Annotated in this window: 185 protein-coding genes, 4 tRNA genes, 6 pseudogenes, 2 riboswitches and 2 other annotated features (1 of these 199 running past the window's edge); of the genes and pseudogenes, 154 read left to right on the forward strand and 41 right to left on the reverse strand. The window is 51.7% G+C overall.

Annotated elements, in window-relative coordinates:
• The 21 genes from murD to B1748_RS09745 form a co-directional block, all read left to right on the forward strand.
• Window positions 1–786, forward strand: partial view of a UDP-N-acetylmuramoyl-L-alanine--D-glutamate ligase gene (gene murD / locus B1748_RS09645; protein ID WP_087567687.1) — the 3' portion only. 663 nt of this gene lie to the left of the window's left edge; only the last 786 of its 1,449 coding nucleotides appear in the window; its start codon lies off the left edge, out of view; the stop codon is at window positions 784–786.
• Between the two features lie 46 nt (window positions 787–832).
• Complete coding sequence (gene spoVE, locus B1748_RS09650; RefSeq protein WP_087567688.1) at window positions 833–1,930, forward strand: stage V sporulation protein E; 1,098 nt, start codon at window positions 833–835, stop codon at window positions 1,928–1,930.
• A gap of 212 nt (window positions 1,931–2,142) precedes the next feature.
• Window positions 2,143–3,054: a UDP-N-acetylmuramate dehydrogenase gene (gene murB, locus B1748_RS09655; protein WP_087567689.1), complete on the forward strand. Its 912-nt coding sequence runs from the start codon at window positions 2,143–2,145 to the stop codon at window positions 3,052–3,054.
• Between the two features lie 15 nt (window positions 3,055–3,069).
• A complete protein-coding gene (gene murA / locus B1748_RS09660) occupies window positions 3,070–4,350 on the forward strand; it encodes a UDP-N-acetylglucosamine 1-carboxyvinyltransferase (RefSeq protein ID WP_087567690.1) in 1,281 nt (426 codons plus the stop codon).
• Between the two features lie 86 nt (window positions 4,351–4,436).
• Complete coding sequence (locus B1748_RS09665; protein WP_087567691.1) at window positions 4,437–5,195, forward strand: cell division protein FtsQ/DivIB; 759 nt, start codon at window positions 4,437–4,439, stop codon at window positions 5,193–5,195.
• 417 nt (window positions 5,196–5,612) lie between these two features.
• Window positions 5,613–6,854 carry a cell division protein FtsA gene (ftsA, locus tag B1748_RS09670; RefSeq protein ID WP_087567692.1) on the forward strand — a complete coding sequence of 414 codons (1,242 nt, stop codon included), beginning with the start codon at window positions 5,613–5,615 and terminating at the stop codon, window positions 6,852–6,854.
• A gap of 23 nt (window positions 6,855–6,877) precedes the next feature.
• Complete coding sequence (gene ftsZ, locus B1748_RS09675; protein WP_087567693.1) at window positions 6,878–7,993, forward strand: cell division protein FtsZ; 1,116 nt, start codon at window positions 6,878–6,880, stop codon at window positions 7,991–7,993.
• Window positions 7,994–8,190: 197 nt separating this feature from the next.
• On the forward strand, window positions 8,191–9,126 hold the full coding sequence (gene spoIIGA, locus B1748_RS09680) for a sigma-E processing peptidase SpoIIGA (protein WP_087567694.1): 936 nt from the start codon (window positions 8,191–8,193) through the stop codon (window positions 9,124–9,126).
• A gap of 24 nt (window positions 9,127–9,150) precedes the next feature.
• Window positions 9,151–9,873: an RNA polymerase sporulation sigma factor SigE gene (gene sigE, locus B1748_RS09685; RefSeq protein WP_087567695.1), complete on the forward strand. Its 723-nt coding sequence runs from the start codon at window positions 9,151–9,153 to the stop codon at window positions 9,871–9,873.
• A gap of 298 nt (window positions 9,874–10,171) precedes the next feature.
• Window positions 10,172–10,954, forward strand: coding sequence for an RNA polymerase sporulation sigma factor SigG (gene sigG, locus B1748_RS09690; protein ID WP_087567858.1), 783 nt, complete (start codon window positions 10,172–10,174; stop codon window positions 10,952–10,954).
• A gap of 384 nt (window positions 10,955–11,338) precedes the next feature.
• On the forward strand, window positions 11,339–11,620 hold the full coding sequence (locus tag B1748_RS09695) for a YlmC/YmxH family sporulation protein (protein WP_087567696.1): 282 nt from the start codon (window positions 11,339–11,341) through the stop codon (window positions 11,618–11,620).
• Between the two features lie 77 nt (window positions 11,621–11,697).
• On the forward strand, window positions 11,698–12,552 hold the full coding sequence (gene pgeF, locus B1748_RS09700) for a peptidoglycan editing factor PgeF (protein ID WP_087567697.1): 855 nt from the start codon (window positions 11,698–11,700) through the stop codon (window positions 12,550–12,552).
• Window positions 12,553–12,561: 9 nt separating this feature from the next.
• Entirely contained in the window at window positions 12,562–13,275 is a 714-nt protein-coding gene (locus B1748_RS09705; RefSeq protein WP_087567698.1) for a YggS family pyridoxal phosphate-dependent enzyme, read from the forward strand.
• Window positions 13,272–13,754: a cell division protein SepF gene (locus tag B1748_RS09710; protein ID WP_087567699.1), complete on the forward strand. Its 483-nt coding sequence runs from the start codon at window positions 13,272–13,274 to the stop codon at window positions 13,752–13,754. The genes B1748_RS09705 and B1748_RS09710 overlap by 4 nt, the downstream gene beginning before the upstream one ends.
• Before the next feature lie 7 nt (window positions 13,755–13,761).
• Window positions 13,762–14,043: a YggT family protein gene (locus B1748_RS09715; RefSeq protein WP_087567700.1), complete on the forward strand. Its 282-nt coding sequence runs from the start codon at window positions 13,762–13,764 to the stop codon at window positions 14,041–14,043.
• A 10-nt stretch (window positions 14,044–14,053) separates the two neighbouring features.
• Window positions 14,054–14,836 carry a YlmH family RNA-binding protein gene (locus tag B1748_RS09720; RefSeq protein WP_087567701.1) on the forward strand — a complete coding sequence of 261 codons (783 nt, stop codon included), beginning with the start codon at window positions 14,054–14,056 and terminating at the stop codon, window positions 14,834–14,836.
• The gene (locus B1748_RS09725) at window positions 14,833–16,035 is read left to right on the forward strand and encodes a helix-turn-helix domain-containing protein (RefSeq protein WP_087567702.1); all 1,203 of its coding nucleotides are present in this window, start codon (window positions 14,833–14,835) and stop codon (window positions 16,033–16,035) included. Before B1748_RS09720 ends, B1748_RS09725 begins: the two co-directional genes overlap by 4 nt.
• A gap of 120 nt (window positions 16,036–16,155) precedes the next feature.
• Window positions 16,156–17,133: an ABC transporter substrate-binding protein gene (locus tag B1748_RS09730; protein ID WP_087567703.1), complete on the forward strand. Its 978-nt coding sequence runs from the start codon at window positions 16,156–16,158 to the stop codon at window positions 17,131–17,133.
• 230 nt (window positions 17,134–17,363) lie between these two features.
• The gene (locus B1748_RS09735) at window positions 17,364–17,861 is read left to right on the forward strand and encodes a DivIVA domain-containing protein (protein ID WP_087567704.1); all 498 of its coding nucleotides are present in this window, start codon (window positions 17,364–17,366) and stop codon (window positions 17,859–17,861) included.
• Window positions 17,862–17,974: 113 nt separating this feature from the next.
• Window positions 17,975–18,278, forward strand: a binding site (T-box leader).
• A gap of 58 nt (window positions 18,279–18,336) precedes the next feature.
• Window positions 18,337–21,429, forward strand: coding sequence for an isoleucine--tRNA ligase (ileS, locus tag B1748_RS09740; protein ID WP_087567705.1), 3,093 nt, complete (start codon window positions 18,337–18,339; stop codon window positions 21,427–21,429).
• 87 nt (window positions 21,430–21,516) lie between these two features.
• Entirely contained in the window at window positions 21,517–21,930 is a 414-nt protein-coding gene (locus B1748_RS09745; protein WP_306299320.1) for a DUF5665 domain-containing protein, read from the forward strand.
• Between the two features lie 24 nt (window positions 21,931–21,954).
• Here B1748_RS09745 and B1748_RS09750 read toward each other — a convergent pair whose 3' ends face one another.
• A complete protein-coding gene (locus tag B1748_RS09750; protein WP_087567860.1) occupies window positions 21,955–22,683 on the reverse strand; it encodes a TraR/DksA C4-type zinc finger protein in 729 nt (242 codons plus the stop codon).
• A gap of 229 nt (window positions 22,684–22,912) precedes the next feature.
• Between B1748_RS09750 and lspA the strand changes: the two genes are divergently transcribed.
• The 16 genes from lspA to B1748_RS09830 all read left to right on the forward strand — a co-directional run bounded on the left by lspA (window position 22,913) and on the right by B1748_RS09830 (window position 44,210).
• A complete protein-coding gene (gene lspA / locus B1748_RS09755; protein WP_087567706.1) occupies window positions 22,913–23,440 on the forward strand; it encodes a signal peptidase II in 528 nt (175 codons plus the stop codon).
• On the forward strand, window positions 23,418–24,374 hold the full coding sequence (locus B1748_RS09760; RefSeq protein WP_087567707.1) for an RluA family pseudouridine synthase: 957 nt from the start codon (window positions 23,418–23,420) through the stop codon (window positions 24,372–24,374). Before lspA ends, B1748_RS09760 begins: the two co-directional genes overlap by 23 nt.
• Window positions 24,375–24,470: 96 nt before the next feature.
• Window positions 24,471–25,712, forward strand: coding sequence for an LL-diaminopimelate aminotransferase (locus B1748_RS09765; protein ID WP_256975600.1), 1,242 nt, complete (start codon window positions 24,471–24,473; stop codon window positions 25,710–25,712).
• Between the two features lie 435 nt (window positions 25,713–26,147).
• Window positions 26,148–26,720 (forward strand): bifunctional pyr operon transcriptional regulator/uracil phosphoribosyltransferase PyrR, encoded by a 573-nt coding sequence (pyrR, locus tag B1748_RS09770; RefSeq protein WP_087567708.1) that lies wholly within the window; start codon window positions 26,148–26,150, stop codon window positions 26,718–26,720.
• A 5-nt stretch (window positions 26,721–26,725) separates the two neighbouring features.
• On the forward strand, window positions 26,726–27,628 hold the full coding sequence (locus B1748_RS09775) for an aspartate carbamoyltransferase catalytic subunit (protein WP_087567709.1): 903 nt from the start codon (window positions 26,726–26,728) through the stop codon (window positions 27,626–27,628).
• A gap of 95 nt (window positions 27,629–27,723) precedes the next feature.
• Complete coding sequence (locus tag B1748_RS09780) at window positions 27,724–29,010, forward strand: dihydroorotase (protein ID WP_087567710.1); 1,287 nt, start codon at window positions 27,724–27,726, stop codon at window positions 29,008–29,010.
• A gap of 223 nt (window positions 29,011–29,233) precedes the next feature.
• A complete protein-coding gene (locus B1748_RS09785; protein ID WP_087567711.1) occupies window positions 29,234–30,379 on the forward strand; it encodes a carbamoyl phosphate synthase small subunit in 1,146 nt (381 codons plus the stop codon).
• Window positions 30,366–33,593, forward strand: coding sequence for a carbamoyl-phosphate synthase large subunit (gene carB, locus B1748_RS09790; protein ID WP_087567712.1), 3,228 nt, complete (start codon window positions 30,366–30,368; stop codon window positions 33,591–33,593). Before B1748_RS09785 ends, carB begins: the two co-directional genes overlap by 14 nt.
• A 23-nt stretch (window positions 33,594–33,616) precedes the next feature.
• Window positions 33,617–34,351 (forward strand): orotidine-5'-phosphate decarboxylase, encoded by a 735-nt coding sequence (gene pyrF, locus B1748_RS09795; protein ID WP_087567713.1) that lies wholly within the window; start codon window positions 33,617–33,619, stop codon window positions 34,349–34,351.
• Window positions 34,344–34,991 carry an orotate phosphoribosyltransferase gene (pyrE, locus tag B1748_RS09800; protein WP_087567714.1) on the forward strand — a complete coding sequence of 216 codons (648 nt, stop codon included), beginning with the start codon at window positions 34,344–34,346 and terminating at the stop codon, window positions 34,989–34,991. The genes pyrF and pyrE overlap by 8 nt, the downstream gene beginning before the upstream one ends.
• A 170-nt stretch (window positions 34,992–35,161) precedes the next feature.
• Complete coding sequence (locus B1748_RS09805; RefSeq protein ID WP_087567715.1) at window positions 35,162–36,892, forward strand: methyl-accepting chemotaxis protein; 1,731 nt, start codon at window positions 35,162–35,164, stop codon at window positions 36,890–36,892.
• A 143-nt stretch (window positions 36,893–37,035) separates the two neighbouring features.
• Complete coding sequence (locus B1748_RS09810; protein WP_256975601.1) at window positions 37,036–37,824, forward strand: ABC transporter ATP-binding protein; 789 nt, start codon at window positions 37,036–37,038, stop codon at window positions 37,822–37,824.
• Window positions 37,790–38,857, forward strand: coding sequence for an efflux RND transporter periplasmic adaptor subunit (locus B1748_RS09815; RefSeq protein WP_087567716.1), 1,068 nt, complete (start codon window positions 37,790–37,792; stop codon window positions 38,855–38,857). The genes B1748_RS09810 and B1748_RS09815 overlap by 35 nt, the downstream gene beginning before the upstream one ends.
• 3 nt (window positions 38,858–38,860) lie before the next feature.
• Window positions 38,861–41,764: an ABC transporter permease gene (locus B1748_RS09820; protein WP_087567717.1), complete on the forward strand. Its 2,904-nt coding sequence runs from the start codon at window positions 38,861–38,863 to the stop codon at window positions 41,762–41,764.
• 6 nt (window positions 41,765–41,770) lie between these two features.
• The gene (locus B1748_RS09825; protein ID WP_087567718.1) at window positions 41,771–42,676 is read left to right on the forward strand and encodes an ABC transporter ATP-binding protein; all 906 of its coding nucleotides are present in this window, start codon (window positions 41,771–41,773) and stop codon (window positions 42,674–42,676) included.
• The gene (locus B1748_RS09830; RefSeq protein ID WP_087567719.1) at window positions 42,663–44,210 is read left to right on the forward strand and encodes an ABC transporter substrate-binding protein; all 1,548 of its coding nucleotides are present in this window, start codon (window positions 42,663–42,665) and stop codon (window positions 44,208–44,210) included. The genes B1748_RS09825 and B1748_RS09830 overlap by 14 nt, the downstream gene beginning before the upstream one ends.
• Before the next feature lie 73 nt (window positions 44,211–44,283).
• Here B1748_RS09830 and B1748_RS09835 read toward each other — a convergent pair whose 3' ends face one another.
• Window positions 44,284–44,799: a 2'-5' RNA ligase family protein gene (locus tag B1748_RS09835; RefSeq protein WP_087567720.1), complete on the reverse strand. Its 516-nt coding sequence runs from the start codon at window positions 44,797–44,799 to the stop codon at window positions 44,284–44,286.
• 163 nt (window positions 44,800–44,962) lie between these two features.
• Between B1748_RS09835 and B1748_RS36805 the strand changes: the two genes are divergently transcribed.
• The 4 genes from B1748_RS36805 to B1748_RS09850 all read left to right on the forward strand — a co-directional run bounded on the left by B1748_RS36805 (window position 44,963) and on the right by B1748_RS09850 (window position 45,529).
• Window positions 44,963–45,136 carry a hypothetical protein gene (locus B1748_RS36805; protein WP_179215494.1) on the forward strand — a complete coding sequence of 58 codons (174 nt, stop codon included), beginning with the start codon at window positions 44,963–44,965 and terminating at the stop codon, window positions 45,134–45,136.
• A 95-nt stretch (window positions 45,137–45,231) separates the two neighbouring features.
• Window positions 45,232–45,308, forward strand: a tRNA-Met gene (locus B1748_RS09840).
• Window positions 45,309–45,341: 33 nt separating this feature from the next.
• Window positions 45,342–45,418, forward strand: a tRNA-Ile gene (locus B1748_RS09845).
• 25 nt (window positions 45,419–45,443) lie between these two features.
• Window positions 45,444–45,529 (forward strand) — tRNA-Leu (locus tag B1748_RS09850).
• 106 nt (window positions 45,530–45,635) lie between these two features.
• Here the strand turns inward: B1748_RS09850 and B1748_RS37405 are convergent.
• From B1748_RS37405 to B1748_RS09860, 3 genes and pseudogenes are all read right to left on the reverse strand, one after another.
• Window positions 45,636–45,737 (reverse strand): annotated as a pseudogene (locus tag B1748_RS37405) (excalibur calcium-binding domain-containing protein); the annotation flags it as partial.
• A 90-nt stretch (window positions 45,738–45,827) separates the two neighbouring features.
• Window positions 45,828–46,271 (reverse strand): annotated as a pseudogene (locus B1748_RS37410) (NucA/NucB deoxyribonuclease domain-containing protein); the annotation flags it as partial.
• 128 nt (window positions 46,272–46,399) lie between these two features.
• Entirely contained in the window at window positions 46,400–47,368 is a 969-nt protein-coding gene (locus B1748_RS09860) for an S-layer homology domain-containing protein (RefSeq protein ID WP_256975602.1), read from the reverse strand.
• 162 nt (window positions 47,369–47,530) lie between these two features.
• Between B1748_RS09860 and B1748_RS09865 the strand changes: the two genes are divergently transcribed.
• Together B1748_RS09865 and B1748_RS09870 are read left to right on the forward strand one after the other, a co-directional pair.
• A tRNA-Val gene (locus tag B1748_RS09865) sits at window positions 47,531–47,603 on the forward strand.
• A gap of 143 nt (window positions 47,604–47,746) precedes the next feature.
• Complete coding sequence (locus tag B1748_RS09870) at window positions 47,747–47,995, forward strand: YolD-like family protein (protein ID WP_087567722.1); 249 nt, start codon at window positions 47,747–47,749, stop codon at window positions 47,993–47,995.
• A 105-nt stretch (window positions 47,996–48,100) separates the two neighbouring features.
• Here the strand turns inward: B1748_RS09870 and B1748_RS09875 are convergent, their stop codons facing one another.
• Window positions 48,101–48,439, reverse strand: coding sequence for a L,D-transpeptidase (locus B1748_RS09875; RefSeq protein WP_087567723.1), 339 nt, complete (start codon window positions 48,437–48,439; stop codon window positions 48,101–48,103).
• A 175-nt stretch (window positions 48,440–48,614) separates the two neighbouring features.
• Between B1748_RS09875 and B1748_RS09880 the strand changes: the two genes are divergently transcribed.
• The 4 genes from B1748_RS09880 to B1748_RS09895 all read left to right on the forward strand — a co-directional run bounded on the left by B1748_RS09880 (window position 48,615) and on the right by B1748_RS09895 (window position 50,319).
• The gene (locus B1748_RS09880) at window positions 48,615–49,082 is read left to right on the forward strand and encodes a hypothetical protein (protein ID WP_087567724.1); all 468 of its coding nucleotides are present in this window, start codon (window positions 48,615–48,617) and stop codon (window positions 49,080–49,082) included.
• Between the two features lie 95 nt (window positions 49,083–49,177).
• On the forward strand, window positions 49,178–49,582 hold the full coding sequence (locus tag B1748_RS09885) for an RDD family protein (protein WP_087567864.1): 405 nt from the start codon (window positions 49,178–49,180) through the stop codon (window positions 49,580–49,582).
• A 141-nt stretch (window positions 49,583–49,723) separates the two neighbouring features.
• Complete coding sequence (locus B1748_RS09890; protein WP_087567725.1) at window positions 49,724–49,963, forward strand: hypothetical protein; 240 nt, start codon at window positions 49,724–49,726, stop codon at window positions 49,961–49,963.
• A gap of 104 nt (window positions 49,964–50,067) precedes the next feature.
• The gene (locus tag B1748_RS09895) at window positions 50,068–50,319 is read left to right on the forward strand and encodes a DUF3892 domain-containing protein (RefSeq protein WP_087567726.1); all 252 of its coding nucleotides are present in this window, start codon (window positions 50,068–50,070) and stop codon (window positions 50,317–50,319) included.
• 123 nt (window positions 50,320–50,442) lie between these two features.
• Here B1748_RS09895 and B1748_RS09900 read toward each other — a convergent pair whose 3' ends face one another.
• Window positions 50,443–51,168 (reverse strand): MBL fold metallo-hydrolase, encoded by a 726-nt coding sequence (locus B1748_RS09900; RefSeq protein WP_087567727.1) that lies wholly within the window; start codon window positions 51,166–51,168, stop codon window positions 50,443–50,445.
• 150 nt (window positions 51,169–51,318) lie between these two features.
• Here B1748_RS09900 and B1748_RS09905 point away from each other — a divergent pair, with 150 nt between their 5' ends.
• From B1748_RS09905 to B1748_RS09915, 3 genes are all read left to right on the forward strand, one after another.
• Window positions 51,319–51,525 carry a hypothetical protein gene (locus B1748_RS09905; RefSeq protein ID WP_087567728.1) on the forward strand — a complete coding sequence of 69 codons (207 nt, stop codon included), beginning with the start codon at window positions 51,319–51,321 and terminating at the stop codon, window positions 51,523–51,525.
• Between the two features lie 165 nt (window positions 51,526–51,690).
• On the forward strand, window positions 51,691–52,263 hold the full coding sequence (locus tag B1748_RS09910; protein WP_087567729.1) for a stalk domain-containing protein: 573 nt from the start codon (window positions 51,691–51,693) through the stop codon (window positions 52,261–52,263).
• A gap of 115 nt (window positions 52,264–52,378) precedes the next feature.
• Window positions 52,379–52,690, forward strand: coding sequence for a DUF1292 domain-containing protein (locus tag B1748_RS09915; RefSeq protein WP_087567730.1), 312 nt, complete (start codon window positions 52,379–52,381; stop codon window positions 52,688–52,690).
• A gap of 68 nt (window positions 52,691–52,758) precedes the next feature.
• Here B1748_RS09915 and B1748_RS09920 read toward each other — a convergent pair whose 3' ends face one another.
• Together B1748_RS09920 and B1748_RS09925 are read right to left on the reverse strand one after the other, a co-directional pair.
• A complete protein-coding gene (locus B1748_RS09920) occupies window positions 52,759–53,175 on the reverse strand; it encodes a DUF1885 family protein (protein WP_087567731.1) in 417 nt (138 codons plus the stop codon).
• Between the two features lie 62 nt (window positions 53,176–53,237).
• Window positions 53,238–54,707: an aminotransferase class I/II-fold pyridoxal phosphate-dependent enzyme gene (locus B1748_RS09925; protein WP_087567865.1), complete on the reverse strand. Its 1,470-nt coding sequence runs from the start codon at window positions 54,705–54,707 to the stop codon at window positions 53,238–53,240.
• Window positions 54,708–54,894: 187 nt separating this feature from the next.
• Here B1748_RS09925 and B1748_RS09930 point away from each other — a divergent pair, with 187 nt between their 5' ends.
• Together B1748_RS09930 and B1748_RS09935 are read left to right on the forward strand one after the other, a co-directional pair.
• Window positions 54,895–56,079 (forward strand): MFS transporter, encoded by a 1,185-nt coding sequence (locus tag B1748_RS09930; RefSeq protein WP_087567732.1) that lies wholly within the window; start codon window positions 54,895–54,897, stop codon window positions 56,077–56,079.
• A 334-nt stretch (window positions 56,080–56,413) separates the two neighbouring features.
• A complete protein-coding gene (locus B1748_RS09935; RefSeq protein ID WP_087567733.1) occupies window positions 56,414–59,440 on the forward strand; it encodes an efflux RND transporter permease subunit in 3,027 nt (1,008 codons plus the stop codon).
• Between the two features lie 134 nt (window positions 59,441–59,574).
• Here the strand turns inward: B1748_RS09935 and B1748_RS09940 are convergent, their stop codons facing one another.
• Window positions 59,575–60,249 (reverse strand): DUF1054 domain-containing protein, encoded by a 675-nt coding sequence (locus tag B1748_RS09940; protein ID WP_087567734.1) that lies wholly within the window; start codon window positions 60,247–60,249, stop codon window positions 59,575–59,577.
• A gap of 279 nt (window positions 60,250–60,528) precedes the next feature.
• On the opposite strand from B1748_RS09940, the gene B1748_RS09945 reads away from it, so the two are divergent.
• Window positions 60,529–61,125 carry a hypothetical protein gene (locus B1748_RS09945; RefSeq protein WP_087567735.1) on the forward strand — a complete coding sequence of 199 codons (597 nt, stop codon included), beginning with the start codon at window positions 60,529–60,531 and terminating at the stop codon, window positions 61,123–61,125.
• A gap of 325 nt (window positions 61,126–61,450) precedes the next feature.
• Window positions 61,451–62,863, forward strand: coding sequence for an NADP-dependent phosphogluconate dehydrogenase (gene gndA / locus B1748_RS09950; protein ID WP_087567736.1), 1,413 nt, complete (start codon window positions 61,451–61,453; stop codon window positions 62,861–62,863).
• Between the two features lie 12 nt (window positions 62,864–62,875).
• On the opposite strand, the gene B1748_RS09955 is transcribed toward gndA, so the two are convergent.
• The gene (locus B1748_RS09955; protein ID WP_087567737.1) at window positions 62,876–63,169 is read right to left on the reverse strand and encodes a BRO-N domain-containing protein; all 294 of its coding nucleotides are present in this window, start codon (window positions 63,167–63,169) and stop codon (window positions 62,876–62,878) included.
• A 141-nt stretch (window positions 63,170–63,310) separates the two neighbouring features.
• On the opposite strand from B1748_RS09955, the gene B1748_RS09960 reads away from it, so the two are divergent.
• The 5 genes from B1748_RS09960 (at window position 63,311) to ptsP (ending at window position 69,498) form a co-directional block, all read left to right on the forward strand.
• Window positions 63,311–63,865, forward strand: a complete 555-nt coding sequence (locus tag B1748_RS09960; protein ID WP_087567738.1) for a shikimate kinase — start codon at window positions 63,311–63,313, stop codon at window positions 63,863–63,865.
• Window positions 63,866–63,890: 25 nt separating this feature from the next.
• On the forward strand, window positions 63,891–65,183 hold the full coding sequence (gene aroA, locus B1748_RS09965) for a 3-phosphoshikimate 1-carboxyvinyltransferase (RefSeq protein WP_087567739.1): 1,293 nt from the start codon (window positions 63,891–63,893) through the stop codon (window positions 65,181–65,183).
• 64 nt (window positions 65,184–65,247) lie between these two features.
• Entirely contained in the window at window positions 65,248–65,685 is a 438-nt protein-coding gene (locus B1748_RS09970; protein WP_087567740.1) for a CoA-binding protein, read from the forward strand.
• Window positions 65,686–65,872: 187 nt separating this feature from the next.
• Window positions 65,873–67,759: a glucose PTS transporter subunit IIA gene (locus tag B1748_RS09975; protein ID WP_087567741.1), complete on the forward strand. Its 1,887-nt coding sequence runs from the start codon at window positions 65,873–65,875 to the stop codon at window positions 67,757–67,759.
• Complete coding sequence (ptsP, locus tag B1748_RS09980) at window positions 67,756–69,498, forward strand: phosphoenolpyruvate--protein phosphotransferase (protein ID WP_087567742.1); 1,743 nt, start codon at window positions 67,756–67,758, stop codon at window positions 69,496–69,498. The genes B1748_RS09975 and ptsP overlap by 4 nt, the downstream gene beginning before the upstream one ends.
• On the opposite strand, the gene B1748_RS09985 is transcribed toward ptsP, so the two are convergent.
• Window positions 69,495–70,025 (reverse strand): type 1 glutamine amidotransferase domain-containing protein, encoded by a 531-nt coding sequence (locus B1748_RS09985; RefSeq protein WP_087567743.1) that lies wholly within the window; start codon window positions 70,023–70,025, stop codon window positions 69,495–69,497. The genes ptsP and B1748_RS09985 overlap by 4 nt on opposite strands.
• Window positions 70,026–70,099: 74 nt before the next feature.
• Between B1748_RS09985 and B1748_RS09990 the strand changes: the two genes are divergently transcribed.
• The 4 genes from B1748_RS09990 to B1748_RS10005 all read left to right on the forward strand — a co-directional run bounded on the left by B1748_RS09990 (window position 70,100) and on the right by B1748_RS10005 (window position 73,016).
• Window positions 70,100–70,537 carry a VanZ family protein gene (locus B1748_RS09990; RefSeq protein ID WP_087567744.1) on the forward strand — a complete coding sequence of 146 codons (438 nt, stop codon included), beginning with the start codon at window positions 70,100–70,102 and terminating at the stop codon, window positions 70,535–70,537.
• Window positions 70,538–70,664: 127 nt separating this feature from the next.
• A complete protein-coding gene (locus tag B1748_RS09995; protein WP_087567745.1) occupies window positions 70,665–71,078 on the forward strand; it encodes a hypothetical protein in 414 nt (137 codons plus the stop codon).
• A 229-nt stretch (window positions 71,079–71,307) separates the two neighbouring features.
• Window positions 71,308–72,312, forward strand: coding sequence for a catabolite control protein A (gene ccpA, locus B1748_RS10000; protein WP_087567746.1), 1,005 nt, complete (start codon window positions 71,308–71,310; stop codon window positions 72,310–72,312).
• Window positions 72,313–72,317: 5 nt separating this feature from the next.
• Entirely contained in the window at window positions 72,318–73,016 is a 699-nt protein-coding gene (locus B1748_RS10005; RefSeq protein WP_087567747.1) for a 5'-methylthioadenosine/adenosylhomocysteine nucleosidase, read from the forward strand.
• Between the two features lie 97 nt (window positions 73,017–73,113).
• Here B1748_RS10005 and B1748_RS10010 read toward each other — a convergent pair whose 3' ends face one another.
• Both B1748_RS10010 and B1748_RS10015 read right to left on the reverse strand, forming a co-directional pair.
• Window positions 73,114–74,292, reverse strand: a complete 1,179-nt coding sequence (locus B1748_RS10010; RefSeq protein ID WP_087567748.1) for an acetoin utilization protein AcuC — start codon at window positions 74,290–74,292, stop codon at window positions 73,114–73,116.
• Between the two features lie 41 nt (window positions 74,293–74,333).
• Window positions 74,334–74,969 (reverse strand): GNAT family N-acetyltransferase, encoded by a 636-nt coding sequence (locus B1748_RS10015; protein ID WP_087567749.1) that lies wholly within the window; start codon window positions 74,967–74,969, stop codon window positions 74,334–74,336.
• Between the two features lie 204 nt (window positions 74,970–75,173).
• Here B1748_RS10015 and acsA point away from each other — a divergent pair, with 204 nt between their 5' ends.
• Window positions 75,174–76,898, forward strand: coding sequence for an acetate--CoA ligase (acsA, locus tag B1748_RS10020; RefSeq protein WP_087567750.1), 1,725 nt, complete (start codon window positions 75,174–75,176; stop codon window positions 76,896–76,898).
• 175 nt (window positions 76,899–77,073) lie between these two features.
• Here the strand turns inward: acsA and B1748_RS10025 are convergent, their stop codons facing one another.
• Complete coding sequence (locus B1748_RS10025) at window positions 77,074–80,169, reverse strand: transglycosylase domain-containing protein (protein WP_087567751.1); 3,096 nt, start codon at window positions 80,167–80,169, stop codon at window positions 77,074–77,076.
• Window positions 80,170–80,498: 329 nt separating this feature from the next.
• Here B1748_RS10025 and B1748_RS10030 point away from each other — a divergent pair, with 329 nt between their 5' ends.
• On the forward strand, window positions 80,499–81,032 hold the full coding sequence (locus B1748_RS10030) for an NfeD family membrane protein (RefSeq protein WP_087567752.1): 534 nt from the start codon (window positions 80,499–80,501) through the stop codon (window positions 81,030–81,032).
• A gap of 48 nt (window positions 81,033–81,080) precedes the next feature.
• Window positions 81,081–82,643, forward strand: a complete 1,563-nt coding sequence (locus tag B1748_RS10035) for a flotillin lipid rafts scaffold protein FloT (protein WP_256975603.1) — start codon at window positions 81,081–81,083, stop codon at window positions 82,641–82,643.
• Window positions 82,644–82,747: 104 nt separating this feature from the next.
• On the opposite strand, the gene rpsD is transcribed toward B1748_RS10035, so the two are convergent.
• The gene (gene rpsD / locus B1748_RS10040) at window positions 82,748–83,347 is read right to left on the reverse strand and encodes a 30S ribosomal protein S4 (protein WP_087567753.1); all 600 of its coding nucleotides are present in this window, start codon (window positions 83,345–83,347) and stop codon (window positions 82,748–82,750) included.
• 387 nt (window positions 83,348–83,734) lie between these two features.
• On the opposite strand from rpsD, the gene B1748_RS10045 reads away from it, so the two are divergent.
• The 6 genes from B1748_RS10045 to B1748_RS10070 all read left to right on the forward strand — a co-directional run bounded on the left by B1748_RS10045 (window position 83,735) and on the right by B1748_RS10070 (window position 89,036).
• Window positions 83,735–85,642, forward strand: coding sequence for a sensor domain-containing diguanylate cyclase (locus B1748_RS10045; protein WP_087567754.1), 1,908 nt, complete (start codon window positions 83,735–83,737; stop codon window positions 85,640–85,642).
• 149 nt (window positions 85,643–85,791) lie between these two features.
• A complete protein-coding gene (locus B1748_RS10050) occupies window positions 85,792–86,535 on the forward strand; it encodes a hypothetical protein (protein WP_087567755.1) in 744 nt (247 codons plus the stop codon).
• An 88-nt stretch (window positions 86,536–86,623) separates the two neighbouring features.
• A complete protein-coding gene (locus tag B1748_RS10055; protein WP_087567756.1) occupies window positions 86,624–87,739 on the forward strand; it encodes an aminopeptidase in 1,116 nt (371 codons plus the stop codon).
• Window positions 87,740–87,844: 105 nt separating this feature from the next.
• Window positions 87,845–88,087, forward strand: a complete 243-nt coding sequence (locus tag B1748_RS10060; protein WP_087567757.1) for an HPr family phosphocarrier protein — start codon at window positions 87,845–87,847, stop codon at window positions 88,085–88,087.
• Window positions 88,088–88,223: 136 nt separating this feature from the next.
• Window positions 88,224–88,517 carry an Fpa/YlaN family protein gene (locus B1748_RS10065; protein ID WP_087567758.1) on the forward strand — a complete coding sequence of 98 codons (294 nt, stop codon included), beginning with the start codon at window positions 88,224–88,226 and terminating at the stop codon, window positions 88,515–88,517.
• A gap of 138 nt (window positions 88,518–88,655) precedes the next feature.
• On the forward strand, window positions 88,656–89,036 hold the full coding sequence (locus B1748_RS10070; protein WP_087567759.1) for an Asp23/Gls24 family envelope stress response protein: 381 nt from the start codon (window positions 88,656–88,658) through the stop codon (window positions 89,034–89,036).
• Window positions 89,037–89,111: 75 nt separating this feature from the next.
• On the opposite strand, the gene ftsW is transcribed toward B1748_RS10070, so the two are convergent.
• Together ftsW and B1748_RS10080 are read right to left on the reverse strand one after the other, a co-directional pair.
• A complete protein-coding gene (ftsW, locus tag B1748_RS10075; RefSeq protein ID WP_087567760.1) occupies window positions 89,112–90,299 on the reverse strand; it encodes a putative lipid II flippase FtsW in 1,188 nt (395 codons plus the stop codon).
• Window positions 90,300–90,310: 11 nt separating this feature from the next.
• Window positions 90,311–90,655: a YugN family protein gene (locus tag B1748_RS10080; protein WP_087567761.1), complete on the reverse strand. Its 345-nt coding sequence runs from the start codon at window positions 90,653–90,655 to the stop codon at window positions 90,311–90,313.
• 253 nt (window positions 90,656–90,908) lie between these two features.
• Between B1748_RS10080 and B1748_RS10085 the strand changes: the two genes are divergently transcribed.
• Entirely contained in the window at window positions 90,909–92,099 is a 1,191-nt protein-coding gene (locus tag B1748_RS10085; RefSeq protein WP_087567762.1) for an amidohydrolase, read from the forward strand.
• 27 nt (window positions 92,100–92,126) lie between these two features.
• On the opposite strand, the gene B1748_RS10090 is transcribed toward B1748_RS10085, so the two are convergent.
• Window positions 92,127–92,978 carry a thermonuclease family protein gene (locus B1748_RS10090; protein ID WP_087567763.1) on the reverse strand — a complete coding sequence of 284 codons (852 nt, stop codon included), beginning with the start codon at window positions 92,976–92,978 and terminating at the stop codon, window positions 92,127–92,129.
• 166 nt (window positions 92,979–93,144) lie between these two features.
• Here B1748_RS10090 and B1748_RS10095 point away from each other — a divergent pair, with 166 nt between their 5' ends.
• The 7 genes from B1748_RS10095 (at window position 93,145) to B1748_RS10125 (ending at window position 100,535) form a co-directional block, all read left to right on the forward strand.
• Complete coding sequence (locus B1748_RS10095) at window positions 93,145–94,866, forward strand: DNA repair helicase XPB (protein WP_087567764.1); 1,722 nt, start codon at window positions 93,145–93,147, stop codon at window positions 94,864–94,866.
• Complete coding sequence (locus B1748_RS10100) at window positions 94,860–96,920, forward strand: helicase-associated domain-containing protein (protein WP_087567765.1); 2,061 nt, start codon at window positions 94,860–94,862, stop codon at window positions 96,918–96,920. The genes B1748_RS10095 and B1748_RS10100 overlap by 7 nt, the downstream gene beginning before the upstream one ends.
• Before the next feature lie 253 nt (window positions 96,921–97,173).
• Window positions 97,174–97,668, forward strand: coding sequence for a YlbF/YmcA family competence regulator (locus B1748_RS10105; protein WP_246608616.1), 495 nt, complete (start codon window positions 97,174–97,176; stop codon window positions 97,666–97,668).
• A 44-nt stretch (window positions 97,669–97,712) separates the two neighbouring features.
• Window positions 97,713–97,976 (forward strand): YlbG family protein, encoded by a 264-nt coding sequence (locus tag B1748_RS10110; protein WP_087567766.1) that lies wholly within the window; start codon window positions 97,713–97,715, stop codon window positions 97,974–97,976.
• Window positions 97,977–98,160: 184 nt separating this feature from the next.
• On the forward strand, window positions 98,161–98,598 hold the full coding sequence (locus tag B1748_RS10115; protein ID WP_087567767.1) for a hypothetical protein: 438 nt from the start codon (window positions 98,161–98,163) through the stop codon (window positions 98,596–98,598).
• Window positions 98,599–98,724: 126 nt separating this feature from the next.
• On the forward strand, window positions 98,725–99,636 hold the full coding sequence (locus B1748_RS10120; protein WP_087567768.1) for a selenium metabolism-associated LysR family transcriptional regulator: 912 nt from the start codon (window positions 98,725–98,727) through the stop codon (window positions 99,634–99,636).
• Window positions 99,627–100,535 carry a PHP domain-containing protein gene (locus tag B1748_RS10125; protein ID WP_087567769.1) on the forward strand — a complete coding sequence of 303 codons (909 nt, stop codon included), beginning with the start codon at window positions 99,627–99,629 and terminating at the stop codon, window positions 100,533–100,535. The genes B1748_RS10120 and B1748_RS10125 overlap by 10 nt, the downstream gene beginning before the upstream one ends.
• A gap of 65 nt (window positions 100,536–100,600) precedes the next feature.
• Here the strand turns inward: B1748_RS10125 and B1748_RS10130 are convergent, their stop codons facing one another.
• Window positions 100,601–102,349, reverse strand: coding sequence for an Rqc2 family fibronectin-binding protein (locus B1748_RS10130; RefSeq protein WP_087567770.1), 1,749 nt, complete (start codon window positions 102,347–102,349; stop codon window positions 100,601–100,603).
• Window positions 102,350–102,588: 239 nt separating this feature from the next.
• Between B1748_RS10130 and B1748_RS10140 the strand changes: the two genes are divergently transcribed.
• The 20 genes from B1748_RS10140 to spoVM all read left to right on the forward strand — a co-directional run bounded on the left by B1748_RS10140 (window position 102,589) and on the right by spoVM (window position 124,023).
• Window positions 102,589–105,375: a calcium-translocating P-type ATPase, SERCA-type gene (locus B1748_RS10140; RefSeq protein ID WP_087567772.1), complete on the forward strand. Its 2,787-nt coding sequence runs from the start codon at window positions 102,589–102,591 to the stop codon at window positions 105,373–105,375.
• Window positions 105,376–105,509: 134 nt separating this feature from the next.
• Complete coding sequence (gene dapF, locus B1748_RS10145; RefSeq protein WP_087567773.1) at window positions 105,510–106,352, forward strand: diaminopimelate epimerase; 843 nt, start codon at window positions 105,510–105,512, stop codon at window positions 106,350–106,352.
• Window positions 106,349–108,229 (forward strand): bifunctional homocysteine S-methyltransferase/methylenetetrahydrofolate reductase, encoded by a 1,881-nt coding sequence (locus B1748_RS10150; protein ID WP_087567774.1) that lies wholly within the window; start codon window positions 106,349–106,351, stop codon window positions 108,227–108,229. The genes dapF and B1748_RS10150 overlap by 4 nt, the downstream gene beginning before the upstream one ends.
• 206 nt (window positions 108,230–108,435) lie before the next feature.
• Entirely contained in the window at window positions 108,436–108,696 is a 261-nt protein-coding gene (gene remA, locus B1748_RS10155) for an extracellular matrix/biofilm regulator RemA (protein WP_005548256.1), read from the forward strand.
• 21 nt (window positions 108,697–108,717) lie between these two features.
• The gene (gene gmk / locus B1748_RS10160; protein WP_087567775.1) at window positions 108,718–109,329 is read left to right on the forward strand and encodes a guanylate kinase; all 612 of its coding nucleotides are present in this window, start codon (window positions 108,718–108,720) and stop codon (window positions 109,327–109,329) included.
• A gap of 16 nt (window positions 109,330–109,345) precedes the next feature.
• Window positions 109,346–109,555: a DNA-directed RNA polymerase subunit omega gene (gene rpoZ, locus B1748_RS10165; RefSeq protein WP_087567776.1), complete on the forward strand. Its 210-nt coding sequence runs from the start codon at window positions 109,346–109,348 to the stop codon at window positions 109,553–109,555.
• A 294-nt stretch (window positions 109,556–109,849) separates the two neighbouring features.
• Complete coding sequence (locus B1748_RS10170) at window positions 109,850–110,284, forward strand: DUF6157 family protein (protein WP_087567868.1); 435 nt, start codon at window positions 109,850–109,852, stop codon at window positions 110,282–110,284.
• A gap of 176 nt (window positions 110,285–110,460) precedes the next feature.
• Entirely contained in the window at window positions 110,461–110,985 is a 525-nt protein-coding gene (locus tag B1748_RS10175; RefSeq protein ID WP_087567777.1) for a YfiT family bacillithiol transferase, read from the forward strand.
• 70 nt (window positions 110,986–111,055) lie between these two features.
• Window positions 111,056–112,273 carry a bifunctional phosphopantothenoylcysteine decarboxylase/phosphopantothenate--cysteine ligase CoaBC gene (gene coaBC, locus B1748_RS10180; protein ID WP_087567778.1) on the forward strand — a complete coding sequence of 406 codons (1,218 nt, stop codon included), beginning with the start codon at window positions 111,056–111,058 and terminating at the stop codon, window positions 112,271–112,273.
• Window positions 112,270–114,783, forward strand: a complete 2,514-nt coding sequence (priA, locus tag B1748_RS10185) for a primosomal protein N' (protein WP_087567779.1) — start codon at window positions 112,270–112,272, stop codon at window positions 114,781–114,783. Before coaBC ends, priA begins: the two co-directional genes overlap by 4 nt.
• Before the next feature lie 49 nt (window positions 114,784–114,832).
• Window positions 114,833–115,318 carry a peptide deformylase gene (gene def, locus B1748_RS10190; RefSeq protein ID WP_087567780.1) on the forward strand — a complete coding sequence of 162 codons (486 nt, stop codon included), beginning with the start codon at window positions 114,833–114,835 and terminating at the stop codon, window positions 115,316–115,318.
• A gap of 3 nt (window positions 115,319–115,321) precedes the next feature.
• Complete coding sequence (gene fmt / locus B1748_RS10195) at window positions 115,322–116,284, forward strand: methionyl-tRNA formyltransferase (RefSeq protein WP_087567781.1); 963 nt, start codon at window positions 115,322–115,324, stop codon at window positions 116,282–116,284.
• Window positions 116,281–117,846 (forward strand): 16S rRNA (cytosine(967)-C(5))-methyltransferase RsmB, encoded by a 1,566-nt coding sequence (gene rsmB / locus B1748_RS10200; protein WP_087567782.1) that lies wholly within the window; start codon window positions 116,281–116,283, stop codon window positions 117,844–117,846. Before fmt ends, rsmB begins: the two co-directional genes overlap by 4 nt.
• Before the next feature lie 110 nt (window positions 117,847–117,956).
• The gene (rlmN, locus tag B1748_RS10205; RefSeq protein WP_087567783.1) at window positions 117,957–119,003 is read left to right on the forward strand and encodes a dual-specificity RNA methyltransferase RlmN; all 1,047 of its coding nucleotides are present in this window, start codon (window positions 117,957–117,959) and stop codon (window positions 119,001–119,003) included.
• A 6-nt stretch (window positions 119,004–119,009) separates the two neighbouring features.
• Window positions 119,010–119,780, forward strand: coding sequence for a Stp1/IreP family PP2C-type Ser/Thr phosphatase (locus B1748_RS10210; RefSeq protein WP_087567784.1), 771 nt, complete (start codon window positions 119,010–119,012; stop codon window positions 119,778–119,780).
• Window positions 119,777–121,909 carry a Stk1 family PASTA domain-containing Ser/Thr kinase gene (gene pknB, locus B1748_RS10215; RefSeq protein ID WP_087567785.1) on the forward strand — a complete coding sequence of 711 codons (2,133 nt, stop codon included), beginning with the start codon at window positions 119,777–119,779 and terminating at the stop codon, window positions 121,907–121,909. The genes B1748_RS10210 and pknB overlap by 4 nt, the downstream gene beginning before the upstream one ends.
• The gene (rsgA, locus tag B1748_RS10220; protein ID WP_087567869.1) at window positions 121,872–122,840 is read left to right on the forward strand and encodes a ribosome small subunit-dependent GTPase A; all 969 of its coding nucleotides are present in this window, start codon (window positions 121,872–121,874) and stop codon (window positions 122,838–122,840) included. The genes pknB and rsgA overlap by 38 nt, the downstream gene beginning before the upstream one ends.
• A gap of 5 nt (window positions 122,841–122,845) precedes the next feature.
• On the forward strand, window positions 122,846–123,490 hold the full coding sequence (rpe, locus tag B1748_RS10225; protein WP_087567786.1) for a ribulose-phosphate 3-epimerase: 645 nt from the start codon (window positions 122,846–122,848) through the stop codon (window positions 123,488–123,490).
• 12 nt (window positions 123,491–123,502) lie between these two features.
• On the forward strand, window positions 123,503–123,769 hold the full coding sequence (locus B1748_RS10230) for a hypothetical protein (protein WP_246608618.1): 267 nt from the start codon (window positions 123,503–123,505) through the stop codon (window positions 123,767–123,769).
• A gap of 173 nt (window positions 123,770–123,942) precedes the next feature.
• Window positions 123,943–124,023, forward strand: coding sequence for a stage V sporulation protein SpoVM (spoVM, locus tag B1748_RS10235; RefSeq protein WP_040711006.1), 81 nt, complete (start codon window positions 123,943–123,945; stop codon window positions 124,021–124,023).
• Window positions 124,024–124,130: 107 nt separating this feature from the next.
• Here the strand turns inward: spoVM and rpmB are convergent, their stop codons facing one another.
• Window positions 124,131–124,319: a 50S ribosomal protein L28 gene (gene rpmB, locus B1748_RS10240; RefSeq protein WP_068683988.1), complete on the reverse strand. Its 189-nt coding sequence runs from the start codon at window positions 124,317–124,319 to the stop codon at window positions 124,131–124,133.
• A 213-nt stretch (window positions 124,320–124,532) separates the two neighbouring features.
• Between rpmB and B1748_RS10245 the strand changes: the two genes are divergently transcribed.
• From B1748_RS10245 to B1748_RS10265, 5 genes are all read left to right on the forward strand, one after another.
• Window positions 124,533–124,892: an Asp23/Gls24 family envelope stress response protein gene (locus B1748_RS10245; protein ID WP_087567787.1), complete on the forward strand. Its 360-nt coding sequence runs from the start codon at window positions 124,533–124,535 to the stop codon at window positions 124,890–124,892.
• Window positions 124,893–124,949: 57 nt separating this feature from the next.
• The gene (locus B1748_RS10250; protein WP_087567871.1) at window positions 124,950–126,692 is read left to right on the forward strand and encodes a DAK2 domain-containing protein; all 1,743 of its coding nucleotides are present in this window, start codon (window positions 124,950–124,952) and stop codon (window positions 126,690–126,692) included.
• Window positions 126,693–126,723: 31 nt separating this feature from the next.
• Entirely contained in the window at window positions 126,724–127,578 is an 855-nt protein-coding gene (locus B1748_RS10255) for a DegV family protein (RefSeq protein ID WP_087567788.1), read from the forward strand.
• Between the two features lie 8 nt (window positions 127,579–127,586).
• Complete coding sequence (recG, locus tag B1748_RS10260) at window positions 127,587–129,641, forward strand: ATP-dependent DNA helicase RecG (RefSeq protein WP_087567789.1); 2,055 nt, start codon at window positions 127,587–127,589, stop codon at window positions 129,639–129,641.
• A gap of 115 nt (window positions 129,642–129,756) precedes the next feature.
• The gene (locus tag B1748_RS10265; RefSeq protein ID WP_087567790.1) at window positions 129,757–130,044 is read left to right on the forward strand and encodes a stage VI sporulation protein F; all 288 of its coding nucleotides are present in this window, start codon (window positions 129,757–129,759) and stop codon (window positions 130,042–130,044) included.
• Between the two features lie 230 nt (window positions 130,045–130,274).
• Here B1748_RS10265 and B1748_RS10270 read toward each other — a convergent pair whose 3' ends face one another.
• Complete coding sequence (locus B1748_RS10270; RefSeq protein ID WP_087567791.1) at window positions 130,275–130,976, reverse strand: SOS response-associated peptidase; 702 nt, start codon at window positions 130,974–130,976, stop codon at window positions 130,275–130,277.
• Between the two features lie 184 nt (window positions 130,977–131,160).
• Here B1748_RS10270 and B1748_RS10275 point away from each other — a divergent pair, with 184 nt between their 5' ends.
• Window positions 131,161–132,474 (forward strand): DUF2515 domain-containing protein, encoded by a 1,314-nt coding sequence (locus B1748_RS10275; protein ID WP_256975605.1) that lies wholly within the window; start codon window positions 131,161–131,163, stop codon window positions 132,472–132,474.
• A gap of 55 nt (window positions 132,475–132,529) precedes the next feature.
• On the opposite strand, the gene B1748_RS10280 is transcribed toward B1748_RS10275, so the two are convergent.
• Window positions 132,530–133,606 (reverse strand): glycosyltransferase, encoded by a 1,077-nt coding sequence (locus B1748_RS10280; RefSeq protein WP_087567792.1) that lies wholly within the window; start codon window positions 133,604–133,606, stop codon window positions 132,530–132,532.
• 127 nt (window positions 133,607–133,733) lie between these two features.
• Between B1748_RS10280 and B1748_RS10285 the strand changes: the two genes are divergently transcribed.
• The 14 genes from B1748_RS10285 to B1748_RS10350 all read left to right on the forward strand — a co-directional run bounded on the left by B1748_RS10285 (window position 133,734) and on the right by B1748_RS10350 (window position 146,932).
• The gene (locus B1748_RS10285) at window positions 133,734–135,281 is read left to right on the forward strand and encodes a spore germination protein (RefSeq protein ID WP_087567793.1); all 1,548 of its coding nucleotides are present in this window, start codon (window positions 133,734–133,736) and stop codon (window positions 135,279–135,281) included.
• Between the two features lie 12 nt (window positions 135,282–135,293).
• Window positions 135,294–136,502 carry a Ger(x)C family spore germination protein gene (locus B1748_RS10290; RefSeq protein WP_087567794.1) on the forward strand — a complete coding sequence of 403 codons (1,209 nt, stop codon included), beginning with the start codon at window positions 135,294–135,296 and terminating at the stop codon, window positions 136,500–136,502.
• Between the two features lie 35 nt (window positions 136,503–136,537).
• A complete protein-coding gene (locus B1748_RS10295; protein WP_179215508.1) occupies window positions 136,538–137,632 on the forward strand; it encodes a GerAB/ArcD/ProY family transporter in 1,095 nt (364 codons plus the stop codon).
• A gap of 75 nt (window positions 137,633–137,707) precedes the next feature.
• Window positions 137,708–137,816, forward strand: a riboswitch (TPP riboswitch).
• 169 nt (window positions 137,817–137,985) lie between these two features.
• Window positions 137,986–139,011, forward strand: a complete 1,026-nt coding sequence (locus B1748_RS10300) for an ABC transporter substrate-binding protein (protein WP_087567796.1) — start codon at window positions 137,986–137,988, stop codon at window positions 139,009–139,011.
• A 96-nt stretch (window positions 139,012–139,107) separates the two neighbouring features.
• Complete coding sequence (locus tag B1748_RS10305; protein WP_087567797.1) at window positions 139,108–139,410, forward strand: thiamine-binding protein; 303 nt, start codon at window positions 139,108–139,110, stop codon at window positions 139,408–139,410.
• Entirely contained in the window at window positions 139,400–140,203 is an 804-nt protein-coding gene (locus B1748_RS10310) for an ABC transporter permease (RefSeq protein WP_087567798.1), read from the forward strand. Before B1748_RS10305 ends, B1748_RS10310 begins: the two co-directional genes overlap by 11 nt.
• Complete coding sequence (locus B1748_RS10315; protein WP_087567799.1) at window positions 140,193–140,957, forward strand: ABC transporter ATP-binding protein; 765 nt, start codon at window positions 140,193–140,195, stop codon at window positions 140,955–140,957. The genes B1748_RS10310 and B1748_RS10315 overlap by 11 nt, the downstream gene beginning before the upstream one ends.
• Complete coding sequence (locus B1748_RS10320; RefSeq protein WP_179215509.1) at window positions 140,950–141,753, forward strand: TatD family hydrolase; 804 nt, start codon at window positions 140,950–140,952, stop codon at window positions 141,751–141,753. The genes B1748_RS10315 and B1748_RS10320 overlap by 8 nt, the downstream gene beginning before the upstream one ends.
• Window positions 141,754–141,877: 124 nt before the next feature.
• The gene (locus B1748_RS10325) at window positions 141,878–142,648 is read left to right on the forward strand and encodes a glucosaminidase domain-containing protein (RefSeq protein WP_087567800.1); all 771 of its coding nucleotides are present in this window, start codon (window positions 141,878–141,880) and stop codon (window positions 142,646–142,648) included.
• 73 nt (window positions 142,649–142,721) lie between these two features.
• The gene (locus B1748_RS10330; protein WP_179215510.1) at window positions 142,722–143,378 is read left to right on the forward strand and encodes a peptidoglycan recognition protein family protein; all 657 of its coding nucleotides are present in this window, start codon (window positions 142,722–142,724) and stop codon (window positions 143,376–143,378) included.
• Between the two features lie 378 nt (window positions 143,379–143,756).
• A complete protein-coding gene (locus B1748_RS10335) occupies window positions 143,757–144,146 on the forward strand; it encodes a zinc ribbon domain-containing protein (protein ID WP_256975614.1) in 390 nt (129 codons plus the stop codon).
• Between the two features lie 63 nt (window positions 144,147–144,209).
• The gene (locus tag B1748_RS10340) at window positions 144,210–145,085 is read left to right on the forward strand and encodes a nucleotidyltransferase domain-containing protein (RefSeq protein WP_256975606.1); all 876 of its coding nucleotides are present in this window, start codon (window positions 144,210–144,212) and stop codon (window positions 145,083–145,085) included.
• Window positions 145,082–146,122: an FUSC family protein gene (locus tag B1748_RS10345; protein WP_087567802.1), complete on the forward strand. Its 1,041-nt coding sequence runs from the start codon at window positions 145,082–145,084 to the stop codon at window positions 146,120–146,122. The genes B1748_RS10340 and B1748_RS10345 overlap by 4 nt, the downstream gene beginning before the upstream one ends.
• Window positions 146,123–146,299: 177 nt before the next feature.
• On the forward strand, window positions 146,300–146,932 hold the full coding sequence (locus B1748_RS10350) for a hypothetical protein (RefSeq protein ID WP_087567803.1): 633 nt from the start codon (window positions 146,300–146,302) through the stop codon (window positions 146,930–146,932).
• Window positions 146,933–146,955: 23 nt separating this feature from the next.
• Here the strand turns inward: B1748_RS10350 and B1748_RS10355 are convergent, their stop codons facing one another.
• Complete coding sequence (locus B1748_RS10355) at window positions 146,956–147,702, reverse strand: EcsC family protein (RefSeq protein ID WP_087567804.1); 747 nt, start codon at window positions 147,700–147,702, stop codon at window positions 146,956–146,958.
• Window positions 147,703–148,092: 390 nt separating this feature from the next.
• Between B1748_RS10355 and B1748_RS10360 the strand changes: the two genes are divergently transcribed.
• From B1748_RS10360 to B1748_RS37415, 5 genes and pseudogenes are all read left to right on the forward strand, one after another.
• Window positions 148,093–148,686, forward strand: coding sequence for a hypothetical protein (locus B1748_RS10360; protein WP_087567805.1), 594 nt, complete (start codon window positions 148,093–148,095; stop codon window positions 148,684–148,686).
• Window positions 148,687–148,737: 51 nt separating this feature from the next.
• Window positions 148,738–149,958: a leucine-rich repeat domain-containing protein gene (locus B1748_RS10365; protein ID WP_087567806.1), complete on the forward strand. Its 1,221-nt coding sequence runs from the start codon at window positions 148,738–148,740 to the stop codon at window positions 149,956–149,958.
• Between the two features lie 406 nt (window positions 149,959–150,364).
• Entirely contained in the window at window positions 150,365–150,646 is a 282-nt protein-coding gene (locus tag B1748_RS10370) for a hypothetical protein (protein WP_143810276.1), read from the forward strand.
• A gap of 816 nt (window positions 150,647–151,462) precedes the next feature.
• The gene (gene ilvB, locus B1748_RS10375; protein ID WP_087567808.1) at window positions 151,463–153,193 is read left to right on the forward strand and encodes a biosynthetic-type acetolactate synthase large subunit; all 1,731 of its coding nucleotides are present in this window, start codon (window positions 151,463–151,465) and stop codon (window positions 153,191–153,193) included.
• Window positions 153,190–153,338 (forward strand): annotated as a pseudogene (locus B1748_RS37415) (acetolactate synthase small subunit); the annotation flags it as partial. The gene ilvB and the pseudogene B1748_RS37415, both read left to right, overlap by 4 nt.
• Window positions 153,339–153,828: 490 nt before the next feature.
• Here the strand turns inward: B1748_RS37415 and B1748_RS37980 are convergent.
• Together B1748_RS37980 and B1748_RS10390 are read right to left on the reverse strand one after the other, a co-directional pair.
• Window positions 153,829–154,164 carry a copper amine oxidase N-terminal domain-containing protein gene (locus tag B1748_RS37980; protein WP_373271267.1) on the reverse strand — a complete coding sequence of 112 codons (336 nt, stop codon included), beginning with the start codon at window positions 154,162–154,164 and terminating at the stop codon, window positions 153,829–153,831.
• A 539-nt stretch (window positions 154,165–154,703) separates the two neighbouring features.
• Window positions 154,704–155,081: a hypothetical protein gene (locus B1748_RS10390; RefSeq protein WP_143810277.1), complete on the reverse strand. Its 378-nt coding sequence runs from the start codon at window positions 155,079–155,081 to the stop codon at window positions 154,704–154,706.
• A gap of 494 nt (window positions 155,082–155,575) precedes the next feature.
• Between B1748_RS10390 and B1748_RS10395 the strand changes: the two genes are divergently transcribed.
• Together B1748_RS10395 and B1748_RS10400 are read left to right on the forward strand one after the other, a co-directional pair.
• Window positions 155,576–158,773, forward strand: a complete 3,198-nt coding sequence (locus tag B1748_RS10395; protein WP_087567812.1) for a fibronectin type III domain-containing protein — start codon at window positions 155,576–155,578, stop codon at window positions 158,771–158,773.
• Between the two features lie 352 nt (window positions 158,774–159,125).
• Complete coding sequence (locus B1748_RS10400; protein WP_087567813.1) at window positions 159,126–160,715, forward strand: class I adenylate-forming enzyme family protein; 1,590 nt, start codon at window positions 159,126–159,128, stop codon at window positions 160,713–160,715.
• A gap of 683 nt (window positions 160,716–161,398) precedes the next feature.
• On the opposite strand, the gene B1748_RS10405 is transcribed toward B1748_RS10400, so the two are convergent.
• The 3 genes from B1748_RS10405 to B1748_RS37420 all read right to left on the reverse strand — a co-directional run bounded on the left by B1748_RS10405 (window position 161,399) and on the right by B1748_RS37420 (window position 163,032).
• Complete coding sequence (locus B1748_RS10405) at window positions 161,399–161,788, reverse strand: YkvA family protein (protein ID WP_087567814.1); 390 nt, start codon at window positions 161,786–161,788, stop codon at window positions 161,399–161,401.
• Between the two features lie 220 nt (window positions 161,789–162,008).
• Window positions 162,009–162,383 (reverse strand): VOC family protein, encoded by a 375-nt coding sequence (locus B1748_RS10410; RefSeq protein ID WP_087567815.1) that lies wholly within the window; start codon window positions 162,381–162,383, stop codon window positions 162,009–162,011.
• A gap of 514 nt (window positions 162,384–162,897) precedes the next feature.
• Window positions 162,898–163,032 (reverse strand): hypothetical protein, encoded by a 135-nt coding sequence (locus tag B1748_RS37420; RefSeq protein WP_256975607.1) that lies wholly within the window; start codon window positions 163,030–163,032, stop codon window positions 162,898–162,900.
• A 300-nt stretch (window positions 163,033–163,332) separates the two neighbouring features.
• Between B1748_RS37420 and B1748_RS10415 the strand changes: the two genes are divergently transcribed.
• The 10 genes and pseudogenes from B1748_RS10415 (at window position 163,333) to B1748_RS10460 (ending at window position 172,036) form a co-directional block, all read left to right on the forward strand.
• Window positions 163,333–163,962, forward strand: coding sequence for a TetR/AcrR family transcriptional regulator (locus tag B1748_RS10415; protein ID WP_087567816.1), 630 nt, complete (start codon window positions 163,333–163,335; stop codon window positions 163,960–163,962).
• 22 nt (window positions 163,963–163,984) lie between these two features.
• Window positions 163,985–164,164, forward strand: a complete 180-nt coding sequence (locus B1748_RS38165) for a DUF2197 domain-containing protein (protein ID WP_087567817.1) — start codon at window positions 163,985–163,987, stop codon at window positions 164,162–164,164.
• Between the two features lie 132 nt (window positions 164,165–164,296).
• Window positions 164,297–164,404, forward strand: a pseudogene (locus tag B1748_RS37430) (GNAT family N-acetyltransferase); the annotation flags it as partial.
• 50 nt (window positions 164,405–164,454) lie between these two features.
• On the forward strand, window positions 164,455–165,843 hold the full coding sequence (locus tag B1748_RS10430; protein WP_087567818.1) for an aminotransferase-like domain-containing protein: 1,389 nt from the start codon (window positions 164,455–164,457) through the stop codon (window positions 165,841–165,843).
• Window positions 165,844–165,955: 112 nt separating this feature from the next.
• Window positions 165,956–167,059, forward strand: coding sequence for a flavin monoamine oxidase family protein (locus B1748_RS10435; RefSeq protein ID WP_087567819.1), 1,104 nt, complete (start codon window positions 165,956–165,958; stop codon window positions 167,057–167,059).
• Entirely contained in the window at window positions 167,056–168,027 is a 972-nt protein-coding gene (locus tag B1748_RS10440; RefSeq protein WP_087567820.1) for a zinc-binding dehydrogenase, read from the forward strand. Before B1748_RS10435 ends, B1748_RS10440 begins: the two co-directional genes overlap by 4 nt.
• Window positions 168,028–168,049: 22 nt before the next feature.
• Entirely contained in the window at window positions 168,050–169,378 is a 1,329-nt protein-coding gene (locus B1748_RS10445) for an MFS transporter (RefSeq protein ID WP_087567821.1), read from the forward strand.
• Between the two features lie 179 nt (window positions 169,379–169,557).
• Window positions 169,558–169,816 (forward strand) — a binding site (T-box leader).
• A gap of 48 nt (window positions 169,817–169,864) precedes the next feature.
• On the forward strand, window positions 169,865–170,644 hold the full coding sequence (locus B1748_RS10450) for a methyltransferase domain-containing protein (protein ID WP_087567822.1): 780 nt from the start codon (window positions 169,865–169,867) through the stop codon (window positions 170,642–170,644).
• A 171-nt stretch (window positions 170,645–170,815) separates the two neighbouring features.
• Window positions 170,816–171,427: a hypothetical protein gene (locus B1748_RS10455; protein WP_087567823.1), complete on the forward strand. Its 612-nt coding sequence runs from the start codon at window positions 170,816–170,818 to the stop codon at window positions 171,425–171,427.
• Window positions 171,428–171,703: 276 nt separating this feature from the next.
• Window positions 171,704–172,036 (forward strand): hypothetical protein, encoded by a 333-nt coding sequence (locus B1748_RS10460; protein WP_143810279.1) that lies wholly within the window; start codon window positions 171,704–171,706, stop codon window positions 172,034–172,036.
• 299 nt (window positions 172,037–172,335) lie between these two features.
• On the opposite strand, the pseudogene B1748_RS37985 reads toward B1748_RS10460, so the two are convergent.
• Window positions 172,336–172,407: pseudogene (locus B1748_RS37985) on the reverse strand (spore coat protein CotJC); the annotation flags it as partial.
• Here B1748_RS37985 and B1748_RS10465 point away from each other — a divergent pair.
• The 4 genes and pseudogenes from B1748_RS10465 to B1748_RS10485 all read left to right on the forward strand — a co-directional run.
• Window positions 172,406–172,636 (forward strand): annotated as a pseudogene (locus B1748_RS10465) (manganese catalase family protein); the annotation flags it as partial. The pseudogenes B1748_RS37985 and B1748_RS10465 sit on opposite strands and share 2 nt — an antisense overlap.
• A 311-nt stretch (window positions 172,637–172,947) precedes the next feature.
• Window positions 172,948–173,214 (forward strand): hypothetical protein, encoded by a 267-nt coding sequence (locus B1748_RS10475; RefSeq protein WP_087567826.1) that lies wholly within the window; start codon window positions 172,948–172,950, stop codon window positions 173,212–173,214.
• A 380-nt stretch (window positions 173,215–173,594) separates the two neighbouring features.
• Window positions 173,595–173,879, forward strand: a complete 285-nt coding sequence (locus B1748_RS10480) for a hypothetical protein (protein ID WP_087567827.1) — start codon at window positions 173,595–173,597, stop codon at window positions 173,877–173,879.
• A gap of 801 nt (window positions 173,880–174,680) precedes the next feature.
• Complete coding sequence (locus B1748_RS10485) at window positions 174,681–175,706, forward strand: aminoglycoside phosphotransferase family protein (protein ID WP_087567828.1); 1,026 nt, start codon at window positions 174,681–174,683, stop codon at window positions 175,704–175,706.
• 280 nt (window positions 175,707–175,986) lie between these two features.
• On the opposite strand, the gene B1748_RS10490 is transcribed toward B1748_RS10485, so the two are convergent.
• The 3 genes from B1748_RS10490 to B1748_RS10500 all read right to left on the reverse strand — a co-directional run bounded on the left by B1748_RS10490 (window position 175,987) and on the right by B1748_RS10500 (window position 177,174).
• Window positions 175,987–176,556, reverse strand: a complete 570-nt coding sequence (locus tag B1748_RS10490) for a manganese catalase family protein (protein WP_087567829.1) — start codon at window positions 176,554–176,556, stop codon at window positions 175,987–175,989.
• A gap of 111 nt (window positions 176,557–176,667) precedes the next feature.
• A complete protein-coding gene (locus B1748_RS10495; protein WP_087567830.1) occupies window positions 176,668–176,934 on the reverse strand; it encodes a spore coat protein CotJB in 267 nt (88 codons plus the stop codon).
• Window positions 176,935–177,174 carry a spore coat associated protein CotJA gene (locus B1748_RS10500; protein WP_087567831.1) on the reverse strand — a complete coding sequence of 80 codons (240 nt, stop codon included), beginning with the start codon at window positions 177,172–177,174 and terminating at the stop codon, window positions 176,935–176,937. It abuts the gene before it with no gap.
• A gap of 195 nt (window positions 177,175–177,369) precedes the next feature.
• On the opposite strand from B1748_RS10500, the gene spoIIP reads away from it, so the two are divergent.
• Entirely contained in the window at window positions 177,370–178,584 is a 1,215-nt protein-coding gene (gene spoIIP / locus B1748_RS10505) for a stage II sporulation protein P (protein WP_087567832.1), read from the forward strand.
• Between the two features lie 297 nt (window positions 178,585–178,881).
• Here spoIIP and B1748_RS10510 read toward each other — a convergent pair whose 3' ends face one another.
• Window positions 178,882–179,763 carry a LysR family transcriptional regulator gene (locus tag B1748_RS10510; protein WP_087567833.1) on the reverse strand — a complete coding sequence of 294 codons (882 nt, stop codon included), beginning with the start codon at window positions 179,761–179,763 and terminating at the stop codon, window positions 178,882–178,884.
• Window positions 179,764–179,909: 146 nt separating this feature from the next.
• On the opposite strand from B1748_RS10510, the gene B1748_RS10515 reads away from it, so the two are divergent.
• Window positions 179,910–180,773: a DMT family transporter gene (locus B1748_RS10515; RefSeq protein WP_087567834.1), complete on the forward strand. Its 864-nt coding sequence runs from the start codon at window positions 179,910–179,912 to the stop codon at window positions 180,771–180,773.
• Between the two features lie 41 nt (window positions 180,774–180,814).
• Complete coding sequence (locus B1748_RS10520) at window positions 180,815–181,063, forward strand: hypothetical protein (RefSeq protein WP_087567835.1); 249 nt, start codon at window positions 180,815–180,817, stop codon at window positions 181,061–181,063.
• 403 nt (window positions 181,064–181,466) lie between these two features.
• Here the strand turns inward: B1748_RS10520 and B1748_RS10525 are convergent, their stop codons facing one another.
• Window positions 181,467–182,429 carry a tyrosine-type recombinase/integrase gene (locus B1748_RS10525; protein ID WP_087567836.1) on the reverse strand — a complete coding sequence of 321 codons (963 nt, stop codon included), beginning with the start codon at window positions 182,427–182,429 and terminating at the stop codon, window positions 181,467–181,469.
• 108 nt (window positions 182,430–182,537) lie between these two features.
• Here B1748_RS10525 and B1748_RS10530 point away from each other — a divergent pair, with 108 nt between their 5' ends.
• The gene (locus tag B1748_RS10530) at window positions 182,538–183,110 is read left to right on the forward strand and encodes an HD-GYP domain-containing protein (RefSeq protein ID WP_179215511.1); all 573 of its coding nucleotides are present in this window, start codon (window positions 182,538–182,540) and stop codon (window positions 183,108–183,110) included.
• Between the two features lie 36 nt (window positions 183,111–183,146).
• Window positions 183,147–184,271, forward strand: coding sequence for an HD-GYP domain-containing protein (locus B1748_RS10535; protein ID WP_087567838.1), 1,125 nt, complete (start codon window positions 183,147–183,149; stop codon window positions 184,269–184,271).
• Between the two features lie 95 nt (window positions 184,272–184,366).
• A riboswitch (cyclic di-GMP riboswitch) is annotated at window positions 184,367–184,453 on the reverse strand.
• A gap of 96 nt (window positions 184,454–184,549) precedes the next feature.
• Here the strand turns inward: B1748_RS10535 and B1748_RS10540 are convergent.
• Together B1748_RS10540 and ku are read right to left on the reverse strand one after the other, a co-directional pair.
• Entirely contained in the window at window positions 184,550–185,437 is an 888-nt protein-coding gene (locus B1748_RS10540; RefSeq protein WP_087567839.1) for an ATP-dependent DNA ligase, read from the reverse strand.
• Window positions 185,434–186,300, reverse strand: coding sequence for a non-homologous end joining protein Ku (gene ku, locus B1748_RS10545; RefSeq protein WP_087567840.1), 867 nt, complete (start codon window positions 186,298–186,300; stop codon window positions 185,434–185,436). Before ku ends, B1748_RS10540 begins: the two co-directional genes overlap by 4 nt.
• A gap of 237 nt (window positions 186,301–186,537) precedes the next feature.
• Here ku and B1748_RS10550 point away from each other — a divergent pair, with 237 nt between their 5' ends.
• Both B1748_RS10550 and B1748_RS36810 read left to right on the forward strand, forming a co-directional pair.
• Window positions 186,538–187,293, forward strand: coding sequence for a polysaccharide deacetylase family protein (locus B1748_RS10550; RefSeq protein ID WP_256975609.1), 756 nt, complete (start codon window positions 186,538–186,540; stop codon window positions 187,291–187,293).
• Between the two features lie 703 nt (window positions 187,294–187,996).
• On the forward strand, window positions 187,997–188,137 hold the full coding sequence (locus tag B1748_RS36810) for a hypothetical protein (protein WP_179215512.1): 141 nt from the start codon (window positions 187,997–187,999) through the stop codon (window positions 188,135–188,137).
• Between the two features lie 164 nt (window positions 188,138–188,301).
• Here B1748_RS36810 and B1748_RS36390 read toward each other — a convergent pair whose 3' ends face one another.
• Both B1748_RS36390 and B1748_RS10555 read right to left on the reverse strand, forming a co-directional pair.
• Window positions 188,302–188,688, reverse strand: a complete 387-nt coding sequence (locus tag B1748_RS36390; protein ID WP_143810280.1) for a CBO0543 family protein — start codon at window positions 188,686–188,688, stop codon at window positions 188,302–188,304.
• A 434-nt stretch (window positions 188,689–189,122) separates the two neighbouring features.
• The gene (locus B1748_RS10555; RefSeq protein WP_087567841.1) at window positions 189,123–189,599 is read right to left on the reverse strand and encodes a ferritin-like domain-containing protein; all 477 of its coding nucleotides are present in this window, start codon (window positions 189,597–189,599) and stop codon (window positions 189,123–189,125) included.
• A gap of 202 nt (window positions 189,600–189,801) precedes the next feature.
• On the opposite strand from B1748_RS10555, the gene B1748_RS10560 reads away from it, so the two are divergent.
• The 3 genes from B1748_RS10560 to coaD all read left to right on the forward strand — a co-directional run bounded on the left by B1748_RS10560 (window position 189,802) and on the right by coaD (window position 191,673).
• The gene (locus B1748_RS10560) at window positions 189,802–190,191 is read left to right on the forward strand and encodes a DNA-directed RNA polymerase subunit alpha C-terminal domain-containing protein (protein ID WP_087567842.1); all 390 of its coding nucleotides are present in this window, start codon (window positions 189,802–189,804) and stop codon (window positions 190,189–190,191) included.
• A 341-nt stretch (window positions 190,192–190,532) separates the two neighbouring features.
• Window positions 190,533–191,132, forward strand: coding sequence for a 16S rRNA (guanine(966)-N(2))-methyltransferase RsmD (gene rsmD, locus B1748_RS10565; RefSeq protein WP_256975610.1), 600 nt, complete (start codon window positions 190,533–190,535; stop codon window positions 191,130–191,132).
• Complete coding sequence (gene coaD, locus B1748_RS10570) at window positions 191,116–191,673, forward strand: pantetheine-phosphate adenylyltransferase (protein ID WP_256975611.1); 558 nt, start codon at window positions 191,116–191,118, stop codon at window positions 191,671–191,673. The genes rsmD and coaD overlap by 17 nt, the downstream gene beginning before the upstream one ends.
• Window positions 191,674–191,751: 78 nt before the next feature.
• On the opposite strand, the gene B1748_RS10575 is transcribed toward coaD, so the two are convergent.
• The gene (locus B1748_RS10575; RefSeq protein WP_087567845.1) at window positions 191,752–193,032 is read right to left on the reverse strand and encodes a nucleoside recognition domain-containing protein; all 1,281 of its coding nucleotides are present in this window, start codon (window positions 193,030–193,032) and stop codon (window positions 191,752–191,754) included.
• Window positions 193,033–193,144: 112 nt separating this feature from the next.
• On the opposite strand from B1748_RS10575, the gene B1748_RS10580 reads away from it, so the two are divergent.
• A complete protein-coding gene (locus B1748_RS10580; protein WP_087567846.1) occupies window positions 193,145–193,930 on the forward strand; it encodes a S16 family serine protease in 786 nt (261 codons plus the stop codon).
• 66 nt (window positions 193,931–193,996) lie between these two features.
• On the opposite strand, the gene B1748_RS10585 is transcribed toward B1748_RS10580, so the two are convergent.
• Complete coding sequence (locus B1748_RS10585) at window positions 193,997–195,238, reverse strand: nucleotidyltransferase (protein ID WP_087567847.1); 1,242 nt, start codon at window positions 195,236–195,238, stop codon at window positions 193,997–193,999.
• Window positions 195,239–195,417: 179 nt separating this feature from the next.
• Between B1748_RS10585 and B1748_RS10590 the strand changes: the two genes are divergently transcribed.
• Both B1748_RS10590 and rpmF read left to right on the forward strand, forming a co-directional pair.
• Complete coding sequence (locus B1748_RS10590; RefSeq protein ID WP_087567848.1) at window positions 195,418–195,942, forward strand: YceD family protein; 525 nt, start codon at window positions 195,418–195,420, stop codon at window positions 195,940–195,942.
• A gap of 115 nt (window positions 195,943–196,057) precedes the next feature.
• Complete coding sequence (gene rpmF / locus B1748_RS10595) at window positions 196,058–196,231, forward strand: 50S ribosomal protein L32 (protein WP_015845071.1); 174 nt, start codon at window positions 196,058–196,060, stop codon at window positions 196,229–196,231.
• The last annotated feature ends 174 nt before the right edge of the window (window positions 196,232–196,405 follow it).

Consider the following 196,405-nt stretch of genomic DNA (forward strand, 5'->3'; position numbering starts at 1 on the left):
CTGGGCTGGGACGATCCCGTCTGCAGGGAGACCGCACGGAGCCTGCAAGCGAAGCTGCTGCCCTTCTCGCTCTATGAGAAGCTGGAGGAAGGCGTCTACATAGATCCTCCTTACACGCGCGAAGGGGAGGCCGATAAGGCAGCCGAAGCTCAGCGTCATATCGTATACCGCACTGCTGGCGGAGGAACGGCGTCCGAGAGCCGTGAGCTCGTCATCATGCCTGTCGCCGAGCTAGGCCTTCTCGGACGCCATAACGCGGCGAACGCGATCGCGGCGATCGCGGCCTGCGTCGCTGCCGGAGCCGCGCCTGACGCATTGGCCGCGCCGCTGCGCGAATTCAAAGGCGTAGAACATCGCCTCGAATATGTATGCGAGAAAAACGGCGTGAAATTCTACAACAGCTCCAAGGATACAAATTCGACGGCAACGAAGATGGCGGCAAGGTCCCTGACGGAGCCGATCGTTCTTGTGGCGGGAGGGCTCGACCGGGGCTCCGATTATATGGAGCTGCTGCCGCTCTTTAAGGAAATCAAAGGACTTGTGGCGCTTGGCGAGACTCGCGACAAGCTCGCGCATGTCGCGAATCTTGCAGGTTTAACGAGGATAGAAACGGTGAACGCTGAGAAGGACGCCGAATCCACGCTTCGCGAAGCGGTCGTCCGGGCTTTCGCGATGACGGAGCCGGGCGATGCCGTGCTGCTGTCGCCTGCTTGCGCAAGCTGGGACATGTTTCAATCCTACGAACAAAGAGGGAGCATGTTTAAACAATCGGCGCATACCTTGTAAGTAGGGGGCCTGTCCCTACTTTCCCATGCTAAGAGGTGTGTTCGCTATGGCAAAAGCGCGTTCTGCCCCCGATATTTGGCTGCTCGCCGCCATTGGGCTTATTCTTGCAATCGGTCTCGTTATGGTATACAGCGCGAGCGCGGTGCTCGCGCTCCATGAATTCGGCGACCGCTTCTATTATGTGAAGCGCCAGCTACTATTTGCCGGACTAGGCGTAGGTGCGTTACTATTTACTATGAACACCCATTATTCCAACTGGAAAAAATGGGCGCCTGCCGCGCTGATCGTTTGCTTCGGCCTGCTTGTTATCGTGCTTGTTCCCGGTATCGGGGTTGTGAGGGGCGGGGCGAGAAGCTGGCTCGGCATCAGCTCCTTCGGCATCCAGCCCTCCGAATTCATGAAGCTCGCCATGATCCTGTTTCTGTCCCGTTGGCTGTCGGAGAAGCAGCAAAATATTACGCTGTTTACGAAAGGGCTTATGCCGCCACTCGGGCTTGTGGGTCTGGCGTTCGGCCTTATTATGCTGCAGCCGGATTTGGGCACGGGCTCCGTCATGGTCGGCGCTTCGCTTATTCTCATCTACACGGCTGGTGCTCGCATGGCACACCTTGGCGGACTGGCGATGATTGGCGTAGCCGGCTTCGTCGGGTTGATTCTGGCCGCTCCATACCGCCTGCAGCGCATTACTTCGTTTCTTGATCCGTGGGCGGACCCGCTCGGCGGAGGTTATCAAATTATCCAGTCCCTTTTTGCCATCGGCCCTGGCGGTCTTGTCGGCCTAGGGCTCGGCATGAGCAGGCAGAAGTTCAGCTACCTGCCCGAGCCGCAGACGGACTTCATTTTCTCCATTCTCGCCGAGGAGCTTGGTTTTATCGGCGGAGCCACTATCATCTTGTTATTTCTGGTCGTCGTCTGGCGAGGGATCCGGACCGCTATCGCGGCCCCGGACACGTTCGGCAGCTTCCTGGCTGTCGGCATTACCGGCATCATCGGCGTTCAGGTGCTGATCAATATCGGCGTCGTTATCGGGATGATGCCTGTCACTGGCATTACACTGCCGCTCGTGAGCTACGGAGGCTCTTCGCTGACGCTGTTGCTTACGGCGCTCGGCATTTTGCTTAACATTTCGCGTTATTCCAGATAAGCTAGCAATCTTCGACGCCGGCCATGCCACCAGGCATGCTCCGTGATGGAAAGCGGACTTTTTGAACTACCTTAAAATAGGCGTCTGTCACACAACATTGGCGCAAGGCATAATATACCCTATATTCGCGACCGTCACCTGCGGAAGCGGAGGATCACACAATGAAGTTGCGGCGAATGCCTGCATCCGCAGCAATGAAGGAGGAAGTCACAATGGAAGCATGCATAGCGGAACTTAGGGAAGCGGCGGCAGGGGAACTGCAGCTGCTGCTGAACGAACCGCTTTCGAAGCACACAACATGGAAGATCGGCGGACCGGCCGATCTGGTTATCCTTCCACGCACCAAAGAACAACTCATCACCGCAGTCCAGCTGCTGCATAAGCATGAGGTGCCATGGATCAATCTGGGCCGCGGCTCCAATATGCTAGTTGGCGACGAGGGCATTCGCGGAGCTGTGATCAAACCGTCCGGAGGATTGGATTACGTCACCTTCGAAGGGACAACGGCTGTAGCCGGCGCGGCCTATTCATTCATCAAGCTGTCCGTTATGGCGGGCAAGGCGGGGCTGACCGGCCTGGAATTCGCAGGGGGGATTCCGGGAACGGTCGGAGGTGCCGTCTACATGAATGCGGGGGCTCTCGGATCGGATGTGTCGCGTATTTTCAAGTATGCTGACATTGTACTGGAGACAGGAGAATTGGTTCGTTACGGGCTTGAGGACATGGGCTTCGCCTATCGCCATTCCATCTTGCAGGAACAACGGGGCACCGTTGTAGAAGCCGGCTTCGAGCTGGCGGCTGGCGACCGCATGGAGATCGCTTCGGCGATGGCTACCTACAAGGAACGGAGGCTGCGCACGCAGCCGATTCAGTTGGCTAGCGCCGGCAGCGTATTCCGTAATCCTCCGGGCGACTTTGCCGCGAGGTTGATTCAAGAGGCGGGACTAAAGGGCTTCTCCATCGGGGGGGCGCAGGTATCCGAACAACATGCCAATTTTATTGTAAACACCGGGCAAGCGACAGCTAGAGATGTACTCGCCCTCATGTCTCACATCCAGGGCACTGTGGAAGAACGCGCAGGCGTGAAGCTGGTGCCGGAGGTTCGGGTGGTGGGCGAGCGGTAATTCGGAGGTGATACATTGGACAAATTGGTGATTGAAGGCGGGAAACCTCTCTCAGGATCCATAGTTATCCAAGGAGCGAAAAATGCCGCTTTGCCGATATTGGCTGCCAGTCTGCTGGCTGAAGGCACGATTACACTGGATTCGGTGCCAAGGCTGCTCGATATCGAAGTTATGCTGAACATTTTGCGCGAATTAGGATGCCGCGCCGAGCACGTCGGCGAGACGGTCGTACTGGATACGACCGCGCTTCATACATCCCATGTGCCGGAGACGCTGATGAGCAAGATGCGCTCCTCGATCTTTCTCATGGGACCGCTTCTTGCAAGGTTCGGCGAAGCTCAGGTCTATCAGCCGGGCGGTTGCGCGATCGGCGAAAGAAAGATTGATCTTCATCTGCAAGGTTTAGAGGCGCTGGGGGCCGAGATCGAAGAAATCGGCAATCGCATCGTGTGCAGGTCTGGCAAGCTGACGGGCACCGATATCCATCTTAGCTTCCCAAGCGTCGGAGCGACCGAAAACCTGATGATGGCCGCCGTCCTGGCGGAAGGACGCACGACGCTGACGAATGCGGCCAGAGAGCCTGAAATTCAGGATCTGCAGCGCTTCTTGAACGCTATGGGCGCGAAGATAATGGGGGCAGGCACCGACACGATTACGATCGACGGCGTTGCCGAACTTGCTCCATGCCGCTACAAGATCATTCCCGACCGAATCGTAGCCGGCACGATCATGGTCGCCGCCGCCGCCACGCGCGGCGCGGTCACGTTGCAAAACACCCAGCCCGCCCACCTCTCCTCCCTTATACATGTTCTGCGCCGCGCAGGTGTTCAAATCGTAGTCGACGGTGATATAATAAAGGTTGATAGTGCCGCAAGGCCGAAGTCGATCGAGCGAATCGTCACCTCTCCTTACCCCGCTTTTCCGACGGATTTGCAATCCCAGGTGATGGTGCTTCTAACGCTTGCCGACGGGGTAAGCATCATGAAGGAAACGATTTTCGAAGGCCGTCTCAAGCATGTCGGCGAATTGTCGCGCATGGGAGCCGATATCCGCGTCGACATGAATGCAGCATTTATACGCGGCGTTACCCGTCTGTACGGGGCTACAGTGGAAGCGACGGATCTTAGGGCCGGAGCCGCCCTGGTCATCGCGGGACTCGCCGCGCAGGGACGCACGATCGTTGAGCAAGTGCATCACATCGATCGTGGCTACGACCGGATCGAGCATATGCTTACGAAGCTCGGCGCCCGGATATCCCGATTCTCGCCCGTGCCTAATAACGAACCAGCCAGATGACATCATGCAGTTAGATCGAAGCGTTCGGCTTTTCTGGAGAAATCGTGCCAGGGAAGCCGGCGTTTTGCAGGAAAGAGGGACAAGATATGAGCAGCGGTAACATGCCGGTGCTTAAAGAACCCGCCCGCAAACGCAAAGGCAACAAGAAGCTGCTTGCCATTCTGTTGCTATTGTTCGCCGCCTTGCTGGCCGTGCTGTTCTTTAATTCATCGATTAGCAAAATATCCGACATTCAAGCAACAGGCATGGAGCATACCTCCAAGGAGCAAGTACAGGAAGCGGCCGCCGTAAGTATCGGCGATGCCTTCTTCCAGACCTCGTCCGGAGAGATCGCCTCTCGCGTACAGCAGCTTCCGCAGGTCGAATCAGCCAAGGTCGTCAAGGTGTTCCCCGGCGTAATCAAGATTGAGGTGAAAGAGCATCCTGTCGTCGCGTTCGAGCTGATGCCTGACGGCACTGTGCAGGCGCTGCTCTCGAGCGGTGCCAGCGTGGAGGCGAGAACGGACGGCTATCTTTTGGACAAGCCGATCCTGACGGGCTGGAACGGGGAAGACTCCGTCAAACGCGAGCTGACAAAGCAGCTTGCGTTAATCCCTCAGAAGCAGCTGTCGGATTTGTCGGAGATTGCTCCCATCCCATCCAAGGCTTATCCCGACCGGATCAGGATGTATACGCGAACGAAGTTTGAGGTCATTACCGCCGTTTCGGTACTGCCGGACAAGATTGAAGCGTTGAACGCGGTAATCGAGACGCAGGAGCCCGGCAAGATTACGATGCTGCTGGCGGACACGTATGTTCCGTTCCATACCGACGATTCGGAAAATGATGGCGATAATGAAAAATAGACTACTCATTCGTTTAAAAGAATGATAGAATTTGTTTTACTAGCTTGGAGTAAGTTTGCCGTAACGGCGCGCCTTCCCGGCGACAAACCCCCTCTTTTTAAGACAAGGAAATCGCCCTTTCGACAGTGAAAATAATAATTCTGAAAAATTTGTTGAAAAAAGAGGGAAACTAAAAAGTCTGTTGAATATGTAGAGAGACTTGTTCATTTTTTGATCAGAAATGACGGGCGCTGCGTACTTGCATCGCCAGCTAGCGAGAAAGCCTATGCTCCCGGACGTTCCGAGAAGGGCGGCTGAGTGTGCAGGTCGTTTTTATCTCTAATAAGAATCTATTGACGACGAGGTTTGGAACTTCTACATTCTTATTGGGTAAACATAACATGAGATACTAATTATTGGAAACGGAGGTGCCGCGAATTGAGCAACAACGACATCATCGTCAGTTTGGACATCGGTACATCCAAGGTTCGAGCTATTATCGGCGAGATGAACAATGGAGCCATTAATATTATTGGAGTTGGTTCTGCCGACTCCGAAGGTATTCGCAAGGGAGCTATCGTCGATATTGACCAAACCGTGCATTCGATCCGCGCCGCGGTCGAGCATGCAGAACGCATGGTAGGCATTCAGATATCCGACGTTTATGTCGGGATTCAAGGCAATCATATTGCATTGCAGACCAATCATGGCGTAGTTGCGGTATCTAATGAGGACAGGGAAATCGGAGAAGAAGATATCGAGCGCGTGTTGCAGGCGGCTAAAGTTGTCGCTCTGCCTCCCGAACGCGAAATCATCAATCTCGTTCCCAAGCAATACCTGGTAGACGGATTGGAAGGCATATCCGATCCTAGAGGTATGATCGGCGTCCGCCTGGAAGTGGAAGCTACGATCGTGACCGGCACGAAGACAGCGATACATAATCTTATGCGCTGCGTCGAGAAGGCGGGTTTGCGAATTTCCGGCGTTATTCTGCTGTCGCTTGCTTCCGGCATGATGTCGCTGACGAAGGACGAACGTTCTATCGGCACGGTTCTGACGGACATCGGCGCAGGCTCCTGCACGATCGCCATCTACGATCAAGGCGGGTTGGCTGCGATATCGACGCTGCCGATCGGCGGAGAGTTCGTCACGAACGATATCGCCTACGGATTACGGACCCAAAGCGATCAAGCGGAGAAGTTCAAGCTCAAGTATGGCTGTGCCAATGTTGGCGATGCTGCGGACGATGTCCGCTTTAAAGTTACACGAATGGGCAGCAATATGGAGAAGGAATTTTCGCAGAAGGATCTGGCCAGCATTATCGAACCGAGGATGCAGGAAATCTTCCATCTCATCCGTCAAGAGGTTCGCAGGCTGGGTTACGGCGACAAGGTTAATGGCTACGTGTTGACCGGCGGCGCCGTCGCCATGCCAGGAACGCTTGCGCTTGCGCAGGTGGAACTAGAGTCCTCGGTTCGCATCGCTTTGCCTGACTACATCGGCGTAAAGGATTCCGCATATAGCAGCGGTGTTGGCATGATACAATACGTGTCCAAATATATGGGAGTACGAGGCTCAGGCGTCACGAAGAAAGCGGCAAGCCGCAAAGCCAGTCCCGCAGCTCCATCCAAACCCGGTATGTTCGAACGGATCAAAAATATGTTTAACGAATTTATTTGACTTTGACTGGGGGACAATGAGAGATGTTGGAATTCGACATGGAGCTTGAAACGCTCGCTCAAATAAAAGTAATCGGCGTTGGCGGCGGTGGCAGCAATGCCGTTAACCGTATGATCGAAAATGGAGTCAAGGGCGTCGAGTTCATTACGGTGAACACGGACGCCCAGGCTCTGCACCTTGCCAAATCGGAGCATAAGCTGCAAATCGGCGACAAGCTGACGCGCGGCCTTGGCGCCGGCGCCAATCCCGATGTAGGCAACAAAGCTGCGGAAGAATCCCGCGAAGCCATCATGAACCAACTCAAGGGCTCGGACATGGTATTCGTAACTGCAGGAATGGGCGGCGGCACGGGCACAGGCGCTGCGCCTGTCATTGCGGAGATCGCCCGCGAGTGCGGCGCGCTGACGGTAGGCGTCGTAACACGCCCGTTCACGTTCGAGGGACGCAAACGTTCCGGCCAAGCCGAGCAAGGCATCGAGGCGCTCAAGGAGAAGGTGGATACGCTCATCGTTATCCCTAACGACCGCCTTTTGGAAATCGTCGACAAAAAAACGCCGATGCTGGAAGCTTTCCGCGAAGCGGACAACGTGCTTCGACAAGCCGTACAAGGCATCTCCGATCTGATCGCCGTACCAGGTCTCATCAACCTTGACTTTGCGGACGTAAAGACAATTATGACGGAACGCGGTTCCGCGCTGATGGGCATCGGTATAGCAGCCGGCGAAAATCGCGCAGCCGAAGCCGCTCGCAAAGCGATCATGAGCCCGCTCCTGGAGACCTCGATCGACGGCGCGCGCGGCGTCATCATGAACATTACAGGCGGCAGCAACTTGTCCCTGTACGAAGTAAACGAAGCGGCTGAGATTGTCATCTCCGCATCCGATCCCGATGTAAACATGATCTTCGGCGCAATTATCGACGAAGATTTAAAGGACGAGATCAAAGTAACGGTCATCGCGACTGGTTTCGAGGCAAAGGCATCTGCCGCTCCTCAGCGCAAGCCGGGTTCCATTCCGGTAGAGCAGGTAGACACGAGACCTTCCCAAGCATCGTCCAGCGTGAAGCCTTTCGGATCCGGCACATCCAGCGATCAGCTGGAAATTCCGGCATTCCTTCGCAAGCAGCCTCGTGATAGATAATTCCTTACTAGACTATTAACGCCTCTCGGCTTGTCCGAGAGGCGTTTTTTCTTTTGGATCTCGACAAAAAAAGATACCCGATACCGTCATGAATAGACAGACTTTGAAATAGGATTACCATATACTAATCTCAATCGTTGAAGCGGGCATCCACTTACGATAGCGGCCACTGCCGGGCAGGATGGAAGGGGTTGGGCATGGCGATTTATATCGATATTTTATTCCTGCGAGAGCTGCTCGTTGACGGCGCCGTTCTTTTGACGACCGCCTGGGCTTGCCATATAAGGCCCAAGCCTTGGCGCGTGCTTGCTGCTTCCGTCTTTGGAGCTAGTTATGTGGTGCTCATGTTATTCCCGCAATTGTCATTTTTGTTCACGTTAGGCGTAAAAATCGGCTTCTCCCTCATCATGATATGGATCACGTTCGGTTTTCATTCCTTGCAGCGTTTCATCCGAACGACGTTAGCGTTTTATGCCGTTAATTTCGTAGCCGCAGGCGCCGTTCTGGGACTCTATTATCTGTTTATGCAGGGTTCCGGCGAAGTATGGAGGACGGTAACGTTCTCGGGCGGCAGCGTCCATGCGGAGCTCAAACTCGGCATCTTTTATTTCGCCGCCGCATTTGTTATCGGAATCTACGTGTATCGGTCCGTGTTATCGCAGAAACGAGAGAAAGTCTTAATCGGCACGCAACTTGCTGATGTGACGATAAGGATCGGAGAAGCGGAATATGGCTGCACAGGGCTGATCGACACAGGCAACCAACTGTACGATCCGCTTACGAGAACGCCGGTCATGGTTATGGAGGCGTCACGATGGGAAGCAGAAATTCCGGCAGTGTGGATGAAAGGCATCCGCGATGCCCAGGTCGACCGGCTTATTGCCGGGCAAGATACGGAGCCGTTCCCGTGGCAGGACCGGATGCGGCTGGTGCCGTTCCGCGGCGTAAACAGGGGCTCGCAATTCATGTTGGCGGTCAAGCCGGATTCCGTCCAGATCATGAGGGAAGGGCAAATATTCGAAACAAGCAGAGTGCTAATCGGGTTGGACGGCGGCAAGCTGACAGCAGATGGGACCTATCAAGCGATAATCCATCCGTCAATGGTACAACAACCGTCACAAGGTTCCGCATAATTCATCAGGGGAGGGATGGGCCAGATGCTCGTCAAGTACAAACTCATTATGCAGTTATATTATTATCGAATTTTATTTTTATTCGGACTAAAAAGCGAAGAAATTTACTACATCGGCGGGAGCGAGGCGCTTCCGCCTCCATTGTCCCGCGAAGAAGAGGAGTACTTGCTCGAGAAGCTGCCATCCGGAGACTCGGCCATACGCGCGATGTTAATTGAACGCAATCTGCGTCTGGTCGTGTATATCGCCCGCAAGTTCGAAAATACCGGCATTCATATCGAGGATCTTGTCTCCATTGGCGCGATCGGTCTCATCAAGGCGGTCAACACGTTTGATCCGGAGAAAAAAATCAAGCTTGCCACTTACGCCTCGCGCTGTATCGAAAACGAAATATTGATGTATTTGCGCCGCAATAGCAAGACGAGAACGGAAGTATCATTCGATGAACCGCTTAACATTGATTGGGACGGCAACGAGCTGCTTTTGTCGGACGTGCTGGGGACGGAGAACGATACGATCTATCGCAATATCGAGGAACAAGTAGATCGCAAGCTTCTTCATAAGGCGCTCGATAAGCTGTCGGAGAGGGAGCGCATTATTATGGAGCTGCGATTCGGATTGGCCGATGGCGAGGAAAAGACGCAAAAGGATGTAGCCGACATGCTCGGCATTTCGCAATCCTATATTTCGCGGCTGGAGAAACGCATCATCAAACGACTCCGCAAAGAATTCAACAAAATGGTATAGAGGAAATAAAAAAGTCCACTTTTGATCACGAAGTTTTTCTTAGAAGCGTATTCGACGTCGAATATTGAATTCAGCCGAAACTTCCGTTCCTCACGTAGCTCTGCTACGCTCCGGTACTCAGTTTCTAGCTTCTTCCAATCTTCTCGGTGCTGAAAACTGAACTTTTTTATTCTTATTGCAAATTTAAAAAATGACCTTATAAAAAAAATACGCTTGTCGAAGGTTGTCGGGAGCAGGAATAAAATGAGGACCCAGGGAGATAATGAACATTAATGTTGCTCCTTGGGAGGTAATCACGTTGACCCGAAACAAAGTCGAGATCTGTGGAGTGGATACCGCTAAATTGCCTGTTCTGACCAATGTCGAGATGCGCGAGTTGTTCACGGCCTTGCAGACCAGGAACGAGTGGGCAGCAAGAGAGAAGCTGGTTAACGGCAATTTGCGGCTCGTGCTTAGCGTTATCCAACGATTTAACAACAGGGGAGAGTTTGTGGATGACCTGTTCCAGGTTGGCTGCATCGGACTCATGAAGGCGATTGATAATTTCGACCTTAGCCAAAACGTCAAGTTCTCGACGTATGCCGTGCCGATGATTATCGGCGAGATTCGGCGATACTTGCGCGACAACAACCCGATCCGGGTGTCCCGGAGTCTGAGGGATATAGCGTACAAAGCGCTTCAAGTGCGCGACAGCCTGACGAATAAAAATTCGCGGGAACCAACGATCTTCGAAATATCCGAGGCGCTGAACGTGCCCAAAGAAGATGTCGTTTTCGCCCTGGATGCCATCCAGGATCCTGTTTCGCTGTTCGAGCCGATCTACCACGACGGGGGAGATCCCATCTACGTGATGGATCAAATCAGCGATGATCGCAACAAGGACGTATCCTGGATCGAGGAGATTGCCTTGCGCGAGGCGATGCATAAGCTCAACGACAGGGAGAAAATGATTCTGTCGATGCGATTTTTCGAAGGAAAGACGCAGATGGAGGTGGCCGACGAGATCGGTATCTCCCAGGCGCAGGTGTCCAGACTGGAGAAATCGGCCATTCAGCAAATGCAGAAGCACGTCAAAACTTGAAGTTGAAGTGCAATACACTAACGCTATGAATGCGTAAGACCATACACGTCCTAGTCGTCCGACAGAAATCCTTTTCTCCGCTTCCGGCGGAGAAAAGGATTTTTTTATTTAGGAAATTATGCGACATTCCAGACAAGTAGGCGAACGAGCAGCGTTAGACTGTCCAAATGATGTCGGCGAGGATTGGTGAAGCAAGCTTCGGAATTCAATTGATCAAAAATTTCTAAGCGGCGGTTTGGTTGGGCTAAGTAGGCCAAACGTAAACGTTATCGTTATTTTCACTTAAGGCCGGACATATTAGGCGAATGGCTCATATACTATACAAAGGACGAAAATGACAGCACGGTCAGTGCAACAATTCCGCCGGAAGAGTGGTGAGCATAAATGAAAATATCGGATTTCCAAGCCAAAGATGTTATTAATATAGTGGACGGCAAAAAGCTGGGACATATAAGCGACCTGGAGCTTGATCTGCGACAGGGACGAATCGATTCCATCGTCGTGCCTCAGATTACGAAGGTATTCGGCTTCTTCGGCAATGGCGGCACGGAGGTCGTCATCCCTTGGCGCAACATTGTCAAGATAGGTGCGGACGTGGTGCTCGTCCGAATGGATGAAGCCAAGACTATTCGGGATGAAGAAGATGAGTTGCATGTGCGGACCTGAGCGTATACACTTGTAGAATACAAGTCGCTGCCCGGAGATGCGCAGCGCTTAACGACAGTTAGCAAGAGGTGATCCGCATGGAACCGTTTCAACGCAAAGATGGAACAGCGAAGGAACCTTCGCTTTTTTTGTTGTCTCAATGGATGGATGGCGCACCCGGACTTACGGCAGGATTTTCCGGAAGGGCGGGAGGCGTCAGCTCCGCACCCTGGAATAGCTTGAATATCGGGCTGCATGTAGGGGATAAGCAAGGCGATGTCATCGAAAATCGAAAATTACTGACGGAAGATATCGGTTGGCCGTTTGAAGCATGGACCTGTGCGGAGCAGATCCATGGAGCCGCCGTCCATCAGGTGCGCGAAGGAGATAGAGGCCGCGGACGATCGTCGATGAAAGATACCATCCAAGGCTGCGATGGAATCATGACGGATGTAGAGGGTATTCTGCTAACGTCTTTCTACGCCGATTGCGTCCCGTTGTACTTCTTTGATCCGGACCATCGGGCGGTAGCGCTTGCTCATGCGGGTTGGAGAGGGACGGTAGGAGGCATTGCCGCAGAGACCGTTCGTCGAATGTCTGAGGCATACGGCACACGTCCTGAGCGATTGATTGCCGCAATCGGTCCATCCATTGGCGAATGCTGTTATGAAGTAGACGGCCAGGTCATTGCCGAAGTCGAAGCTTTGATGAACCGGCTTGGATTAAGCGAGACTTTGGCCTTGACCTGCATGATTCCCGAGGCAAGCGGCAAAGCGAGACTGAACTTGAAAGAATTAAACCGACAGATTATGATAAAAGCAGGAATTTTGCCGACTCGTATCGAATTAAGCAAGTGGTGCACGGGATGCAGGGTTGATCTTTTCTTCTCCCACCGCATGGAAGGCGGCAAGACAGGCCGTATGGCCAGCTGGATCGGAATGGCAGAAAGGTGATTGTTCAAGATGACTATACAGGATCGCATACAACAGGTTGAGCGCAGAATAGAAGATGCATGCCTCCGTTCAGGACGTAAACGCGACGAAATCGGCGTTGTTGCAGTAACCAAATATGTATCGCTGGAGCGGACCAAAGAAGCTTACGAGAGCGGCCTTCGACATCTCGGGGAGAATCGTTGGCAAGACGCGGAAGCCAAGTGGCGCACGCTTAATGAAGAATCGCCAGTAGAAGATAGCCCGATCTGGCATTTCATCGGATCCTTGCAGAGCCGCAAGGCAAAGGATGTAGTGGGCAAATTTCATTTCATCCATTCCTTGGACAGGCTGTCACTGGCCGAGGCGATACATAAGCAAGCCGTAAAGTTGAATGTTATCGTATCTTGTTTCATTCAAGTGAACGTATCCGGCGAAGAGAGCAAACACGGAATCGAGCCGGCAGAACTGCAAGGTTTCTTAGGCGCTCTTAAGGAATATCCAACCATTAAACCCATTGGATTGATGACCATGGCTCCTTACGAGCTGGAAGCGGAAGCTGCCAGACCCGTATTCCGAAGCCTGCGGGAGTTAAGGGACGAGATGCTGGCAACAGGCGCGGCAGACGAGACCTTTTCGCAATTGTCCATGGGGATGTCCGGGGACTTCGAGGTAGCGATCGAGGAGGGTGCAACCTGGATCAGATTGGGTAGTATTCTAGTAGGAAAAGAGGAGGATGAGCTATGAGCGTGATGAACCGATTCATGAATTTTCTCGGTCTGCAAGAGGAAGAAGAAGTCGTGGAGAGAGAACGCGTCGCTCAGCAAGACGAGCAGGAACATGAAACCACAGCTTTCGAACAACGTAGAAACAACAGGAACAACTCCGCTGGCGCTGCTGGCAGCGGTTCCGCCAACAATGTCGTCAGCATTCACTCGCAGAAGAACGTGCGCGTCGTGCTTAGCGAGCCGCGCTCGTACGACGAAGCGCAAGAGATCGCCGATCATCTGCGCTCCCGCCGGGCGGTTATTGTGAATCTTCAGCGCGTTCGCAGCGATCTTGCGCTTCGCATTGTTGATTTCTTGAGCGGTACGGTATACGCTTTAAACGGTAGCATCTCGAAGCTTGGACCGAACATCTTCCTGTGTACGCCTGATTCGGTTGAAATTCAAGGAGCCATTACAGAAATGCTTGCTGAAGAGAACGATTACACTAAAATGAGGTGACCTTGAGTTGTTTGAACTACAAGTTATTAACTTTATTAGTCTCGCATTAAACATCTACAGCTATCTCATCATCGGTTATGTCTTGCTGTCATGGTTCCCGAATGCCCGGGAAAGCTTCATTGGACAATTTTTAGGGAAAATCGTGGAGCCTTACATCGGCATATTCCGCAGATTTATCCCGCCAATCGGCGGCGTGCTGGATCTGTCCCCGATCATCGCGCTTCTCGCTTTGAATTTCGTGCGGATGGGTCTGATTGCCGTCGTCGGATTCCTGTTCGGTATGGGCTAAGGCGATGAGTATGAAAGCAAGCATATATGAACATTTCCACCCGGAAGAGAAAACGTTCGTCGACCGGGCTGTGGAATGGGTCGAGCGGTCCGCACAGCTTCACGAGCTGAAGCGGACCGATTTTTTAGACCCGAGACAAGCGCAAATACTGTCCATGCTGGCAGGACGCAATGCCGATGTCACGATACGTCTGGAAGGCGGTTATCCCGAGGCAGAGCGCCGGCGAGCCCTCATAGCGCCCGACTACCGCAGCCTGGATGACGAGTCTGCGGCTATTGCCGTATTAGCCGTCCACGCGAGCGGGAACGGCCACCTGGAGCTGGATCATGGCGACTTCCTGGGGGCGCTGCTCGGGCTAGGCATTAAACGCGATCGAATAGGCGATATCCATGTCCACGAGAGCTTCGCCCACATTATCGTCACTGATGAAATCGCCGATTATTTGAATAACCATCTGCGCCAGGTTCACCGTTTAGCCGTTTTGACAGAGCTGCTTCCCATCGAGAAGCTGCAGGCGCTGCTCCCCAAGCTGGAGGAGATGAGCTTGACGGTCGCTTCCATGCGTCTGGACGGCATCGCAAGCGACGTCTACCGGATTAGCCGCTCGAAGATTGTGGATCCCATCAAAGCCGGGCGCTGCAGAGTGAACTGGAAAACGGAAGAGGATCCCTCCGAGCCTCTGAAGGAAGGCGACGTCGTGTCGTTCAAGGGACTCGGGCGGTTCAAGGTGCTCGAAGTCGACGGCGTAACCAAAAAAGGCCGAATCCGCTTAACGGTCGGCAAATTCGCATGAACTTCGAACGAACGTCCAGCAAGCTCGCCAAGCCAACGCGGGGTGCGCTTGCTCCGGCTACCGCCGAATCCAAAGAGAAAATCGATAGAACGGTCAAACACATGCTGTCGCATATGCGCGAGCCGTTAACGAGGGATTTCCTCGCATCCATAGCGGGACTGCAACAGGAGCACTATTCTCGTATTTTCAAGAAACATACGGGTTATAGTCCCCTGGAGTACTTGACCCGCATCCGGATCGAGGAGGCCAAACGGCTATTGCGTCATTCCGGCGAGTCCATCACCGAAGTGGCTCGCAAGGTCGGATTCGTCGATCCTTATCATTTCAGCCGCAGGTTCAAACAGATGGTAGGGGTTGCTCCGGCTTATTACGCGGAGCGGCGGGATCGCCGCGTCGTGGCTTCATACGGCTACGGTTATCTCGCAGCGTTAGGCGTGGTTCCCCTGGCTATCGATTGGAATGCTTTGGGGGCATGCCCGGTGCCGGCCGGCATGACGACGGGGCGGCTTCAAGCGGCCGGCGATCGGTTGTCCGTCCAAGATTTCGCGGCATGGAGCCCGGATGTCATTTTGGCCGCAAGCGATGATATCGAACAAGAAGTGATGGACATGGAATCTTGCGAGGTTATCGTGGCGGATCCCTTGCAGGATCCCATCTACAACCAACTGCCTTCAATTGCAGGCCGGCTTGAATTGCTTCCGGCAGCGGAAGAATGGATCGCGCGATACGAGCAACGAAGGGACCGACTGCGTACGCGTATTCGCTCCGCGATCGGCGATAGCCGGGTAGCGATACTGCGCATACGGGAGCAAGGGCTTCAGATGTACGGCATGCTGAACATGGGTTATCCCGTCTATCGCTCCCTAGGCGCCCAGCCTCCCGACAAAATCAAAATGCAGTCGGTCGTGAACGCTTATTTTCATTCCAGCGTCATCGATCCCGTCGAGCTTTCGTTCTATGGCGCGGATTATCTCTTCGTGATCCTGCAGCCGGATGACGGGGCTCAAGCGTTCTTCGAGACGTTGTCCCGCACGGAGGAGTGGAAGAGGTATTCCCCCGTGGCCAACGGCAAAGTATTCTGGTTGGACGTCGGGCGCTGGCTGTCGTTCGATCCCGTCTCGATCGCCGAGCAAATGGAGGAAGCCGCCAGGTTATTGTTGGGGGAAGGGCGTCACAAACATCCATCGGGCGCGCAATAACCGTCCATGGCTTGCATGGGCAATTCCGTATACACTGATGGTGATATTAATAATCATTATCATCAGGAGGTTCTTATGCAACGATCGCGGGGCAAGAGAAGGGGTTTAGGGGTTCTATTTATGTTAACGGCGGTCCTGATAATGTTGGCCGCATGCGGTTCGGAGAATTCGGGCAACGGGAACGAAGCGGCTACGCAAGCGCCAACGGCATCGGCGCAGCCGGAACCGAAGGCAACCGCCGAGGCATTGCCGGAGACGAAAAAAGTAACGGACGATCTTGGCCGGGAAGTCGAAGTGCCGGTACAGCCCACGGCGATCGTGGCGGGGGAGTTCGCAAGCGAACTGCTTGCCCTGGGGATCAAGCCGGTAGGTTCCGGAGACAACGGCTTCAAGATTGTGTACACGCAAGCGGAGATGGAAGGCGTGGAGCGCATCGGAGACCCGCCTAACCCGGAGACGGTCACGTTGCTCGCTCCGGATCTCGTCATCGCGCCTACCGTGTTCCTGGAAATCTATCCGGAACAAATGGAACAGATCGGCAAGATCGCCCCGATCTTCTATATCACCTTCGAGCAGGATCCCATCTACGATATTTTCGCGAAGATCGCGGATCTGGTAGGCAAGACGAAGGAAGCGAAGAAGTGGATCCAAGAATACGAAGCCGAGGCGGCAGCCGCCCGAGACAAGCTGCAGTCTTCCATCGGCGACGAGACCGTGACGATCTTCCGCGTGGAGAAGGGCAGACTACGCATCTACCTGAACCGGAACTTCGCGGGATATATGCTCAGAAGCGGTCTGCTGGCGAAAGCGCCGGAGGCGGTGGCCGCCGAGATCGAAGGAAATATATTCGCTTCGGCCAAGGAAATTTCGCTGGAGCTGCTGCCGGAATACGCGGGCGACCACATCTTCCTGATCGTGCGCGACGAAGGCGACGACAAGGCGGCTTTCGAGGAAATCGAGAAGTCCGGCCTATGGAGCAATCTGGACGCCGTCAAAAACGGCAACGTCCATCGGCTCGAGACGGACAAGTATTACGGTTCCGATATCGTGACCATTCGGGAGACGATGAAGGAAGCGCTGGGCATGCTGGCGCCATAGCGAAACGGGAAGGCTCCTTCGACAATCGGGGGAGCCTTCTTTATATTAGGAAGGAAGCCGCTTACGCTGGGAAGAATTGTCGAAATCATGGCTTTCGTACACAAATAGTTTTATGCGGCAGCAGGAAAAAGGGATAACGTTGTCGAATCCTACTCTTCAACAGGCTGGCGTATTGCAAACGGAGAATCCGTCGTCCGCCACGTAATAACTTCATACGAGGGGGTGCTCCAATGCCGTTATCGCCATTGGACATACATAATAAGGAATTTTCCCGCAGATTACGCGGATACGATGAAGACGAAGTGAATGAATTCCTTGATCAGGTCATTAAGGATTATGAATCCCTGATTCGCGAGAACAAGGAAATTCAGAACCAAATGCTTTCGCTGCAAGAGAGGCTGAACCACTTCTCCAATATCGAAGAAACCCTCAGCAAAACGATTATCGTCGCGCAGGAAGCGGCCGACGAGGTGCGCAACAATGCAAAGAAGGAAGCTCAGCTGATCATTAAGGAAGCCGAGAAGAATGCCGATCGCATCGTCAACGATTCGCTCAACAAGTCCCGCAAGGTCGCCCTGGAAGTGGAAGAACTGAAGAAGCAGGCGTCGATCTACCGCGCGCGGTTCCGCACGCTTGTGGAAGCGCAGCTAGAGCTGCTGTCGCAGGACGGCTGGGAGACGCTGGATTCGTCCAGCCGCGATTCGGAGCGCGAATTGTTGAGGGGTTAGGGGCTGGCTGGAGACAGCTTCGATGTTTGCATGAGAAATCTTGCGACAATATCGTTTGACATTCGTTCGAGAATTCGTTATAACTTAACTATTAAAGGCAACATAAGATGAATGTAACTTCCTTGACGAGAACAAGTACGTATCGGAATCATTCCACAGAGAGCCGGCGATTGCTGCAAGCCCGGCGTATGAGCCGTTACCGAATATCCTCTCCGAGAAGCGCCGCCTAACCTGCGAGAAGTGCAGCATTAAGCGTCGACGGCCAGTCCTCCGTTACAGGGACCGCGAATCGAAGTCGGGTTCGCAGACAAGGTGTCGCAGCCGCTGATCGTCGTCGGGATGATCGGAGAGTTCCTATGGTGGAGCTGTACAGGCTGCGGAACAAGGGTGGTATCGCGAGCAAACCTCGTCCCTTTACAGGGGCGGGGTTTATTTTATTTTTTGCCGACATATCAATTGAAGGAGCTGTTGAGTGATGCAACGCGTAGACGTTAAGGAACGCGCGCGCAGCCGCGAGCTGCGGGTACTGGCGCAATGGAAAGAAGAGGACACGTTCAGGAAATCGATCGAGAACAGGGCAGGCAAGCCGAATTTCGTCTTTTACGAGGGACCGCCGACAGCCAACGGAGCGCCGCATATCGGCCACGTCCTCGGACGGGTTATCAAGGACTTTATTTGCCGCTACAAGACGATGTCCGGATACCGTGTCGTGCGCAAAGCGGGTTGGGATACGCATGGCTTGCCTGTAGAGCTTGGCGTCGAGAAACAGCTTGGCATCTCCGGCAAGCAGGAAATCGAAAATTACGGCGTAGAAGCTTTTGTGAAAAAGTGCAAGGACAGCGTGTTCGAGTACGAGAAGCAATGGCGCGAATTGACGGAAGGCATCGCCTACTGGACGGATCTGGATAATCCATATATTACGCTGAAGAACGAATATATCGAGAGCGTGTGGCATATCTTGTCCACGATTCACAAAAAAGGGCTGCTGTACCGCGGCCATCGGGTAAGCCCGTATTGCCCTTGCTGTCAGACGACGCTGAGCTCGCATGAAGTCGCGCAAGGCTACGAGGACGTAAAGGATCTTAGCGCGACCGCGAAATTCAAGCTGCAGGATTCCGGCGAATTCATCCTGGCTTGGACGACGACGCCTTGGACTCTCCCGGCGAACGTAGCGCTTGCCGTAAACGCCGAGCTTGATTATGTTCGCGCGTCGAAGGACGGCGAGGTTTACATTGTGGCAGCCGCATTGGCGGAATCCGTCCTGAAGGAGAATTTCGAAATCCTGTCCACCGTGAAAGGCGCGGAACTGGTCGGCCGTTCTTACGAGCCGCCGTTCCGATACGTGCCCATCGAGAAAGGCCATATCGTTATTGCCGGCGACTTCGTCAGCGACACCAGCGGTACGGGCATTGTCCATATCGCGCCCGCGCACGGCGAAGACGACTACAAAGTCGCCCGCGCGAACGGCATCAGCATGCTGAGCGTCGTAAACAATGCCGGACGCTACGTAGACGAGGTAACGGATCTTGCGGGACGTTTCGTCAAGGATTGCGATGTCGACATCGTGAAGATGCTTAGCGAGAAGGGGCTGCTCTACTCCAAGGAGCGTTATGAGCACAGCTATCCGTTCTGCTGGCGATGCAAATCGCCGCTTCTGTATTATGCAACGGAGAGCTGGTTCATCGAGACGACGGCGGTCAAGGATCAGCTCATCGCGAACAACAGCAAGGTGGACTGGTACCCGGGCCATATCCGCGAAGGCCGTTTCGGCAAGTTTCTGGAGGATCTGGTCGATTGGAACATCAGCCGCAACCGTTACTGGGGCACGCCGCTTAACGTTTGGGTTTGCGAGGAGACAGGACAGCAGTATGCGCCGGACAGCATCGCGGATTTACGTGCCCGTGCGGTGGGTGAAGTGCCTGAGGATATTGAGCTTCATAAGCCGTATGTAGACGACATTCTGCTGAAGTCGCCGTTCGCGGAAGGCGCCGTTATGCGTCGTACGCCGGAAGTAATCGACGTCTGGTTCGACAGCGGCTCCATGCCGTTCGCCCAGCAGCATCATCCGTTCGGAGATGAAGCGACGTTCGAGGAGCAATATCCCGCGGACATCATTTGCGAAGGCATCGACCAGACGCGCGGCTGGTTCTTCAGCCTGTTGGCCGTATCCACGCTCTATAATGGCAAGGCGCCGTACAAGGCGGTTATCTCGACGGGACATATCCTGGACGAGAACGGACAGAAGATGTCCAAATCAAAGGGCAACGTTATCGATCCATGGGAGATCATCAACGAGTACGGAACGGACGCATTCCGTTGGGCGCTTCTGGCCGACAGCGCTCCTTGGAACAGCAAACGATTCTCGCGCGGCATTGTAGGCGAGGCGAAGTCCAAAGTTATAGACACGATCGTAAATACGCACGCGTTCTACGCCTTGTACGCAACAATTGACGGCTTTGATCCTGCGCAGCACAAATCAGGTAGATCGGACAACAAGCTCGACCGCTGGATTACGTCGAGGATGAACAGCCTGATTGCTCAAGTTTCCAAAGGCTTGGATAGCAACGACTTCCTGAATCCGGCCAAAGCGATCGAGAACTTCGTGGATGAGCTCAGCAACTGGTACATCCGCCGTTCGCGCGATCGGTTCTGGGGCAGCGGCCTCTCTGCCGATAAGATAGCTGCATATACGACGCTGCGCGACGTGCTGATGACGTTATCTCGTCTGATCGCCCCATACGCTCCGCTTCTCGCGGACGACGTGTACCGCAATCTCGGCGGCGAAGACAGCGTCCATCTGGCCGAGTTCCCGGCTGCGGATGAATCGCTGATCGATGCCGCGCTGGAACGGGATATGGACAGCGCGAAACAAATTGTCGAGCTTGCGCGGAATGTGCGGAACGAAACATCCATCAAGACGCGCCAGCCGTTATCCGAGTTGATCGTATCGCTGGATCGCGACTTCGCGATTGCCGAATACGAGGAAATCATCAAGGACGAAATCAACGTCAAGGCCATCACCGTTCAAACCTCGGACAGCGGCTTTGTTGATTTCACTTTGAAGCTGAATCTCAAGGTTGCCGGCAAGAAATACGGCAAATACGTAGGCCCTATCCAGGCATCCCTGAAAGCCATGACGCCAGACGATACACGCGCCGTTGTTAACGGAGGAGGCTACTCCTTCTCGACCGACGACGGGGTGTCGCTGGAAATCTCCATCGATGAGCTTCTTGTGGAGAAACAAGCGAAGTCGGGCTTCGCATCGGCATCGGACAGCGGCGTGACCGTCGCGCTAAATACCGATATTACGCCTGAGCTGGAGCAAGAGGGATGGGTTCGCGAGGTGATTCGCGCCGTTCAGGACACGCGGAAGAAGCTGGATCTGCCCATCGAGAAACGCATCGACCTTGTGCTGGACGCCGAGCCGACGCTTCAAGAGGCGCTTCGGACGTTCGAGAACGTGTTGAACGAAAACGTATTGCTTCAATCCTTATCCTTCGGGGTAACGGAAGGCATGGACCGAGTTTCCCTTGGCGATAAGGAAATTGGCATTTTCATCAAGGGTTAAGGTTATAGTATAAGAGTGAGAAGCCCGCTTGCCGCCATGCCGGCGGAGCGGGCTTTCCTTGTTCTGTAACGGAGGTGTAATGTTGCGATGCGAATGAAACGGGATAATTCGAAGTGGACGGACGACAAAGAAGCGAGGAAAGAGTCGAAGCAAGCGAAACACGAAACCCAGTCTGCCGTGCACGAGCCTAAGGACCTCACCGTGCTTCAAAGATCGCTAGAAGCCGTCGACAAGAGGCTGGAGAACGTGGCCACCAATATGGAACGTACCCATATTGCGGAGTACGTCGATCTGCTCAACAAGCCCTTAAAGCTAATCTGGCGCAACCTGCTTGCCGGAACGGCAAGAGGCATCGGTATCGCAATTGGCTTTACTTTCTTTGCTGCCACGATTTTGTATGTGCTTCGAATTCTCGGTGCGCTCAACCTGCCCATCATCGGCGATTATATTGCGGATATCGTGAAGATCGTACAGATTCAGCTGGAGGGCAAACAATATTAATTGAAGCGTACTTACGAATAAGAGTTAATTCTCATCGAATTGATCATCGTATTGCAAGTCGGAATCGCCTTCGTTGCTATGCATGTACCGGTCGTATTCCCGATTGCGCACGATCGAGACGTGACGGCCGGTAATGTCTGTTGCCACAAAGCTTTCGAGCGGCTCCACGAAGCCGTCGTTCTCGTCCGCTTCTATGCCTACGTGGTCGTAATCGGCGACGTCCCGGTTCTCTGACATGGCAGGCGAATCCGCATTGCCGAAGCGCTCTACGATCTGCCAGGCATCCTCGCCATCGAAGCCGTTATATTCATGTTCGTCGAGGCTGCTTCTGCCGAACGGAGGCTTTAGAAATATTTCCTCGACGGGACGATTATCGCTCACGATGTTTCGCGGTGCATGATCGATGCAGTAGAGGGTGTCAGGTGCGGCATCGAGACGCTCGAACGGTATATCCTTGCCGCATGCGACGCAAGTTCCGTAGCTGCCCTTGTCCATGGCGTCGAGGGCAGCTTCGATTCGTCTAAGGTGCAACTCCTCTTGCTCCAGAAGCGCAATGTCCTTTTCGCGTTCATACAGCTCGGATGCGACATCTCCGGGATGATTGTCGATAGGCGAGAGCTCGCCTGTAGAATCGCGCAAAGCTTCGGACAGTCCATCATGTTCGTTCTGCTCTAACCGTGATTCGATATCGGCTTGGTCATCCGTTAATCTGCTTCTGAGCAGGTCGCGTTGCGATTTCGATAATGAGTTCATGGAATGGGGCACCATCCTTTGTTGATCAATCTTCGTCTTGTCCTGCGTAGTTTCTGCCGAATGGCCGGATTTCAGTATGGACATGCATGGAAGCCTGGTTATTGCGCATCGTACCCGCATGATGCCCGCCTCGCTGCGTTGGCTCCGTACCCGTTCCTGTGCTACACTATGTGGAGCGGTCGTATGTGCCGGAATACATAGCCATCTCAAACTTTATAGGAGTGATCCCATGCGTGTTTTCTTGTATTATCTGCTAGCTGTATTCGTGTTCGTGCTCGACTTTATTACCAAAAAAATCGTAGCGACCCGAATGGAGCTGTACGACGAGATCAGCGTGATCGGCAATTTCTTTCTGATCACTTCGCACCGGAACAGAGGCGCCGCATTTGGCATTCTGCAGGAGCAGCGAACGTTCTTCATCATTATTACGACCGTTATTTTAATCGGGCTGATTACTTATATTCAGCTCATGCGCAAATCCGGCAAGCCGATTCTGCTGACGGGCCTCGCGCTTGTGCTGGGCGGCGCAGTCGGCAATTTCATCGATCGCGTTCGCTTCGGCGAGGTTGTCGACTTTTTCAAGTTCAACTTTGGCAGCTATACGTTCCCGATCTTCAATATTGCGGATTCCGGCATCGTGATCGGCGTCGGATTGATTTTGCTGGATACGCTGCTCGTCGCCAGGGATGAGAAAAGAAAACAAAACCAAGAGCAAAACAAGGAGCCCGAACAACATGAGCAGCAACCTGTCTCTTGATCGCGAGGACGATCTGGAATGGCGGATACGGCCTGAAACGGCTGGAGAACGCGCGGACAAATTTATAGTGGATCAACTGGCCGAGCTTGGACAAGCCGGCTTGTCGCGCACGCAAGTGCAGGAATGGATCAGAGAAGGCGCGGCTACGGTAAACGGACGTTCGATCAAAGCGAATTACAAGCTGAGCGAAGGAGATACCGTCGTCCTGGTCATTCCCGAGGCGCAAGAAGCGGATATTATGCCTGAAAATATCCCCCTCGACATCGTGTATGAAGACAGTGATCTCATCGTCATCAATAAACCGCGAGGGATGGTCGTCCATCCCGCTCCCGGACATTCCTCCGGGACGGTTGTCAACGCGTTAATGTATCATTGCAAAGACTTGAGCGGAATCAACGGTTTGCTAAGGCCGGGTATCGTGCATCGGATCGATAAGGATACGACGGGCTTGTTGATGGCCGCCAAAAATGATCTTGCGCATGTTTCGCTGGCAGAGCAGCTCAAAGAGCATAGCGTCACGCGCAAATACATCGCGCTCGTGCATGGAAAACTGCCGCATGACCAAGGAACCGTGGACGCCCCGATCGGCAGGGATGCTGCCGATCGCAAGCTGTTTACCGTCACGGATCGCAACAGCAAGACGGCCGTCACTCATTTCGTCGTGCTGGAGCGAATCGGCGAAGACTATTCGTTGTTGGAGCTCCAGCTCGAGACTGGACGCACGCATCAAATCCGCGTCCATATGAAATATATCGGCCATCCGCTGGCAGGAGATCCAGTCTACGGGCGCAATAAGACGGTTCCGCTGAACGGACAGGCTCTGCATGCGGCAGTGCTGGGTTTCACGCATCCGCGTACGGGAAAGAGGCTGCATTTTGAGGCCGCTTTGCCAAGCGATATGGAACAAATTCTGGTTAATCTGCGTCACCGCTAACAAGTGCAAACTTTTGCTCACATTCTGCATGATCCTTGACGTCCAAGTACGATATCCTATATTCAATCGGATAAAAATCGAAACAAGGACAGGTGAATGCAAGTGACATCCATTAACCAGAACTATTTGGAGCTGCAAGGCAGCTATTTATTTTCCGAAATCGCAAAACGCCGTACGAAATTTATGCAAGAGAATCCCCAAGCCGAAATTATTAGTCTCGGTATCGGAGACGTAACGCGCGGCTTGCCGGAAGCTGTCCTTAAAGCTATGCACGGAGCGGTAGACGAGCTGGCGCAGCCGGTATCGTTTCGAGGTTATGGCCCCGAGCAAGGCTACGACTTTTTGGTCAATGCGATCATCGAAAACGACTACAGGACCCGTGGCGTGGAAATCGCATCGAATGAAGTATTCGTGTCAGACGGCTCCAAGTGCGACGTAGGCAATATCCAGGAGATCTTTAGCGCGGACAGCATTGTAGCGGTTCAGGATCCTGTATACCCGGTTTATGTAGATACAAACGTTATGGCAGGACGCTCCGGAAAGTACAACGGGGAGACGAAACGCTACGATAATATCGTCTACCTGGCGTGCACGGCGGAGAACGACTTCAAGCCGCTTCTGCCGGACCGCAAAGTGGATCTGATCTACCTATGCTATCCTAACAATCCGACTGGAATGACGCTGACGAAGGACGAGTTGAAGGTTTGGGTAGACTATGCTCGCGAAAACAATTGCCTTATTCTGTTTGACTCCGCGTACGAAGCTTTCATCCAGGAGGATGACGTTCCGCATAGCATCTACGAAGTGGAAGGCGCCAAGGAAGTCGCGATCGAATTCCGCAGCTTCTCCAAGACAGCCGGCTTTACTGGCGTACGCTGCGCTTACACGGTAGTGCCGCGCGGGCTCAAAGGCCTTGACGCTGCCGGCAACTCCGTCGTGATCAACGACCTGTGGAATCGTCGCCATACAACGAAATTCAATGGCGTCTCCTACGTGACGCAACGCGGCGCCGAAGCGATCTATTCCCCGGAGGGCAAGGCACAAATCTCCGAGCTGATAGACTATTACATGACGAACGCGGGCATTATCCGCGAGGGTCTCGCTTCCATCGGACTGGAAGTGTTCGGCGGCGTAAACGCTCCCTACATTTGGCTAAAGACGCCGCAAGGCATGGATTCCTGGAGCTTCTTCGACAAACTTTTGTCCGAAGCCAATATCGTCGGTACTCCGGGCGTAGGCTTCGGTCAAAGCGGTCAAGGCTACTTCCGCCTGACGGCATTCGGCAGCCGCGAGAACACGGTTAAGGCGGTCGAACGGATCCGCAAGCTGAGCTTGTAAGGCAGTTTGATCGAACATGAACGTATTGCCAACGCTACCCTTGAATAGGCTGCTGGATTGGACGAACACTAACCACGACTTCTATAACCAACGGTTTTCATTCGACAACATCGGCTATGATGGCATTGACTATTGACATTGCTTGTCGAACGTGGGATAATTCCAATGATACTAAGCAGAACCTTTAACTCAGTCCCGAGAGGCTGGCAAGGTAGCGTGAATATTGGTCATTAATGGACGGAATTGGACAATCCACCCGCATTCGTGTTTTTGAAATCATGATGCGACGAGTGGGCTCCGATTTTTTCCCGACTGGTCACAGACTCCTTGCGGACATCTTCGCATGGAGTCTTTTTGTATGACCGACGTCGGGACGCGCTAAATGTTGGACGACAAGGAATCATCGGATGAGGCGAGGCAGAAAGGAGCGCGGACATGGCAGAAGAAGAACATCTGGTCATTATGGACGATACGGCGATACGCCGTGCGCTTACGCGGATCGCTCATGAAATCGTCGAGAAGAACAAGGGCATTGACGATTGCGTAATCGTCGGCATTCGGACTCGCGGCGTTTACATTGCAAATCGGGTAGCCGAACGCATCGGCGAGATCGAAGGCAAGCCGGTACCGGTACGGGAACTGGATATTACGCAATATCGGGACGATCGCCAAGACGAATCGGTTGCGACGGCCAAGATGGAATCGGCTGCCGCACTCGGCGAGATTGACGGAATCCCATTCCGGACGAAGGACAAACGGATCATTCTGTTCGACGACGTATTATATACCGGACGTACGATAAGGGCTGCCATGGACGCGCTGATGGATTGCGGGAGACCGCGCAGCATTCAACTTGCCGTGCTCGTGGACCGCGGCCATCGCGAACTTCCCATCCGGCCGGACTTTGTCGGCAAAAACGTGCCAACCTCCAAACAAGAACAAATCCAAGTATCGCTTCAGGAGATCGACTTGAAGGATCAAGTGACCATCATTCATCATAGGGGGTAAGCGGCATGACGGTAACGCAACTGAAGGAGCGCAGCATGCTCGGTCTGAAAGAGCTCGACAAGGCGGAAATTGAAGGTATTTTGGATCGGGCGGCATATTGGGAGAACCATCCATCCAAAGTGCACTCGCATATGGCTGGAAAATTCGCTGCAAACATGTTCTTCGAGAACAGCACGCGGACACGCTTTTCGTTTGAAGTCGCGGAGAAAAGACTTGGAGCGGAAGTGATCAACTTCTCCGCTGCTGCTTCCAGCGTGCAGAAGGGCGAGTCGATTTACGATACGGTGCGCACTCTTGAATCCATGGGCATAGACGTCGGCATTATCCGGCTAAAGCCGATCGGCGTTCTCGCTGAACTGGCCGAGAAGATCAAGGTGCCGCTCATTAACGCCGGCGACGGCAATAATGAACATCCGACACAGGCGCTGCTGGATATGTACACGATTCGCAAACATTTTGGCAGCAGTCTGCAAGGGCTAAACGTATCCATTATCGGGGACATACTGCATAGCCGAGTAGCGCGTTCCAACTTGTACGGACTTCGCAAGATGGGAGCGAACGTCAGCTTCTGCGCCCCGGACAATATGAGAGCGATGGAGCTGGATGCACCATATATTCCGATAGAAGAAGCGATTGGGGCCGATGTCGTCATGATGCTGCGCGTACAGCTGGAGCGTCATGAGAGCGGCATGCTGAACTCGGCGGAATCCTATCGCGAACAGTTCGGGATGACGGCGGAACGTGCTTCGCGAATGAATTCGCATGCCATCATCATGCATCCGGCGCCAGTAAATCGGAACGTGGAGATCGACGACGAGCTGGTGGAGCATCCGCAATCGAGAATTTTCCCGCAGATGGAAAACGGGGTTCCGGTAAGAATGGCGGTTGTGGAGCGGGCGCTAAGTTAGACAATCAGCTGGTCAGCTGTCCAGCTTCATTATAAGAGCCTCTTTTAAGGCGGGCGAGACAGAATCGGACTTTTGGGTCGAATGGAGATGTCAACATGTCATTATGGATTAAGAACGGCAATGTCTGGAACGAGGGGACAAAACGTCTCGAGAGCAAACATATCCGTATCGAGGACGGCATCATAGCCGAGCTTCTCGATAGCGGAGCGGATGTCGACACAGGATCGGCAGATGCTGTGGATGCAGGAGGCAAGCTGGTGTCGGCAGGCTTTATCGACATGCACGTACACTTGCGGGATCCGGGCTTCGAACATAAGGAAGACATCATTACAGGCTCGCGCTCCGCAGCCAAAGGCGGATTTACAACAATCGCCTGCATGCCGAACACGCGCCCGGTCATCGATAAGCCGGAGACGGTCAAATATGTGGTCGACAAAGCGAAAAATGCCGGTATCGTAAAGGTGCTGCCTTATGCGGCCATCACCAAGAACGAACTGGGCCGAGAGCTGACCGACTTCGCCGCTCTTAAGGAAGCAGGCGCGATCGGTTTCACGGACGACGGCGTAGGCGTACAAAATGCGCAGATGATGAAAGACGCGATGGCGCTGGCTCGATCGCTCGACATGCCGGTCATCGCACACTGCGAGGATGATACGCTTGTGGAGGGCGCTTGGGCATCGGAAGGCGAATTCTCCCGCAAGCACGGCATCAAAGGGATCCCGAACGAATCGGAAGCCATCCATGTAGGCCGCGACGCTCTGCTGGCCGAAGCTACCGGCGTTCATTACCATGTCTGCCATGTCAGCACGGAGCAGTCGGTCAGACTTATCCGTCTGGCCAAGTCGGTCGGTACAAAAATTACCGCAGAAGTTTGCCCGCATCACCTGATCTTGTCGGATGAGGATATCCCGGGGCTCGATGACGCTAATTGGAAGATGAACCCGCCTCTTCGCACGCCGCGCGATGTTCAAGCCGTAATCGAGGGTCTGGAGGACGGCACGATCGACATGATCGTCACCGACCATGCGCCGCACAGCGCGGAAGAGAAGGCTCGCGGAGTTGATCTTGCGCCATTTGGGATCGTTGGCTTCGAGACGGCATTCCCGCTGCTCTATACGAAGTTCGTCGAGACCGGCCGCTGGAGTCTCGGATTCCTGCTGGAGAAAATGACGAAGGACCCTGCCCGCGTGTTCCGGTTAAACACGGGAAGGCTGGAGGTTGGGGCGCCTGCCGACATCACGATCGTCGATCTGGAGAGCGAAAGAGCGGTAGATCCGGCAGATACGCTGTCCAAGAGCAGCAATACGCCTTTCGGCGGATGGCAGCTCAAGGGTTGGCCGGTAACGACAATCGTGAATGGAAACATTGTTTGGTCGGAATAAATTCACATAGAGGGCATTTAAATGAGAGTTCAAAAAGTTCGGTTTTCAGCACCGAGAAGATTGGATGAAGGTAGAAACTGAGGAGCAGAGCTTAGCAGAGCTAAGTGAGCACCGGAAGTTTCGCCTGAATTCAATATTCGATGTCGAGTAGGCTTCTTGGGATACTTCGTGATGGGAAGCGGACTTTTTGAACAACCTTACTAACAGCTGAGGAGTGAGACGGATGCAAGCAAGATTATTGTTGGAAGACGGAACGTTGTTCACCGGTCTGTCCTTCGGTGCGGAAACGCAAATGACGGGCGAGGTCGTTTTTAATACAGGTATCACAGGTTATCAAGAGGTGCTCTCCGATCCATCCTATTGCGGACAGATCGTTACGATGACCTATCCATTGATCGGCAACTACGGCATTACGCGCGATGACTTCGAAGCGCTGCGCCCTCACATTCACGGCTTCGTCGTTCGCCGCCATGAGCCTGTTCCGAGCAACTGGCGCGCGCAATATTCGCTGGGGCAACTGCTGAAGGAGTACGGCATTCCCGGCATCAGCGATATCGATACGCGCATGCTGACTCGCAAGCTACGTCATTTCGGTACGATGAGAGGATTGATCACGACTGGCAACGAAAAAGTGGAAGAACTGGCCGAACGCCTGAACGCATCTCAACTGCTGAGAGATCAGGTAGCACGCACATCCACCAAAAATGTTTTCTCCAGTCCTGGCAACCGCGAGCGCATCGTATTGGTCGACTTTGGCGCCAAAAGCGGCATCCTGCGCGAATTGACGCAACGCGGCTGCGACGTAGTCGTAGTTCCGCATGACACGACGGCAGACCAGATTCGCCGCTTGGCACCTGACGGCATTCAGCTGTCCAACGGCCCTGGGGACCCGAAAGACGTACCGCATGCCGTGAAGATGATTTCCGAGTTGATCGGCGAATTCCCGATCTTCGGCATCTGCCTTGGTCATCAGCTGTTCGCGCTGGCTTGCGGAGCAGACACGGGCAAGCTGAAATTCGGTCATCGCGGCGGCAACCATCCCGTCAAGGAGCTGGCTACGAACCGCTGCTACATTACATCGCAGAACCATGGCTATACGGTGCTTGACCATACGGTTCACGGCACGCAGCTGACAGTGACTCACATCAACAACAATGACAAAACAATCGAAGGCTTGAAGCATAACGTACACCCTGCCTTCTCCGTTCAATATCATCCGGAGGCAGCGCCTGGTCCGTTCGATTCCAGCTACCTGTTCGACGAATTCCTTGAGATGATCCGCGAGCACAAAAAAAACAACCCGCAAAAACCTCGTCAAGCCGTCTTGTCGGAGACGTTGAAAGGAGAGCTTGAGTATGCCCAGAAATAATGAATTGAAAAAAATTCTCGTGATCGGCTCCGGGCCGATCGTGATCGGACAAGCGGCGGAGTTCGACTATGCCGGTACGCAAGCTTGCCAGGCACTAAAAGAAGAAGGCTACGAGGTTGTGCTTATTAACAGCAACCCGGCTACGATCATGACCGATACGAACATGGCGGATAAGGTTTATATCGAACCGATCACGCTGGAGTTCGTCTCCCAGATCATTCGCCAGGAACGTCCCGACGGCTTGCTGCCTACGCTTGGCGGTCAAACCGGCCTTAACATGGCCGTAGAGCTGGCGCGTGCAGGCGTGTTGGAGCGCGAGAACGTTAAGCTTCTCGGCACGCAGCTTATCGCCATCGAGAAAGCGGAAGACCGCGACTTGTTCCGTGATCTGATGCGCGAGCTGGAGCAGCCGGTGCCTGAGAGCGAGATCGTTACGACGGTTGAAGATGCCGTCGACTTCGCGAACTCCATCGGTTATCCAATCATCGTTCGGCCTGCGTACACGCTTGGCGGTACAGGCGGAGGCATCTGCGCGAACGAAGAAGAGCTTCGCGAAATCGTGGCTTCCGGCATTCGCTACAGCCCGATCAGCCAGTGTCTCATCGAGAAGTCGATCGCCGGCATGAAGGAAGTAGAATACGAAGTGATGCGCGACGCGAACGACAACTGCATCGTCGTCTGCAACATGGAAAACTTCGACCCGGTCGGCGTGCACACGGGCGACAGCATCGTAGTTGCGCCTTCGCAGACGTTGTCCGACCGCGAGTACCAGATGCTTCGTTCCGCGTCGCTTAAAATCATCCGCGCGCTCAATATCGAAGGCGGCTGCAACGTGCAATTCGCGCTGGATCCGCACAGCTATCAATACTACGTCATCGAAGTGAACCCGCGTGTAAGCCGTTCATCCGCGCTGGCTTCCAAAGCGACAGGATATCCGATCGCGAAGATGGCTGCGAAGATCGCGGTAGGCTACACGTTGGATGAGCTGGTTAACCCGGTTACGGGTCAAACTTACGCATGCTTCGAGCCGACGCTCGACTATATCGTATCGAAGATTCCGCGTTGGCCGTTCGACAAGTTCGTTAGCGCCAACCGCAAGCTCGGAACTCAGATGAAAGCTACCGGCGAAGTTATGGCCATCGGCCGCACCTTCGAAGAATCCATCCATAAAGCTGTTCGTTCACTGGAGATCGGCGCTCACCGTCTGCATCTCAAGGAAGCGGGTTCTCTGGAAGATTCGGTACTGCGCAATCGCCTGGAGAAGCCGGATGACGAGCGTATGTTCCTCGTAGCGGAAGCATTCCGCCGCGGTTTCTCCCTGCAAGAAATTCAAGACATCACGAAAATCGACTGGTGGTTCCTTGACAAAATCGAGTCTATCGTCGCTTTCGAAGACCGTCTGCGCAAGGAAGCAACGCTGTCGGCGGGAACCCTGTACGAAGCGAAGCGCAAAGGTTTCTCCGACCGCTCCATCGCGGAAATCCGCAAGGAAGGGTTCCCGAACGGCAGCCATACAACAGAGGCGGAGGTTCGCGCATTCCGATTGCAGAATGGACTAAAGCCGGTCTACAAGATGGTTGATACGTGCGCGGCCGAGTTCGAAGCGACTACACCGTACTACTACTCCACGTACGAGGTGGAGAACGAAGTGACGGAGACGTCTAAACAAAAGGTTCTCGTGCTCGGCTCCGGTCCAATCCGGATCGGTCAAGGCATCGAGTTCGACTACTCGACCGTTCACGCGGTGTGGGCGATCCAGAACGCGGGGTACGAAGCTGTTATCATCAATAACAACCCGGAGACGGTGTCGACGGACTTCAGCACTTCCGACCGCCTCTACTTCGAACCGCTTTTCTTCGAGGACGTTATGAACGTCATCGAACAAGAGAATCCGATCGGCGTAATCGTGCAATTCGGCGGCCAAACCGCCATCAACCTTGCTGCGCCTCTGGTTAAAGCAGGCGTACGCATTTTGGGCTCCAGCCTGGAGAGCATCGACGCGGCGGAAGACCGCAAGAAGTTCGAAGCGCTGCTTCGCAAGCTGAACATCGCGCAGCCGGAAGGCAGCACGGTAACATCGGTCGAAGAAGCGGTTGTAACGGCACAGAAGCTCGGTTATCCGGTGCTTGTACGTCCATCGTACGTTCTGGGCGGACGGGCTATGGAGATCGTATACTCTGATGAGGAACTGCTAAACTACATGGAAGTAGCCGTGAAGATCAATCCGGAGCATCCGGTCCTGATCGACCGCTACATGATGGGCAAGGAAGCGGAAGTCGACGCGATCTGCGACGGAGAGACGGTTCTGATCCCGGGCATTATGGAGCATGTCGAGCGCGCAGGCGTTCACTCCGGCGACTCCATTGCGGTCTACCCGCCGCAATCGCTCTCGGATGACATCAAGCAGCAGATCGTTGAAATTACAATCAAGATCGCGAAAGAACTCGAGGTCATCGGTCTCGTTAACATCCAATACGTAATTCACAATGAGAAAGTGTATGTGATCGAGGTTAACCCGCGTTCGTCCCGTACGGTTCCGTTCCTGAGCAAAGTGACGAACCTGCCGATGGCGAACCTGGCGACCAAAGCGATTCTCGGCACAACGCTTGCTTCTCAGGGCTATGTGGACGGTCTGTGGCCGGAAGACGAATACGTCTCCGTCAAGGTGCCGGTCTTCTCCTTCGCCAAGCTGCGCCGCGTCGACCCGACGCTGACTCCGGAGATGAAGTCGACGGGCGAAGTAATGGGACGCGACGTGCAGTATGCGAAAGCACTGTACAAAGGTCTCATCGGCGCAGGCATGAAAATTCCGACATCCGGAACCATCATCGCTACCGTGGCCGACAAGGACAAAGAAGAAGCGGTGGAGCTGCTTCGAGGCTTCAACCAAATCGGTTATAAAATTATGGCAACCGGCGGTACGGCGGATGCGTTAGAAGCGGCAGGCTTGTATGTGCAACGCGTGAACAAGCTGAGCGAAGGTTCGCCGAACATTCTGGACATGGTCCGCGAAGGCAAAGCGCAATTCGTCGTCAATACGCTGACGAAAGGCAAGGCGCCTGAGCGCGACGGCTTCCGCATACGCCGCGAAGCAGTCGAGAACGGAGTCGTTTGCATGACATCGCTTGATACGGTCCGTGCGCTTCTCCGCATGATGGAGACGATCAACTTCTCGTCCCATGCCATGCCTGTGCTGAGCAAATCCGGCAAATAACAAGTAAATAGGGGGAATCGCAGATGAAGCTGACAAGCGAACAGGCCGCGAAACGCATCATGGTGGCTCTGGATTATCCGGACGCCGCGGCGGCCGAACGACTGATCGAGGAGCTGAAGGGCATTCCCTGTTATATGAAGGTGGGTTTGCAGCTGTTTTATGCTGCAGGCCCATCCTTTGTGGAGAGCCTTAAGAAACGCGGATATTACGTCTTCCTGGATGTCAAAATGCACGATATACCGAATACCGTCAAAGGCGGAGCGAGCAGCGTAACGAAGCTGGGCATCGATATGTTTAATGTCCATGCAGGCGGCGGCACAGCCATGATGGAGGCTGCGATGGAAGGCGTTCAAGCGGCGCTCCCTAACGGCAGTACCGCGCCAGCGGTCATCGCGGTGACGCAGCTTACGAGTACGAGCGTCTCTGTTATGAACGAACAGATCGGCATACCCGGCCCAGTGGAAGAGTCGGTCATTCGTTATGCAAAGTTGGCAAGAACGGCAGGTCTGCAAGGCGTCGTCGCTTCACCGTCCGAGGTCGTCGCGATCAAGTCCGTTTGCGGCGGTAATTTCGTCACGGTAACGCCTGGCATTCGTCCTGCCGGTTCTGATGTCGGAGACCAATCCCGCATCATGACACCGGGCGAGGCGTTACGCCAAGGAACGGATTACATGGTTATCGGAAGACCGATAACGGCGTCGCCGGAGCCGCGCGCCGCGATTGAATCTATCATCGAGGAGCTGATTGCAGTTGACTAAGCTGACATTATCGAATTTGCCCCAAGAGATCGCGAAAAGCCTGCTGAAGATTGGAGCCGTTGCTCTTCGTCCGAACGAACCGTTTACATGGACATCGGGTCTCAAATCGCCGATCTATTGCGATAACCGCTTGACGATGGGTTATCCCGAGATTCGCGATATGATCGCAGAGGGATTCGCGACGATCATACGCGAGCGTTATCAAGATGCTGCGATCATTGCGGGCACGTCGACAGCGGGCATTCCGCATGCCGCTTGGGTGTCGCAGAAGCTGAACCTGCCTATGGCATACATTCGCGATAAGGCGAAGGGACATGGCAAACAGAATCAGATCGAAGGCCGCATCGCCGAAGGTCAGAAGGTTATCGTCATCGAAGACCTGATCTCGACGGGCGGCAGCTCGCTGAAGGCTGCTCAAGCCGTTCGTGAGGCGGGCGGCGAAGTGCTTGCTGTACTCGCGATCTTCACGTATCAATTTGATTCCGCCGCAAAGTCATTCGAAGATGATGGATTCCAGCTTGAGACGCTGTCGAACTACTCGGCGCTTATACAAGAAGCGGCGCAGCAAGGGCTCGTGGCAGAAGCTGATGTATCGACGCTTCAAGCATGGCGCCAAAATCCTCAATCGTTCGGGAAGTAACGATATTCTCTGCAGTAGTTGTAACACCCGAAATAAAGAACGTTCCGGTTGAGAGCCGGAACGTTTTTTTTCGACAAATAAAATTTAAAAAGTTTAGGGTTGCTGTTACATATTGCCTTCGTTTTATCCGATAAATAAGTATCGGTAATAAGACGAGGAGAGAGACGAATATGAAAATTTCAGTTGGTTTAAAATTGGTTGTTTTGGCAGCTGTTCCTTTGTTTTTTTATACGATGACCGGACTTATGCTTTTGGGAGAGCAACGGAAAGTATTCGACGATATGAAGTCGTCCATACACGAAACCTCCAATCAGGTTAGCAGGCTCATGCTTAATGCAGACCGCGATCTCTATCAAGCCAACAATGCTTATCTTCTGATCGAATCGGGCGCGTTGGACGCGGCCTCGCTAAAAACGATGAATGAAGAGATGATTGCGAACAAGGATCAAGCAATCGAGAGAGTCGCTTCCGCGAAGACGTTAATGGAATCCGCTGGATTGCTCCAACTGGACAAAGGAGAATCCGCTGCGAAAGTCAGCGACATTTTGAATTCGTTTGATGACAACTATAACGCATGGTTTTCGGCGGCTTCTGCGGCAGCAAATGACGGCAAACCGCTTGCCGTAAATCCGGAAGTCGACTCCTTGTTCCAGACCGCCCGCACCGGCGTAGACGAAGTCGTGAAGAACATTGAAGCCTTTGCGGACGAGAAGATGGAGGAGATCGAATCAAACCTGGACTCCTCGCAGCTCTTTACGTTTGTCGCTGTCATCGTCGTTACTTTGCTGCTTCTTGTTATGCTGATCCTGATTACGCGCGCGATGACCTCTACGATCAGAAAAGTACTCGAAAAGACCAACCTGGTGAGCCAAGGAGATCTGACATCGCCGCGCGCCGCCAAGTATGGCAAAGACGAGCTTGGACGGATCCTCCATTCCGTGGACGACATGATCGAGAGGATGCATGGATTGATCTCGGGAGTCGTCCAGAACGCCTCCGAAGTTAAAAGTTCCTCCACGCGCTTATCGATCGCTGCATCGGAGTCCGCGGCGGCATCGGAGCATGTGGCGGGACAAATCGCGGAAGTAACGCAAAATTCCGAAATGCAGGCACGGGGCGCTGCAGAGACTTCTCGCGCCATCGAAGAGATGACGGTTGGCATAGGCCGCATCGCGGAAAATACGTCGACTATGGCGGATCACTCCGCTTCCACTTCGATAGAAGCAGACGAAGGCCGTGAAGCGCTGAATCGTTTGGAAGAACGAATGCAAGGCATGGTTGATGTCATTCATCGCCTCTCCGGAATTATTGAAACGCTCGAGAAGCGTTCCGGACAGATCGGCTCCATCGCGGAAAACATTACGACTTTCTCGAACCAAACGAACATTCTGTCGCTTAACGCATCTATCGAAGCTGCTCGCGCCGGCGAACATGGCAAAGGCTTTGCAGTCGTTGCCGGCGAGATTCGCAAGCTTGCCGCAAGCTCTCTCGCATCTGCGGAAGGCATTAACGATCTCGTAACGGAAACAAGAGGGGAGATCGCCAACGCTTCGGATGTTATGCGTCAAACGCTTGCAGAGGTGGAAGATGGCAATAATCGCGTCGCTCAGCTGAACCTCCGCTTAAATGCGATTAGTGCCGCAGTCAACAAGATGACGGAGCAGCTGCAGGAAAGCTCGGCGATAACGGAGCAGATGTCCGCGAGCTCCGAGCAGGTAAGCGCGTCTTCGGAACAATCGGCGGCTTCGGCTGCCGCAAGTCTGGAGAAAACGGAAAACGTAGCGGCTGCTACGGAAGAGCAGCTGGCGCTGACGGACAATATTGCAGACGCATCCCGCACGCTGGATCATATCGTGGATCAACTGGGAGCGGCCGTTGGCCAATTTAAAGTAAAGGCATAAATGGACATCATGCTGCTCCGTTATTCCCTGCGGTGCAGCGTTTTTTTGCTAACGAAAAAAGTTAGGGATAAATGCCCAAGATGCGTAACTTTTTCTTGGTCTATTCCGTCTATGATGTAAGATTAGAAATATGAAGATAGAGAATGCGGGAGGGGTATGCCGGTACGGAACAGCAAACGATGAAACAAGAGATGATCGAGCAAACTCCGAACAGCAGCGTTGACTCTGCCCAAGATAAGCAGGGCGGAGATAGCGCAACTGGCGGACCATTGCTGTTAGTTAACCAAGTGGAACGAATGTTCCAGGTTGGCAGCAATACGCTGCATGTCCTCAAGGGCATTCAGATGTCCGTTATGCCCAATCAGCTTGTCATGCTGAAAGGTCGTTCTGGCTCGGGCAAAACGACGCTGCTCAACTGCCTTGGAGGATTGGATACGCCGAGCAAGGGAGAAATCCTATTTAATGGCCTTCCTTTCAGCCGAATGAGCGACGACGAGCGAACCCATGTAAGGCGCAGGCAGATGGGTTTTATTTTCCAAGCGTTCGCGTTAATGCCCTTGCTGTCTGCCTGGGAGAACGTTGAGCTCTCGCTTCGCATGGCGGGAACGCCAAGGTCGGAATGGAAGAGTCGAGTTGAGCAGTGCCTTGAGCTGGTCGGCCTGGAGAAGCGGATGCATCATCGTCCATTCGAGCTTTCCGGCGGCGAGCAGCAACGCGTAGCTATCGCGAAGGCCATCGCTCACAAGCCGCTCTTGCTGCTAGCCGACGAGCCGACTGCAGAGCTGGATACGGGAATGTCCGCACAAATTATGTCGGTTTTCCAAAATATCATCACAACAGAAAACGTCTCAATTTGCATGACTACACATGATCCTACGATTTTGGAGGTTGCCGACCATGTCTATGAAATGGTGGACGGGAAGTTTATCTAAACAGTCCATAATAGCCGCGCTGAGCGTATCGCTGGTGTTCGCAGGGGGATGCTCGTTGCTGCCAGACGAAAAAGCGGAGGAGGTGCTGCCGGAGATCGTTCCGCCTCAAATTTCGAAAAGGCCGGAATACGAGGTAACGACAAAGACGCTGGAGACAAAGGTTCAGGTCATCGGCAAAGTGATTTCCACCCAGGAAGAAACGTTGTATTTTACGCTCGAAAATAAACACTTGAAAGAGCTTTACGTCAAAACGGGCGATACCGTGCAAGCGGGAGACCTTATTGGAGAGCTTGATGTCGAGGATTTAAAGAAGTCGCTCCGCAATGAGAGACTCGCGTTTAAACGCGAAGAAAATGCCATGAAGGAAACGCTCCGGATGCGCGACGAGATGGAGCCGCTGGAGTTCGAGGAGAAACAAATCGCCTTCGAGGAGAAACGCCAGAAGCTCGTTGACATGGAGGAAGAGATCGCCAAAGCGACGATCGTAGCGCCTTATTCGGGGACAATCGTATCGGTGAGCGCGCAAAAAGGCGATGTTGTCAAAGCCTATGCCCCGATCGCGATCGTAGCGGATACCGCTCTTATGACGCCGGCGGCCAAGCTGACGAAGACGGAGCTCGAGAAGATTGCTCCTGGCATGGAAGCCGTCGTGACGATCAGCAGCGTCGGCAACTTCAAGGGAACGGTAAAGCAGATGCCGGTGAAGACGACGGAAGGCAATAACGGCAACAACCCGCCTCAAGGCGAGAATAAGCCGGAGCGTCCCGAGGATTTCATGATCGTTGACCTCCCGGAATTGCCGAAGGACATTGCGCGCGGTACGCCGATCTCCATTAATATTATTACGAAACGGACGGAAAATGCAGTCGTTATTCCGCCTTCCACTCTCCGTAACATCGGTTCACGCACTTATGTTCAAGTTATCGATAATGAAGGCAAACGCGAGGTGGACGTCGAGGTCGGTCAGCAGACTGCTACGGATATCGAAATTTTGCAGGGGCTGAAGCCGGGGCAGAAAGTCGTAGGTCGATAAAACATGGGTATTCCGCTGTTTCGATTCATATTCCGCAAGATGTGGAATACAAGATGGCTGACGTTAAGCACGCTTGCGGGACTTACGATGGCGGTCGCGTTCGCGACAAGCATTCCGATGTATGCGGACGGAGCGCTTAAGCGCGTCGTTGCCCAGTCGCTGCAGGAAAAGAGCACCGGCATGCCGGCAGGCTCGCTGCTCATGCGTTTTCAATCCACCCCTGGCGAGAAGACGGACCTGACGGCATTGGCAGAGCTGGAGCGATACATTAAAGAAGAGGTTCCGCAAAGCATTGGTTTTACATATGACACGTACCAGAAAACGTATTCTATCCGCAGCTCCGATGTTGTACCGGAGGATCCCAGCAAGGTCGATGCGGGCCGCAACAGGCAATTGTCTCTAATGACAATGTCAGGCCTAGCCGAACATGGCGAGATCGCACAGGGCAAGTGGTTCGACGATGGAGCAGGCGACGGAGAAATCATCGAAGCCGTCATGATGGAGGAGGCGATGTACCGCAACGACATCCATATTGGCGATATATTCGAATACCCGGTATACGGCGGACTTAATCTGACGTTACGGGTTAAGATCGTCGGCGCCTTTAATCCAGTCGACGCCGCTAACCCTTACTGGTATCAGGGTCTGGAAGGGCTGCTTGGCTCGCTGCAGGTCAGCGAAGCCGTCTTCCAGAAGGTGCTGCTCGAGAAGTTTGGCATACCGCTGCATAACGGCGGCTGGTATTACGCATTCGATCTGTCCGAGGTTAAGACGAGTCAATTGTCTCCTCTTGGCAGAACGCTGGAGCGGCTTAACATCGAGCTCTACCAGCGCATGAAAGATACGCGTGTGGAAATTTCGTTCGCGTCCACATTGACGGAATTCCGCAAGCAAAGCTTGCAGCTTCAGACATTGCTGTTCACGCTTGCCGCGCCGATGATTGCGATGGTATTCTACTTCATCGCGATGAATGCGCGCCAATCGTTGGATAAACAGCGCAGCGACATCGCTGTGTTGCGAAGCCGAGGCGCAGGAACGCGGCAGATCATATGGATTTATCTGCTGGAGGGCCTGATGCTAGGTGCTGTTGCTTTGGCTACGGGACCTTTTATCGGCTGGTTCATGGCAAAAAGCATCGGCTCTGCTAACGGTTTCCTGTCTTTCGTCAACCGGGCATCGATTCCGGTCGGCTTTTCGACGGAAGCCATCATCGCAGGTTGCGCGGCGGTATTGCTGGCTATTTTAGCCACAGTAATCCCGGCCGTCATCTACGCGCGTTCCTCCATCGTGAGCTACAAGCAGGAGCTCGCGCGTTCGGACCGCAAGCCGGTTTGGCAGCGTTGGTTCCTTGACGTGCTGCTGCTCGGCGCGGCTGGTTATGGATGGTATATGTTTAATGAACGTCAAATGCTGACGTTCCAGACGGGCATGACGACGGATCAGCTTAATGTGCAGCCGTTTCTGTTTTTCGTGCCGGCGTTAGCGATATTCGCATTAGGTTTGTTCTTCCTGAGGCTGTTCCCATGGCTGCTTAAGTTGTTCAATTGGCTCGGACGCAAGTTCCTTCCGGTGCCGTTGTACTTGACGCTGACGCAGCTTTCGAGATCGTCCAAAGGGTATTACCCGCTAATGATTTTGCTCGTGCTGACACTCGGTCTTGGCGTATACAATGCGTCTGCCGCGCGCACGATCGATCTCAACTCGACCGAACGCACCTTATATAAATACGGATCGGATGTCATTATTCAGACCGTATGGGACGGAACTCCTGTAGTAACGCCTCCAAGCGGCGGGAACGGCGGCGGCAATGGCGGTAACGGAGGTAACGGAGGAGGTTCCGGCGGCGGCGGCAATGGCGGAGGAGGCAACGGCGGTGGCGGTGGCAATGGAGGCGGAGTGCCAACACGTTATCTATATAACGAGCCGCCATTTGAGATCTTCCGTACATTGGATGGCGTGGAAGCGGCAGCCCGCGTATTGAAGGCCAAGGGCAATGTCGTTATCTCCGGCAAGTCGATCGGTCAGGGAACCATTCTCGGCATCGACAACAAGGACTTCTCCGAAGTGGCCTGGTTCCGTGATGACTTGTACCCGGTGCATCCGTTCCAATACTTGGCGAATCTCGGGCTCGTGGAGCATGCTGCGATCATTCCGACCGGAGTCGCGGAGAAATACCAGCTTAAGCTGGGCGATACCGTATCCGTTGGCTTCACGGATGGCATGATCGACTTCTCCATTGTAGGCATTCTGCCTTATTGGCCGAGTCAATATCCGGATAGATCGCCATTCATTATTACGAATCTCGATTATATCTATGACCAGATTCCGATCATGCCTTACGAGGTATGGCTGAAGATGGAGCCGGACGCATTGGTCGCGCCGATCGTCGATAAGCTGCAGAAGGAAGGCATTGAGCTCGCGTCTGTAGACGATGTGCGGACGCAACTCATAACCGAGTCCAAACATCCGACGCGGGGCGGGGTATTCGGCATTCTGAGCTTAGGGTTTCTTGTATCCGTCGTGATCACGCTTGCCGGATACATTCTATATTGGTTCTTTAATCTGTCCGGTCGTGTCGTGCAGTTCGGCGTATTGCGAGCGATGGGTTTGTCGCGTAAGCAGCTTACCGGCATGATGCTTCTGGAGCAGTTGTTCACCGCGGGACTTGCTATCGGTCTCGGCATCGTGATCGGAAAAGTCGTCAGCTTGATCTTCCTGCCGTTCCTGCAGACTGCGGATAACGTCGCAGAGACTGTACCGCCTTTCCGGGTCGTGTTCGAGGCAAGCGATACGAATCAGTTGTTCTACGTCGTTGGTTTTATGATGTTCGTAGGCGCGTTGCTGCTCTTCCTGCACATCCGGAGATTGAAGGTACACCAAGCGGTCAAGATGGGAGAGGAGCGTTAACGGTCCATGATTCATTGCGAAGGGTTAGTCAAAATTTATAAAACCGATGATCTCGAGGTCGTTGCGCTTCAAGGCTTGAACTTGACGGTCGAGGATGGCGAGCTGATGGCGATCATCGGCAACAGCGGCAGCGGCAAGTCGACGCTGCTAAATACGCTGGGCGGGCTCGACCGCCCCTCGGCTGGTCAGGTAAAGGTTGGACCTTGGGATCTACTCAAAATAACGGAAGAGGAGCTTGTCCAATACAAGCGCGAAACCGTAGGGTTCATCTGGCAGAACAACGCCAGGAACCTGCTGCCTTACTTGACGGCGCTTGAGAATGTCGAGATGCCGATGATGCTTTCCGGCAAGGTGGATCGCGAATATGCTAAGCAATTGCTGGAGTGGGTCGGCTTGAAGGAGCGGATGTACAACAAGCTCCATCAATTGTCGGGCGGCGAGCAGCAACGCGTGGCGATCGCCATCTCCTTGTCCAATCGTCCCAAGCTCCTGCTCGCGGATGAGCCGACCGGCTCCGTTGATACCGCGACGTCGGATATGATCATGGGGATCTTCCGGAAGCTTAATCGCGAGATTGGCGTCACCATCGTCATCGTTACGCATGACATGACGCTTGCAAGCAAGGTCGATCGGGTTGTTGCCATACGAGATGGACTAACGAGCACCGAATTTATTAAACGGAATCCGAATATCGGTCTAGATGGATCCGATTCTGTGCAGCCGACCGCGAAAGGTCTGACGGGCGTGCATGAAGCTTATGTAGTCGTCGATCGGGTAGGGCGGCTGCAAGTACCCAAGGAATTTCTTACTGCACTGGGCATTAAGGATAAAGCAACAATGGAATTCGACGGAGAGCGGATTATCATCTCTTCGCCAAAATTATTGGGGGGTAATGGCAATGATAAATCCTAGTAAACAATCACGTTTCTCCAGATGGACTATGCTGGGCATGTCGCTGACGCTGACTGCGGGCATGTTGTCCGCTTGTTCGGGCGGGAACGATCCTTCCGGAGCAGAGACCAGCGTTCTGCGTATTGGCGTCTTGTATGGCGGTTCTGACAATGAGCCGTACTTCCGTCAGCAGTATACCGATATGTTCGAATTCCAATACCCGAATGTCGCATTCGAGATCGTTGGGGCGATCAATTACGACAATCAACGATTTACGCAATCCTCGGAGCCTGGCAAGCCGGCTGATCAACCTGATCCTTATGAAGAAATGAAAAAGCTGATGGAAGGGCAGAATCCGGTAGACGTCGTCGTCATCGATTACAATCTGCTCAGAAGATTCACGCAGGATAACCTGCTTAAGCCGCTTGACCCGCTCATTGCGAAGGATAAATTCGACCTTTCCGATTATGTCCCAACGGTTATTGAAGGGATTAAAGCGGCAGGAGACAACAGCATCTATGCTCTGACTCCGACATTCACATCTTCTGCGCTCTACTACAACAAAAAGCTCTTCGCAGACAAGGGTGTTGAGCCGCCGACTGACAAAATGAGCTGGAACGACGTATTCGCCAAAGCTCGTCAGGTTGCCAACGGCGAAGGCGTCGACCGTACGTTCGGCTTCTCGTTCAACCGCTGGAATTCCGACGGCTTTAATGATGTGCAGAACTATAGCACTGCGCTTCAACTAAGAACATGGGATGACAAAGGCGAAAAAATGCTTGTCAACAGCGATCAATGGGCAGAAGTATTCGACACTGTGTCTGGTCTGTATAAAGAAAAAATTGTACCGGATCAAGAGTTCATCAATCAGATGTACGAAAAAATCGCCCAAGGGGGCGGCAATGATCCGTTCTACGGCGATCTGTTCGTGCAAGGCAAAGTAGCGATGATGATCAGCGAATCTTATTACGTCAGCGAATTAAAGAAATTCAGCGATAACGCTGCAAGCATCAAGGACTTCGAGATGGTAGACTGGGACGTCGTCACGGTACCAACTCATCCGACCAATGTCGATTCCGGCGGCAACATCAATTTGAGTCAGTTGATGGCGATTAATACGAAAGCTCAGAATCCGGACGGTGCTTGGGACTTTATCAAGTTCTCCAATAGCAGAGATTGGGCAAAGCTGAAATCCAGAAGCAACTACGAACTTGTGGCTCGTAAGGAATTCCTGAAGCCGGTAGGCGGCATGACGTACAATATCGATGCCTTCACGCTTCTGAAGCCGCTCCCGCCATCCTCTGTCAATGAAGAAGCGATTTACCGTGAAAAGCCAGGTATCTGGGAAGCGCGTCAAATTGGTTACGAGATGTTCCAGAAGGTGCTTGATGGCACCATGGAGACAAAAGCGGCCCTTGCCGAGTGGGAGACCCGAGGCAACGCGATCCTCGCCGGAAAATCCGAAATGGGCGAAGGCGGCGGTGTCGGCATTCCGAGACCTTTAGATGACGTCAAAGTCGAGGCTACGGTTGAAGAAGCAGTAGTTGCTGAGTAAGCGAATCGTGAGAGTATAATCGAAATCCCCATGCACATGTTAGCCTTGTGCATGGGGATATTTTCATGGGGATTTAACTATCGCGGAGCTGAAAGGACTGGTAAGCGGTCCAGCCACCTTGCTCCGTCTGGTAGAGCAAATGAACGCGATCGATGACCGTTGTAAGCTTCATCTGCTTCATTCTCAGGTTGCCGTACAGGTCATGGAGCTCTCCTGGGGGCATATTTCTGCCAATCGTAATATGAGGTGTGTAGACGTAATTGTGGAGCGTCTGTGCCAGCTGTCCGGTGCAAATGGTCTCTTGAAGCGTCAAGACAGGAGCGGGGTCCTCCAAGGCGAAATAGAGCGTCGGCGTAACAGGAAAAAACGTGGATACCCGATTAAATGTGACCTTGAATGGACTTAATGACGCAGTCGACTTGGACAGATGATCGACAGCAAGCTTTAAAGTGGATTCATCCCATTCTTCGGCTTCCCGGATCGTCATATGAGGCGGAATATTGCAATAGTGGGGATCATGGCGAATTCGCCATTTATTTGCTTCGTCCTGGACGTTTTTTTCGGGAAAGACGCAAATACCGAACAGCATTCTGACCAACTCCTTATCTGCAGATGGTTATTTCTAATAGTATACCCATAAGACTGCTTTACTAAGAACTTCTGGCAACGGACGATTGACATCAAGATGCAATGGATTTCCGGCTTTGGGGTAAACTAACTGCATATTACTCGTCGAATAGCGGGAGGGCATCATGATGAAGATACAATGGGTATATTGGCTGCGTCTATATGAGACTAAATTTCAAGCGGGCTGCTTGGTCAGGCGGATGGAAAATGATTGGTGGATCTACGGTTATGACTGCCCTCGTGAGGTAGAAGTATTCCGTTCCAAGAGAGGCAGATATGGCGTACGATTTTTACCGTGAATTTTTTATAAAACTAATGCTTGACTGGAAAGGTTCACCTGTAGTATATTAATTGATGTCGCCATTAAAGATGTGGTGTTGAAAGTGGATAATTTCGCGGGGTGGAGCAGCTCGGTAGCTCGTCGGGCTCATAACCCGAAGGCCGCAGGTTCAAATCCTGCCCCCGCAACCAAACTCGACTATAACGTTATTATAACGTCTTCGAGGGCCCTTAGCTCAGTTGGTTAGAGCGGTCGGCTCATAACCGATTGGTCGGGGGTTCGAGTCCCTCAGGGCCCACCATTTTTCACACAAACATTGCTATCCTGCCGGGGTGGCGGAATTGGCAGACGCACAGGACTTAAAATCCTGCGGTAGGTGACTACCGTACCGGTTCGATCCCGGTCCTCGGCACTTTTAATGCATTTAATGGAATTACATAGCGTTAGTTGTTTTAACGTCAGTTAGAACACGGGACACCTCCATCATATGATGGAGGTTTTTTGTTGTGCGAGTAGCGTTATCCTTCGCACGCTACCCCGTCGCCATCCCGATCCAGCTGAGATCGATAGCCGGGATCGCCTTTATGCAGGGGAGCAGCTCCTGCTTCCTTGACCGCCGTACAGTTCGCGTAATACGTTTCCTTCGCAGGCTGCGGTTCTTGCGATTGCTCGGCCGTCTCCGGCTCGGGAAATAGCTTAGAGGGCTTATCAACGACGAATAAAACCTTCGTCCCATTCGCATATTCCGACAGTTGATTGCCCACCCAGCTCCCGGCCCCGCGATTATCGCTGGCATCGATGTAGGCGACGCTGGCTCCTTTGCCGCCCTCCTTGCACATGGCCATCGGCCATTCATCACGGTCATAACCTGTTCGTGTTTCAATGCCTGCAAGCGATTCCTTGCGATTAGCTTCCGCGCCTTCACGATCGATTGTGCAGATATTGGAGAAACCTTGTTCAATAGCACCATGAATATGGAGAGCCGTTTCCGGATATTTATCGCTTGGGAACACCAGCTCGATATCGTACTCCGTCGGTTGGGATACGTTAGTTCCCGTAGAAGTGCTGCATGCTGTCAGAAGACATAGAAGCGCAATTACAATGATGTTCTTGCTCAACAAAAAACTTAAGCTCCTCTCTTCGTACACAATCAACTTGCCGATCTATTTGCGCTACTTCTTTAGTGTAAAGGAATCCGGAAGTTTCTACAATATTGGCACGCACAAAAAAAACTCCCGGACAGGAGTCTGCATGACCATTGTCCAGAAGTTAATTTGCTTTCTTATTGGTTGCTGCTCACGCTATCGTCTGAGATTCCCGTGGAGCCGGAAGCCGAGGAGGCCGCGTCAGAAGCCAGTTCGGGCTTCAACTTGGCATCCACGTACGTGGATACTTTGGCTTCGGTAATGACTTGCGGATACATTTTATCTGGATCCGGTTGCACGACTTCAACGTTTATCAGCGCTTTATTGCCTTCGAAGGAGATAGAAGCAATGCGCAGGCCGTAACCTGGATGCGGCAGCTGAGCAGAAACCGTAACCTTGTTTACATCCGCATTAACGGCATCGACGCTAAGCTCGAAATCGTAGGCTGGTTGCTCTGGCTCGGGTTCGATCGGCGTTTGCTCCTCCACGAACCGGATTCCGTCGAACAGCCAACCTGCCGCTTCGCCACGCGCAATTGCTTTAGTAGGATGGAAGTTTTGTTTGTCGTCCAGGGATACGATTTTGCTGATTAGCAGCTTCTGAATGCTGTCCATGTACTTCGAGTCGATGTCCGCCTCGTCATTAATAAGCATGAAGATTTCGATGAAGGCGTAGTCGCCTTTGGTCATCATCGCTTTAAACAGGTGATGGGCGTATTGCTCTTTCGTAATTTTATCGGTCGCTTTCACGTCTTTGGGAATGCCCAAGTCGTAGAAGTCCGCAATAACGAAAGCCTGGGAGTACCAAGCATCATCTTCCAGATTAGGGTGATTGTCGCTTGCCAGTGGCATACGAATAAAGCGTACATGATCAAGGTTAAGATCCAGGCCTTTCACAATCATGGAAATGGCAGAAGCGTAAGACAGTGTGCCATTCGGCTTGAATTCGCCATCCGCATATCCGGAAAGAATCCCTTTTTCCTTTAATGCGTTGATTTTGTCTGCATTCGGATCCTTGGATACGTCGGAGAAGGCCATGACGGATTGTCCCAACGTGAAGAGCAGGACCGCGACGATCGCCATAATAAACAACGGTTTCTTCTTCATCAATTTCACCTCTGATTTTGTTTTTTGCAGCTGCATTGTCATTGACGGGAAGTTTAACCAATAGGTTGCAGGGAGGAGGGACAAATTATTATTACAATATTTTAAAGAAACTATTGACTAGCTTATCCGGATTTGATATATTATATCTTGTCACTGCGATACGATCTGTTAGCTCAGCTGGGAGAGCACTATCTTGACAGGGTAGGGGTCAGTGGTTCGAGCCCACTACAGATCATAAAGAAAAACCCTTGTATATCAAGGGTTTTTTGCTTTTTATTCTAAAAATAAAAGGTTCTTATAGCGCTTCAGGCATCAGGACAAATTTGACTGATTACACTATTGGGCAATCAAATAAAAAATGATAAAGGGTGATCAGGCATGGCGAAAGATAAAGGACCGAAAAGGCCGACTAGAGATGAATTTGTGTTAGAGGAGTTAGGAGAACGCCTGGTAGAGGCACATCAAGAAAAAGAAAATGTAGAACTGGAGATCTGGAATCAGGGATCGGTTGTCGGAAGGATAGTCAAGCTGGATTCCAGAACAAAATTGATTCATGTCGAGAAAGGAAATGGCGAAACAGAAAGAGTGCCATTCATGGATATTATGAAGGTGGGCAATGCGGGATAGGCTCGATAGGTTTTTCTTTTTTTATAGCTGAAATTATGGGGTTCTTACAGCGCTAAAGGCGTTGTTAAGAACCCCTTTCATTTCTCGGAGTAGCCCAGAAAAAACCTATGGCCGAATGGTTACCCGAGTTCCTACAGGAACAAGAGACTGAAGTTCCATCACGTCTTGATTGTACATGCGTATACAGCCATGAGATACCAGGTGACCTATGGAGCTGGGATCGTTGGTGCCATGAATGCCGTAATGCGGCTTGGAGAGTCCCATCCAGAAGGCGCCGAACGGTCCGCCAGGATTAAGCTGTTTGTTGACGATCGTGAATTCGCCTGCAGGCGTGCTAGTGACCATTCGGCCTATGCCAACGGGGTAACCGCGAACGACAGTATTATCCTCCAATAAATATAAGTGACGATCCGACAAATCAATGATGATTCTTCGATAGGGCATAGGCAGTTTCCTCCTCGTCACATCTTACGAAGAAGCATTCCAATTGGACTGGGTGAACGCACTGAAAGAAATGGGAATAAGGTTAAATAATCAGTGTTCAATCCATCGATTTCAAGTATAATGAATTCGTGGTTATTGTTGGATATGGGATGATAGATGATACAAGGGGACTGGCATGGAGAAAACAATTGAGGTTAAGCCTTCGACGGGAATTGTGCCCGTCTTTCTATTTCTATTTTATCTGTTCATTCAATTCTACTTATTGATCCTTACCGAACCAGAATGGGGCGGTCTTTTACTTCTTTATTTAGGGAGCATCTTGATTGCTTTCAGTGCGGTTGTTGCTTATTTACTAAACGCAATCATTATGAATAAGAAGCCTGCGCAGTTACATATACATCAGTCATCGTTAGAATTATTTGGCCGCCGAATAGACGGCGAAGCAGTGGAAGCCATTTATTCGAATGGTTATTTTCGTCCTGTCATCGGATTCAAACGTCATGGTAAAAAAATGATACCACCAATGTTATGTTTCAGAATGAAGAACAGCGGCGAAGAGGATGAATGTATGGAGGCGCTGAAACATTGGGCGATGAAGCAGGGCATTACAGTTAAATATAAGCGTTTCCCCCGTTGGTTTTAAACCATAACAATAATGAGGTGAAGAACTTGAATGAAAACCATTCATATCCATCAACGAATTTTAATCCAGGAAACAACTGGGATCATCAGCAGCCCCTGCCGAACGATCCAGCAGGCTTCTGGATTCGGTTCGGAGCCATTTTGCTGGACGGCCTGATTATCGGGATCCCTCTAAGCGTTCTTTCCCTCATTTTAACAGGCGGTTCTTCAGGAGAATCCGTCTTCACAAATGTATTGTCTTTCTTGTACGCTTTATTACTGCCCGTCTTCTGGAATGGCTACACAGTCGGTAAAAAAATATGCAGCATTCGAATTATTAGGGTCATTAACAATGAGCCGCCGCATATCGGTAACATGTTGATGCGCAATGTTGTATGGGCTGTTATTGTCGGAGTTACATTTGGAATCGCTTTGATTGTAGATTGGTTTATGGTGGGTCTTCGCGAAGATAAACGGGGCATCCACGATTTTATAGCAGGCACGCAAGTCGTTCGTGTTTAATAAATAATTAATGCAAGCACAGGAGGAGCGTGCGGCGATTCATCGCTGCCGCTCCTTATTCGTTATCCATTCGCCCATACCATATCCGCCTATCTGAATAGACTACTATCATACCTTTACAGACGGGCGGGAGGAATGGTCGTGGCCAAATCTAAACGAGGAAGGGAGGCTGGAGCCTCCTCCAATACCATCAAAAGCAAAAGTAAATCGACCATTTCATCTGAAGATTTGGCGATTATTGCGGGTGTCGTCGTTGTTATAGGCGATCTTCTTGCCTTATGGGCGCTTCTTCTGGCAAAGAAGGAGGACGATAATCAGGCCGAAGAGGAAGGATTGCTCGCGTTGATATCCGGCAAAAGGTCTCGAAGGAAGAAGAGATGACTCTCCTCCGTTGTTCGCAGTCGGCAGTTTTGGGAATATTCCTAAGGGTGTCGAGGCAAGCTAACTCCGTACCGACTGTAAATATTCGGGAGGAGTGATCAGGTATGGATCAGAATCAAATTTCGGAAGATGCAAGAGAGACGATTGTAGCGGTTCAGAAAAATGGTGACGGTGATTTAACGGCATTTAAAACGTCCTCGGGTCGTCAATTGGACTATGCAACGGCCTTGCAGGAAGTACAAGCTGGTCGAATCTCCGGCGTTAATGCTTTCAAAGGCAGGGATGGAGAAACGTATCTGCGCGGCGATGCCGATGGCGATCCAACCAACAACCTGGATCAGTTGCCGCTTTTCTAGATAACCAGGAGTTCTGACGATCAAACGTTTGCGAGCGACCCCGATCTTCTATGGATTTGGTGCAAAGGAGTTCTTCTCCCGATCGCCTGCTCTATATGAAGGATCGGGGTTGTTTGGCTTGAGCTACAACTTGTGTTTCTCGCCTTGCTCCACAATACGCATTGCCCCTGTTTTTCCCCGGTAATCCTCAAGCGCGTCTCCATAATGCATGAGATAGATATGATTCTGGATTTCCCGAGGCAGCGTCAGCAGCTCGTCCAAGCAGGCATGGACAACCCCGGGCGATTCAAGCTGACAATCATGATAGACAGTCGTAACCCCCGCTTGTACCAGATTTGTTAGAAGCTCTCCATTAAACACCATGTCTGCCGTATAAAAAAATGTCTCATTAAAGAGGAAAGAGTAGCTGTCCTTGCCAGGTATATGCTCCGTCTTTATTAACTTAACATGCAGTCCCGGCGCAAGCTCATAAGTTTGGCCGTGTGTCAGCGGTCGCACCTCGAAGAAATGATCAAGGGCATTAAGCTCTCCTTGCACTAATCCGCCTCTCAACGTATGCTCCCAAAGCGGTCGGGCGAGCGACTCCTCAATATAGAGGAGGGGCTTGCGGCCGTATTTGAACATCATTTGGAACGCAAGCTCTTCGAGTCCTCCAACATGATCTGCATGAATATGGCTGATCAGCACCGCATCGATCTCTGCGAACGTGACTCCATGGTCATGCAGAGCCTTAGGCAGCGTTATACCGCAATCCACAAGCAGACGATAATTTCCCGACTCTATTAAAGCGTTGTTATTATTGTATCGTTTGGCGAAAGCGCTGCCTGTTCCAAGCATCGTTATGTACATCTATTCACACTCCTATTGCTCGTATGGTTATTTTTGCCGTTACTCTCTCTACTGTAACAAAATTTGCGTGAGCTTGCCATTTCCAGGTGCAACATTCCGTCCTCATTCATACGATGTTGAAGCTGGACCTAAAGGGAGAGGATGGTCAGGATGAGCAAAGGCGGCAAAGGAAAAAGCGTGAAGAAAAAAAAGGTGGCAAGCGACCACAAACAGGTTCATTATAAGCTGGTGTTGTCGGAGAGCTGCAGAGTATGCAAGACGCCTTGCGCCAAAGGGATGAACTACTTGGCGCGTATGCAAGAGCCTGGTGCAGTGGGCAAAGGGGTGCCGTGCATCCTGACCAGAACATACGGGTAATACTCTTTGATTGTATTTCCCAGGCAAGCGCAGTATTCAACAGCATTTGACAATGGATCATATTTATGATTTTGACGAAAAAATGATAAAAAATGAGCGCAACTTTGTTGGACAGCAAGAGTATAAATTTACATCCAGAATAGGCGGATGGGGGTTTATGCAGCGATGAAGTTCAGGAAAATTGCGATAATGCTGACGTTGCTGTCCATATGGGGCGGCACCATGATATTCGCGGACGCCACTACCCAGAAGGTACGCGTCATGATCAATGGCACAGAGCAGGATGAGGGCGGCGTATTATTGGAAGGAAAGACTTATTTGCCGCTGCGCCAGATTGCGGAAGCGATGGGAGCCATCGTCCGATGGGACGATAACAATAAGCGGGCGATTCTTTACAAGCCGAACGTCCATATGTTTCTGTACAATGGCAGTCAGCCGTTCGGCGGCGTGAACAAAGGATATCAGGGCAAAATTAAAGTATTCTCCCAAATTGACAATGTGAAGACCGATCTTGCTTCCGTAAAGGTAACGATTGAGGATCCGTCTGGCAAGGAGCGGTTTATTCAAAGCGAGAATGTGACGAACAACAACGATTCCTTCTGGTTCATCACAGATGAATTCGATTACAAGTTCGACGCCACGGGCAAATATAAAGTACGATTCTATATGCGTCTGTCGAACTCGGAAGATTGGGTAGTCGTATCGGAGAAGCTCATCACTTCCTCATCCAAAGGTTAACTGCATTAATTATCATGAGGTCCCTCCATGGAGGGGCTTCTTTCGTTTGACCCGCGATATACGAACATGTTACGATAGGCAGGTATGATTAATTAACGGAAGCGGGGTTGCAAACATGAGCGAGCATCAGCACGGACCGGATTGCGGCTGCGGTCATGATCACGATCACGAACACGAAGAGCATGTGTTCATTGTGACCAATGACGAAGGCGAAGAACGCGAGATGGTCATGGTATATACGTTCGAATCCGAGAACAATGCGTACGCAGTTTTGCTGGATCGTCAAGATCCGGAGCTGGACGGCGTTATATTCCGCATTGAAGAAGAGAACGACGAAGCCTTTCTGGTCGGCATCGAAGACGATGCGGAGTGGGAGCGCGTAACGGCGATCTACGAAGAGATTGCGCGTACCGAGAACGAAGAATAAGGATGCAGCAATAATTAAACGGGCTGCGCAGCCGGGTATTGAACCTGACTGTGCAGCCCGTTATCGTTTTATTTGCGTGGATTGTAATAAATCGTTCTGCCGTTAAACATCGTGAGCTCTGCTTTCAGCTTCTTGGCCATATACTTGCATAGCTCGTTGCCTTTGGCCTTGTCGCCGTGTGTAGAGCCTTCCGGCAACACGACCTGAATACAGTTGACGTCTGAGCCGGCGACACTCGTCGTCACCGAAGTTCCCAAAATCATGTACTTATAAGGTCTGGCCGTTCCTTTAAGGTAGAACCATCGGTCGTCTCCGGCGGATTCTTCCGTGTACGGGAAGGCGGCGCTTGCGTAGTCCCAACCGAGTTGTTCGCCGGTCAAGGCAGTCTGACTCACATAATGCGCCAACGTATCCCGAATGTCTTGAAGCGTAATGTCTTGAGCGGTTGAGCCTTCCACTAGCTTGATGTAAGCACTCTGACTCATCTATCATCACCTCTAAGGGCATCATAGCATGAGCTGGAAACCTTGACAATAAATATGGTTTATTAAGAGATGGCGGTTTCTTCGACGATTACTTTCACGTACTGGATGCTTCGATCCTCGGGACCCTTGACGGGCAAGCCTACCTCAACATGATCGACAATATAATCGATGTTCGCTTGCGAGATAACCTCTCCCGGCAGCAGGATCGGAATACCTGGCGGATAGACATAGATAAACTCGGCAATGATACGTCCTGCAGACTCCTTGAAAGGTATGACCTCCGTTTCTGCATAAAAGGCATCGCGCGGAGTAAGAGAAAGCTGAGGAATCTCCGGAATCTTAACGACTAATTCTCGTGCTTCGGCCCCTGCATGAAACGCATCGGATAAGCCCCGAAGCGCTTGAATAAGCTTCGCTACGGATTCCGACGTATCTCCAGGCGTAACTAGGCAAAGAATGTTATACATATCGCTAAGCTCGATCTCCAGATTATAGTTGTCGCGAAGCCAATTTTCGACGTCGTAACCTGTTACGCCGAGATGGCGCACATGAATCGAGACCTTGGTCGGATCGTAGTCGTAAGTCGCCTCACCGCCAAGTATTTCCTCGCCGAAGCTGTACAGACCTGGTATTTCGTTAATCTGGCGTCGAGCGTCCTGTGCCAGCTCGATGACACGCTCAGCGATTTCGCGGCCGTTCAAGGCCAGATTGCGGCGTGATGTATCGAGCGAAGCCAGCAGAATATAGGATGTGGACGTCGTTGTCAGCATGCTGATGATCGTCTGAACACGCTGCGGATTTACGCGTCCCTTGCGAATGTTAAGCACGGAGCTTTGCGTCATGGAGCCGCCGAGCTTGTGCACGCTTGTTGCTGCCATATCCGCTCCGGCCTGCATGGCCGACATCGGCAGCTTGTCGTGGAAATGAATGAGCACGCCATGAGCTTCGTCTACCAGTACCGGAATATCGTAGCTATGAACCAGATCGACGATTTCCTTTAAGTTGGCGCAGATGCCGAAGTAAGTCGGATTGATAACGAGCACGGCCTTGGCGTCGGGATGACGCTCCAGTGCACGGCGAACGGAACGGGTCGTGATGCCATGGTCGATGCCAAGCGTGCTGTCGCGTGCAGGCGAAATAAATACAGGTCTCGCGCCGGCGAAAATAATAGCAGCCATGATCGACTTGTGCACGTTGCGAGGCACGATGATTTTGTCGCCGGGGGAGCAGACAGACATAATCATCGTGATAATCGCGCCGCTAGTGCCCTGTACGGAAAAGTAAGTAAAGTCAGAGCCGAATGCATCCGCCGCAAGCTTCTGAGATTCTTCAATGACGCCTGTCGGTTGATGCAAGTCATCCAACGGAGCTATATTGATAAGATCGATCGACAACGCATTGTCGCCGATAAATTCGCGGAATTCGGAGTCGCTTCCGACGCCTTTTTTGTGACCTGGAATGTGGAATTGAACGGGATTATGCGCCGCATGTTCGCGTAGCGCAGTGAAGAGCGGGGTTTTATTATGATCCATCGCCGTATCCCTGCCTTTCATCAGATGTACAAACAAAGTTGAGTATAACAAAAACAAGCGGTTTTGCAAGTAAAGTTTATCTGTAGAAGGCGCTCCAGGCGCGGGATTTATCGTATTTGTTACAAAATTGTTCATACTTGCACCGTTCCTACTTATGGTACGATAGTATGGTGGAGGGATTAACGGCATGAAGGATAAGCGTTTGCTCATTGTAATGGGAATATTGATGATTACTTTTATCGGCTTCGGCATTATCATCCCGGTTATGCCAGAAATTATACAGGATGCCGACCCGGAGAACGCGGAGCTTCACACGGGCTGGATGCTGGCGTTATATTCGGCGGTATCCTTTATATTGTCGCCGCTTTGGGGCAATTGGTCGGACCGGATCGGTCGCCGGCCCATCATTTTGATCGGTCTGCTTGGATTCGCCGCGAGCTTTCTCTTGTTCGGTCTCGCTTCGGGCAATCTCGCGCTTATGTACGCTTCCCGGGCGATCGGCGGCTTGTTCTCGGGCGCTGTCGCGTCTGTCATCGTCGCCTATGTGGCGGACATTACTCCTCCGGAGCAGCGTACTAAGGGCATGGGGCTCGTCGGCATGTCGATCGGCCTCGGCTTCACGATCGGCCCAGGCTTCGGGGGGCTGCTCAGCGTCGTCTCGCACGAAACGCCGTTTTTCGCGGCAGCCGGCTTGGCGCTCTTAACTTTCGTGCTCGCGCTGCTCAAGCTAAACGAATCGTTGACACCCGAGCAGCGCAAGAAACCAGCCGAGAAGCGAACTTCGCGGTGGACGGCATTCCAGGGACCGCTCAAACATCTGTACGTGCTTGCCTTCTTCGTGACATTCACGCTTGCGGGCATGGAAGCGACTCTGCAATTTTTCGGGATGAGCCGGTTCGACGTAACGCCGCTTGAGGTTGGCTTGCTCTTCTTCGTGTGCGGCATCGTCGGCGCGCTCGTACAAGGCGGCATCGTTAGAAGGCGGATTAAGAAAGGCGAGGAGCCGCGTTATATTGTGATCGGCTTAATCATCTCGGCCGCAGGATTCTTTTTGCTGCTGTTCGCGCACTCGCTGACATGGGCGATTCTGTCGCTCGCGGTGTTCGGAGTCGGCAACGCACTGATCCGTCCTTGCGTAACGTCGCTCATTACCCAGAAGACGAAGGTCGGACAAGGCGTTGCATCGGGATTAAGCTCGTCGATGGATAGTCTGGGACGAATCGCGGGCCCTCTGTTAGGATCGTTTATTTTCACGATTGGCGAAGGTCTGCCTTATTTGATCGGAGGCGTTCTATGCATTGCCGCTCTTCTGTTCGTATTCCGTTTCCGTCAATTGGACGAACAGGAGCGAACCGTATCGGCAGAAGGATAGACCGTTATTTTAAAACATTAGGAAATCAAAACGTCATACTATCTCGATATTTCTCGGAGTGTAACGCGCTGCACCCGCCAAAAGAGGGGGCAATGCGTTACACCTTGAGCATGACAGACTGGCTCCCCATCTCGATGGGGGGCTTTTTTTAGTTTAAGAAATTATGCAACCTTAAGACTTGAGGCGTATCCCCGACCAAAGTCCTGTTTTGCCTCCGGCTAACGGCGTGGCAATAATACCGTCTGGAGACGTTTTTGCAAGTTTTTCCTTACCCGTATGATGGTAAAGACAAAACAAACAAAACCGGTTTCGGAAAAGGAGCAGATTGGAAAGCATGAGCAGTATTACAGGTTGGTCGTTCCGCAATAAGGCGGCAATCGGGTTATTGGTCGTCATGGCGCTGGTGGTAGGAGTTATCAGTTACTTAAGGCTGCCGATGGAGTTCCTGCCCGCGGCAGATAATCCGCAGGTTATGATTACGTCCATCGGGCAAGGCGTCAATGCGAAGACGATGGAAGAGCGCGTCACGGAGCCGCTTGAGCAGGCGGTTATGTTCACGAAAGGCAAGACGTCGTTGTTCTCCACTTCCGGGGAAGGATACTCGCAGATCAGTCTTAACTTCGATTCTTCCACAAACATGAAGGAAGCGAAAGCGGAGGTGGAGCGCGCGGTAGCAGCCGTTCCGCTGCCAGGCAATGTGATGCCGCCGTTTGTCATCCAATTCCATACATCGATGATTCCAATCTCCTGGGTCACGGTTACGTTTGATGAGAGCGTAAGCGGCCAAGAGCGCGAAGAGCGGCTGACCGCCATTAAAAACGAGCTGCAAGGCATCGAAGGAGCCGGTCAAATATCCGTATCGGGCGGAGCGAAGGCGGTTATCCACATTCAGCCGGACGCTGACAAGCTCGCAGTTGCAGGCATTCCAGTACAGACATTAATGGGAGTGCTGCAGGGCAGAGGCGCACAGGCGTCGATTGGCGAGAGAAGCATTGACGGTCAAGCCGTCAGTCTCAACGTTACGGAAACGATCGGCACGCTGGAGACGCTAAAGCGTCTGACCGTTCTACCCGGAGTCGAGCTTGGGGACGTCGCCGAGGTGACGCTGGCGAATGAGAAGGAGAATGTCAGCCGCATGAACGGCAAGGACGCCGTTTTGCTGACCGTCTCGAAGGCAGCCGATGCCAATGCGGTGTCGGTCGGCAAGTCCATACAAGCGAAGGTCGAAGAGCTTGGCGCGGAGGGCGGCGGCGTAAACGTTTCGGTACTGCTAAGCAGCGCGGAATCCGTGGAGCATTCCGTTAACAGCATGCTGCGCGAAGTACTGCTAGGCGCTTTGTTCGCTACTATTGTCATCTTGTTGTTTATGCGCAACTTCAGAGCGACGATCGTTACGATCGTATCTATTCCGCTTTCGCTGGGCATCACACTTTATTTGCTGCAGCTGTCCGGCGTTTCGCTGAACATTATTACGCTCGGAGGCGTAGCGGTTGCCGTCGGACGGCTCGTGGACGACAGCATCGTCGTCATCGAGAATATATACCGCAGGTTGCAGAAGGAGGCCTTCTCCGTCTCGCTTATAACAGACGCGACAAGGGAAGTCGCGTCTGCGATTACATCTTCGACGATCGTAACGGTAGCGGTGTTTTTGCCTATGGGGCTGCTACGCGGTTCGTTGCAGGCGTTCCTGCTGCCGTTCGCTTTGACGGTGACATACTCGCTGCTCGCCTCTCTGCTTGTCGCTTTGACCGTCGTGCCACTGCTTAGTGCATGGCTGCTGAAGGGCACGAAGGAGAAGGAACACGGAGGAGCGCCTCGCTTCGCGAAGTTCCTGGCATGGAATTTGCAGCGTAAGTGGATACCGCTAACGCTGGCGGTGGTTCTGCTGGCCGGGTCGGTTGGCGCATACGTCACCATGCCGAAAGCCGCGTTGGATTCCTCCAGCGCGGAGAATTTAAGCGTAACGTTGGAGTATCCTAACGACACGCCGGAGAATGAGGTGCTGGCGGGCGGAACGAAGCTGGAGAGTTATCTGGTTGAGCGGGCCGATGTGGAATGGACAATGATGTCCGTCGGCAACAGCTCTGATGACGCCCAGTTCGGAGCCGTGTCGTCTCCTACGCTAATCTCTTATCTGGTGGGCATGAAGAAAGGAGCCGACGCGGAGAAGACGCTTGATGCCCTTCGGGCTCAGGGCGGCGAATATCCGGATGCCGAACTGCTGGCGAGCGCGACGGATTTGATGATGGGCGGAGGCTCTACGACGGTGTTCGTCGACGTGACGGGCGAAGAGGAGAAACTCGCCGAGGCGGCGGGCATGCTGGAGGAGGCTCTGGCGAAAATTGAAGGCGTAGAGAAGGTGGAGAGCAGTCAGGAGGATCTGAAGCCGGTCTATTCGTTCCAGGTCAAGCCGGAGCTGGCCCGCGGCGAAGAGATAGCCCAGCAGCTTCAGCTCGCGTTGAATCCCGTCCCTATCGGCTCCATATCGTTGAATACGGGCGAGACGCCGGTATGGCTGCAGCCTGTCGTCGATCCGCAGTCGGAGAGCGAGCTTGGGTCTCTTACCGTTATGACGGAAGCAGGGGCGGTTCCTGTCTCTACGGTGGCTACGTTAATTCGGACGGAAGAACCCACCTTGTATTACCATAAGGAAGGCAAACCCTATTTGCGGGTGACGGCTAGCGTAGATCCAGCGAAGCTGTCTGTGGTAGGAACCGAAATTTCCAAGGCGGCAGATGCCTTGCAGCTTCCGGAAGGCGTGGAGTTCTCGGTAGGCGGCGCTTCCGCGGATCAGGCCGGCGACTTCGCGGACCTCGGAATGACGGCTCTTATCTCAATCGGTCTCGTCTATCTGATCATGGTTCTAACATTCAAAACGCTGCGGGCTCCACTTGCGATCATGATCTCCTTGCCGCTAGCCGCGATCGGTGCGGTCACAGGGCTTCTAGTCTCCGGCGTTACGCCGGACTTCACAGCCATGTTCGGTGCGTTGATGCTAATTGGCATCGTGGTAACGAACGCCATCGTGCTCATCGACAGAGTCAAGCAAAACGAGCAATCCATGACGATCCGCGATGCTTTGCTAGAAGCAGCCTCGACAAGAATGAGGCCGATCATCATGACGGCGCTTGCGACGATCTGCGCGATGCTGCCTCTCGTATTCGGCTCGCATGAATCCGGGAGCATCGTATCCCAAAGTCTGGCGATCGTCGTCATCGGCGGCTTGGCGGCAGCGACTCTGTTGACGTTAATCATTGTGCCTTGTGTATACGAGCTGCTGTTCTTCCGCAAATCGAGGAAGGAAAGGAAGGCAACTAACGATTCGTTAATGAAGGAAGCGGCAGCGGGAACGGAAGTTTGATGCTGCAGCCCTTGTAATTAACCTTGAGTAAAAACAAAGCAAGCCGGAGAAATCAGCACATGCGCGCTGGTTTCTCCGGCTTGCTCGTCTGCTCTGCACACGATGTGCCCCGCGAACTCAATAGGAGGTTCGTTTTATCGCGATCGGTTGCAAGCCAGCTCATACAGCGGAAGCAGTGTTTCGTAGGTGCTAAGAGCGTATCGCAGCAGCTTTTCGCCCTCCTGCAGCACAGGATCGTCCGCCGAGAGATGGCGGCCGACAAGCAGCTCTGCTTTGCCAACGTCCCGAAATCTTACGAGCGCCGTCTTCCAGGCTGCTTCGTCCATTTCTCCGACTTCCTGTGCTTCCTTCTTCATATGGTCAAGCGACATCATGAAGTCAGACGGGACGGTCTCGATAACGTCGTCGAGCTGATCGAGAAAGGCGGATGCGATCGCTTTTTTGTTGGGCACCTCATAGATCAGGGCGAGCCAGATAAAGACATGGTCGTCGAACAGGCCGAGCTGGAAGTGGGGATGAGACTTGTAGCCGCGCTTGTTGTCGCAGATCGACAGCCAGGTATCCTTGGGGGCGTTCACCGTCCTTCTCGCGTGTTTTGCGATATGGAGGTACATCTCGCGTCCCGTTAGCCGGGAAAGCTCGTCCACGATTTGCTCGCCAAAAGCGCGGAATTTGGGCTGAATGAGAGTCTGTATGCCATTCATGCGAGCTTCGAGACCTTCCAATTGAAAAACGTCAAAGTCGGCGGCAGCGAAGCCTTCCAGCGGAGCGTGAGCGGTATTTTTATGGTCGGCAGATGTAATTGTCATTTCGCGTATTCTCCTTACTAACATAATAATGGGATATGGATGAGAAACTTTATTATTTTAGAATGATTATAACATAATTCATTGGAAATGCCTATCTGAATAGGTACAGCTAGGGTGCGAGAGAGGGGAGAACCGGCAGCATTGAAGAATGGGCAACCCAGACTTAAAAATTAGTCAATAATCCAAGTTGCCAGAACATAAGATGAAGTATAAGATAGTGGTAAGAACAAATTGTCAGAACATTTCGTCAAATAACACTTGGTTAAGGGAGGGATTGCCGTGAATAAGAGCTACGAAGTCGAATATTGTAATCTGGAGCTGCGATTCGAACGCCGGCAAATCCAAAATCTCATCCGGGATCTCATTCAGGAAGGTTATTCCTTATACTGGAGCGAGACGGAAGGGCAGTTCCTCGTTTCCATTCGGACCGGCAGGAAGCTCGTGAAGCTTCAGTTCCACCGAATGAACACCCGTTACAAAATTGTAGGCGATTATGTGATCAAAGACGAAAAACTGTCGGAGCTTCTGGAGAAATTGATTAACGATACACGGGGTCATGCAGTCGTTAAACGAATCAAGGATCGGCAAATCGTAATCGAGAACATTATGTTCGGCGAAATCATACGACTTGTGGAGGTGTCAGGCATGGAGCATCGGATTATCTATCAAAAGAAACCTTTCGTGACAATAGAGGAAATGATCAAGGCGTTCCAATCGAAGCGCGCGGAAGAGCGTGCGGCGGTGCTGAGGTTCGAGCTTGATTATGAGCTGCTGGTGCTGCACGAAGCGCTTGAGGCTCATAATGAGGAAGCGGTTGCAGAATCTAAGGAAAGGTTGGTTGCGCTTCGTTCGGAGATGCTGCAGCTAGAGTTGTGAGGGAATGGCGAGAAGAGTAAATCTTAAGCTTTAAAGAAACGATCATGCAGTCGCCCGGAACGGTGCGGCGCGCAGGGTCGTTTTTTGAATTATAGGAAAGTATATGATTTCATCATACTTTCTCTATAATTCTCGGAACGAAACGCGCCCCGCCGCCAAAGGAGGGCGTGGCCGTTTCGCCTTGCTATAAGAATAACGCAACCTTGCTCTCGGTTATTCTTATGGATGAGGACGGCCAATCAGGTTTTCTTCCGGATGTAAAAAGAGTAGAATAAAGCTATTGTAAGACTTTAAAAAAATTAATGACAAAGGATGGAAGAAACTCATGTCTAAGCAGCAAATCGGCGTTATCGGCATGGCCGTTATGGGCAGAAACCTTGCCCTCAATATCGAGAGCAGAGGATTCACCGTCTCCGTGTTCAACCGCTCGCGGGAGAAAACGGACGAGCTTATCAGCGAATCCGCAGGCAAAAACCTGGTTCCAACCTACACGATCGAAGAATTCGTCGCTTCTCTTGAAGTGCCTCGCAAAATCCTCATCATGGTGCAAGCCGGAGCGGGTACGGACGCAACAATCGACTCCCTTGTGCCGCATTTGGATCAAGGCGACATTATCATTGACGGCGGCAACGCTTATTTCCCCGACACGCAGCGCCGCAGCAAAGAGCTTGAAGCAAAAGGCTTCCGTTTTATCGGCACTGGCGTATCCGGCGGCGAAGAAGGCGCGCTGAAAGGCCCATCCATCATGCCGGGCGGCCAGAAATCCGCTTACGAGCTTGTTGAGCCGATACTGACGGCTATTGCAGCCAAGGTAGGCGAAGACGCTTGCTGTACTTACATCGGCCCGGACGGCGCCGGCCATTACGTAAAGATGGTTCACAACGGCATCGAATACGGCGACATGCAGCTTATCTGCGAAGCTTACGACTTGCTTAAAAACGTGCTTGACGTCAGCACGGAAGAACTGCACGAAATCTTCACCGAGTGGAACAAAGGCGAGCTCGACAGCTACCTGATCGAGATTACGCGCGATATCTTCTCCAAATACGATCCGGAAACGGGCAAACCGATGGTTGACGTTATTTTGGACTCCGCCGGCCAAAAGGGTACGGGCAAGTGGACAAGCCAAAGCTCCCTGGACCTTGGCGTACCGTTGTCCATCATTACGGAATCCGTATTTACCCGCTTCCTGTCGGCTATGAAAGAAGAACGCGTAGCGGCAAGCAAAGTGCTGAGCGGTCCTGCAAAAGCTCCGTTCCAGGGCGATAAAGCGGCATTTATCGAAGCTGTGCGCAAGGCGCTGTTCGCGAGCAAAATCTGCTCTTACGCGCAAGGCTTCGCGCAAATGCGCGCCGCTTCAGACGAATACGGCTGGGATCTTCGCTATGGCGACATCGCAAAGATCTTCCGCGGCGGCTGCATCATCCGTGCGCGTTTCCTGCAGAACATCACGGACGCTTACGACCGCGATCCGGGTCTTCGCAACCTGCTGCTTGATCCTTACTTCAAAGAAATCGTGGAGTCGTACCAAGGCGCATGGCGCGAAGTGATTACTTCCGCCGTAACAAACGGCGTGCCGGTACCGGCATTCTCCAGCGCGCTGGCTTACTTCGACAGCTACCGCACGGAACGTCTGCCGGCGAACCTGCTGCAAGCGCAACGCGATTACTTTGGCGCCCATACGTTCAAGCGCGTGGACAAAGAAGGTTCGTTCCACTTCAACTGGCTTCAATCCTAATCGCTAGCGCTGTCAGGCCAGGCCATGGGACGCTTCGCGCAGCCAATCGCGCAGGCGGTCCGCCTCCTGGTCGCTGCAGTGCCTGCGCTGAATGAGAGCCATGGCCGCTTCGGCGAAGTATAAAAAGTTTTTCATGAGACGTGGCTGCGACAGATCCATGAATGCGGGATCTTCGTCAGCCACCTTTTTTTTAATGTAACCTAGCATCCATACAACATCGTCGCGGCAGAGCGGGTGTTCCGGGCTCAGGATGGTACGGATTCGCAGCTCCGTCGGGTGTATGGGACGGGTGGGACTGTTCATCATGGGATCACTCCTCGGCATAAAGTTTGCATCATTAACATACATACGGCTAATCCAACTTTTTTATACACCGAATCTGCAAAAAAATGATATGATATGGAAGAATTGCTTTCGAGAGAAACACGGCAAAGGATGATTGCTCAGATGGAAGTGAACAAGCTCGTGCTGGTCGGATTTATGGGAACGGGCAAGTCCAGCGTCAGCCGCGAGCTGTCGGCGAGACTCGGCTGGGCCAGGCTCGACAGCGACGAGGAGATTGTAAAGCGCGCAGGAAAAAGCATATCGGATATATTCGCCACCGATGGAGAAGGCCGGTTCCGGGATCTGGAATCGGAAGCCATTGCCGATCTGCTGAACAAGGAACAACCGGGAATTATCGCGACAGGCGGCGGAGCCGTGCTGCGCGAATCCAATAGAAGCATCATGCTGGAGAAGAGCCTCGTCGTTGCTTTAATGGCGGATGCCGAGAGCATTATCGCCCGCGTCTCGAAGGACGAGGAGCGTCCCCTCCTGCAAGGCGATGCCCGCGAGCGGGTATACAAGCTGCTGGAACAACGCCGCGGCGCTTACGACTTCGCCCATCTTGCCATTGATACAACGGGCCTGTCCGTTCAGGATGTGGCGGAGAGAATTATTGCATGCAAGAACGAGTGGAACGCCCCTGGTCCTTCAAGCGGCTCTGGCGATGCAACCGAATAATGGAATGGCAAAGGAGACTTAACCGATGGATGTTATCGTAACACCGACTCCCCGTCTAGCGGGAGAAATTCAAGCGCTTTCCTCCAAAAACTATACGACTCGCTACCTGCTGGTCGCTGCTCTTGCAGAAGGCACAAGCACGATCTACTATCCGGCTCACAGCGAAGACAGCGACGCCATGCGCCGCTGCATCCGCGATCTTGGCGCGATCGTCGAAGAAGACGACGAGAAAATCGTGATTACGGGCTTCGGCCGCAATCCCAAGCCTGTGGAACAACTGGATGTGGGCAATGCCGGCGCCGTCCTGCGTTTCTTGATGGCGATTGCTTCGTTATGCCCGGATGTCACGTTCATAAACCGTTACCCCGATTCGCTGGGCAAACGTCCGCATGACGACCTTATCGAGTCATTGACGGCGATGGGCGTAAAGATCGAGCACCGCGAGGGCAAGCTGCCGATCCGCATTCAAGGCGGACAACCGAAAGGCGGCCATATTCAAGTATCAGGCAACATCAGCTCCCAATTCCTCAGCGCGCTGTTGTTCCTTACTCCGCTGCTGGAAGAGGACAGCGAGATTGAAGTGCTGCACGACCTGAAGTCCAAGGTCGTCGTAGGACAGACCTTGGAGGTGCTGGAGCAGGCGGGCATCGTCATTCATTCCGATGAGGATTACATGCGCTTCCGCGTTCCCGGGGGACAGAAGTATGCGGCCAAGACGTATTCCGTGCAAGGCGATTATCCGGGTTCCGCAGCCATTTTGGCGGCAGCAGCCGTTACGGAATCGGACATCGTCGTTCATCGTCTCGTGGAAAACAGCAAACAAGGCGAACGCGCCGTTGTCGACGTGCTGCGTATGATGGAAGCGCCGCTGACCCACGAGAACGATATCGTCCGAGTAAAGGGGAACGGCAAGCTGAAAGCCGTGGAATTCGACGGAGACCACGCGACGGATGCCGTGCTGGCAATGGTTGCGGCGGCGGTATTTGCCGAGGGCACTTCCCGGTTCTACAACGTCGAGAATTTGCGCTACAAAGAATGCGACCGCATTACGGATTACCTGAACGAGCTTCGCAAGGCCGGAGCCAACGTGGAAGAACGCCAAGCGGAAATTATTGTGCATGGCAGACCGGAAGGCGTGGAAGGCGGCGTAGAGATCAACGCGCATTACGACCATCGCGTCATCATGGCGCTGACTATCGTGGGCTTGCGTTCCAAGTCCCCGATTCGCATCCGCGACGCGCATCATGTGGCGAAGTCGTATCCGATTTATTTTGACCACCTGAGGGCGCTTGGCGCGAACGTGGAATGGGTACAGTAGATTGTAGGCGCAGCTGTCAGCATGCCGGCTGCCGCATTTAAACCAAGACGGAGGTGCACGATTCATGACATTCAGCAATCCAACCAGAGAACGGTTGAAGGAGATCTTGCAGGCAAGCCAGAACATCGCGGTAGTCGGCTTGTCGGACAAGCAGGACCGCGTCTCGTACATGGTATCCGAGGCGATGCAGGCAAAGGGATATACGATCATTCCCGTCAATCCGGCGGCAAAAGGTCCTATTCTTGGGCAAACGACCTATGCGGCCCTCAAGGATATCCCTGTTCCGGTCGATATCGTGAACGTATTCCGCCGCAGCGAGCATACGCCGGAGGTGGCGGAGGAAGCGGTGGCGATCGGAGCGAAGACGTTGTGGCTCCAGCTCGGCATCGCGAGTGATGAAGCGGCTGCTATCGCGGAAGCGGGAGGGCTGGAGGTTGTCATGGACCGCTGCATCAAAGTGGAGGATTCCATTTTGCTTCCGCAAGGCAAGTCAGGACAATGAAGCAATTTTAGAACATACGGAAGCGGGCCGACTAGGCCCGCTTTTTTCTTTTAATTATTGCGGCTAGCGTTGGCTTTGACAAATAGTTAGCCAGCGCTTAACATCAAATAAGACATACTTACCGATTTTCAGTACATGAGGGTATCTCATAAACGAAGCAACCGGCCAACAGGAGGTTAAGAACGAAATGAAGTTTATAGGGAGCTTGCAGCAATTAGGCAGAGCGTTTATGCTGCCCATGATTGTGCTTCCTGCCGCAGCAGTGTTTCTTAGCTTGAGCCAATTGCCCTGGGACTGGATCGGTTTGCCCGGCATGGCGGAGCACCTGCGCGCGGCAAGCGATATTATTTTTGTGTACCTGCCCTTTATATTCGCTTTGGGCATCTCGTTGGGATTGACCGGAAACGCCTTGTCGGCTGGAATCGCTTCGCTCGTCGGTATGGCCATCTACGTGGGCATAACAGCAGAAGCAAGCGCCGAAATTGAGCCTACCGTGCTGATTGGCGCCATGATCGGCATCGTCTCCGGCGTGAGCTATGAGCGCTTTAAGGATCTGCGATTGCCCGAATACATTCAGTTTTTTGGCGGTCCGAGATTCGTGCCGATATTTGTAAGCGTGCTCTCGCTGCTCTTTTCGATCGGGATGGTAAATCTTGCTCCGACCCTTCAGCATTTGATGGTGGAGCTCGGCGACGTCGTCGCTTCGGGCGGAGGTTTCGGCATATTTCTGTACGGTTTCATTCACCGTATTCTTGTCGTATTCGGCCTGCATCACCTCGTCAGCCACGTATTCTGGTTCCAAATCGGGGGCTATGAGACGGAAGGAGGAACGATGGTATACGGCGATCTGCCGCGTTTCTTCGCCGGTGATCCCGAGGCAGGCGTTTTCATGGCGGGTTTGTATCCCACGATGATGTTCGCACTGCCGGCTATCGCTTTTGCTATCATTCACGAAGCAAGGGAAGATCTGAAGCCGAAGATTCGCAAGACGTTCCTGTATGCGGCTCTCGCCTCGTTCCTGACCGGCGTGACGGAGCCCGTGGAATTTGCTTTCCTGTTCGTCGCTCCGTATCTGTACGTTGTACACGCTATATTGTCCGGCGGTATTATGTGGCTGACATACGAGCTTGGCATCAGACATGGCTTCTCTTTCTCCGCGGGTGCCATCGACTTTTTAATTAACAAACATTTGGCGACGAGGGGATGGCTCATTCTTCCCATCGGCATTGTTGTGTTCGCGGTATATTATCTGCTCTTCCGCTGGGCGATTACCAGATTCCAGATACCTACACCAGGCCGCGAAGAGGGCTCGCAGCTCGACGAATGGGCAGGCGACATTCCTTATCGCGCTCCGCTTATTTTGCAAGCGATCGGCGGCAAGCAGAATATCGTGCAGATGGAATCCTGCATAACAAGGCTGCGACTGAAGGTGTCGAACGATAAAATCATTGACGTCAACGCGCTGCGCAATCTTGGCGCTGCAGGCGTTATCCGGCTTGGCGGAGGTCATGTTCAGGTCGTGTTCGGCACGTTTTCTGAGCTGATCCGCGAGGAGATGCTTAAGGCCATTACCCGCGATCAAGCCCAAGTATTATTCCACTCGCCCGTTCAAGGCCGCATGATTTCGCTTGATGAAGTGCCCGACCCTATCTTCGCTGGCAAGCTCGTCGGCAACGGCGTTGCCTTTTTGCCGGACAAGGGGGAGCTGGTATCTCCCGTAAAGGGAGAAGTCATCCATATCTACCCCACAATGCATGCGATCGGCATTCGTACGCCGGAAGGACTGGAAGTGCTGCTGCATATCGGCATCGACACCTCCAAGCTGTCAGGCAAGTCTTATTTCGAAGCGGTCGTGAAGGAAGGAGACTCCGTGCTGCCTGGCGCGCTGCTGATCAAGTTCAACCTGCAAAGGGTGCGTAAGGAGAGCAAGTCCTTGGCTACACCAATGGTCATTACCAACTCCGATATTGTCCATTCCTGGCGTTACGCGCCGTTCAAGGCGGTGAAGAAGGGACAGTCTTCGGTTATGTCAGTCGTACTTAAAGAGAGCAATGGTGGAGGGAAACGAACATGATTCAAGGGATTGGCGCTTCAATGGGCATCGCAATCGGCAAGTCTTTCGTACTCCCCAACTGGGAGTGGGAGGTACCGGACAACAAGGTCGATGTCGCGGATTTCGCCAGAGAATTCGAGCGGGTGTACGAGGGGATTCGGACTTCCAAGTTCGAGATTCAACAGATTAAGGACGAACTGAGGGAAGTCGTCGGCTCGGATGAAAGTCAAATCTTCGACGCGCATCTCGCCATTCTCGACGATCCCGTATTCATGAATGAAATTCAAGGCATCATCCAACGCCAATACAAAGCGGCAGAAGTAGCGGTCAAGGAGGCCATCGATCACTTCGTAACCATGTTCGATCTGCTCGACGACGACTATATGAAGGAGCGGGCACTCGATATCAAGGATGTAGGCAACCGGCTGCTCAAGCATCTGCTTGGCGTACCCGAAGTAACGCTGCCTTCGGATACGCAGCCGTTTATCCTTATTGCCAAGGAGCTGTCGCCGTCGCAGCTGGCCCACATTAATCCGGACCATGTGCTGGGCATTGTCACATTGGCAGGCAGCATAACTTCTCATTCCTCCATTATGGCGAGAGCGCTTGGCGTGCCGCTTGTAGTAGGGGTGGAAGCCAGTTTGACAGAGCCGATCGTAACGGGGCAGACCCTCATTATCGATGGCAGCGACGGAACCGTCTATATTGATCCGAAGGAAGATATTATCAGTCTGTACAACGAGTTGCACGATCGCCAGACGGAGGCCAAGCGGAAGCTGCAGCACTTTGCGGAATGCAACGCGGAAACGCCGGATGGCAAGTTTTTGCGGTTAGAGGCGAATATCAGCTCGCTTAAGGAGCTGGAGATTGCGCTTGCGGGCGGAGCGACGGGCGTAGGTTTGTTCCGTACCGAGTTTCTCTACATGGACCGAAGCCGCTTTCCTAAAGAAGAGGAGCAATATGAGGTATACCGAAGCGTAGCGGAACGGCTCGGCGGTGAACCGCTTGTCATTCGAACGCTGGATATCGGCGGCGACAAACAATTGGATTACTTCGAGATTCCGGAGGAAGACAATCCCTTCCTGGGTTATCGGGCAATCCGGATCTCTCTGGATCGCAAGGATTTGTTCAAGACGCAGCTTCGGGCGATACTGCGGGCGAGCATCCATGGAGCCGTCAAAGTGATGTATCCGCTCGTAACCTCAGTGGACGAAATCCGTGCGGCTAACGTCGTGCTTGCCGAAGCGATGAGAGAACTGGATGCGGAGGGCATTCCATACGAACGCAATATCCCGGTCGGCGTCATGATCGAGGTGCCGGCAGCTGTTATCATTGCCGACCTGCTCGCGCAAGAGGTGGATTTCTTTAGCATCGGTACAAACGATCTGCTTCAATTCACGCTGGCGGTTGATCGAATGAACGAAGAAATATCGCATCTTTATGATCCGTTCCACCCGGCTCTGCTGCGAATGATCAAAACGACGGTGGAGGCGGCCAAGGAACGGGGCATCAAGGTAGGCGTATGCGGAGAGCTTGCGGGAGATATGAGGGCGCTCCCGATCTGGCTCAGCCTGGATGTCGACGGGCTCAGCATGTCGGCGCATTCCATCTTGCCAATTAAGGAACGCTTGCTCTCGACAAGGCAGGATGAATGCAGGGAAGTGTGGAGGAACCTCCAGCAATGCCGGACGAGTTCGGAAATTATCGGCAAGCTGGAGGCGTTTATGGAGCTCAAGGACGAGCAGACGGCGAACGGTTAGCCCATTCGCTGCTGGAGCGCGTCCACGAACGCTTTGGCGTATGGCGGCAGATCGGGCGGACGGCGCGCGGAGATCAGATTGCCGTCGACCACCACAGCTTCGTCAAACCAAACAGCTCCGGCGTTTTCCATATCATCGCGAATACCCGGAGTCGAGGTCACTTTGCGGCCTTCCAGTATTTTCGCAGAGACGAGCACCCATCCCGCATGACAGATTTGGCCGATCGGCTTGTCCGCCGCATTTAGCTCCTGCACGAGGCTTAGCACTTTGGGGTACCGCCGGAGCTTGTCCGGCGCCCAGCCGCCCGGCACGAGCAAGCCGGCAATGTCGGCCGCGTTCACTTCGTCAAAAGACAAGTCGGCGACAGCGGGGACGCCATATTTGCCGATATGCTTTTTGCCTTTTTCGGGGCCGGCATACAGAACAGTCGCCCCGGCTTCGCGCACGCGGTATACGGGATACCATAATTCCAGATCCTCGAATTCGTCATCGAGCAGACAGATGACCGTTTGATTATTCAACGACATATTTACCTCTCCCTTCGATGATTGATACCAGTTGACAATAAGTTATTCATTCCTATTGTATCCAAGGAGCAGATATGAATCAAACCGTAACAAGCAGCTCTTCGAGGCGTTTGCGCCAACTTATCCGATGGCTGCCAGCCGTTGTATGGATGGCCGTCATCTTTGCGTTATCGTCCAGGACCGGCGATGAGTTGAACACGATGCTGCCATTCTTCCAACGATGGCTCCCTTGGATGACGGACTTTAATTGGGGACACTTCGTTGCTTATTTCATTCTCGCTGCAACATTCGATTACGCGATCGGGGGCAAGGCGGAACGTCCCTTGATCAAGGTGTTCATTGTCGTTCTATGCGGTTTATACGGCGTGACGGACGAGCTCCATCAGTCGTGGGTCGGCGGTCGGATGATGGATGCGGCCGACGTTCGAAACGACTGTATAGGCGCGTTAGGCTGGACGGTTGTCGCGGCTATTACTCCTGTAAAGCGCTTATGGAGGAAGGTCGTGAAGTAGTAAAAATTTCATGGGACGATTAAGCAGGACTTTTCGCAAAAAAGGTCGAATCCTCTATACATTCCCGAGGCTGCACTCAAGCAGTGAGGTAAGCGGCTGAGCCGCATGAATAAGGAGCTGACCCATTTTGCGTAAAACATGCCATTGCGGCGAGATCATGACGATGAAGCTGCGTACGGTGATCTATTCCGGCAAAGTCGAAATCGATAATGTCCCCATCTTCTCCTGTACTGCTTGCAGCAGAAGCGAAGTCATTCCTGAAGTGAAACCCGATCTAACGGGGCTGATCGCCAAGCTCGGAGCCGAGCCCGACAAACAAACCTTCCTGTTTAACGAATGCAACGAATGGGCGGATCTGCTCGTCGAAGCCAAAGTGAACAAGAAACCTCCGGAGCCCCAGGACGTGGAAGCCTTGATTCAACATCGAATCAATAATCTGCTGGACTTGTACCTGTTGGCCCAATCGCTGGAAGACGAGGATTGGATCGCAGACCTGAACAAGCGATTGCAGCAGCTTAGCCGACGCTCGATGCTTACATAAGCTTGAACGTTTCGTCAGAACGGCTGCCGCATGGCTTGTTCTCATCCGAAGTCCATTTGTTGCCGTTTATTCGCTCACATTGCGAAAAGTAATATTTTGTCGTATGATTACGTTAATAATCGGCGTGCGATACATATGCGTGAACCTTGCAGTCGGGTACTGCCCGATGGTGTATGTAGGTTGAACCATAGTGATGTAATCCAAATCTGAACAAATGGAGAGAGAATCCGTGACGGTAACCATTTATGATGTAGCAAGAGAAGCAGGAGTGTCCATGGCTACGGTTTCCAGGGTTGTCAACAATAACCCTAACGTGAAGCCGGCAACAAGAAAAAAAGTATATGAAGCAATCGAACGTTTGGGCTACCGTCCCAACGCGGTTGCGCGCGGACTGGCCAGCAAGAAGACGACCACAGTCGGCGTCGTGATTCCCGATATTTCCAATGCGATCTTCGCGGAGGTAGCGCGCGGAATCGAAGATATCGCGAATATGTATCATTACAATATTATTTTGTGTAACGCGGACAAGAAGAAGGATAAGGAAATCCGCGTTATCAACACCCTGCTGGAGAAGCAAGTCGACGGCCTGCTGTTCATGGGCGGCGCGGTGACGGACGAGCATCTGCAAGCGTTCAAGACGGCGAATGTACCGATCGTTTTGTGCGCCACCAGCGATGATAACAACCAGATCCCTTCCGTGGATATCGATCACGAGGAGGCGGCATATGATGCCGTTATGAAGCTGATAGGCAAAGGCCATAAGCGAATTGCGATGATCAGCGGCACGCTTCAGGATCCATCCAACGGATATGCCAGATTCCAAGGCTATAAGCGCGCGCTTGAAACATCGGGTCTGCCATACGATGATACATTAGTTCGTATTGGCAACTACAGATACGAATCCGGTGCAGAAGCGATGAAATATTTCATCGATCTGAGCGAGCGTCCGACAGCTATATTCTCGGCCACGGACGAGATGGCTATCGGTGCGATTCATTGCATCCAGGATGCCGGCCTGCAAGTGCCAGGCGATATTTCCGTCATCAGCGTTGACAACAGCCGAATGGCATCCATGGTTCGCCCGCAGCTTACTGCGGTAGCACAGCCTATGTATGATATCGGCGCCGTGTCGATGCGCTTGTTGACCAAATTAATGAAAAAAGAAAACGTAGAGCATGCCAGGGTCGTATTGCCGCATGAAATCATCGTTCGGCAATCGGTCGGAGCCATTTAAATAGAATGACGGCATCCAAGATTGGCATCATCGGAGCAATGGCCGAAGAGATCGAACGGCTGCATGAGCATGTCCGGGTAACGGACACGTTCACCAAAGCCGGTATTACGTACTACGAAGGCAAGCTTCATGGCAAAAATGTCATCTATTGCAAGTCGGGCGTCGGCAAGGTAAATGCAGCCGTCTGTACGCAGCTGCTGCTGGATGCCGGAGCAAGTCATGTTTTGTTTACCGGAGTTGCGGGCGCGTTGGATCCAAGACTTGACATTGGCGATATCGTTGTGTCGAGCTCTTGCATCCAGCATGATATGGATTGCTCGCCGCTGGGTTACCAACTAGGCGAGATTCCGTACCACCCGAACTCGGTGTTTCGGGCTGATCCCGGACTGATCGAGCTAGCTGCAAGCGCGAGCGAGAGACTTTTCCCGGGCCGCTGCCTGACGGGAGTCGTATTGTCCGGCGACCAGTTCATTGCAAGCAAAGAGAAGGTAGAGGAGCTGCATCAGTCTCTTAAGGGAGCATGTGCAGAGATGGAAGGCGCCTCTGTCGCGCAGGTATGCGAGATGAACGGCATTCCATTTGTCGTCATCCGCTCCATGTCGGATAAAGCTGACGGCTCGGCGCATGCCAATTTTGCTGACTTTACAGTGCAGGCCTCGAACCACTCTTATCGCATAATTGACGATATCCTGCAGCGTATATAACAATAAAAAGAGCAATCAGCGGCCCATAAGGCTTCGCCTGGTTGCTCTTTGTTGTTAAGTATGCCGGGTTGAGGTAAAGCGGACTTTTGGAACAACCTTAAAGATCCTGCATGACGATGCCTTGCGTAATGCGATTGCTCTCCACGATCTGTGCGCGCCTCGGGACGGGAGGGATGTCGTCCGCGCCATCCAGCCATGCCGTCGGCAGGGGGGCGGGGCTCTGGTCCTTCCAGCGGGCTATCCAGCTCTGAGGCAGCGGAGGGCTGTCGGGGCCGCGAAATTGGCTAGCCAGAGGGTGGTCGTTCATTTCCAGCCAGATCATGGACCAGGCGCGTGGGACAACTCTCCATATGTCATATCCGCCGCCGCCGAGCGCGACCCACTTGCCGCCTGTGTACGTATGCGCCAGCTCATGTATAATGGCCGGAATTTCGCGATAGATATTCATGCTGCAGTGAATATGAGAGAGTGGATCGTACGCATGCGCGTCGCAGCCATGCTGGCTCACGATGATATCCGGCTTAAAGGTTGCAATGACCTTGCGAAGCGTATTGTTGAAGCTCTCCAGCCAGGATTCGTCTTCCGTAAACGGTTCCAACGGCATATTAAAGCAAGTCCCGAAGCCGCTGTCCGCTCCTTTCTCGGCTGCATATCCCGTACCTGGGAATAGATATTTGCCTGTTTCGTGTATGGAGTAGGTGCACACATGGGGATCAGCGTAGAACACCCACTGGACGCCGTCGCCGTGATGAACGTCGGTATCGATATACAAGACTCTTGCTCCATAACGTTCACGGATGTACTCTATGGCGATTGCCGCGTCGTTATAGACGCAGAAGCCCGAAGCTTTGTCCGGGAACGCGTGATGAAGACCGCCGGCCAGATGAAAGGCGTGCAGCGTCCGGCCGCTCATAACGGCGTCTGCGGCCGCTACTGAGCCGGCCACGATCGCGGAAGCCGCTTCGTGCATGCCGGAGAAAAAAGGCGTATCCTCCGTCATTAGACCATACTGCTCGGCGGTTACCGCCCGACTGCGAGGGTCGGCTTCATTGTTTAGCGCTTTGACAGCGTTTACGTAGTCTGGCCGATGAACCAGCTGCAGTAATTCGTCGTTGCAGACGATGCCAGGGGCGAGCAGCTCGTCATCCGTTAAGGCGCCGGCTTCTTTAAGCAGGTCGATCGTCAACGTCTGGCGTATGGGGTCGAAGGGGTGGTCCTCATTAAATTTGTAACGGGATGAATCGGAATGATGGATGAAGATAGCGTTGGATACCATTTTCGAAAGCCATTCCTTTCTCGCGGAGAATGTCGTTACTTTCAATACATATACCGATTACGGAAACGGACACGGTCGAATTGTTCGATGGATGATAACGGAACTTCCTTGCCGATCCGCACCATAAGGCAATTGGCGGGATGCGAGCAGATCTCGGGATCGTCCGTCGCGTACCAGATCATACCGGCGGACTTCATCAATCGTTCCATCATATTACGATAATCCCATACGTTGAGCTTGGTGCCTTCAAGGTCCCAGTGCCAATAATATTCCGTCGTAAATACGATCATGTTCTCCAGCTGCTCCTCGGCGAAAGCCAGGGCGATCAGGCGTTTGCCGATTCCATATGCGCGATAGTCATTCGCAACCTCGATTGCGCCAAGCTCGACGAGGTCGGTCATGCCACCCTCCGACCATCTCTCTAATTCATCGGGATAATGGAAGGTTACATATCCAACAATCAAGTCATCCTCGCGGGCGATGATGATGCGCCCTTCCGCAAGGCCAGCAATTTCAACCAGCGCTTCATGCTGCTCCGCTGGTCGGCGGAAGGCATCCAGCTTTGCATGCATCTTGTAATCCGCGAGCCTGGAAGGAGGGACAGGACCTTCTAGGATGAGCTCCCGGCTATCGTTTATCGGGATTGTCTCAGTCTGGAGCCGTTTGCGATGTTCCAAGTGATCAACACCTTTCTTTCGGGAAAGTTACTATTGTGATCGCTTTTTTCTTTATTTTGATTGCTTTATACTACTCTTTATAACAAACAATCAAGAAAATGAAAAGCGTAGTCGAATAGAATAGACTTATGGTATAATAGGAAAAGTGTTATGTAAGCGCCTTCCTATGATGGCGATTTCCAGATTTGATGGGAGAGTGATAGTATGAGCAACCTACATCAAGAGCGCATACCCGCAACGGCAACAAACCCCAACCTCAAAAATTACGAAGAAGCGGCCGCTTCCTTCTCGTGGGATCAGATCGAACGCACGTTCAGCTGGACCGAGAACGGCAAGGTCAATATGGCATACGAAGCGATCGAGCGCCATATCGAGAACGGTAAAGGGGACAAGATTGCCCTTCATTACAGCGACAATGAAAGGGATGAAACATACACGTTCCGTCAGCTTAGCGAGCAATCGAATCGCTTCACGAACGTTCTTCGCGGTCTCGGAATCGGCAAAGGCGAACGTGTCTTCATCTTCATGCCCCGCACGCCGGAGCTGTACTTCAGCGTTCTAGGCGTCTTAAAGATCGGCGCCGTCGTCGGTCCGTTGTTCGAGGCGTTTATGGAGACGGCCGTCAAGGATCGTCTGCAAGACAGCGAAGCGGTCGCAATCGTGACCACGCCTGCTCTGCTGCATCGCATTAAGAGAGACGAATTGCCCGCGTTAAAACATATTATCGTCTTCGGCAACGATGTTCCGGAAGAGGAAGGCATCGTGAACTTCAAGAGTGAGATGGCCGCCGCTTCCGATAAAGCCGAGATCGAGTGGCTGGACCGTGAAGACGGACTTATCCTCCATTATACATCAGGTTCTACTGGTAAGCCAAAGGGTGTGTTCCATGTCCAGAACGCCATGGTTCAGCACAAGTATACCGGACAGATCGTTCTGGATCTGAAGGAAGACGACGTATACTGGTGCACGGCCGATCCGGGCTGGGTCACAGGCACATCTTACGGCATTTTCGGGCCATGGCTTAACGGAGCTACCAACGTCATTCGCGGCGGCCGCTTTAGCCCCGCAGACTGGTACAACGTCATTCAGAAGTACGGCGTCACGGTTTGGTACAGCGCGCCTACCGCGTTCCGCATGTTGATGGGAGCAGGGGACGACCTGTCCAAGCAGTATGACCTGTCGAGCCTGCGACATGTGCTGAGCGTCGGAGAGCCGCTTAATCCAGAGGTTGTACGTTGGGGGATGAAGGTTTACGGACAGCGTATTCACGATACCTGGTGGATGACGGAAACTGGCGGACAGCTCATCTGCAATTATCCGAGCATGGATATTAAGCCGGGCTCCATGGGCAAGCCGCTCCCAGGCATTCGCGCTGCGATCATTGACGACAACGGCAACGAAGTGCCTCCTTACCGGATGGGCAATCTGGCTATTGGGACGCCTTGGCCTGCCATGATGCGCAAGGTATGGAACAATCCTTCCAAGTACGAGGAATATTTCCGCTTGAAGGGGTGGTATGTGTCCGGTGACTCTGCATATATGGATGAGGATGGTTACTTCTGGTTCCAGGGCCGTATCGATGACGTTATCAATACAGCCGGCGAACGCGTAGGACCGTTCGAGGTAGAAAGCAAGCTCGTCGAGCATCCTGCCGTAGCGGAAGCGGGCGTCATCGGCAAGCCGGACATGGTGCGCGGCGAGATTATTAAGGCGTTCATTGCGCTTCGCGAAGGCTACGAGCCGACTGAGGAGCTTAAAAAGGAGATTTCCCAATTCGTCAAGGTCGGCTTGTCGGCACATGCCGCTCCTCGCGAGATCGAATTTAAGGATAAGCTGCCAAAGACGCGCAGCGGCAAGATTATGCGGCGCGTGCTGAAGGCGTGGGAGCTTAACCTGCCGACAGGAGATCTGTCCACAATCGAAGATTAAGTTTCGGACAAGGCGAAACGGCTACGCCGTCCTTTGGCGGCGGGGCGCGTTTCGTTCCGAGAATTATAGAGAAAGTATGATGAAATCATATACTTTCCTTTAATTCATAAAAAGGGTTATTCCGAGGTTCACAACCTCGGAATAACCCTTCTTTCTGTTTTGATCAGATTCGGCGTCAGCCCACGATCTTTATCTTCGAGGAAGGTGACGAATGACCTGCCGCATTTTCCGCTACGATGTAATAGGTGCCTGTCGCAAACGGCGAGACATGCTCGTAATTCGTTTGCGAGGTCGAGCCCAGCAGCATGTAATTGTCATCATTGCCGGAGCTGTAATAGATATGATAGGTAGTGACTTGATCAGACACCGGGTTCGCAGCCCAGCTCACGACTACGCTTAGAGCAGAGCTTTCGGCCTGCAAGCCTGTAGGAGCGGAAGGCGCAGCTCCCGTTTCCGAACCGCCGTTACCCTCGTTGCCGCCTTCATTGCCGTCGCCAGGCAGTCCTGGGATGGAAGGGATTTCTGGTAAGCCAGGCACCACGCCGTTCGACATAATCGCGCTCGGAGCCGATTCCTTGCCGACAACGTCGACCGCCACAACATAATAGGTTGTGCTATCTGTCGCGGAAGCCGTAAAGGATGAAGAATACTCATCTCCGAACAGCAGCGAGCTGCCGAACTTCTCGTAAGCCCCCGCATTCGTAGAGCGGTAGATTCGATAACCGACCACATCCGCCGACGGGCTGTCCTTGAACGTAATCGTCAGCGAGCCATTGCCGCCTTGAGCCATCTTTACGTCGACCGGCGGAGCAGGGGCTGCGCCATCATCACTGCGCGGGTCCGTCTTGGACGGAGCGTCGTTGCCCGCATCAGCCGGGATGTAGATTTCCATAGGACGTCTGCTGCTGGCTGGCAGCTTCGCTTGCGCTGCTTGAATTTCATCCATCAGTTCGTCCAACGGCTTTTTGCGCTTAATGACGACCTTTTCCTTGAGCATATCGTCCGGCGTAAGCTCGTTAGGCACGTAGTTGATGCCTTTGTACGTAATCAGCTTCATACTGACGAGGGCGTCGTCCTTCTTCTTAGGCAAAAATTCCTTGTTGAACCAGTCCGTGACGGACATGCCGGCCGAACTCGTCAGCGAGCTTGGCAGAAGACCGCTTGCCGATGATACGGTAGCCTTGACGATGCCATCCGGCTTCGGGAATTCTTCTGTATTAAACAGGCCGGGCTTCTGTTCCGACACCTCGTTCATAATTAGTGTCCAGATCGAACGTGCCCGTGTTCGTCCGTTGTTGGACAGGGAATTGACCTGCTCCTCATAGCCGGCCCAAACGCCTAGCGTAACATCAGGAGAGAAGCCCATAAACCATACATCGCCGTAGCTTTGCGTAGATCCTGTTTTGCCTGCGATCGGAATCTTGCCATATTGTTTGAATTGCTTCGAGATAGCGTTGCCTGAGCCCGACGGGCTGGAAATAACCGTCTTCAACATGTCGGTCATCAGGAAGGCCGTCTGCTCCGAAAATACTTGCTTAGGCTGAGCTTTATGCTCGTAGACGATCTTGCCGTTCGCGTCCGTAATTTTTTCGATCATGTATGCGTCGTTGAATACGCCTTGATTCGGGATGGCGCCGTAAGCGTTGGTCATCTCTTCTACCGAGACGCCGAGCCGCAGTCCGCCGATAACGCCGGTCTGGGAATACGCATCCTCAGGCTGCAGCGTGGTGATGCCGAGCTCCCGGACGAACTCCCAAGCCTTTTCGATCGTTACTTCTTCGTTGAAAATTTTCAGTGCCGGCAAGTTCATGGAGCGGTTTAGCGCGTCGCGCGCCGTTACGAGTCCCGTGAACTTCCGATTGACGTTCATCGGGATATGATAACCCTTCTGTCCGTCGCTGAGCACGAGCGGGGCATCGTCGATGATGCTCGCCGGCTGGATGATGCCGGAATCGATGGCGGGCAGATAGGCAGCCAGCGTCTTCATCGTGGAGCCCGGCTGGCGGATCATCTGCGTCGCGAAGTTCATCTGCTCCTCGTAGAAGTCGCGGCCTTCCAGCATACCGATAATGGCGCCGGTCTTATGATCCAGCATGATTGCGGCAGTCTGCTCCAGACCCTTCTTCTCGCTGTAAGGCGTGAAGTTTTCTTCGTTGCTGCCGATCTTGCGCATGATGTCGTACACTTGCTTGTCGATCGTGGTGTAGACATGATATCCGCCACGAAGCAACTGTTCCCTTGCCTGTTCGATCAGCTCCGCGTTTTCCTTGCCGCGAAGGGCTTCCTTCGTCAAGGATGGGTCCTCCTGCATGAGCAGGGCTTCGGCCGCCTGACGCTCCGCCTCCAGCATGAGGTAGGGGTAAGTCGTATAGGCTTTCTCGCTTGGCGGAGCAATTGAGGCCCTTGTATCGAATTTAATCGCTTCATCGTATTCCGCCTGCGTAATTCTTCCCGTTTCCAGCATTCGCGACAATACGAGCTGCTGGCGCTTTACTGCGCGTTCGAAGCCGGCTTCATTAAATTTGCCCGTCCCCGTGAAAGCATTGTACAAGGATGGGAGCTGCGGCAAGCCAGCCAGATAAGCCGACTGGGCAATATTGAGCTTTTTGAGATCGCTGATTCCGAATATGCCCTTGGCAGCGGCTTGAATGCCGAATACCTGATAACCGTTGGAGCCGTTGCCGAACGGCATCTTGTTCAAGTAGGCAGCCAATATTTCTTTTTTCGTTAAGTACCGTTCCATCCTGAGCGACAAAAATATTTCTTTGATTTTGCGGCTGTCCGTTTTGTCCAGGTTGAGAAACACCCGTCTGGCGAGCTGCTGGGTCAGCGTACTGCCGCCCGTCTGCGTATCTTCATTAAACAGCTTCTGCTTGACGGCGCGGCCGAGACCGTTGACGCTCACGCCTTTATGTTCGAAGAACTCATTATCCTCCGTTGCCAGCAGAGCGTTGATGACGCTTTGCGGGATGTCGTCGTACTCCACAACGATCCGGTCTTCGTCTGTCCGAAGCTGGCCGACCAGCGAGTCGTCGTTGAAGTAGACATAGCCCGTCATCGAATATTCGCCGACCTTGTCCTGAATGACGGATTGCGGCCGAACTTCCTCGTCTTTGACGAGAGCGGCGACATAACCCGTTACGGCTCCTCCTGCGAGCAGGCCGAAGAAGATGCCGAAGTAAATAATCCATTTCACTGTGATAAATGATACTAGTCCGAACATTCGCCATTTGCCGTAGGGCTTCCGCGATGGCTTTGTATCCTCTTGCATGCTTATAACTCCTCCTCCAAAATAGCATTACCATTATAGCACAAAACGATATTCGGTTCATGTATTCGGCCGTTCAGCAGGGCTGTGCCGTACAGTTCGTTACGGATTGGCGGCAAGAAAAAAAGAATCTTATCTTATTGTTAAACGCATGACGAGGCGGAAAAGTTTTGTATAATAAGTAAAGGGGGAGAGTTTTCATGTCATTAAATGAAAAAAGCCTGAAAAAAAGTGAAGTTTGTCGAATTTTTTTAGCAACTTTTGTAGCAGGTCGGCCGTATTAATTACGGTAAAGATTACAGGTTCTGGAGACCATGGGATGGAGGTGGAAGATGGAAACGTTATTTTTATCCTGTTTGGCGCTAGGCATCCTGTTCGCGATTGTCAGCGTCATATTCGGAGACTGGCTCAGCCAAGCCATGGAAGGAGCGCTAGACTTCTTGTCGCTGGAAGGTCCCGCCTTCCTGAGCCCGATGACTTTGTTTGGTGGCATTACGGCTTTCGGAGGAGCCGGACTTATGCTGACCCGCTACACGTCGCTAGGCGAATGGATCGTCGTGCTGCTCGCCGTCCTGATTGCCATCGCTCTTGGAGCGGCGGTGTTCTTCCTGTACGTAAGGCCCATGGAGAATAGCGAGAACTCCATTGCGTTCACGCTCCAATCCCTGGCCGGCACGCTCGGCGAGGTAACGATTCCGATCCCCGCGACGGGTTATGGCGAAGTGATGATACGGGCCGGAGCGGGCGTAACGAACCAAATCGCAGCCAGCTTCGATCAGCAGCCCATATCCGGCTCGGCGAAAGTCGTCGTCGTGGAAGTGAAGGATAGTGTGTTATACGTCTCCGAAGTGAATCTGAGCATCTAAACGAAACAGTCGTAAGTGTACTTTATTATGAGAGGAGTCATGCTGTACATGAATTTGCCAGAATATTTGATCATTCCCCTTATCGTTGTAGGTGTGCTTGTCGTATTGGGTCTTGCCTTTTGGGCGAGGTACAAGACGGTGAGTCCGGACGAGGCGATGCTCGTTACGGGATCGTTCCTTGGATCCCGCAACTCGCTCGTGGACGAATCGGGCCGCAAGGTAAAAATCATTCGGGGCGGGGGCGCCTTCATCCTGCCGGTATTTCAGAAGGCCGAGTACTTGTCGCTCTTGTCCCACAAGCTGGACGTATCTACGCCGGAAGTGTATACGGAGCAAGGCGTTCCCGTCATGGCCGATGGCGTGGCGATCATCAAGATCGGCGGCGCGATGGAAGACGTGGCGACTGCCGCGGAGCAGTTCCTTGGCAAGCCGACAGAAGGTTTAAAAAGCGAAGCACAAGAAGTGCTCGAAGGTCATCTGCGCGCGATTCTCGGTTCAATGACGGTAGAAGAAGTGTACCGTAACCGCGATAAGTTCGCGCAAGAGGTACAGGGCGTGGCAGCGAAGGATTTGAAGAAGATGGGTTTGCAGATCGTTTCGTTTACAATCAAGGATCTGCGCGACAAACACGGTTATTTGGATGCTCTCGGCAAGCCGCGTATCGCAGCCGTCAAGCGCGATGCCGACATCGCCGAAGCCGAAGCTATACGGGATGCGAGAATACAGAAGGCGCATGCAGCGGAGGCCGGACAGAAGGCGGAGTTGCTGCGTGATACCAACATCGCGGAAGCCGAGAAGGATAAAGAGATGAAGGTAGCCTCCTTCAAGCGCGATCAGGATACGGCAAAGGCGGAAGCCGACCAGGCTTACTCTATTCAAGAAGCGCGCGCGAAGCAAAGCGTGGTCGAGGAGCAAATGAAGGTAGAGCTCGTCCGCAAGGAGCGCGAAATCGACCTCGAAGGCAAAGAGATTCTGCGTCGCGAGAAACAATATGACGCCGAGGTTAAGAAGAAGGCGGACGCCGATCGTTACGCCGTCGAACAAGCGGCGGAAGCAGACAAGGCCAAGCGGATTCGCGAAGCCGATGCGCTGCAATACCGGATTGAAGCGGAAGCGAAGGCGCAAGCGGCTCAGAAACGTTTGGAAGGTCTTGCGGTGGCGGAAGCGGAGAAAGCCAAAGGTACGGCGGAGGCGGAGGTTATCCGGCTGCGCGGTCTCGCTGAAGCCGAGGCGAAGGAAAAGCTGGCGGAAGCGTTCGCGAAGTTCGGAGAAGCGGCCGTCCTGGATATTATCGTCAAAATGCTGCCAGAGCTCGCTGGCAAGGTTGCCGAGCCGATCAGCTCGATCGATAAGCTGACCGTAGTCGATACGGGCAACGGAGAAGGAGCGGCACGACTAAGCAATTACGTAACCTCGTTGATGTCGACAGCGCCTGAGATGCTAAAAAGCGTATCAGGCATCGACGTGAATCAGCTGATCCAGGGGCTGACTTCGAAGGCGATCGCTCCGTCTGCGCCTGCTGCATCAAATCCAGTGGAGGAGGCTATAGCGAAAATCAAGCCGGCTATCGCTCCCACAGCAATGGAAGTACCAAAAACAGACAAATCGTAGAGGGATCGTATCTTAGCGGATGTGCCTTTGGACAACTATTAAAAAAAGCCTTGAACCCGGCCGGGTTCAAGGCTTTTTCTTCGTAAATAATGTTCTTCAGGCGATTAACGGCTGTAGAATTCGACGATTTGTTTCTCATCGATTTCTTGCGAAAGCTCGGCGCGGTCAGGAAGACGCACGTATTTGCCTTCTACAGCTTGCTCGCTGAATTCCAGGTAGTTCGGGAGGTGATGACGACCTTCCAGAGCTTCCTTGATGGATTTCAGGCCGCGGCTGCGCTCGCGAAGTCCGATAACGTCGCCAACTGCCACTGTGTAGGAAGCGATGTCGACTTTTTTGCCGTTAACGGTAACGTGACCGTGGGCAACAAGCTGACGAGCGCCCGCACGGGAGTTCGCGAATGCCAGACGGTATACCAGGTTGTCCAGGCGGCTTTCCAGCAACGCCATGAAGTTTTCGCCGGCGATACCTTTCATCTTGGCAGCTTTGTCGAACAAGTTGCGGAATTGCTTCTCGTTCATGCCGTACATGTGGCGAAGCTTTTGTTTCTCTTGCAATTGAACGCCGTAGCCGCTAAGCTTTTTGCGTTGGTTAGGGCCGTGCTGTCCCGGAGGGAAAGGGCGTTTCAAGTCTTTGCCAGTACCGCTAAGGGAAATGCCAAGGCGGCGGCTAAGTTTAAATTTAGGTCCTGTATAACGTGCCATGTCTCGTATTAACTCCTTCAACAAAGTAAATTTTGAGAATGGGGTTGTGTTTCGCGGAATAACGTTCGGGTGGACAAGTCAATTCTCGTCCCTGATGACACTTCAGCCGCTGGCCATGCAGCGAACCTTATTCCTGAGGGTGACACAAAACCGTACGCCCATGTATTCAACAATAAATATTATATGATTTATAGCGGAAAAGTCAAGGAGGATTGTGCGAATAGCAGAATCGTCTTCGTATTTCAAAACCCTATAGCTCCATAAAAGGTGGCTAAAGTCCTATAAAATATGGAAAGACTAGTGCAAAAATCATAAAAATAAAGTATGATGTTGATAGAATTAGCAATCTCATCGCCCTGTTACAACTGAGGAAGGGTAAGGTGCTGCATGGTCAATGACCGAAAGGAACGCCATTCCATCTGGTTAGCCAATGAAGATATTCATGATGCGGACGAGCCTTATCTTCCTGCCTTGTTAGAGGAAGCATTTCTCGAATGGAGCGCGGAGGCATCGGGCATGACGGCATTCCGAAGCGGTCAATACGGAATATACGGCAAAGATGCGAAGTGCCACGGCTCGGCAGGCGCGAGTGAAAGTTCAACCTTAGCGGGAATCGGAACCGAGGAAATTGTACAAACCGCCGTAAGGTCCGTTCTGGACAACCTTGCGTTCTATAGTACGGAGTATGGGGAGTGGTTCGTTGCGGGAACCCCGATCTTCCGTCGCCATTGCGATAAATTGTTCGCTATTCTTGTGTACGTCGCTCCTGCGGGTACGCAAATGGGAGAAGGGGAACTTGGCGCGCAAGCCCTGCATTACCGGGGATGCTTCTACCGCGTATTCGAGCGGGTGTATGTAAAGGATCTTCTGCTCACGCAGGAAAGAAGCAGCCAAGAATCGAGCCGGAGAGACGAGCTCTTTCAGGCTGCCAAGCGGTTGTACGACCAGATCGACGTCACATCCGTCCTAAACGAGATGCTCCGCAGCCTGGAGACGTTATATCCGCAATCGGAAGTATATCTCTATCTGTCCCAGGATTATGTGGAGGGCGACCCCCGCATACGTCCGCTTGTCTTTAAAAATACGGCTCATGATATAGTGGCCAAGGCTTTCCTGGACGGTAATCCGGCAAAGGAGAAGGATCGCGACGGCAATACCCGCGTGGCAATCCCGTTATCCGGCAAGCAAGCTGCGTATGGCGTTTTGTGTATTACTATTAGTGCGGGGAAAAGGAGCGACGAGCTCGATCTCCCCGCGTTCCTGCTTATTGCCGACACGGCAGGCTCGGCCTTCGAGAACGCGAAGTTGTACGAGCAGTCCAATCTGCTGATCAATGAGCTCCGTCTTATTAACGATATGACCAAGCGTCTCAATCAGTCGCTTAAGCTGAGGGAGATTTTCCAGTTCGCGACGACGGAGCTGCTTACGATCTTTGATGCCGATTATTGCTGCGTGCTCCAGCTTAATCCCAAGAAAGACGTGTTCGAGGTGAAATCAAGCAACATACCCTCGATGGCCAGCGAGACGTTCTCGCCGGAGTACGGTTTCTGCGGAATGATCTATCGAACGAAGGAGCCTCTTATTATATCCGATTATTGGAATACTAGAGTCGTATCCTCCAGGCTGATGGACAATACGGGCTCGCGCTCCCTGATCGCTGCGCCGATCTTTGGCGACGGAGAAGTAATTGGCGTTATTCTCGTGACCCATAAGCAACAAAATTTCTTCTCCTATGAGAACTATAAGTTGCTGCAGGTCATGAGCACCCATATCGGATTAGCGGTGACAAACGCGTCGCTGCATGCCGAGGTGCGAAGAATGGTGATCACCGACAATTTGACGGGGCTGCATGCGAGGCACTACCTGGACGAGCAGATTCAGCGCCGTCAACGCAAGGATCCGTTCGGTTCGCTAATCCTCGTCGATATTGATCTCTTCAAGCGTGTAAACGATACGTACGGCCATCAAGTAGGGGATCGGATTCTCATCCAGGTAAGCCGTATTATTGCGGGGGCGATTCGCCAGGACGATATCGCTGCCAGGTGGGGCGGGGAGGAACTTGCCATCTATCTGCCCGGTGTTCGCACGGAGCAGGCGCTGCGAGTCGCAGAACGTATCCGAAAGCAAGTCGCCGAAGAAACGGAGCCTTCCGTAACGGTGTCCTGCGGCGTCTCGGAGTGGACCTTTGACCAGGAGAAGGTAAGCGTAGAATCCTTGTTCTATAGAGCGGACATGGCCCTGTACGAAGCCAAGAACAAAGGCAGGAACTGTATCATAGTCGGCAGTTCGACATAAATAGAATTGTAATCCGACGGGCGCCTCTTGCGAGGCGCTTTTCTTTGTACCATAGGATTGTTCAGTTCTTCGAATTAACGCATAACATAGGGCTTATGTTGGGAGGATAGAAGCAGAAGCGCGATATTAGGGAGGGAATGGATTTGTGTATGAAGTCGGTGCGAATGAGAGCGTTCGCCGCGTTACTGTTGACGCTGACAATGTCGGTGGCTGCTGCCGGCTGCGCAGCTGATGCGGATCATAGATCGCCGGAGGAGTGGCTGTCGATGGCCTATTCTGGTCTGGCCGCCATGGATCAATACCATTTCACGGGAGCGATCAGCATGGGGATGAACGAGGAGCTGATGTTCAAGCCGCAGATGTTCGAAGGCAAAGTTACCCGCCATAAGCAGCTAACGATTCAATCCGATGAGCAGGACCCCGTAAGCTGGAATCCGGTGGATGTACTTGGCAAGCTTAATGATGCCAATGCGGGCGTAACGATTATCCATGAGGGCGTGACGGAGACGGAGTCCGGAGCAATCAAGACGTTGACGATTCGGGTCGAAGAGAAATCGGACGTTACGACGGCTCGCTGGGACAGCTTGCTTCGGCAGCAATTCGACGATATCGCGGGCGTTTCCGGAGTGGACACATTAATTGCTTTAAACGTATCCGAGAAGCGGGATACCATCCTTGCGCAGTCCAAGAAGGAGCTGGAGGAAATGTTGTCACGGCTTCATGCGACTTCTCGGTACGATATCGTCATCGACAAGCAGCGCCTGCTTCCCATCAAGATGGAGGAATTAACAAGCTTCGAATACGAACGCGGCGGTACGCCGATTAAGGAGTCCCGGCATACGTCTGTCCGATTCGAGAAGTTCGAGGGCTCCGCCGAAGACTCTGTGCAATGAAGCAGGAATCATGATAGGATGAAGATGGATGCCCGGGGAATCATAGGCAGGCCTTGGGCCGAACACCATCAGAAGGAGTGACACGCATATGAGAGATCCAAGATTGCAGAAGCTGGCCCAGAACCTGGTCCAGTATTCGCTGAACATACAGCCAGGGGAAAACGTCTTGATCGATATGATAGGCGGCGAAAAGGAATTGACCAAATGTTTGATCGAGGAGGTCGCCAAGCGCGGCGGGAGACCGTTCGTAGAATACAGCGACCGATCCATTTTGCGAACGATGCTGATTCATGCGTCGGAGGAGCAACTTCGGCTTTGGGCAGAGCTTGATCTGGAACGTATGAAAAATATGCAGGCGTACATTGGGATTCGATCCGGCGACAATGCAAATGACTTGTCCGACGTGCCGGACGATAAAATGAAGCTGTATGACCGAATCTATCGGAATCCCGTACATATGGAACAACGCGTAAAGAAAACCAAGTGGGTCGTTCTAAGGTACCCGAACCCCTCCATGGCACAGCTTGCGAAAATGAGCACGGAGTCGTTCGAGGATTTTTACTTTGACGTATGCAATCTGGATTATTCCCGCATGGAGAAGGCGATGGACCCGTTGCAGGCGTTGATGAACCGGACGGACCGCGTGCGAATCGTAGCCCCGGGCACGGATCTCCGCTTCTCCATCAAGGACATCGGTTCCAAAAAATGCTGCGGCCATCGCAACATCCCCGACGGCGAAGTGTTCTCCGCGCCGGTGCGGGATTCCGTAAACGGCACGATTGCCTACAATTCGCCTAGCGAATATTCCGGCACCTCGTTCCAGAACGTGACGCTGACGTTCGAAAATGGGCGGATTGTCAAGGCGGAGAGCAACGATACGGCACGCTTGAACGAAATACTGGATAGCGACGAAGGAGCGCGCTACGTCGGCGAATTCGCGATCGGCTTCAACCCTTACATTCTGCATCCCATGAACGATATTCTGTTTGACGAGAAAATCGCTGGCAGTCTGCACTTTACGCCGGGTCAGGCGTACGAAGAGACGGACAACGGCAACCGCTCCTCCATTCACTGGGACCTCGTGCTCATCCAACGTCCGGAATATGGCGGCGGCGAAATTTATTTTGACGACGTGCTGATCCGCAAGGACGGATTGTTCGTTCTGCCGGAATTGGAAGGATTGAACCCGGATCGCTTGAAATAATTGCTAATGAAGCGTTTTTTTCACCAGCCCCCTTGATGGATACCACGATTCAGAGTATCATGGTGACAAAGGAAAGCATTACTAATTCAACTGGAGGGAACGCCCATGTCCAATAACGCAGCAATTGTAGAAATCTCCCAAACAGCCAGCCAATTTACTTCATCGATCGTATTGCAAGCCGAGAGCAAATATATCGACGTAAAGAGTATCCTGGGTCTGTTCACGACTTTGGTCGGCGGTCATTCCTACGAGCTTCATGTACACGGACCGGACGCGGAAGAGGCTAAAAAAGCAATGGCAGCCGTGTTCGCGAAACACAATCTTAACGTTAATGTCATTTCGGATTAATCATTAGCACGGGCGTGACCAGCGCTTCTTCCGTATGGGGGAGGCGCTTTTTCTGTTTTATCCTTGTTTATTCCGATGATTTCGTCTAATATAAAAGGTATATATGCTGGAGGCAAGAGTCACAGGGGGGAGAAACATGTCCGCACCGGAAGTTGCTGATAAGTTGCAGGAGAGAGCGTTGCGCCTTCTACAGGAAGATGCAAGTAAGATAGAGAAGTTGATTGAGGTGCAGATGGAGAACCTGACAACTCGTCAGTGCCCTCTGTACGAGGAAGTGCTCGATACGCAGATGTATGGATTCTCGCGCGAGGTCGACTTTGCCACGCGTGCCGGTCTCATAACGGAGCAAACGGGCAAGGAGATCGTCAGCAGGTTGGAGCGCAATCTCGCTGTGTTATATGAAGCGCTTGATCGGAAGGGCAGCCTTTAGAGGGCTGCTTTTTTCATGCCAATATACCGATTAGCTCGGAGAGGTATATTTACCATTTGTCAGTGATACTGCTCCTTGCTTCATTACGCCCATTCCTTTACAATACATGATATATGGTAAATTTGAGGAGTGATAGACATGACCGAGGATCTTCAAACAGGCATTATCCGAATTTCTGACGACGTTGTAGCGACTATAGCAGGACTTGCAGCTCTTGAAACTCCAGGCATTGCCGCCATGTCGGGCGGGATCTCCGAAGGGCTGGCAAAGCGTCTCAGCGGCAAGAATGCGCAGAGAGGCGTATCGGTCGAGGTTGGGCAGCTCGAAGCGGCCATCGACCTGCGAATTATCGTTCATTATGGCATTCCGATTCAGGAAGTGTGCCGTCAGCTTCAATTAAACGTGCGAGAATCCGTCGAAAATATGACCGGCTTGCAAGTGGTAGAGGTAAATGTGAAAGTGGAGGGCGTTGCCTTCAAGGAAGAAGAACCGGAAGAGATTCAGCAACGGTTGAAATAAGCGATTTTATATACATGAAGAAGGCACTTTCCCTGTTATCCGGGCAAGTGCCTTTTTGGTTGTGCGCGCAGCGCCTCAGTGCGGCCTGATTAACCTCGTCGATTGTTTCTCTGTCTTCTCCGGCAAACGATTGGACTCGCGGGAGATGCTGAGCAGAACGCCCATGCTCATGAGACTGACGAGGAGCGAAGATCCGCCGGAGCTTATAAACGGCAGCGTGACGCCGGTTATCGGAATGGTTCCGGTTACGCCGCCAATATTGATAAATGCCTGGATCGCGAAGAGGCCGACGATGCCTGCGCCTACGACGGTGCCGTACAAATCCGGGCAACGAAGCGCGACGAGCAGTCCCCTCCACAAAAACACCAGGAAAAACAATAAAAATAATGCACTGCCGATAAATCCAAATTCTTCGGCAATAACGGCAAAAATAAAATCGTTATAAGCGTAATCCAAATAGTGCAGCTTCTGCACGCTTCCCCCGAATCCGGCGCCCGTCAGACCGCCATGTCCAAGTGCTTGCAAAGCGGAGATCAATTGGAACGCGCCATCCTGCGCGTTGCCCATGGGATCCATAAATGCCGTAAAACGGTTGACCCGATATTGCCATGGCGCGGGATTGATCGCCATCGACACGCTTACCATCAACGTGATGGCGACAGCGGCGACCGAGCCGGCGAGCAGCACTTGCTTTAGATTGGCGCCGCCTGTCAGTATCATAATCGTTGCGCACGCGGCCAGTACCATACTGGAGCCTAAATCCGGCTGGAGCATAATAAGACCGCAGAAGAAGCAAATGATGAGAATGACAGGCAATAAGCCGCGTTTGAATTCCCGAAACTTCTCTTCCTTCTTCGTGATCAGGGATCCGAGATAAAGGATAAGCGTCAGCTTGGCAAATTCCGTCGGCTGCAGCCCGATCGGGCCAATGTGAAACCAACTGCGGGCACCATTCACTTCCTCGCTGACGAACGGTACGAGCAGCAGCATCAGCAGGACCGGGATCAGAAGCAAAACGAACCCGCGTTTAAAAAACTGATAACGCAGGTTCATAATGAAAAACATCATAAATATGCCAAATATGGCGAAGACAAGCTGCCGCTTGGTGAAGTATAGGGCATCATTGTCGAATTTCGGCGATAATACCGCGATTCCGGAGCTGGCGCTGAACACCATCACAAGTCCAAAGCCTACGAGCATCAGTGTCATGATGAGCAGCAGAAAGTCCGGTCTGCCTCTGCTACCGTTCCCTGTCGCCTTCATGCCGACACCTCTTACAGAAGTTGTTTCTTCAGTTGGTCTAGACGCTGCGTAGCCGTATCCATGATATGCTTCGGAACCGGGGACTCGTATTCCATGCCGTGCGGGAATGTAGAGCGTCCGATATAGACCGCTTCGATATTGAGAACGGCATGCGGGTTCTCCAGCTTGCCCTCGATCGCGCGCGTGTTGATGCGCAGGAAGTAGTCGGAGCCGCTGGCCCGATCCGTTAATTTCAAATCATATGTAGCGCGATAATATTCCCATTGCCAACGAACGAAACCGACCTTTTCGGCCGCATCGTCCAGATGGTGCAGCTCGCTCTGAACGCCGTTTAATCCGGAGTTTTCAATAATCATTTCTGTTCCTCCCAAATTCACAAGACATAGTTGTACATTCTTTACTCATGATAGTATGTTTCCCCAGTCAGCGCAAGCCTTACTCCAGCAGCATGGGACTAATGTTCGTGACATTTTTGAGAATTATGGCCGGCTGTCTAATTGCCGGGCAAGCACTTCCTTATTGGCGGCGATCTTGCTAAACTAGAAAATAGAGGTCAATTATGGCGAAAACCTATGCTTTCCGATATTTGTACACAGGGAGGGGTTCGGAATGACCATACAACAGCAGCATACAGAGAGCGCGCTACAGCATCAATTCTCAAAGATGGTGGCCTGGCGCAGGCATATGCATCAGTATCCCGAGCTTTCATTCCGGGAGCGGGAAACCTCGTCGTGGATAGCCGGAAGGCTGAAGGAGCTGGGATGCGAGGCAAAGACCGGCGAGTACGGAAACGGTATTGTGGTGTCGATCGCCGGGGAGCAAGAGGGTCCGTGCATCGCGCTGCGCGCCGATATGGACGGGCTGCCCATTCAGGACGAAAAAAGCTGCGACTACAGCTCGAAGGTGCCGGGCGTCATGCATGCTTGCGGACATGACGGGCATACGTCGACGTTGCTTGCGATTGCCGACTATTACAATAGCAACAGGGACAAGTTCCGCGGCGAGCGGAGATTATTATTCCAGCATGCGGAGGAGGTAACGCCGGGCGGCGCGATCGAGATGGTCAAAGCCGGCGTACTAAACGGGGTTGATGCGGTATATGGCGTGCATCTGTGGACGCCTCTACCTTACGGGACAGTGGCCTCCAGGCCCGGACCGTTCATGAGCGCCGCGGACGAGTTCGTCATCGACATCGAGGGTAAGGGCGGACACGGCGGAATGCCGCACGCCACCGTCGACACGATCGTCATCGGCTCCGCAATGGTGCAGGCAATTCAGTCGATCGTCAGCCGCAATGTTAATCCGATACATCCGGCGGTCGTGACGATCGGTTCTTTCCAGGCGGGCACCACGAATAACGTGATCGCGGAGAAATGCAGGCTGAAGGGTACCGTCCGCTCCTTTGACGAAGACACCAGGAGGCAGATACACGAGCGGCTGGCGGCGATTGTCCAACAGACCTGCGAGATGTACGGAGCGGCTTGTCAGTACGAGATGCGCATCGGTTATCCGCCGGTCGTAAACGACGGGCAGGAGGCCGAGCGGTTTTTCCAGGTAGGGAGCGAGCTGTTCGGAGAGGATTTCGTCATTAACGCGGACCCCATCACCGTCGCCGAAGACTTTTCCTATTACCTGGAGCGTGTTCCGGGCTGCTTCATGTTCGTGGGAGCGGGCAATCCGGAGACGGGAGCGAGCTTTGCCCATCATCACCCTCGCTTCGATATCGATGAAAGAGCAATGCTCGATGCCGCCAGACTTTTGATCGGCATGGCGGAGCATCGCGCGAATATGCCAGCATAAAAATGAGCTTGCCGCGGGCAAGGGAGATTATTGATCCTCCCATACCGCGACAAGCTCATTGTTTTCGTTATACAGTTCGCCGGGATCCGGCTCGTTATTGTTCCAAACGTTGTCGACTTCCCAAATCAGCATGTTTTTTGAATTGGGAGCTGCGTTCTTTTCGCTGGAGGAAATCTGCAGCGTGCCTTGCGAAGGCAACTGGACGGAGTCGAAGGTATAGGTCTGATTGCCCCGAACGCTGATCAGCTTCCAGCCTTCCAAGTTGATGGTGTCGTATGTCGTATTTTTGATCGTGACCAGCTCGGCGCGTTTGTCCACCATCAACTCAATGCCGATCTGGGCAGCTTTCTTAACGGGAATGTCGGTCTGGCTTTTTTCATGCCCGGAACTCCAAATTCCGATCATATCGTGTTTCGCTTGCTGCTCCAAGCCCTTATAGACGTTTTCCATCTTTACGTTGGGCTCTACGATCATGACTTTAGCCAAGCCCTCTTGCAGCAGAAGCTCGTTCAGGATGCGTCCGTCTTTAAGCTCGACTATGGCCAGCGTCCTGCCGTAATGATCCTTGCTCTCCTTGTCGAAGGTCAGACGAACCTCCCCCGACTGCTCCAGCAGCTCCTTCGTATAAGAAGACGCTTCGTCGCCGTAAGGATCGGAGCCTTCATCTTCATTATGGATCTCAGGCGTGTCCACATATAGCAAGCGCACCGTCACCGAATCTTTTCCGCTCTTGACGCGGAACGTATCGCCGTCGATGTAATCAGTTACCTCCAGCCATTCGCCCGCCTTGGCTGTGCGATCGATTGCGGCAGGAGATGAGGCGCAGCCAGCCAGCAACATGGAGAGCATGATGAGCAGGAATAAATAAATACGATTCAAACATGTAGCCTCCCACGTACAGATTGTCAGGCTTTAACCGAGATTACTTCTCATTATTATAACATATATTGTGCCTATAATCGAAGTAAAGTAGAGCATTACGGATAAAATGCCCCCTTTCCATTCATACTGATGACATGAGACTGGATGGGGAGGTAAATGCTGGATGGTTGAAGCCAAAGATCGGGCATTGATCGTGCAATCCGACCTGACTGTGCTATTGGATGAAAGAGCGGCTGATGGCCAAGCTGCCAGAGAGCTGCTGCAGAGAGTCGCGGAGATGACGAAACGGACGGGGGACGTGCATACGTACCGGATTACGCCGGTAACGCTTTGGAATGCGCTAAGCGCCGGCGGAGATGCAGCCTCCGTCTTGGAAGGACTTAAGCGCCATTCGCGCTACGATCTCCCGCTCCAGGCGTCGGCCAGCATCAGGTTGTGGGCTGGAAGGTATGGCAAGCTTCAATTGTCCGAGGATGCCGGAAGGCTGCTCGTCACGGGAGACGAGGCTGTCATGGAGCAACTTGCGCTGCATTCGTCTTTGTCCGCGTGCAGGAAAGAAAAGCTGCATAGCTCTATGTGGGAGCTGTATCCCGAAAACCGCGGCGAATTCAAGCAGGAATTGGCGCGATTGGGTTACCCTGTGCTGGACCATGCCGGATATCGAAGCGGAGAGTCGCTGCCTGTCCGGCTTCTAACGGATCGTGGCAACGGCGCGGGCTTTGCGCTAAGAGATTACCAGCAAGAAGCGGTGGATCGGTTCCTGCAAAACGGCAGCGTGCAGGGAGGCAGCGGAGTTGTCGTGCTGCCCTGCGGTACAGGCAAGACCGTGGTAGGAATCGCCTCGCTTACTCAGCTTGGCACTGAGACGCTTGTGCTTACCTCCAGCGTCACCTCGGCACAGCAATGGAAAAATGAGCTTCTGGACAAAACGACGCTGACCGCCGAGCAGATCGGTCTTTATTGCGGCGCTTATAAACAGGTGCGCCCGGTAACGATCAGCACCTATACCCTGCTCACGCACCGCAGCTCGAAAAGCGGCGATTTCGCGCACATGAAGCTGTTCTCCGAACGGGATTGGGGGCTAATCGTCTACGATGAGGTGCATCTGCTTCCTGCGCCTGTGTTCCGAATGACGGCGAAGCTGCAAGCAACAAGAAGATTGGGACTCACAGCGACTCTTGTACGGGAGGATGGCTGCGCCGAAGACGTTTATTCGCTAATCGGACCCAAGCTGTACGACATGGAGTGGAAGAAGGCTGAAGCAGGGGCTTATATATCGATAGTCAATTGTACGGAAATTCGTGTCGGACTTCATGATTCCCATAGATCCGAATATGCGAATTCCGGGGCAAGGGGCAAGCTCAGAATAGCGGCGGAGAATAAAAACAAGCTGCCTGTCGTTCGCAAGCTGTTGGGGCGCCACGACGGGAAACCCACGCTTATTATAGGACAATATTTGGAGCAGCTTTATGCCATCGCAAAAGAATTGGATGCCCCTTTGTTGACCGGAGAAGTTCCGCAGGAGGAACGAGCCATCCTGTATGACAGCTTTCGGAATGGCGAAATCGGGGTGCTCGTCGTCTCGAAGGTCGCTAATCTGGCCGTGGATCTGCCCGACGCTGCCGTTGCGATCCAGGTATCAGGCAGCTTTGGTTCCAGACAAGAGGAGGCGCAAAGAATCGGCAGGTTGCTGAGACCTAAGCGCGGGGGAAACGAAGCCTGGTTCTATACCGTCGTAACCGAAGGGACCAAGGAAACGGAATTTGCCTGGAAGCGACAGTTGTTCATGATGGAGCAAGGCTATATGTACGAGCAGGACACGATGAAAGCACTGCCGGATGAATCGGAGAATATGCGGCGCGAAAGGGGAGAGTGCTCTTGCTGATTCAACAAATGATGGTCCGGCTGCCCTCCGAATGGCGCCTTAAAGTGATTGGAACGCCAATCGGCGAGCTGGCCTCAAACTTGTCGGATGGGCAGTCCGAAGCTGCAATTGCAGAAGCAGTAGCTAAAACCTGCGAAGGGTTGCCTCCATATGCGATGAAGGTGTTAGGCGCCATGCTGCTTATATGCGGACCATCGCCGATAGAAGAGGAGAAACTGACGGCTATGCTCCGTCAACATACTGCACGGCCAGGAGCGGAGATCAGAAGCGGACTTGCCCGTCTAGGAGAGGCGGGGACCGCATTTGCGATTCGTAAAGGATGGGGAGAGCGATGGTGGGTGATACCGTCCGATGCGTATGTTCCCCTCATGAACCGTCTCTACGAATGTCTGCCGCTATCCGAGGCTGTTCCGGCAGACGCCGAGGTACTGCCGCCTATGGACAAAAACGGCGTTTTTCAGTCCTTGCCTGTACCTTACGAACGCATTTTCTTATATGGTCTTGCTTTGCTTGACAAGCTGGATACTGGAGTGACGGCAAAAGGACTGTTGGCCAAAAAAACGATTGACCGTCTGGCGGCCTTATTCCGTCCCATCGAAGGGGCTCTGGAGCCGTTCGGTCTGCAAAGGACGCACGATATCCATTATCCGATGGGAGCAGCGCTGTTTCTGGAGGGCGCTCATGCGCTCGATCTTGTAGAGCTCCGCAACGGAGAAGAACTGCGTCTTCGCAAGCAGCAGTTGCATAAGTGGCTGCAGCTTCACTCTACAACTAGAGCCAGGCAACTGCAGGATTGGCTGATCAGCAGGCTTACGGAAGCCGCTGGATCCGATTCGGCCATCTGTGCCGCCATTGCGGGACAGCGGACTCGAGGAGGAGGGGATTGGGGCAGGGAGAGCTCGCTGCGCCAATGGGAAGCGCGTCGCAACGGTGTCCTTCAGAGAGGCGTCGGACACGGGAGCGCGGATTTGACGCTGGAAAGCCGTTGGCCGGACATTTGGCTGCAGCTCTTTTACGACTTCGGCTGGCTGGAGCTCGGGCGGCTAATGATCGACGGTGACACCGGCGAGCGTTTGTTTCGCTGGCGATCGGAGCCTGCTCCGCATGATGGAGAGTTAATCGTGCAGCCGAGCGGGGAGCTGATTGCGGGACCAGGCTGCCCATATGCCTGTCGGTGGGAGTTGGAGGCTATAGCCGAGCGCAGGGGAGACGGCGAGCTGGCGGAGTATGTTCTTACGGCAGCCTCCGTCGCCGCGGCATTGGAGCGTGGCTGGACACGCGATGCGATAAGCCGCTTCCTGCAGGAAGCGGCCGTAATGCCAAGCCTGCCTGCTGCGCTGGAATCGATGTTGGAGCAATGGGCAAGCCGCGCCTGCCAATTCGAATTCACGCAGGCTACCCTGCTTCGGTGCGGCTCGGAGGACCGCGCCGACTGGCTTGCCGCACAGGTGCAAGCTCACCCCTTTGAGCTGCAACGAATAGGTCCTGCAGTCTTCGTAGTGGATGCGGCGCATGTCAGCCCTTTGCGCAAGCTGTTGCAGCAAGCCGGATTCCCGCCTCGCAAAGGCGTGTCGCCAAAATGGCGGGCTCCGGAAGAGGAGTCCTTTGCGTCAATAATCCATGCAGAGGAGGCAGAGGATGCAGAGGAGGCGGAATGGCAGCCCGTTATTCCGGTTCCTGGCGTCGAAGGTTTGTATGTTGCCGATCACGCGTCCATTCGCCGATGCGAGCTGGCGAGCGATCCCGTTCCGGAAAGGCTTCTCGCAGCGGACTGGGCTTCGGTCCCGCAGATGTGGTCCAGGCAGCTGCGCGATTATCATCTGTCCACGCGCAAGGAGTTGCTGCAGAAAGCGATCACGCTAGAGACATCTGTCCGTATAATGACGAGCCAAGGTATGCGGACATTTGTTCCTGAACGTCTTGAAGGACGAGGCGGCATGGAGTGGTCGGTAGCCGGTTCTTGGGGCGATAACGTATCCGATCAGCCTGTCAGACTTACTCCCGAAATGTGGGGCGAAATGGGGATCGACTTGCCTGACGGGATAGTTACTTGACAATACATCTATTGGCTAAAACCCTGTAATATGATAATGTAATAATGCGAGTTCAAAAAATTTGGTTCTCCGTACCGAGAAGATTGAAGGCAACTAGAAACTGAGTAGCGGAGCGTAGCAGAGCTACGTGAGCAACGGAAGGTTCGGTTGCGTTCAATATTCGATGTCGAGTAAGCTTCTAGGCATACTTCGTAATGGGAATCGGAATTTTTGAACAACCTCTAGTAGCAAGCACGAGGAAAGAGGTGTATTCATGCCAATTGCCGAACCTTATTTGATGTCGATGGCAGATGGGCAGGGGGACGCCGCCGAAGCAACGCTTGACATGGCGTCTTTGCTGCTCAGCGCTTACGAATTGGGAGACTGGATTAATCAATCGGCAGAAGTTGCCGAGTACACATACTGGAAGACGGCAGTAAGTCAGAATGAAGAAGCGGCGCTACGGCAGCGGGAATTCGGGAAGGCGAAGGAGCTGTTCGCCGAATGCCAGCGATTTGGCAGATTCCATCCCGACTATCATGAGGCCAAAGACAAGATGAAGGCAGCCGAAAAACTGCTGGATGAGGTGGAATGCGTCAAGCGTTTCAAGCTGGCTGAGCAAGCGGTTGACGAGATGCTGCACGAGGTTGCGGTTATGATCGCCGAATCGGTATCGGATACGATTAAGGTGCCGAGCAATGAAAAGGGATCGGGGAGCGGCTGCGGGGGCGGCGGATCTTGCAGCTGCGGAAGCGGAGGCTGCGGCTAGCGAGCAAGGCGGCTTGGCGCGATTGTTGAGGGGGCGTATAGAGGATGTTGCCGGAACGAACGGGTTTTATTATATGGGTCAGCGACTTAAAAGCGGCAAGGGCATTGGAACGCTTCGGCAGTGTCCACTACATGTCCAGAAAGCTGCATTATGTCGTTCTGTACATGAATGCGGACAGGGCGGAGGAAGCCGTGCGGCAAATGACTCGCCTGCCCTACGTGCGCAAGGTAGAGCGCTCCTATCGCAATGAGATCAAGACGGAATATAGCAAGGACAGCGAGGACAAAACAAGGTTTTACAGTTTGTAGCCAGTCATGGGAAACGCTTGAGCCCTTCGGTATGGGCTTGAGCGTTTTTTTTTGACCAGTTATACATATTATGCCATATTTGGCCTGACTTTATTTTATTGTTGAAATATTGGACAGCCGTGATAGAATGATAGTATGTACATAGGTTAAAAGCCCTGGTTCCTTGGGAGGAGTAGGTTGCGAGATGAAGGATAAAATGACGAGAAGATGGAGCACTTATGAGTCGTTTTATGTTGAGCTCGGCGACAAGAAGGTGGTTGACATCATCATTACCAACCACGCGAAGAGCCGGTGGCTTGACCGTATCGAGACGGAGAAGACCGGATACGACGATATTGCCGAATTTTTATGGGAATGTTTGAAAAAGGATCGCATTGAACCATACTATCGCAATGAGCAAGATGTATATTTGATCGATGACGATCTGGTGTTCGTCGCGGAATTTTCGGATTCGCTTACCGAACGGGATTTGCTGGGCAACCCGCTCCATAAGATGATCGTAGTGACGTTTCTGGGACGAATGTCGGAGACGATCGAGCTCCGCGATCTGAAGTCGTATTACTCCTGGTTAAGACATTCCAGACGAATGACGCTAATCAAAAATAGCCGCAAGCGCAAATAATACAATTCATGCCAAACTTAAATATTATTAATTGGATCGGAGCGCAGAGTCGACAAGACATGCGCTTTTTTGTCGTATCCCGATCCATCTTATTGTATAATAAGGGCAAAGAAAGGACGGGTTATTATGGCGCTTAATTTCCATCAGTTGCATATATTCCATACGGTTGCGGAACGGGGGAGCTTCTCGGCCGCCGCGCAATCTCTTCATATGACGCAGCCCGCGGTAACGATGCAGGTGCAGTCGCTCGAGGAATATTTCGGCACGAAGCTGCTACAACGTTCAACGAAGCGGATCGAGCTCACCGAGGCCGGCAGGGCGCTCATGCCTTATGCCAAGAGCAGCATCGAGCTTATCCGGGATACCGATCAGGCGATGTCGACTTTTACGAAGCAGCTCAAGGGCAAGCTGCAGCTTGGCTCCAGCTTGACGATCGGCGAATACATTTTGCCCCGGCTGCTGGGACCGTTCGGACAGGAGTACCCTCATATCTCCATCAGCATGAAGGTTATGAACACCGCTCAAATAATGGAAGATATTCTCAATCATCAATTAAATTTCGGATTAATCGAGGCGCCCGTTAATCATCCCGACATGTATATGGAAGCGGTGATGAACGACGAGCTCGTATTAGTGGTCCATAAGGACCATCCTTTGGCGGAAGTTTCGGAAACCACTCTTGCGGATGCGCTGCAGTATACGTTCGTGCTGAGGGAGCAAGGCTCGGGGACAAGACTTGTCATGGAGGATGAACTGCGGAACAAAGGATTCGATCCTTCCGCCATGAAAATCGTGATGGAGCTCGGAAGCACCGGCGCAGTCAAGTCGGCTGTAGAGGCGGGGCTCGGCATCTCGATCTTGTCGACCTCTTCGGTCAAACATGAGATGGCTCTCGGATTGATCAAGACGGTCAAGCTGACGGATGCCCGGTTTCACCGGCAGTTCTATTCGATCTACCTCAAGTCCGCGCTGCTGCCGATATCTGCGGTGACGTTCCTGACGTTTCTGAGAGAGAGGGATTTGAAACAATGGCTGTAACGAATAAATGGGCAAAGAAAACCGCCGACAACGGCCGAGTCGATCTTCATTGCCATACGACGGCTTCGGACGGCATGTTCGCTCCCGCCGAGGTAGTCCGCAAGGGCCAAGCGGCGGGATTGACAGCCATCGCCATTACGGACCATGATACGGTAGCGGGTGTCGCCGAAGCGGCGGAGGAAGGCGAACGTCTCGGCATTACGGTTGTGCCTGGCATAGAGATCAGCACGTATGCGGAAGGCGCCGACATTCATGTACTGGGCTATTTTACAGCCAATGACAATGAGTTGTGGCAGGAGCGTCTGTCCAGTCTCAGAGGCGTAAGAGGGAACCGAAACGTTCTCATCGTGGAGAAACTCCGGTCGCTCGGAATTGCGATCGCCTGGTCGGATGTAGAAGGGATTGCCAATGAAAGAAGGCCGGCCGACGGGACGAAAGGAAAAAGCATCGGGCGCCCCCATATTGCCGAAGCGTTAATTCGCAAGGGGATCGTTGCTACCATGGGCGAAGCGTTTGATCGGTATCTGGCGGCAGGGGCGGCCGCTTATGTAGAGATGCCCAAGGTCCACCCTGTAGAAGCGCTGCGCTGGATCAAAGAGGCGGGCGGCGCCGGCGTCATTGCGCATCCCGGCTTATACGGGCGGGACGCCTTGGTGAAAGAGCTGATTGCAGCTGGAGCGGATGGGATCGAGGTCTACCATCCCGATCATGGCGCGGAGAGCGAGCAGCGTTATTTGGAGCTCGCCAATCGTCAAGGCATTATAGCGACCGGGGGTTCGGATTATCATGGAGAGCGGAACGGCGAAAGTTATCATGGCGCCATTGGCAGCAGGTACGCGCCTCCCGATACGATTCGTGCCTTGCTGGACAAGTTGTTGCAGAGAAACGGGACGGTGTAACGTTTAACGAATAAACGGCGGAGCGCGCTTGCTCCGCCGTTTGGCGTTCAGGACATCTGTCCAGCTTAAGATTTGATTTCGCTGGCCAGCGATTTCAGCCGCGCCGTGTCCGGCGTGATAAACAGCGTCTTTTGATTGTCGTAGATGACGAAGCCCGGCTTTGCGCCGTTCGGCTTGCGCACATGACGGATTAGCGTATAGTCGACGGGCACCATGCTGGATTCTTTTGCTTGGCTGTAGAAGGCGGACAGCATCGCGGCTTCCTCCAGCGTGGCGTCGCCGAAGTCGCCGCCGCGAATGACGACGTGAGAACCCGGAATGTCTTTCGTGTGAAGCCAGGTATCCGACGGAGCAGCCAGGCGATTGGTCAAATATTCGTTTTGCGTATTATTTTTGCCGACATAGACGGGAATGCCTTCTGAAGATGTATAACAGAGAAGGGCCGGGCGTGTCGGCTTTTTGCGTTTAGGGCCTCTGCGATTCCGTTCCCTCATATAACCTTGCTGGACCAGCTCGTCCCGAATTTCCTCGATATCCGCAAGCGAAGCGTTGTCCAGCTGTTGCAGCAAAGCTTCGAAATAACGGATTTCTTCCTCCGTCAGACTCATCTGCTCTCCTACAATCGATAAACTGTTGCGATGTTTCGTATATCTGCGGAAGTAACGTTGAGCGTTCTCTGATGGATTAAGCTGCGGGTCCAGCTCAATCGTCACTTCCGCCGCGTTCTCGTCATAGAAGTTGACAAGCGTAATAGAGCTGTCGCCCCGATTGATCTGATGCATGTAAGCCGTCAGCAGTTCGCCCAGCACTCTGTATTTTTCCGCGTCCCGAGCCACCTCAAGCGTTTCTTGAAGCTTTTTGATCTTCGCTGCGTTTTTGGCTTTTTCGTTTTGCACGAACCGGATCAGATCCGCGGCCCGCTGCTTTACCGTATCGCGCTCCGCCTTATCGCCGTAGAACGACTCCAAGCATTCGCTGACGCTGTCATAAGGGGACCATTCGCCATGAATATGGGTTAAGCGCGTAATCGAGAAACTTGATTTGCCCGTTCCGATATCGGTCACGATACCCGGATTATAGCGGTGCTCGCGAACCTGTTCTATCATGTCCCGGAAGCTGTTCCATAACGAACCTTCGCTGCCGTCGTCTTTGGATCGGAACACGATTTCCTTGGCAAGAAGGGGGCTGAGACCGCTAAAAGCGGCAACCAAAGCTTGGGCATCGGTAAGGGCAGTCCGATCCTCGCCCGACGCTGCCGCCATTAGCGAACGGAATTCCGCCTCTTCGGTCACCTCGATTGGGTCTCGTTTGTTCTGATCCGGCGGAGCCGTATAGGCGCTGCCTGGCATGACGATCCGGAAAGCGCTGATGGCAGGCGTGACATGGTGAATGCCGTCATGGATAAGTCCCGTTCCTGCATCCATCAAAATGATGTTGCTATGGCGGCCCATGATTTCGATAATGATGCGCTTGCTTGACAGGTCGCCAAGCTCGTCGCGATGCCTCACGTCGATATGAATAATCCGTTCATTGCCAACCTGGCTGACTGCTTCGATGACGCCGCTCTCGCAATGCTTTCGAAGCAGCATGCAGAACATGGGAGCTTCCAGCGGGTTGACATACGTTCCCGTCGTCCAGTGGACGCGAGGATACGTGGGATTGGCGGAGAGCAGCAGCTTGCCTTGCGCTCCGCCGCCCCGAATGGACAACACGAGATCGTGCTCGGTCGGTTGATGTATTTTATGAATGCGTGCGCCTACGCAGCGCTGAAGGTCTTGCACGAGTGCGCGTGTTACGATTCCGTCGAGTGCCATTGTCGTTATGTACCTTTCTTTTTGCAGGATGTCTCTATCATGCCATATTCGGGACAAAAAATTAAGTGCGGTGGGATATTTTACGGGCTGTCCGAATACATTTGTCCTAAGCGGTTGTTCACAATAATTCTCGGATTGAAGCGCGCTGCGCCGCCAAGGACGGCGACAGCCGTTTCACCTTGGGACATGCTCGGGGCGGCTGACTGCTGGACCGGCAACAAACGGGAGGGAGTCGTGCAATGGAACAGTTGAAATGGCATCAATACGGCGTAAACGATTTGACCGAGCGGCTGGGCAGCTCGCTGCAAGAAGGGCTTAAGCCTTCCGCAGCGGCGGAGCGGCTGGAGGAAAATGGCGCGAACGAGCTGACAGAAGGGAAGCGGGTTCCGCCGATTCTGTTGCTCCTGAACCAATTCAAGGACTTTATGGTGCTGATCCTGATGGGAGCCACGCTGATCTCCGGACTGCTCGGCGAATATCTGGACGCCATTACGATTATTGCTATTATCGTTATTAACGCAGTGCTCGGTTTCGTGCAGGAATTCCGCGCGGAGCGTTCTCTTCGCGCGCTCAAAGAGCTGTCGGCTCCCTCGGCCAAGGTGCTGCGCGGAGGCGAGCTGATTACGATAGCGGCACGCGAGCTGGTTGCCGGCGACATTGTTTATCTGGAAAGCGGGGATCGCGTTCCTGCGGATGTGCGCCTGATCGAAACGAACAGCTGTTACGCGGAGGAATCCGCATTAACCGGGGAATCGGTTCCCGTCGGCAAATACGCCGCTCCGATACCCGACGGCGATCTGCCGTTAGGCGATCAACGGAATATCGGCTTTATGGGGACGATGCTTACGCGAGGCACAGCTAAGGGCATCGTCGTTCGAACGGGCATGGAGACGGAGATGGGCAAGATCGCGGGTCTCATTCAATCGACGGAATCTATGGAGACGCCGTTGCAGCATCGTTTGGAGCAGCTGGGCAAGCTGCTAATCATGGTCGCGATCGGGCTTACGATCATGGTCGTCGTCGCCGGCATCCTGCACGGGCAACCCGCATACGGCATGTTCCTCGCGGGGGTTAGCCTGGCGGTGGCCGCCATCCCGGAAGGGCTGCCCGCAATCGTCACAATCGCTTTGGCGCTTGGCGTGCAGCGCATGATCAAGCGGAAGGCGATCGTTCGCAAACTGCCTTCCGTGGAGACGCTCGGGTGCGCGTCCGTCATTTGCTCCGACAAGACGGGCACGCTGACGCAGAACAAGATGACCGTTACCAACGTGTGGCTTAGCGACCGCAGGCTGGAAGTGAGCGGAGAAGGATATGACCCCACCGGGGCGATCTATGAGAACGGAAAGGCGATTGATCCGAAACACGATCTTCATCTGAAGCGGCTTCTTCAGGTGGGGGCGCTTTGCAACAACGCGCAGGTCGAACGGGTAGAGGAGCCCTCAGGCAAGCGGCGCAGAGGGGCGGCCCCGGAGCCTGCCTCCGAGTGGCGCCTCAAGGGCGACCCCACGGAAGGGGCTTTGGCGGTGCTCGCCGCGAAGCTGGGATCCTCCGCGAAATCGCTGGAGACGCTATATCAGCGCGTGAAGGAGTTCCCCTTCGACTCCGAGCGCAAGCGGATGTCCGTCATTGTCTCTCATCAAGGAGGCAGGCTCATTTGTACGAAAGGCGCTCCGGACGTGCTGATGGAGCATTGCTCCTACGTGTTGTGGGATGGCAAGGTCGTTCCGTTTACGTCGACGCTCAAGCGCAAGTGCGCCGAAGCTGGCGAAGCCATGGCGGGTTCCGCGCTTCGTGTGCTGGGCCTTGCGTACAAGGATGTCCGTCCGGCAGAAAAGGTCGAGACGGAGGACGATGCGGAGCAAGGTCTTGTCTTTATCGGTCTTGCGGGAATGATCGACCCGCCTCGCCGGGAGGTAAAGGACGCTATCGCGACTTGCCGCAGAGCGGGCATCAAAACCGTCATGATCACGGGCGACCATCAGTTGACGGCGGAGGCGATCGCGGGCCAGCTCGGCATTATGTCTCGCGGCGCCGTATCGGTGACGGGCAAGCAGCTGGAAGAGATGACCGACGAGGAGTTGGAGAAGCGCGCCGATGACATCAGCGTCTATGCCCGCGTCTCGCCGGAGCATAAGCTGAGAATCGTGAAGGCGCTGCAGCGAAGGGGACATACGGTAGCCATGACGGGCGACGGCGTTAACGATGCCCCTGCCATCAAGGCAGCCGATATCGGTATCGCGATGGGCATTACGGGAACGGATGTTTCGAAGGAAGCATCGGCGCTCGTGCTCAGCGACGACAACTTCTCGACGATAGTCGCCGCCATAGAGGAAGGCCGAGGGATCTACGAGAATATTCGCAAGTTCATTCGATATCTCCTTGCCTCTAATGTAGGCGAAATCATGGTCATGTTCCTGGCCATGATGGCGGGTCTGCCATTGCCGCTGGTGCCGATCCAGATTTTATGGGTCAACCTCGTCACGGACGGATTGCCCGCGATGGCGCTTGGCGTCGACCAGGCAGAGAAAGATCTCATGCAACAGAAGCCTCGCCAGGCCAAGGAAAATATTTTCGCCCGGAGGCTGGGATGGAAAATTATTAGCCGGGGCATTCTGATCGGCCTCTGCACGCTCGGCGCCTTCTGGATTACGTTAGTCGCGGAAGGGAACGATCCGCAAGGCTTGATGACGGCTCAGACAGTCGCGTTCGCCACGCTAGTTATGGCGCAGCTCATCCATGTGTTCGACTGCAGAAGCTCAAGGTCCATCTTCCACCGCAATCCGTTCCAGAACAAATACCTGGTGCTCGCGGTTCTGTCGTCTTTGCTGCTCATGGTCGGCGTGCTGTATATCGAAGCGTTGCAGCCCATCTTCAAGACGGTGCCGATCGGCTTCCGCGAATGGTGTCTCGTCTTCGTAGCGGCAGGCATTCCGACGTTCATTATGGGCATCGGCAGCGTGCTTGGCAAGACGAAACGCAAGCCGGCGGGCAAGTGGCCGCTTGGTCCCCAGACGGTATCGCGCTAATCCTCACCGAGGATTTGTGCAAATGTTGATGTAAAAAGTGAATAGCCTTTCTCCACCTTTTGCGGTATGCTAGTAGGAATGAGTAATAGAGAGATCATCCATACTAGCAGCTGTTGCAAGGGAGAGAACGATAGATGAATTTCACGAAAATGCATGGCTTGGGCAATGACTTTATAATAGTAGACGGCGAGCGTCAGCTGCCGGACAATGCGTCCGAGCTGGCGCTTGACGTCTGCGATCGGTTCTTCGGCATCGGCGCCGACGGTCTTGTCTATATTCTTCCATCCGAGAAGGCGGACTTCCGCATGCGCATCATCAACTCCGACGGTTCGGAAGCGGAGCAATGCGGCAACGCGATTCGCTGCGTGGCGAAGTACGTCTACGATAACGGATTGACGAACCGCGAAGAAATTACGGTCGAGACGTTGGGCGCCGGCGTGCAGAAGGTTCAGCTCGCAGTAGAGGGCGGCAAAGCGGTAAGCGTGCGCGTCGATATGGGCGAGCCGATTTTGGAAGGGCTTAAAGTGCCGACGACAATCGATGCGGAGCGTGTTATCGAACATCCCATCGAAGTGGACGGCCGGACGTTCTCGTTTACGGCGGTATCTATGGGCAATCCGCATTGCGTTATCTATGTGGACGACGCCGCAAACTTCGACCTGGATACCTGGGGACCGAAGCTGGAAAAACATCCGATGTTCCCCCGCAAGATCAACGTGGAATTCGTAACGGTTAATTCCCGTTCGCAAGCCGACATGCGCGTCTGGGAACGCGGCGCGGGTCCGACGCTTGCTTGCGGCACCGGCGCTTGCGCGACTCTCGTCGCATCCGTGCTCACGGGCGCGACAGACCGTACCGCTACGATATCTCTCAAAGGCGGCGATTTGTTTATCGAGTGGAACGAAGCCGACAATCATGTCTATATGACCGGACCTGCCGCGGAAGTATTCCGCGGGTCCTTGGAGGTGTCCCGATGAGCGGCGCGTTGGCAGCAAAACTTAGTCTGAGAGAGGCGCTCGCAGAGCGCATCCTGACCGGGGACGGGGCGATAGGAACCTATCTGTACCAGATGGGGTTTCCGGTTGGCGTTTCCTATGAGGAATTCAATGTATTGAAGCCGGATGTCATTGAGAACGTACACCGGCAGTATTACGAAGCTGGCGCGCGCGTTATCGAGACGAACACGTTTTCCGCGAACTCCGTCAAGCTGTCGAAGTACGGATTGGAGAGCGAGATGGAAGCGATCAACCGTGCCGGCGTCCGAATCGCGCGGGCCGCGGTTGGTCCGGATGCCTACGTTGTAGGCGCAATCGGCTCCATCCGGGACGGCAAGCTAAAGAACTTGCGGACTTCACTCGTCGCGGATGCCTACGAGCAACAGATGAAGGCGCTGCTCGAAGAGGGAGTCGACGGATTGCTTCTGGAGACCTTCTACGACCTTGCGGAGATGAAGCTAGCCATGTCGATTGCCCGCAAGCTTACCGATATCGCGGTCATCTGCCAATTCGCGGTCGAGGACGTCGGGCGAACGCTGGATGGCGTCGCGCTGTCCGATGCATTCAGCGAGCTTAAGGAGATGGGAGCCGACGTGATCGGCTTTAACTGCCGCAGCGGCCCGAACGGGATTATGCGCGCCATCGATTCCATTGGCGAGAGACCTGAGGATGTGCCCATGTCGGTCTATCCCAATGCCGGAATACCCGACTACGTCGATGGTAAATATGCGTATTCGGCCGGACCGGAATATTTTGCGGAGAGCGCAAAGCGCTTCGCAGATCGCGGTGCCCGCATTATCGGCGGATGCTGCGGAACAACGCCCGAGCATGTAGCCGCAATGGCTGCTGCTCTTGCCGGATACGTGCCTGCGGCGCCTGGCGCGAATCAGGCGGAGTCAGCATCAATATCCGTCACGGAAACCCTTGCGGGAGGCACTGGCGAGGGGGATAGGGATGAGACTCCCAACATCGTGGATCTTGTAAAGCAGCGCCACACGGTCATCGTAGAGCTGGATCCGCCTCGCGATCTCGATATCAGCAAGTTCATGACGGGGGCAGCGGCTCTTAAGGAGATCAAAGCGGACGCGATTACGATGGCGGACAACTCGCTCGCCGTTACGCGCATGAGCAATCTGGCGCTGGCCGCGCTGCTTAAGGAACGAGTGGACATTCGCCCGCTCGTCCATATCGCTTGCCGGGATCGCAACCTGATCGGAACGCAGTCCCACATGATGGGTCTGGATGCGCTTGGCATCGACCATGTTCTGGCCGTGACGGGAGATCCGGCGCGATTCGGCGATTTGCCGGATTCCAGCTCCGTGTACGACCTGACCTCGTTCGAGATGATCCGAATGATCAAGCAGTTGAACGACGGCATTGCTTTCTCCGGCAAGCCGCTTAAGCAGCGCGCGAAGTTCGTTGTAGGGGCGGCGTTCAACCCGAACGTCAAACATCTAGACAAGGCTGTGCAGCGCCTGGAACGCAAGATTGCTTCCGGAGCCGATTACATCATGACGCAGCCGGTTTATGATCCCGAACTGATCGTGCGTATCGCGGAATCCACAAAACATCTGGATGTGCCGGTATTCATCGGCATTATGCCGCTTGCCAACGGAAGAAATGCCGAATATCTTCATAATGAAGTGCCGGGCATTCAGCTGTCCGACGAGGTGCGGAGCCGGATGGCCGGATTGGAAGGCGAGGCAGGCCGCGCGGAAGGCGTTCGGATCGCGAAGGAGCTGCTCGATGCGGCGCTCCCTCACTTTAATGGCATTTATCTCATAACGCCGTTTATGTTCTACGATATGGCCGTGCAATTGACGGAATATGTTTGGCAGAATACGAAGCAACTTAGCTAATCCTCATGTTATTTACGCCGCGCGGCTATTTTCTGCTTGTTCGCGCGGCGAAAATCAATTAAAATAGGGCGTACAGTTGGAACAGCGCAATGGAAACGTATGCTCCATCCTTTTTTTGTCAACAATAAAGCAATGATTCTGTTCATTTTAAGATTGGCAGCGCAAAGTGCGCATGGGATGATCGTAAGCGCGGAGGGGGACCTGGCTTGGCTATTAAGCTCATTAATATCGGATTCGGCAACATTGTATCCGCAAATCGCATTATTTCCATTGTTAGTCCGGAGTCGGCGCCGATCAAACGGATCATTCAAGAGGCTCGCGACAGGCATATGTTGATTGACGCCACATACGGTCGTCGGACGCGCGCGGTCATTATTACGGACAGCGATCATGTTATTTTATCAGCGGTTCAGCCGGAAACGGTTGCGCATCGCTTATCCACCAAGGATGACGATAACGACGAATAGTTACGGGGAGCTATGGAACAAATGGGATTGTTAATAGTTTTGTCCGGTCCTGCCGGAGTGGGGAAGGGCACGGTATGTACCGCGCTGCGGAGCAGAATGCCGGAGATCGTGTATTCCGTGTCGGCAACAACGAGGCAGCCCAGACAGGGCGAGGTTGACGGTATCAACTATTTCTTTAAGACGCGAGAGCAGTTCCAGGATATGATTGCGCGCGACGCGCTTTTGGAACATGCGGAATACGTAGGCAATTATTACGGCACGCCGCGCGATTTCGTAGACAAGACGCTTGCCGGCGGCAAGGACGTCATTCTCGAGATCGAGGTTCAGGGCGCGCTGAAAGTGAAAGACAAGTTCCCGGAAGCCATTTTTATTTTTTTGCTGCCTCCATCCTTGGACGAGCTGAAGCAGCGCATTACCGGACGGGGCACGGAAACGCAGGATATCATCAACACGCGGATGAACGTGGCCGTGGAGGAGATGAGTTTGCTGCAGCATTATGATTATGCCGTCATTAACGACGAGATTGACGCCGCCTGCGACCGTATTCGAAGCATTATCATTGCGGAGCATTGCCGCAGAGATCGATTTTTACCGTATGTGTCGGGTATGAAAACTGCAATCGAGAAAGCTTGAGTGAGGAGAATCAGCCATGTTATATCCATCCATTGACGAAATGGTCAAGAAGGTCGACAGCAAATATACGCTGGTCGTCGCCGCTTCCAGAAGAGCGCGCATGCTGCGCAACGGCGAGAAGTCGGAATTGCTGAGTCCGCGTTCCCACAAATTCGTGGGCGTCGCCCTCGAAGAAATTTACGGAGACATTATTCAAGTGGAGAAAGTCGCGACGAAGGAAGATTAATTAAATACTTTTCAACGGAAGGAGAGACCTCGCGACTGGAGCTCTCCTTTTTTTGTAGCTGGAAGCGACTGTAATATTATATTTCCATTGAAATACAAGTTCAAAAAGTTCGGTTTTCAGTACCAAGAAGATTGAATGAAGCTAGAAACTGAGTAGCGGAGCGTAGTGGAAGCTACGTGAGCAACGGAAGGTTCGGCTGAATTCAATATTCGACGTCGAGTAAGCTACTAGGATTACTTCGTAATGGGAAGCGGACTTTTTGAACTACCTATCGAAGAAGGGCGGTTGCAAACGATGGAACGACATTGGAGCAACATGTTTGTGCGCGTCTCGGACGACTGTCCTGCCGAGACAGGCGTGATCCCGCCGCAAAAGCGGGCGGAGAAGTCGGCGCATCTTATCCAATATGAGCTGTTATCGGAAAATCCTTACTGTTATACGTTTGAAGAACAGCTATTCGAGGTACATATTCGTCATAAAGCGCTGCTCGGGACATTATCCGAGGTCGAGCTCGAAGAAGAACGTGCGGCGCTACTGGCGAAAAGCCATCCTTGCATGAGAGCGTCGATGCTGCCCAAGAAATTCGGCTGGGGCGTGCATTACAACGACGAGGGCAAAATTGCGTTGTATGGCAAGGAAACGGAAAAATATCAGAACCTGCTCAAAGCGGGGGAAGCCGGCGAATTGGAACTTCAAGCCGGCATGCGAAGCAGCAGGGCGAAGGGTTAAAGCAACCGTAGGTTTGTTCGTGTGCAACTTCATCTTGCCCGATATTTTTTGCATTACGATATGTTATGATAGGAGAATGACTCGCCGCTTGCGGCCGCACGCAATTGTCGGGCCGAGACTTCGGCTGATGCCGTCAGAAGACGGCGCTTGAAAGCATATACTTGGGAGGGATTTGCATGGAGCAATTGCGTTATCCAATCGGACGTTATCTATTCGAAGGCATGAATAATGCACAGCGAGACAAGTGGATTGCCGAGGTCGAAGCTTTGCCGGGGCAACTGCGGGCCGCTCTGGACGGACTGGACGACGGGCAGCTTGACACCCCCTACCGAACGGGAGGGTGGACGGTTCGCCAAGTGACCCATCATCTCGCGGACGCAGGCATGAATTGCTTTACACGCTTCAAGCTGGCGCTGACAGAGAACAATCCAACCATCAAACCATTCGAAGAAGCTCCCTGGTCCCAGCTGCCGGATGTGTTGAAAGCGCCGCCTGAAGTCAGCTTGACTATTATCGACGGACTATACGCCCGTTGGTCGCTGCTATTGCGTTCGATGGAAAGGGAGCATTTTGAGAAGGAATTTTACCATCCCGAACGGGGCATGCAAATGAAGCTGTCGTACTTCCTGGGATTCGTTGCCTGGCATGGTCGTCATCATTTGGCTCATATTACGAATTTGCGCGAACGGTTGGAATGGTAATAGACGATATATAGCAACGCATCAGCCGCGCCAAAGAAGCGCGGCTGACGCTTGGAATAGGAGTGGCATCATGTTGCAAGGTAAAAGAATAGTGCTCGGCATTACGGGCGGCATCGCCGCTTACAAGGGAGCGGCATTATGCAGCAAGCTGGTGCAGGCGGGCGCGGAGGTGCACGTCATTATGACGGAATCCGCGACGAAATTTATTACGCCGCTGACGCTGCAGACTCTCTCGCGCCATGTCGTACATATCGATACATTTGACGAACGCGATCCATCCGTTGTTTCCCATATCCATCTGGCTGATCACGCCGATCTGATCATTGTCGCACCGGCGACGGCGAATGTCATCGCGAAGCTGGCAGGCGGCCATGCGGACGACATGCTCAGCACGACGCTGCTAGCCGCGACCTGTCCGATTGTGATAGCGCCGGCCATGAATGTTCATATGTACGAGCATCCCGCCGTCGTGATCAATATGGAATTGCTTGCCGAAAGAGGCGCGATGTTCGTAGAACCTGGAACGGGGCAGCTTGCCTGCGGATACGTAGCGAAGGGAAGACTCGCGGAGCCGGAGGATATCGTCGCGGCCGTTCAGGCTTGGTTCGCCCGAGGCAAGACGCTCAGCGGCAAAAAGGTGCTGGTGACGGCTGGCGGCACGATCGAACGTCTGGATCCCGTACGATATCTGACCAATGATTCTTCGGGCAAAATGGGTTTTGCGCTTGCCGAAGCGGCAGCGCTTCTTGGAGCCGAAGTGACGGTCGTTGCTGGCAGGACGACGGCGTTTCCGCCGGGTGGCGTCCGGATCGTCCGCGCGGAATCCGCGGGGGAGATGCTGGAGACGGTGCTTAACTTGTACGATGAGATGGATATCGTCATCAAAGCGGCCGCAGTAGCGGATTACCGCCCTGTGCATACCTATGAGCATAAGCTTAAGAAGACGGGAGAGCGTCTCGTGCTTGAGCTGGAACGGACGACCGATATTCTGCAGACGCTGGGCGAGCGGAAGCGCCATCAGCTGCTGGTAGGATTCGCGGCAGAGACGGGGAATCTTGAAACTTATGCGCTGGATAAGCTCAATCGCAAGAAATGCGATCTGATCGTCGCCAATGATGTCAGCTCCGAAGACGCGGGCTTCAACGTGGATACGAACGCCGTGCGAATCTACGGTCCGGAAGGACTTGTGGAGGATGTGCCTTTATTATCCAAAAGAGAGACCGCCGCTCGCATAATGGATGTCGTCGTACGCCGCATGAAAACGTCAGGCGGAGGTTCCGCCTCATGATCGCCAGAGTCATTGTCGATGTGCCGAGCCGCCAGACGGATCGGCCTTTTGATTATTCCGTGCCGGACGGGATGGCGGAGTGGATTGAAGTCGGCAGCCGGGTCGGCGTACCGTTTGGCGGAAGAGTGCTCCAAGGTTTCGTTATCGCGATTGCGGCCGAGGCCGAGGTCGACCGTTCCCGTCTTAAGCCCGTCGCCGAGCTGCTAGACGCGCTCCCTCCGCTGCTGCCGGACATGATTGAATTGTCGCGATGGCTTAGCGAGAAGTATTGCTGCTCCTGGACGCAAGCTCTCCAGGCGATGATCCCCGCCGCGCTAAAGGGCAAGGAAGAGCGGTTTGTCGGCTGGTCTCAGGATGAGGATGCCGGAGACGGCCTTCCTTCCGAGCTTGCGGATTGGCTGGATGCCGCGTCGGGCAAAGTGAAGCTGGAGACGCTGCTGACGAAGTTTCCTCAGCACACCCGAGTCGTAAAGGAGGCGCTGAGGAGCGGCGCTCTTGTCCAGCAATCGGTTATCAAGGACCGTCTGTCCGTGCGCAAAGTGCTGACGGTATTTCTGGAGGCTGCGCCCGAAGACGCCGCTGCGGCGCTTTCGGACATTCCGAAGCGGGCGGCGAAGCAGCGCGACGCTTTGGCATTTATGCTGGAGCACGGCGGTCCGATCGCTCTGCAGGCGCTTGTCGCCGGGGCAGGTGTAACGCCGGCGAGCGTGAAGGCATTGGCGGACAAGGGAGTGCTTGCGCTGCGAGAGGTCGAGCGGGAGCGGGATCCTTACGCTCATCGGTCATTCGCGAGAACATCGCCGCTGCCGCTGACGGAGGGACAACAGGAGGTTTTCGGCGCTATCTCCGCCGCATTGGAAGCGGGGGAGGCTCACACCATGCTGCTGCACGGCGTGACGGGCAGCGGCAAGACGGAGGTTTACCTGCAGAGCATTCAGCTTTGTCTCTCGCAAGAGCGCCAGGCGATCGTGCTCGTACCGGAAATTTCGTTGACGCCCCAGATGGTAGAGCGGTTTAAGAGCCGGTTCGGCGACGCCGTCGCCGTGCTGCACAGCCGTCTGTCGAGCGGCGAGCGGTTCGACGAATGGCGCAAAATCCGCAGCGGCCGCGCGGAAGTGGCCATCGGCGCCCGTTCCGCGATATTCGCGCCGTTTGAACGAATCGGATTGATCATTATCGACGAGGAGCACGAGTCTTCCTATAAGCAAGAGGAGAGCCCGAAATACCATGCGAGAGATGTCGCCGTGCGAAGAGCCCGGCAGCATGGGGCCGCCGTCGTGCTGGGCTCGGCCACGCCTTCGCTGGAATCGTACGCGGCCGCCAGCCGTGGAGCGGGCCGCCCCGGGGCAACTGCTGCAGGCGGGGGAACCGGCGGGCCGCCTTCGCTGCTTCCCATGCCGGACCGCGTCGGGGGCAGGCCGATGCCTGAGGTTTCGGTCGTCGATATGCGCGAGGAACTCAGGGACGGCAATCGGTCGATGTTCAGCCGGCCGCTCCACGCGGCGCTGCTCGAGCGGCTGGAGCGGGGAGAGCAGTCGGTGCTGCTCCTTAACCGGAGAGGATATTCGACGTTCGTGATGTGCCGATCCTGCGGCTTTACTTCGACCTGTCCGCATTGCGACATCTCTCTAACGTATCATCAAAAGTCGAGGGTATTGCGCTGCCATTATTGCGGTCACGCAGAGGGAGCGCCATCAAAATGTCCTTCCTGCGAGAGCGAGCATATTCGTTATTTCGGCACGGGAACACAGCGCGTGGAGGAAGAGCTGGCCAAGCTGTTTCCCGGCATCAGGGTCATCAGGATGGACGTGGATACGACATCGGAGAAACACGCACACGAAAAATTGCTGGGCCAGTTCGGCGAACGCAAGGCGGATGTACTGCTTGGGACGCAGATGGTGGCCAAAGGGCTGGATTTCCCCTTCGTAACGTTAGTAGGCGTTATCGCGGCCGACACTTCGCTGCATCTGCCCGATTTCCGCGCCGCGGAACGCACGTTCCAACTGTTGACGCAGGTGGCGGGCCGGGCCGGGCGGCATGAGCTGAAGGGCGAGGTCATCGTCCAGAGCTACGCGCCTGAGCATTATGCCATCACAACGGCGCAGAAGCATGACTATGACGCCTTCCTGCGGGAGGAACTCCGCCACCGGGCGGTCATGGCTTACCCGCCGTATTGCCGGCTCGTGCTGGTTACAATGTCGCACGAGCAGCTCGCGCTGCTCTCATCGACCAGCGAAGCTTTCGCGGCCGAATTGCGCGGTCTTGCCGAGCATGAGGGGCTGCTCGTGCCGCTCGCGTCGGGTTTGCCCAGAGCGCTTGAGGTGCTGGGTCCGGTCGCCTCTTCCATTCCGAGAATGAAAGATCGCTACCGTTTTCAATGTGTGGTAAAATATCGGGGAAGCATCGACGTCTCCGCCCTTATACGAAGAGCGCTAGCTTCTTTCGAGGAGGCGCCGCCGCAGCGGAGAGTCCTGTTCAGCGTCGATGTAGATCCGCAAGTCATTTTATAAGTTTTTAGGCAATGAAAGAGACTATAGGATTAGAAAAGGATGATATGAAATGGGCATCAGATTAATCGTAAAGGACCCGGACCCGGTATTGCGCGAGGTCGCGAAGGAAGTGACGAAGTTCAATCCAAACCTAAAGAAACTGCTCAAGGACATGGCCGAGACGATGTACGACGCCGAAGGCGTCGGTCTTGCCGCGCCGCAGATCGGCATATCCAAGCGGGTCATCGTCGTGGATGTGGGAGACGAGAACGGACTTGTCGAGATGGTTAATCCCGTCATCGTCGAGCAAGAGGGGGAGCAGCTTGGTCCCGAGGGCTGCCTCAGCATTCCGAACCTGAACGGAGAAGTCCGCCGCGCCGAACGGATAGTCGTACAAGGACAGAACAGCGACGGGGATTCCATCACGGTCAATGCTTCCGGTTACTTCGCGCGCGCGTTCCAGCATGAGATCGACCACCTGAACGGCGTACTGTTTACGGATCTCGCCGAGAGCGTCTATGATATTTCCGACAGACCGAGAAAAGGCGGCGAATAATCGATGCGTATTGTATTTATGGGGACGCCGGACTTCGCCGTCCCTTCTCTGCGTTTGCTCGTAGACGGCGGTTACGACATCGCGGCTGTCGTTACCCAGCCGGATCGTCCCAAGGGTCGCAAAAAAACGTTGACGCCGCCCCCCGTCAAGGAAGCGGCGCTGGAGCTTGGGCTGCCGGTGCTGCAGCCGGAGCGGATGCGCAGCCCGGAAGCCGTAGAAGTCATCCGGGAGCTTGCTCCGGAGCTCATCGTGACGGCCGCTTACGGTCAAATTTTGCCCAAGGCGGTACTGGACATTCCGCGTCTTGGCTGCATTAATGTGCATGGCTCGCTGCTGCCCAAGTATCGCGGCGGCGCTCCGATTCAGCGTTCTATCATAAATGGAGAGAGTTCGACCGGCGTAACGATTATGTACATGGCCGAAGGTCTGGATACCGGAGACATGATCAGCGTGGTGGAGCTGCCGATAACGGATGAGGACACGTCGGGCACGATGTTCGAGAAGCTGAGCCTGGCCGGCGCGGAGCTGCTTGGCGAGACGCTGCCGTCGATCATCGACGGGACGGCGAAAGCCGTGCCTCAGAACGATGCGGAAGCGACCTACGCCCCCAATCTGACGCGAGACGACGAACGTATGGATTGGAGCCGTTCCGCCCGAGAGCTGTTCAATCAAGTGAGAGGGCTCTCGCCGATGGCCGGCGCGTTCACGTTCCTCGGAGGAGAAGTGTTTAAGGTGCGGGCTTGCGAGGTTGCCTCCGGCAAACATGCCGCCTCCGGCGTCTCCGCCCAACCCGGAACGGTCGTTGAGGCAGGACCGGACGGAATTGTCGTGGCAGCCGGCGAAGGCAAGCTGCTTCTCACGGAGATCCAGCCCGCAGGCAAACGCGCGATGAACGCCGCAGAGTGGCTGAAAGGCGCGCGGCTTGAGCCCGGAACGGTATTCGGCGACGAAGGAGGCTCGTTATGAGCGGCAGAGAAGGTGATCGGCGCGCGCAGCCGACCGGAACCGGCAAATCGGCCGCAAGGAGCGCAGGCAGCGCGGGCGGCCGCCCCAAAGGCGGTCAAGGCGCCAAGACGGGCAAGCCGGGCGGACAGCGCGGGGCACAAGCGCAAACGCGAAGCCATGCCGGCCGGACCGGCGCTGCTCCCGCTTCTCGCCGTCAGGTCACGCCTCGCGAGATTGCCCTGGATATACTCACCAAAGTCGCGGGAAGCGGCGCGTACAGCAATCTGCAGCTTAAGCGAGCTCTGCAGGACTCCGAGCTGTCGAGGCCTGACGCCGCGCTTGCGACGGAGCTGGTCTACGGCACGATAGGGCGGCAGGCGACGCTGGATCATTGGCTTGACAAGTTCGTCGCCAAGGGTGTGGCCAAGCTACAGCCCTGGGTGCATCAGCTTCTGAGACTTAGCGCCTATCAGCTGCTTTATCTGGATCGCATTCCGCCCCACGCGGCGGTTAACGAAGCCGTCTCTATCGCAAAGCGCCGAGGCCATGCAGGCATATCCGGCATGGTAAACGGCGTGCTGCGAAGCATGGATCGCGGCCGCTCCGAGCTGACGCCGTCCCGCATTAAACTGGACGATCCCATCGCGACGATCGCGCTGCGCCACTCCTATCCGGAGTGGCTCGTCCGCCGCTGGGCGGACGCATACGGATACGAAGTTGCCGAGAGCATCTGCGAGGCGGGCAATCGTTCTCCGCATGCCAGCATCCGCGTCAACCCGCTGCAAGGAAGCCGGGAAGAGCTTCTGGCAGAGCTAGGCGAAGCAGGACTGGAAGCGAAACCTTCCGCGGTTGCGCCGGCCGGTATAGTCGTGGAATCCGGGGGCCATCTGGCAGATATGGCCGGCTTCCTATCGGGACGCTGGTCGCTCCAGGACGAGAGCTCCATGTTAGTCGCCGAGGTGGTAAATCCCCGCGCGGGCATGAAGGTGCTGGATTGCTGCGCGGCGCCAGGAGGCAAGAGCGCGCATCTGGCGGAGCTGATGGAAGGCAAGGGCAAGATATGGGCCAATGATCTGCATGCGCACAAGCGCGAGCTGATCGTACAGCAGACGGAGCGGCTCAAGCTTCGCAACGTCGAAGCCATCACCGGCGACGCCTCGACGCTCGGCGAGCGTTTCGCTCCGGAATCCATGGACGCGGTGCTGCTGGACGCGCCATGTTCGGGCTTCGGCGTCATCCGGCGCAAGCCGGAGATCAAGTGGACGAAGACCGAAGGCGACATCGCGGAGATTTGCGCCGTGCAGCGCAGGCTGCTGGAGTCTGTCTGCGGCCTGGTCAAGCCTGGCGGCACGCTCGTCTACAGCACTTGCACGATGGAGCGGGCGGAGAACGAGGAGCAAGTCGCCGCGTTTCTGAAAGACCATGCCGAATTCCAATTGGATCCCGAATGGCCGGAGGAGCTGCTGGCGACGTTTCGCGAAGCGGGACTCATTGAGGGCTCCTTCGAGGGGCAGCTGCAGTTGCTGCCGCAGCATTACGGAAGCGACGGCTTCTTTATCGCGCGCATGTCGAGAGTCCGTTGATGGCTTGGCTTGGGCGTTTGTGGTAAAATAAATCGACGACGGCGACAGGCCGGGAACCGGAGCTCCCGAAAATTAATGCCGTCTACTTTGCAGATACAGGTGTGATGAAAATGAAACCCATTATTTATGACTATACGCTGGAAGACTTGAAGGATTGGATGAAGGAGAACGGCGAGCCCGCTTTCCGCGGCGATCAGCTGTTCGATTGGATCTATGTAAAGCGCGTAAAGAGCTTCGAGGAGATGTCCAACCTGCCCAAGGCGCTGCGCGACAAACTGGAGGCCGAGTTCCAGTTTATTACGCTTACCGAAATTACGAAGTTCGAGTCCAAGGACGGCACGGTTAAATTTCTGTTCGGTTTGCACGACGCACATGCGATCGAGACGGTTATTATGCGTCACAACTATGGCAACAGCATTTGCGTGACCACTCAGGTCGGCTGCCGGATCGGTTGTACGTTCTGCGCCTCTACGCTCGGCGGACTAAAGCGCAACTTAACCGCTGGCGAGATCGTGGCTCAGGTCGTCACGGCCCAGCAGATGCTGGACGCTACGGGCGAGCGCGTCTCCAGCATCGTGATTATGGGCTCCGGCGAGCCTTTCGAGAACTACGAAGCAACGATGACGTTTCTGCGCCTCATGATTCATGAGAAAGGGCTCAACATCGGTCAGCGACATATTACCGTATCGACAAGCGGGATCGTGCCAAGCATGTACAAGTTCGCGGATGAGAATACGCAGATCAATCTGGCGCTGTCCATCCATGCGCCTAACGACAAGCTCCGCTCAAAGCTGATGCCGGTCAACCGCCGTTTTCCGTTCGAAGACGTTATGGAGGCCTGCCGCTATTACATCGCGAAGACCGGTCGCCGGATTACGTTCGAATACGCTTTGATTGGAGGCGTTAACGATCAGGCGGAGCATGCGCAAGAGCTGGCCGACGTGCTTAAGGATCTGCTCTGTCACGTTAATCTTATCCCGGTTAATCACGTGCCCGAACGCAATTACGTCCGGACGCCGCGCGAGGATATTTTCGAATTCCAGCGCATTCTGGACCGCAACGGCATCAACGTGACGATCAGACGGGAGCAGGGTCATGACATTGCGGCGGCATGCGGACAGCTGCGTGCCAAACATATGGAGTCTACGACGAGGTGATGAGCGTTGTTAACGGCAACTCTTAGTAATATCGGACGAGTGCGCCAGGTGAACGAAGACCAATGCTGGGTAGGCGCGCTCGGCGGCGGCATCGCGATTGCCATGGTGGCAGACGGGATGGGCGGTCATCAAGCCGGCGATGTGGCCAGCCAGACGGCCGTCGATACGTTCCGCGGCGCCTTCGAGCAGCATGCAGACAAGGCGTCCCTATCGGCAGCGGAGGGCAAGATGCTGATTCGCCAGGCGATTGCGGAGGCAAACGAGACGATCTATGCGATGGCATCGCGCAACGAACGATATCATAATATGGGAACTACGGTCGTTGCAGTCTTGATGTTGCCGGGTACGGCCGTCATCGGCCATGTAGGGGACAGCCGCGCTTATCGTATAGGAGGGAACGGCATGGAGCAGCTCACGATGGATCATTCGTTAGTGAATGAGCTCGTGAAGTCTGGCCAACTGAGCGCCGAGGAAGCCGTTCATCATCCGCGCCGTAATGTGCTGACAAGGGCAATCGGCACCGATCCCGAGGTGGAGATCGACGTCCAGTCGATCGAATGGTATCCGGAAGACGTGCTGCTGCTATGCAGCGACGGCTTGACGAACATGGTCAGTGAGGGGCAGATCGCCGAGGTGGTGGCGGATCCATCGCAGGAACTGGAAGCGAAGGCGGATCATCTCATTCAGCTGGCGCTTGAAGGCGGAGGAGACGACAATATTACGGTCGTGCTTCTGCAAGAGCAGCGCACTGGCGAAGCGAGAGGAGCGAGTGCATGATCGGACATGATTTGGCAGGACGTTACGAAATCATAACCCGCGTAGGCGGGGGCGGCATGGCGCTGGTATACAAAGCGCACGACGTGTTGCTCAACCGCTATGTCGCGGTTAAAGTACTGAGGCAGCAATTCGTGGGCGATGAAGAATTCATTCGCCGGTTTCGCCGCGAGGCGCAGTCGGCTGCGGCATTATCGCACCCGAATGTTGTCAGCATCTACGATGTAGGTCAGGAAGACGATATCCACTACATCGTCATGGAGTATATCGAAGGAAGCAATCTGAACGAGATTATTCAGGAGAGAGCGCCGCTCCAGACGGACGAAGCGGTGCGCATCGCCATGCAGATCTGCGACGCGCTGGATCATGCGCATCAAAATCATATTATCCATAGAGACATCAAGCCTCATAATATACTTATCGGGAACAACGGCAGAGTCAAGGTAACGGACTTCGGCATCGCCCGCGCGGTGACCTCGTCGACCATTACGCAAACGGGCTCCGTTATCGGATCGGTCCATTATTTCTCTCCCGAGCATGCCAAGGGCATTAATACCGGCGAGAAGTCCGATCTGTATTCCCTGGGGATCGTTTTGTATCAGATGCTGACGGCCAAACTTCCGTTTTTTGGAGAAAGTCCCATCAGCGTAGCGCTCAAACATCTTCAGGAGCCGTTCGAGGAGCCGCGCGTCGTCAACCCGCACATTCCTCAGAGCGTTGAGAATGTTATTTTGAAGTCGATGCGCAAAAACCCGGTAGAACGTTACGGCTCCGCCCACGAGATGTTCCTTGATCTTGATACCTGCTTGCGGCCGGATCGTCTAAACGAACCGCGCGCCGAGTTTACGGTTAATCATGATCTGGAGGAGACGAGGGTTATGCCGGCCATTCGCGGAAGCGTAGCTGCTGCGTCGTCGGATACAGCCGTGCGCAGCGAGTCCAAGGCGACCGTCAGCGATACGACGAGCGTGAATTGGCAGGAGGAGGAGAAACGGCCGAAAGGCTGGAAGAAACCTTTGCTGGTGGTGGGCATTACTTTGCTGCTCCTCGCGTTGCTGCTCCTGGGCTTCCGATGGGTGCTGGGCCAGTTGGATCCCGGAGAGGCCGAAGTGCCATATGTTATCGGGAAGCCGGTAGAGGAAGCTCGTGCGATGATTGCCGAGAAGGGACTTAGGGTCAAGGAACCTATCATACGGGAATTCAATAAGGATATTCCGAAGGATGTGGTAATCGAACAATCCAAGAAAAACATTTCAGTCAAAAAGAATTCATTTATCGAACTGACCGTTAGCGACGGACCCGAATTAAAAGTGCTGAAATCCTATGTCAACCAAAAGCTGCAGGCCGCCAAGGATGAGCTGATCGCCTTGGGCATTACGGAAGACCGCATCAAGGTGACGGAAGAACACAGCGAGGAAGAGGCCGGCACGATTCTGGAGCAAACGCCGGATGAGGGCGCGGAGTTCAATCCCGAAACGGCAGAGGTGTCGTTCGTCGTTAGCATGGGCCGAGAGACGGTGCTAATGGAGGACCTTGCCGATATGCGCCTCAAGGACGCCAGAAGCTGGCTGAAATCCAAGGAGCTTGTATTCGAAGAGTCCGATACCATTTACGAGGCTAGTTATTTGCATGAGAAAGATCATGTCATCAAAGTAGAAAACTACAATCCCGGTGATCAAGTTCCGAAAGGGACCAAGATCGTTTTGCGCGTCAGCTCCGGGCCGCCGGCGGATTCCAAAACGTACCAATTCAACGTTCGGATATCCCCCGCGCAATCGGGCAAATCAAGCGAAGTGAAAATCATGTATTCCGACGCTACGGGCGAGAATATCGAAGGCGTCAAACGGACGATCAACAGTACCGTCGATATTCCAGTAACCGTTATTCTGTCGCCCGACACGGTAGCGCGAGTGACGGTCATGCGCGACAATCAATTCATGGATACGGTGGAAATCCACTACGACGAAATCGGAACAGGCAACGATTCGCCGAACCTGAACATACCAGGCTCGGAAGCAACGGAGCCGCCGCAAACGGAAGCTCCGGGAGACGATCAGGAAGTGCAAGCGGAGGTAGATAACAGCAATGGCGAAAATGGAACGGAAGGCGAAGAAAACTCCGGAGGACAATAGGGAGCCCGTTGTAGCCGGCGACAGTCGAGAAGGCAGAATCGTCAAAGCGTTAAGCGGCTACTATTACGTGAAGGACGACGAGAACGACTCCGGAGACACCGTGCAATGCAGGGCGAGAGGCGTGTTCAAGAAACGCGGCCTCAGCCCGCTGGTCGGAGACCGCGTTGCCTACGTCTTGACGGAAAACGGCGAAGGAACGGTCACGGAGCTGCGCGAGCGTTCCTCCGAGCTCATACGTCCGCCCGTGGCCAACATCGATGTAGCCATCCTCGTCTTTTCCGTGACGGAGCCTGCGCTTAACCTTCAATTGCTGGATAAGTTTCTCGTTCATATCGAGCATGCCGGCATCCCGGCGGTTTTGTGCCTGAGCAAGCGGGATCTGGAAGCCGAGGGAGAAATGACGGAGGAGGCCGCGGAAGCGGCTTCTTCCGTTCAGCGCATCTATCGGAAGCTGGGCTACGAGGTGTTCGGGACAAGCTCCCGCAAGCATTCCGGCATCGAGGAGCTGCAAGCAAGACTCCGGGGGCATCTTGCCGTATTCGCAGGGCAATCCGGAGTTGGCAAATCTTCGCTCCTTAACGCGATCGTGCCGGGGCTGACGCTGGAAACCAACGAAATAAGCAATCGGTTGGGGCGCGGCAAACATACAACTCGCCATGTGGAGCTTGTAGACATCGGCGGCGGTTACGTCGCGGATACGCCGGGCTTTAGCCAGCTTGACTTCGGCGAGCTTGGCATCGAAGATCTTGGCTACTGTTTCGTGGAGATGCGAGAGCTGTCCCCTTCCTGCAAGTTCCGGGGCTGCACGCATGTCCACGAACCGGGCTGCGCGGTGCTGTCGGCGCTGGAGGATGGAGACATCGAGCGGAGTCGTTACGATAACTACTTGTTGTTTCTGGAGGAAATGAAAGATATTAAACGGAGGTACTAACGAACATGACGATTATCGCTCCTTCCATTTTATCGGCTGATTTCTCGAGGCTCGGCGAGGAGATCGCGGCTGCAGAGGCGGCCGGCGGGGATTGGATTCACGTGGATGTAATGGACGGGCACTTCGTACCGAATCTGACGTTCGGACCGCCCGTCATCGCCGCAGTGCGCTCCACCACTACGCTGCCGTTCGATGTCCATCTCATGATCGAACGGCCGGAGCTGTCGCTCCACGATTACATCGCTGCCGGGGCCGATCGCATCACGGTTCATGCGGAGACCTGTACGCATCTGCACCGCACCGTTCACTCCATTAAGGAGAAAGGACTGCCCGCGGGCGTCGCCCTTAATCCCGGCACTCCTGTCTCTCTTCTGGAGCCTGTCATTCACGACCTGGATCTGGTGCTTATTATGACGGTAAATCCGGGGTTCGGCGGCCAATCGTTCATTCCGTATTCTCTCGTTAAGCTGCGCCAAGTGAAATCGATGCTCACGGAGCGAGGACTCGAAGGCGTACACGTGCAAGTAGACGGCGGCATTAACGCGGAGACGGCTCCGCTCGTGCGCGAGGCGGGCGCGAACGTGCTGGTGGCCGGCAACGCCGTATTCGCCCAGCAAGACCGCGCTGCCGCAATCGCGGCGCTGCGCTAGGGAGGGACAAGGTTGAAGGATTCTGTACGTACGAGCTTCTGGGTCATCTTGTATTCGTTTTTGGCCGGCGTTTCGCTTGCTTTGTTCGCGAATATTCCCGATCTGATCAAATACGTTTTTTCCTTGCTGGCGCTTTATATCGGCATCCGTTTTTTTCGCCGGTTCGAGACGGTCGGCTTGCGTGTCGCCTTTATTGTACTTGCCATCGTATTCTACTTTCTCGCAGCGTTATGTTACGCCATGTATGTGTACATCAAGGACAACCCTATCCCGGCTTAATCGGCCGATGCGACAAATAACCGCTCCCGTTCTATCGGGAGCGGTTGCTTGCGTTTGCGGCGATTGCCAGGCTTCGGTTGGAATAGGACATGGAATATTCGCATAGGATGGTTACATGAGCGCGGGATAGGTCACGGATCAATTTCATGAGCGTGTCTGAGGAGGGATGAGGCATGAAATTCTATACAATAAAACTGCCGAAATTTCTGGGCGGATTTGTCAAAGCGATTTTGAATACGTTCCAAAAAAGTTAATGCCGATGCAGCGCGCAGCCTGGTCCATTCAACCAAGATATGAGGGAAAAGCGAAAAATAAAAGCACCTGAGCGCTCAGGTGCTTTTGTCTATGGCGCGAGCCATGATTATACGCGAGTAACTTTACCGGATTTCAACGCGCGAGCGCTGACATAAACGCGCTTAGGCTTGCCGTCTACAAGAATGCGCACCTTCTGCACATTGACGCCCCAAGAACGACGTGTCTTGTTGTTCGCGTGGGAAACGTTATTGCCTTGACGCGGCGATTTGCCAGTGAGATAACATTTGCGGGACATGACTACACCTCCTTAACATTTTGCCAGAGACAAAATCAACTTCGAGAGACCACTCTTATTAAACACACTCGAATATCGTATCATAAACTTCCATTCCGTTCAAGCCAAATCTATAGGTTCATGGGGGAATTGTTGTACGGACTTCAATATCACGTTTGTTTATAGTACAATGGTTCTTAGTCCATAATAGATAACAGTAAGGAGTGAATTTCCATGTCACTGCAGCTAAGCACCGAACTAGGTTCCGTTCATGTTACCGATCATTGCATTGCCGTTTTGGCCGGCTCGGCGGCTATGGATTGTTATGGACTTGTAGGAATGGCTTCGCGCAAAGGACTCAAAGACGGGATCGCGGAGTTGCTTGGACGGGAGAATATGTCCCGCGGCGTTGAAGTGCGGCGCGAGAATGACGGACTGCATATCGACCTCCATATTATCGTAAGCTACGGAACGAAGATTTCCGAAGTGGCGCACAACATTCAATCCAAGGTGAAGTACGTCCTGAATAATGTCATTGGCTTACAGGTGAATGAAGTCCATATATTTGTACAAGACGTAAGGGTATCCAGGTAGCGGGAAGGGGAATTTTCATTGGGTAAGCGCTCTATTAACGGATCGGATCTTGCCGGCATGGCATTGCTCGGAGCGGAGCTATTGCAGCACAACGCGGAACGCGTAAACGCATTAAACGTATTTCCTGTGCCTGACGGCGACACCGGCACGAATATGAATTTGACGATGAGCTCCGGGGTCAGAGAGCTGCGATCCAGACCGTCCGAAGACATCGGCAAAGCGGCGGAGGCGTTGTCGAAGGGCTTGCTGATGGGCGCGCGCGGCAATTCCGGCGTAATTCTGTCCCAGTTGTTCCGGGGCTTCGCGAAATCGCTTGCGACTTTGAAAGAAGCAACGGCTGCAGATTTGGCTGCAGCTCTTCAATACGGCGTAGATATGGCGTACAAGGCCGTAGTAAAGCCGGTAGAGGGCACGATTCTGACAGTAGCCAAGGAAGGCGCGAAACATGCGGTTCAATACGCCAGACGCAACAGCGAGGTGCCCGACTTGATCAGAGAGCTGCATCGCAGAGCGGATGAGGCATTGCAGCGGACTCCGGATCAGCTACCTGTTCTTAAGCAGGTCGGCGTAGTGGACTCCGGCGGTCAAGGTCTCGTATACATCTACGAAGGATTCGTCCGTTATTTGACCGATCTGGAGTCGGGTCATGACATGGATCCAATGTATGTCGCGACGGAAGCCGCAATGCCGGAGGAAGTGCCGATGCCCGTCCCGAAGCCGAGCGAACGAAGAGCGGAACCAAGCTCCGCGCAAGCGCGTCTCGCAACGGAGGACATTGAATTTCTGTACGACATGGAATTTTTTATCAATCGTACCCGAAGCGGTAAATCCATGATGTTTTTTGATGAATCCGCTTACAAAAAGGCGCTCGAGAAGGATGGAGACTCCATTCTCGTCATCGTGGACGACGATGTGATCAAAGTGCATGTCCATTCGCGCCGTCCCGGCGATGTCTTCAATTTATCGCTTCCTTACGGGGAGCTTACCGATATCCATATTCTGAACATGCGGGAGCAGCATCGCGATATCGTCGAGCATGATGCCGTCATCGCGGGTTCGATCGGATCCGCGGATCTGTCCGGGGCAGAGCTGCTGTCGGGACAAGCAGCGAGCGAAGTCACGCCTGTGCAAGCGTTCGAACGCGCACCGTACGGCATTATTGCCGTTGCAATGGGAGAAGGCATAGCCGAGATGTTCCTGGCGAGCGACGTGGATACGGTATTATCCGGCGGACAGACGATGAATCCCAGCACGGAGGACTTCCTCAAGGCGATCGAGGCGCTTGCCGCGGACCATATTTTTCTGCTTCCGAACAACGGCAATATCATTCTTGCCGCCGAGCAGGCGGCGGAGCTGTCCAATAGCAACGTGACCGTCATTCCGACGCGTACAATCCCGCAAGGGCTTGCCGCCGTGCTCGCGTTTAAGGAAGACCAGCGGCCGGAGCGCAATCGCGACTGGATGAAAGGCGCGGCGGAGGCGGTCGTCTCCGGCCAGGTGACGAAGTCCGTTCGCGACACCTCCATCGATGGCGTAGATATTCGGGAAGGCGATTATATAGGCATCAAGGAGAAGGCCATCGTCGTTTCCGATGGCGACCTGCTTGCAGCGTGCCAGCAATTGCTGGGCAGCATGCTGGAAGGCGGCGGAGAGCTGCTGACCGTCATAGCCGGAGCCGAAGCCGAGGCCGAGCTTACCGCTACGTTATGCGAGTGGGCGGAAGGGGAATATCCCGATCTGGAGATCGAAGTACAGCCCGGCGGGCAGCCGCTGTATCCATACTTGTTCGCGGTAGAATAACATTGATTAAGTATTCGGTGGAGGGGTTGCTATGGGCAATGTAAGAATTGTAACCGACAGCACGGCGGATATACCCGCGGAGCTTCGGAAGAAGCTCGGGATTACGATGGTTCCGCTCAAGGTGCTGTTCGGCGAAGAAACTTATGTGGATGCCGTGACGATTACGGCGGATCAATTCTACACGAAGCTGAAGCTTGCGCAGACTCTTCCAACCACGTCCCAGCCTTCGCCTATGGAATTCTCCGAGGCATACGAACGGCTGCTTCAGGAGGACCCGGACTCGCCGATTATATCCATTCATCTGGCCGCGTGCCTGAGCGGCACTTATCAGTCCGCGACGATCGCGCAATCGATGCTGGAGCAAGAGGCGGACATTACGGTCGTCGATTCCAAGTCCGCTTCTTACGGCATCGGAACGCTGGTTGTGCGCGCTGCGGAGATGGCTCTGGCAGGCAGCGACAAGGAGAGCATTCTGTCGGAGGTTCAGCGGCTGCGGGCCGATCTGACGATCTACTTCCTGGTTGACAGCCTGGATCACCTGCACAAGGGCGGGCGGCTCGGTCGCGCCTCGGCGCTGATCGGTTCGATTCTCAATATTAAGCCGATTCTGTCGTTGGATTCGGAGGGCGGCATCCATGCGGTAGACAAGGTGCGCGGCACGAAGAAGGCGATGGCCCGGATTGCCGACATGGTCAAGGAGGGTTATGGTTCTGATCCCGTCGCGCTTACGATATTCAAGACTGATAACGAAGCGGCCGCCCAGGAGCTAGGCGACCGGGTAAAGTCCGAGCTGAACGTGCAGCGAATCGGTTACGCGACGGTAGGGCCTGTCATCGGCACGCATGCCGGTCCCGGTACGACGGCCGTACTTATTCATAGGGTGTGAGTACAACCATGTTGACATTAAATGAACGATCCGTAAGACAGCTGAAAGGCGTGAGCGCCCTCAAGGAGGGGGAGCTTCACGCCTTTGGCATACATACGATATCCGATCTGTTGAATTACTTCCCGTTCCGTTACGAAGACTACCGCGTGCGTGAACTTGCTGAAGTCAAGAGCGGCGAGAAAGCGACGATTATGGGGATCGTGCGTGGCGCGCCAATCATGCAGCGCTACGGTCGGGCGAAGTCGAGGCTCACCTGCAAGATCGAATCGGGCGGCATGTTGATTACGGCCGTCTGGTTCAACCGAACGTATATGCAAGAACAACTGCGTCCGGGAAGAGAAATTATGCTGACAGGCAAGTGGGAGCAACATCGCTTGCAGATAACGGTAGCCGATTCCGAATTTCCCGATTCGGCGAAGGCATCCAAAACCGATTCGCTGCAGCCGGTCTACCACGTCGGCGGCAATATTACGCAAGCTTGGATTCGCAAGATGATTGCTGCAGCTCTGACGCAATACGGTCCCATGATCGAAGAGGTGCTGCCTTACGAGCTTATGGAGCGCTACGGCTTCATGTCACGTTCGGAGGCGGTGGAGGTCATCCATCATCCCAGCGACGCGAGCAGAGGCCAGGAAGCAAGGCGGCGCATGGTATACGAGGAGCTGTTCCTGTTCCAGTTGAGGCTGCAGGCCTACCGTGGGCTACATCGGGGACGAGCGGACGGCGTGGCGCAGCCGATCGGCAGCGAGACGATTCGGGAGTTCGCGGCGACGCTTCCTTTTGCCTTAACAGATGCTCAGAAAAAGGTCATCAATGAAATTCTGACGGACATGCGCCGCAATTACGCGATGAACCGGCTGCTCCAGGGCGATGTTGGTTCGGGCAAGACGGTAGTCGCTGCGATTGCGTTGTATGGCGCTGTCCGCGTAGGCCATCAAGGAGCGCTGATGGTTCCGACCGAAATATTGGCGGAGCAGCATGCCAAGTCGCTTGCCCGTCTGTACGAGGGTACCGGCATCCAGGTAGGACTGTTGACAGGCAGCCTGACGGAGCGGAAACGGAGAGACTTGCTCGCAGGCCTGCAGATGGGACTGATCGATGTCGTCGTAGGCACGCACGCGCTCATTCAGGATGACGTGTTTTTTCGGAGTTTGTCTCTGGTCGTAACGGACGAGCAGCACCGCTTCGGAGTGAACCAGCGAAGCGTGCTTCGGCGCAAGGGGATTAATCCCGACGTGCTGACGATGACGGCAACGCCGATTCCGAGAACGCTGGCCATTACGGCATTCGGCGACATGGACGTCTCCACGATCAAGGAGATGCCGAAGGGACGCAAGCCGATCAAAACCTATTGGGTAAAACATGACGCGTTCGACCGCGTGCTGGGTTTTATACGCAAGGAAGCGGCGGCGGGGCGTCAAGCTTATGTCATCTGTCCCTTAATCGAGGAGTCCGAGAAGCTGGATGTGCAAAACGCAATCGATACCTATATGCAGATTCAGCAGTCTTGTCCGGATCTGACCATCGGATTGCTGCATGGCAGGCTCTCCACTGCGGAGAAGGACGAAGCGATGTCGCGGTTCGCCGCGAACGACAGCCAGGTGCTTGTAGCTACGACTGTCGTGGAGGTAGGCGTTGACGTGTCCAATGCGACACTCATTATTATTATGGATGCCGACCGATTCGGCTTGTCCCAACTTCATCAGCTGCGAGGACGAGTCGGACGAGGGGAGCATCAGTCGCATTGCATTTTGATTGCGGATCCCAAGTCCGAGACGGGACGAGAGCGGATGAAAGTCATGACGGAGACGAACGACGGCTTCGAGGTAGCGCGCCGCGATCTGGAGCTTCGCGGGCCAGGCGATTTTTTCGGGACGAAACAGAGCGGTCTGCCGGAGTTCCGCATCGCCGACATGGTGGCCGATTACGAAACGTTGGAGCAAGCCCGGGAGGATGCGGGAGAGCTGACCAAGCGGGATGATTTCTGGAGCAACGAGTCTTACGCCCGGCTGTGGGAGATTTTGCGGCGGGAAGGATTATTTCAAGGGGAACAGCTGGACTAGGCAACTATTCTCCTCCTTCGGCATATAGTTAAGCGACTAGGTCGTGTCTGAAAACCCGCTCTGGAGTATTCAGACACGACCTAGACTGGATTGCCGAATGGAGGTGTCTGCCGCTGTGAGTTATCAGAATTACGGCATTCGGCCGCAATTGGTTGAACGCGTAAAGCTCAAGCTGAAAAACCCCGTAGTTAAGGACAAGATACGGCAGCTGCTTGGTAATGTGACCAAATATGATTTGCAGGATCGGGCGAAGGTGCGCAAGCTAGTCAAGTCTGCCGCCGTCATCCTGCAAGAGAAGCTGACCGATGCGCAAGAGGATGGGATCGTCGCGTTTATACTGGCGCAAAAGATCGATCCCAATAACACCTTCCATCTGCTGAAGCTGTGGGGGATGTTTCGCTGACCGTGAGGTCGGCGTTTTTTTTTCTGATTTAAAATCTAACAGACACCAGAGACGCTATTTGTCCGATATTTAACCTCAATCAAATCTAACGGACAGGAAAAATGCTATCGGGTCGTAATGGAGCCAATTTTCGTTATGATGATGCCAATAATGTCGTGCAAGTCCGTTAGATTTTCGAAAGTCAAAATAATCGAAGATTAGCGTCATTTTTGTCCGTAAGGTGGTGAGACTCACCACAACTCCATCTGCCCCTCAACTTTATTAGGCGCTATAAGCGACGAATCGTCATTACGAACGTTGCCGACAGCGGCGCCGACAGGATACGCTTCAAGCTCGCGCTCCGGATACGGAACGAATAACGTTCTTAACTCTTTGCTATCCTGCATGCTTCGATCCAGCCATAATGCTTCGTTTTCGGGCCGCAGAATGACCGGCATCCGGTCATGTATGGGAGCGACGACATCGTTAGGCTCCGTCGTCAGAATCGTGCAGCTGCTTATCTTCTCTCCATCGGGAGACAGCCAGGTCTCGTAAAGTCCCGCGATGCTAAAGACGGAGCGGTCGCGTTTCAGGATGCGCATGGGCTGTTTGCGCTTGCCGCCGTCTTCCTTCTGCCACTCGTAAAAGCTGTCCGCCGGGATGATGCAGCGCTTCCGCTTAAGCGGCTCGCGAAAGGCCGGTTTGTCCGCTGCCGTCTCCGCGCGCGCATTAATCATCATGTATCCAATCTTTGGATCATCCGCCCAGGGAGGGATCAAACCCCACTTTAGTTCGCCAAGCCGGTTGCGCTTGCCGTCGTGAATAACGGCGAAGATGAATTGACCGGGGGCGACGTTATATTTGGGCCTGTGGAAAGGAACTGAAGTCTCGTCGATCATATAACGCAACATCAGCTCTTCGAGCGAGATTGTAATCGTATATCTTCCGCACATAAAAAAACCTCCTGCATAGAGGGATATGTATTCATTATACCGTTATTATCGGCATTGGAGAAAGCGCGAGATGCTGGAAAGAGGCGTGACGATCGGGTGCGCGCGGTGTATGGGGAGCCGATTCTTCGCGGATAATGGTGATAATAGGGAATGCAGTTGGCTGCGGTGATAGGAGGGAGTAGGCGTGAAAAATGGTCATGAAGGGAAAGCGGGAGGGAGCGGCAACGTGCTGATAAGTTGGATTCGCCATATTCTGGCGCTGCCAGGAGCAGCTTGGGCTTATGCAACCGGGAAGTGGCATGCCATGCAGGCATCGCAATCGATGCTGGAATCAGCAGAGCCGCTTGCGCTGCCGTCTTCTTCTACTGCCAAGCTTATGGCGGCATGGGGCAAAGCGTCGGCGTCTCCCGGTGATCCACCTAGACCGCCTGTTGTCTTGTCGAACGATGAAGAGGCGCTGATTGCACGAATCCGGTTAGAAACGGAGGAGCTTAATCGGAATAATGTGACACGCACGGAGGGGTATCGTAATCTATATTTTCGTATGCCGGAGCTTCATTGGGCGCTGCTCGCACATATGGTATCGCGCAACGGCGGTTGGAACATGACCGATTTGCAAGGAGAATGGCTTCCTAGACTGCTGAACGAACGACAACGAAAGGATGTATTCCTGTTCCTGGAGCGGGCCAACAGGCTGATCTTCGGCGATGCTTATCCACAGCTTCTGCTGTACGAATGGAGCCGCAGGCTGGGGCGCAGTCTGTTCCATCTGCTGCCGGCGTTCGGCGTATCTTCGTTTATGGAGCCCGTATGGAGGCATTTCTGGAGGGACGGCGACTCTGCCATGTTGTCGACGGCGCTCATCGTGAACGAGCAGCATTACATCGACGAGCGGGTCGCGCGCCATCCCTATTTCGAGGAGCGGGTGCTGGGGACGATGTTCTTTGGCCTGCAGTCGCTGCTGCAGATGAATGCGGTGTTTTTCCCTTATCGCTGCGGGATGGATAATAGAGGGGAAGAGCTGCAGCTCGCCGGGCTTATTCTGGAACGTTTTCAGTCGCTGGATGAACGAATCGAATTCGGCAAAAGACTTTATGCCATGTTATTCGGCATTCCCCGCGTATTGGACGGCGTGCGTAACTTCGCTGCCGCCGTTAAGCATACCGGATCTCGCGCGGACTATGCGTCCGGCTTGTTCCAGCCGATTCGGCATCAGCCGCCAGAGCGATTTTATGCAGAGAAGCTGCTTGGCGGCAAGCTGAAGCCGGGCTCCACGCCGCTCTACAGCCCGCCGCTGCATGCCGCTTGGGGAGATCACGAGCCGGAGCCGCCGGAAACCGGCGATTGGTTCCGGGGACCGGAGCAGGTGGGCAAGTATTTTCAAAAACTGACTTTCCCGCCGAACTTCGAGATTACGAATGAATACGGTCTGCTGCTAAACAAGCTGGAGCTTGCCGTGCTGGCCGCACAACGAGGAGCCGCTTCTCCTTTGGCGTAGTAGAAATACGACAATGAAGAAGCGGCTAACGACTGCCAACATTGCGGTGCCGTCGCTAGGTCTTGGTTTTGTTGAAATAATTTTCGTTATATCGGATGCTGGGATGATCGGGATTAAACGTCATGGCTAGGCGATGATGCTCCAGCGCCTTGGCGCGGTTGCCTATTCGGTCGTAGCAGACGGTTAGTTGCAGATGGGGCAGCCAGGTGGACGTTGCGTGGTCGGTGGATCCCATGTTGCCCGATGGCCGTTCTACCGTTAACGCTTGCCCGAACCAGTAAATAGCCTGTTCGAACCGTTCTTGCCGGATGAAGACGCTCCCGAGCTCGCAGCAAATTTCGGGACGCGGAGTGTCGTAGCCGAAGGAGCGGAACAGAGAAGCCAGTTGGCCCTTGCTGTTCTTGAGCCGTCCGTAGCAATCCGCCTGCTTCATGCAAGCTCCGATATTATCCTCCACCCAGCCCTTGCCGCCGTCCAGAAATCGGCCGTACCACTCAATGGCCTCCTCGTTCCGGCGGTTATCCCGAAGCTCGTTAGCAAAATAATATTGGTCGCGCGGAGAGAAGGTTTCGCCGGCATCCCGACGTTTAAGATAAATGCGCAGATTGCGGTCGGTATGAAGCCGCTCTTTGCGATGGGTAACGGCGATATCGCTATGGAGGATACGGCCGAAGACAGCCAAATATTCATGTACGGGACCGATCCAGCGGAAGCCGAGGCTGCGTCTGACCAGCCGATTGCGGCGCAGACTGAAGACGGGGTTGCCCTTATGATCAAAGGTAAGGTGGTAATTCATGGAGACGCTGTCGTAAGGGAAATCCTCGTCGTTCTCTTCCTTGAGGGTCTTAAGCCGCGCTCTGTCCTCCGGCTCGACTACGTCATCGGCATCCAGCCATAAAATGAACGGCTGTGTCGCTCGATCGAAAGCGTAGTTGCGAGCGGCGGCGAAGTGATCGATCCACTCAAAATCGTAGATCGTCGCGCCGAAGGATGCTGCGATCTCTTTGGTGCGGTCCGTGGAGCCGGTATCAACGATCACGATTTCGTCGACGACGTCGCGCACCGAGGATAGGCAGCGGCCTAAACTTTCTTCCTCGTTCTTGACAATCATGCACAAGCTAATGCCGAGCATTGCTCCAACACCCTTTCTTCCTGACGTTCGTTGTAACATTGTATTAGCGCGCGAGCGGGATGGTGCCATACATAATCTCAGTAAGAAAGTGCCAACATAAGGGCATTATGGAAACAGAGGGTGCGCCATGAAACAATCCGAAACATCCCATGAAAGGCCGTTCCAATCTTCGCTGAAAGCGAACGTGCGAGCGATTTACGAACGATTTGGAGGAAGCAGCGACCTCGTCGTCAGACTGTTCCGCAGCGATGCGGCTCCGGAGCGCGAGCTCGCGCTCATGTACATAAGAGGAATCGTTGACGAGTCGACGATTAATGAATCTGTGCTTAGTCCGCTCATGTCCATGCAGCTTCCGAAGCCCGCCGGCAAAGAGGAGCCCGGGTTGCTGGAGGCTCTCCGGACAAGCATCTTATCCGTCGGTCAGGTAAAAGACGTGTTGATGCTGGAAGAGGCGATCCAACTCATGACCGGAGGCATGTGCTTGATCGCGGCGGAAGGCCATGCGGCCGTGCTTATGGCAGGCGTAGGCGGAGGCGAGCAGCGGTCGGTCGACAGCGCGCTGACGCAGACGGTCATTCGCGGTCCGCAGCGGGGGTTCGTAGAGGATTTAAATACAAACGTCAGCTTAATCAGACGTATTATTCGTTCTCCTAACTTGCATGTGCAAACGCACAAAATAGGGAGCGAGACTCACACGGATGTAGCAGTCCTCTATATGAACGGGATCGCGGACGAGGCAGTCGTCAAGGAGGTGTACCGGCGGCTCGCCGATATCGAGATCGACGGCGTGCTTGAGAGCGGTTATATCGAAGAGTTTATCCAGGACGAAACGTTTACGCTGTTCCCTACGCTTATGAACACGGAGCGTCCCGATACGGTAGCCGCATCCTTGCTGGAGGGCAGGGTTGCAATTGTCGTAGAAGGCACTCCGATCGCGCTGATTGCGCCCATTACGTTATTCAACTTCTTCCAGTCGACGGAAGATTACTACCATAGGTTTGACATCGCTTCGTTCGTCAGGATGATTCGTTATGGGGCCTATGCGGTGTCCATGTTGCTCCCCGCGCTCTATATTGCGGTGACGACCTTTCATCAGGAGTTGCTGCCCACAACTTTGCTCATCAGCTTGGCTGCCCAGAGGGAGGGGGTTCCGTTCCCGGGTCTCGTGGAGGCGCTGCTTATGGTGCTTGCCTTCGAGGTGCTGAGCGAAGCCGGATTTCGCATGCCGAGAGCGATCGGCTCTGCCATCTCCATAATCGGAGCGCTAGTGCTTGGACAAGCGGCAGTGCAGGCGGGAATCGTCTCGGCAGGCATCGTCATTGTCGTATCCTTTACGGCGATCGCAAGCTTCGTCATGCCGGAATTCAACATTGCCGCGACGTCCCGCATCATCCGGTTCGGATTGATGCTTGTGGCCGGGTTTCTCGGTTTTTTCGGCCTTTTTATCGCCATATTGTTCATTCTGGTTCACCTTGCTTCGCTGCGCTCCTTCGGAGTGCCCTACATGTCGCCCGTGGCTCCCGGAGCCAGCTTCAGAGGCTTATGGCGAGACGTATTCGTACGAATCCCATGGTGGGCCATCGTGCTTCGTCCCCAGGATCTGAAGCTGCGTAATCCCAAGCGAATGAAACGCTCGAAGAGACCGATTGCACAAAGGCAAATCAAAAAGCCGTAAGGAGGGAGTGCGTTGAAGACGATTAGGGCGGTGCTTCTGCTAGTCGTACTGGCCACTCTGCCGGGCTGTGGAAACCGGGCGGAGCATAACGAAATTGCGATCGTATCCGCGACGGGCGTCGATTGGGAGGATGGCGAGTGGGTGCTGACCTACCAGATCATCATCCCGAAGGCGATATCCGGCCATTCTGGCGGGAGCAATGGAGCGGCAATCAACGTCTTCTCCTCGCGAGCGGAGAACTTCCGGTCTGCGATTAGCAAGGCGAGTCAGGAGACGTCCAGGCGGCTGTATTTCTCGCATAACCAGATTGTAATTGTGGGACAGGATGCCGCTCGCAAGGGGCTGGGGCAGCTGCTGGAAACGTACCTTCGCAATCTTGATTCCAGAGAGAACGTCAACGTATTTTTGTCCAAAAGCAACGCGCGCCAATTGCTCGAGCAATTGATGCCGTTCGAACAGAATCCCGGCGAAGCTATCCACCGGATGATCGGCAACGAGGAGGCGAACAACTCTTCGTTCCGCCAAATGACGATCAACGATGTCCTGATGGATTTGTTCAGCAGCGTGCAGGCCACCGGTCTTCCCGTGCTCTCCCAGGTAGAAATGGAGGGCGGCACGGAACGCGGTCAGCAGCTGGGACAGTCGTCTTCGCCATCGAAGATCCGGCTGAGCGAGCTGGGGCTCATCGTGGGAGATAAGCTGGTGGGATGGGTGGATAATCGGGAAAGCAGCGGCATTAATTGGCTAAACAATACGGTCGACAGGACGACGGTCGGCTTCGCGTGCTCGGATCGAAAGTCCGCCAAAAAGGATTCCTCCATCCGCGTCGTGCGGGCGGAGTCGAAACGGACCCCAAGCTACAAGGACGGCAAATGGCGAATCGACGTGGACATCAAGGCCGAGGGCTCGCTGCTGGAGTACAATTGCAAGGGCGATATTAGCAAGCCGGATAAGATCGAAGCAATCGAGCGGAAAATCGAGGAGGAAATCCGTTCCACCGCCTTGAGCGGCTGGAGAGCGATCAGCGCGAGCAAAGCGGATGTCGTCGGCTTCGGCAATCTCATTCACAAAAAATATCCGAAGTTATGGAAGCAGGAAGTCTCGAACTGGAGAGAGACTTTCCCGGCGACGACAGTATCGGTTAATGTGTCCTTCAAACTGTCCACGACCGGATCAAGCGGCAACAACTTTAAGCAAATACAGGAGGATACTGGTAAGTAGCGAGGCGCCGGAATCGAATGAAGGGAGGAAAGGCTTTGCGACAGCAAATCGGCAAGAGTCAGCTTGCGCTGCTGATTATTTTGTTCCTGATCGGCAGCACGCCGCTGTTCGAGCTTGGCATCAAAGCGAAACAAGACTCATGGATCGCCATGGCAATTGCCGCGGCGACGGGACTTCTATTGACGACCATTTATCTGTTTATTCAGCGAAGAGCGCCGGAAGCTGACCTTGGGGAACTGTTGAAAATCCATTTCGGCAAACCGATCGGCGCCGCGCTGGGCTGCGTTTTTGCGTTGTGGTTCGCTTACGAATGTATGAGGAACGTACGGGATGTCGGCGAGCTGACGACCGCCGCCCTGCTGCAATTTACGCCGCAATGGGCGATTATGCTGTGCATCCTGCTTGTTGCGGCTTATACGGCTAGCAAAGGCGTGGAAGTATTCGTTCGGGTCGTGCAGATGTTGTTCCCGATTGCTGCCGGTAGCTACCTCATCATTGTATTCCTGCTGTTCTTCAGCGGCGTCGTGAAACTGGACCAGATCTTTCCGATCATGGAAAATGGACCTATGCCCGTACTCCAAGCGGCTTTTCCTGATCTTATTTCCTTTCCGTTCGGACAGCTCTTCGTCATGTTCGTTTTCTGGAGCCTGGTCAATGAAAAAAAATCGATAACCAAAATGACGATATGGTCGCAAGGCGGCGTATCCCTGTTCCTTATCTTCATGAATATGCTGATTCTATGCGTGCTGGGTCCGGCGTTGGCCGGCGCTACCTCATTGCCGCTGCTGCAAGCTGTGCAACTGATCCGGCTGGCCAATTTCCTGGAACGCCTAGACGTCATCGTGACCTTGCTTCTGTTTATCGGACTGTACGTGAAGATAACGGCTCTGTACCTTGCTTCCGTGTTCGTCTTTCACAGCTCGACAGGCATCGAGACCCGTAATCTGCTGCTTCCCGTCGGAGTCGTCGTCTATGCGATGTCGTTTTTGGAGCCCAATCATACGTTTCATATATGGCTGGGACTCGACGTGACGTTGAAGATGATGCCCATCTACCAGGTCGCCATTCCGCTGATCATGGTTGTGATCGGAGTGCGGAAGCGGTATAAAAAGTTGCCGGCGAGCGAATAGAACGATAAACATGGGAAAATAATGCTGGCATTACCCGCGGAGTCTGCTATAATTGGTTACGTAATTGACGAAACCGAATATGCTCCGGGGAGCTGGTTAGGCCGGCTGAGAGGGAATGACAACATTCCGACCCGTATACCTGATCCGGATAATGCCGGCGTAGGAACGTGAAGCGAGCGCTTCTTCATGATTTGGCGTACAGTCGTTGGGACTGCGCGCGAATCGTGATGACAAGCGCGTACCAAGCCGATTGCAACTCGCCCTCCTGAACAGGAGGGCGATTTTTTTTGGAATAAGGGAAAGAGCAGGAACGTCAATCCAGAAGACATAGAAGGCGGAGAGGGGAAGTACACATGCTGCACAAGAAGAAGGGATTATGGGGAAGAGGGCTCACGGCTACGGTGCTGGCCTTGACGTTGACGATCGCCGGCTGCGGCGGCAATGAGCCGGAAGGTGATAGCGGCGCTGGAGGCGAGAAGGAGCTTAAGAAGGTGAAGGTCGTGCTCGATTGGACGCCGAATACGAACCATACGGGATTATATGTCGCTCGGGACAACGGTTTCTTCGAGAAGCACGGCCTGGACGTCGAGATTATTCAGCCGGGACAAGACGGCGCCGATGCGATGGTCGCTTCCGGCGATGCCGCGTTCGGCGTCAGCTACCAGGAGTCGGTCACGATGGCCCGCATCGCTGGCGTGCCGATCGTCTCCATCGCTGCGGTCATTCAGCATAACACCTCGGGTTTCGCCTCGCCGAAGGCGAAAGGCATCGATTCGCCCAAAAAATTCGAAGGACAGCGTTATGGCGGCTGGGGAGCTCCGGTAGAAGAATCCGTCATCGATGCCCTTATGCAGGCGGACGGAGGCGATGTCAGCAAGGTCGACATTATGAGCATCGGCGACAGCGACTTCTTTGCGGCCGTGGAGCGGGATATCGATTTCGCTTGGATCTACTATGCCTGGACTGGCGTCGAGGCAGAGCTGCGCGGCGAAGAGCTGAACATGGTTTATCTGACGGACTACAGCGACAAGCTGGACTATTATACGCCGGTCTTGGTGACGAACGAGGAGCAGATCAAGTCGGATCCCGAGACGGTGAAGGCGTTCGCGGCGGGAGCGGCCGAAGGTTATCAATTCACGATCGACAATCCGGAGGATGCGGCTGAAGTGCTGATCAAGGCGGAGCCGGATCTGAACGCGGATCTTGTGCGTGCCAGCCAGAAGTGGCTCAGTCCGAAGTATCGGGACGACGCGCCGCGCTGGGGCGAGCAGAAGTTGAGCATATGGGAGAATTACGCAAACTGGATGTTCGATCAAGGACTGCTCGAGGGCAAGCTGGAAGCGGAGAAGGCGTTCACGAACGAGTTCCTGCCGGAATAACGGGAGTAACGGGAGCCAGGCATATAAGGACGGATCGGCCAATGGAGCGGATGCTCCGGTCGGATTGAAGATAACTTCGGAGAGGGGAACAAACAGATGGCAAACGCGTTGGTAAGCATTCAAATATTGCCGAGCACGCCGGGAGGGGCAAGCGTCCTTCCTTTCGTGGATCGCGCTATCGATATCATTAAGGATTCGGGCGTACCTTATCGGGTGGCTCCGCTGGAGACGACGATGGAGGGGGAGCTGTCCGAGCTGCTGAACATCGTACAGCTAATGAACGAAGCGATGACGGAGATGGGCTGCGCTTCGGTCATTTCCCAGATTAAAATATATTACAATCCGGAGAATGGCGCCTCCATGGGCCGACTGCTGGAGAAATACCCGGATGGCCAGTAGGAAAAAGTCCGGAACGGGAGCGTGGGCCAAGCTATGGCCGCCTGCGCTTGCACTGGGCGCTCTGATCGCGCTATGGCAGGCATCCGCCTCGCTGGGAATCGTGGATGCCTGGCGCATCCCGGCCCCGTCGGCGGTTGTACTGGAGGCGATCGAGATCTGGCCGCGCCTCATGGCGCATACGTGGGCGACGCTCAAGCTAATGATGCTGGGCTTTACGGGCGGTTCGGCGGCGGGCTTTGCGCTCGCCGCTTTGCTGCATCTGCTGCCGGGAGTGCGCAGAGGCGTCTACCCGCTGCTCATCCTGTCTCAGAACGTGCCGGTCGTCATTTTGGGACCCATCCTGACGATGTTGTTCGGCTATGGCACGCTGCCCAAGACGCTGCTCGTTATGCTCGTCTGTTTTTTTCCCGTATCGGTCGCCATGCTGTCGGGTCTTGCCAGCGCGGATGCCGGACTGCGTCATTATATGCGCATGATCGGAGCGGGCAAAGCGGAGCTGTTCTGGAAGCTGGAGCTTCCCAGCGCCGCCGTTCATCTGTTCTCCGGCCTCAAGATTGCCGCGACGTACAGCATGTTAGGGGCGGTCATCGCCGACATGCTGGCCCCGAAGCTTGGCCTCGGAGGTTTTATGGCTCTGTCCTCGCGCGGCTTTATGCCGGAGCGGGCGTTCGCCGCCGTTATTCTGATCATTATCGTAAGCATGGTCATGTTCGGACTCGTAACGTGGGCGGAACGAATCGTCATTCGCTGGCGTCCGCCGGTCAAGGAAGGGGGAGAGCGGCATGAAGCTTGAAGTAAATGGCGTTGGCATAAGCTTCGGGACAAAGGAAGTGCTGCGCGACCTGACCTTGCGAGTGGAGGACGGAGAGTTCGTCTCGCTGATCGGACCATCAGGCAGCGGCAAAACAACGCTGTTCGGCGTTATTGGCGGGCTTCGGCAACCGGATGCGGGAGAGATCCGCATCGAGGGCCGCATCACGACCGGCGAGCGCGGTCATGTTGCTTATATGCCGCAGCAAGCCGCCCTGCTTCCTTGGAGATCCGTCTCCGGCAATATCGAGATGGCGCTTAAGATCGCCGGCATCGACAAGGGGACGGCGAAGACCATGACGAAGGAATGGCTCTCTCGCGTGGGGCTGGCGGAGTATGCGAGAGCTTATCCGCATGTGCTGTCCGGCGGAATGCAGCAGCGCGTCTCGTTTTTACGTGCGCTTTTGTCGCCGCGTACGCTGATGCTGCTCGACGAACCCTTTGGAGCGCTTGATGCTTTGACGCGGCTTCACATGCAGAAGTGGCTCCTGTCGATCTGGGAGACGCATCGCAAGTCGGTACTGCTCGTCACGCACAGCATCGAAGAGGCGCTTTACCTTTCCGACCGGATTATCGTTTTGTCAGCATCGCCTGCATCCGCGGTAGACGAGATTGTCGTGCCGTTTGAGCGGCCGCGCCGGGAGGATCTGTGGACCGACCCCAGATTTAATGAATTGAAGACCCGCATCTACGGACATCTGCAGGGCGACGGAAAGGCGGTGGATGATCATGTCTGATCGCTTTCCCGTCGTGGACGCTCACCTTCATGTCGACCTTTATCCCCCCGAAAAGCAGGAGGAGCTGCTGGCGGAAGCGTTTAGCCAAGGCGTGGAGACGGTCGTCGCCGTATCGATGGATCTGGCTTCCTCGATCCGAACGCGCGAGTTGGCGCTCCGCCATCGCGGGCGTGTCCATCCCGCCTATGGCTTTCATCCGGAGCAGGAGGCGCCTTCCGAGCTGGAGAGAGAGGAACTGCTGACCTGGATAAGGGAGAGGCATGCGGCGGGCGAGGCATTTGCGATTGGCGAAGTCGGCTTGCCGTATTACAAGCGGACGGAAGCCGAGGAGGCGGGTGAGCCTTTCGACGAGACGCCGTATTTGTTGCTGCTTGAGCGTTTCGTCGCCCTCGCTGCCGAGCTGGATCGCCCGATCGTGCTTCATGCCGTCTACGAGGATGCCGACAAAGCCTGTTCGCTGCTTGAGCAATACGGCGTGAGGAAGGCTCATTTTCACTGGTTCAAGGGCAGCCCGGATACGATGAGACGGATGGCGGAGGCGGGGTATTACATTTCCGTTACGCCGGACATTGCTTACGAGGACGAAATCATCGAGGTCGTTCGTCGTTATCCCGTGGAGCTTATGATGGCGGAGACCGACGGACCATGGCCTTTCGAAGGCCCTTTTAGCGGGAGAGCAACCGTGCCCGAGATGGCTCGGGAGTCCGTGCTCGGCATTGCAAGGGTTAAAGGGATCGCGCCCGAAGAGGCTGCGCGCGGACTGTTTTTACAAAGCAAGAAATTTTATAACTTGTAAGTAGCTTTATGAACAACCTCTTATGATGACGGCTCTTCGTCCAACAGGACGGGGAGCCGTTTCCATTTGCCAAGCCGGCGCATACACAGTTAGGGAGAGCGTAGCAGCCAAAGGAGGTAAAGCAATGGCAAAAATGACAAGGGAGCAGTTTTTTGCGGCAATTGCGCCTACGGTTCAGCTCGTATGGTCGGAAGGGTCCAGGATGTTTCCGTCGGTTCGAATGGCGCAGAGTTTGCTGGAATCCGGCGGGGAGATCCATGCCTGGCACAATCTGGGCGGAATCAAGGTCGGCGGCGGTCCTATCAATCCATATTGGCAGGGACAGGCGGTCGTCAAAGGGACTTGGGAGTATATCGATGGCAAGACGGTAAGCATGCAGGCTGCGTTCCGGGCTTACAAAAGCCTCTATCATTTTTACAAGGATCTGGATTTGTTCCTGGAAGCTCCGCGGTATGAAAGAGTGCGCTCCGCGATCACGCCGGAACGTCAGGCTTCCATGCTTTTGGCTAGCGGTTATGCGACTGACCCGGCTTACGCGACGAAGCTGATGAGAATCATTGAGCAATACGGTCTGAGGAGATATGATGTGCCGGCTGCGCCACAGACTATGGTACGAGGATTCGAAGACGCGTCGATCATTCCCGTCACTTGGCAGGGTGGAGTCATCGGGACGGGCTATTTAAAGGAAGGCGTAACATGGGTGCCGGCGCGAAAAATCGCAGAAGCGTTAGGAGCAATAGTGGGCTGGACGGGCACGGCGGTGACCGTTAACGGCGTGGAGCTGACTTCGAGACTGTCGATGTCGGTTGGCTACGTCAAAGCCAGGGAGCTTGCCATGCTGCTCGGCGTGCCGATCGAATGGGATCCCGGAGCGAGAGTCGTCCTGCTGGGATAACAATAGCCCTCCCCCTTAACGGTATTCCGGCATATGCTATAGGACGTCGAACGAGAGAGAGGAGGATATCCTGTTGTATACGTATATCGTAGACCACATCCCAAGATCGACGCCGAACAATAGACGCCCCGGCTTGCCGCTGAACGCAACTACGATCACGATCCACAATACGGCCAACTCTTCCAGCACCGCAAGGAACGAAAGAAACTGGCTGACGAATCCGTCTAATTCGGCAACAGCCTCTTATCATATTGTGATCGACCAGAAGGAAGCGATCGAATGTATTCCGCTCACCGAGGTCGCCTGGCATGCGGGTGATGGCAACTCTGCAACCAGCGGCAATCGGACATCGATCTCCATCGAAATAACCGAAAGCGGCAATTATAGCGCTACGTTAGCCAATGCCGCCGCTTTAACCGCTTCCATGCTTAAAGAACGAGGCTGGGGGACGGACCGCTTGCGCCGCCATTATGACTGGAGCGGCAAAAATTGTCCGAGGAAGATGAATCAAGACGGGGACTGGGGCGGATGGGACAGCTTTGTTGCCCAGGTCAATACCTTATTGCAGGAGGAGGAAGAGGAGATGCTGGATCCGAAGGATGCCAATAACATCATCCGGTTTCTGAGCGCCGCCTATATGGCGACAACTGATCCTCAAGCGAGAGCGGAGTTTAACCGCCTTGCCAACGAGCTGCGCCGCGTGAGCGGCCAGAATCCGGAGCCGGGTTGACGCGAATAGTTGAGCAAAAGTAATGTGGCGGTAGGCCGGGGGCTTGCCGCTTCTTTAAATCACTGGTTTTAAAATATTTGTTTCTGCGTAATAATTGTCATGCAATGATACTACTGTACTGCCCTTCATCCAAAATATGCTAATATGGATACATAGAATACAGGGAGCTGGTGACCGTGGAATCAAACCAAATAGATTACGAGCTTATTGGTAATCGGGTGGAATGGCTGAACAAGGCAGCCGCAATGAGTTTTTCGCAAAAGAAGTACGACGCTGAGATGCAGAAGTTGTGGTGTCAGTAGAACGTATAGATAGAATAAAGGGAATACGAAAGCAGTATTGTCGTCAAACAAACCAAAGGAGGCGGGGAAGTTGGAAGTGACATGTCCATGGTGCGGAAACGAGGTTCGGCTTAGCGGGGATATTTGTCCGGAATGCAAGCATGAAGTGTTGCCCGAGCATTTGGAGGAGAAAGAGAGCGGGATGTTTGGCGAAGAGGAAGCGCGAGAGGCGGACGAGCATGAGGTTGATATAAACGAAATCCACGCCATCGAAAACAACTTTGTTTGCGCCAAATGCGGACACAATGAATGTAAAGCTGCCGAAGTGGCTATGACGGGAGCGGGTCTAAGCAAGCTGTTGGATATCCAGCATCACCATTATCTGTTCGTGTCATGTCTGCGCTGCGCTTCGGTCGAGATATATGATCCCAGCGTGCTGAGAGGCCGTCAGGCTGGCGCATTCGGAACTTTTCTGGATGTGTTGTAATTCCTGTCGGTCGCGTTCGGAGTGATCATTGTGCCGTAATATGATACACTAAGGATCGACAAGATGGATGGAAACGGAGAGAGAGAATTGGCGGCGCAAGAAACAATAATCCGAATTACGGACCAACTTCGACAAGTCGACGGCGTAAAGGCGATCGTGCTTGGCGGATCAAGGGCAAGAGGCACAGGACACGCGCTGTCCGACATAGATATTGGCATCTATTACGAAGGCGGCGAAGGGCTCGATATTGCCGGGATTCGGCGAGTTGCATCTATTCTAGACGACGAGCGGCGGGAAGATATCATTACGGAGATCGGCGAATGGGGGCCGTGGATTAACGGCGGAGGTTGGCTTAAGGTAGATGACCAGCCTGTCGATTTCCTATATCGCGACATTGGCCAGGTATCGACTGTCTTGGAGCAATGCATTGCCGGAGATATAATGATCGAATACCAACCGGGCCATCCGCATGGTTTCGTTAATGCCGTTTATGCGGCGGAAGCGGCATTGTGCAATATTTTATGGGATCCGTATGGAGCCATCGGGACAATGAAGGCGAAGACGGTTCCATATCCAAGCAAGATGCGGGAGGGGATCGTTGGGCGGTTTTGGTGGGAAGCGGGCTTCTCGTACGAGGGAGCCGGGAAAGGGATTCATAAAAAGGATTTATCGTACGTGGCTGGACAACTTTATCGGACGATATCCTGCTTAAATCAAGTGTTGTTTGCCATTAACGAAACATATTGGATGAACGAAAAAGGAGCGGCAGCCATCGTCGATTCCTTTCCACTCGCACCACATGCCTATACGACACGAGTAAATGAAGTTATTAGTCTGATTACGGAAAAACCGGCCGACTTGGACAAAGCAATGGCGACAGTGGGAGATTTGATCCGCGAAACAGATGGTTGGATTCGTCGGGCTGGAGGTGCGTCATGACTTTCGGAGCTCGTATGTTGAAAACGGGAATAGCGGTCACGCTGGCGCTGTACGTCAGTATGTGGCTCGAATTTACTCCGCATGTTATCGCGGCGGTCGCGGCGATTTTCGCGCTGCAGCCGACGATCTATCGATCTTGGCGATATTTCCTTCAGCAGGTTCAGGCGAACACGCTCGGCGCCATCATCGCGTTGCTCGCAGGCACCTATTTTTCGAACGAGCCCATAGCGATTGGCGTTGTCTGCATACTTGTGATCATGATTTGCATGAAATTAAAAATGTCGGAGTCCATCGGCTTGACGCTTGTAACGGTCGTCAGCGTGATGGAGGCATCCGGCGACTGGGAGTTCGCGCTCAATCGCTTCCTGCTCAGCCTGATCGGCATCGTAGCGGCTTTCCTGGTTAATATTATATTCGTGCCGCCGGATCCAAGAGAACAATTTACGAAGCAGATCCATCGGGTATTCAACCAGCTCTCTTTGCTGCTCCGAACTGCTATATCCGACGAGATTAAGGAGAAAGTATTTCGGGAACAGAAACAGGAGCTGGCGGACGGACTGCAAGCGCTGACGGATAAGTACAAGCTGCTGGAAGAGGAGCTCAAAAAGCTGAAGCGGGTAAAGTATCGACAGACGCGGCAGGTAGTCGTCTATAAGCAATTGCTGCACAATTTGCAGAAGGGCTATGAGGTGCTCGAAACCGTACAGGAACACTATTTTCAATCAGAGCGAACCAAGGAGATCAATCGGAGATATGACCGGCATTTGGAGAGCTTGATCAAGTTTAACGAATACGTTCTACTTAAGTTCGAGGAAAAAGTCAAGCCGGAAAGCTGGAAGGCCGAATCCATCGAAGAAGAGAACAATGCGTTTATGAAGGAAGCGACGTCTGACAGCGACGACGGCAGAGAAAGCGCACACCGCCTGTTCATTGTAGCCGCATCCATCTACGAATACGGTCATCAGACGATTCGATCCGATCGTCTCGTGGAGCGCAAGGGACACGATGATGAAGAGTCGTCCGCTTTGTTGGAATAAAATTCGACTAAACAACCCGAAATAGGACGGACAAGAAGGCAGCTGTAAATTTCAGTTGCCTTTTTCTTTTTCAAATCTAGAATGCCAAGAGAGGAAGTGAGTGACATACGTAAGCTGAAATTTTCGAGACGTTTATGGTTTATTGGGCCGATTGCAGCAATAGTGGCTCTATTTCTTATGGCATCGATGGTTTATATCTACGAAAAGCCTGGTGGGTTGGCCGATTGGAGATATTCGCGAGCCACGGGCTTGAAGGAAACAATAAGAATCCCGATTGGGCGAACACCGGAGGAAGCCGTTCAAAAATTTCGTAATTCTAACCAAAAAGTAGTTCACAAGGAATTTTTGAACAGAGGCGCGCTGTTATTTCTTGAAGGTTTCAAAGAAAAGGGAAGAACAAGTCTACAGCTTGAATTCGTACGTGAAACATGGATTGGCGGCTGGAAATGGGAGATGGGCGGAGGTTATGGAATTTCCGTTCATCCTGATACGCATCTCTTAAATTATATGAGCATGCCCAGCAATAAAGGTATAATAGGCCCTTTCCCAATTGTATTCGGAGAAGTTGTCAACCCAAGTGTGTCAAAAGTGAAGGTAATTATAGAAGGTGAAGGGAGCGGCGAAAAAGAAGCCAAGATAGTTGACTACGGAAGGGAACAGCGATTGTGGTATGCGGTGCTTCCGAAAGCAGCCTCCACACCTTATACAATTGAAGCTTTGGATGAAAAGGGCGGGATCATTGCCAGTCAGACGGTTGAAGATCAAACGGATTCTGACAGCATTCCAAGCATGTCGGCTGCCGTTCGATAAAGAACCCATAAGGAGAAGAGAGGCTACCCTTCGATAGGGGCAGCCTCTTTCAATTTTCGAATGCGATAAGCGTTCGTCGCGGATTCACGCAGCTCCTCGAGGATGGTGTAATTGGCCCAAGCGCCGGCTACCGCGCCAATACCCGGAACCATCTGAAGCATTTTCCGGAAGTCGATAGCATCGCGGTATTCCTTCTGGAACGTTTCCCAGTCCATGTTTTTGGAGTAATCGGCATCCGAATGCCATTGCAGCTTCTCCACGTCCCAACGTTTGATGGAGTCCAGCAGCCTAGCTCGTTGTTCTGGCCCGGAGAACGTCAACTGGAAAACCTTAAGAACAAAGACGCGTTCCGAAAAATGTTTAGTGTCGTAACCGTATACATGAGCTAATTCAAACAAGTATTTCATCTTGATCGCGATTAGCGCGGGGAAATCCACAACGTTTAGAAAAATGCCGCCAGCTCCCGTGCCGGCGCCTTCGGCTACCGCGATTTTCTGATATAAAGAAAACAATTGTTGGGCGTCTTGATCGGCAAGTTCCAGATCGGATGACCGTTGCACGGGTCTTTGAGGAGTATATTCAGCGCCGAACAGCGCCGTGCGCACAATCGACTTAATGGTTGTCGTAATAATATTGTGAACTTTAGGAGGTATCAGGTTGTTGATTCGAGTTCCGATTGTTTTTGATGTTTTTTCCAGCCAGCCTGGAGGTTTAAATAGCCGGCGCTCCCACTCGATAATTTCGTTGATCACTTTCTGTTCGTAATTCATGAACGATCGCTCCTTCAAAAGACATAACTCCATTGTAACGGATATCTTCATAATTAGGAACGGACTGCAGCAGGTTGCGGAACCGGACGAAAGTCGTGGATGGTTGCGGCTTATAATGTTTTTGACAATTGCTCGAAGTGACGGGCAGTGACGTAGCGGCTTTTTGCGACGATCTAATCAAAGATTCAGTGATAGTATGCCGTGGAGTTTCACCCTGATATTACATAAACAGGCAGGTTACCGCAACATACTGGTTATTATGTGCGTCTATTGTTATGGAATTTCCTGCTAATCTACATTCACAGAACACAAGAGATAATAGGAAGGTCTTTTATCTTCCCCAAAATTCAGAGATGGTGGTATAAAGGAAAATGGTGATGATAGAACAATATGGACACTAAAAAAAATATTGAAAAAATCAGCCTATTAAAAGAGAAAATGTCTGATTGGCATAAATTGAGTGATGAAGAGCTGTTTCTTGCTGTAAAAGAGTTTGAGAAAACGCCCAGGTTAGAGGTTTCCATTTATTATCAAGATTTATTTAATGATCCGAAGTTTTCTCAAACCCTTCTTGATATCTATAATAAGCATAAGGATGTTACTAAACTTGTAGTTCTACTTGTTTCAGCAATTGGGAATATGATTCAGAGATATGATCTTCCGGAAACTAAGGAAATTTACGAATTCATGCTGGAAAATTCAGATAAAAGCAACATAGGACCTTATGTCGCGTTATTTTTGCCTAGATTTAAATATTTCGAAAATTATGATAAAAAATGGGAATATTTTATGAATATTAAAAAAATGTCACCCAAAAAAGTAGCCGAAAGTTCTTTTGAAACGATAATGGATTTGTACTTAGAAAAAATTCCGGAAACATATAAAAATGAGGTCATCGAATATTTTAATAAAAAAGTAGAAGAGTCTAACAATGAATACGGTAAACAATATTATCGGGATATCATTATTAAAATCATGAGTTAAATAGGGCCGGTTTAAAGTAGCTTGGACCGATTACTGGAAGGAGTAGGACAGATGAATATTACCCACGATTTTATTGATGAACAGTTCCGGTCGTTCCTATTGGAAACGTATTGCGGCGGCCGGGATTCGATTCAAACAAGTGATGTGGAAGGGATTGTCGAACTGCAAATCTCGCACAAAGACATCGCAAGCCTGAACGGACTGGAGCATTTTGCGTCGCTGGAGGTCCTGAATTGCGCATACAATAAGTTGACTGAGCTGGACATTTGCAGCAACACCAGTTTGGTGGACTTGGAATGCAACGGCAACGAGTTGTATGCGCTCAATACTAGCCACAATTCCGCGCTAAAGCGGCTGCACTGCAATTCTAATGCGATTTTGGCGCTAGAACTGTCGGCGAATGCAGTGCTGGAATCATTGGATTGCGGATTCAACCGGATCCGCAATCTGGACGTGAGCCACAACCCTATGCTGACGGAGTTGATTTGTTACTGGAACATCTTGTCCAAGCTTGAATTGGAGCGCAATCCGCTGCTGCGCCATCTGCAGTGCGGCTATAACGCCTTGTTTACCTTGGAGTTGGACCATCACTCGATGCTGGAGAAGCTGGACTGCGGCAGCAACCATTTGATCCAACTGCGGGTGACGAACTGTGAAAATTTACTGGAATTGCGGTGCAACGGTAATCATTTGACCGAATTGGACATCAGCGGAAATCTGAGGCTAAAAAGCTTGCGCTGTTTTCAAAACCATCTGTCGAAGCTGGAACTGAACCACCCTGAACTGGTCGAAGTGTATTGCTCGGATAACAAGATTGCGGTACTGGACACAAGCGAGGCTCCAAAGCTCGAACGGCTGGATTACGCCAACAACCTGATTCAGGAACCGGATCATACCGTAAAAGGATTCGGGACATTTACCTATGATGTGTCGATGTCAGACTACAAGTTGACACTGCCGTTTCACGGAACCGACATTCACGTTACAGTAGCAGTGCGCACAAAGGCAGAAATGAAACGTCTGTCACCGGTCATAAAGAAAACGTGGGACAACATGGCGACGATGCATGATCAGGCATTGACACTCATTGCAAATACTCATCCCGATGAGGATGTCAGCACTCTAGCGTTGTCTGAGCTGGTGTTCGAGGAACTTGGTACCATTCGATTTGGTTACGATGCAGGGGAAACGCCGGCAGGACAGCTGTTCATCTACGCTGTCTTTCGGAAAACATTTCAACTCGACGACACACTTGTGTATGAAACATATTGATGGGTGATACAAATGAGTCCGTTAGATAATTTTATTAGTAACCTTTTTGAACGTGGAATGTTGGTCAAGGAGGCTACTCGGCAATGCGAAGCCGAGTAGCTTTTATCAGAAATATTTACAACATCCCAGGCTGTTACATATGCACTATGGATGAAGATTACCTTCGGAACAGTCTTGGCATCTATTGTTCAACTAACGGGCATTATAGTTCAATAAACAACCAGAACGAGGCTGCCGGTATGGATCGGCAGCCTCGTTGCGCTAACGGGAAACATTACCTCAACGATCATTAATAAACGGGCAGGTTAATTGAGTGCCTCTAAGCGTATTAGAAAATATGTGTCGTGTAGTGAATTGGATTTTCTTCAGAAGTTAGTGCGCTTTCAAGGCAAGCTGTATGCTCTTAATGAGTGGCGGTGCAAAAAACTATTTTGGAGAATTGTCGTTCCGTAAAGGCGAGACGTTCAAAATTTCTGTGGTAAGTGAGAATGACGTTGAACTTGAGATTGGTATATTGTCTATAACTACAGAACAAGTGTTCAGCGACATCGTGAAGAGCGGAGAAGGTGAGTTCACTATTACAATTCCAGAAGCAGGGGAATATCGTATTTATGTCAGCGATAAAGATGAGCAGTCTACCAATTTCGTTATGAAGCTTAGTAAAGCCATTGAAGGACCAATCGTTTAGAAAACTGGTGGGCTTATGGTCATGAGCGAATCTAACAGAAGAAGAACTTAGTTTAAAGATCCAGGAGCAGTTTGCCGCCGCGGCAGTTGCTCCTTATTCCTGTAATAAAGCATTTGAAAAACCGCAGGCTCTGTGCTATCATTTAGCCATTATAAAAAAAGCGATGAAGAGAAAAAAATACGAAGGCTCTTATGCCCAGAGAGCAAAGGGAACGCTGAAACCTTTGCCATAACCCCTTTGTATGATGTCGTCTCGGAGCTTTTGATTGAAAGTCGAATCGAAATTGGTTCGATGAGTAGGCTCAAACGGAATGGCACACGTTATCGTGCTGTAGGTAAGGGAAACCTTACCTCATAAGGCTGGAATCGTAAGGTTCTTAGCAAATCAGGGTGGTACCACGAAATCTTCCCCTTTCGTCCCTTCAGGCACTGCAGCTACTTGCTGTCGACTGAGGACGAGAGGGGTTTTTATTTTATAAATAAAAAGCGATGATGAGAAAAAAATACGAAGGCTCTTATGTCCAGAGAGCAAGGGAAACGCTGAAACCTTTGCCATAAACCCTTTGTATGATGTCGTCTCGGAGCTTTTGATTGAAAGTCGAATCGAAATTGGTTCGATGAGTAGGCTCAAACGGAATGGCACACGTTATCGTGCTGTAGGTAAGGGAAACCTTACCTCATAAGGCCGGAATCGTGAGGTTCTTGGCAAATCAGGGTGGTACCACGAAATCTTCTCCTTTCGTCCCTTCAGGCACTGCAGCTACTTGCTGTCGACTGAGGACGAGAGGGGTTATTTATATTTTAAGGAGGAAATCAAATGGATGAAGTGTCTATGCCCACGTACAAAACACATCAACAATTTCAGGATTTGTTAACTGGATCGGAGGTTCTTTTAAGTTGCTTGCTAATGGAAGGTACAGAATGTGTATTTGGGTACCCAGGAGGAAATGTCCTTTACATTTATGATGCAATGGTCGGTAACCCAGACTTCAAACACATTTTGACTAGACACGAACAAGGTGCTATTCATGCGGCGGACGGGTACGCTCGATCAACAGGAAAAGTAGGAGTTTGCATCGCCACCTCCGGACCAGGAGCGACTAACTTAGTGACAGGAATTGCGACCGCTTATATGGATTCTGTACCGCTTGTGATTATTACTGGTAACGTTCCAACAACAGTCATGGGCACTGATGCATTTCAGGAAGCGGACATTATTAGTATTACCATGCCAATAACCAAACACAGCTACTCAGTTCGTGACGTACATGATCTGCCACGCATCATCCATGAAGCATTTCATATTGCTAATACTGGAAGGAGAGGTCCGGTATTGATCGACATTCCCAAAGACGTGTCAAATCAAAAAATGCTTTATCATCCATCAAACAAACTAACTTTACGGGGATATTGTCCGACTCCCAGTCCTGATTCAAACGAGATAGATAAGTTGATTCAGGCTATTGCAGAGTCCGAAAAGCCGGTCATTATAGCTGGAGGTGGGGTGGTTTATTCCAATGCATCTAATGAGCTGCTGGAATTCGTGAGAAAAACAAAAATTCCGGTGACAACCACATTGCTTGGTTTAGGAGGTTTTCCAAGTGCCCACGATCTGTGGTTAGGAATGCCAGGTCACCATGGTACTTATACGGCGAATATGGCGATCCAAAACGCTGATCTTATCATTTCGATTGGTTCACGGTTCGATGACCGGGTTACAATGAAAGTTGATGGATTTGCTCCACATGCCAAATGGATTGCTCACATCGATATTGATCCGGCTGAAATTGGCAAGAACATCAAAACGGATATTGCATGTGTCGGCGATATAAAAGCTGTACTAGAATATGCAAATACGAAAGCCACACCCTCCAAATCAAATAGTTGGATCATTAAAATGCAAGAAAACAAGTCTATGTATCCATTACGGTATAAAGATTCCGATACTGAGCTTAAACCGCAATTTGTTCTTGAAATGATCAATGAGACAACGCGAGGGAATGCAATTATAACCACTGACGTAGGTCAGCACCAAATGTGGGCTGCACAATTTTATAAATTTAACCATTCCCGTTCACTGGTGACTTCCGGAGGTACTGGAACAATGGGTTTCGGTTTCCCCTCTGCTATAGGTGCTCAGGTAGGAAATCCAAACCGTCTCGTGGTCTCTATAAACGGTGATGGGGGCATGCAGATGTGCGCACAAGAGATGGCGATTTGCGCCATCCATAATATTCCTGTAAAAATTGTCGTAATTAATAATCAAGTGTTGGGTATGGTCAGACAACAGCAGGAGCTCGTTTACGAAAGGCGTTATAGCCAGATTGATCTTGCTGGTAGTCCCGATTTCGTAAAGCTAGCTGAAGCTTACGGAGTTAAGGGATTAAGAGCAAGCACTAAAGCGGAGGCAAGCCGCATTTGGCTAGAGGCTCTCGAGACATCTGGACCTGTGCTCGTTGAGTTTGTTGTGCCAAAAGAAGAGAATGTATATCCTATGGTTCTCAGTGGGACAACATTAGATCAGTTAATAATGGGGGATTTTGAATGATTAAGAAATATATAATTTCTGTCCTGGTTAATGATCAGCTTGGCGTTCTACAGCGAGTATCAAGCTTGTTCGGTCACCGTGGCGATAGTATCACAGTTGGGGCAGTCAAGTGACTGGATTATCACGGATGATTATTGTGGCTTCTTTGATCCTTATAACGACAGGAAGGTATCGGAACTAAAAAAATCATGGGAAACTCTTTGTGAAGGAGCCGTTCTAGATGAAGATGAGGCGATTCGCAAAGCGATGGATTCATTCGAACTGCCCGGGGAACAATTTGCTATCTTGCGTCAGATATCGACAGTGTCGTGAGACCTAAAGATGTTGAATATTTTATTTGTCAGGCACTTGATCAAGGGTGGAAACCCAACGAAAAAGGAACACCAAGTGTTATCGATTTTGATGATAATTTTATGAAAAGAAGATTACGCTAATGGGAAACGATAGTTCAAATTATGCAAAGGGCTGCCTCATTTAGGGCAGCCTCTTTTCAGTCTTAACCTCACTCAAATCACCGATAACAACAATGTGCGCATAATCCTCGGTACCTCTAAGATATCAGTGATAGTATACCGTGGAGTTTCACCCTGATATTAAACGGGCAGGATAGTTCGACCCTACATATGAAATTCAGGCTATTTTAGCGTTGTTAAATTGACCCATCGGAGGTTGTCATCATATTCGAGCTGGAAGCCAAACGCTTCCGTAACGAAACGAATGGGCACCATTGTATAACCCTCCCGAATGAAAGGTATCACATCAATCGTGCGAGACTTACCATCTTCGATGATAATGTTGGAATCGATCGTAAGTATTATTTCTTTATCCAGGTGCCTAAGTTTTACTTGCCGCGTTTCCCCGTTCCAAGACCAATCTGCCCCCGTCCATTCCAAAATACTGCGGAGAGGCGTCATGATTCCTCCGTTGTTCAATTCCGGGCGAACAATAAAGGCTTGGACTTCGCCATCAATTAATACTTTGGGAGAAGAGTACGCCTGATCACGATAGCTGGTTTTGCCCGCTTCTTCGAATTGCTCGAGGAAGTTTAGGGACGGTTGGTCAAGCTTTAATGATGCGGAGGATCAACACCTTTGGCGACTTTTGGAAGAGGCCGCCTATGGCTAATTCTTGGTACATTAGGATTGTTACTGATCGCTTTTATTACCCAGAGTACAATTAATATTTCGTGGTTCATATTTATCCCAGTCGTGATTCTTGTCTTCTGGATGGCTTCGAAGAAAGGAAAATAATTAGATCAGTTTGTTTCGCTTACCTATGCCTAGTAACTCTCGGGTGGCCTTTTTTCAGGTAAAACGGGGAACGTTAGTTCAAATAAACTATTCATGATGAAACTGTCAGGGTCATTCGGATTAGAAAACTGCTTAATTTGTTGATCCATATTGCGACAGAGAGGAGCAGGTGTCTTATGAATTTTCACCAATAAGAAAACCGCCTCTAATAAGGCGGTCAATTGAGCTAACGTTCTTCGTTAGGATTGATGATTGTCATGCTACTCTGTAATATAATCTTCAATGTCTGTTGAGACAGAATAGTATTGTCCATTATTTCCGTAGTACAAATATCCATCTCCAATATAGAAGAAATCAGCTTTTGGGAATTTTATTAATACGGTTTCTTTCGAAACATCTAGTTTTATTCCCTTAGCTTTTTCAGGAGGCTCTATTGCTTTACTTTTGTTTAGGACATTTACCAAATCGGATATCTCATTTTCATCTGTAATTGTCTTCTCAATCTTTTCGCTCTTTACAAATACTTCATCTTTACTTTCTAAATTTTCTCCGAAGGGGCTTTTATTACTACAACCAACAATCAATATTATGGTCATTATTATTGCTACAACGTACATTCCATACTTCAGATCAATCACTCCTTTGTTTCCAAATTGAACCATAATTAATACGTATTTACAAGGCATTGAGTTGCGCTAATCTGCCAGTTAGTTTAATCTCCTTTTCCATAAAAGCTTAGATGTGTCGCAGTTCGACGTTAATGTGACGCACTTATTTTTATTTTTGTACTGGCAGCTATCGATAGTTAAACTAAACGAGGGACGGGAGACGATAGTTGAATGAAGGACCCTATACAAACAAATGAAGGAGAATTCGTAGGATAACCAATCTCTCTAATCAGGCAAGGGGGGGAAGCGAAGGCGACTGAATATGGGTCTCGCGTCCGACGCACGGTCGATCCTATTGACGAATTGTTGGATGAACCTCACTGTGATGTTAATTCGTGCTTGTTCTAGATAGGCGGGGGAAATACGCTTTCATTTGTATATTCATAAAGAGAATTTTATGATATATTATTATTCGAAATGAATAATAAAATATATTTGGATAGATGATGAATGAGGAGGCATTTATGAAAAGGCTGCGATTAAAGGTTCAATATTTGCTCATTACAGGTATGCTTGCGCTGCTGTTCATTCCCCTGTCATCCTATGCGGCGGAACAAAGTGCCGTTAGCGAAAGTGGTTTAACGGAGGCGACTAATGGGATGGAAATAACGGTGACATCTCCTGCTAACGGTACTATAGTGGGAAATAAGCTATACATAGGACTTAAAGTATCTTATACAACATTCCAAATTGCAAAAGTGACGGCACAGATTGATGACGTTACTATGAATTTCGTTTCATGCGGTGTGAATTATACCTGTTGGAAGGGAACAATGGATATTTCTTCTTTACCCAAAGGGGAAAAGTCAGTATTGATTACCGCTTGGGATTCCAATGGAGGTTCAGTTAGCAAGACTATCGATATCATCTACGATGAGAAGCCGCTTCTTCAGGTACAGCAACTTGCATCAGACTTTACCGGTCACACCCCGAAACTCCGCGTTCAGGCAACCTGTTCGGATGATGATCCTAACGGTTGTACACTAGAGATATCTTATGGTAGCGATAAAATAACTCGAGTAAACAGCATCGATCAGCATGTAGATTTGGGCGAATATATCGAGCAGGGACTTGATATTACATTAACGGCCATAGATTCTAGAGGTCAAACCGCTAGTCAGAGCTTCCCGGTTTGGCCGGAACACAGCGAGTGGCTTCGCCTGCTCGATACGGTGGACGGCGATATTCTGGATGTCAGCACGGAAAAAATATTATTTGATAACCGTCAAAAAAGGCAGCTGGGTATCAAAGACCGAAAATCTGGTGAAATCATTACCGTTCCCTACGATCTCCCTATAAACGATGTATTTAAATTCGGCTTTTTGACTCCTCACGGCGCTGTTATGGCTCTTCAATTAGATAAAGGGATAATGGATGCCCCATCCGCCCTTTATGAATGGAGAGACGATAAGCTCAATTATTTAGGGTATTTTCCTTCCAGTTCCGCTTGTGAAAATGAATATCTTCTTTGCAGCATACACGATGTACCCGTAAACCAAAACTATGCACTCTATGGAAAAAATGGTGATATTATTTTGCGAAATTTGGTAACGGGAACAAACGAAATTATTCCAATTCCACCGGAAGAATTCATCGTCAACAGATTTTTTCTTATTGGAAATGAGGTCTATTTTGAAACTTACAGCAGGAATTGGGAAAATCCTGGAGGGAGCTACAAATACGACAAGGGCACTATTACTCCCTTGGATGATTTCACCTCCGAAACCCTCTTATCAACTATATCAGATGGCCATTATAGCTTGTTTTGCAAAACCACTAGCTATGATTCACCGTGTTCTTTGGTGCTTCGCGGACCCGATGGCGATCAGGTCATAGGTGACGAGGTATGGTCGAGCGTAAGAGGAATGGACTACCAATTAAATCAAGGCTGGGTAGCTTATAACCGTCCAACAGTTAGCGGACACGAGCCGCTATGGCTTCGCACTCCTGACGGTCAAGAGCAGCAGGTTGCAAATTTCAGTACAAGTTACCCCTATATAATCGCTTACTTAGCCGAAAATGGTGACGTCGCTTTTTATAACGATAATAAGCTGTTTTTTCGTAAATATAAGGCTGACGGAATAAGCGATCCTGTAGAAATCGGAACATCCGAACTGCGGCTGATACGGCTAGACGGGCAAGAATATGGCACGATTGACAATACGTTATTTGCGTTAAAAAAAGAAACGACGGCACCGACGATCGGCAGTGTGCAGCCTTCGGATGACGAGACGGTAACCGTGAATAATCCGGTCTTATCCGCTGTCATTTTGGATCCCGATTCGGGGACGGATCCCTTTTCGTTGATTGTCAAAGTCGACGATCAAATTCTGGAATCCAGCTATGACGTGGAGTCGATGACCGTGACCGCGCCAGCCTCCGGATTGCAGGATGGCACCCATTCCCTTCTGATCCGTGCTACGGATAAAGAAGGAAATATAGCAGTGCATTCCGGCAGCTTCACTGTCAAGAAATCTGTATGGCCAGAAGGAAGCAGTTTGAAGGCAGAGGATGTCGGGCGGAATTCACTTGCCTTATCCTGGTCGGCCGCCCGGGAGAGCAATGGTTACCGGATATACAGGAACGAGGAACTCATAGATACGGTGAACGAAAACGTTCATTCGTATGATGTAACGGTGCTGCAGCCGGATACCAGATACATCTTTAAGGTGGAGTCAGGGCTGCCGGACGGCAATTGGTCGAAGGATGGACCGTCTTTGTCGGTGAGGACTTCTAGTCCATTCTTAGAATGGCTTAACAAGCTTCATGCCGCCCTCGTTGCCGGCGATTCAGCGGACATACAGGACGTAAGAAATCTCCTCGATGAAATCGCGGAGCTGGACGATTCGACCGATCTGTCGTTGATCGATCCCTTATGGTACAAAATCAGCGCCAAGCTGCCGGCATCAGTTGACCAGGCCGAACTAAAGATCAGCCTGTTCCGAATCGTCAAGGCTATGGGTTCGTTACGTTACGATCCACAGTTGTCCGATTTGGAAGCCATTCGGACGAATCCGGAATTCATAGCGGCACTAGAGACGATTGCAGCGGCCGGAGGCCAACCGAATGTATCGATGGACGATTTCCTTATCCTGCTTTTTGGAGATGGAAGAAATGCAGGAGGGATAGAAGGAGCAGTCCGCGATATACTGAAGGATATGAAACCGAAGGAACTTGCGACACTGCTCGTCAATAAGGATCGAATGAATGTGGTCTTAAGTAAAGCGCTGGCTGAAGTATTGGATGATAAAAATACGTATGCGCTCAGCGCGATGCTTTACAAACTTAATGTTAAGCCTGAAGACATAAGGTCGTCGCTGTATAACTTCCAGGTAAAGCTGAAATATGATGTGCCGGCCATTAACGCGTTAATCGTTGCTTTTATCCGTTCTGAAGCGGATGTGAAAGTCAAAATAACGGCGAACGGTAAGAAGCACGAATACAGGCTCAAGGTTCTCGATATCGTGCTTCCTTCCAGTATTGTGAGATGGACAAAAGTATCCGGGAGCGACGATGTGAACGTGAAATTGAACGGAAATGTTTCCATTTCGAATCATGCTGCAAGCAGTACAGCAGTCATACAAGCGTCGCTGTTTAATCCATACGGCGGGAAAGCGAAAGTCATCTTCCAAAAAGAAGTAACGCTGATAAATGTCGACTGAATGGCAACAGGATATTAAGGTGTATTCGAACCATATAGGAGCTGTCTCAAACCTTTGAGCAGCTTCTTTTTTTCGTTGGAAAGTTAGGAAAGGGGCTGGCTGATGAAGCTCCCCATTGGACACCAACATCATGGAAAGAAGCAAATGTTAACGTGGAGTTTCACCCTGATATTTAACTAACGGGCAGCTCAACATCATAGGCGGTAACCGATTTCTTGGTAGAAGAGCGCACTTATCAAGAGAACTGATGGATTTGATTGGAAAACCTGATTCCAAGAAACTCCCATATTTGAGGTATAATCTTCTTATTCCTAGTTATCATACCTGAAAAATAAATATTGGAGTCGATTTCATGCTACTGTCTGAACGCTTGCCATTGGCAGCAAGGTTGTACCCAGCGGAGCCAGCTCTTTTACGCCACGGACAGATTATGAATTATGGGGAACTTCATCGCCATGTTGAACAACTCAGTAATGCCCTGTATGCCGAGGGACTCCGTCCTGGTGACCGAATTGCTCTTCTCGGTGATCCTGATCCCCAACTTGTTGTAGCTCTCTATGCCTCGGTTGGGATCGGTGCCATCCCGCTTGCGGTGTCTCCTTTGTTAGCTGTACCTGAAATTGCAGCCATTGTTGAGGATGCGGAACCACAAATCCTCATCCATGACAATCGTCACGCCGATTCAGCTAACTCCACGGTACAACTACTCTCGAATCCTCCGAGACTGTTCTCCACTGAAGCAGGTTCTACTTCTCCTATGCTGCGTTCTTTAATACAGAAGGATCTTGATTCATCTCCAGATGAGGGTTGCAAGCGAAATGTAGATGAAACAGCCGTTCTGATCTACACAGGCGGAACAACCGGCAGACCCAAGGGGGTAATGCATTCGCATCGAGGCATGACAGCCTGGAATCAGTTTACTCCCTCCGCTGGTTTTGGTTATGATATTGAACGCCGTGTGCTGGTGCTTAACTTTTCGCATCTTGTCGGACAATTCCAGTTGTGGGCGACCATGTCTGCTGGAGGATGTTTGGTCTTTTTGGATGATTATCCGGCAAATGTGTGCAGCATAATGGAAGCCGTGGAACGCGACCGGATTACGCATCTCAGTACGGTCGGCCAACTGCTACGCGACCTTATCCGCGAGGTATCCTCAACCGGTAAAGATATGCAAAGCTTGAAAGTGATCGGTTGTGGTGGGTCTATCATTCCACCAAAAACCTTGCGGGACGCGATTGCGCAATTCCCAGGTGCAATAATCGTCAACAACTATTCGCAAGCGGAATGCGGAATGTCTATCAGCCGATCATTTCCAAAACATCATCTGGACGATCCGATTCGTCTTCGATCAGTAGGTCGTCCAGCTGATCTAGCTGCTCAGGGGGAACAGGCATTTCAAGTTCGGATCATCGCAGAGGATGGCCGGGAGGCGGATGTAAACGAGTCCGGTGAAATAGTTGTTCGCGGTGCGCAGACTATGTTAGGGTATTGGCGCCAACCAAAAGAAACTAATGAAGCGATGTTCGACGGCTGGATCCGCACAGGAGACGTCGGTTGCCTAGATGCTGATGGCTACCTTTATGTATTGGATCGCCTGAAAGATATGGTTATTGTAGGCGGTTCAAATGTGTACAGTTCAGAAGTGGAGCAGGTGATTGCATCTCATGAAATGGTTAATGATGCAGTCGTCATCGGACTCCCACTTTCCGGCGAAGGTGAGGCGCTCGTCGCTTGCGTAGTTCTTCAGGACAGAGGAAGCTTGGACTTGGCACAGCTGCAGGCGTTTTGCGAACTGAGTCTCGCGCGGCACAAATGGCCAACTCATCTTTTCATTCTAGATCAATTTCCTCGGACTGCTGTAGCTAAAGTAGACAAAAAGCGGCTACGCAAACAACTATCCTCATCTATATACGAAGGGTTAAGCTCCCTCGGAGAACGATAGTTCAAAACAATAAAAGCGGAAGCCGATCAGAAGATCAGCAGCCGCTTTTATTGAGTAGAGGCCCGGTTCATGCACAACCTTATCCTATATCATACGTTTTAGTAGTAAAAGGAATCTACGCAACCAATTACAGTTTTAAAAGAAGGATGGTTTTGCATAAGGGAGGTAAAGATATGTACCGATTGCGGGGGAATCAAACGCTGAAGGCTCGTTAATATGTGTTAATTGTGGTAGTTCGCTTAAAGATGCAATGATGGAAGGAACTCCAAACACTGTTAATGAATATCGAGGGAAAGCAACTCCCGCAATATGCCAGCACTGTAATGAACGTTTGGTCCAAGGATCATTAACATGTAGATATTGTGGATCCGTTGTATCAAAGACGGTAAAAGGTTCTCGTTATTAGGATTGTTACTGATCGCTTTTATTACCCAGAGTAGAATTAATATTCCTTGGTTCATATTTATCCCAGTCGTGATTCTTGTCTTCTGGATGGCTTCGAAGAAAGGAAGATAATTAGATCAGGTTGTTTCGCTAACCTATGCCTAGTAACTCTCGGGTGGCCTTTTTTCAGGTAAAACGGGGAACGTTAGTTCAAATAAACTATTCATGATGAAACTGTCAGGGTCATTCGGATTTGAATACGGCTTAATTTGTTGATCCATATTGTGTAGCAATTAGATTCAAGCAAACCAGCTGTATATTAATTTCCCAACCCAGATAGCAACTAGTATCCAAACAATGATAAAGAGAGTGCCGACAATCCAATTTTTTGGCTTACCGTTCCTTTTTAATTCTTCGGCTCTAACTCTATTTTCTTCTATAACTTGTGAAGGCACTAGTTTTAGTGCGAGAGCAATACCAAGCGGCACAATAATTAGATCATCGAGATACCCTAAAATAGGAATGAAGTCGGGGATTAAATCTATTGGGCTGAAGGCGTAGGCCACGACACAGATTGCCACTATTTTTGCGAAGAAAGGTGTACGCGGATCCTTATAGGATAGAAAAAGTACAAATAAATCATTCTTTAACTTCCGTGCGACGCTTTTGAGTTTATTTAAAGGATCCATTGCAAACCTCCATTTTTCAATATTATAAATCAGAAAAATATCGAGGTAAACAAATGAACTATTGCACAGTACGATGACAGATTCGATCCATATTGCGACAGAGGGGAATAAAAAACCGCCTCTCTCATAAGGCGGTCAATTGAACTATCATCTCCCGTTAGTAGAGTGGCCCACATCAGAATCCTCAACGAGACACCCAAAAATTTATTCAAATAAGGGATTATTCGGTGTGTGCTACAAGCATATTTCCATTCAAATCAAAGAACTTCAAAAATCGTCTTCCTTCTTCGACAGACGGTGCAAGAGGATCACCGTATACCCTTGCTCCAGAATCTACAATCTTCTTGCAAAGTGCATCCATATCGTTTACTTGAAAACCAATTGTGGGAAACAACTCTCCTTTTACAGAGAATGTCGCTGTCGTTTCATCCGCAGTTTGCCATAAAAAGATATTGGTTCGATCTTCTCTAAACCTAATTAATGCAAAATCTCCAAAGTTAGCGAGAAACTCACAATCAAGATATGCAACATACCACTCAATAGTTTCTTCCAGGTTCTTTACTGGAATCTGTACATGACTAATAAAATGTGTCATTTTCTCGCTCCTGTTATCCATATTTTCACACAAGTCTAAATGTTCAACAAAATAAACCCAATAACCTTCTATTTGTGGAAGTAACCTGCCCTTTAGCTTAATGAATCTTTTTATTGAGAGTCATGGTGATTATTGCACAGTTCGATCCATATTGCGACAAAGAGGAATAAAAAAACCGCCTCATAAGGCGGTCAAATGAACTATAGTTCTCCGTTAGCGTAGAATCATGGGTCCATTGAATTTGGAGTATTCATCACCGCATTATATAACCACAAAATTAAAAGTAAGAGGATACAACAAGATATAATTATTAGGATAACGGTGACTTTATTTTTTAATTGGTTCTTCATTTATTACCTCCTCTGCGAAAGCATGGTTGCTTTCTGTACGAGTTATTAGAAGGGCTTGTAGCGTTAAACTGCCCTGCCCGTAAGTTTAATCTCCTTCACCAATAACGAGTAATGTGTCGAAGTTCGACGATTATGTCCATCAACATTGAGGGACTTGGAGGATGTTACTCCTCCTTGTCCTCAACTAAATCGTCTTGATCGCTGCCCCAAATGTAATCAAAACCAGGCTTAATAAGCGGCGTATCATTTTCGACTTTTGTTTCACTCTCCAGCGATTCTTTATCTTTTTCGTTGGGCATTCACGGATCCTCCTTAAATTAATTACTCAGTCTAATATGCCCATTTATACAATAATCAGACGCTCCCGCACCAGCGGCGGCCGTAGGAGGGATTATAAGCATGGTTGACGATGAACAACTTATTAAGATTAGACAATAGTTGAATAAATGACGAAAATGAAGCTGCCGGTGCTGACCTGCAGCTTCATTACGTTAACGGGCAAGTTAGCTCAATAACAAGGGTTTAAAAACCATTTAGATCATATTCACCTAAATGGTTTTTTATTTGATTTTTTAGTACGGGCGTACTAAAATAAAAACATGAGTAAAAAAAATATACCAACTAACCAAAAACAAATGTCGTTCATCGAAAAAGCTCGTAGAGCTCAAATTGTGGAATGTGCGATTGAGACAATCGCAGAAGTAGGTTACACTCAAGCCTCTTTAGGGGAGATTGCAAAACGTGCGAAAATCAGTAAGGGGGTTATCTCTTATCACTTTGCAAATAAAGAGGAATTATTGGAGCAAATAGCTATCGAATACTATATAGCTTGGCAATCCTACATTGCTCCGCGAATAGAAGCTCAAAAATCTCCTAAAGAAATGCTTCGAGTGTATATTGAATCCAATCTTGCATTTGTAGTTGAAAATCGGCAGCATGTTTTCGCTGTTATAGAATTGGGTTCTAAAAAGATAACTGCTGATGGTAAACTCCAGTTTGCAGCAGACCATGATGAAGCTATTTTACTCCCAATTGAAAATATTCTCGCCCTAGGGGTGCATGAAGGGCTTTTTCGGGAATTTACCAAACCATCGGCAAGGGTGATGGCGTTAACAATTAGAAATGCCATTGACGGGTTTACTATGGAATTAATGAGAAAGCCTCATTTAGATGTTCAGGAATATACGAGAGAACTGGTTACAATCTTCGATATATCAACTAAAAAGTGATGTGTCACCAAGGGGGTTGCCAATGTTTTACTACGATGTACTTTGCAATAATTGTAAAAAAACATTCAGGGTATACGAAGGTTCACTAAAATATAAACAAGCTAAGGAAAGAAAGGTTAAGATTTTTTGTTGCGAAGATTGTGCTGATAAAATACGCATTGAAGCAATTTTGAATTTTATGCGCGGGATTAATCGTTTTTAATTTTTGATTTTCTCAACGATTATCGTCAAATATTGCACTAAAACGCCGCGGCAACAATTAAACCGAGCAACTCCCGTCTTTACGAATTTTTCTTAAGCTAACGGGGAACTTTAGTTCAATTCTATATGGGGCTGTGGCTTTAGAATCGTTGGGGTTGATATCGACTTTTTCATCAGGCACTACACAGAAAAAATTGACGAGAACGGAATTCAGTGTAGGGATATGATTCCACTACGCTAAAGGGAAACTTCGATTTTTGAAAACGAACCTTATCGAAAAGGATGCAAATCATGCCGATTAACTCTTTTGAAAATTATCCAATGAGCTGGAAGCCATCCATTGATAAAACGAATAAGCCGATTTATCGGGCGATCGCCAAACAACTGCAGCAGGATATTATAAACGGGGTTTTATTGCCCGGAACAAAGCTCCCCCCGCAGCGCGAACTGGCCGATTTCTTGGACTTAAATTTAAGTACCATTTCAAAAGCGTTTAAGATGTGCGAGTTGAAGGGTTTATTAAGCGCATCTGTCGGAAGCGGAACATTCGTATCGTACGATGCTTTATCGAATGCTTATTTGCTCGAAGATACGAAGCCGATGCATGTAATCGAAATGGGGGCGACGCTACCGGACAAAGCCTCCTACGAGCCGCTGCTTCTCCAGCTGAAAAGCATGCTGCAGGAGACCGATTATGAAAATTGGTTCGGTTATGGCCGGGCAGGCGACAACAACTGGCAGAAGGACGCGGCTGTAAAGCTAATCCGAAGCTGCGGGTTTAAAGCGAGCGCTGAAAGCATTTTATTTGCCAATGGGGGACAGAACGCAATAGCCGCCACGCTTGCAAGCCTATGCAAGCCCGGAGACCGTATTGGAGCCGATCCTCATACATACCCGGGCTTAAAAACGGCAGCGGCAATGCTCAGCATTCAGATCGTACCGATTAAATCGGAGAACGGTCAAATGAGTCCGACTGCCTTCGAATACGTGTGCAAGAATGAAAACATTAAAGGCATCTACTTGATCCCGGATTACCATAACCCGACAGCCAGCATAATGACGGTTGAGAATCGAAAAAGAATTGCGGCGGCTGCCAAGACGTACAATCAATTCATCATCGAGGATTCGGCATATAGCCTCCTGAACGAACAACCGCTTCCAGCCGTCGCCTCTTTCGCTCCCGAGCAGACCATCTACATTGCCAGCTTATCCAAAGCGATCGCGCCGGGGCTGCGGTTGGCCTATGTAGCCGTTCCGAATCGATTCAAAGAGCCCATTTCGAAGGCGCTATATAATTTGAATGTTTCGGTCTCGCCGTTATTTACGGAGCTGGCTGCGCGTACGATCGTCTCGAATCAGTATGAGGTCTTAATTAAGAATCATCGAGAACAAGCCAAGCGTAGAAACGAAATTGTAAACAGATACTTGGATGATTTTACATGTTATGGAATTGAGACAGGCATCTTCCGTTGGCTGCAGCTGCCAGGCAACATTACAGGTGCTGAATTCGAGGCGTTAGCGGCACGGCGGGGCGTACAGGTTTATGCGGCTGAGCGTTTTGTCGTGGGGAATAGCTCGCCGGAGAGGGCGGTAAGGATCGCCGTCAGTGCGCCGGAGAATCTTGAACAGCTCGAGGAAGGATTAACGATCCTGAAAGATTTGCTAGACGAGCTTATGTAATATTGTTCGCCATACAATTATAATATTGTATGGCTTTTTTGTGCATGTTATGATGGGGCAAATCTTGTTGAAGGGTTGCTAGCGGCCCTTGCCATAGGAAAGAGGAAATCATATGAAACATCCTGTCGTTATCATTGGAGCTGGCATAAGCGGCTTACGTGCTGCTTCCTTACTTACTGCGCAAGGCATTTCATGCAGAGTTCTAGAGGCTAGAGATCGCATAGGCGGCCGGGTCTTGACCGTTTCTGACGTTAACAGACCGGATCTAGGCAGCTTCGATCTCGGCCCGACATGGTACTGGCCGCAGTACGAGAGCGTGATCACCAATCTGGTTAAAGAATTGAACTTGGAAACATACGTCCAGCACACCGTAGGGGCCATGCTAATGGAACGGTCCCAACACGAACCGCCAGAGCGATATATCGTTCCTGAAAATGCCGATTCCAGGTCGGTTCGATTCAAGGGAGGCGCACAGACGCTTATAGATGCAGTAGCAGCAACGATTCCGTCCGGAACAATCGCGTTAAAAACAAGGGTGACTGCCATTCGGCTGGACCAGGCCGGCGTCATCTCGATTGAAGCAGAAGCAGCAGGCGCGAAGAAAGAACAGATACCGGCCAGCGCCGTAATCCTTGCGTTGCCACCGCGAATCGCGGCGAGACGCATAACATTCTCGCCTTCTCTTCCTCCCAATCTAATAACGGGTCTTATCAACAAACCGACTTGGATGGCAGGGCAGGCCAAGGCCATCGCCATTTACGACAGTCCTTTCTGGAGAGAATCAGGACTCTCGGGCTTCGTATCGAGCCGGATCGGACCTTTGCAGGAAATCCATGACGCTTCACCCGATACAGGCTCTGGAGCGTTATTCGGTTTCTTCGGCCTACCCGCAGCCATGCGCCATGAACTTGAGCAGAATCGAATAAAACAATTGGTCATCGACCAATTGGCTAGACTCTTCGGGCCATTGGCGGAGCAAGTCAATTCCTTTCTATACAAGGATTGGTCCGATGATGCCGAAACAGCTGTAGAGGAAGACCTTGAACCGCTTAGATATCACCCGCTGTACGGACGACTGCCGGTAACTGGAGTATGGGGGAAGAGCATCTTTTTTTCGGGTACGGAGACGAATTCGCCATTCGGCGGGCATCTCGAAGGCGCGCTCCGTTCAGCCGAACAGGCGGTTATGGAGCTCAAAGGAGGACTTATTCGATGAAAAGGATGAAGGCTATTCAAATTCCGGCCAAAGGGGAACCGATGAAGTTTGTGGAGATTCCAGTGCCATGGCCGAGAGAAAGGCAGGTCCTGCTCCGCGTAGAAGCGTGCGGAATATGCAACGGAGACTCGGCAGCCATAAGAGGGGGTTCACCGTCGTATCCTCGCATTCCCGGTCATGAGGTGATCGGTATCGTTGCGGAGCTCGGCGCCGGTTCGACGAAATGGACGATCGGGGATCGCGTCGGCATCGGTTGGCATGGAGGGGACAAGCATGTAACAGGCTTGACCATAGACGGAGGGTATGCGGAATACATGGTGGCTTATGAAGATAGTTTGTGCAGCATTCCGGATAAATTGTCCGCATTAGAAGCGGCTCCACTTATGTGCGCTGGCGAAACAACGTTTAGCGCGCTAAGGAATAGCAAGGCTCGGGCTGGCGATCTCGTAGCCATTCAAGGCATTGGAGGACTTGGTCACCTGGCAGTTCAATATGCCCAAAAAGCAGGATTCCGCACGGTAGCGATTTCGCGGGGAACCGACAAGGAAAAAAAGATCCTTCAGCTTGGAGCGCATCATTATATTGACTCGGAAAGTCAAGACCCGGCTAAGGCGCTGCAGGAATTGGGCGGAGCCAAAGTTATCCTGGCCACTGCTCCGAACGCCAAGTCGATTTCTAAGTTAATTGGCGGTCTAGCTCCAGACAGCGAGCTTATTATTGTAGCAGGTGCCGGTGAAAAGCTAGAGTTGTCGGCAAGAGATTTCCTGAAGGGACCGAATACGGTCAGAGGGTCGTTTACCGGACATTCGAAGGAAATACAAGAAGCCCTTAACTTCAGCATGCTCACTCATGTAAGGCCATTGATTGAAGTTTTTCCGTTAGAACGAGCAAGCGAAGCCTATGAAAAAATGATGGCAGCATCTACACGGTTTCGAGCTGTTCTCCAAATTTATAAACACAACGAATAGTACCGACTGGGGGAGAACGTCGATGCAAACGGCATTGAGCAAAGAAAAAATAGCAGGCAGGGGAGAGTCACTTAGCATCTATATTGAATCCCCTGAAAAACAACATAAGTTATATAGAAGAACGATGGCCATCGTAATCGCTTCACAAGTTTTTGGCGGGGCGGGATTGGCTGCGGGGATTACGGTGGGGGCCCTGCTCGCTCAGGACATGCTCGGAACGGATAGCTATGCCGGAGTTCCGGCGGCGTTGTTTACTTTAGGTTCTGCCGCCGCGGCGTTGATCGTTGGCCGCCTGTCCCAACGATTGGGGCGTCGTGTGGGACTCGCCGCGGGTTTCTTGACAGGCGGACTCGGCGCAGCAGGAGTCGTCCTTGCAGCCGTTCTTAACCAAGTAGCGCTGCTTTTTGTGTCGCTGCTGGTTTATGGTGCAGGTACGGCTACCAACTTACAGGCAAGATACGCCGGAACGGATATAGCGCCCCCGACAAAGCGGGCCAAAGCGATCAGCGCTGCTATGATGTTTACGACTTTTGGAGCAGTTGCCGGCCCTAACCTTGTGAATATTACCGGGAGTGTCGCAACTTCTATAGGCGCTCCTGCATTGTCTGGTCCATTCATGCTGGCAACGGTCGCTTATCTTTTAGCAGGCTTGGTCCTGCTTATTTTCTTACGGCCCGATCCTCTAATCGTGGCTAAAGCCATTGCAGAAGCACAACAATTAAAAGACAGCCAAGACAGCACGAAACCATTGCACGCACTGGAAGCCGGCATCAATAAACGGGGGATCATAGTCGGGGCTTCGGTAATGGTGTTAACCCAAATCGTCATGATCGCCATCATGACGATGACTCCTGTGCACATGAAACATCACGAACACGGACTAGGGGAGGTCGGTCTCGTGATCGGCATCCATGTTGCAGCCATGTATCTGCCTTCGCTGCTTACCGGTTATCTTGTAGATAAGTACGGACGAATGCCAATGTCCTATGCTTCCGGCGTAACCTTGCTTTTGGCTGGCTTACTAGCAGCCTTTGCGCCAGGCGACTCCATGGTGCTGCTCATTCTTGCGCTTGCACTCCTTGGTTTGGGTTGGAACTTCGGCTTAATTAGCGGAACAGCAGCGATCGTCGATGCCACTTCTCCGCAAATACGTGCAAAGACGCAAGGAACCGTAGATGTTCTGATCGCACTTGCCGGGGCATCAGGAGGAGCTTTGTCCGGAATGGTGGTAGCTCAGTCAAACTATTCGACCCTTTCCCTGGCCGGGGGAGTTCTTTCCTTGCTTCTTATACCGGTTGTCCTGTGGTCTCGGAAAAATTCGCAGGATGGGTTGCCTAAAGCTTCTAAATAAGTTTGATCGTTCTCTTATGAAACTAATCGTGATTGATTCTAATGATAAGCAAGTTTGATTGATGATGTTCTACTGTTGAGGTAACGGCGAACGATAATTGAATTATGACGGATCTGGATAAAATCGTTGTGTAACAAACTAATTGATGTTAAAATCACCCTAATACCAATATATTCCTATTAAAGGCACTGATGAGAGAGAGTACTTGGACATAATCTTTTCCAGAGAGCCCCTGTTCGCTGAAAGGGGGTAAAGATTAGCTCAATGAAAATGGTCTCTGAGCTGCACTTCGAAACCGCATGGGAGTAGGATGTGACGGGCGCACCCGTTATAGCGCTAGGGTATAAACTGCTTTTTGAAAGTCGTACCCGAAAAAAGATCGATGCAAAGCATTGATGAACTTGGGTGGTAACACGGAGTCTAACTCTCGTCCCTTTATGGGGACGGGATTTTTTTATTCTCAATTTTATAAGGGAGGTTAATGAAATGGAACGAAAAAACACCTTTAATGAAATTGCAAACGAATATGAAAAGTACAGACCACCTTATCCAGAACAACTTTTTAAAGATATTTTGGAGTTCGCAGAATTAAAAGCAAATAATGTGATACTTGAAATTGGCTGCGGGACTGGTCAAGCAACTACAGGGTTTGTTAATTTGGGGTATTCCAATATTACCGCCATTGAGTTAGGCGAGAATCTGGCTGAACTTACCAGGCAAAAATTTAGAAATAAACAAGGTGTCAAAATAATAAATTCCCAGTTTGAGACCTGGAATCATGAAAACGAAAAATTCAATTTGGCGATTTCGGGTACAGCGTTTCATTTCGTTCAGCCCCAAGAATTTGGATATAGAAAAGTTTTCGATCTGCTTAGAGATCAAGGAACAATCGGCTTTTTTTGGACTGTTCATGTTCCTACATACATTGAGCCTTACAATGAGATTCGTGAAATTTACAGAAAGTATGCTCCGCAACTCGATGATTCTCAAAACCCGTCGCTGGAACAGATTATTGAGGACAGGTCAAAATTAACATTAATGGACGGACTGTTTAAGGATCTGGAAGTTAAGCAGTATACTTGGGATCACCGCTTTACAGCCAGTGAGTATATTTCCTTGCTAAATACGAATTCTCGGCATAGGCTAGTTCCAGAAGACGTTCGTAATAAATTATTTGGTGGGATTAGAGAAATTATTGAACGATATGGGGGCAACCTTGTAAAGCCACAAGCAGTTGTGTTGTTCCTTGCAAAGAAGAGACCTTGATGAGGTATCGTTAAGCTTTCAGGAGACGCTAGCTCAATCAATCATGCAGACCGGTTAAAGCCAAGCAACTGGCTGTTTAACGCAACAAACCCATTAGTATTTGCGTATTAAGGATGTGTGGTAAAATATGGTGGTTATGAGTCAGAACCTTTTAGGGAGTGAACAAAGAAAATGGACTACTCTAGAGGCTTAAAATTATTGATTGGTGCTGTGGTTTTCGTTTCTGTCGGAGTGGGTGGTGCAGTAGCATACCAGAATGTATATGCAAAAAGTGCAACTACTCAAAGTAGCGTTAGTCCGCAAACCTATTCTCTAAATGAAAGTGGACAGACATATGGTTCTGCTGGAGATACCATTCCCGAAATGCTACCTGATTTAATTCATGGAGGAAGTGTGGATGGCCTTGCAGGATATGTGTTGAAAAGCGATTATTTAAAAGGTGGAACTGATGTCCCTCTATATGATGTAGAGGGGAAAACCATAATTGGCTCCATTCATATTGCCGGCGCTAAGAGTTTAGACTTCTATCCTGAAAATGAAAATGGACAGACTTACGGTTCTGACGCAGATGCTACTTCCGAAGAAACGAGACCTGATTTAATCCGTGCTATAGGTGAGGATGGCATTGAGGGATATGTGTTGAAAAAAGACTTGGACGGTGAGCTACCCAAAAAACCCGAGGAAGCCATTGCGAAACAGAACAGTAGATCACCAGGAGGGCGCGATATTCCGCTGTATGACGTTGATGGTGAAACAGTAATTGGTGTGTTTCATGTTGGATGAAAATAAAAAAGTATATTAAGTATGTTCAAGGTTAAGCTAACGGTGAACACTAAATAAACGATTAGGGGAGCAGCTTGCCACGGCAGTTGCCCCTTCTTTTATTAGGCTAGGCAGGATAGCATGGAGATATTAGAATTGGTTGAACTATAAACCGCCAAATATAGCTGTTATATGTAAAGCGAAAGGATAATGATTTTGATAAAACTTTTGAACCTCTTAAAAAAACACAGGTATAAGATGGTCAGTATCTATGTAAGCAAGCACGATGTCTTGTATATGATTCCAACAGGATCGTCAAAAAAAATAGGAGGAGCAGTTGAAATTAACATTGTAAATGATCTGAAGTCTCCATACACAAGTAATGCTCTTGAAGAGTTGTTACTATTAACGTTTAATCAATGTTACACCAGAAATCCAGATGAATTATTAAATACTACGCCAATTGAGCAATATTTATATATTAAAGGATGGTCTAATGCTGTTCGAAATATGAAGCTTATCAGTTGTTCTTGGGATGATGATATAGGTTATGAGATTACACCGACCGACAAAATCCCCTACAAAGGGTATCAGCATCAAAAAGGGATTGTATTAGGCAAAAAAAGTTAACCCTGGTGATTTAGCGGAGGCTGTGAAAATAGCGATTAAAAAATCAAGGATTTAACGAAATTTATTACGCTAACGGGAGACTTTAGTTTAAAGGTTCTTAAACGAAATATAAAAAATACCGCGAATCCAGTAATATCAAGGGCTCGCGGGGATTCTCGAATTTTTCAAAAAACATTCTTATATAACGTAATGGCGTCCCAGGAGGACGCCATACTGTCCTTACTGTTTGTTATTTAATAATCGTGGAACGCGAACAGTCCTTAGAAAAAGATCTTCCGATCCCGCTCCTCCTTCAAAATTTACACAGCTTCTCTAAAGCGTAGCGAATGAACAATTTCGCGTTCCCGTAAAAATTTAAGGCTGTCTTGCAAACAGCTAATGGCGGCTGGGCTTGGTGCTCACTACGCGGCGCACGACAGCGCACTGTTCTACACCAACGCTGCGGGCGTACCATGGACGGCATCCTATATTCAGGCTAAAGGCGATCCCATTGCGGACCTCTATGAGGACATTGCTGCCGAGGAAAAAGCCAGGGCCACCTATCAGTGGCTGATCGACTTGACGGATGACGTAGACTGCTCCGGAGTCGCATCCTTTGTCAGCTTATAGATCATCGTCGCAATCATTTCCAAGTGGGCGAATTCCTCGGTACCTCTAAGATATCAGTGATAGTATTCCGTGGAGTTTCACCCTAATATTAAACTAACTGGCAGTATAGCGTGACGGATTTGCCATTTGGTTGGAAGCGATAAATTTATTATTTGGTACATTTTATAAGATTAGTAAGGATGGTACAATATCCTAAGTACATACAATTATTACGGGATGAGGGGTTAGGTTATGTTGCGTATCTGTTGAAATTAATGGAAGCGTGAGACGAAGACCGTTTAAATATTCAGGGGGAATAATTTATGGAAATTAAAGACGCTGGGTTTAGTTGTAAATATCTGTTGTTTGGCTTCGATTCACCTTTTGTTCATGGAGGACTAAACGATTTCTTAATCGGGTTTAATACATCTGAAGAGTTCGAGGAACGTTTCGTGGATTCAGAAGATGAGTCTCCAGTGACCGGCTTCGATAACTATCAAATCCTTTGTACTCAATTCTCAAAAACTGTTTACTTTTCATCAGAATTATCTTTACTTGACTGGGTTCAAAATAGATTTGAATTGGAATGAGAATATCATAGAAGCGTATCAAGGAAGTTTCGGTGATTATTTTGACCTGGAGTTGGAACAAACCTGATTGGAGTTTTGTATGATACTTTCAATAAAGGTAACTAGAGTCTTATTGTTTGTAATTATGGTATTGTTATTTGTCTCATCAATGCCCATCTTTGCAGGAATAACTTTGCTTTTAATTTTGGGGCTTTCGAATCTTCTTAAAAAGATTAGAAATCCTAACGGAGAACGATAGCACCACAACTTAACGGCAGCCGGCCACTCGATCGGTTGCTGTTGTTCGTTGAAGTAAACGGCAGTTTAGCGGAACCAAAACCTGTAAATTTCAGTATATGCATAATAGAACTAAATCAGTTGTGAAAGGAGTCAGTTGGGTAATGAATGAAACGATAGCAAGAATCATATCTCAGTGTGAAAAGCTTTCTGAAGATGAGATGAACATGGTAACCGATGGACTATCAAGAGGTTTTGATAGGCGAATTCAAAATTTAATCCTAGAACTCACAACATTTAGTCACGATGAATTAGTTATTACTAGTAATGTAATAAGTGGACTAATTCTTACTAAAGAGAATGTACCTGACATGATAGAAGCGCATGAACAATTTAAGGGCACTGCTCTTCCCAACACAATTACCTTTGGTCGGATAATAAAAGATTAAGCTAACGGGGAACGATAGCGTCAAGATACCTTCGGCAGCCGGCCACACGACGGGTGCCGTTACTTGTTGAAGTAACGGGCAGCAGTTCAACAATTGATATAATCCATATAGGATGAGCAAAGGACCATTTTATATAAATAGCGAGGTTTTCAAGAATGAAAAAATCGAAATTAGAATTCAAACTTTACAAGAGACGGCTATCCAGGATCTTTAACTTTTGCAGATTTTATAGTAGACGGACAATCATTATACGATTTATATGCAGAGGAATTTGATTTTGTATCTTGTTTAGGGTAGGGCAGTGAGGAATTTCAAAATGAACAAATCTCAAGGTTAATTTTAATGAGGAAAACCAGATTTTCCAAATGGAAAGAATTCAATATATATTTGTCCTGCCTGTGCTGATTTGGGATGCGGAGCAGTATCAATATTTATTAAAAAGACAAAAGATATAATAACTTGGACTAATTATGCAAAGGGCTGCCTTCATTTTAGGGCACCCTCTTTTCAGTCCTAACCTCACTCAAATCACCGATAACAACAATGTGCGCATAATCCTCGGTACCTCTAGGATATCAGTGATAGTATACCTGGAGTTTCACCCTGATATTAAACTAACGGGGAGTATAGTTATAACGAAACTCTCCCCAAAATAAGGGATTACATTTGATATAATCTTCTAAGCAGTTGGAAAACGGCTGTTGTTTTCATAGATGGGTATCTATGTCGTTCTAAATGATGACGAATATGTCCAGGATATTACGAGCTGCCTTATCGACTATGAAGAAGATGGAGGAATTAATGAATATTAAACTTGAAAAGGTGATTTATGTCTTAAACCAACGGTTCAAGAAGGATATCATCTCGGCCGACTTCCAAATTATACCTCTTCAGGGTGGAACCGTGGGGAACGTGTACCTGGTATCGGGGACCGCCGAAACCGCAGAAGGTGAAATATTGCCTTACCATATTGTACTGAAGATCCAAAAGAAATGGGAGCGATACGGTGATCCCGGTTCATGGCGTCGGGAATATGATCTGTATTCGTCTGACTTGGGAGCGGCTTTCTCGGAAGCCCTCCGCTGGCCGACATGTTATTATGCCGAGTTCAATGCCGAAGTTAATGAATACCAGCTGTGGCTGGAATATATCGATGGTGTAACCGGATTAGACTTGACTAGTGAAATGTATGAAAAGGCCGCGAGGGAGTTAGGGCGCTTTCAAGGCAAGCTGTATGCTCTGCAACCCGCCGTGCTGCGAAGCCTGACCAACCTGAGTCAAGAGGATCTCATGAAGAATACTTATTTGCATTACCGGTCATGGCCGGTCGTCTACGATTATATACGATCAGAGGACTGCGAATTGCCTCTGCACGTACGGCAAATGCTCATCGACATCGATGAGCAGGCAGACGAGATATTCCACCGTATTGAAAAATTGCCCCTCGTTTTATGTCACAGGGATTTCTGGGTAACCAACCTTATCTATGCTGATGGGAATATCGCGCTCATCGATTGGGATACCAGCGGATGGGGCTATCTGGGCGAGGATCTCGCAAGTCTGATCGCGGATGAACCGGATATCGATCACATGATCGAACACTATCAGCGATGCATCCCTGCATATTACAAAGGTTTTTCGGAGTATTCGGATGTATCCCGAATCGCCGACCATTGTGTGTATGAGATCATGCTTCTTGTATTCGGATATAGGCTTGTGGAGGGGTATCTCCACACTGAGGCTGATGACGAGAAGAGGAAGCATGTCCAAACTCTCCAAAAAATCTATGAAATGAAGACCATACCCTTAATCGTCACATCTGGTTAAATAACCTTAACTAACGTATTTAGATTGGGATACTTTTTAGATGAGTGTCCATGTGTATAAAATGTATATAATAAATCTTAAACCCATGATATTCTTATGCATTCTCTGCAAAATCTCTAAACAACAAAATTCCCCGTGAACCCAGTAATATCAAGGGATCGCGGGGTTTTCTCTATTTATCAAATTCATTCATATGCAACATAATGGCGTCCCAGGAGGACGCCATACTGTCCTTACTGTTTGTTATTTATTAATCGTGGAACACGAATAGTAGGTTGCCTTAGAAAAAGATCTTCCGATCCCGTTCCTCCTTCAAAATTTCCACAGCTTCTCTAAAACGTAACGAATGAACAATTTCGCGTTCCCGTAAAAATTTGAGGCTGTCCTGCAAGTCTACGTCATCCGTCAAGTCGATCAGCCACTGATAGGTGGCCCTGGCTTTTTCCTCGGCAGCAATGTCCTCATAGAGGTCCGCAATGGGATCGCCTTTAGCCTGAATATAGGATGCCGTCCATGGTACTCCCGCAGCGTTGGTGTAGAACAGTGCGCTGTCGTGCGCCGCGTAGTGAGCGCCAAGCCCAGCCGCCTTTAGCTGCTCCGGAGTCGCATCTTTTGTCAGCTTATAGATCATCGTCGCAATCATTTCCAAGTGGGCGAATTCTTCTGTCCCGATATCCGTCAGAAGTCCAATCACTTTGTCAGGTATCGTGTAACGCTGGTTCAAGTAACGCAACGCTGCAGCAAGCTCGCCATCGGCACCGCCATATTGCTCCATCAGAAATTTGGCCATAAGCGGATCGCATTTGCTCACTCTTACGGGATATTGAAGTTTCTTCTCATAGGCCCACATCGGTTGACTTCTCCTCGCTTTCCCATTGGACTTCTAACTCGTTTGCAGCCGGCATGCGAGTTCTGGCATTTCCCTGCTATCAGACTATCCTCGTCCATGCTCCGCGCGGCTCTACACTTGCCAAGGCCATGGAGCCTCTTTCCATTGCCACGGGGTTTTGGACATGCTGTGACCGAAGTTCATGAGTGGTCCGTATGCCGCTTCGTATTGTGCGGCTATTCGTTTGCGAAGCTCCGCATATTGGTTGAATTGGGCGATTGCAGCTTCGTCCCCGGGATGCGTATCAAGGTACAGATTTAATTCGACCAATACGAAGTCGACCGCCTGCAGATCGTGCAACAGCTTGTAATAGGCTTCATCAAGCATTGTCTCAGCCATTTACATATCGCCTCCCGTTACCCGCGTAGGAGAAGAAGGATCTGGATATGGGGCAAATAAGGCCGGCCATAACGTCCCGTGCTTCAAAGCATCGTAGGCGGAGAATTGGGGCAGATTGGGGGGCTGAAAAGTAATAAATAATTGCGGCGGCACATTGTAGCTCTTTTCTCTGATTGGAGGACAGGGATCATGTGGTCCGACAAATGGGCGATAGGTTCGGAATTGATCGCTCGCATTCATAGCTATGCTCCTTTCCAAATCGTTCCTTGCCCAACTATATGACGGATAGCTTGGGCGTTATGCAAAGTGAAGCAAGTTCTTATTCTGACTAGAAAACTAGCATTTCGAATAGAAAAAAACGAGATTAGCAGGAATTACCTCGCTTACCGTCGAAACTTGCAGAGACATATTTGCGAAAACGGGGGAGATTGAGCGTTGAAACTGAGAAATGCATTATTGGGTGGCGCTGCAGCCATTCTGTTGTTGTCGGGTGCGGAAAATGTCGCATTTGCCTCTACTGTCAAGGCTGGTTCAACACTAAATGCAAGTCAGGTTGGCGGGAAACAGGCTAAGGTTGCACATATCATCGCTGTAACAAACCTGCGCAAGGGGCCGGGAATGGATTACAAAATCGTGGCTAAGGCGCAGCCTGGAGACAGCTTTGCCATAGAAGGCAGCGATGGCGACTGGTATAAGGTGGGACTTCCCGGAGGAGGAAAAGCCTACATCGCGAATTGGGTCGTGGAGACGGATGCGGAGGAGCAAGTCGCAATCGAGGGACCCGGTGAAGGGCAACAAACCGACAACGGTCCGAAGGCGACTGTGATTCAAATCCTGGGAGTCACCAATTTGCGAAGCGGGCCCGGGATGGATTACAGCGTCGTCGCCAAAGCGCAAAGCGGCGAAACGTTCCGAATCGATGGCTCGGAAGGCGAATGGTATCGCATCGTTTTGACGAACGGCAGACAAGCGTATGTTGCCAAGTGGGTAGTTCAAACGGAGGAAGTGCCGGATAGCGACAGCAGGGTATATATCTACCATACTCATAATCGCGAATCATGGAAAAACGTTGCACGCAGCACCGCCGGCGGCGCGTACGATGACAAAGAAGTAAATATTACGCTGGTCGGCAAACATATGGCTTCCACCCTGAAGCAGAGAGGCATTCCAACCATCTCGGAGAATGCGGATATTGCCGCAAGGTTAACGGAGCAAAAGCTGAACTATTCGCAATCATACGCGGAATCAGGCAAAGCTGTAGCTAATGCGATCAGCTCCCATGCTTCCTTGTCTTATTTTCTGGATATCCATCGGGATGCGGATTTGCCTCGCAGCACAACAGCCGTAACGATCGGTAAGAAGACATACGCTCGCGTTATGTTTGTGATTGGCATGGCCAATCCCAACTACAAGGAAAACAAAAAGCTTGCGGATGCTTTACACACATTGCTGAATAAAAAATATCCCGGCCTGTCCAGGGGAGTGTTGCTCAAAGGCTCGAGCAACGGCAATGGCGAATACAACCAGTCGGTATCGAGCGGCAGCCTGCTTCTTGAATTCGGAGGCGTCAATAATACGCTTCAGGAAAATTTGAGCACGGCCGAAGCGTTTGCAGATGTGTTTGCGGACTATTTAAAGCAGAAGAAATAAGTTGATTTGAAGTTCGGACAAGCGGGGAAACGGAACTGCATGATGAAGCGAGGAAATCCTTACGTAAAGAGCGCAGTGCCTGGAAGCAGCCACTGAAACAAATTCGGGAGGACTTTCTTCCAAGGCTCGCCAAATATGAGCAGCAGAAAGGCTGCTCATATTTGGCGAGCGGAATTCATTATTTTGTTTTTCAGCATCCACCAGCGATTAAGTTGCTTTATACGCGATTGATTCTAACCTTCATCGGATGCGAGCTCTTACGACTCCAAGCAGCCACCATGGAGCTGGAAGCCGCTCTCAGAATATTCCCTTTCCTTTTAACCATGATTGGGCGTGGTCGATAAATTTGCGTGTTGCGGGTGAAGCATTCCTCAAAGAGGGGATAGCGATTCCGAGCATTCTATACAATCCGTCTTCCAACTCTATCGGCATGACGTTATGAGTCCATCCTTTTATGATCATTTCAGAAATGATGCTTATCCCCAGTCCGTTCTCAACCATAGCGATGATCGCATGATCATTGCCTGCTTGGAATTGAACGTGCGGCTTGCAAGAGTGTAATTGTAATATGCGCCTAACGTCTTGGTCGCAGCCATAAGTTGGCATAATAAACATTTCTTTTTCAATTTGATCATAGCGTATGCACGATTGTTGGCTTAAAGGATGTTCTCTGGAAACGATGCATAGCATGCGATCCTTTTCCAAGGGAATCGTCTCGAAGCTTTCCGTGGAAGGCAATGACAAAAATCCAAAGTCGATTTCACCATTTTTAATCCACACTTCAATTTCATGATAATTGCCTTGTACCAGCTTTATATCGATTGATGGATGATCGTTCAGAAATTGTTTCATCATACCGGGTAACCAATGAATCGCAACGCTTGAAAATGTTCCGATCCGAATGGTGCCCACTTCTAAGCCGTTAATGGCTGCTACTTCTTGCTTTAAATGCTCATTACCCGACAAAATTTCGTGAACATGTTTCAAGATGCGTTCACCGTTTACGGTCAAACGGACTCCCATTCGATTTCGTACCAGAAGCAAAAAACCGAATTCATCTTCAAGGCTCGCTATTGCATGACTTACTGCCGATTGCGTGAGTCCCAAGGATTCTGCTGCACTGGTCAAAGAACCAACCTCGACAACCTTTCGGAAAATTTCATACTTGACGATACTCAATCCAAATTACCTCCATTAAACATTAATTTTTTTCATACATATGATGATAAATATTCATTTTACTAATTTATCTTTTAAGCTATATACTAATAAAAAAGTGAATGGCAGTCTATAATACTCATTAGCTTTTTTAGAAGGGGGAAATAATGAAACCGCAAAAAGCCGATTTTTTGATCCTAATCGTTACGATGTGCTGGGGTTCGTCCTATCTTTTTATGAAGATCGGCTTGGATTCGCTGTCCGCCTTCAATATAGTTGCTCTTCGCTATGGGCTGGCGTTCATAATCTGTCTTCCCATACTGGTCATAAGGTTCCGATCTATCAATTTGAAATCGGTGATATTCTCGTTTGGGCTCGGTTTTCTTCTGTTTGCCGTGTCGGCTTCTATTATTTTTGGCTTAAAAAACACGACCGCATCCAAAGCCGGATTTCTCGCCAGTTTAACCGTTATCTTCGTGCCCTTATTGTCTGCCCTAATAATAAAGAAGAAACCGGAATTGAACGTGATAGCGGGGGTTTTTGCATCTATCGTCGGAATCGGTTTACTTACGTTGAACGATCGTATGAGCATCATGCCCGGCGATTTCTTGTGTATGCTGGCCGCGCTACTGTATGCCTTTCATATTTTGTTAACAGGATCGGCAGCGAAGGTTGCCGACGTTATTAACCTGGGTATATTACAACTTGGTTTTGCAGGAGGCTTTGGACTATTGTTCGCTTTCATATTTGAGGTGCCGAAGCTTCCATCTTCCTATGAGAGTTGGAAAGCCGTATTGGTACTAAGCGTCGTTTGCAGCGCATTCGCGTATATAACTCAGACGATCGCGCAAAAATATACGACGCCAACGCATACGGGCCTCATTTTTTCCTTGGAACCTGTATTTGCGGCTGTATTCGCTTATTTAAGCGCGCATGAACTTTTGCCGATAAAAGGTTATGTCGGAGCAGCATTCATTCTACTGGGAGTTATGATCGCGGAAATAAAACGGTTGAATACTTCATCGATATAGAGGTGTTTAATGTTTGAAGTGATCTTAAAGGCAACTTTGGCGTGGAATGCGGCAACTATGTTGGCGAAATCGAAAGAAAAAACTTGGAACAGATAACACCTCAGCGGAGTATTTCACTAACAAACCAATTCGATGAAAATGTTAAGATGATGAGAGATGCCATCGGACACAGTTCTGACGTCATTATGAAGCTGAAAGACGATGGGGATGATCAATTTCGCGGGATGCATGTAGAATTAAAAGTTAATGTGAAAATACTTGAATATGGTACAAAAGGAACAAAGAATTAATTCCGTTGTTAACGCTGAACCTTCCGGTATTCTGCTGAAACATATCGAAACGAAATAATGTCTTGTAACAAATACATTGAAAATTAGAAGCCGCTGATTATGCGGCTTTTTATATTTATGTTATCAAGGGGCTTGTGAACGGCCCCTTTTGTATGTATTTATTTATGGATAGCCTAACAATATGGCTGGCTACTCCGTTTAACAACTCAGGTGTCTGTAAGCTCGAATTCGATATAGCTTTGTTCATAAAATGTTCAGTTTCATGCTATAGAATTACGTATTATCAAGGAATTATGGAATAGCGGAAATCCGGCAACACTACAAATGTCGAACAATAATGATTGTTCGACATTGAATGAGTCGATATACCTATTTATTTATCCATTATAAACCAACTCTTTAGTCATAACAATACATTTTTCATCATATTTTGCATGCTTTCTGCAACAAAATCTGTCGCGCTTTTTTTCATCAGGTCCACAGTATGCAAATATCGTTGCGTCGTGTTGATTTGTGCATGGCCAAGCGTTTGCTGAACTTGTTGGAGCGAGGCGCCGTTCAGGAGCGCCAAAGTTGCGTTCGTATGTCTAAACCAATGCGGCGTCACTTTTTTTGCAATACCACATTCTCGGCAGGTTTGATGGACAATCCGTTCTACTTGGCGGCTTGTAATAGCAAATACCCGATTGTTGCGCTCCCTGCTCACGTTACTGGTCCGCAGGCATAGTCGAATGGCAGGGTCGTTATGCAATTTCCATAGTGCCTCCGGTATCTTTACTTGCCTCGTTTTTCCGCCCTTTCCATTAACTATCGTCAACCATGCGTTGCTTTCCGTAATATCAGTATGAAAATCGCTCCATTTCATCTGCACCAGCTCCGAAACGCGCAATCCCAATATGACCATATACAAAACCATCATCCATTCCCTCGTGTTCTTGCGGCTTAAATACGACAACAAATTCATTAGTTCTCGCTGGGTCAAAAAATGGTTCTCGCTCGTCACTTGAACTTTCGGCAAACGAATGCAAGAAGCAGGATTATGTTCGAATATCCCTATGTTGACGTTGCTCCCCCACTTGTAGAACGAGCGCAGAGGAGAAATCAAGGTAGCGATAGCAGAAGCCGTCAGAGGCTTATTCGCAGTGGTGCCGTGCTGCAAGACTGTCTTGTACCGTTCCAAATCATGCCAGGTTACCTCGGCAAATGACTTTGCACCAATGAACGTTCGGAAATTGTTAAGCGCTCTCTCGTAGTTGCGGATCGTATTGGGTCGGTGATAACCAGCTAGAAAGCTTTGAACGATAAGCTCTTCGCTCATTAAGGGAGCATCTCTTGAAACCCGATGTTTTTTGGTTACAGTATTCATGACATTCCATTCTCCTCTCGGCTTGACTTCGAACAATCATTATTGTTCGACCTTCTATGTTCAAGCGATCATGCCGCTATGTACACAGGAACAGGATGTGATCATATTTTGGCGGATCCAATACCAACCGAGCTGTTTGCCTTGGCCATGCGTCAGGACGCCGTTACGTTCGCACATGGCATGCGCGTAGGAATGCATGCCAGGGAAATGGCCAAAGCGCTGGGGATGTCCAAAGAAGAGGAAAATCATTTCACGATGGCGTGTTGCTTACACGATATCGGAAAAGTGCTTCTCCCGCACGAACTGCTTGCGAAGAAGCTACCTCTCGAAGCGGACGAGATGGCGCTCATTCGAGAGCATCCCGTATTAGGCGCCGAGTTGTTGACAAGTGTATTAGGTAGTCGTGCTCCTTATTTACTTACCATTGTTCGGTCTCATCACGAACGTTGGGATGGAACCGGTTATCCGGATGGTTTATATGGCACGGCAATTCCAAAATGGGCGCGAATGTGCGCGGTACTTGACTCCTATGACGCGATGACCTGGCAACGTTCTTATAACCGCGTGAAGACGGACGCCCAAGCTCGAGACGAGCTATGGAGACAACGCGGAAGGCAATTCGACAGCTACTTCGTCGAACTTTTCCTGGATATGTCGCCAAGCTCCATTACTACGACATAGCAATACAGAACAACGATTTGAAAAGGCGGGATAGGAATGAAATCAACTACTGCTTACGCACTTCAACCGGGACAAACGCTTGCCGTTCCGGTATTAAATCAAAACGGCATTATTATGTTAGGCGCAGGCACCCGGTTAACAGAGAAATATATCGAACGGCTGCTCCACATGAAAATCAAGGAAGTTTACGTCGAGGAAGATGTCTCTGCACAAGTCGAGATTGAAAAATCGAACCTCTTGAACTCGGCTCTAATTCCATACGATCAGCATATGCACGAACAAAGTCGGCTCGACTCCAAGGCTTTCGTGGAGGAGTCGATGTCGGAGCTGAAAACCAATTCGACATTACGCAGGAGGGTGTCCGTGCCCGTTCTTGGCGATCGATTTTTTCGCATCTATCAAAGCATCATTGGTGAGTTGGCCAAAGTTGAGTTCATTAAGGACAGCCTGGCGTTAATGCATCGGAAAGATCCCTCACTGCTCGAACATGCACTAAACGTAGCGACGTTGTCTGCCATTATCGGATTCGCAAATAAATACAGCGAAAAGAGATTATACGAACTGACCGCCGCGGCATTGCTGTACGATATCGGAATGGTCAGTCTTCCCAAAGGGCTATTGACCAAAAGGGGCAAACTTACGGTTATAGAGAGAAAAAGAATCGAAAACCATACCATCGAAGGTTATCGAATGCTCATCAACCGGACCGATATTCCAGATACGGCGGCTATTTGCGCCTTGCAGCATCACGAACGTTACGACGGATCAGGGTATCCTTACCGGAGCAAATACCCCGATATCCATGAGTTTGCCGAGATCGTGGCGATCGCGGACATCTACGATGCACTGGTATCGGAGCGACACCATCGGCATTCCTACGCGCGCGGTAACGCCATTGAATATCTACTGGGATCCGGCAACAGATTGTTTAATCTATCTCTTGTTAAATTGTTCGTTGGCCACATATCCATCTATCCGATCGGCAGCAAAGTATTGCTCAACAGCGGCCAGGTGGCGGTCATTACATCTGTTGATTCCTCCTTTGTTCAACGTCCGATTGTAAGAATCATTCGAGAAAGCGATGGCAGCAGAGTCACCTCTCCTTACGAAATAGATTTGAAGGTTCAGCTTGAAATGGTGATCGTGAATGCAATCGTGTGAAGATGACAGATAACAGGTAACGACAAAAGACCGTTCCGAAATGGAACGGTCGTTTTCTCAAGCTGTCATTAATCTCGTTGATGAATCCGGTCATGTTCGGCGGCTCAGCCGCCATGGGATAAAAACCTTTAGGCCTGAAGCATTGCGTCCCCGTCTTTCGAACGGGTTTGCCATTATCGTATGAGTGGTCTGTACACCAGGAACATTATACCTACAAAAAGAGGAACATACAAGACTTTAGTAGGAAAGACTAAAGAATCATATGAGCAAAATTACGATTATTGCCCGAATCCAAGCAGAATGGGCTGGCGCAAAATGCCGTTATCCGTGAACTCGAGGGCAGCAACTCGGCAAGGGAACGGCGCGCCGAGCCAGAGAACGTCGGATTTGCGCATGCCCGGAGTCAGCTTCTCGAACGGGCAATTGCCGGGATGCTGCTCGGCGAACTGCGCCAGCAGCGACTTGGATGCTTGGTCAAGTCCCGACACGTGGCCGATGTAGCGGCCCTCGTAGCTGAGTACCAAGCTGGCGATGACGCCGTTGTTGCGCTTCAATCCGACGACATTGGCGACTAACCGAATTTCTTTTCGTCTTTTGAACCAATCCTCGTGATGTTTGCCTACAGCGTACAGGCTGTCGAGGCGCTTCGAGACGACGCCTTCCCATCCCTTCTCGATAACCCATTCCCATAAAGCATTGCCGTCCGTATACAACTCCGAAACGAACAACCGCTTCTGCGGATCTGAGAATTTGGCCGAGAGTCTGGCGAACCGTTCCCTGAACGTCAGCTCCCGAAGGTCCTCGCCATCCGCATGAAGAAGATCGAAGAGCACGTAGATCATATTTTCCTTATTGTACCGGGAACGTCCCATCAGCTTGCCTCGCTGAAAGTTCGGTCTGTTTCCATCGAAATACACAATTTCGCCATCCAGCAGGCATGGACCGATCCGCAGAGGCTCGAGCAACGCGATGATTTCCGGGAAAATCTCGTTTTTGAGCTGGAGCCGTTTCGAGAAAAGCTTGACGCCGCCTAACCCGTCCAATTTGGCCAATGTACGAACTCCATCCCATTTCAACTGGTATACCCATTCTGGTCCTTCGGGGATGATGGGTGAAACGATAGGCGACATGGGCACCTTGGGGAGAGGAATGTCGTTTAGTGTCACGAAGCGGTTCCTTTTTTAGCTTTGTCCGCCGCCTTCGTTTTGCTTTTTGTTTTAACGGGTTTGTCCGTCGCCTTGCCGGAATCTGCAGGAATCTTGACGGCATCAAGACTTGCTTGCAAAGCAGCCATTAGATCGACGACATTGCTGCCTTTGTCAGCAGGAGCGGCTACGATATCCAGGCTCTCGCCGCTAATTTTGTGTTCGATTGCCTCCAGCAGGGCGGCGCGGTAATCATCCGTGTATTTGTCCGGCGCAAAAGGTTCTGAAAGTTGCTCGATAAGAAGCTTGGCGATTTGCAGCTCTTTCTCGTTAACTGAAGTCGACTCGGGCAGATTAGGGACGTTCGCGATCGACCTGATTTCGTCCGGGAAGTGCATTGTTTCCAGGCACAGACAATTGTCCACGACGCGAATGGCGGCCAGACTGCTTTTGCTCCGGATGGAGATCTTGGCGATGCCGATCTTATCGGTCTGTTTTATGGCTTCCAGCAGCAAGCCGTAGGCGCTGCCTCCCGCCATATCAGGCGCAAGATAATACGGCTTGACGAAGTAGATGGGGTCGATGTCGGAGAGATCGACGAAATCCAGGATTTGAATAACCCGCGCGGAATCCGGCTTAAGCGCGTCGATCTCTTCTTCGCTGAACAGAACGAACTTGCCCCGTTCGTATTCGAAGCCTTTGGAGAGTTCTTCGGGCTCGACATCCTGGTTGCAATGCGCGCATCGGCGCGTTTGCGAGATGGGGGTGCCGCAGGCTTTGTGAATCGTACGGAAACGAATGTCCTTGTCTTCGGTAGCGGTGAACATTTTGACGGGAACGTGGACAAGTCCAAAGCTGATCGCGCCTTTCCAGACCGTATGCATGAATGAATCCTCCTTGATTGCGTTGTCGTTACGGATAGCATAACCACAAGGAGGGAAGGCGATGCTTTTTCTGCGAAAAGAGGAGCAACATGGCTTACCGATCTCACATACCCGACAGAGGCTAGACAAGTTTCCTTGCTCGAATGGGAGAAGGGGAATTTGAACAAAATAATATGTACACAATATGCCAAACATTCGGCTACGCGACGAAAATACGGATCTGGGATGGGATGAAAATTGAAAAAGAACAGCTGGTGTAACGGGTTGATCGGTATGATAAGCATTGTCTTACTGTGCGGATATGCACCGCAAGCCCATAACCGAAATTATTATGAGATGCGAGGCGAAGCCATGTGGGAGGTGGCAACGGACGAGCAGCTCATCGCATTTACATTCGACGACGGTCCCAATGCAAACATGACGCCGCTGATTTTGGACTTATTAAAGGAATATGAGGCCAAAGCGACCTTCTTTGTCGTAGGCAACCGTATCGACAAAAATGTCGATATTATAAGGCGGCAAGCCGATGAAGGGCATGAAGTGGCCAATCATACTTTCAGCCATGTGTTCTTTAACGGGAATCAATCTCTTCAAGCCATCGATAACGAAATTTTGCAAACCAAACATAAAATCGAAGAAGTGACGGGGCAGGATTCCCCCTGGTTCCGCCCGCCGGGAGGATACATCAACGACACCGTCATTTCCTCTGCTCGCAAACATGGCTATACCGTCACGTTATGGTCGTGGCATCAGGATACAAATGATTGGCGTTCTCCCGGTGTAGACGCTATTGTCAAAAAGGTGTTGAACAATGCGCATAACGGCGACATCGTCCTCATGCATGACAACGTGCGGGGTTCGACTCAAACCTACCGCGCCCTCAAGATCATTTTGCCCGAGCTGAAGGCCCGCGGTTTCCGCTTTGTGACGATATCTGATCTTGTAAAGTCCAAACGTTCGAACGAGGCGCATCAGGGGGATGTGGGGGAATAGGATTGTTGACAACAATCGAATGTATACGGAATCCGGCCTGAAAATGGGGTCGGATTTTTTGTGTTTCTTCAATTAGGAAATGTCATTAAAAATCACTGAAAATATATTGTGAAAACGGCAAGCACAGTCTCGTTGAACGAAGCTTTCATAAGCTAATTTGGAGTAATTAGGAGGTGAGGCGGGTGGCTAACCATCCAAAGAAAAAAAGACCATGAAGTTACTTAGCGACAAAAAAGTCAAATTGAATAGAAACCTTGGTAAAAACAAGAAGCATGAATGCGACAAGCCAAAGGGACAGTAGACAATTGGACTGAAGTGTTTAAAATCCCCGTTAATTGGGTATTCAACAATAGTGGTGAACAACAACGCGGTTCGTACACTTGAACTTAAAAGTAGATGAGGGGTATATAGATGAATTACGAATGTATATTATGCAAAGACTCCGGCAGCTTCGGAGGGAAAAGCGGACATGAATTTATTTGTTATTGCGTGTCATTAAATAAAGGCGGGCTTGATCAGCGGAACAAAGTGGAAGGGGAATCGAATTGCAATGGGAAGAACGATGGTAAGGAATGAAATAGGAAGATTAGGCATGTAAGTTGCTGGCACATAGCGCAACCTGATAACGAGCATAATACGGCTTGAGCCTCCGCGCAGCATCCATTCCGGCGGGGGCATCCAGCGTGAGTGGAGGCGAAGACAAATGTCCGAGCAGCAATATGGCGATAGCAGCTCTCTGATGGAAAAAACTCAGAAAGAGCGCAATCAAAAAGGGTTGACCGGCGACATTACGCCGCAGGCTAAGAACAGGCAGCCAAAGACGATCAACAAGCCGTCCACCTAATAGAAAGCCCGCTGACCTTGATTGGTTTAGCGGGCTTTCTTGTTTTACTGCATATGTCCCGGCACTTCACGTTTTTTGTATGGAGCTAAAGTGGGTATTAGAGTTGAAGAATGCTTGATATTACGCGGTTTTAGTTGTTCGACGAAACCAAAGGGTTGGAACGTTTAATGATTCGCAAGTAGTTCAATTTTGATTCGAACAACTCTCCAAGCAGTGATAACTAGAAGATATGCAATGGAATATGAAATAAAAGTCCATCCTATATTCCAACCATTGCTGTATGTCACTAAGTCAAATTTCAAAGCGATAAATTCCATCAAAGTAGTAAGCAAACTGAATACCAGTAAAGTGACGATTGGATGAACCCCAAAAGGTTTTCTTATTGAAGTGTAAATCAATAAAGCTCCCAGCACTGCGAATAAACCCACATCCAAAGGCATGGCAGAAATGGTTTCGATTTTTTGAAATTCAGGTTTGTAGTGCCAAAATTCAAAATAGAAGCCTACGACATTTATGAAAATCGAAATAACTGCGGTAATTGGGCTTATCACAATGAATAATCGCGGCTGCCTAATAACCAGTGGACTGACGAATACCCAGGGAATGATAAAACCAAAAAGGATATTGTTAAACAGGATTTAATCACTCCTATGTAAGTATTTACTCTCCAGTCTAGGCTCATCTTTCGTTTTCTATTCTTGATCTAAAAATGTTGCACTGTTTGACGATAACGGATTCGATCCATATTGCGAAGAATGAAAGAATAAGGGCCCACTAACATTAAGTTAGCGAGCCCCTATAGGTGTAGTGGATACATTAACAGAATATGCAACGACATACATTAATGTATGGGCGACTCCGTCCAATTGGACCACCGCTGTTCATCTTTCATACGGAAAAACTACCTATCTTGACGAATAATCATGAGTATTGTTTCAGTTAACAGTTTGAGGGAGCTAAATGAAGAACCGTTTACAAGTAATTATTACTGATTTGTAGCTAAGTTGTATAGCAACAAATTATTATATTTATCCGCATGTTTTTGCTCATCAAGAATAATTCCATACAAAGTATCCTTGTAAATGCCATAAGGAAGGCCGAACCATATCTTTCGATATTTTTCAACTGCTGATAATTCACCTTGGAAGGCTTTTTGCAACCCGGCAATATAAGAATTAACATTCTCCGGAACTTCATTGCTAGTTCCCATCACTTCATGTCCTGTTAATTCCCTATACATTTGTCGAAACATTTGATTATGCCCTCTTTCATCGTTCCGAATAGAACTAATAACTTCCGCTTGTGCTTGGTTCGGAGCAAGTTTAATGAGTTGGTCATAAAAAAGTTCATCATTTCGTTCACCTTGTATGGCATTCCTCATTAATTCAAGTGCATCTTGTGTTGAAGTAGCCCAAACGGGAATGAATTGTGATCTAAACCAATATGAATAAACCATATGCATGAGTGTAGCCTCCAGAAATGGAAGTATTTATACACTCAATTATATGCACCTAAGCCCAGTATGTGAGTATCGAGGGCGCTCCATTTTGCCGAAATGGTGATCACTTACGGAATCGCAAGTATTTTAACGATTAACTGTACAGATATTGTTCAAACACCCGAACTACACTTATGACAAGACATCAAGTTAAAGGGTGAAGAGGATGGGGAAGAGTGAGGAACGGCCATTACGGGAAATACATCTTATAGCCGATGAATACTATGAATACGATATCAGAACGCTTGAGCAATTTTTGATGGAACAAGATGATAGCCAGTTGTTCGTCCGTATAGTCAATGCGCTAAGAAAGTCAGGGATAGTCACACTTGGAAGCTTGCTGAATTCTAACGACTATGACTTGATTAATATTCGCGGGTTGGGTCCGAACAGTTACAAATTAGTTCATGGATTACTTTCTAGGGCTGCTGGATCGGATCAAATACAAATGATCGAACCAATGATTCCGAAGCCGAAATTAAAACCCGATCCAATCGCCAGATTAAAAGAACGCTATTTGAGAAGGACAATGAATATAAAAGATGCTCATGATTGATGAATTTAATGCCGTCCAGCCTAGATCCCAACTAGATTCCAAAACGTTCAAAATACCCACACAGGTGGGCCACAAACCGCATAAAATCAACAAAAATCGGGCGCCCCTTTCGGGACGCCCTTTTCATGGGAGAGGAGAAACCGGACGAAGAACTTATGGGGAAACGTAAGTCTTCTCCGCGGTTGTCTACGACATCTTGCGACGCCGATAATTATAGCTTCTCCGTTTCCGGAAAGTTTATACATCCGGCTTTTGAAAAAAAAGCTCATGTGAGCTTTTCTTTATTTGGTAAAGGAAAATATGGTACGATAGGCAGGATAGCATGGAAAGGGGCAATTGGAGTGAGAGTCATCTCCGGAACGGCCAAAGGCAGGCCGCTGAAGGCCGTGCCTGGCAACAACACGAGGCCGACGACGGATAAAGTGAAGGAAGCTATTTTCAGCATAATCGGTCCTTATTTTGACGGAGGGACGGCGCTGGATCTGTTCGCGGGAACCGGCGGACTCGGCATCGAAGCTTGGAGCCGTGGCATGGAGCGGGTTATTTTCGTAGATCGGGAAAAAATCAGCATAGACGTTATCCGTCATAACGTTGCAGCCGCAGGAGCGGAGCAGGCCGTCGAGATTTATCGCAATGATGCCGAACGCGCTTTGAAGGCGCTTGCGAGGCGAAAAATCCAGTTCGATCTGGTATTTTTGGATCCGCCTTATCGCATGTCGACGATGGACGAACTTATGTCCGAGATGGCGAAGCTGGAGTTGCTGGCGCAGGACGCCGTCATTCTGGTGGAACATGATGCCGAAATATCTTATCCGCAAGAGCTCGCATCGTTCAGGCAGGTTAGGGAAGCCAAATACGGCGATACGGCCGTCACCATATACGAATACTTAAGCAGCAATGATAGCGCCGATAGGGGAGATTCTAGTGACGAAGAACAATGACAACGGTCAGGAACGCGGAGAGCTCGATAATGAAGGAAGCGTCGGCAAAAAGGAGCGAGTCGCCGTCTATCCCGGCAGCTTCGATCCCGTGACCTACGGGCATCTCGATATTATTAAACGGTCGGCCAGACAGTTTGATCGGCTTGTCGTAGCGGTTCTCAACAATACGAGCAAAAACCCTTTGTTCTCGGTCGAAGAGCGCATGGAGCTGCTTGCCGAGGTGACTAAAGACCTTCCCAACGTAGAGATCGACAGCTTTCGGGATCTGACGGTTCGATTGGTAAAGTCCAAAAATGGGGATGTCATCATACGGGGCATTCGTTCGGTGACGGATTTCGAATATGAGCTTCAGCTGGCGTCGACCAACCATTTGCTCGATCCCGACATCGATACGATGTTTATGATGACGAATCCCAAATATTCTTATTTGAGCTCCAGCATCGTCAAGGAAATCGCCATGTTCGAAGGAGAGGTTCGCGAGCTTGTACCGCCCGAGGTCGAGGTGCGCCTCAAGGAAAAGATCGCATTGCGAAAAAAATAAGCGGCACGCATGGCGCGACCGTGTTTCTTCTATAAACAAAGAAAGTTAAATTCAAAAGAGATTTTTATAATTACCTATTTATGTTCTGTAGCTCTTATGTGATGTTGCGAACCGTCCCAACGTCCAGTACAAACAGAGCGCCAGTAATCCAAGCACTACGGCAATGACAGCTCCATAAGGCCATAAGCTTGGCAAATTGCTTGCAGCAAAGGCTTCTGGCTGGAATCGGATGCCCGAAGAAGAGTCGTAGTACAATCCATCCCAGATAACCGGGAAGCTGGCATTCGGATTAAGCAGGCGAACTAGGGCGCCCGCCGGGTGCCAAAGAAGCAACGTGAGCATGAAGGCATGCAAGGCGTGATTTAGCCGGTGCAGAACAAAAGGGAACAAAGACAGATCTGTGCCAGACACCGAATACCCCGCCTGCATAACGCCGCTGAGACCGCCCCACGCAAGAGCAGCTGCAATGACCGCGCACACCATGGCGAGGTCCGTGCCAGGCAGTTCCCATACGGCAGCTGCATAAGCGCCGAGATGTCCTTCAAAGAGGGCAGGTCCCAGGAAGGAAAGTCCGAGCTTCAGCGCCGGGGCGAACAGGGGCTCGGCCAAACGCGCAGTCATGGAAGCCATGATCATGAAGCCGCCTACCATCATCAGTCTTTGGACGCTAACAGTGACGGAGTCTCCCAGTACCTTGCCAAGGCTGCGCCCATCGCTGATTCGTCCTTGCAGCATCGCATCGGAGGCTTGCCGCAGCAGGCTTCCTTGCGGAGCTTCGGAGCGCTGTCCGTTCTCCTCGGCAGCTGCTCCCGCTGCATCGGCAAGCGAATGGGCGGTAGTCGACTCCGTCAAACGATTTCCTCTCCAGATGGAACCAAGGAGTGTCAACCAAATGGCGGAGAGCCAGACGCCGCCTGCGATAAACATGCCTGCAAGCGGCTTTTGCAAGAAGCCGGCGCCGACGATGACCAGCATGAACAGCGGGTTCGGCATATGCGCGAGCGCGAGCAGACGCTGCCCTTGGCTGCGATTGACGAGTTCCCTCTTGCGAAGGGAGGCTACCGCCTCGGCTCCTGCCGGATAGCCGCCAAGCCAGCCGATGACAACAGGCATTACGGCTTCTCCTGGAAGGTTGAATAATCGTTTCATCGATGGATGAAGAAGGACTCCCATGCCGTGGGCTAGTCCGAAGGCTAGCATGATTTCGAATAAAATGAGAAACGGGAGCAGACCAGGAAATACCAGGTTCCACCAGACGGTCAGCCCCTTAAGCGATGCTTGGAAGGACGCATCCGGCTGCACGATAATGGCGCCGACGAGCAGCAAGGATAAAGCAGCGAAAATGATCGTTTTGGCCATAACCGTTCAACTCCTCTTGGACAACCGTATCATTCATTAGTACGCGATTGTTGGAAAAGTTAGACCTGTCCTGCATCATCATTAGCACGGGGGAAGAATTGGGGGATTAGAAATGGGGGAGAAGTGGTCTACGGCAAGGCGCATGATGCTGGCGGGAGGTGCGACGGCTCTTGCCATGTGGCTGCTGTTATACGCGCCGTCTCCGTATGTTGTCTATGAGCCTGGCATTGCGGTTCCCGTCGAGTCTATGGTCGTGCTGGAAAGTGCGAACAGTGATGGAGAAGCATCCGGCGAAGGTGATTTTGTGCTGACGGCAGTTCGGCTGACGGCTCCCAATATTTGGGGCGTGATCAAGGCCGGCGTGGATCGGAACATGGATGTTCGCTGGAAGCGGCAAGTGTTCGGAGGGAAAACGAAAAACGAATATGTCGATAGGTTGAACGATATTATGAGCGGTTCCCAGAATACGGCTCTGCAAGCTGCTTACAATTATTCGAAAATCAAATACCGTGTCGAAAATGGGGCTGTCATTCCCGAGCAGACGGCTGACGCCATTACGATAAAAGCGAACGAGATCGGCGGACCGTCCGCCGGATTGGTGTTCGCGCTGCAAGCGATCGAGCTGCTGGAGCAAGAGGATCTATCCAGGGGACTAAAGATTGCGGCTACCGGGACGATCGACACCGTTGGCAATGTCGGCGCGATTGGGGGCGTCAAGCAGAAGACCGTGTCTGTCACCGGATACGGCGCGGATCTGTTCATCGTTCCCAAGGGGAATGAAAAGGAAGCCCGCAGGACAGCCAAACGATTGAACGGCGACACGGTTATCGTAGGCGTGTCGTCACTTGCAGAAGCAGTGCAGGCTATATCGGCATTCGCGCTCGAACGGACAGGTTAAGCCGAGAAAAGCCGCCGATACAGCCGCTTCGCAGAGTTGGTCGAAGGCCGTCATTGTCGGGGGACATTATACGATGATGGGGCGATCTCGGAAGTCGCGATATAAATCCGCAGCGGAAGCGCCGGGAACGCCAAGCCAATAAGCGGCGCTTGCCGCCGTATCCAATTCCAGATAACGATAAGTCTGCGGTGGTCGTGCCGCGCTCATTAAAACGGGAACGGCTGCCGTACGCTTCATACGTCTCAAGAGCTCCCTGCCCTTATCCGTAAAGCCAAGCACGCGTATATATTCCGTTCCTGAGCGAAGCTGTTCTGCAGTGAAATCATGCTTGGCATGACCTAGCAGCACGGACAACAGCGCCCGTTGGAGCTTCGTTCTCGTATACCGCTTCGTCTTAAGTTGCTCCAGCAGCGATTCGAAAGTGCAATCCGCAAGCTGCGGAATGCTCTGGAGCAAGCGATACTCCAGTCCTTCGGCAAGCTCGTGCAGCTGGCTCAGTTGCTCCGCGCTCCTAGTCACTATGCCGTGCAGGAGTGGATGAATATAGTTGTCCCAGCTGACGGGGGCAAGTCCTCGCTCGATGCTTTCCGCAAGGAGGTCGCAAGTCGACGTTGGAACATACGAAGCAGCTTCAGCCAACGAACCTTCGCCAAGCACGAGCTTGCGGATGGCGGTGGCGCTGGCGATCCGAACGTCCGTTATCGTCGTTTGGTTATAATCGGCTTTTTCCCGGGCAATCGTGTAAGGCTCCATCCTGCTTCCGAGACGGCGATGGGCGATCAAATAGTGCAAACCAAGCGTATGGTTAGGCTGGTCGAAAGAAAAGCCGGCTGAATCTTCGTCGCCTTGCTGAGCCAAATATGCTGCTATCGCTCCGCTGTAGGCTTGAGGATAAGCGACACCGGTATCGAGCCGTTCCTTCAGCAATCGCTTAAACGGCTCGGGTTCATGCGCCGCAAGCTCCGCGGCTCTCCGCAAGGGCGACAGTTGTCCGCTCTCCGTACCGAAACAGAAGGCGTCGACGACTCCCGTCGATTCCAGGAGGGACACCGCGCCGTAGGCGAACCATTCGGCTGCTTGGGTCGCGTAAGCGACGGGCAGCTCGATGACGACATCGCAGCCGCCGGCGAGCGCCATTCGAGTTCGTGTCCACTTGTCGACGAGCGCGGGTTCGCCGCGCTGCAGAAAGTTGCCGCTCATGACGGCGACGACGGCATCGGCTTTCGTTATTTTGAGCGACTGTTGCAAATGATAAGAGTGTCCGTTGTGGAAAGGGTTATATTCGACGATCAGACCTACGGTACGCATGCCTCGACTCCTCGCTGTCGTTGGATGTTCCTTCCACTATAGCACAAAGCCCTCTGGCACATACAGGCTTAAGCTTCGCTAGGGCAAATCCAGCAGGGGCGCAAAGTAGAGAGCGTGAAAATGTTGACAAAACGCTAGCGGAATAGATATAATAATCTTTGTTTGTTTGGGGTGATGATATGTTGTTTCAAATGCGAGAGATGATGGCTAAAGGCTTAAAGACGACGGTTAAAGAAGAGCTTGACTTAAACGATCTGTTCAAGGGACGTTCGGACGTGATTCATGCAGGACCGCTTCATGTATCGATTGAAGTGACGGGCCACGACGGTTACATAACTGCCGAGGGAGAATTGTCCGCCGATCTGGAGCTGGCGTGCTCACGTTGTCTTGAACCAACGAAGGAACGAACCGTCATACCATTTTACGAGCAGTTCAAACCAACTGAGAAAGATTCTTCGGATAACGAAGAGTCCGACGAGGACGAGAACGACGAGTTCGTGGAAGTGGCGGGAGACAAGCTGGACCTGAAACCTTATCTGGAAGAGTCGCTTCTGCTCTTCATGCCGTTCGCGCCGCTTTGCGACAAGGATTGCAAGGGACTGTGCCAGGTATGCGGGCAGAATCTCAATGAGCACACATGCAGCTGCAAAAACGAGAAGATCGACCCGCGTTTCGCAGCTCTCAAGGATTTGTTTAAAGAGTAGCGTTTTAAATCAAGGTTCAAAAAGTTCAAGGATCGAAGTCGAGTAAACTTCAGAGCAATGCTTCGTGATCAAAATTGGACTTTTTGAACTTCATTATGTGAAGGAGGTGGGAAAGATGGCAGTACCTCAACGTAGAACATCCAAAACTCGCCGCGACAAACGTCGTACGCATTTCAAGCTGGCAGTACCGGGCATGGTGAAATGCGAGCAGTGTGGAGAACTGAAACTGGGTCACCACGTTTGCAAAGTGTGTGGATATTACAAAACAAAAGAGATCATCTCCCAATAAGATGATACTCGAGTAACGATAGCATCTCATCTTTGATGAGATGCTATTTTTTTGAACTCCGATTGAATCGCGTTGCTCCGCAGGGGATTGCGTCAACCGTTTCACCTTGCGTTAGTGCAGGGCTGTTGCATCTCCGTGAAGAGTGGAGTTGTCAAAAAAAGTGCAGTTTGAAAA

The sequence above is a fragment of the Paenibacillus sp. MY03 genome (genome assembly GCF_002165585.1).
GTDB classification, from domain to species: Bacteria; Bacillota; Bacilli; order Paenibacillales; family Paenibacillaceae; genus Pristimantibacillus; species Pristimantibacillus agaridevorans.

Coding starts and splice junctions, on each gene's coding strand:
- B1748_RS09975 (WP_087567741.1), top strand. CDS start 65,873: ATGAAGTTTATAGGGAGCTTGCAGCAATTAGGCAGAGCGTTTATGCTG.
- rpsD (WP_087567753.1), bottom strand. CDS start 83,347: ATGGCACGTTATACAGGACCTAAATTTAAACTTAGCCGCCGCCTTGGC.
- ku (WP_087567840.1), bottom strand. CDS start 186,300: ATGCATACGGTCTGGAAAGGCGCGATCAGCTTTGGACTTGTCCACGTT.
- B1748_RS10280 (WP_087567792.1), bottom strand. CDS start 133,606: ATGCTCGGCATTAGCTTGTGCATGATTGTCAAGAACGAGGAAGAAAGT.
- B1748_RS10120 (WP_087567768.1), top strand. CDS start 98,725: ATGGCGCTTAATTTCCATCAGTTGCATATATTCCATACGGTTGCGGAA.
- B1748_RS10250 (WP_087567871.1), top strand. CDS start 124,950: ATGGCATTGCTCGGAGCGGAGCTATTGCAGCACAACGCGGAACGCGTA.
- ileS (WP_087567705.1), top strand. CDS start 18,337: ATGCAACGCGTAGACGTTAAGGAACGCGCGCGCAGCCGCGAGCTGCGG.
- B1748_RS09710 (WP_087567699.1), top strand. CDS start 13,272: ATGAGCGTGATGAACCGATTCATGAATTTTCTCGGTCTGCAAGAGGAA.
- B1748_RS09985 (WP_087567743.1), bottom strand. CDS start 70,025: ATGTCGTTGAATAATCAAACGGTCATCTGTCTGCTCGATGACGAATTC.
- B1748_RS10365 (WP_087567806.1), top strand. CDS start 148,738: ATGAATATTACCCACGATTTTATTGATGAACAGTTCCGGTCGTTCCTA.
- B1748_RS09745 (WP_306299320.1), top strand. CDS start 21,517: ATGCGAATGAAACGGGATAATTCGAAGTGGACGGACGACAAAGAAGCG.
- def (WP_087567780.1), top strand. CDS start 114,833: ATGGGCATCAGATTAATCGTAAAGGACCCGGACCCGGTATTGCGCGAG.
- B1748_RS10400 (WP_087567813.1), top strand. CDS start 159,126: ATGCTACTGTCTGAACGCTTGCCATTGGCAGCAAGGTTGTACCCAGCG.
- B1748_RS10455 (WP_087567823.1), top strand. CDS start 170,816: ATGGACTACTCTAGAGGCTTAAAATTATTGATTGGTGCTGTGGTTTTC.
- B1748_RS09870 (WP_087567722.1), top strand. CDS start 47,747: ATGGCGAAAGATAAAGGACCGAAAAGGCCGACTAGAGATGAATTTGTG.
- B1748_RS10325 (WP_087567800.1), top strand. CDS start 141,878: ATGGCAAAAATGACAAGGGAGCAGTTTTTTGCGGCAATTGCGCCTACG.
- dapF (WP_087567773.1), top strand. CDS start 105,510: ATGAATTTCACGAAAATGCATGGCTTGGGCAATGACTTTATAATAGTA.
- rpmF (WP_015845071.1), top strand. CDS start 196,058: ATGGCAGTACCTCAACGTAGAACATCCAAAACTCGCCGCGACAAACGT.
- B1748_RS10395 (WP_087567812.1), top strand. CDS start 155,576: ATGAAAAGGCTGCGATTAAAGGTTCAATATTTGCTCATTACAGGTATG.
- rlmN (WP_087567783.1), top strand. CDS start 117,957: ATGAAACCCATTATTTATGACTATACGCTGGAAGACTTGAAGGATTGG.
- B1748_RS36810 (WP_179215512.1), top strand. CDS start 187,997: ATGTCCGAGCAGCAATATGGCGATAGCAGCTCTCTGATGGAAAAAACT.
- B1748_RS09665 (WP_087567691.1), top strand. CDS start 4,437: ATGAGCAGCGGTAACATGCCGGTGCTTAAAGAACCCGCCCGCAAACGC.
- B1748_RS10065 (WP_087567758.1), top strand. CDS start 88,224: ATGTCCGCACCGGAAGTTGCTGATAAGTTGCAGGAGAGAGCGTTGCGC.
- B1748_RS10350 (WP_087567803.1), top strand. CDS start 146,300: ATGGCATCGATGGTTTATATCTACGAAAAGCCTGGTGGGTTGGCCGAT.
- B1748_RS10005 (WP_087567747.1), top strand. CDS start 72,318: ATGACGGCATCCAAGATTGGCATCATCGGAGCAATGGCCGAAGAGATC.
- B1748_RS10115 (WP_087567767.1), top strand. CDS start 98,161: ATGAAGGATAAAATGACGAGAAGATGGAGCACTTATGAGTCGTTTTAT.
- B1748_RS10410 (WP_087567815.1), bottom strand. CDS start 162,383: ATGACACATTTTATTAGTCATGTACAGATTCCAGTAAAGAACCTGGAA.
- B1748_RS09825 (WP_087567718.1), top strand. CDS start 41,771: ATGATTCATTGCGAAGGGTTAGTCAAAATTTATAAAACCGATGATCTC.
- B1748_RS10095 (WP_087567764.1), top strand. CDS start 93,145: ATGGTTGAAGCCAAAGATCGGGCATTGATCGTGCAATCCGACCTGACT.
- B1748_RS38165 (WP_087567817.1), top strand. CDS start 163,985: ATGTTTTACTACGATGTACTTTGCAATAATTGTAAAAAAACATTCAGG.
- B1748_RS09725 (WP_087567702.1), top strand. CDS start 14,833: ATGAACTTCGAACGAACGTCCAGCAAGCTCGCCAAGCCAACGCGGGGT.
- B1748_RS10500 (WP_087567831.1), bottom strand. CDS start 177,174: ATGAATGCGAGCGATCAATTCCGAACCTATCGCCCATTTGTCGGACCA.
- B1748_RS10080 (WP_087567761.1), bottom strand. CDS start 90,655: ATGATTATTGAAAACTCCGGATTAAACGGCGTTCAGAGCGAGCTGCAC.
- rpmB (WP_068683988.1), bottom strand. CDS start 124,319: ATGTCCCGCAAATGTTATCTCACTGGCAAATCGCCGCGTCAAGGCAAT.
- B1748_RS10060 (WP_087567757.1), top strand. CDS start 87,845: ATGTCCAATAACGCAGCAATTGTAGAAATCTCCCAAACAGCCAGCCAA.
- B1748_RS09705 (WP_087567698.1), top strand. CDS start 12,562: ATGACTATACAGGATCGCATACAACAGGTTGAGCGCAGAATAGAAGAT.
- ptsP (WP_087567742.1), top strand. CDS start 67,756: ATGATTCAAGGGATTGGCGCTTCAATGGGCATCGCAATCGGCAAGTCT.
- B1748_RS10450 (WP_087567822.1), top strand. CDS start 169,865: ATGGAACGAAAAAACACCTTTAATGAAATTGCAAACGAATATGAAAAG.
- gndA (WP_087567736.1), top strand. CDS start 61,451: ATGTCTAAGCAGCAAATCGGCGTTATCGGCATGGCCGTTATGGGCAGA.
- B1748_RS09765 (WP_256975600.1), top strand. CDS start 24,471: ATGCAAGTGACATCCATTAACCAGAACTATTTGGAGCTGCAAGGCAGC.
- spoVM (WP_040711006.1), top strand. CDS start 123,943: ATGAAATTCTATACAATAAAACTGCCGAAATTTCTGGGCGGATTTGTC.
- murB (WP_087567689.1), top strand. CDS start 2,143: ATGGAAGCATGCATAGCGGAACTTAGGGAAGCGGCGGCAGGGGAACTG.
- B1748_RS10590 (WP_087567848.1), top strand. CDS start 195,418: ATGTTGTTTCAAATGCGAGAGATGATGGCTAAAGGCTTAAAGACGACG.
- B1748_RS10515 (WP_087567834.1), top strand. CDS start 179,910: ATGAAACCGCAAAAAGCCGATTTTTTGATCCTAATCGTTACGATGTGC.
- B1748_RS09905 (WP_087567728.1), top strand. CDS start 51,319: ATGAGCAAAGGCGGCAAAGGAAAAAGCGTGAAGAAAAAAAAGGTGGCA.
- B1748_RS09910 (WP_087567729.1), top strand. CDS start 51,691: ATGAAGTTCAGGAAAATTGCGATAATGCTGACGTTGCTGTCCATATGG.
- gmk (WP_087567775.1), top strand. CDS start 108,718: ATGGGATTGTTAATAGTTTTGTCCGGTCCTGCCGGAGTGGGGAAGGGC.
- B1748_RS09820 (WP_087567717.1), top strand. CDS start 38,861: ATGGGTATTCCGCTGTTTCGATTCATATTCCGCAAGATGTGGAATACA.
- B1748_RS10360 (WP_087567805.1), top strand. CDS start 148,093: ATGGACACTAAAAAAAATATTGAAAAAATCAGCCTATTAAAAGAGAAA.
- B1748_RS10345 (WP_087567802.1), top strand. CDS start 145,082: ATGACTTTCGGAGCTCGTATGTTGAAAACGGGAATAGCGGTCACGCTG.
- rsmB (WP_087567782.1), top strand. CDS start 116,281: ATGAGCGGCAGAGAAGGTGATCGGCGCGCGCAGCCGACCGGAACCGGC.
- B1748_RS09990 (WP_087567744.1), top strand. CDS start 70,100: ATGAATCAAACCGTAACAAGCAGCTCTTCGAGGCGTTTGCGCCAACTT.
- B1748_RS10435 (WP_087567819.1), top strand. CDS start 165,956: ATGAAACATCCTGTCGTTATCATTGGAGCTGGCATAAGCGGCTTACGT.
- B1748_RS09810 (WP_256975601.1), top strand. CDS start 37,036: ATGCGGGAGGGGTATGCCGGTACGGAACAGCAAACGATGAAACAAGAG.
- B1748_RS10270 (WP_087567791.1), bottom strand. CDS start 130,976: ATGTGCGGAAGATATACGATTACAATCTCGCTCGAAGAGCTGATGTTG.
- aroA (WP_087567739.1), top strand. CDS start 63,891: ATGGATGTTATCGTAACACCGACTCCCCGTCTAGCGGGAGAAATTCAA.
- B1748_RS09760 (WP_087567707.1), top strand. CDS start 23,418: ATGAGCAGCAACCTGTCTCTTGATCGCGAGGACGATCTGGAATGGCGG.
- B1748_RS09835 (WP_087567720.1), bottom strand. CDS start 44,799: ATGCTGTTCGGTATTTGCGTCTTTCCCGAAAAAAACGTCCAGGACGAA.
- B1748_RS09730 (WP_087567703.1), top strand. CDS start 16,156: ATGTTAACGGCGGTCCTGATAATGTTGGCCGCATGCGGTTCGGAGAAT.
- B1748_RS10070 (WP_087567759.1), top strand. CDS start 88,656: ATGACCGAGGATCTTCAAACAGGCATTATCCGAATTTCTGACGACGTT.
- fmt (WP_087567781.1), top strand. CDS start 115,322: ATGCGTATTGTATTTATGGGGACGCCGGACTTCGCCGTCCCTTCTCTG.
- B1748_RS10300 (WP_087567796.1), top strand. CDS start 137,986: ATGCTGCACAAGAAGAAGGGATTATGGGGAAGAGGGCTCACGGCTACG.
- B1748_RS09785 (WP_087567711.1), top strand. CDS start 29,234: ATGCAAGCAAGATTATTGTTGGAAGACGGAACGTTGTTCACCGGTCTG.
- B1748_RS09895 (WP_087567726.1), top strand. CDS start 50,068: ATGGATCAGAATCAAATTTCGGAAGATGCAAGAGAGACGATTGTAGCG.
- lspA (WP_087567706.1), top strand. CDS start 22,913: ATGCGTGTTTTCTTGTATTATCTGCTAGCTGTATTCGTGTTCGTGCTC.
- B1748_RS09720 (WP_087567701.1), top strand. CDS start 14,054: ATGAAAGCAAGCATATATGAACATTTCCACCCGGAAGAGAAAACGTTC.
- recG (WP_087567789.1), top strand. CDS start 127,587: ATGTTGACATTAAATGAACGATCCGTAAGACAGCTGAAAGGCGTGAGC.
- B1748_RS10460 (WP_143810279.1), top strand. CDS start 171,704: ATGATTCCAACAGGATCGTCAAAAAAAATAGGAGGAGCAGTTGAAATT.
- B1748_RS09815 (WP_087567716.1), top strand. CDS start 37,790: ATGTCTATGAAATGGTGGACGGGAAGTTTATCTAAACAGTCCATAATA.
- B1748_RS10130 (WP_087567770.1), bottom strand. CDS start 102,349: ATGGCACTCGACGGAATCGTAACACGCGCACTCGTGCAAGACCTTCAG.
- B1748_RS10480 (WP_087567827.1), top strand. CDS start 173,595: ATGAATGAAACGATAGCAAGAATCATATCTCAGTGTGAAAAGCTTTCT.
- B1748_RS10245 (WP_087567787.1), top strand. CDS start 124,533: ATGTCACTGCAGCTAAGCACCGAACTAGGTTCCGTTCATGTTACCGAT.
- pyrR (WP_087567708.1), top strand. CDS start 26,148: ATGGCAGAAGAAGAACATCTGGTCATTATGGACGATACGGCGATACGC.
- rsgA (WP_087567869.1), top strand. CDS start 121,872: ATGGAACGGAAGGCGAAGAAAACTCCGGAGGACAATAGGGAGCCCGTT.
- B1748_RS09920 (WP_087567731.1), bottom strand. CDS start 53,175: ATGAGTCAGAGTGCTTACATCAAGCTAGTGGAAGGCTCAACCGCTCAA.
- B1748_RS09925 (WP_087567865.1), bottom strand. CDS start 54,707: ATGGATCATAATAAAACCCCGCTCTTCACTGCGCTACGCGAACATGCG.
- B1748_RS10560 (WP_087567842.1), top strand. CDS start 189,802: ATGGGGAAGAGTGAGGAACGGCCATTACGGGAAATACATCTTATAGCC.
- B1748_RS10495 (WP_087567830.1), bottom strand. CDS start 176,934: ATGGCTGAGACAATGCTTGATGAAGCCTATTACAAGCTGTTGCACGAT.
- B1748_RS09775 (WP_087567709.1), top strand. CDS start 26,726: ATGACGGTAACGCAACTGAAGGAGCGCAGCATGCTCGGTCTGAAAGAG.
- B1748_RS09940 (WP_087567734.1), bottom strand. CDS start 60,249: ATGACAATTACATCTGCCGACCATAAAAATACCGCTCACGCTCCGCTG.
- B1748_RS09880 (WP_087567724.1), top strand. CDS start 48,615: ATGGAGAAAACAATTGAGGTTAAGCCTTCGACGGGAATTGTGCCCGTC.
- carB (WP_087567712.1), top strand. CDS start 30,366: ATGCCCAGAAATAATGAATTGAAAAAAATTCTCGTGATCGGCTCCGGG.
- B1748_RS10370 (WP_143810276.1), top strand. CDS start 150,365: ATGAGTGGCGGTGCAAAAAACTATTTTGGAGAATTGTCGTTCCGTAAA.
- B1748_RS10580 (WP_087567846.1), top strand. CDS start 193,145: ATGGGGGAGAAGTGGTCTACGGCAAGGCGCATGATGCTGGCGGGAGGT.
- B1748_RS10175 (WP_087567777.1), top strand. CDS start 110,461: ATGGAGCAATTGCGTTATCCAATCGGACGTTATCTATTCGAAGGCATG.
- ftsZ (WP_087567693.1), top strand. CDS start 6,878: ATGTTGGAATTCGACATGGAGCTTGAAACGCTCGCTCAAATAAAAGTA.
- rpe (WP_087567786.1), top strand. CDS start 122,846: ATGACGATTATCGCTCCTTCCATTTTATCGGCTGATTTCTCGAGGCTC.
- B1748_RS10150 (WP_087567774.1), top strand. CDS start 106,349: ATGAGCGGCGCGTTGGCAGCAAAACTTAGTCTGAGAGAGGCGCTCGCA.
- spoIIGA (WP_087567694.1), top strand. CDS start 8,191: ATGGCGATTTATATCGATATTTTATTCCTGCGAGAGCTGCTCGTTGAC.
- B1748_RS09875 (WP_087567723.1), bottom strand. CDS start 48,439: ATGCCCTATCGAAGAATCATCATTGATTTGTCGGATCGTCACTTATAT.
- B1748_RS10110 (WP_087567766.1), top strand. CDS start 97,713: ATGTTGCCGGAACGAACGGGTTTTATTATATGGGTCAGCGACTTAAAA.
- B1748_RS10575 (WP_087567845.1), bottom strand. CDS start 193,032: ATGGCCAAAACGATCATTTTCGCTGCTTTATCCTTGCTGCTCGTCGGC.
- B1748_RS10490 (WP_087567829.1), bottom strand. CDS start 176,556: ATGTGGGCCTATGAGAAGAAACTTCAATATCCCGTAAGAGTGAGCAAA.
- B1748_RS10255 (WP_087567788.1), top strand. CDS start 126,724: ATGGGCAATGTAAGAATTGTAACCGACAGCACGGCGGATATACCCGCG.
- B1748_RS10310 (WP_087567798.1), top strand. CDS start 139,400: ATGGCCAGTAGGAAAAAGTCCGGAACGGGAGCGTGGGCCAAGCTATGG.
- B1748_RS10555 (WP_087567841.1), bottom strand. CDS start 189,599: ATGCATATGGTTTATTCATATTGGTTTAGATCACAATTCATTCCCGTT.
- B1748_RS10440 (WP_087567820.1), top strand. CDS start 167,056: ATGAAAAGGATGAAGGCTATTCAAATTCCGGCCAAAGGGGAACCGATG.
- B1748_RS10485 (WP_087567828.1), top strand. CDS start 174,681: ATGAATATTAAACTTGAAAAGGTGATTTATGTCTTAAACCAACGGTTC.
- ftsW (WP_087567760.1), bottom strand. CDS start 90,299: ATGAAGGCGACAGGGAACGGTAGCAGAGGCAGACCGGACTTTCTGCTG.
- B1748_RS10320 (WP_179215509.1), top strand. CDS start 140,950: ATGTCTGATCGCTTTCCCGTCGTGGACGCTCACCTTCATGTCGACCTT.
- pknB (WP_087567785.1), top strand. CDS start 119,777: ATGATCGGACATGATTTGGCAGGACGTTACGAAATCATAACCCGCGTA.
- B1748_RS09930 (WP_087567732.1), top strand. CDS start 54,895: ATGAAGGATAAGCGTTTGCTCATTGTAATGGGAATATTGATGATTACT.
- B1748_RS09915 (WP_087567730.1), top strand. CDS start 52,379: ATGAGCGAGCATCAGCACGGACCGGATTGCGGCTGCGGTCATGATCAC.
- B1748_RS10430 (WP_087567818.1), top strand. CDS start 164,455: ATGCCGATTAACTCTTTTGAAAATTATCCAATGAGCTGGAAGCCATCC.
- rpoZ (WP_087567776.1), top strand. CDS start 109,346: ATGTTATATCCATCCATTGACGAAATGGTCAAGAAGGTCGACAGCAAA.
- B1748_RS10445 (WP_087567821.1), top strand. CDS start 168,050: ATGCAAACGGCATTGAGCAAAGAAAAAATAGCAGGCAGGGGAGAGTCA.
- B1748_RS10170 (WP_087567868.1), top strand. CDS start 109,850: ATGGAACGACATTGGAGCAACATGTTTGTGCGCGTCTCGGACGACTGT.
- B1748_RS09955 (WP_087567737.1), bottom strand. CDS start 63,169: ATGATGAACAGTCCCACCCGTCCCATACACCCGACGGAGCTGCGAATC.
- sigE (WP_087567695.1), top strand. CDS start 9,151: ATGCTCGTCAAGTACAAACTCATTATGCAGTTATATTATTATCGAATT.
- pgeF (WP_087567697.1), top strand. CDS start 11,698: ATGGAACCGTTTCAACGCAAAGATGGAACAGCGAAGGAACCTTCGCTT.
- B1748_RS10340 (WP_256975606.1), top strand. CDS start 144,210: ATGGATGGAAACGGAGAGAGAGAATTGGCGGCGCAAGAAACAATAATC.
- B1748_RS09970 (WP_087567740.1), top strand. CDS start 65,248: ATGACATTCAGCAATCCAACCAGAGAACGGTTGAAGGAGATCTTGCAG.
- B1748_RS10050 (WP_087567755.1), top strand. CDS start 85,792: ATGAAGTCGGTGCGAATGAGAGCGTTCGCCGCGTTACTGTTGACGCTG.
- B1748_RS10055 (WP_087567756.1), top strand. CDS start 86,624: ATGAGAGATCCAAGATTGCAGAAGCTGGCCCAGAACCTGGTCCAGTAT.
- B1748_RS10405 (WP_087567814.1), bottom strand. CDS start 161,788: ATGGATCCTTTAAATAAACTCAAAAGCGTCGCACGGAAGTTAAAGAAT.
- B1748_RS09935 (WP_087567733.1), top strand. CDS start 56,414: ATGAGCAGTATTACAGGTTGGTCGTTCCGCAATAAGGCGGCAATCGGG.
- B1748_RS36805 (WP_179215494.1), top strand. CDS start 44,963: ATGATGAAGATACAATGGGTATATTGGCTGCGTCTATATGAGACTAAA.
- B1748_RS10355 (WP_087567804.1), bottom strand. CDS start 147,702: ATGAATTACGAACAGAAAGTGATCAACGAAATTATCGAGTGGGAGCGC.
- B1748_RS09735 (WP_087567704.1), top strand. CDS start 17,364: ATGCCGTTATCGCCATTGGACATACATAATAAGGAATTTTCCCGCAGA.
- spoVE (WP_087567688.1), top strand. CDS start 833: ATGGCAAAAGCGCGTTCTGCCCCCGATATTTGGCTGCTCGCCGCCATT.
- B1748_RS09900 (WP_087567727.1), bottom strand. CDS start 51,168: ATGTACATAACGATGCTTGGAACAGGCAGCGCTTTCGCCAAACGATAC.
- B1748_RS10105 (WP_246608616.1), top strand. CDS start 97,174: ATGCCAATTGCCGAACCTTATTTGATGTCGATGGCAGATGGGCAGGGG.
- B1748_RS10525 (WP_087567836.1), bottom strand. CDS start 182,429: ATGAATACTGTAACCAAAAAACATCGGGTTTCAAGAGATGCTCCCTTA.
- B1748_RS10085 (WP_087567762.1), top strand. CDS start 90,909: ATGACCATACAACAGCAGCATACAGAGAGCGCGCTACAGCATCAATTC.
- B1748_RS10415 (WP_087567816.1), top strand. CDS start 163,333: ATGAGTAAAAAAAATATACCAACTAACCAAAAACAAATGTCGTTCATC.
- B1748_RS09695 (WP_087567696.1), top strand. CDS start 11,339: ATGAAAATATCGGATTTCCAAGCCAAAGATGTTATTAATATAGTGGAC.
- B1748_RS10125 (WP_087567769.1), top strand. CDS start 99,627: ATGGCTGTAACGAATAAATGGGCAAAGAAAACCGCCGACAACGGCCGA.
- B1748_RS09960 (WP_087567738.1), top strand. CDS start 63,311: ATGGAAGTGAACAAGCTCGTGCTGGTCGGATTTATGGGAACGGGCAAG.
- pyrF (WP_087567713.1), top strand. CDS start 33,617: ATGAAGCTGACAAGCGAACAGGCCGCGAAACGCATCATGGTGGCTCTG.
- B1748_RS10305 (WP_087567797.1), top strand. CDS start 139,108: ATGGCAAACGCGTTGGTAAGCATTCAAATATTGCCGAGCACGCCGGGA.
- B1748_RS10035 (WP_256975603.1), top strand. CDS start 81,081: ATGAATTTGCCAGAATATTTGATCATTCCCCTTATCGTTGTAGGTGTG.
- B1748_RS09860 (WP_256975602.1), bottom strand. CDS start 47,368: ATGAAGAAGAAACCGTTGTTTATTATGGCGATCGTCGCGGTCCTGCTC.
- B1748_RS10285 (WP_087567793.1), top strand. CDS start 133,734: ATGAAACAATCCGAAACATCCCATGAAAGGCCGTTCCAATCTTCGCTG.
- B1748_RS09830 (WP_087567719.1), top strand. CDS start 42,663: ATGATAAATCCTAGTAAACAATCACGTTTCTCCAGATGGACTATGCTG.
- B1748_RS10030 (WP_087567752.1), top strand. CDS start 80,499: ATGGAAACGTTATTTTTATCCTGTTTGGCGCTAGGCATCCTGTTCGCG.
- B1748_RS09805 (WP_087567715.1), top strand. CDS start 35,162: ATGAAAATTTCAGTTGGTTTAAAATTGGTTGTTTTGGCAGCTGTTCCT.
- B1748_RS09750 (WP_087567860.1), bottom strand. CDS start 22,683: ATGAACTCATTATCGAAATCGCAACGCGACCTGCTCAGAAGCAGATTA.
- coaBC (WP_087567778.1), top strand. CDS start 111,056: ATGTTGCAAGGTAAAAGAATAGTGCTCGGCATTACGGGCGGCATCGCC.
- B1748_RS37420 (WP_256975607.1), bottom strand. CDS start 163,032: ATGCCCAACGAAAAAGATAAAGAATCGCTGGAGAGTGAAACAAAAGTC.
- B1748_RS10535 (WP_087567838.1), top strand. CDS start 183,147: ATGAAATCAACTACTGCTTACGCACTTCAACCGGGACAAACGCTTGCC.
- B1748_RS10475 (WP_087567826.1), top strand. CDS start 172,948: ATGGAAATTAAAGACGCTGGGTTTAGTTGTAAATATCTGTTGTTTGGC.
- B1748_RS10585 (WP_087567847.1), bottom strand. CDS start 195,238: ATGCGTACCGTAGGTCTGATCGTCGAATATAACCCTTTCCACAACGGA.
- B1748_RS10010 (WP_087567748.1), bottom strand. CDS start 74,292: ATGGTATCCAACGCTATCTTCATCCATCATTCCGATTCATCCCGTTAC.
- B1748_RS10025 (WP_087567751.1), bottom strand. CDS start 80,169: ATGCAAGAGGATACAAAGCCATCGCGGAAGCCCTACGGCAAATGGCGA.
- priA (WP_087567779.1), top strand. CDS start 112,270: ATGATCGCCAGAGTCATTGTCGATGTGCCGAGCCGCCAGACGGATCGG.
- B1748_RS10045 (WP_087567754.1), top strand. CDS start 83,735: ATGGTCAATGACCGAAAGGAACGCCATTCCATCTGGTTAGCCAATGAA.
- B1748_RS09780 (WP_087567710.1), top strand. CDS start 27,724: ATGTCATTATGGATTAAGAACGGCAATGTCTGGAACGAGGGGACAAAA.
- B1748_RS10140 (WP_087567772.1), top strand. CDS start 102,589: ATGGAACAGTTGAAATGGCATCAATACGGCGTAAACGATTTGACCGAG.
- B1748_RS10315 (WP_087567799.1), top strand. CDS start 140,193: ATGAAGCTTGAAGTAAATGGCGTTGGCATAAGCTTCGGGACAAAGGAA.
- acsA (WP_087567750.1), top strand. CDS start 75,174: ATGAGCAACCTACATCAAGAGCGCATACCCGCAACGGCAACAAACCCC.
- ilvB (WP_087567808.1), top strand. CDS start 151,463: ATGGATGAAGTGTCTATGCCCACGTACAAAACACATCAACAATTTCAG.